We start from the raw sequence: 230,686 nt of genomic DNA, 5'->3' as shown, positions 1-230,686 counted from the left end.
TAATCGATGTTGATTTTGAAGTGCTTAATCTCTCTGACTCTACAATCGAGTTACTCTTCGCTTCGCTATCTCTTATTGATGTTGATTTTTCTGCACTTACGCGTTGTGACTCCGCAGCTGATTGACTTCTAACTGCACTTTCGGATTTTGCTTTAACCAATGAAGTAGAAGCATGACGGCTTTCTGTGATTGCTCTTGCGCCATTCGGATTATATTTTTTATATGGGTCAATATTACTAACAACCCCTGAAAAATAGTTTTGTCCTCTTTTGCCACCAACCTTATCAAAAGAGCCATAAGGTGTTAATTGATAAGTTACATCTCCAAAAGGATTTATGATTGGCACTTCAATAATTGTTGTTAAACCGTACCCCTCTTTGATATGATCCGCATCCATCACACCGGTTTGCCAATAATAACCACTTTTCGCGTTACCTTCTAAGTGGATGTTATGCTTCGTCACAAACTCGCTTTGATAACCTGCTCCAGTAATACCTTGAGTAACCTTAGTCGGCTTACCATAATCTTTTCCTAACTTTAGCATTCCAGTGTAAGATTCAGGTGTATTTTTAAGGACGGTTTTAGGAAAACCCAATTTTTTATGCGTCTCAGTAGTCGATGTTTTTGGATCATCATAAGATACAGTATATTTAAAGATTGCTTTGTGACCATTACTGTCAACTTGTAACTCATAATAAACCGGTACTTTATTACGTGGATCTTGACCATGACCACTGCTTCTCTCTCTTTCAGCATGACCTGCAAGCGCTGCTCTAAATGCTGTTTCTCCAACTTCTGTAGCGACTGTATGAATTGGAGAAATTGTTGAATTCAACACTGGTGCTTCTGTATTTGCTAATGACTGTGATGACGCTTGAGAAGATGACTGCTTCTCACTTACAGATACACTTGCAGGTTGCGTTGAATTTTGACTATTCTGATTAATTGATGTAGAAGTTTTGCCTTCACTTTTCGATGTGATTGCTTCTGAAGTTTCTGATGCTTTAGAAACTGATGTAGATTTTTCCACATTTGATTCTGATTGCTTCTCAGAATTCGAAACTTGTTTTTCATCCGATTGCTTTTGCTCGTGCTTTGATGCATGAGATACTGAAGTACTCGTTGAAGTAGAAGCAGATTCTGATAATGATACTGAGTCTGATTCCGATAAAGAAGTGCTTTCTGCATCTTGTTTGGATGCTTCGCTTTCGGAAGTCACTGCACTATCGCTTTCAACAGTACTCGTGCTCGTCTCTACATGAGAAACTGAGTTTTCAATTGCAATCGATGTTTGATCCCCAATCGTTTGACTCTTTGTTGCTAACTCTGAAGTCATCGGAGCATCTGATGCGGCAAATGCTTGTTGATCATGCAACATGTTAACAGTAAACATCCCCCCGGCGATTGCCGTTGTTTGCATTGCATGTTTTTTAATTTTTTCACCAAAACGCGTTGTAACTTCGCCATCTTCATTTTTTACAATATCTTTACTTAAAAAAGGTAAACCCATGGCTTTTAAGAGTTGAATCTCTTTAATACCGGCTTTTACCCATTCCTTTCCAGATTTGTATAGTTTCACTCTTGCTTTTTCTTGTCCTAAACTTTTTCTAAATTCCCTAAATTTTCTTGTCATTGCAAAACTCCCATTAAATAATTTCCATAAAACTTGAACTTGTCATCGCAGCCTATATAAGATAATAATACCTTTTATTTAACTGCGCAATAAAATATTAAATGAAATCTAGTTTGTAATATAATCTATTTCAGATTTTGAATACCTAATTATATAAAATTACTTTTTATTTGTTCTTATGGGAATTTGCATTTAAAAAACATAGAGATGTGACTCTATTGAATTCTTTATTTTTAAAGGGTTTGTTAAACGAGGTGCTTCTGAAAGTTAGAACATTGAGAGGTGCGTTATAAAAAGTTTATTAAATTAAATCTAATATTTATTTGAGTTGCTCTAGCAAATAAGTAGAAAAATATTAATAAATTATTTCTTCATTCAATTGAGTCACTATTTTCAAAGTATTTTTCATCAATTTTTCAGATAAATGACGTTTTATTATTTGTTTCTACCTTAACTACACGACAAACATGCGTATTAATACAATAATTTTTAGAAATTACTACAAATGAATAGAAAAAGCATTGATTCATGACTTTAATACTATTATTATTGAAGTAACGCTTCAAAATTAGATGGACAAACCTCCAATTACTTTATTTTTTTATACGTGAGTTATTCGTTTTCGTTATGTATAAAAATGTATTATAATAGACTGTGGAGTAATTTTAAGGTCTGTGACATCAATCATATTTACTCAGGGATATTCTGTTTATTCCTCACTATACAAACAATGAAAGGTGATTATGTATGCCAACACAATCAGATTCAAAAGACATCATCATTATCGGTGCCGGTGTACTTAGTACGACATTCGCCTCAATGATTAAAGATTTAGAGCCGCATTGGAATCTTAAATTATATGAGCGTTTAGATCGTCCAGGTGTGGAAAGTTCAAACGAACGCCACAATGCCGGTACAGGTCACGCAGCACTTTGTGAATTGAACTACACTGTTAAACAACCAGATGGTTCAATTGACATCGAAAAAGCAAAAGAGATTAACGAAGAATTTGAAATCTCTAAACAATTCTGGAGCTATCTTGTTAAAAGTAAAAACATTGATACACCAAGAGATTTCATCAATCCACTTCCTCACATTAGCTTTGTAAGAGGTAAAAATAACGTTCAATTCTTAAAAGATCGTTACAACAAAATGAAAGCATTTCCAATGTTCGACAATATCGAATACACTGAAGATATTGAAGTGATGAGAAAATGGATGCCATTAATGATGCAAGGTCGCAATTCTAGTGATATTATGGCTGCAAGTAAAATCGATGAAGGTACTGACGTTAACTTTGGTGAATTAACACGTAAAATGGCGAGAAGTATCGAAAAACACGAAAATGCAGATGTACATTACAATCACGAAGTAAAAGACTTTAACCGTCGTTTAGATGGCAAATGGGAAGTTACAATCATCAACCGCAACACTGGAGAAAAACAAGTTCAACTTGCTGATTACATCTTCATTGGTGCTGGTGGCGGTGCGATTCCTTTATTACAAAAAACAGGTATCCCTGAAAGTAAACACTTAGGTGGTTTCCCTATTACAGGTCAATTCTTAATGTGTACAAACCCAGACGTTATCGAAGAACACGGCGTCAAAGTTTATGGTAAAGAGCCACCTGGCACACCACCAATGACTGTACCTCACTTAGATACACGTTACATTAACGGTCAAAAAGCATTATTATTCGGACCTTTCGCAAGCATCGGCCCTAAATTCTTGAAAAATGGTTCAAACTTAGATTTATTCAAATCAGTTAAACCATACAACATCACGACTTTACTTGCGGCAGCTGCGAAAAACTTACCATTAATCAAATACTCAATCGATCAAATCTTAATGACTAAAGAAGGTTGTATGAACCACTTACGTACTTTCTACCCAGAAGCTAAAGACCAAGATTGGGAATTATACACAGCTGGTAAACGTGTTCAAGTTATTAAAGATACTAAAGAATACGGTAAAGGTTTCATCCAATTCGGTACTGAAGTGGTTAACTCAGAAGACCACACTGTTATCGCTTTACTTGGTGAATCACCAGGGGCTTCAACATCAGTTTCTGTTGCACTTGAAGTGTTAGAAAGAAACTTCGCTGAATACGAAGCTGAATGGAAACCTAAGTTACAAAAAATGATTCCTTCATACGGTAAATCATTAATTGAAGATGTTGATTTAATGAGAAAAACACGTAAACAAACTTCAAAAGACTTAGAATTAAACTACTACGAGTAAAGGAGTTGCCAATATGAAAAAATTAGTTATCGTTGCAACTGTACTCACTGCAGCATTCGTCGCTTTAAAACGCTATCAAGAGCATGTTAATAAAATGCCAAATATTGAATACTAATTCAACCTATATAGATTGATAGTGTTGAAAAAGACGTTCAAATGAATTTTCATTTTGAACGTCTTTTTTTAATCGCTTTTTATGCCGTTTCAAGTGCCTCTTCACGCACGAGATCATTCATAATTCCTAAATAGAAACGGGCTAATTCTGAACCCGTATGACGCAAGTCTAATGTGTCTTGTCCCGTGAAATCTGTATGATCCCAGCCTTTCATCGTTGGTGTCACTTGCCAAATTCCTTTTTTAGGTGCTACTTTATCATCAACATTTTCAAAAGGTTCATTCTCTGGATGTTGGCCTGATATCACAGAAACTAAGCCATCATTTTCTCTCCATGCTTTATCACGTGTTCGTCCTATTAAATCTCCTGTCACCTTATGTTCAATATTCATATGGACATCTGATATTTGAATACCTAACCGTGTTTTGTTTGTCGCAGATCCTGTATAGGTTTTATAGTAAATATCTGGATTAATATCTGTCCGTTGATTGATTTTTTTAGCACCTTCACGCGTCAAATCATAAAGTGCTGTATCTTCAGAAGTAAACAGTGGACTCTTACTTGCACGTTTCGCATATTCAGCAAATGTTTCACCTTGACGTTGTTCTAAGCCCCATTGTTTAAGACCATAATCTACAGCTGAATTTTTACGCCCTTCAAACAAACCATAGTCGTAAATGAGTCGTTTAATAATATCTTTATTACCTAAATCATCCGAAGCAACTGTCCCATCGTGCGGTGTAGCTATTGTCGTAATTGATGAAATTAAATGATCGTGATTTCCTTGAAAAAGAGGACTTATCGTTCCGCCATGTTGCTTTTGATACGCAATCTCTTCAGGATCTCCTTTTCGTAACAAAGACTCTAACATCCGAATCGTTTGTCCTCCCATACTATGACCGATGAGATGAATTTTTTGTCCCGGTTGCCAGCCGGGTAAAATGCCTGGATATGATTTACCATATCGCGCATGTCCATATTTGTTTGCATGAGCTTGTCCATAATCGACGACACCGCCTTTGATATAAGTATAGAGCTCTACAGCACGATCCCAGTTACTTCCAAAAGCACTAACACTGGCTTCATAAACGTTATAACCTGATGCGCGCAGTTGATTCATCATGTCGTATTTTTTACCACCCCAATAATGAGTTCCAGGAGGCGCATTATCGCCTACAAAACCTCCATACCCATGCACAAAAATGATGGGCTCTTTATTTTTATACTGTGCTTGTTGAGGCGCTTGTGCCGCTTTTTTCTTAGATGCTTCTTTTGTTGATGCCACTTGTGGTTCACGAGGTTGCGTTTCTTCTTTTGCGTTTAAATTTTGAGTCGTCGTTGACTTCTTATCATTATCGACCGTTTCTAGATGAGGCTTATGCGCAGTCGCTTTTCCATCATTAACTTTTAGTTTATGTGTATTCACGTTATTAAATTCAGGGTCGACTTGATTAGGAGTTGTTTTAGAATTACGACGATCAATCACAGAAAACCCCGGATCTAAACCGTCTTTTTGATTGTCTTGATGAGCGGCAACCTTTGGCGCATGCGTAACATCACTTGGATTAGACGTGCTATGTTGTGCCTTTAGTTCTGTATTACGCACAGAATGATTCATTTCCGGTGCGTTTAGATTCTTTTTTACTAGCGAATTAGAGTGTGCTTTTGATTCTGACGACTGCATCGTTGTTTGTGTATCATTAGTTGTTTCGTTACCTTGAGTTAAATGATTATGATGAGACGTGGCAATTTCTTTGAAAGCCGTTGATTTCTGAGGCATTTCAGAGGCTTTTGGGGATTCCACTTGTAAGGCATTTGTTTCATTGTTTTGGCGAAGATGGTCCCTCATCACATTCTTACTTTCTGTGTGCAACGTTTGAGATGTATTAAGTGAATGACCTTGATGTACTTCATCTGCATATGCATCATGTCCTACCCAAACAAATAAACTTGTAGCAAGCAGTATGGTAGAGATACTAACAATTCGTGTTCTTAAAGCATATGTACGATCTTGCTGATGATTAAACATAAAAACCCTCCTTAATAATCTAGTCTCTATTATCAATTTATCAATTTGTAACGTATATTATTTCATTTTTGCCTACTTTATACACTTCAGTGCTTAACTGTTATCAAAATCAAATTTTATTTACACTTCAACATCAAAAATTATCTTTTCTTTAATAAACTAAATAAAATACATAGCCAGCATTCTGCAAAATCAAAAGCAATAAATTTAATAATTAGTTAATAGTAATTTTTGGATTAACTGTTTATTATTAAAACGATGTCTATAAGAATAGAATTAAAATTGAATATATTATTTTGGAGGACCTCATGACTTTAATTATTTTACTTATCTTTTTTATCATTCGCTTAGTCAGTCTGGTGATTTCCATAAAACATGCGAAACGACTAGTCCAACAAGGCGCAAAAGAATACGGTCAAAAAAACTCAAAATGGCTTGCACTCACACATATCTTGATCTATGTTGCAGCTGGGATAGAAACTGTTATCAGTCATGAAACGTGGAGTTTCTTTAATATACTAGGGCTAATCATATTAATCATTGCATATGGTGTTTTATTCCATGTTATTAAAACTTTAGGCCCGATTTGGACTTTAAAACTCTACATTTTACCAGAACATCCGATTATCAAATCAGGTCTATATCGTATTACCAAACATCCGAATTATTTTTTAAATATCATTCCAGAATTAATAGGGGTCATCCTACTTACACATGCATCATATACTCCTTTATTGTTACTTCCATATGCCTACTTCTTATACGTTCGTATACAACAAGAAGAAAAGTTAATGTCTTTATAAGCAACAAAGCACTTCTAAGTAAAAATACATTACTTAAAAGTGCTTTTTATTTATACCTTATTTAATTGCTTTAATCAGCAAAATCTCATGCTTAATTGGTATTAGATGATCTCCTACTAAAGGAATCGTAGGCTTGATACGTCGTGCATCATTTACAACATTTTTCATTATTTTTTCAAGCTCATAGCCATACTTCTGAAAAAAGCCAAGTGCACGCAGGTTATCATTAGTAGTGATAACCTGAATCTCCTTAACAGATGATTCTTGTGCTTTGAGTTCTAATGCCTTCAATAACTTTGAACCTACTCCTTTTATCCCTTTAACATTATTAATTGAGATTATTTCAATCACTGAATTTCTAACCGTATAAGTGAGTGCACCATAAATCTCTTCTTCAACAACACATAATAGACCTGGGAGTTTTGATAGATGATACACACCTGAACTCACTACCATACAATCATCATGCCAATAGTGGTTAAAGAAAGACTTCAATTGTGATTCTTCTAGTTGATCCATTTCGATAATATACACCATAATCCCCCTATTTCAAACAAAATACTATCGCTTATAAGTCTTTATTATAGAATGTTGTATGTTAAAAAACACCCCTAAAGCAAAGGGATTACTCACTTTAGGGGTGCGTTATTCAAACATTATCAATCATTCAGTATCCTGATTATTGTTCTTTTTTATCTTTACGACGACGTCCTAGTAAGAATGCGCCACCTAATGCAGCAAATAAGCCACCAAGTAGTGTCGTTTGACCAGCATTTTCTTGTCCAGTTTCAGGTAATGTTTCTTTCTTATGTTTACTTTCAGCCTTTTGAGGTGTAGAAGGCATCGCTTTTTCTACTTTAGGCTGACCTGGTTGTTCTGGCATATTCGGTGCTGGTTTTTCTGGGTTACCCGGTTGTTCTGGCACTTCTGGTGCTGGTACTTCTGGGTTGCCTGGTTGTTCCGGTACTTCCGGCGCTGGGACTTCTGGGTTACCTGGTTGTTCCGGTACTTCTGGCGCTGGGACTTCTGGGTTACCTGGTTGTTCCGGTACTTCTGGTGTTGGTACTTCTGGGTTACCTGGTTGTTCCGGTACTTCTGGCGCTGGGACTTCTGGGTTACCTGGTTGTTCCGGTACTTCTGGTGTTGGTACTTCTGGGTTACCTGGTTGTTCCGGTACTTCTGGTGTTGGTACTTCTGGGTTACCTGGTTGTTCCGGTACTTCCGGCGCTGGGACTTCTGGGTTACCTGGTTGTTCCGGTACTTCTGGCGTTGGTACTTCTGGGTTACCTGGTTGTTCCGGCACTTCCGGTGTTGGGACTTCTGGTGTTGGTTTGTAGAAGCCGCTATCAATTGTAAGGTCATCTGCATTGTTTACTTCAACTTCAACTTTTGTTCCGTCTGAGTCTAATGCGTCGTCTCCTACATTCGCTGTTGTTGCTTCATAACCTTCTGGTGTTTCAAAGCTGATTTCGTATTTACCATTCGGTAAATCTGTAAAGATATAATTACCATCTTTATCTGTTCTTGTTTCTACTGTTGTTCCATCTGCTTTTGTTAATGTTACTTTTACGCCTTCAATTCCTGATTCATTTGCGTTTTGAATACCATCTTTGTTTGTGTCATTCCATACTTTGTCACCGACTTTGTATGTTGCGTCTGTTTTCGGTGGCTCTACCACTGGTTTGTAGAAACCGCTATCGATTGTAAGATCATCTGCATTGTTCACTTCGACTTCAACTTTTGTTCCGTCTGAGTCTAATGCGTCGTCTCCTACATTCGCTGTTGTTGCTTCGTAACCTTCTGGCGTTTCAAAGCTGATTTCGTATTTACCGTTTGGTAAATCTGTAAAGATATAATTACCATCTTTATCTGTTCTTGTTTCTACTGTTGTTCCATCTGCTTTTGTTAATGTTACTTTTACGCCTTCAATTCCTGGTTCATTTGCGTTTTGAATACCATCTTTGTTTGTGTCATTCCATACTTTGTCACCGACTTTGTATGTTGCGTCTGTTTTCGGTGGCTCTACCACTGGTTTGTAGAAACCGCTATCGATTGTAAGATCATCTGCATTGTTTACTTCAACTTCAACTTTTGTTCCGTCTGAGTCTAATGCGTCGTCTCCTACATTCGCTGTTGTTGCTTCATAACCTTCTGGTGTCTCAAAGCTGATTTCGTATTTACCATTCGGTAAATCTGTAAAGATATAATTACCATCTTTATCTGTTCTTGTTTCTACTGTTGTTCCATCTGCTTTTGTTAATGTTACTTTTACGCCTTCAATTCCTGGTTCATTTGCGTTTTGAATACCATCTTTGTTTGTGTCATTCCATACTTTGTCACCGACTTTGTATGTTGCGTCTGTTTTCGGTGGCTCTACCACTGGTTTGTAGAAGCCGCTATCGATTGTAAGATCATCTGCATTGTTCACTTCGACTTCAACTTTTGTTCCGTCTGAGTCTAATGCGTCGTCTCCTACATTCGCTGTTGTTGCTTCGTAACCTTCTGGCGTTTCAAAGCTGATTTCGTATTTACCGTTTGGTAAATCTGTAAAGATATAATTACCATCTTTATCTGTTCTTGTTTCTACTGTTGTTCCATCTGCTTTTGTTAATGTTACTTTTACGCCTTCAATTCCTGATTCATTTGCGTTTTGAATGCCATCTTTGTTTGTGTCATTCCATACTTTGTCTCCGACTTTATATGTTGCCTCTGTTTTCGGTGGCTCTACCACTGGTTTGTAGAAGCCGCTATCGATTGTAAGATCATCTGCATTGTTTACTTCAACTTCAACTTTTGTTCCGTCTGAGTCTAATGCGTCGTCTCCTACATTCGCTGTTGTTGCTTCGTAACCTTCTGGCGTTTCAAAGCTGATTTCGTATTTACCATTCGGTAAATCTGTAAAGATATAATTACCATCTTTATCTGTTCTTGTTTCTACTGTTGTTCCATCTGCTTTTGTTAATGTTACTTTTACGCCTTCAATTCCTGATTCATTTGCGTTTTGAATACCATCTTTGTTTGTGTCATTCCATACTTTGTCACCGACTTTGTATGTTGCGTCTGTTTTCGGTGGCTCTACCACTGGTTTGTAGAAGCCGCTATCAATTGTGAGATCATCGGCATTGTTCACTTCAACTGTAACAGTTTTTCCATCTGAATCTAATCTTCTGTCGTCTCCTGCTTTCGTTGTTGTTGCTTCATAACCTTCTGGTGTCTCAAAGCTGATTTCGTATTTACCATTCGGTAAATCTTTGAAGATGTAGTTACCGTCTTTGTCTGTTTTTGTTGTGATCAATGTGCCATCCGGTTGTTTCAACGTCACTGTTACACCGCTGATGCCTGGCTCGTTCAAGTTTTGGATGCCATCTTTATTTGTGTCATTCCATACTTTGTCCCCAACTTTGTATGTCGCTGGTTTTTGGACTGGTGGCTCTTCTTTTTTGTAGAAACCTTGGTCTACTGTTAAATTATCGCCATCTTTGATGATACCTTTCGCGTTTGTTGGTCCATCTGAATCAAGTTTGTCGTCTTGGACATCTTTTAATGTTGGCTCATAGCCTTCTGGTGTTTCAAAGTCTACTTGATATTCACCATTTGGAAGGTCTTTGAATTCATATTCACCTTTATCATTTGTTACAGTAGTGTCTAATTCTTCGCCTGTACTATCTTTAAGCGTTACTTTAACACCTTTTATACCTTTTTCATTTTCATCTTGAATTCCGTTTTTGTTTGTGTCTTCCCATACTTTATCTCCAAGACTATATGTTGGTTTGTAAAAGCCTGAATCAATTGTTAAATCATTTTTTCCATTAATTTTTACTATTACTTCTGTTCCATCTGAGTCTTTTTCATCATTTCCGCCTTGATCTTTTACTGTTGGCTCATATCCGGATGGTGTCTCAAATTTTACTGTATAGTCTCCGTTTGTTAATCCTTCAAACTTATAATTACCAGATTCATCTGTTTTTGTCTCAACTACTTTTCCATCTTTATCTGTCAATGTTACTTTGACATCTCCGATGCCTTTTTCACCATCATCTTGGATCCCGTTTTTATTTGTATCTTCCCATACTTTATCTCCAAGACTATATGTTGGTTTGTAGAAGCCAGAATCAATTGTTAAATCATTTTTTCCATTAATTTTTACTGTTACTTCTGTTCCATCTGAGTCTTTTTCATCATTTCCGCCTTGATCTTTTACTGTTGGCTCATATCCGGACGGTGTCTCAAATTTTACTGTATAGTCTCCGTTTGTTAATCCTTCAAACTTATAATTACCAGATTCATCTGTTTTTGTCTCAACTACTTTTCCATCTTTATCTGTCAATGTTACCTTGACATCTCTGATGCCTTTTTCACCATCATCTTGGATCCCGTTTTTATTTGTATCTTCCCATACTTTATCTCCAAGACTATATGTTGGCTTGTAAATCCCTAAATCCGCTGATAAATTATCCTCACCGTTTATAGTAATTTCTGACACTAACCCATTTGAATCTAGTTTGTCATTATCGCCTTCATATGTTGGTGAAACTAAGTATCCATTAGGTAGATTTGAAAATTCTACTCTATATTTACCGTTCGGTAGGTTTGGAATTAAATACGATCCATCTTCTTTTGTTATCGCTTCTCCAACTAATTTATTATCGACAGTATTATAAACTTCAACTTTTACTTTTCCTACACCGGTCTCACCTAACTCTTGTATTCCATTATGGTTATTATCTTCCCATACATAGTTGCCTACGCGATATACGGGTTCACCTGTACCTCCACTACTACTTCCTGTGAAACCAAGACCATTACCTGTTGATACAAAGATATTGCCATCAGAGGACAACTTTGCAAATTGAATTAGCTTTGGTGTCTCAGATTCTGTATATTTAAATTTAGTATCTATCACTACTACATATGGAGAATTAATATTACCTAATGCTATATCAACCGTCTCATTAGGACTAAATATCGTTTTTGTCTTGTACTGTTCAGTTACGTCTTTAAGGTCAGATGTATTCACATAGTATCCTTCATTTAATTTGTAACCTTTAGGGGCTTGATAGATTTTAATATTTGTAACTTCTTTATTAATTTGACCGATATTTGTTGGTTCATTAGGCGCATAAGCTCTTACAGTCAAATTAGCATTTTTTAAGTTTTTATCTAATGGATTGACATATACTGTTTGTTTATAGCTTCCCGGATTCTCTTTATTTCCTTTATTAGATATTGTGTCTGAAAATGCAGATCCAATAGAGTTATCACCTTTAACAGAATATCCTTTATACATAATATCCGACTCTATAGAAGTAGTTTGTTCTCCAATAGTCACACTAAATTCTACACCTTTTGTACTTTGTGGTATTGTCTTCGGATCTATATATAATGTATAATTCATATTCATTTTCACGTTGTTAAATCTATTAACATAATCTGTGAATGTATACTTAATTTGATGATTAGCAGTATCATGTTCAGCTAATGCAATAACTTCGCCATTATTTGGGTCATATATATTACCAATATTTTTAATATCTACTGGGTTTAAACCATATGCTTGAATAGTATCAGAATATTTAATTGTAAAATAATCTCCAGATTTTACTTTATCATCTACTAAAACATTTGACTTCCATGATATAGAATCTTTTCCAGGCTCGATTGTATTACTATTATCAGAATCGTTAACAGTTAGAGTTGTTTTCGAATTAATTAAGTTGTTCACATCATTACCAGTTAACCTAGCTTCATTAACGCCCGAAATTGAAGTACTTCTCATCATTGCACTTCTTGGTCTTAATGAAACAGGTGTTGCTTTTGGTGTATTTTTCTCTTGTTTGTTTGCAAGTGCAATTAACATTTCTGCTGTGAGTTGATCAGAATCAAGATTTTGATAATCAAGGTTCATCCCTTGTACAACTTGTTTCGCAGTTTCTGAACTCACGCCTGCATTTTTAGAGTAGTAATCTACTAATTCTGCTTCTTTTTCTTGATTGCTTGTTAATGAAGCTACTTGTTTTACAGTATCAGCTAAACCATTTGCTTGAGGTGCTGAAGCTGCTTTTTCGTTATTTACAGGGACTTGAGTTTCCGTACTGTTATTTACATCTTTAGGAGCTACATCACTTGCTGATTCTGTAGCTTTACGCTCAGATGTTGTTGCTTGTGTTTCTTTATTTTCGTCAACCGATGGTGCTTTTTCTGTGGATTTTTGTGTAGGAGTATCTGGCTTTTCTGATGCGGTTTTATCTTCACTTTGTTGTTTTTCGACAGTCTTCTCTTCTTGCTTCGGTTGATCAGCTTCTTCTGTCACGTTCTCTTCCTCTGGTAAATCTTCTACAACATTTTCCTCTTCAGTTACATCGCCCTTTTGCTCATTGACTTGAGGAATTTCTTCATCGTTTAATTCTTTTGATTGATTTACCGATTCTTCTTTATTTTCTTCAGCAGATAATGTTTGTTTGGCAACTTCTTCTGCTGCATTTGCATCTTTAGCATGAACACCGAAGATTAACGTTGATCCAATCAATAAAGATGCTGTTCCCACTGTATATTTTCTAATTGAATACTTATTTTGTTTGTTAGGCGATATTCCACCTAATTGATTCTTTTTCATAAATAAACTTTCCTCCAAAAATAAAATGTAAAATATAAGCTATAATATTTAATGTAAATAGTTAAAACTGCAAAAAAAATTAAGCATTATTAATTTTGATTTTTTAATTCATCAAGTATAGTGTATACGCTTTTATACAAGGCTATAAACAATCGAAATTAATTTTTTAAGACAATGCAAAACAAAATCAGATTATTAGGATATTACTTTTTTTCGGAATTTAATAAGAGATATACAGTATTAGTTAAAAGTTTTTAGTTGATAGTAGCTGAGATTCTACTTTGTTTATAATAATCATATAAATATTGAATTCTAATAATTATATTTAATCAGTTAATCGTTTTTGTTTTTCATAATCATTTTTATAGCATGATCAAAATAGTAATTTCTATTTTCTGTTATATCATTATTTAAATAGTAGCTATCTGTTTCATGGTCATATATTACTGGGTTATCAAGAATGTGCCACTCTTCACTTTCATGCATATAATTCCGAATATGTGCAATATCCCTTTGAATTGTTCTACAACTCACCCCCCACTCGTTGGCAACATAGACTTTGTTAACTTCTCTCCCTAATATCAAGTCAGTATAAATGGATAATAATCGATAAGGTTGATTCATACGCTCCTCCTCATGACATAACTACATTGTAATAAACAAGGTAGACATATTATGTCATTAATATTGTAATACTTATTAAATTTTAAATTAATGTTTGAGACGGCAAATATATTAATGTTATAATAGCTGTTTATAAAATTCATTTTATTTTTGTTTTCAGTTTTTTCTTAATTAAGATTTTAACCTCTTATAAAAATGTATTATTTCATTCCTTTAGAACAGATACATTTTTATTCTACTAATTATGTATTCATTTTCTATTTTCTCTTAATTTTAATCTTTCAAATTTCATGTATGCTTCAAAAGATTCTACAGTTTATATTTCAAATGAGTATGACTTAAGGCCATACTTTGAAGATGTTATACTTATGGTATGAATCATATTTGATGCAAAATTTTCGCGAGTAAGTCTTTGTGAAATTAAATAAAGGGGGATTTTAAATGTCAAAAGTAACGATTATTGCAGGCGGTCATAAGGTGGCATCTCGATTGACAGGTGTCATTGACTATACAGAGCAGTTTCTTAATCAAAGAGGAATAGAGACAGAGGTCATTCAAGTGCATCAATTAGATGCTAAAGCATTAATCACAGCTGATTTTACAAGTGAATCGGTTACTGCAACACATCAATCAATCGAAAACTCAGACGGTATCGTCATCGTCTCGCCAGTATTTAAAGCAGCTTATTCAGGGATTTTGAAAACGTATTTAGATTTATTACCACGTGGTGCTTTTACAGGTAAAACAGTTTTACCTCTAGCCGTTGGTGGCTCATTTGCACACACACTTGCGATGCAGTATAGTTTGGATCCTGTTATTAAAGAGTTAGGTGCGGATACAATTCATAAAGGTCGTTTTATTCTTGATCAGCATATTTCTTATGTTGAGGATGGTCATTACGTCTTTGATCAAGAAGCAGAGGCATCATTAAATAAAGTACTTAAAAAATTTGTAAACGATGAATCACACGTGAGTGATTAGATTTCATCGTCTCGCCCGAGCAAGGACGATTGAGATTACGATATTATATACAAAAATGAATGGGTTGAGATGTTTAAATGTCTCAACCCATTTGTGACTTTTTGTGCTAGTTTAATTATTCTTTATTCGCTCTTTTTGGGCGTCTCACAACAGCAAACAGTGCGCCTAAACTGATTAAAAGTGACCCCCACAATGTTGTATCGCTTTCTTCCTTACCTGTATTTGGTAATGTTGGTTGCGGATTACCTTTTTTATCCGCTGGTTCACTCGGCACAAGCGGTTGTGAAGGAATAACGATTTCTTTATTTCCTGGTGTTCTTGGTTGTTGTTTTTCATGTCCTGGCACTTCTGGTAACGCAGGGACAAGTTCTTTAGGTTTTGCTGAGTCTTCCGGTGCTTTTGGTAAAGATGGCACTAATTCTTTTGGCATTTTTGGTTGCTCTGGTGCCTGCTCTTTTGGATCTATTGGCTTTTCTGGTGCTTTCGGTGCCGGTTGTTCTGGTTTCTCTGGTTGTTTTGGCATTTCTGGTTGTTCAGGCATAGGTTTTTTAGGTTCTATTGGCTTTTCTGGTACTTTTGGTGCTGGTTTTTCTGGCTGTTCTGGTTGTTTTGGTTGTTCAGGTGCTTTAGGTTCTTCCGGTTTTTTAGGTTCCTCTGGCGCAGGTGGTGCTGGATGCGTTCTAAAGAAACCACTATCAATTGTTAAATTGTCACCATCTTTAATATCAACAACTGAGCTTATGTAATTAGAATCTAAATCTTGTGTAACATTCGGTGCACGGTCAATCGTTGGTTCATATTCTTTTGGTGTTTCAAAAAGAACTGAATATCTTCCATTCTTAATATGATCAAAAACGTAGTGGCCTTGTGCATCAGTAACTGTACGTCCGACTTCTTCCTCTTTGTCATTTAAAATGATAACAGTTACACCAGCAATACCTGGTTCGCCTACATCTTGTTTACCATTTTTATTGACATCTTCCCATACAAAATCACCTATTTTATATATTTTTTCAGCCTCGTTCGTATTTTTGATTAACCCAAAATCAATAGTCAAATCATCTTTATCGACGTTTTCCACGAATGCTCGTCTTCCATTAGAGTCGTTTTCCATAGTCGAAGAAGTAGCATGCGTTACTGTAGGTTTGTAGCCTTCAGGTGTGTGAAATTGTATAAAATACGCACCTTTTTTGACACCAGTAAAAATATATTCGCCGTTGCCATTTGTGTGAACAGTTTGTAATAATTGATGATTCTTGTCTCTCAACTCTACTTTCACATTTGCGACACCCGGCTCACCTGCGTCCTGCTTGCCGTTTTTATTGACGTCTTCCCAAACGCGATTACCAATACGGAAGTTCTCAGCTTTTTCTACTTCAGATTTTGAAGAATGTGCTTCTTTTTCATGTGTATTTGTAGATGGTTGATGTGCAACAGCTTGGCTGTTATTAGGTTGAGAAACTACATTGTTATCTACAACTGCATGTTCTTTTGTTGACTCGATTCCACGATTTTCAGCTTGATTTTGTGGTTGAACTTCATTTGAAGTCGCGTCAGCTTGTTTTTGATCAACTTGCTGTGCTTGTGGCTTTATTTCTGAAACGATTTGTGAAGGTGTAACCTTTTCTAATTGTTGAGATGCCTCTACTACTTGAGGCGCTTCTTCTACTTTTGATGTATCCGTATTTTCTACAGCGACATGCTGTACCGCTTCTTTCGTTTCGCTTTCAGCTGCTTGTGCATCATTTTGTACACCAAAAACTAAGATTGCACCTACAATGAGTGACGCTGTGCCTACTGTACTTTTGCGAATACCATAACGGTTATGTTTACTTTCTAGATGTTTACTTTTGATACGCATTTTGTTTTCCACTGGTATCACTGCCTCCTAATAATTAATGGTGAAATTCATTTCATTTAAATAAATATGATTGGTCAATTTAAGAATAATTTTATTTACGATAATTTAATTATACATTCTATTTTTGATATTTCATTAGAATAATAAAAAGTTAAGATTCTTATAATTTAGCACCATTGAAGAGGCTTGTTTTTGCTCGTTTTTATTGTCATATCAACGAAATTATTAACTTAAAGTTAATAATTAGAAAGTAGAATAAGGTGACAAAAGAGTGAAATTACAATGGACATTTTTATAATATAGATTTATTTTATTAGAGTAGTAACATTTTGTTTTAAAATGATATTACATATAAAATACATATATTTAATACCTATATTGTATTTTGAAATAGGTAAACGCCATCATTGAAAGGAGTTTAATAGATATGGAAAAGATTCAATCATTTAGTATTCGAAAGTTCAGCATTGGGGTAGGTTCTCTCATTTTAGCAAGCACGTTATTGACTTCAGGACATGCCTTAGCCGATGAAACATCACCTTCATCCCCACAATCAAATGATGTGAGTGAAGCAAGTATCCAACAGGCTATTGATCAAATCAATCAATTGTCTCATTTAACACCAGAAGATCGTCAATATTTTACGCAGTTATTAATCGCTTACCCGGGTAATAAGGAGAAAATCCTTGCTGAAGCACAGCAACGTAATAGCCAATTCGCTAATGCGGCACGTGACGCAAAACCGAAAGCAGATGCACAGCCACAAAATGATACAAATCAAGCAAAAATACAAAACGCGATTAATCAAATTAATCAGTTGAAGTATTTAGATGATGAAGATCGCGAACAGTACATTACGGTTATTAATCAATTCCCTGAACAAATCGATCAAATTATCGCACAAGCTCAAGGCGTGAATTTATCTTTAAAGAAAATACACTTCGGTGATCAAATTCGCAACTTGCTTCATTTAAGTAAACCACAACGTGATATGTTTCTATCACGATTAGAAGAAAATCCAGATCAAGCTGAGGCTATTTTATCTGAGGCACAAGCTCTCAACCAAAAGAATGCCCAAGAACAAGAAAAACCAAAACAGGACGCACCTCAAAAAGAGGAAAAGCCGAATGCACCGCAACCAGAAAAACCAAAGCAGGATGAACAACCTACGCCTCAAGAAAAGCCTCAGATGAAAGAGAGCCCTGAGGTTAAGCAACCTGAACAGAAACCAGGAAAACCTCAGCATCAAGATACTAAAAACAAACCTCAAATGACTCAAAAAGAGAAAGAAAGTCATGCTACACCGAAAAAGCCCGCAACACATATTGTGAAACCGGGAGATACGGTTCAAGAAATTGCTAAAAAAGCAGGTACGACTGTAGAAAAAATAAAACAAGAGAATCACATGCCAAATCCTAACTTGATTTTGCCAGGTGAACGTATCGCCCTACCTGCTGAAAAGCACTCAAGTGAAACTTCAACAATCAAAGCTTTACCTCAAACAGGTGAAAATGAATCACTTTTCGGTACAACTTTACTTGGAGGATTAAGCATTGCTCTTGGAGGTTATTTGGTTAGCCGCCAAAGAAAGTCACATTAATTTATTATCAATTAAAAGGTCATTATTAATACCCTATACCTATACTTACACAAGGATGTAATCAATACATTCGCTTGGCATGGATGACTCGAATTGAGGACAAGTAAGTGTTTCCCCTCAATTCAGTCATCTACTGTCAAACATCCACTTTAAAAACTCACATTAATCTAAACTACTATTATTTCTTCATCAAAAGAGCCTGAGATAAAATTGTCTCAATAATCGATGAAATCCGAGGTTTTCGTAAAAAACGAAAAATCTCGGATTTTTTCCTTTTATCATCAGTTTAGCCGCACTAGATGCGACTAATTTCCTTAGGCACCTCGTTAATTTAGTTTTTGTTGTGATGAATTAAATTATACGAAAGTGCCTTAATTTTTTAAGTATAATGGTGAATGATTACATATATAAGCGAAGTATTTATAGCGAGACTCCTGAGGGAACAGGACGAGCCGAAGACTACAGGCTGAGGCTGTCCCCTCGGAAAGCGAGCCTATATAATACGAAGCATGATAATAAAAGGAAGCTCGAAGACGATTTTTATCAAAATCATCTTCGAGCTATTTATTTTGATATTTATGTCCCAGGCTCCTCTATATTTATTTTCTTCCAGCACGTTGTCCAATTGTAAAAAGAATACCAATTGCTAATAATAGTAATCCCCAAAACGATTTCGGTGTCCGTTTCATACCGGTTTCAGGTAGAGCACGTTTGTGTGGGTGCTTATGATTGTCCTTATGCTGATGACTACCCTTTGTTTGATGACTATCCTTTTGAGGTTTATTCTTAGGTTTCTCTGATGTAGACTCTAACTCTTTTACGAATGTACGTGCATCTTTTTCTGAAGGGATTACGTACGAATTTTCTGATGATGGTTCTTGTGCAGACATATTCATAAGTCTAGATGAAACTCGTGCTGTATCTATTTCTTCAGGTGTCACACCTTTGTGAGATTCCGGATTTTTAGTTTTTGAGCTTTCTGATTGTTGTGGCATTTCTGGTTGTTGCTGTGTTGAATCCTCTGATTGTTGTGATACTTCTGGTTCTTGAGATGTCGGATTCTCTGATTGTTTTGGCACTTCTGGTTCTTCCGGTGACGGGCTCTCCGGTTGTTTTGGTGCTTCTGGCTCTTGTGTTGTTGGATTCTCTGACTGTGGTGTCGGGCTCTCCGGTATTTGTGGGTTTAGCACTGGTGGAACTTGCTGATTTGGTGTTTCAGTTTCGGTATCGGTATTGGATTCAGATAAAGTCGAATCTTTATAGATACCAAAATCAACACTTAAGTCATCTTTATTGTTAATATCAACAAGATCGATGCGCGTATTCGAGTCGTTATCCGTGGTGGTCCCGTTCGCAAAAGCTCTTGTTGGTGTATAACCTGTAGGTGTTTCAAAGAAGATGTAGTAGCGTCCGTTAATTAAGTCGGTAAACAGATAACGGCCATTCGCATCAGTTTGCGTTTCTTTTAACAGCTTATATCGATTGTCTGTTAAACGCACATTTACATTTCTAACGCCAGGTTCATCGGCATCTTGTTTGCCATTACGATTGAGGTCTTCCCATACTTGATTACCAATTCGGTACGGTTGACCTTGTACAGCGTCATCTCGACTTCCACTTTTATTTACAGCACTTTTTGCCCCCTGTCCAATCTCATTAACATCGTTTTTAGACTTTTGTGGTGCAGTGCGCCCTGAAGGGATTTGATTCGTATGTTTCAGTTCAACACCTTGAGGCTGAACTTGTGTCACTGTCGAATCAGCTTGGGGCGTTTCTGTTGGCCTATTGTTCGTCTCGCTGAGCATTTTTGGCGCTGGGATAGGTGCTTGGCTCGCTTGAGTTTGAGGCTGTGAGGTTTGTGCCATTTGATGATTACTTACTTGTTCACTCGACACATCACCTTGTTTTAGTGACGTTGCTTCAGGTGCGCGTGTCTGCGTATTTGGCAATTTTTGCCTCTGATTTTCAGGTATTGAATCCCTATTTTCTTTCGTTTGGTCGCCAGTAGACTCTATTTGTGTTTCATGCTCAACTGGCGCGTTGGGCATTTCTGCAGCTTCAGCATCATGTGTATGCATCCCTAAACATAGTATTGAACCCATGCATAATGTTGTTATTGCGAAAGTTTTTCTACCGATATGATTTTGATTGCGTTTATTTGGCCTGTCAAAAAATTTCTCATTCACCAAAATAAACACCTCCCAATTTCTCATTATTTTTATATTTGCATTCGTATAATAATAAAGTGTCACTTCAAACGTCATATTGTCATACAGAAAACAACTTTAAATCGAAAAGCATTTCAATCTTTTTATATCGATTCACCTCTTATCAATACTGCCATGACAACGATGAGCAAACTTCGACAAAATTATTTTTTACTCATTTAGAATATAATTATTTTCAAATTAAAAAACTAAACACTTTGAGTATGCGGATTATTTTATTATGGTCCTAAAACTTTTTCAATCTTTTATATTTCAGTTTAAAAGTGTATTTCAATTTGTTATATGATTAAAAATTGTGATTTTATATGAAAATCCTTGAACGTTCAAGGTTCTCTGTTCCTCTTTTTAACTGAGAAAACTTCTCTTTAAATATGCATTTGCCTAATGCTTTATAAGTACAACCTATACTTCAAAAGCATAAGATGATATGTATCAACCTTAAATAAACCGCTTCTTGAAATATCCATAGCTAGCTGTAAAAGCTGGAAGTAATAACGAATTTAGCGCTTGTTTTTTGAAGTACAATCCATTGCACTTACAATGAGATGAATTGTATACTCAAATTCACCCGTAGATTGTACTGTACATTTGTACAATGAAGCGCAATGCCTCCCCCATCCAGTTACACGCATTAAAAAAAGCCGTCACCTCTCATCTAAGATAGAAGTGACGACATCATTTATTGTTCTAAGGCTGGAATGGTAGCCTCAATATTAAAGTATTGTTTTAATAACGCTTGATAGTTGATAGGTGTGACATCAATTTGTTGTTTTTGTCCATTTTTGATGATATTGACATGATTTTCTGTCATTGTCATATGACCGTTATCTGTTTTTTTATTAATGAGTAAATGATGCTTAAAATTATACTCTGGATTAAACACTGTGTAGTCAAAATCTTTCATAAAATCAATTAAACTTCGTGGCTCTCGTTTAAAATTCAATAAGTCGCTCCAATTTTCTTTAGCTTGTTTTGTTGTCTGAACGAAATAACTTTGTGCGTCATCGTCGTAAATAATTCGATAAAAGTCGTCTTCATCTTCGACCACTTCACCAGTCAATGGAATAGGTTGACTCGGAAAATGACCAAATCCGGTATCCGCCAAATAGTGCTGATTATCAATCGTTACAACATTGGTTAAATGTGTGGCACGCTTTTTCCACTCTCTTTTCGGCGGTTTAACGTAACCAGCAACCATCATTGTTTCATAGCCACGTGCGGTTAAATAAGCATTTGTGACGACATTATTTTCATAGCATAAACCGCCACGATGATATTGCGTAAATTTATCGATATTCGTTTGGACATCCGTTGAAATAGTTCTTCCATTAAATATATCAATCGCTTCAAAAGGGATCGTTTGTAAAAATTTTCGAATATACGTCGTTAAATCCGTTAAAGTTTTGCCTGTCGTTTCTGAAGGTGTTAAACCAATGTGTGATTCCAATGCTTCAAAATTCATTGATAAAACCTCTCTTTATCTCTCATGGATTAGGGTACGAAACAACACGTATTCACCTATCTACAGTCCTCTAATATTTGAAACACAACCGCATGTTTGTTTAAGATAACTGATCCAAAAATGCTTGGGTTGTCATCGTTTGACCCATCACTGGGAAAGTATAGTTAACAGAAAAGTCATGCAGATGTTCAGCTGGTGCCGTCATCATATCTGTTAAAAAGTATTGATTATAACCGTACTGGTAAGCATCTCGTGCTGTTGTATCAACACCCATATGCGTAGAAATGCCCCCAATGACTACCGTATCAATGCCACGACGTCGTAATTGTAAGTCTAAATCCGTACCGAAAAAGCCGCTGAAATGTCTTTTCGTTACAACGTAATCCCCTTCACGATAATCCAATCGCTCTGGAAAATCAGAAAAATTAGGGTCTGATTCATCAGGAAGTTGTACCATCGCATTCGGTTGAAGTTTGTCTTTACCATCGTAAAAAGCCACATGAACAAATGCGATAAAGCCATTATGCGCACGGAATTGTTCAATCACTTGATTTGCATGGTTCACTACTGATTCAGTTGAATGCGGTGCACCGTCTAATGCGACAATTCCTTTTTGTAAATCAACTAAAATTAGCGCTGTTTTGTTAAAATCTATCATTTGAAGACCTCCATCTTATTTCAAATATATTTCAAGTAAATTTTGAAGATACGAATCTATCGTATAACCTCTTGTAAAGCGTTCATACATGTAAATGTCTGAAGAAAAAGCATTTAACAACATATCAATTTTCAATTCCATGTTATCGATATTGCCTGATTTTTCCATTTCACGTTGAATAATTTGATATAAATCCTCATAAAACGGTGCGGTGTTTGTCGCGTTGGCTTTAATGCCACTTTTTTCTATAAAATTAAGTAGCTTGAGATTACGCTCTTTTAAATTCAAAAAGATATTCAGTACACCGAATAATCTGTCATGCAATGAAGCCTTTTCATTTTGAGTTAAAAATGCCTCAATATCAGCGAACATATCATCAATTTGGTCATCAATAACCGCGCGACATAACATCGATTTACTTTCAAAATGACGATAGAGTGTTCCGACACCTACATTGGCTTCGTCGGCAATTGCTGCCATACTAATCGATCTGATTTCAGTATTCCCACTCATCATTTTTGAAGCCGTTTCTAATATTAACTTCTCATTTCTGCGTGCGTCTAAGCGTTTTGTCGTCTCTTTGCTTGTCATGCAAAACACACCTTTTATCTTATTCTTCTGTATCTTTTTCTAAACGTGATACAGTAACGTCTAATCCAAAGTACTTTTTCAAAAAGGCTTTATAGTTTTCAGAAGTGACGGGCTGTTTCTCTTTGTTACCTTCTTTTGAAATCGTTAAATTTTCATGAGACATTGTCGCTCTACCGTATGGCTTAGGCATTGTGACAATAAGTCGTTTGACGAAGACAGAATTAGGATTGGTTTGATTGTATTCAATGTTGTCAGAAAAATAGTCTAAGTCACGAGCTTGTGGCTCTGCTTCATATTTCGTTTGCCATTCATCATCAACCCATTTTTGAACATGAATGGTGTCATCAATATATACCGCACGATAAGTACCTCCAACATCTTCCACAATATCTGAACCGTCATGTGTGACATGAAGGGCATCTGCAGGTAAATCTCCAAAGCCTACATCAGCGACGTAACTTTCACCTTCTATCTCTACAATTAATGACATATGTGTCCCAAAACGACTCCGACCGCCATTCGGTGTATGAATTGTTGCACCTACAAAATGCGTATCAAAGCCTTTTTCTTCGAGATAAGCACCAAAGAAGGTATTGTTTTCATAACAATAGCCCCCGCGATTCCGCTTGATGAGCTTGTCGTACAAATCGTCCAATTCTGTTGAAATACGAACACCATTTTGGACATCCAAATTTTCAAATGGGACATGATACATAAATTGTCGTGTATAGTAATTGAGCGCTTCAACACGATTTTTGAACTGTTTTTGTTCATTGATTTCTAATTTCTTCTCTATATTTTGTATATCCATAATGGCCTCCTTACGTTTTTATGCCTCTAATATTAAATGGAATTTGCAAGTTTGACAAATGGAATGCATTCCGCTTAAAATAAGTGATAGTCAATTCCGTTTAGAAAGAGGTGACGTATATGTCGGATGAGGCAACTTCGAACAATTCGATGCAACATCATATTCCTGCAATCGTAATGATGATGATTGGGGCTTTTATCGCAGTACTCAATCAAACTTTAATGACGACTGTGATTCCTAAAATAATGGAGGAATTTCATCTTACGAGTGGCACTGCACAATGGTTAACGACCATCTTCATGCTTGTAAATGGCATCATGATTCCGATAACCGCTTATCTTACACAGCGGTTTTCATTAAGACGGTTATTCTTTACAGCTATGCTGTTATTCGTCGTGGGTTCCTTATTATGTATGCTTGCGCCTAACTTTACATTACTTTTAGTAGGTCGGGCGATTCAAGCAATGGGTGCAGGAATTTTGATGCCACTGACGCAAATGTTTTTATTCCTTGTCTTTCCATTAGAAAAACGTGGTATGGCCATGGGACTTTTCGGATTAGTCATTGGTTTTGCGCCAGCAATCGGGCCTACTGCTGCAGGTTGGTTTGTTACTGCATTTGATTGGCGCTATTTATTTTTAATCATACTCATCATTTCAGTGATTGATTTATTATTCGGTTATTTTAAAATGATGGATCTGACTGAATTATCCAAACCGAAACTCGATATTTTATCTGTGATATTATCAACGATTGGTTTTGGCGGTTTATTATTCGGCTTTAGTTCAGCCAGTCAATTTGGATGGGGCAACCCTATCATTTATTTAACACTTCTCGTAGCTGTCGTGGCACTGGTCACTTTTGTTATGAGACAGCTTAAATTAGAGACACCTATGCTTGAAATACGTGTGTTTCAATATCGGGCATTTACGATACCAATTAGTTTAGTCATTCTGATGTTTTTGATATTTATCGGGACATTGACAATACTTCCAATCTATATGCAGACGATGCGTGGTTTAACGCCGCTTCAATCCGGTCTCATTTTACTCCCGGGTGGTCTGGTGATGGGGCTCCTTTCACCTGTGACAGGTAAATTGTATGACATCATTGGCGGACGCATTCTCGCAGTGAGTGGGATGACGCTTATTTTTATCGGTACATTACTGCTCTCATTTTTAAATGCAGAATCATCTATCACTTATATCATCTTGTCATTTTTAGTGATGATGTTAGGTAACTCTGGCATTATGGTGCCAATGACAACCGAAGCACTTAATGCACTACCAAGAGAGCTCATCCCGCATGGGACTGCAATGAATAACACGTTACGTCAAATTTCTGCTGCGATTGGAACAGGATTACTGGTTACGTTATTATCGCAACTCGCTATGGGACATGGCGGCAGCACTGTTGCCAGTCATATCTTTGGCTTGCAATGGACGTATAAAGTAGTTGCAGTTCTAAGCTTAATTGGGGCGTTCATTGCCCTTCGTGTATCTAAAAAAGAATCATCAAATTAAAAATTTAGGAGGTTGTATGATGTTATTAAATCATGCGATTAACGCTTACGTTGCAAAAGATATTATTAAAAGTGGTTTGCCAAAAGTGAGAAATGATGAAGCAATGGCAACACAATTTAAAGAAGCATTTAATATTAACAAAAACTTGATGCAAATAGCTGGTGTATTTGAAATTGTAGGTTCTATCTTATTGTTAACTTCTACTTTTGGCAAAGCAGGTGTGAAATTTGTACGTCTTGGTGCTGTAATGATTAATCTTATTATGGGTGTTGCAATGTACCAACACATTAAAGCCGGTCACGGTTATAAAGCAACACAATCTGCGGGTAAATACTTCTTATTAAATACCTTAACGCTACTCGATACTTTCAAAAAATAAAATATGCGATTGTTATTCTACTTTATTGGGTAAATGTATGTTATGTGGGTATATTTACAATATGTTTCACCTTAGTTTGCATCTTTGAAAAGCAAAATGAGCCTATAACACTTCGACAATCGTTGTGTATGAGATAAGGCTCAACGATGCATTGCAAATTTGAAATGGAGATGATTGTGAGCATGACAAATATAAAAGCAATTGATACGCATGCACACTTATGGAGTGAAGAATATTTAGAACGTTTAGGTCGTCTTGGTAGCCAAGGTACTGAAGTGGCCAAAGGGATTAACCAATCAGATTCAGAGGAAGATTTGAAAAAACGTTTTAAAATGATGGACGATGCGGGCGTTGAAAAACAAATTATTTCAGCGACTCCACAATCGCCACAATGGGGAAATCAAGAAGAAGCAAAAGCTTCAGCAGAAATGATTAACGGATTGTACGAATCGCTCGTACAAAAATATCCTGATCGCTTTTTAGCTTATGGTGCTGTGTCACTTCCTTATATTAACCAAGCCATTGAAGAAGCAAAAACGTTATTAGCGAAAGATGCATTTATCGGTATTGCAATTCCAACATTAGTAAAAGACAAAGTGTCTGTTGCCGATTTGCAATTCGAACCTTTTTTCGCAGCAATGAATGAACTACATGCGACACTATACGTGCATCCTACCGGTTGTGGTGCACAATCTCCAATGGTCAATGACTATCAATTACACTGGGTCATTGGTGCACCATTGGAATCCACATTTGTCGCACTTCATTTAATGAAAAACAATATACCGCAAAAATATCCAAACATTAAGTTTCACATCTCACATTTAGGTGGAGCATTACCTTTCTTTATGCAACGTATTGAAGATAACTACGAAGACTGGAATGCTTTTAAAACAAGCCCTTGGGAAATCTTAAATCGTCAATTTTACTTTGATACAGCCAAATTCCATGGTCCATCATTAGTTAATACGATTGAGACATTTGGTGCTGAACACTTGATGATGGGAAGCGACTTCCCTTATTTCCAAGATGAAAAATATACACGTGCGGTAGACTATATTAAAAATAGTGATATCGATACAGATAAAATTGACGGTATTCTTCGTGGCAACGCAATCGAATTTTTCGAAATCAACCGTCAAGAATAAGCAATTTTAAAGGATAACACGAAAACGCACCATTTTTATCCATGTCATACAAAGAATGGTGCGTACTGTGTTATCCTTTTTTATGTTTGATTTCATAATCAAGATTCATGCTTCTTAAAAACAATTCGTGAGCCATAATGATATTGATAGAAATTTTAATTCAAATAAGAAATCATCTTCAAATATGAGCTAAAATTGTTTCGAATTTTCTACTCATCGCGACGTTCTCTATTAGAATGCTTTTTGTTGAGCTCTCGTTCAAGTGTTAAATATTTTTCAAAGCGCTGAATATACGCTTTAAAACTTTCAATATCTTGAGGTTGCGGTGACCACGTAGACGTATGCAAGTTATCCTTAAAAATCGTGTTTAAATAACCATCTAAGGTCGTGTGATTTTCTATTATGTAACGTGCTAAAACTGCGATTCCCCACGCACCACCCTCATTGGCTGTCTCCATAACAGTGATTGGTGTTTCTAAAGCGGCAGCTAAATAACGCTGAACAACATTTTTAGTTTTAAAAATACCCCCATGACCGGTCATACGATCAAGCGCAATATTTTCATGTTTTTTTAATCGATCCACCCCGATTTTCAACGTACTGAGCGCGCTGTAAATATGTGTTTTCATAAAATTAGCAAGCGTCAATTCACGTTCTTCTAAACGCATAAACAGTGGAAAGCCTTGTTTGATATCAGTAATAAATTCACCTGAAACATACCCGTACGATAACAACTGGCCTAAATCGTCATCCCCTTGTGTCGCCTGTTCAAACAGTCGCGTCCATAGGGTTTCTTTGTCATACGAGACACCCATTACTTGGAAAACTTCTTCAAAGAGATGCATCCATTGATTGATATCTGACGTACAATTATTCGCATGAATCATCGCGACCTCGTCTCCAGCTGGCGTCATTACAATATCCACATCTGGATCTACTTGTTTTAATGGTTGTTCGAGGACAATCATCGAAAATATACTCGTTCCTGCCGATACATTTCCAGTCTTTGGTGCGATGCTATTAGTCGCAATCATTCCTGTTCCTGCATCACCTTCAGGCGGACACATCACACATCCCGCTTCTAAAAAACCATCAGGATCCAATCGTTTGGCACCTGTAGCGGTTAATAGACCCGCACGTTCACCCGCTTGATAGACTTTCGGCAAAATCGATTCAATAGACTGAGAAAAACCTTGTTCCTTCATCAATGCATCAAATTGTGCCATTAAATCTTTTCGATATGTATTTTGTTGCGCATCTATCGGAAACATTCCAGAGGCATCGCCTATCCCTAATACTTTTTCGTCTGTTAATTGCCAATGGACATAACCGGATAACGTTGTCAGATAGGCCACATCTTTCACATGCGCTTCTCTATTGCAGACACACTGATAGTATTGCGCAATACTCCAACGTTCTGGAACATTGAACTGAAATTGATGTGTTAACTTTGCACCCGCTTCACGTGCATAATTATTTTGCCACGTACGAAAAGGAACTAATAATTTCCCCTCTTGATCAAAAGCTAAGTAACCGTGCATCATCCCACTAATGCCAAGAGCCGCAAGTTTTTTCAAACGGATGTGATACCGATCATATATTTCCTGGGACATACGTTGATAACTTTCTTGCAAGCCACGCCATACTTCATCGAGCGATAAAGACCAATAGCCCGCCTTCAACTGTTGCGTCCATTCATAACTTCCCTTTGCGATTGGACGTGTCGAAGCATCAATCGCTACTGCTTTGATACGTGTTGAACCGAGTTCGATTCCTACTGTGATGTCGCCTTTCTCTATCGCTTCACGAATGTCTGTACCCGCCATCAAATCACCTCATTTGTTCTTTGAATAACGCTTTCATTTTATGATGCAGCCGCTCACACCGTCAATCTTCACTGACTACAAGTCAAAAGTGACTCCGCAATAAAAAAGAACAAAAGCGACATCCGTGAAACTTCAGATGCCGACTTTTGTTCTCTATACTTATCTTATAAAATAGATGTCCATTGTAAAACTACAAAAGTGATAACCCCTAATAAAGCAATACAACATACCGACGTTGCCATTTGTCTCAAAATCATCTTGCCGCCTTCTCGAAGACCAAGTTGGCGCATGACCATAGTCATTGTTACAGAACAAGCCGTAAATGTTGAACTGAAAAAGACAAGTAATAGCACTTGCCATGCGGAAAGGCTTTGTATCACACTACCGCCACCCATGTTAAAGAGGAGCATGCCATCTTTACGAATCATGGAGAATAATATACCCACTGATAAGTCATGCGGAATATGTAATAACATTAAGATCGGTACAAATATTTTTGAGATCATTGTCAAAATAGGTGTGAGTGCTAATGTACTAGCGATTAAACAAATCCCAATAAATATCGGCATCGCTTGGAAAATAAACATTTTTACCGTTTCCCACATTTGTGATCCCACATTTTTTAAATCTGGCCATTGTATTTTTTGACCTACTGCTACACTATAAGGAATAAACGGTGTTTCATCTCGATACCAAATTTTGTTGTGGATGACACCGCCGATAAATACGAGCATTAAGTACGGCGCAAACAACCACGAGTGGTGTGAAACATTGAATATCGATAATGTTGCACCAATTTGATAACTACATGAAGAACCGAAACTAATCAGACTCATACATTTTGATCGCGTACATGCACGACATTGATGACCGGCTTGAACAATCGCTGCTGCATTACAACCGAAGCCTTCTAATACAGGAATAATATCTGTACCATCTAAACCCATTTTTTCCATCGTTGGTGAAATCGACCAAATCATATACTGTTTAACATGACTCTGTTCAATAAGTGCTGTAGAAAAACTCAACAAAATCACGACAGGCAATGCCCATACGAGCGAATATGTCCCTAAAGATAAAACACCATAGTCCCCAAACATCAACGCTTGCACAACGCTTTGTTGAAAGAAGTCATATTGAGAGATGCGCTCAATCCATGGCGCAATATACTGATTTTGAAGCCAATCTGAAAAATGATAGGCGATATAAACTGGAAATGCAAACATGAAAAAGATAGCGAGCCAGCCTATCAGACTTTGATACCATTGTGGACGTCGATTTTCACGGGCTTGCATAAATTCTTGCAAATGTGTGACCACATGCCTCGTCTCATCAGACGTATGCGTGACGCTTTCGTTCAAAGAAAGATTTAATTTATGCTTTACAATATACTGTCTCAATTGTTGTTGATCTAATCGACCAAGATGATTAAAACCTTTAACGACAAACGCATGTGTCGCCTCAGGAATGTCTGGCATTTGATTTTTCTTAAAATCATAAACAACGGTTAACATGAACAATTCACACCACAACAACTATAATCATCGAGATACATTTGGTTTGCTTTATAGTCATCAACTACATCCGGGTTCACATGTAAACCTTCTCGTTGCATCACAGTATGTGTTAATACTGCAAAACGTGATCTAAATTTATAAATATAGCATAAAATCGCATCTGCATGTCTGACTGTCGCACCTACTAAAAAGACATTAGGATAACGCGTGGATTCATCTAAATTTGTTAAACTTACCTCTCCATTTTTTACAGTGAAAAGTTGTTGAACTAATGGATTACGCGTCACATCAAAACCTGTTGCGACAATGGGTTCAGTCGTACTATTGACCGTTTTACCATTAGCAAATTGAATCACATATTGACCGTCTTTAAAGTGGATTGCTTCGACACGATAGTGGACGTTCATCGTAATCGAGCCACCTTGTTGCACAACTTTTCTAAGACGTTGTTGTGTATAAGGAGATAAACGAATGCTTGGATCCGCTTCCTCAGCATCAAATCCTGTACTATCTGTATATATGGAAACTTCTGCACCTTTTTCAGCTAAATGAATCGCTGCATCAAATGCACTTTCATTCCCACCAATAATGGTAAAAGCTTTACCAGGCAATGTAGTAAAATCAGAAACTTCACTATAGTGAATGCCATGTTCAAATGGTTGGTTTGGAAATGCGTAATCTCCCGTTGCGATAAATAAATAATCTGCAGTAAACGTACCTTGAGAGGTTTCGAGTTCATAGACACCATCGACCAGATTCACTGCATGCACATGTGTCTCTGTTTGAATATCAAGTTCATAATGTTTGGCGATTAATTCTAAATAGGATGCATACGTTTCACCTGATAAATGTTCTTCATTAAACGTAAAAGCCGGTGACGTATCTTTTGCAACGGCATTCATATCAGGCATCCCAAAACCATTTGAAGTAAACGAAGGTGTAATCGTGCGTGTAGATTTCGGCCAATTTTTAAAGGAATGACCAATCGAACCACTTTCTATTACACAGACATCTTCCATTTGAAATGTTTTCATTGTTATTGCCATCCCAATCCCTGCTGCACCTGCACCAATAATCATCACGCGACGATGTTGTTTGCGCATTACAATCCCTCTTTCCAAATCGAAATAATTACGATTTAATATTATAGCCTTTCTTCTAGGAGATTGCAATGCGAAAAACTTGTCCATCCTATGACATACTGAACCTCCTTAAAACCACACATTTTCAAGTTCATTTAGCATCCTTTACGACAATACCTAAATCAAAATAAGTACAACAAAAAACTAGGTGTTGAAATACATTTGAGCGCCGTTCACATCTCCGCACTAAAAGTATACAAAACCTAGTTTAAGTTCGTTATTCATCATAATGTTTTAAAAAATGTTCGAGTCGATCACACGCTTCTTTAATGGTCTCCATATCACACGCAAAAGAAAGTCTGACGTAGCCTTCCGCATAATCCGAAAATGATTTCCCGGGCACAATGGCCAGTTGTTCCGTTTCTAACAATTGATTGCAAAAACGGAAGGAATCTGAATCATAAGCAGAAACATCAGGGAAAATATAAAATGTTCCTTGTGGAAGCGTCACAGGCAATCCCATATCAACTAAGCGCGCATAAATATAATCACGTCGCTCACGGTAAGCTGCGTTCATTTTCTGTATATCTTGGTCCCCTTCTTTTAAAGCACGTATTGCACCGTATTGACTCGGCGTTGCGACACAAATAGAATTATACAAATGTACTGTAGTTACTTCTTCAATCAACTCAGGTGTCGATAACACATAACCGACACGTGCACCTGTCATCGCATGTGATTTAGACAAACCATTCACAACAAAAAGCTGCCCTCTAATCTCAGGAAACTCCATAAATGAATGATGTCGACCTTCAAATACATTCTCACTATAGATTTCATCTGTAATTACAAACACAGACGTATCCTTTAATACAGCTACAATGTCGCGAATCGTTTCATGTGAAAGCGTCATCCCTGTCGGATTTGTCGGATAGTTAAACATAACCGCCTTTGTTTTCGGTGTAATAGCTGCTTTGATCGCCTCTGCCGTCGGTACAAATCCTGTGTGAGAAGTGTCGATCCATTTGACTTCTGCCCCTTGCAATTTAACAATTGGTTCGTACCCTAAATAGGTCGGTCCAGGTAAAATCACTTCATCTCCAGGATTCAATATTGTTCTCAGTACATCGTCAATCCCTTCTGATGCACCGTTTGTAACGACGATTTCTGTCTCAGGATCATATTTAACACCAAATCGTGACGCGTTGTACTCAGAAATCGCCTTTCTCAGCTCGATTAATCCTTTGTTATGTGTATATTTAAGTTGACCCGCCTGTATCGCTTCCACCATTGCTTCTTGCACATAGGAAGCAACAGGAAAATCAGATTGTCCAAGTGTTAAATCTAAACAATTTGGATACTGATCTACTCTATTCGCAAATTGTCTCGTTCCCGGTACTTCAATATCTTGAATATGATCATTTAATAAATGCATTGCCACACGCCCCTTACGTTATCAATCTATCATGTTGCTTGACGTCCGTTTTTTCCTCTATCATATTGACCTTTTTTCGAATCAAAATATGATACAACTATCAATATTATAGCATTGATAATGATGGCATAAAATATCGTCGATTTGGATTGTGGACCCACAATGAAAATTGAAAGTAAAATGAATACTACACTCGCAATAATGGCAGAGATAGCAGCTTTTGGTGTTAACCACTTCATAAACAAGCCTAATACGACCGGCATAAACATGCCTCCCGTTAAAATGGCGTATGCGATATCAATCGCCACGAGAACTTCTTTGACCCATATCGATATGATAATAGCCACGACAGCTAAACAAAATGTCGTCAATCGTGTCACACCTAAAAATTGTTGATCTTCCATGTTTTTAAACAAATAAGGCTTGAGTAAGTCATTAGAAATAATCGTTGCTGATGCTAATAAAGTTCCTGATGCCGTTGACATAATTGCTGCGATTAGTGCCGCAAAAACGATACCTAGTAACCCCGATGGTAACGTTTCAAAAGCCATATGCGCAAAAACATTTTGCGTATTTTGAATATGCGGAAATAAAACATAGGCACACATTCCGATAATGACCATGACAATAGAGTATAACGCACTATAGATACCTACAAGGATGCCTGATGTTTTAGAGATACGTTTCGTCTTCCCAGTAAAAAAGCGTTGCCAAATATCTTGTCCCACCATGACACCGAGCGTATACGTTATAAAATAATTTACAATCTCTCCAAAGCCGATATTAAAAAAGCTTAAATGTGAAGCTGGCATTTGATGTAGTAAAGATGGCAAGCCTCCGACACTATATAAACTAATCGGCAACATAATTAAAAACATCCCGATGGTCATGACCAAAAATTGTATTACATCTGTGATGGAGAGCGTCCACATGCCTCCAAGTATCGTATAAATAAACACTACGCCACCACCCACAAGGATAGACGTCAGCATCGGCCAATGGAAAATTTGAGAAACGACAGAGCCCATCGCAATCACTTGTGTCACACAAATCATTAAAGTATACATCGCTGTAACAACCGCACCAATAATTCGTACACGATGTCCAAACAACTTGTACAACAGTTCACTGATGGTAATCACGCGCAAATCCATAATACGATCCAATAAAAACAGACCAAAAATGGTAATCCCTACACCTAAGGCAAAAACAAACCAAAATCCAGAGAAACCAATTTCATAACCGAGTTGTGACGATCCAATCGTCGATGAACCTCCTAAAAACACTGCGGTTAAACAACCAAATAACATAAACAATCCTAAGTTACGGTCAGCGACCATATACTTTTCAGAGGATTTCGCTTTTAATACCCCTAAAACACCAATCGTAATTAATACAGCAAAATATACAATAAACACTACAAAATCAATTGTCCCCATCTTTTTCAACTCTCTTTGTTTTTAATGACAACGTACGGCAGCCTAAACGAGCAAAATAGCAGAAAACTTTTGAAAATGAATATATAAATCTCTAAAATTGCCCGCTTTTCTAAGTGAAAGTATTATGCCAATTTGAAAATTCTGAATATTTATAGGTTCAATTTCACTTTTAAAACACTACCTAAATGTCATTAACGTTTTTATTTAGCGCTACCTTAAACACGGCAATCAGTCTTAAATGATACCCCATCATTTAATTCCTGTCTTTGCCCTGTTATCTATCCTTTCCCTTATTGGAATCATATTAAGCTTTTTGAACTGTGTTGATTGCTTATTTATATGATGCTACTTATTTCATACCGTACCTTTCATTACTCATTCTAATTTTTAGATGTTCTCAAATACATCGTAAATACAATAAGAGCCAAACCTCCTATTGTCAGGAAAGTTTGGCTCTCTCTTTTACTGCACTTCTCGTTCGTGCAATTCAAACTGATATTAACCGATATATGCTTTTAACATCCAAATATTGTGTTCTAATTCAGTCGCAATTTCAATAAACATATCAGCTGAACGATCGTCGCCAGCTTCTTCTGCATTACCTTGTGCGACTTTCAATTCTTTTACAACTGTTTCGAAGTCTGTTGCTAATTGCGCTACCATTTTTTCTGCGCTAATTCCGTACTCAGCTTCTTCAATACTAGATACTTCTAAAACTTCGCTCATTTTACCCACTGGGTTACCTTCTAATGCTAATGCACGTTCTGCAATTTCATCGACATAAACTGCAACTTTATTGTAAAGTTCTTCAAATTTTTCGTGTAATGCGAAGAAGTTATGTCCTTTAACATACCAGTGATAGTTGTGAATTTTAGTCCATAATACAGTGAAGTTTGATAATTGTAAGTTTAAGTCTTCAACTACTTGTTTTTTGTCTTGAGCCATTGAAAAACAGCACCTTTCTTGTTTTAGTTTAGTTTTTTATAAAATCTCTTACTTATTCAAATAACCTTTGTTATAAGGTTTAAACATCTTTCGTACAAAGTTCATGACTTTGTCATTCGTCATTCTGTTACATTTTCGCGTGTAAATAATCTGACATTGCTTTGACTTCATCGGCGTTACATTCTTTTAAAGTAAAGACACCGTAATCAAATGTAATTTTTAATTCATGTTCGTCCGATTTAATCTCTTTAATTTCATTAAACTGAATATTACGGTAATAAAATTGACCATCCATGTCCACGTTCAATATTAGTCTTTCATTTGTTGCCACATAAGCTGCGTCATAAATTTTTGTCATATCTTTAACAGTGTATGGCATTTTACCTAATACAGAAGTTTCAACACGCTCGGTAGGAAACAAATCATCAGGATTAATCTTATCTAATATCATGTCATAACCTCTCATTAAAAAATAGCTTACAAAAGTGAAGTGACATTAAGAAGCCCATCACTTAAACCTCTAAATCTACCAACGTGCCATCACCTTGAAATGAAGTGCCCGCTGTCTCATCTTAAAATCATTCAAAAATTTGCATAATCGTCAAAGAGACTCGGCTTGCAAAAACCTATATAAAAAGACCTTCGCAAACCGTTCTACTCTTGCTAAAGTCTAGCCCCACCGTCCTTAACTGGACAAACTTAAGCTTCTATTTCAGCAATGATACTCGCTAATTGATCTTCCATGCCAAGTGCTTTCGCTACACCTGTACCATAGTTGACGTCTGCTTGATAGCAATGTTTAATGTGACGACGTTTCACTTCGTCTGTTGTGCCTTCCATTTCACTTGCTGTTGTTTTAAACATACGCTCTTGTTGCTCTGGTGATTGGAGACGGAACAATTTACCTGGTTGTTCGAAGTAATTGTCATCATCTTCTCTAAAGTCGTGCTCATAAGCCGTACCATTCAATTCTAAAGGTGCACGTTTGTATTCAGGTTGGCTTTCATGCGCACCGTAGCTGTTTGGATAGTAATGTGTTTGACCACCTTGGTTACCATCTAAGAAACGCATTGCACCATCACGGCTGAATGGACAGATGTTTTCTACACCTACACCTTTAGGTTGGTTCACTGGAATTTGCCAGTGGTTCACACCTAAACGATAGCGTTGTGCATCGCCGTATGAGAATAAACGACCTTGTAACATTTTGTCAGGTGAAAAATCAATACCCGGTACAATGTTTGTTGGTGCAAAAGCAGCTTGTTCGACATCCATGAAATAGTTTTCAGGGTTGCGGTTTAATTCGAATTCACCGACCTCAATTAATGGATATTCGCCTTTGTACCACACTTTTGTAAGGTCAAATGGATTATCTTTATGATTTCTTGCTTGTTCTTCAGTCATCACTTGGATATACATTTTCCATTTCGGGAAGTTGCCTTCTTCAATCGCATTGAACAAATCACGTTGTGAAGATTCACGGTCTTTAGCGATAATTTGTGCCGCTTCTTCATCTAATAAGTTTTCAATACCTTGTTGTGTTCTAAAGTGGAATTTCACCCAAACACGTTCATTTTGCGCATTGATCATGGCATAAGTATGTGAACCGAACCCGTGCATATGTCTGAATCCTTTAGGAATACCACGGTCAGTCATTAAAATTGTTACTTGGTGTAATGCTTCAGGTAATGATGTCCAGAAATCCCAGTTATTTTGAGCACTTCTCATGTTTGTACGAGGATCACGTTTAACAGCATGGTTTAAACTTGCGAATAATTTAGGGTCACGGAAGAAGAAAACAGGTGTATTATTCCCCACTAAATCCCAGTTTCCTTCCTCAGTGTAGAATTTTAAAGCAAAACCGCGAATATCACGTTCAGCATCAGCTGCGCCACGTTCCCCGGCGACTGTTGAAAAACGTGCAAACATTTCTGTCTGTTTCCCCACTTCTGAGAAAATTTTGGCACGTGTATATTGTGTGATGTCGTTCGTAACTGTAAATGTACCAAACGCACCAGAACCCTTCGCATGCATACGTCGTTCTGGAATGACTTCGCGGTCAAAGTGTGCCATTTGTTCTAAAAAGTACCAGTCTTGCATCAATAAAGGTCCTCTTGGTCCAGCAGTCATAGAATTCTCACGATCACCCACAGGATGACCGAATAAGCCCGTCAATTTCGATTCGTTGTTATTGCTCATGTTATCCACACCTCTAGTTTAGAATTATTTTAATCTAGTATAGCATTACTTTAAATTAATTACAAAGTAATTATACCCCAAATTAAAAACTATTTGTGACAATGCATTGATTCAAACATGAATTTTCAGTCTATGCTAATTAATAAAATAGGCTAAATATTTTCAATTATCCCTCTTAATCTTTATAGAAAATTACATCATAAAATGGCTTTAACCTTATTAAAAGTGACTTCAATGTTATAAAGATACCTCACTTTTGCCGAGGGCTATTTGAATATGAGCCAAGTGATGGCGCTCGTGCCAAGATAACTTTGCGATTGTTTCCCCTACTGAAATTTCACCTGTACCTTCTAATAAGAAAGTACGTGTTAAATCACTTTCTGATAACTGTCGGCCAATCGCTATAATAAGTTTGTTAATCATTTCTAAAAGTTGTATAGAGATGTCTACAGGAAGTTGATAATCTGGTAACTGGACCCACACATCTTGCTGGAACTCTGCAATTTTCAGCTGATTATCTGTTAATGCCATTTTTAAACGATAATACATATTGATTTGTGAATCTGCGATATGATGGACAAGTTGTCTCACTGTATAGCTACCCTCACGATATGTTTGGTGATATTCTTTTTCGCTAAGGTTCCCAACAACTTCCTTTAAATTTTGTACATAACCTTCAATCTCATCTAACCATTGATGAATCGCCTTCAATGTGATTGATGTAGGTAGATTTAACTGACCAATTGGATATCTTACGTTCAAAACGACCCCTCCATCCATTTGTAGTTACTTTCATCATATCATTTCATCTTGAACTTATCATTTAAATACCAGCTCAACCCAAAACACTCAGTATCACGCGTAGTTTTAATTTTGAAACTGAGAAATATACGGAATACTTTTAATCAAACTTTGACCTTGACTATCTTTGACTTTAGGTGTATACTGTAACCATAAAGTTAAAGGCGCTTGCTTGATAAAGCTTCATGAAGTGCCTTTCTCAAATCATTATGAACAATACAAGGAGAGATGGACTATGGCATTTGAAATGAAACCTTTCAATAATTCTTTTTTCAATATGGAACCAAGTGACTTTTTTAAAGACTTTGGCCGTCATTTTTTCGACGACAATTTTGCACAAGCTGCCATTACGACTGACATTAAAGAATTAGATGATGCCTACATCGTTGAAGCTGAACTTCCTGGTATGGACAAAGAAAATATTCGCGTGCAATTTGAAAACAATATTTTAACAATTGCTGCACAAAATACAGTTGAAAATAACAACGAAGATGAGGAAGGACGCATCATCCATAAAGAACGAAGCTATCGCAATGTTCAACGTCAATTTAGTTTTGATCATGTGGATGCTACTCAAATTAAAGCAGCTTATCAAAATGGCATGCTTAATGTAAGACTTCCTAAAGATATGCGTAATGATCAAACTGATAAAAATATTCCTATAGACTAAAGCTATTTTAAATAAAGTGTTCTTCGGGTTGGGCTAGACCATCAATTTTTTGTCTTCCCATCCCAAATAGGCGACTGACTTTTTCTACTCTAAAGATAATCGTAGAAGAGGACCAGCCGCCTATTTTTATTTTTCCACCGAAAATACATTTAAGAATTCGGTTTTAATATTGTTTTGACCTAATAATAATAAGATCATACATTATCAGTTTTTTATCAGATCTTTTCTATCAAAAACGCTTGAAATATCCCCGTAAACCTTGAATCATTCATGTTTATGTGACATATTTTTATTTTAAAAACTTTTATTAAAACAACTCCATAACTTATTTAGATAAAACAATGCAAGTATTTTGCTCAATTATTAAATAATTATTAACGATTATTAAATATACTCAGTAATGTAATATTTACCATATAACTGTGTTATATTGTGTATATAAATTTAAAGGAGTTGCATAATATGAAGAAATTATTAGTTTCAACTTTAGCAGTTGGTATTTTATCTACAGGAGCAGTTGCTTTAAGCCAAAATGCACACGCAAGTGTCATCGCTCAAAACGGTATTATTTTACATGACGATTCAAGATTATTAGAACATGAACTCACATATATCGATGTCTTAGTAGATGAAAACGCAAATCCTCAAACAAAACAACGTGTAAAAGATTACTTTGACAAACAAGGTTTACACAGCGTTCAAGAAATCATCCTAAAAGCAAAATCTCAAGGATTAGACACATCTAAATACGATCACTTACTTAAATAATAATATATAACCTAACGCTTTAGGGGACAGGATTGTCGTACATTTAAATACGTCGTCCTGCCCCTTTTTTGCTGTTTAAAAATTATGCTTAATCTAGCCCCGCAATGCTACTATCCATTTTTAATAATTATCGAAAATAAGCATTTCTCCCCTTTATTGAAGCACAACTTAAATAAATCTCATTTTTTATTTCCGACAATTCATTATTTTTTATATAATTTTGAATTTATTATTTACAACCATTGTTTTCCGCAAAAAATAGGAATATAATAAAGGTGTAAATATTATAGAAGAAGGTGCTTAAGATGAAAGCAGCAGTTTGGTACGGACAAAAAGATGTACGTGTTGAGGAACGCGAACTTCGACCATTAGGTGCTAACGAAGTCCGAGTTCAAGTCAATTGGGCAGGTATTTGTGGTACAGATTTACACGAATACTTAGAGGGGCCTATCTTTATTTCGACTGATCAACCCGATCCATTCCTAGGACAAACTGCCCCTGTAACATTGGGACATGAATTTGCTGGCGTTATTTACGAATTGGGTTCAGACGTGAAAGATTTTGAAGTTGGCGAACGTGTTGTCGTTAACCCTACCGTTTCAAAACACGAAAAAGAAGAAAACGTTGATTTGTATGATGGATACAGTTTTGTTGGCTTAGGTTCTGACGGTGGTTTTGCAAGATATACCAATGTTCCTGCAGAAAACATTTACCGCTTGCCTGACAATGTCTCAGATGAAGAAGGTGCTCTTGTAGAACCAACAGCTGTCGCAGTACAAGCCGTTAAAGAAAGTGGCCTTCTCTTCGGAGATACGGTTGCCATTATTGGTGCGGGCCCTATCGGATTACTAAACGTTATTGCGGCTAAAGCAGCTGGGGCAAGCCAAATCTTTGTCTTCGATTTATCTGAAGAACGTTTAGCTAAAGCGAGAGAAGTTGGCGCAACGCATGCCGTTAATTCCGGTAAAGAAAATGTAGAAGATTACATTGCTGAACATACTGAAAATGGTGTAGATGTTACATTTGAAGTTGCAGGTGTGGCACAAACATTGAAAGATTCAATCAATATTACAAAACCACGTGGTACTGTCGTTATCGTTTCTATTTTTGGTAGACCGATTGAATGGCATCCAATGCAATTAACAAATACTGGTGTGAAACTAACATCAACAATTGCATATACACCAACGACTTTCCAACAAACTATTGATTTAATGGCTGAAGGCAACTTAAATGTAAAAGGTGTGGTCACTGACCATATCCAACTTGAAGATATCGTTGAAAGAGGATTTAAACAATTAGTCAGCGATAAATCTCAAGCTAAAATTTTAGTCAATATTGCGCAATCATAAGCAAAAAAAATATTAGATGAAAGAAAAAGCTAGAAGCGTGTCTATCACGTTTTTAGCTTTTTCTTTATTTGCAGACTTTTGTAAGCATTAAATACACTTTTCTCCGTTAAAAATAAACGCATTCTAACCTTCTTTGACTACTTAGTAAAAAAGATTTAAGCCTTTACGATTCAAATACCTCACATCAAAAAGAATGGCTACAATCTTTGTTGGAGCAGAAAATTTGTAAGCGGACACCCATCTCATTTATAATTAATCTCGTCTAAGACAAACAATGATACGTACGGAGGGAGAGCATGGCCAAACGTAGTGACGCGATTAAAAATGAACAACTGATTATGAAAACCGCACAAACACTCTTTAACAATAATGAAGTCGAAAAGGTCAGCATGAAAAAAATAGCAGAAACAGCTCAAATTGGTACCGGCACACTTTATCGTCATTTTTCCGATAAATCCGAGATTTGTCATGCCTTACTTGAACATCACATTGAAGCGATGTTCGAAAAAATTGAGCAACAAAAGCAACGTGTTTCAGACCAACAAGAAGTACTTCGTTTTATTTTTTTAACGTTAATTCAACTGATGGAAGATCACGTCGACTTACTCAAAGAAATAGAACGCAAAGATAAGCAAAATCGTGTCATGATGCAAACACCTTTTTATTTAAAGCTGAAAGATGAAGCAGTGGCCTGTATCACACAATTAAACATTGTATCGGATCCTGATTTTCATGCCGATTTATTATTGAATTCATTTTCTGCAGATGTCTTTGAATATCAGCATTATGTTAAAAAGATTCCTTCAGAACAATTTGTTGACCGCGTCTTGAAAATTTTTGTTCGTGGTGTTCAGTCTTAATTTATGCAACATTTTGAAGGATCATCAATATCATAGAGGTGCAATGGTGTAATGCGCCATAAGTTCAATTTAGGGATTCAAAACAACAACATGAAACAGCATTCAGCACGGAAGTCTCCCCTTTGATTTCCGTGTTCTTTTTATGGTATAGGGCGTCAAATCTTAAATAGAAAAAGGAGAAACAATGATGAAAGAAAAACGTATATCACGTATATTCATCTTAATTATGGCCGGACTATCTGCATTTGGTCCGCTTTCAATTGATATGTATTTACCTGCATTACCTGAAGTCAAATCGATGTTGAATACCACTACGGCCCATGTACAACTCACACTCACATTTTTTATGGTAGGCCTTGCAGTAGGAAATGTTGTACTGGGGACACTTTCGGATAATACAGGACGTAAAAAACCTTTAACAACTAGCTTAATCGTTTATATTTTATCTTCAGTAGCAATCGCACTTACACCTAACATTACACTGCTTATCATTTTCCGATTTATTCAAGGTGTCTCTGGAGGTGCGGGTATCGTTTTAGCAAGGGCAATTGCGACAGATTTATATAAAGGAAAAGCACTCACACAATTTTTAGCTATGCTCATGCTTGTCAATGGTGCTGCACCTGTTTTAGCGCCTATGTTTGGTGGCGCAATCTTGAGCTTTGGTGATTTTAGAATACTTTTTTGGATACTTGCTATTTTGGCATTACTGATGCTGCTAGGTGCCCACTTCAAAATTGATGAAACGCTACCGCCCGAGCTACGTCGTCAAGGTAACTTCAAAAGTGTCATAGCTGACTTTAAATTGCTGTTAACGCGCCGTTCATTTGTTGTTCCGATGTTAATTCAAGGGTTTACTTTTGCCATGTTTTTCGGTTATTTAGCTGCTTCTCCATTTATTATGCAAAATATTTATCATCTCACTGCCCAACAATATAGCTATATTTTTGCTTTGACAGGTATTGGGTTAATTGGGACAGCACAATTAACAGGCCGATTAGTCGAGCATATCAATCAGCACACACTGTTTCGCATTTATTCAATGATTCAATTAATTGGAACTGGTATTGCAATTGTTGCACTTCTTAATCATCTTAGCCTATGGATTTTGTTGCCAGCATTCTTACTTATAGTTGCCCCTGTGGCAGGTATTGGAACTTTAGGCTTTGCAATTGCGATGGAAGGTCAACAAAAAGGCATTGGGAGTGCATCAAGTTTGGTTGGACTCATGCAATATTTTATCGGCGCGATTGCCACACCGCTTGTTGGCTTACAAGGCGAACATAGCTTTATCCCTTATATCATTGTTATCACAATTACAATGAGCTTAATCGTCATCTTTCAGCTTTATCAGTTTTTTATTGTGGAAAGAAAATACACACCATCTCAATCATAAAAAAAGAAGCGCTAAGACGATTTTCTATTCACAATCATCTTAGCGCTATTTATTTTGGGATTCATTTTCGTCTCCATATTTATGCTAAATATGCTTTTCGCTAACGACAGTCATTTGTTGTCGATTGTGATCGCCACTTTCAACTTCATCGACAATTGCAAGTGCCATATCAGGATAGCTTAAATAACTTTCGCCATCTGAATTATATAACATGACATCTCCACCGATACGATATCGACCTGTACGTGGCCCTTCTGGATTATAAAATGCTGATGGGCTCACAAATGTCCAATTTAAATTCGAAGTTGCTTGTAAATCCTCTAAATTTTTAGCTTGTCCTATCGCGATTTCATATGCAAAATCTGGAACAGTGCCTGCTGAAAAGCCATTTTGCTTACGTGAGGTATCCACATATAAACTGCCTGCACCCCCTAATACGACTAAACGTGTTTCTGTTCCACTCAAAGCTTCAATGAGTACACATCCTGCATCAATATGCGGCTGTGTTTGTCCAATCGGCGTGCCAAACGCATTGACCACAACATCAAACACGGATAAATCCTTAGTCGTCAAATCAAAAATATCTTTCTCCAATACTTTTACTTCAGATTGCTCTAATTTAGATGCATCTCTAACGATTGCCGTGACATCTAATCCTCTTTTTAGCGCTTCATCTGTAATCAAACGACCTGACTTGCCTGTTGCACCGATAATTCCGACCTTCATTTTGAAGACCTCCTTATTTCTTATTACACTTTGAATCGTGTCCATTATAGGTACAGATTATAAAAAAATGCAAACATTGTTGGCTCTCAGCTAAAGGAAACTCTCTTTGGAATATTCAATATCCATTCCACATCCAAAGTAATTTATTCAATTTTCACCCTTAACAAAAACTTTACATTTAAGGAAAAATACCGTCATATCAGTTATGATAAGACACTTTTTTTGATGGATAGGCAAAAAATATTACGAATTCGAGATTTTATTGTTGATATATTTTTTATACTTGTTATAATGAGATTATGAATTCGATAAAGAAAGGGAAGTATTAAATATGACTCAATTACTTTACATTACAGCACATCCATTAAATGAACTTGTATCATCATCTATGGCAGCAGGGAAAGCATTCAAAGAAGCTTACGAACAAGCACACCCTGAAGATGAAGTAGTACACATCGACTTGTTTAAAGAAGATATTCCTCAAATTGATGCAGATGTTTTCTCTGGTTGGGGTAAATTACAAAATGGCGAACAATTAACTGAAGACGAAAGTCGTAAAGTAAATCGCTTAAATGAAATTGTAGAAACATTTATCAACGCAGATAAATATGTTTTTGTTTCTCCAATGTGGAATTTATCTATTCCTCCTGTACTTAAAGCATATTTAGATGCCATTTCTGTTGCTGGTAAAACATTTAAATACACTTCAGAAGGTCCAGTAGGCTTATTAACTGACAAAAAAGCGTTGCACATTCAAGCACGTGGCGGCTACTATTCTGAAGGTCCTGGTGCAGAATTAGAACTTGGTGACCGATATGTAAGAACAATGATGGGCTTCTATGGCGTGCCTTCTTATGAAACAGTAATCATCGAAGGTCACAACGCTGAACCAGAACGTAGCGAAGAAATCAAAAACGCTGCAATCCAAAAAGCACAAGAAGTTGCTAAAACATTCTAATTAATATGAAACGACCTGATTCACCTCACCCTTTTAGCTCGAAATCTTTCGGCTAAAAGGGATTTTTTTATGATTTAAAACATAAAATTTTTAATAATTGATTCAGAATCCCTTTTTGAAAGTAACATATTTCTTAACTTTTCATTAAACACAACTCAAATAAATGAATTTTTATATACACTTGTGTTATATTGCAAACAAGAGGATAGAATGTTATTAATTTAGTTATTTTAAAAACTCCCATAGTTATTCCATTCTTTTTATACTTAAACCTATACCACTTCAATATTTAATAGCATCACTATTCCCATATCATTGTAAGTTAATATAAAGGAGTTATGAAAAATGAAAATGAAATATTTACTCGGTTCAACAGCTTTATTATCGACGTTAGTCCTCGCGGGACAACCTGGTTCAGCAGAGGCATCAACTACAGAGGCTTCATCACAAAACAATCAAGCAGCACATGTGATCGACCCTGGTTTTGTTCAACCGACGAATGATGAATTGAAAGAAGGTTACTTAGCTGAAAATGATCATGGCTTTGTTCAACCAACAAACGATGAAATCTATCAAGCCCACACACCTGAAAATGATCATGGTTTCGTTCAACCGACGAATGACGAGTTGAAAAAAGGTTATTTAGCTGAAAATGATCACGGCTTTGTTCAACCAACAAACGATGAAATCTATCAAGCCTATACACCTGAAAACGATTATGGTTTCGTTCAACCGACAAACGATGAGTTGAAAAAGGGCTATTTAGCTGAAAATGATCACGGTTTTGTTCAACCGACGAATTATAGCACTAACAAGGACTACACACCTGAAAATGATCATGGTTTCGTTCAACCAACAAATGACGAGTTGAAAAAAGGTTATTTAGCTGAAAATGATCGTGGTTTTGTCCAACCAACTAAAGACGAAATGAAGCAAGACTATTCTCCAGCAAACGATCGTGGTTTCGTTCAACCAACTAAAGCAGACATGGCTATGGGCATGAACAAATCTCAAGGTCAAAAAGTATTACCAGCAACAGGTGAAACGGCTTCTGCTACACCTGCAATCATTGGTGGCGTTTTATTCGCTTTAGGTAGCGGTTTACTTCTTCTTAAACGTCGTACAACTAAATAAAAGTCAAGCATAATAAAATACGCTAAAAAGATGCGCGATAAGTATGAATCTTACTACTTAAGCGCATCTTTTATTTTCGTTCTCAATTGTTTAAAATATACTTAAAGTATTTTTATTTTTGCCTTATGGTATGATTCAAATCATTCAAGTATCATGGGACATCATTATCTAATGAAAGAGATTAAAATGAAAAAAAGAATACTCACTTTCCTATTTTTTATTTCTTATATGATTTTTGTTTATATCGTGCTCTTTGTTCTTTTGCCAGCACTCCATATTACTGCTCATTGGCAAATACAAGTTGCCACAGTATTATACTTTTTTATAGGCCTCTTTTTAGGTATTAGGATAAGACGTCGATTTTTAGAATAATATGGTGTATCAGTATCAATAGTGTTATAGATGGTATGCGTCACTTTGAGTCAGAAAAGTACCTTTAAAAAATCAAGAACAGCGGCTATCTATTGCGTTTCCTATTTTTCCTTTGAGCCATCCAATGTCGTAATTTGTTTCGGCTGCTGTTCTAAAAAAGTGACATAGTGTTCAAGATGAATACGGTCATCAACAAAAATAATACGTCCACCTTGACGCGTCCCTACTGCCTTGATTTGATGAATCCGATGATAGCCTGTTCGACGTGTCGCAAAATATCCCGTTGTATAGTTCAAATCATCGGATACGCAGAGTTCCCCTTTGACATAGGGCGAAGCAGTCGTACAACTTGCAATAGCCAGTGCATCTTTGACTCGAGCCGTGTAGGTTTGAGGTCCTTGGTCATCAAAGCAAAATTGTGTGACACGTATACCTCTGTCACCACTTCGATCTAGTCGTTCTCCCGTTTGTGCACTTAAAATCAACGCCCCCGAATATTGAATCGAATTAAAAATGTATGCCATCCCTTTATTTAACGCCTCTTGTGTAATACCATTTTCATTGCATAATTGCGCAATCTTATCATTTGGACGATCGATGATTGATAATGCCGGTAGACGCATTAATGGTTGAGTCACTTTTTCAATTTTTAAATTTAAAAAATCCGCTTCTCCATTTTCATGATGAAATCCCTTTTCAAAAAATGTTTGAATCACATCAACAATCTGCTCTTTTTCACAAATCGTTTCTGCACCGCTTGTATGTTGCTCATTTTGATTGGCTCTCATTTTTACACTGTACATGTTCGGCCTCCTTCACTGAATTTGTTCCATGACTTCAAAAAGTCGCTCAATGTCATGTTTATCATGTAACCAAGAAAGTGAAATGCGTAAAATGGGCTGTTGGACTGTTGGATATCGAAAGAGGCTTAATAATATGCCCTGTGCGTTCAATTGTTCTTGTGCCTTTGCAGCCTTTGTATTATCAGTAAATGGGATTTGTTTAATTGGAGACAAAGCCATCTCTGGATAGCGTTTTTGCGTATATTCAGCATGTAATTCATTAAAACTTTGACTTAACTGTTGTATCTTTTGACTTCGCTCTGTATCTTTCAACATCAAGCTAAGATTGTTTTGAATGCGATATAAATTAAAGAGTGGCAGTGCACTTGAATAAATGAGTGCCCGTGCAGTGTTAATCAATACTGTTTTAAACAATGCGGAACATAATATCGCGCCTCCATGTGCACCTACTGCTTTCGATAAACTGGTCGTTAAAATATCAATATCTTCATAATATGAATGCAACCTTAATCCAAATGCATGGGCGTCATCTACAAAAAGCCATGTATTCGGATAGTGCTTTTTTAGTTGAACAAGCTGTTGTAAATCCGCAAGTCCACCGTTCGTTGAAAACACACTGTCTGTCACAATGATTTTGGTCTTTGATTTTGGATATTGTGCCAACAAATTTTCCAAATGTTGCACATCTCGATGTCGATAGATTTCTTTATCCATACGACTTAAGCGAATACCATCAATCAAACTCGCATGGTTCTCTGCATCAGAAAACACAACAACAGATTCATCTTGAAAAGCTTGAAATACAGCTAAATTGGCATCATAACCACTATTCGTTATAAGCGCTGCTTCAAAACCAAAATATTGGCTCATTGTCGTTTCGATTACTTCATATATTTCAGCGTTGCCACTGACCCATCTTGAACTCGCCAAATTTTCAATGGCAGCTAAATGTTTTTCATCTGTAACATTGAGAGAGAAGGGCGCTTGACCTAAGCCTAAATAATCATTGGAAGTAAAATTGAGTAACTTTTGTCCGTTCATTGTCAGCCATTTTCCTTCTAACCGTTCAACGGGTTTGAGTGCTCTAAAATGACCTTGTGCCTTAATTTTGGCTAGCTTTTGTTCTAAGTTCATCGAGAGGCGCCTCCCTCCGATTCAACACGATACTGATTTAAAAGCACTTTTTTGAAAATGCGCACCATTTTTTTAATCTCTTTGTTCGACATACTTAAAACGGGCACAAATGTAATGACATTTTCTAAATTTCGAATCATCAGCCCTTCTTGTTTACACTGATCAATGATGGCTTCTACACTTTCTATTGCTAACGGCGTCTTTTGTTCTTTATTTGCGACGAGTTCTACACCATACATCAAACCTCTGCCTCGAATATCTCCTACATAAGGATGCGTCGATAACGTATGTAACTGTTGTGCAAGCGTTTGTGACGTTTTTTGAATTTGCGATATGAGATGACGCTTTTTAAATAATTTAATATTTTCTAATGCTACGGCACATACGACTTGGTTTCCTGTATACGTATGACCGTGAAAAAATGTCTTTTCAGCATGCGTATGACTTAAAAAGGCATCATATATTTCTTGTGACGTTAACGTTGCAGCAAGCGGAACATAGCCTCCTGTGATGGCTTTGCCTAAGCACATCAAATCAGGTTGCACATCTTCATGCTCACATGCAAACATCTTGCCAGTACGACCAAAACCAACTGCCACTTCGTCAACAATTAGTAACACATCATACTTTCTACATAATTGTTCCACAGCTTTCAAAAAGCCTTTAGGATGCACAAATAAGCCTGTTGCACCTTGAATTAATGGCTCAATAACAAACCCCACAATTTCATCACCGCGCGTTTGTAATAGCTTTTCGATTTGGTCGAGTATGCGCGCTGTCATCGCCGCTTCTGATTCAGCATCACTATGATAAAAAGAGGGACATGGTACTTGGATATTTTCAAAGATTAAGTCATTAAAAATGCGATGAAATGTATCAATTCCACCAACACTCACCGATCCAATCGTATCGCCATGATAAGCTTGATGTAAGGTCAGAAATTTATTTTTCTTCGCATACTTTTCAGGGTCTTTATTTTTCCAATATTGATATGCAATTTTAATAGCGATTTCAACAGCTGCACTCCCTGTATCTGAATAGAACACTTTTTTCAACCGTTCAGGTGTGATTTGGACTAACTTTTCCGCAAGCTTGATGGAAGGAATATTGGATGAACCTAAAAGGGTTGAGTGCGCAATGGACTTTAACTGCTTTTGAATTGCGCGATTTAACTGCTGATTTTGATGGCCATGTACATTAACCCATAGAGAAGCATAACCATCTAAATAACGACGTCCTTTTGTATCATATAAATAACTTCCCTTGCCGCTTTCGATAATAATGGGTTCTTTTTCAGCATACACCCCCATCTGCGTAAAAGGGTGCCATACATACTCTAAATCTTTTTGAACTAATGCCTTATGTTTCATCATTAACCGCTCCTTTAATTTTTGATAAGAAAGATTCTGAAAAGTCTAATGCTGTTCCATTTTCTGGGAACACTTCAAGTGATTGACCTGTTATTTTTTCTATCGTTTCTAAATTATCTTGTTCTAATGGACGATGTTGATAGCGATTGAGCATAAATAACGTCGGTGGTAAGGTCATCGACTGGATAAAATGATGATGAACGACAGCATCACTAATGGCACCTAATTGCGCAGGTAAAATCGTCAGAACTAAATCTGCTGTTTCACGAATCAAATCTGTCGTCATATAAAATTCAGTTTCTCCTTCGTATATCGGAACAGCAATACCACCTGCGCCTTCAATAATGACAATATCAAACTGTGCGTCTAACGTTTGGATACGATTAATAACGGATTGAAGATCAAAATGCTGTTGCGGCTCACGCTTAAAAGCTAAATGTGGAGAAACCGGATCTTTAAATGTATAAAGTGACGTTCTTTCATAACTCAAACCACAGTCCCTTTTGTAACTTTCTAAGTCGGGATAAGTGCCATCAGCTAGCATCTCAGTCTGAAAGGGCTTGAAGATTGTCGTACGCCACCCCTGTCGCTGTAAAAAATGAAATAAATGCTTTGTCACATATGTTTTTCCAATATCTGTGGCTGTTCCAGTCACAAAAAGTTTCAAATTCATTCACCTCTTTAAAAAATCTTTACAAACCATATCTTAATCATTCCACTTTTAATTGTAAACTTATTATATATTTTAGTTTACAATTAAGCGCTTTTCCTTTTATAAAGGTATAAAAAAAGACAGGACAGAAATCGATTTGATTTCATTGTCCCGCCTAGATAATGTGCAAATTGAACAAGTGTTTGCACAGCCACTTAAAGACAACTATTCTAATGTTTTACCTCATGACGTCTATACAGACGACTCAATTGGAATCACTGTGCCTTCGATCTATTGCACTCATGAGTTAAAAGAAAAATGTAACGAAAATGTAGGCACTCAATCCAACGAGTGCACAATAAAGGAGTGCAGGTCCTAACGTTTTACGAATGACGCCGCCTTCTTTACCTGCCATATTGACCACCGCACATACCGCCACAACGTTATGGACACAGATCATGTTCCCTGCTGCACCACCAATGACTTGTGCGGCTAAAACGGTATAGAGATCTGCACCAATCGTATGCGCAATATTGGCTTGAACTGGCGCAAAAGTCAGTGTCGAAACGGTTGCACTTCCTGTGATGAATGATCCCAGTGCGCCTAAAAACGGAGCAACAAAGAGCCACATATCACCAAACGTATGCGCCATACCATTCGCTATGTATTCCGGCATACTAATCAATTCTTTCGTATTTAAGCCTGAGTTACTAAAGACATGGACCATTGCCAAAGTTGCGACAAGTGTAATCCCTGTTGTGCGAATCGTTTTGGCAGAATCTTTACACGCCTTCCCTAAGTTTTTAAATGATTTACGTTGAATAATCACCGCAAAGATTGCTGCTATAAATAAAATAGTTCCTGGTGAATACAATAATTGCCAACTAGACGAGATTGTATCGTAACCTAAAATATGGTTCCATGATAAATCGAGCGTCTTCGTTGTAAAAGCTTTAATGGGTTCTACAATACGTGTTAAGAGTAATAAAGCGACCACAATTAAGTACGGTGACCATGCTGAAAACAAATTCATTTCATGTGGTTGAGATAAATCTGCTTCGATATGATCCTCCACTAATGCGTCTTTCCATTCATTTTTAGGTACGAACCAACCTTTTTTAGTCATAAGTACTGCGACAACTAAAGCAGTTAATGAACCTAAAATCGATACAAATTCTGGACCGATTAAAGTTGCATATCCCCATGCAGAAACAGCGTAAGCTACCCCTACAATTAACGTCCAAGGTACCATTTCTAAAATCGCCTTTAACTTATGAGATTGACCAAAAAAGATAACCATTGTCGCTACAATCATCAATGGAATAAAGACACCACTTAATAAATCGATCAGTGTAATGTGAATCGCAGTTTGTGAAAACAATGTATCATCCGCATTTTTAAGTGTACTTAAACCGACTAATATTGGCGTCCCTACTGCACCAAATGAAACGGAAATACTATCCGCAATCAATGCCGTTGTGACACTGACAATAGGTCTAAAGCCTAAAGCCACCATTAAAGGCGCCGTCACCATTGCAGGTGTCCCAAATCCTGATGCCCCTTCAATGAGTGAACCAAATAAAAAGGCAACGATAATCACTTGAATACGCATATCACTTGAGATGCTTTGAAAACTCGCATTAATACGTGCGACAGCGTTTGTTTCTCTTAATGTATTTAATAAAGTTAATGCACCGAATAAAATTAATATAATCGTTAATGTTTTATGTGTCCCTTGTAATAGAGAAGCACCAATGACACCTGCATCGATTCCCCATACAAAGAACCCTAATACAGTGACAACTATGGCACTAATCGTCATCCCCACAAGTGCAGACATACGTAATAATACCAAACATATAAATGGCGCAATAACAGCACTTAACGCCACAATCATTAATAAGGTATTCATTTTTGGATCCCCCTCATATCTCTTTCTCCTTAAATAGACATCTAATGACTAGATGACTATATCGATAGAATTGTAAGCGTTTTTATACTATATTGCAAACAAATTTTTAAGCTTAAATAAAAGTATTGTTCACTCATTTTACTTTTTTACTATTTTAAATAAACTTTTAATTCATTTTTTCACAAATACATCTTTTAAAAATCACTTGTCAGCAATCCGCATTGCACCCTCTTTTTTGTGATTGTTACACTCATTCCTAATATTTTTAACTGTGTCCAACCTTATTTCTCTACACTATATTTAGAATATCGCATTGGAACGACCGTTTTTATCTGACGTTTCATCTTACCTCTCAATGTTAACTTCCTTCTCTTTTCACTCATCCGTGTTCTGTGTATTACTTTTCTACACTAATATTTAGTGCACCGAAAAAAATTTAAAAATTAGACAAATTTTTAATCTTATTTGGGTTGATCTGGTTTTCAATTTGACAAATCATCATCGAAATCGAGCATCCTTATCGTAGCGCAGGTTCACTCTATAAATGGTATTTGATTTAATAGAGATTGATTAATTTTATTATTAAAATATACAATAAATTATATTTAAGCTGATACAATTAAAAGTTGAAAATTTTCTGAAAATATGCCAGAATGAAGGCAAATCTATGAAGAGGTGATTCCATAATGAAAGCCCTTGTATATCGTGGACCCGGCCAAAAAGAATGGATTGAAGTTGAAAAACCAACACTGCAGAAGCCAACGGATGTTATTGTTAAGATTTTAAAAACAACGATTTGTGGAACAGATTTACACATTTTAAAAGGTGATGTCCCAGCGGTGACTGATGGTCGGATTTTAGGCCATGAAGGTGTCGGTGTTGTGGAAGAAGTAGGTACCTCTGTGACACAATTTAAAAAAGGAGATAAAGTTATTATTTCAGCTGTGACTGCATGTGGTTCTTGTTACTATTGTAAAAAGCAACTTTATGCACACTGTGAAGATGGCGGTTGGATTTTAGGCCACTTGATTGACGGTACACAAGCGGAATATGTTCGTATTCCACATGCTGATAACAGTTTACATCGTGTACCAGATGGTGTAAGTGAGGAAGCTTTAGTTATGTTAAGTGACATTTTGCCAACAAGTTTTGAAATTGGCACTTTAAGCGCTAATGTCAACCCAGGTGACACGGTTGCTATCGTCGGTGCAGGTCCGATTGGTTTATCAGCCGTTCTTACAGCGCAATTTTATTCTCCAGCAGAAATCATTATGATTGATTTAGATGACAATCGTCTGCAAGCTGCCAAAGATTTAGGTGCAACACAATTAATCAACAGCACAAAAGAAAATGTGATGGAAAAAATCAAAGCGGTAACTGAAGGCCGTGGCGTCGATGTCGCAATGGAAGCAGTAGGTATTCCAGCCACTTTTGAGCTTTGCCAAGAGATTATTAGTCCAGGCGGTCGCATCGCTAACATTGGTGTACACGGTACAAAAGTCGACCTTCACCTAGAAGAGCTGTGGATCAAAAATATTTCTATTACTACAGGTCTTGTCAGTGCCTATTCAACACCTTTATTATTAAAAACTGTAGAGTCAGGTAAAGTCCAACCTGAAAAGCTCATCACACATCGCTTCAAACTTGATGAAATGTTAAAAGCTTATGATGTATTCAGCAATGCTGCCAAAGAAGGCACATTAAAGGTCATCCTTTCTAGTCATTAAGCTATTGCATCATAAATTGAACTTTTATTGAATCATTTATATAGTAAGCATTTTTTAGGGCTAGGATGCCAACGCGTCCTAGCCCTATTTATTATGCTATTTTAGAGTGACTTCAGTGTCCGGTCAGTCCCCCGGCACACTTCCCCCTATTCACGATAAAAGCGACTCACTTTCCATAAATAACCAAATACATTGTATCCAAAAAGGATAATCAAAACAATGATACCCGGTGCTTGATTATAATTTCCAACAATTGAAATCCACACTAAAATTAATATGCCTAGGAATAGTAAAGAAATATTAAAGTGATACACTTTAAACATCGATACAATGGTAATGTGACGTTCACCTTCATCCATTATCTGCATACTTTTTTCAACATAATTCGCTTCACCTAACTTCGGCATTCTAGCGTCAAAACGGTTTTGAAACACCCCGAGCATCACCGCTGGCACTGATACAAGCAAAAAGGGAATCATCCCTATAAGTAAACCCTCACTATCAGCACCTCCAATTACTAAAAGTAATAAACTGATAAAACTTAATACATATTGTCCATACACAATGACTGATGCAGTGAGAAACTTAATATTTGCTTTTCTTTCTATCTGGTCGGTCTGTTCCCCACCCATATGACTAGAAAATTGTTTTTTATAGCGGATCGCTTCATGTTGTACTTTGGCCAGAATAAGCGTCAATAGCAAAATAAGTGCTGAAAAAATGAGGGTCATCCACATGATAAATGAGGGCGTTGCGAATTGATTGGTATTCATCCATCTTTTAAAATCAATCCAGTCACTTGATATTCCCATTATCCCTCCTATAACCGCTCCTAAAAGGATTAATAATATATATCGCTTCACTTTCATCATTTTTCCTCCTCGATAATAAATACATCTTCGACACGTTCTTTAAATACACGGGAGATTTTAACTGCTGTCAAAATCGAGGGTGTAAATTCATTCCGCTCTATTAAAGAAACGGTTTGTCTTGAGATACCTGCCTGTTTTGCTAATTGTGTTTGGTTATAGCCATCTCTTGCTCTTAATTCTTTTAATCTATTTCTCATCGTCCCTCGCTCCTCTTTTAAATATACATTATCATTGTCAAAATGACAAATATAATAGTCACAAAACTTTTTTAATATCTTGCAGTATCTTTTAGAAATACAGTTATATAGCAATATTATTCTTTTAAATATTTTGTTATGAAACATTTTGTAAGCAATCTTATCAAGGCTTCAATAAAATATTCGAACATTCAGATGATTTTGATTATATTTTCATTTTAAATTTATTGTATTTTTAATTGACATTGCACAACTTTGCGATTACTATTTACGTGAATTAATTCACATGTTCTATAGCTATAGACACTTTATAACGTAATTTTTAATATAAACATGATATTTATTTATCATTTTAATCAAAATTCAGTTTCAATTTCATCACTAGGAGTGGTTTGCATGAAAATTGGTATTGTCAAAGAATTAAAAGCTGGCGAAGGTCGTGTCGGCTGTACACCTGAAAATGCTCAAATTCTTAAAGAACAAGGACATGAAGTCTATGTTGAGTATGATGCAGGCGCAGGTTCTGGTTTTACAAATGAAGCTTATGAAGCTGCAGGTGCAATACTTGCTTCACATGAAAAATGTTGGGAAGCTGATTTAATTATTAAAGTTAAAGAGCCTCATGAAAAAGAATTCCAATATTTCAAAAAAGGACAAGTCATTTGGGGTTTTCAACACCTTGCATCATCTAAAAAAACAGTTGAAATGATGCAAGACGCAGGTGTTACTGCGATTGGTGGAGAAACCATTGAACAAGATGGAAAAGCCATTTTATTAGAACCTATGAGCGCAATTGCAGGTCGTCGTTCGATGTTAATGGGGGCTTATTATTTAGAAGCACAACACCAAGGTGAAGGTATTTTAATTTCTGGAATTGATGCCATTTCAGGTATTCCTGCGGGTAAAGTCGTTATCTTTGGTGGAGGCTCTGCGGGATTAAATGCAGCGACAATTGCTTTAGGTCTACAAGCTGAAGTTGTCATTATTGAATTAAAAGATGAACGTATCGCTTGGCTTGAATCACACTTCAAAAACGATAACGTCACTGTCGTGAAATCTAATGAAGCCAACTTAGCTCGTGAAATCCAAACAGCTGATGTCTTTATTTCAACAATTTTAATCCCAGGCTCAAAACCACCTAAACTTGTCACTAGAGACATGGTACGTCGTATGAAAAAAGGCTCTGTTCTTGTTGATATTGCCATTGATCAAGGGGGTACCGTGGAAGGCATTCGTCCAACAACAATTGGTGATCCAATATATGTTGAAGATGGTGTCATTCACTATGCTGTACCTAACCAACCTGGCGCTGTCCCTCGTACCTCAACAATGGTGTTAGCAGCTGGTAACATTGATTTCTTATCTGAAATTAGCAATAAAGGCATTGAACAAGCAATTAAAGAAAATCCTGTTTTAGCATCCGGCGTCAACATTTATCAAGGCCACATTACAAATCAAGGCTTGGCCGAATCACATGATATGCCGTATGAAAAATTAGAAGATCTCATCTAGCGCGTCCATTATAAATTTGAAAAGAGGTTGATGATTATGGCAACAAATGCTGTCATGATACAAACTGAGAAATACTGTAATATTCAAGACGTTAAAGAAGCAAAAATGAAAATCCAAGATTACGTTCGTGAAACACCCCTCATCAAATCAATGTTTCTAAGTAACAATATTACAGGTGGCAACGTTTTTTTAAAACTTGAGAATATGCAATACACCGGCTCGTTCAAATTTAGAGGTGCCCTTAATAAAATCTTGCATTTAACAGATGAACAAAAAGCGAAAGGTATTATTACGGCTTCTGCCGGCAATCACGCACAAGGCCTTGCGCTCACTGGGCAACTCCTCGGTATTGAAGCGACTGTTGTGATGCCAGAAGAAGCACCGATTTCAAAACAAGAGGCCACCCGAGGCTACGGCGCTGAAGTCATTCTCAAAGGCGAAACTTTTAATGATTCACGACTTTATATGGAGCAGTTGGCACAAGAAACAGGTAAAACAATTGTGCATCCATATGACGATTGTGAAGTCATGGCAGGTCAAGGCACAATTGGCCTAGAAATATTAGATCAAATTTGGGACGTCGATACTGTCATTGTCCCTGTTGGCGGCGGTGGTTTGATTTCTGGACTCGCCACTGCTTTAAAATCATTCAATCCGTCCATTCATATCATTGGTGTACAATCTGAAAATGTACACGGTATGGCGGAATCGATTAAAGCAGGAGAGATTACTTCACAATTCACTGCACACACGATTGCAGATGGGACAGAAGTTGCAATCCCTGGTAACAAAACTTATGCTGTGGTTGAAAAACTAGTCGATGAGTTTGTGTTAGTTTCAGAAGATGAAATCGCAAACGCAATGCGCCATTTAATGCAACGAACAAAAATCATTACTGAAGGCGCAGGTGCATTACCAACGGCCGCTTTATTAAGTGGTAAAATCGATCCACGTTGGATTAAAGGTAAAAACATTGTTGCTTTAGTCTCTGGTGGTAACGTTGACCTCACTCGCGTTTCACATATTATCGATGACTTATTAAAACCTGCTGACACAAGTAAAGGTGTCGTAGGTTAGTCCATCCTAACAAGAGAATTGGAGGCAACAGCATGAGTACAGATACAGCTTTAAAGAAAAACATCGGCTTTTTCGCATCTCTTTCACTTGTGATGGGCTCAGTCATTGGCGCGGGTGTATTTTTCAAAGTATCAAGTGTGAGTGAAGTCACTGGCTCTACAAGTATGGCCCTGTTTGTATGGTTGCTAGGCGGTATTATGACGATATGCGCAGGCTTGACCGGCGCTGAACTCGCAGCAGCAATTCCTGAGACAGGTGGCCTCACGAAATATATTGAATACACATATGGAGACTTTTGGGGATTTTTGTCTGGATGGGCGCAAGCATTTATATACTTTCCAGCGAATATCGCCGCACTTGCGATTATATTTGCAACTCAAATTATTAATTTAATGCACTTAACGACATCATTGTTATTACCAATTGCTATCATCAGTGCAGTATCCATACTACTCATTAATTTTCTTGGCTCTAAGGCAGGCGGGACTTTACAATCTATCACACTCGTCATCAAGTTAATCCCAATTGCACTTATTGTCATCATTGGTTTCTTTCATAGTAGTGATGTCTCATTTTCACTCTTTCCTGTTGTAAATGGTACAGACTCTAACTGGTTTGAAGCGATTGGTGCCGGCCTACTTGCAACCATGTTTGCCTATGATGGTTGGATCCACGTCGGTAATATTGCCGGGGAAATGAAAAACCCTAAAAAAGATTTACCAGGTGCCATTGCACTCGGTATCGGTCTTGTTATGATTGTTTATTTACTCATTAACGCAACTTTTTTAATGACTCTCCCGCTTCACCAAATTGAAGGCAATTTGAATGCCGCAAGCGAAGCGTCTTCTATATTATTTGGTGCAGGTGGCGGAAAATTAGTCACAATCGGTATTTTGATTTCTGTCTATGGCACGATGAATGGCTATACGATGACAGGGATGCGTATTCCATATGCCATGGCAGAGCACGATCAACTTCCGTTTAAGCGTTTATTTTTAGACTTATTACCATCACGCACACCATGGCTAGGTGGTATCATACAAATCATCATTGCATCGATTATGATGCTCTTGGGTGCTTTTGACACAATCACAAATATGCTCATATTTGTCATATGGACATTTTATTGTATGGCTTTCTTAGCAGTATTTATTCTGAGAAAACGAGAGCCTCAATTACATCGTCCGTATAAAGTGCCATTGTACCCCGTTATACCAGCGATTGCGCTTTTAGCAGGTACTTTTGTCTTGCTTAATACCCTATTTACACAGCCCCTTCTTGCAATCGTAGGTATCGGGGTCACAATGTTAGGCATTCCGATTTATTACTATCAGAAAAAGACACAACATTCTTAAATGAACCTCTTAACTCATTAAATTAAACATAGCACCGTCTAAAATATTAAAAAATAAAAGCACACCCATACTAAGCAGAAAAAACTTACCCCCTTGCTTAGATGGGTGTGTTACTTTTGTCACACTTTTCAAATGGTTGTATCGGTAACTTTTACTTCCAATAACCAATATTTTGAAGATAATCAATCGCTTCTTGAGCTTCATTTAATAGTGCTGTTTTAATCGTGGATAAACCTTTATGTTCTAAACGACTGACCGGACCTGAGATACTTAGTGCTGCACGGATTTGATGATGTGCATCTAAAATTGGCGTTGCGATACACATTAAACCATATTCGTATTCTTCATTATCTACTGCTAAATGGACATCTGTACGTGCTGCCATATGAGCTTTAAATGATTCCAATTCTGTTATCGTATGAATCGTTCGTCGTTCAGCCCTAGAAAAATAAGCTTTAAGTTTTTCATCAGACAATGTATGCAAAAACAATTTACCAATCCCTGAACAATGCAGTGGCGTTGTCGGTGATAGATGGGTTTGTAATGTGTATTGATCCCCATATTCGGTGTGTAAAATTAGTACCTCATCCTCAAGTAATATCCCAAGATTTACAGATTCGCCAGTTGTTCGAACTAAATTTTGCATAAAAGGCTTCAATTGATTCACGAGTGCATCTGTACTTTTAATTTGATTTTGATAAGTTAAAATTTTGTAACCGAGATGGTAATTTTCATTCGCATCTTGTTCTACAATGGCCAAATCGGAAAGCGTTCGCAAGTTTCTATAGATGGTACTTTTAGGTAAGCTGAGCACCCTTGCCATTTCACTGATGCCCATCTTTTGTTTATCTGACAATAAATCTAAAATTTCGAATGCTTGGACCACCGTTTTAATCGGAGTATAATCTGCCAACTTAAGTCACTTCCTTTTTTTCACGCAATGACTAAAATAAAAGTTTAACAAATAATATCACAAAAGGCAGTGCAATGAACGTTCTTTCCAAGAAAATAATAACAATATGTGAAAACTTTTTGATCGCATTCGCTGAAGTCAGTAACGTCGCAATTTCAGATAAAAAGATTAATTGTAAAATACTCATCATTGCGATAACAACTTTACTTGATGTTTCTGTAATATGTGAACCTAAAATAACTGGCAAATAATTATCTGCAAAGCCTGACATAATTGCACTCGCTGTTGTTGCAGCTTCAGGAATACCCGCAACCTGTAAAATCCACTGAATCGGATAAGAAATCCATGCTAAGACTGGTGTATAAACCGAAATTGCTAATGCCAGTGTGCCCCAACATACGATAATCGGCATTAACCAAACAACATAAAACATCATATTGTCTTTTTTATTGATAAAGTTACTCGCTGTCACTTCAGAGGCACGTTTTGTAGCCATTTCAGTGGCTGTTTTAAACTTTTGATGATGTGTCGCTGTTGATTCTTCTGTTTTAACCGTACCGTCTACATACGTGTCGGGATACTGTGAAATCGGTGGAATACGAACACATATGAATGCAACAATCATTCCAATAATGGTAATTCCAAGAAAGATATATCCAAAGTAATCAACGACGTCTAACACACTGCAGACGAGGACAACCCAACCAATACTCGACGTAGAAAACTGGCTACCTAAAATCGCTGTTTCTTTAACCGTATAGTAACCTTTTTCAAAAAGCTCTTTCGAAGCTAAGATGGCCGCATTACCCGGTCCAACCCAAGCACTGATTGCACTTACTGCACAGATTTCAGAGATTTTAAAAATAGGCTTGATAAGAAAACCAATCAGCTCTCCAATAAACTCCATAGCGCCAAATTCTAGAATAAACGTTTGAAATAGAAGCATAATGGGCACAATTACTGATAGTTGAACAGCTAAATTCACCATCGTTGTCCCTGTGTCTTCAGAGATAAGGAATGCTGGTCCAATATGGAATAAACACATGAGTGTAATCAATGTTCCTAATATACGGTTGACTGTATAAAAAGGTGTTGTTGAAAACAAAGGTTTTAATGTGCGATTTTGTCGAATAAAATCGGGTTTCCAAATTTGATCAATGACAGCCATTAACGTACTGATGCAAAAGATAAGGGCGATGAGTAACGTGATTGGAAATTGAAATGCGGCTACAAAGGCCTTGATATAATGGAACAAAATCGTATCTACACCATTGGCAAATGAGAATGGAATTAAAACAATTATAATCCCGATTAACGTTGCAACAATAAATTTAATGAAATTTTTAATATCACGAGTCCCTGATAATGTTGCATTAGCTTTTTTGTTCATATTTAAAACTTCCTTATTATTAGTATCGTAAACCTGATCATTTTAACTGATCAATGTAGCTTCTCATTACGTCGCATGAAGCATATAACTGGGTATGCTCTTTTTCATTTAACAACTGCGGTAACCGTTGTTCTACACCTTGGTGACTGACAATACTGGGTAGGCTGATATAAACTTCTTTCCCTGTTTTGGTTTGATATAAGTGAGATACAGGTAAAATACGTCGTTCTGAATGACATAACGCATCAATTAGGCATTTAATCGCATCTGCAACACAAAAACAATTTGGCCCTTTCATTTGCCAAACATCAAAAGCCGTCTCTTTAACACGTTGTTCAATGACTTCGGTAAAATCATGTGGCAAGGTCATACCTTGTGTTTGAGCAAAATCTTGCACGGACAAGCCACCAATGCGTGTTTGACTCCACAATACGACTTGTGCATCCCCATGCTCCCCTACAATAGAAGCTGTAATACTTTGTGGACTGATATTGAAGTAGTCACTCAAAATATATTTTAATCTTGAAGTATCTAATAAAGTCCCTAAACCTATCACATTAGCAGCTGGAATAGTCGCCACTTGATAAGTCATGTACGCTAATATATCGACTGGATTGCTGACAGTTATAATTTTGGTTTTAGGGCTATAGTTCACAATTTGCGGTACGATGTCTTTCAAAATATCTGCGTTCTTTTGCATGGGGACAAGTCTGGATTCACCGACTTTTTCTGGTACCCCAATCGTAATAACCACAATGTCTGAATCTTTTGTATCTGCATAATCCCCTGCCGTCACTTTTCTTGAAGTCGACACCCCAACACCATGCATCATATCGAGGGCTTGCCCCGTAGCACGATTTTTATCCAAGTCGACTAAAACCACTTCGTCGATCCATTCTGTATGAGACAATAAATAGGCCGTTGTCGCCCCAACTGCACCTGCACCAACAATACTGACTTTATTCATTTCCTTCATCCTTTCAAAATGAAACGCGTTTCGTTTTATTCGAATTTATCATAATCCTAAATTTTGTCTTTTACAATAGTTTTGTGAAATTAATCACAAATATGTCACAACTCCTTCATCACAACCTCACACCCAATAAAAAACAGCCTAAATGATAAAAACGAAACGAGATTTAGACTTCAAATTCCAAAGAAAGCACCTCAAAAATCATTTAAACGATTTTTGAGGTGCTTACTTCTTTAATTAGACGACGTCTTCTCTACAACTGTTTCAATTGTTTCAAGACAAATGTGTGATATTCATTGAAAGTGCAGGTCATTATTATGCTATGCTTGCCACAATGAACAAGACGCTTGTGGGAAGCGCTAAAGTCAGTAATCCAATTTGGCTTCATCAAGTTTCTGTTACAATTAAGCCAAATTTAGTAGAGACTTCACCCCCTAAGCATGCGCGTTCATCGAGGCAAGACGATTAAAAATTCTATAGCCCAACCTCGTCTGGTGTCTGTTATTTTATAGCCTCACAAATGAAGCCACTTGTCATTATTCTACATCGTCATGCGTAACTGTAAATAATTTTTGTCCCTTTTTCACTTCTTGATCCGCTTCAAATTCAAGTGTCCCACCGTCTAAGTTCGTTACAATTAATGGTGTGACAATGCTTGGTGCATGTTGTTCAATATACGACAAGTCGACTTTCATAAGCGGCTGACCTTCTACAACCTCTTCATCCACTTGGACTAATGCTTCAAAACCTTCACCATTTAATTTTACAGTGTCGATACCGATATGAATCAACAGTTCCACACCATCTGTTGACTCTAAACCAATCGCATGTCGAGTTGGAAAAATCGTTTTCACTGTTCCATTGAAAGGCGCGCAAATTTCTGAATTCTGCGGAATCAATGCGACACCATCGCCCATTAATTTTTGTGAAAATACTTGGTCCGGTACATCGGATAATGGGACGATTTTACCATCTCCAGGGGCAACAACTGAGACATTTCTTGTGCCTTCAATTTGAACGACATCCGTATCGATATCATCTGTCACGGTTGTTTGAGTCGGACTTGTAATTTCACCTTTCATAATCAGTGCCATATCATGTTTAATTTGATCAGATTTTGGTCCAAAGATCGCTTGCATGTTATTGCCGACTTCCAACACCCCTGCTGCACCTAATCCTTTAAGTGCGTTGACATCGACTTTTGCTTTGTCATTTACTTCTACACGTAAACGCGTAATACATGCATCTAAATGTTTAATATTTTCTTTACCTCCCATTGCATCTAACACATCGAAAGGTAAACGCTCTACCGTTGTACTTCTTTGCTCTTCCACTTTGTCTTCGCGCCCTGGTGTTTTTAAATTCATTCGCTTAATAAGGAATGAGAACACAAAGTAATAAATAAATGCATAAGCAATGCCCACTGGAATCACACGTAAGGCATGTGTTCGATCCCAATTCAGTAAACCGTATAAAACATAATCGATAAAACCACCCGAAAATGTCATACCGATTTTAACATCTAATAAATGCATAATGAGGAATGAAGAACCGGCTAAAAATACATGCACTACGTATAAAATAGGTGCAACGAATAAAAATGAAAACTCAAGTGGTTCTGTAATCCCTGTTAAGAAAGCAGTCAAACCAGCTGATAACATTAAACCCGCAACGATTTTTTTACGTTCTGGACGGGCTTGACGATAGATTGCATAGGCAGCCGCTGGTAAACCAAACATCATGAACGGATATTTCCCTGTTGTAAATGCACCCGCTGTAAATGCAACACCGTCTTTCAATTGCTCCATCCAAATTCGTTGGTCCCCACGAATTGTTTCACCTGCGTGGTTCACATAATGACCAAATTCAAACCAGAATGGTGCATAGAAAATATGATGTAAACCAAATGGAATTAAGGAACGCTCAATAATTCCAAAAATAAATGTCGTTAATACAAGGTTTTTATTCAATAAGAAGTTCGATAAACCATTTAAACCTTCTTGGATTGGTGGCCAAATAAAGCTTAACAGTATACCCGTAATAATCGCTACCACAGATGTCACAATCGGTACAAAACGTTTGCCGGCAAAGAATCCTAAAAATTGAGGCAAGGTAATATTATAAAACTTGTTATAACACCATGCTGCTAATGCCCCGATAATAATCCCACCAAAAACGCCCGTTTGAAGTGTAGGAATCCCTAAAATCAGTGCATGTTGTGGTAACTTATTCGCTTGGCTTAAAGTCGACGCACCATCTGCAAATGAGTAGATTTGATCGATCGTAATATGCATCACTTTTCCCATTGTTGCATTCATAATGAGATAACCGACTAATGCCGCTAGCGCTGCTACACCGTCACCGCCAGCTAATCCTAAAGCAGTCCCCACCGCAAATAACAGTGGTAAGTTATCAAAAATGACTTGCCCCGCTGACTCCATGATTGACGATATCATGACAAAGACATCATACTTTAACCATGGTGCAAGTGCGACCAACTGTTCATTATGCATAGCATTCCCAAGTGCAAGAAGAATCCCCGCAGCTGGTAAAATCGCTACAGGCAACATCAACGCTTTACCAATACGTTGAAGTTGACCAAAAAAACGCTTGAATATCATTTAAAACACCCCTATATGTAAAAATTGGCAAACAAAAAGGCATGGGCAAACAAAGCCATATCATTATGGCCGTCAATTTGCTCATGCCTGTTTTCACAGTAACACGCTATTCATTTAACCGCTTTCATTATATACGAAGTGATTCCTCTTGACAACAACATTTTAAGTAAATTTTCATAGATTTTTAGAAAAGTCACATTTTCTTTTAAGGTTTATTAAATAGGGAATAAGAGATTTTTAACGAATAATTAATAGTATTTTTGCAAGGTGCCCGGTAAAATTTGAATATATCTATCTATGAAAAGAGGAAACATCTATGAAATTGAAGCAACTTATTCTTTCAAGCGCTGTCGCAGCGAGCGTTCTAAGTTATACAAGTACGACTTTTGCTGCTGAAAACTCATCTACGCCTGCAACAGAACACGCTGCACAAAAATCACAAGTTCAACAGTTATTTGAAAGATATAGTAAAGATACAATTAATGGTAAAACAAACATTAATAACAATTGGGTTCTTTCAAACCATACATTACAAGAAAATGAAATCCGCTTAGAATTAGAAGGCAAATTTACAGTAAATAATAAGATTTTTACTCCAAAACGTACAATTACTTTAGATAAAGGGCCTATTACACTTAAAGAATTAGATCATATCGTTCGATTTGCGAATGTTTCTTACGGCTTGTATCAAGGCAATCAATTACCAACAGGTACGATTGTCATTCATACAAAAGACGGTAACCGTTATACATTAGAAGTTGATAAAGCCTTACAATCTGATCGTGAAAATGTCAGCATCAGCACAGAAGATTTGAAAAATATCACATTCGATATTAAGGCATAAATATAGCGACACATTGTCATAAAAAAACAAAATCCGAGATTATTTCGTTTATATTTACGAAAAATCTCGGATTTTATTGGTTCTTCATTTTTTATGGTGGGATGACATAAGTCATCCTGCTTTTTTGTACAAAAATAGCGCAAATGCCTCTATAATTTTAAGTGACTAAACCAAAAATAAAGGAGACATATTGCGCCTATGTGTAATGATATATTAAAGTTACTAAAAATTAAAGATAATAATATTAAAATCACTAAAGTTGAAGAAGATGTAGTTATTAGAGGTAAGAAATCTAACGTCATCTTTGGTACCCTTTCATACAAGCCTATGACTTGTCCTCACTGTTATCATACGAATCCAAACCGAATACACAAACACGGAAAACGTTTATCGTGAATTACTTTTTTAAGATTCCAAGAGATAGCAGTGTATTTAAATCTGTTAAAACAACGTTTTAAATGTAGGGTTTGTGATCGGACTTTTACTTCTAAAACAAATGTTGTTGAGGATAACTGTTTTATCTCAAACCATGTTCAGAAAGCCATTATAGATAAAACAACACAAGTTCGCTCAGAAACTGATATCGCAAGTGATTGTAACGTTTTTGCATCTTCTGTAAAACGTGTGATTCATAAAGTAAGCAATGCCACTTTTCAATAGTGAAATTGCTTAAATAGATTGCGTACCGAGTCGAGACTCCCGAGGCATAGAGCCGAAACCGAAAATCCATTTTGGCTTCTTATGAGCTACAATAAAAGCCAAAATTAGTTGAGGTAAGGCGCCTGGGAAAGCGAGACTCGAAGAAGCAATCGGAAGTTTGCGACTTAATTATTATAGACACATAACCACCATATAAAGTGTACAGCCATTTTATTCTTGCTAACTACGACTTGAATTGATGCACACGACCTTGCTTAATGGTTTGATAAACAGTAATTTCATCGTCAACGATGACCAAATCAGCGTCTTTGCCTACAGCAATACTGCCTTTACGGTCATCTATTTTCAATGCTTTCGCTTGATTCAAACTCGTCACTGGCCATAAATGAGCTAATGTGTCACCTGTAAATTGCATTAAATTTTGTAAACCTTTGTTCATTTTTAAAATACTACCTGCAAGTGAGCCTGTCTCCAAATGTGCTTCGTTATCTTTAACGATAACTTTTTGACCACCTAATTCATAGTCGCCATCCGGCATTCCTTTGGCACGCATTGCATCGGTAATTAAATACATTTTTTCAGCGCCTTTATGTTGATATGCAATCGCAACAGACATTGGATGAGAATGCACACCATCTACAATCAATTCCGTACTTAGTTTTCCATTCGTCCAAGCCGCACCAAACATACCTGGATTTCTATGATGAAAACCGACACCCGCATTATAAAGGTGTGTGACGTGTTGAACACCGGTATCTGCTGCTTGATTTGCCGCGTCAAAATCCACTTCTGTATGTCCCATTGAAAAAATGATGTCATCTTTTAATGTGTCTATCACCTCAGTAGCACCCGCTACTTCTGGTGCAATTGTGACAATTTTAATCAATCCTTTTGCTGTCTCTTGGAATTGCTGTAACAATGCCACAGTTGGCCGTTGAATAAATGCCGGGTTTTGCGCACCAATTTTGTTTTCAGAAATAAATGGGCCTTCTAAATGAACCCCTGCGATTTCAGCTGCATTTTCACGATCTTGTTGTTCATAGTACGTGCGAATATTTTTTAAAGCTTTGTCGATGGCTTCTTGCGATTGTGTCATTGTCGTTGCCAAAAAGGATGTCGTTCCTTCAGATAACAACTGTTCAGCTAAATGTTTTAGACCGTCATAAGAAGCATCCATGGCATCTTCGCCATAACCTCCATGAATATGAATATCTATAAAGCCCGGTAAAATATGATGACCTTTCGCATCTAAAACTTCTAAATCCCCATCATAGGATCCTTTTTCAATTGCACGAATTTTACCTGCTTCTATTACGAGATACCCGTTAGAAATGATTTCGTCTTCTGTATAAATGACGCCATTAATAATTGCATATGCCATAGTATACCTTCTTTACTTAAATTTGATGCGCTTATTCATCATCGTCGTCATCATCTTGATTTAACAATGTGTTTACATTAACAATACCTTCTTGCGCTTTTTTAACGTAATCCGGTTGTTCTCCAATCATTTGACCATTGATATAACTGATAATCATTGGTAGATTCATCCCAACATACAAATCATAATCCGCACCATTCATAATCTTTTTTGCCACAGTATTAGATGGTGTACCGCCTAATAAATCCGCAAAAACGGTTACTTTATCGCCTGCTTCGATATGCGCCATAAAGTTTTTTTCAAAGTCTTCCGGCCCTTCTTGCGGAGATAAAGCAACGGTATAAAGATGTGCTTGAGGTCCAAGAATCATTTCTATACTGTCTTTAATGCCTTCACAAAAAGTCCCATGGCTAACTAGAATTAATTTTTCCATTTCCAAGTGCTCCTCTCGCCTTAAATGTTGGTAATCACACCGAGTGCAGATAAAACAATCGATACAATAATTACAATAAAGATGGCACGTGTAGAATTCATATTTTTACGTCCTAATAACCAGTAAACACCAAATACAATGATTAGAGGTAATAATCTTGGTAAAATCATGTCCGCACTATCTTGAATTTTAACAGTGAGATCACCGATTTTAGGTTGCCATGCAAATTTGACACGTATCATCGTTGCGACTAAAGCACCGACCATAAACACACCGAGGAGTGTGGCTGCATTCGTTAATGATTCCAAACGATGTTGCATTGTTGTAACGAGCGAAATCCCTTCTTTATAAGCAAATTTCAATTGTTTCCAACGAAATACGATAATCGCTAACATTGCCACAAACCAGAGTAATGCGCCAAATGGATTTCCATCTTGTGCCATGTTGGCAGCAATTGCACCAAATATTGTCGGCACCAGTGAACCAAATATCGCATCACCTACTGCAGCGAAAGGTCCCATTAAGCCAACTTTAAGCCCTTTGACAGATTCTTTAGCTGCGAATTGCTCTCTTTCTTCCATCGCAATATCGATACCCGTAATAATTGTATTAAAAAAGTTACTTGTATTAAAGAATTGTGCATGCGTTTTCATCATTTCTTGCAGTTCAGGAGAATCGTCTCCATAAATTTTACGCAACTGCGGTAAAATGGTAAATAAATAACCGCTTCCTTGCATACGCTCATAGTTCCAACCCCATTGAAAGAAGAAGAGACTACGCATGTTGATTTGTCTAAAGTCCTTATCCGTTAATCGATACGGTGTTTGTGGTGGACGTCCTGTGAGCGGTTTGCCTGATTTACTTTGCGTTGCCACTGCTGTTTCTGAATTGTGTTCTTGCGATTTATTATAATTCGTCATCGTCAATCTCTCCTTCCTCATCCGCATCTGTCTCACTATGCGCTTTTGGGCTACCTGATGCGACTTTAGGTTGTGATGTGCGTTTATATTCGATCGCTGCGAGTGCAAAACCAATGGCAGCAATTGTAAGCATCGGTAATGATGAGAATGTCATATCAAATTTCTTATCTAACGTTGCAACGGATGTGCCTAAACCGCTCAATCCATTAAAGACTGTCACAGCTAAGGCAGTGATAATAAACCCTAAAATGAAATATGGAAAATGTTTTTTCAATGGAAGATAACGTAATAAAATCGCAAAACCTACTGCAGGTAACACTGCCCCCGCAACAGTCAAACCGTCACCTAACCATTTAAGATCACCATTCAAGTAATTCACAATATTTTTAACTACACCGCCACCAAATACGAGCGCTAAACACACTGGAATCGCACGTGACAATGCCCATGGGATTGCGCCATATAAGAAGTTACGTTCCACACCTTTATAATCCATTTGTTCAATTTTTCGATCAATCCGATGTGCAAAAAACGTATTCGTAAAACGTGCTAAAATATCCGTTTGAATCATTAAACTTGCTACAGGCACAGCAAGTGTTGCGAGTGCTTGTTGTGGATTCATTCCGAGTGCAACAGAGAATGCAACCGCAAGCACCGTGCCTGAGTTTGCATCAATTCTTGAAGCACCACCGAATGTCCCAACACCTAAAATCGTTAACTGCATCCCGCCACCGATAATTAAACCCGTTGTGACATCGCCCATAATTAATCCTGAAATAATCCCCGCGAAAACAGGATGACCAAAAATATTAAATTGTAAATCATCTAATATTTGATAACCTGCATACAAAGTTAATAAAACGATTTGCCACCATAATATTTCCATGGGAAACACCTCCTATTTTTACGCTTTAACTAATGTAAAGAAATTCACTGCCTTATCATTTGGCACCATTTGAGAAACAATTTTTACCCCTTGTGCATCTAACTTTTTAAAGTTTTCGATATCTTCATCTGTCACATTAATTGAGTTTGTAATCGCACGTGTTTCATCTGTTTGTGACATATTTCCTACGTTTAATGTTTCAATAGCGACACCTTGATTGACCAATTCAACAAAACGATCAGGACGCTTTGCAATAATCATGACGCGCTGTGAATCATATTTACCGTTTTTGATATTATTTGCTGCTTTTTCAATAGGTAAAACACTTAATTTAATCCCTGCCGGTGTTGCAAGTTTCAAAGCTTGCTTATCAATATCGCTTTGTGCCACCTCATCATCAATTACCATAAAACGGCTAATATTTAATTTAGTTGCCCATAAATTTGCAACTTGTCCGTGAATTAATCTACCATCGATACGAGTTCCTATAATTGCCATAATAATCTCTCCTTATATATTAGAAAATTGAGGGTTTTGAATCAGGTCAATGGATTCTGAGTATTTTCCTTCAGAGTCAAAAACAATAATTTCATTTTTACCTTGCTTTAAAAATGCTTTTGAAATATACAACGATTGTGAAGGGCCAACCTCCCAATAACGACCTATATTAAATCCATTAACAAGCACAACACCTTTGCCGAAACCGCTTACATCAATATGCGTATTATCAGGTGTTTCTAGCTCAAATTCATAGCGATAAAATGCTGGTTGATGTGCTGACCATGGGCGTTGAAAGTGTTCATTTTTCAATTTATAAAAATCGATGTCAAATTGCTCCCAATTTTGCACAAAATGGAGGTCTTGCATGAGTCCTTGACCTATCCCTTTTCGTTGTGTGGGTGCCAATAATTTATAGCCATAGTTGACGCGTCCCATATTTTCAACGAGAATATCCACTTGTGGCTGACTTGATGTCAAATTGACTTCAAAGGCGTCTCCTATTTCTTCTTGATACGCTTGATACACACATTTTTGATCGATAAAACAATGAACGCGATCTCTTGCATCGACAATTCTTAACTTTTCCTGCTCAGTCGCTCGCGTGAGGATCGTACGATACATCATATAACCATAACCCGAACCGGCCTCTTCCATAGATTGCGGATAAAAGCTCGTCGTCTTTGTCGATATCTCTTCTAAAACTTCAAAAAGATTAACTTTATTTGTTAAAGGGATATCTTTCTTGGCCATAAATGTTTTGACTTTCGGTTCATGTTGTTTTACATCAGGCAAGACGTCTTTTAACATTTTTTGTAACGTAAAATATTTAGGTGTTGGGTTGCCCGCCTCATCTAATGGGGCATGATAATCATAGGATGTCACTTGTGGTAAATCTTTCGTTCCTCTCGCTGAACACCCATTCCAAAATTCAAAATTCGTTCCACCGTGAAACATGTATAAATTTACTGAGCCGAGTTTGATTGCCTCTTTTACTTCTTTTGCAAGATCATCACTATCTCGCTTAATGACCGCTTCACCCCAACGATTAAACCAGCCATCCCAAAATTCCATACACATTAATGGCCATGTCTTTCCATGTTCCTCGTGAAAAGTCTTTAGATTTTGGAAATTTTGCATAGTTCGTGATCCAAAGTTTCCAGTAGGTAAAATATTGTCATCTATCATACTTCCTGCGCGCAAACATTGGTCCCATGCGCCATCTGAAGTAAAGAACGGAACCGTCACACCTTCCTCACGCATCATATTAGCGATTGCTCGAAGATATTCATGATCTTCCCCATATGAACCGTATTCATTTTCGATTTGAAACATAATGATAGGGCCATTTTGATCAATTTGAAGGGGCGTCAATATTTTAAATAAAACTTGATAATAACGATGCACATGCGCTAAAAATTGTGGATCTCGAGAGCGAATACGCATCGTCCGGTCATTCAGTAACCATGCAGGTAAGCCTCCAAATTCCCATTCTGCACAAATATATGGTGAAGGACGCACAATCACATATAATCCTTCTTGTTGTGCAAGTTCGATAAAATATTTTAAATCTTTATTCCCTTCAAATTCAAAGTTTCCTTTTTGGGTTTCATGAAAATTCCACGGTACATAGGTTTCCACTGTATTGAAGCCGAGCGCTTTCAAATTATACAAAGAGTGTTGCCAGTCTTTTCTAGGTATTCTAAAATAATGAACGGCTCCTGATAATATTTTGAACGGCTTTTTATCTAACACAAATGTCTCATTGATTTCGAAACGACTCACATCATCACCTCATTTATAGTTGAATAGATGTTGCTGTTTTCTGATTCATTTCATTGAGTGCTTTTAAGTTTTCAAGTCCTTCATGTTCCAACCATGCCTTTGCTTCAGCTTCACCTTCTTCAACGAGTACACGTGTTGCTCCTTTCCAAGTAGCACGACCACAAAGTATACCATTAAAGCGAGCACCGTGGTCCGCTGCAAACTGTAATGAGTCCATAAACAGTTGTGCTGACACACCACCACTCAAATAAATATAAGGTAAGTCAGTCGCATCGTCTTGTGCTTTAAATGCTTCAGCCGCTTCACTTTGTGAGATTAAATTTTCTGAACCAAAGCCTTCTACAAAGTTCATATTAACTGGAATTTCAACTTTCAAAGTGTCCACTTGGAATCTAGGCTCACTAAACACACGCATTGCTTCATTGACTTTATGCGGACGTACTTTAGCATATTCAGCCCCTTTTTCATCACCAATCGTGTCATCGTAAGTTAAAATTTCGAGTAAAAATGGTATGTTTTCTGCTTGGCATTCTGCACTAATTCGCTCAATCACGGCTTGCTTTTTCGTATTGATGTCATCAGATTCATCTACATCGTAGTACAGTAAAAATTTAACCGCATCTGCTCCTGCATCTTTGAGGCGTTTCACACTTGCATTTTCAATTAAACGTGGTAAGCGGCCCGGTCTTGTCTTGTCATAACCGGTTTGCTCATAAGATAAGATTAAACCTGACGTCGCAGCATTCGCCTGTGCTGCTTCTAGGCCAAACTCGGGATCTACTAGAAAACTAGATCCATACGGTGTTAAAACTTCCGATACCAGTTTCTTAAAAAGTGATAAATTGTGATCACTCGCTTGATCCCCAAGTAACTTTCTTAATGCGCCCCGTTGATCCACTGCAATGGCTGCATATATCCCCTTGTCATCCACTAACCGACTTAAATCTTTTCTTCCCATTCATATCTCTCCACTTCTATTTCAGATTTAATTTGATTGACTTGTTCAATATCAATATGTCCAGTGGCTTGTTGTAATGCGTTTGACGTTCCACATGCTAAAGCTTGACGGATTAAATCTTGTGGCGCTAAATTTTCATAAACACCGTATGCAATACCAGCAACAGTTGAATCCCCAGAGCCGACAGGATTGATGACTTCTTTATGTGGCAACGTTGCGCGATAAATTGTATTTCCCCATTTGACCAGTGCCCCCGCTGCACCTAATGTGAGAAAAACATCCATCTCTGTAAAATAAGCATGTGTTTGTAGCATTTGTGCACATTCTGCAATCGTGAGCTGTTCTTTACCGATTAACATCTCAAATTCTGCCTGGTTCGGCTTAATACAATGTACCGGTAAATCGGCTTCCAACAATAATTTAAGTTCGCTTGCATGCGTATCCACAATATTATAACTATGTTGAAAGGCACTTAGGATGTGAGCGACATGTTCAAATTTTGAGCGGCCTTCAAATTGAGGTGAGCTCCCACTCACCGTCATCACTTTGACCTCTTGTGCACGCTCGTTCAAAATTTCATAATAACGTTGCTGATCATATTCAGTAATTAATGGTCCCGCTTCCAACACTTCTGTTTGACCATTACCATCATTGATTGCTAGACTTTGTCTCGTTTCCCCATGAATAGAAGTAAATGCTGAAACGACACCCATATCTTGCAATGTTTTAGCAATCCATTGTCCATTGGCGCCCCCTAAATAACCATATGCACAGTAATTTGCACCTAATTGATGTAAAACCTTAGTGACATTTATCCCCTTCCCACCAGGGTTTTTGATTTTCTGTTTGACACGATTGACGCCTCCAACTTCAATCGGATCAATCATATACGTGATATCAACAGAGGGATTAAAAGTATGTGTTGCAATCATAGGCTCAACCCTCAACCGGATAAATCGTGACACCTTTAACAACACGGTTGATAAAGCCATCAGGACTTGGGTTATCAGGATTTAAACCGAGTGCTACGGAGCGTTTAGCTGCAAGCAATTGCCCAAAAATCAAATATTGCAATGCTAATTCCATATCTGTGAGCTCTTCAGACTGAGGTAATTTGACTGCATTGTCATCATCATTTACTTGCGCATCTAAAATATAAGTTTGATAGCGATCTTTGACTTGTCCAACTTCTTGGATTAAATCTTTTTCGTATTGACGACGATAAGGCTGATTACTGCGCAACATAATAAAAAAGGCATCTGCACTTAATCCTGCTTTCGGACCATGTCTAAAGCCGAGTGTCGTTTCACGTGCAATCTCAGTTTGACCTGCCGTTAATTCATTGAGTTTTAAACTCACTTCTTTTGTAAGTTCGCCAATTAAACCTGTTCCAACATAGAACACTTTCGAAAAATCCAACTGACTCACTGTTTCGGCTTGAGATTCTAGCCAATCAAAATTAGATGCCGCAATGTCAAAGAATTTTGGACTCACTTTACCACCGAATAATAAATAGCTCGCGAATAACATGGATGAAAAGCTAGAAGTCATCGCTAAAGATTTATCATTCGTTTCATCAGGTAAAATCACTTTAAAGACATTGTTAGCGTTTTCATGATAAGCCCCTAAAAATCCATCTTTATTATTTGTAATAAACAAATGATAAACATGGCTCGAAAGTTGGTTGGCAATCTCAACTGTTGCTTTTGTTTCTGGACTGTTACCAGAACGCGCAAAAGACACTAACAGATATGCCGTTTGTTGATCAATATAAAGTTGTGGGTCCGTAACAAAGTGCGTTGTCGGAACTGACTCAAATTCAAAATTCGGTAAGACATCGGTATGACGTGCCATGCGGGCTACATCACCCACATAAGCGCTTGAACCTGCACCCGTAAAGAGTACTTTTAATTTTTTATCTTGATTTTCTTGCTCTATTTTGGCAATAAATTTTTCAAATCGTGCTTGTTGCGCTTGCACTAAATCATATGTTTTCTTTAAAGTTGCTGGTTGTTGCTTAATTTCACGATAAGTATGTGTATCATGTAACACAACAATCCCTCCTTGACTCATTCTTTTACATTAACTTGACCGTATATTTATATTTATGGCCGCTTGCGACACTTTGCGTAAATTCAATCACCGCATCGTCCATATAGCTAAAGCGTTCGATAAACATACAACTATCATCAACGACACCATTCAACAGTTTGGCATCTTCACGACTCAATTTACTCGCTGTTAAATTTTCATAAGCATTCGTAATTTGAATCCCATAATGTTGATTGAGTGTTTCATATAGCGAAACTTTATTGAAGTCAAACTGCTCTAATCCTTCACAATACCGCATCGGTAAATAGCTAATTTCATATATTAAAGGCACATCATTAGAAAGGCGTATGCGCTTTAATTCATAAACGTATTGATAAGGGGTTAACTGCATTTTCTCTTGTAAAAATGGCGTAGATGGGATGAGTTTAATGCTTAACATTTTCGTACTTGCCTTATCACCATTCTTCTCAATTTCATCTTTAAAGCTGTAAAGCTCATTCAAAAATTGATTATATTGACTTCCCAGTACAAATGATCCCTTACCATGTTCACGTTTAATAATCCGATCCTTTTCTAAACGTTCTAATGCTTCGCGCACTGTAATACGACTTACACCGAATTGCTCGCACAGATTGCGCTCTGAAGGTATCTTATCTCCCTCCTTAAATTCTCCTGATTTAATACGCTCGTGTATCCCTTGATAAATTTGATAATACAAGGGCATTTTCTCTGACATGACCTTCACCACCTACTGGTTATAACCACTTAAAGCATAAATGTAAATTTGCCATTTTGTCAAGAGCTATTCTGGTTATTAGTCATCTCCACGCAACAAATCTTTTTTGTTTTATATTGATATTTTGAACATTTAGATACTTTTCATTATCTTTTCACACTAAAAAAAATAAAATTTTAAATTTTTTTGAGATGTATTAGTGGTTATAACCACTTAATCATTTTCTACTTTTTTCACATTTCACAAAAGTCACTAAACTAAAGAAGCAGCGTACAATTTACACCTTTTTCACACAGCATAGTCCCCCTAAAAACTGGTATTAAAATTTTTCCTTTTGTTCTCTAAAAGCTTGAAACGGCAGTATTGTAAGGGTTTACAAAAAGTGAAATAAATTATATATTCAAGCCAATGACTTATTAGGAGGCGTGGTAAAAAATGATTCATAGACAACAAATTTTCAGTATTCGAAAGTATGCCATTGGGACTTCATCGATTTTACTCGGACTAACATTTTTCATTTCCGCATCCGCAACAGCGTCAGCTTCTGAATTGAAAAATGACCTAGCAAATCAAGATACTGACGTTAGCCCACAAGCAACTATTGACGGTCATATTTCAAAAGAGAGATTAAATGCTTCACAAACAGAAACAAAAACAGCTGACACTCAAGCTTTAGGCGCTCAGGCCATCAGCCCCACAGAACAGGCAAAGCCGCAAATAGATAAAACGGCGAACTCAACCCAAACAGATCACACAGAGTAAGTCTTCGCAAAATGAGCAAGTTCATACACAGGCGACATCGCTTTCAGCAAAAAATGCACAAAATACTTCTTCCTTACACGCACCTGTTCACCATTCTGATGTTGTCCAAGCGCAACCGACAACACCTAGCGAAGCCCCTCTATCGCACAGTCCTAAAGAAATGCGCCGTCCTCAAGCGACAGCTGCACCCCTTTCACGGCAAAACCAAACAGCGACTGCACGCAAAACAAACAGTAGTACACACCCACAAACTACGCATATCGTATCTTCTCTAGATACATTACAATCCCAACAAATGAAAGTTGAAGTTGATCAAAACTTCCCAGCCATTAAACAATATAAACTGAAGAATGGCAAAACGATTCCCGGACAAGTAGTAGATTCATCTCAAATTATTGTCAACGGAGAAATCATCAAGCCTACTGTGTCTTACAAGAAATTAAATGACCATACCGCTGAATACATCCTACACGCAAAAGATGATAATCATGCTATTAACAGCGATTTTAAATTTCAGTTATCCGTTATTGATCGTACAATTGACTTAAAAATGACAGATTATCATAGCAACAATCCAGACGTTATCGTACGTTCATTTGGCTTTATGAATCAATCACTTGTTTCCGTCAATAGCCAACAAAAACAGGCTCAACTGCAAACTACAAAAATGTCAACAAACACTATGGTGAGTGGTGACCGATTATACACAATTGATGACAAATTCGAACCCAACTTTAGTGACATGATGATGTATGGTTTCGTTTCAAACAATCAATATAGTGCTGGGTTATGGAGTAACGCACAAATTGGTGTCGGTGGTAACCAAGACTTTATTCGTGTGACAGCCACTGGCGTTCAAACAAAAGAGGGCGTATCTGTAGGCTTAGGTGCCACACCATGGATTTTACAACCTTCTCTTGCGCACCAAGATGCTAAAACACAAGGTTTACTACCACATATTAAAATCGCCATTGCTGAAGATGAAAACCATGATGGGAAAATCGATTGGCAAGATGGCGCCATCGCATACCGTGACATTATGAATAATCCATTCAAATATGAAGAAGTTCCTGATTTAGTCGGCTATCGTATTGCAATGAATTTTGGGTCACAAGCCCAAAATCCTTTCCTAAAAACATTGGACGGTGTCAAAAAGTTTTACCTTAACACTGACGGTTTGGGGCAATCTATTTTATTAAAAGGTTATAACAGCGAGGGCCATGACTCAGGCCATTTAGATTATAGCCATATCGGTGAACGAATGGGCGGCGCTGAAGATTTGAATACCCTTCTATCCATAGGCGCACAGTATGGGGCACGCTTTGGTGTGCATATCAACGCTTCAGAAACATATCCAGAATCTAAAGCATTCAATCCTGATTTATTAAAGAAAAATGAAGATGGCACTTATAGTTACGGTTGGAATTGGCTCGATCAAGGCTTTAATATTAATGCTGATTATGATTTAACCCACCAACGTCAAGCACGATTCCAAGCACTCAAAGATGTTGTTGGAGAACGCCTTGATTTTATTTATGTCGATGTATGGGGTAACCAACAATCTGGAGATAACTCTGCTTGGCCTTCTCATCAATTAGCTAAAGAAATTAATGACTTAGGCTGGCGCGTCGGTGTCGAATGGGGACATGGTATGGAATACGATTCAACCTTCCAACACTGGGCAACAGATATAGCATATGGAACTTACGAAAATAAGGGCATTAATTCTGAAGTCGCACGTTTTATACGTAACCACCAAAAAGATTCATGGGTAGCAAATCATGCTGAACATTCAGGAGCAGCAGATTTCCCATTATTAGGTGGCTATAACATGAAAGACTTTGAAGGTTGGCAAGGACGAAATGATTTTAAGACTTATATTAAAAATATCTTTGACGTCGACGTCCCCACTAAATTTTTACAGCATTATAAAGTCATGCGTATTGAAAATGGCCACCCTGTCAAAATGACAGCAAATGGAAGAACGATTGAATGGACGCCTGAAATGACAGTTGATTTACAGAACAATACAGGCGACAAAGTCACTGTCCAACGCAAGTCAAATGACTATGAAAATGATATTAACAACTATCGTTCACGCACCATTTTACTCAATGGTCACACTGTATTAGATGGCGACAACTATCTCATTCCTTGGAATTGGGATGCGAATGGACAACCACTCACAGGAAGTGAACAAAAGCTCTATCATTGGAATAAAAAAGGTGGTTCATCAAGTTGGGAACTTCCTGATTCGTGGCACACGAATCAAGTCATTTTATATGAATTGACTGAAACAGGACGAACAAACATGAAAATCATCCCTGTCACAAATAATCATATTAAACTGGATCATATCAAAGCAGAAACGCCTTATGTGATTTATCAAGTTCCACAGCCGAAACAACAAGAAGTCAATTGGAGTGAAGGCATGCATATTAAAGATGCTGGGTTCAATTCACAAAAACTTGATGCATGGCATATCAGTGGTGATGTCGAACAAGTGGGTATCAATCAATCTGTAGCGCACAATCATCTACTTAAGATTGACAGCCCGAAACAAAAGACTCAGTTAACACAGCAACTTACAGATTTAAAACCAGGCCAACGTTATGCACTTTACATCGGAGTCGACAACCGTAGTAAATCTCAAACACAAATTGCAGTTTCACACCAAGGCCAAGTTTTAGCGACAAACCAAACGCAACAATCGATTGCGCAAAACTACGTCAAAGCGGATGCACATAATACAAGTAAAGCGTCAGAAACTTATAAAGACGGCGGTAGCTACTTCCAAAATATGTATTTGTTTTTTGTCGCACCTCAAGATGGACAAGTTGATTTCATTATCAGTCGAGAAGCAGGTAAAGGGGCTACTTATCTGGATGATATTCGTATCGTTGAAAATCCTTCAATACTTATGCGTGACGGCGTTTTTCAACAAGATTTCGAAACTGTCCCTCAAGGGTTATTCCCATTTGTTGTTTCTGAAGTTGAAGGGGTAGAAGATAACCGCACACACTTATCCGAAAAAAATGCACCTTATACACAACGAGGATGGAACCATAAACGCGTTGACGATGTCATTCAAGGACATTGGTCACTTAAAGTGAATGGGCAAGCAGGCAAAAATAAAATGGTCATTCAGACAATTCCTCAAAATTTCTATTTCGAACCCGGTAAAACATATGAAGTCTCATTTGATTACGAATCTGGTTCTGATAATAGTTACGCTTTTGCAGTAGGTCACGATGATATTTCAAAGAATCGAAATTTCAAAGTTACACCATTAAAAAATACAATCGATCATCCCCATGCACAACGTGTGACATTCCAAGTGACTGGAAACGAAAATGGACAAACATGGATTGGCATATATTCGACAGACGTTCAACCTGATACAAGAGGTGTCAAAGATAATGGGCAAGTCAATTTTGAAGGAACAAAGGATTTTATTCTCGATAATTTGATTATCCGACCAATCGATGAAGTTATCGATAACAATCCTTCAACAGACAACCCTTCACATCCGAGTGGCGATGGTTCTACTGACAACACAAGGCTCCCTAATAAACCAACTGGTCAGCAAATAAAACAGGAACCTATTGGAGAAACAGCTCAATCAAGCTCACCATCCCACAAGGTAACAACGGATCAACATGAATCGACAACAGACAACGCACAATCATCAGCTTCAACAGACACTGAAATTTCATCAGCACAACAGAAACAAAACGGTGTCGCAACAATTTCAACGGATCCGTCTTATGTCCGTACATCAACAACCATCTCATTTGAAAATCATGGGCAAGTTGTAAAACATACAACGCAAGGTACAAATACAATCATTAAAGCATCAGCTGACCAAATGCGTGTTGAACAACTTAACGCACAACTTCCAGATACAGGTGCATCATCTAAAACATCAACACCACCATTACTCATGGTAATGATTGGCTTTTTCACTACTGTATTAGGACTTCACCATACACGTCGTAAAAAGCAAAAACAGCATTCTTAAACATTTTTAGACATGGGCTGAGGGCCTCCAGTTCCTTTCAAAAATTGCACTTACCTGTTTAGTTTTTTAATATTTATTGCCAAAAGTGCTATCTCAAGTTAGGTTTGTCCCAGCTCCATTAGAAATTCAATTTAGCCTCATTAGTCTGAATACATGCTTTGCACCTCTCTACTAAGTATTGTTATAGTACAGTTAACAAAGATATCTGCATTTGATGCATCAAACCCCTCACTACTGGCAAAGTGAGGGGTTTTTAGTGCGATTATGTCGCCTATTTATCGTTGTGCTTACGTAATCCATGTGCATAAAATGCATTCTTTTTTATATCTAATCATAAAGTTGTCATTATCATTAATCTCGAAAACATCGCTTTGAGCAATACATTTTCATTTTTATATACAATGTATTATTGTACTTACCAAACGGAATTAGTTCCGTTTTCTAATCTACTTTGTTGGGTATTTAGATAATCCATATGACATTGACGTTTTTTAGCGTCATCTGTTAAATATGGGCGCGTCATTTTGAAGGGAGTTAATGAAGATGTATGATTTTACGAAGTTAGAAACATTTATCGGTTTGAATAAGCCCGCTCATTTCGAACCGACGTTAGAGAATTTGAACCATTATATTCGTCAATATGTGTTACATGTGCCGTTTGAAAATATCAATGTTCAAAATCGTTTACCTCTTGCTGTGAATAATGCATCCATGATTCAAAAAATAACAGAACGTCATCAAGGGGGAATCTGTTATGAAAACAATCGACTCACATATGAATATTTGAGTCAGCACGGCTATGATATGCATTTCATTGCGGCTACTGTTAATCAAGGTGAAGAAAAAGGATGGGCTGCTGAAAATGTTCATATGACAACCATTGCAACACTCAATGGATCACGTTATTTAGTTGAAACCGGCTTTGGCGAATCCCCTTTAATGGCGGTTCCACTTAATGGCGATATTGTAGAAGATACAGCAAAACGACAGGTTTATAAAATCAAATATATCGATGATACAACATTTGATTTACTTAAAAAAGTGAAAGATCAATGGGTCATTCAATATCGTGCGGTTGATCATTATTTAAAATTTAGAGACTTTGAAAATGCCATGGTTTATAACCAAACAAGTTTAGATTCACATTTTGTAACGGACCCTTTACTTGTTAAAAATTGGGAAACAGGTCATGTAACGATGACAGGAAGAAATTTAACAGTGACTGACCAAGGTAAAAAAGAAAAACATCCCGTGACTCGAGAAAACTATCGTCAATTTTTAGCTGATTATTTTAACATTACGCATACACCGATTTTATTTTTTGAACCTGAGGAAACAGAATAGAGAGAAAGGAAGCCTTAAACATGGAATTGCCTTATATAGATAAATTGGATCGTGACTTACGTGACTTGGCCTCAACAATGTATGGCGCCACACTTTCAGACGAAACTTTGCAAGCTTATCGTGATCAAGTACTTCGCCATGCCAAGACCTCAGTTGACGCCAACTTGGATGTAACGATTGATAAGCAAACTTTATCGACTGAAGCAGGAGAGGTAGATGTGTTGCTATTCAACCCCCATCAAAGTCAACAACGACGGCCTGTTTATCTCTATATGCATGGCGGTGGCACAATTTCTGGTGGTGCCCATTTGGATAATCAAGACAATGCACGTCTTGCACACGACCTTGGTTGTCTCGTTGTGTCTATTGACTATCACCTTGCCCCTGAAACCGTATTTCCCGGGCAATTAAATGAATGTTATGGTGTGTTAAAGTGGCTCGTTCAACATGCGGATGCGCTATATATCGATGTGTCACGCATTGCCATTGGCGGTAGTAGCGCAGGCGGATTACTCTCTGCTAGCTTGGCACAACTCGCACAAGACCGTCATGAAATCCATATCGTATTCCAAAATTTGCATATTCCAATGCTGGACATTGCGACAACCTATCAACGTCCCGCTAACCCTTATGTAGGTCATTACGGTTGGACATATGAAATGAATGCATTTGCTTGGCAACAGTATCTCGGCGAAGCATTCGAAAAAACAACGCTTCCACCTTATGCAGTCCCTGCGCAAAGACAAGATGTGTCACAATTACCTGCGACACTGATTACGGTAGGCAGCTTAGATTTATTTGTCGATGAAGCAATTCAGTATGCACAGCGTTTAATACAAGCAGGTGTATCGACTGAACTGCATGTATATCCTGGCTTATTTCATCTTGGCGAACTCATTCCTGAAGCACGTGTGGCACGCCAAATCTATCATGATCGTGTCAATGCGTTGAAACGGGCATTTTATGACTAAAACGTGCTAAGCGTCTGAATCCGGATTGTAACTGCACTTTTCAAGTGATATGCCAATGATTCAGACGCTTATGTTTTATCTCTTATTTTATGTGATACTGAGCATACGATCTAAACTTTGTTTCGCATACTTTGCAGTTTCTTGGTCTACCTTAATAATTTGATCTCGGTCTCCATCCATAATCTTATCTAAACACCACGCAAGATGAGGTAAATCAATGCGATTCATTGTCAGACACGCACACATCAGTGGGTTTAACGATTCAATATGCAGATCGGTATACGTCTTTTTCAATCGCTCTACAAGATTCATCTCTGTTCCAATAAGCCAATGCGACCCCTTTGGTGCATTTTTAATCTTATCGATAATATAACGTGTCGAACCTGCATAATCAGCTGCTTGAACCACATCAAACGGACATTCTGGATGCACGAGCACGTTCACTTCTGGATTTTTTTCACGCCCTATTTCAATATGCGCTTTATGAAATTTCTCATGAACAGAACAATGTCCTTTCCACAATACAATACGCAATTGATCATGACGTCCATCATAATCTAATTGTTTTTTTATTGGATCCCAGACTGCCATGTGTTCTAAAGGTACACCTAAATCATAGGCCGTATTGCGACCTAAATGTTGATCAGGCAAAAACAAAATCGTTTTACCTTGTTGCAACGCCCATTTGACAACTGATTTTGCATTGCCACTTGTGACGCAAGAGCCTCCATGTTCACCAACAAATTTCTTAATGGCTGCTGTCGAATTAACATAAGTGAGTGGCAAAATATCTAGATGATAGTGTTGTGTGAGGACATCATAGCTATGAAGCGCTTGTTGAATATTCGCCATATCCGCCATGGAACACCCTGCAGATAAATCGGGCAAATAAATATCTTGATGGTCGTCTGTGAGTATGTCTGCCGTTTCTGCCATAAAATGCACACCGTTAAATACAAAATATTCCGCTTGCGTGTTTGCTTTACAAATACGTGCTAACTCTAATGAATCACCCGTAATATCAGCAAATTGAACCACTTCATCTTTTTGATAATGATGTGTCGGCATAAACAAACGGTCTCCCAACGTGTCTTTAATCGATTGAATATGATTTTTCAACTCTTCCTGCGTCATTTGCAAATAGTGTTCAGGAATAGATTTTGTCGCTGTTAACATCGGATTAAACATTTACATCACAACCTTTGCAGAAATATCAAGCGCTTTTGAAGCATAAAATAAAGCACCCATAGAAATAAAATCAACACCCGCTTTGGCATACGCGACAACATTCTCTTCGTTGATATTGCCCGAAGCCTCTGTTTGAATAAAGTCTGGAACGAGATGAATATGTTGCTGTATCCATTCGGGTTGTTGATTATCAAACATAATGACATCTACACCTGCTGCTATCGCTGTTTTCAACATCGTTTCATTTTCGATTTCAACTTCTAGCTTATCCATTGGTCCTAAAAAGCCTTTAGCTTTTTCAATCGCTTCTTTCATGGAGCCACTAAAATCAATATGATTATCTTTTAACATCAAACCATCATTCAACGAACGTCGATGATTCAATCCGCCTCCAACGGTTACCGCATACTTTTCAAAGATTGCTAGTCCAGGCGTTGTTTTACGTGTATCGACAATGCGTGCATCGGTATGGGCAATTTGTTGTGAGATGCGTTGTGTCATCGTCGCAATCCCAGACATGCACTGTATTAAATTTAATACGATACGTTCCATCGTTAAAAGTGTCGGGATCGTGCCTGTAATTTCTGCGATAACATCTCCAGCCTGCACTGATGCACCATCTTTAATCTTTTGATCCACTTCAGTCGTTGGATCGAGTAATGCAAAAGCTTCTGCAATGATGACTTCCCCACAAAATATGCCCGCTTCTTTCGCTTTAATCATGAGTGTGCCTTCTGAATAACGATCAAAAATGCGCGTCGCTAAATCTCCCTGTTGGTTATCTTCAATGTAATATTGATTGATTTTTTCTCTGACGGACAACCGATTCAACATGTTCTTGACCTCCCCTATTCATTTCTATCACTTTGTCTTGCCATGCTGTTTCACGTGTTGGATAATCTTTTCGATAATGTACACCTCTTGACTCTTCTCGCCTTAATGCGGAATGACATATCGTCTGTAACAACTTGAGAATACTGTAATTTTGCCATATTTCATGCGTTACTGTGCTTGTTTGGGGTGCATCATTTAATAACGTTTCAATCATTTGCAAATAGTGTGCCATCGCTTTTTGTTCACGCTCGACACCTAAAACTTCAAAGCTATATTGTTGTACTTTTTGCACATGCTGTCGCTCAATGATTGGAATATGACACACTTGTTCTTGTGGTTCCCAATCTACAGATACCAACTGTTGATTAATCACTTCCGCGCAGTTCGCTCCCATGACTAAGCCTTCTAACAATGAATTACTCGCTAAACGATTCGCACCATGGAAATTAGTACACGCGGCTTCCCCAATCGCAAATACATTCTCGATTTGCGTTTGACCATGAATATTTGCTTGAATCCCTCCTACCGTATAATGCGCACCGGGCGTAATAGGGATTCTTTTTTCTGCTAATGTTTGAGGCATGTCCCGTTGGATTGCTTTAAAAATGGTAGGAAAGCGTTGTTCAAAATGTGCCACTTCACTGATGTCGATGTAACATTGGTGACCTTGCTGTTGTTGTTGAAAGATAGCACGACTCGTCACATCTCGAGGTGCCAAACTTTTCATAGGATGAATATCATCCATGAATGCAACATTCTCATCATTGATTAACACGCCTCCCGCGCCACGTACAGCTTCCGAGACGAGACCATAAGCTTGATCAGGCGTCCCCAACAAGGTTGGGTGAAATTGTATCATCTCCATACTTTCTAGTGTCAATTGATGACGTAAAGCAATCACAGCACCGGTCGCCACACTCTCAGACACATTCGAATGCGTCGTAAAAACATTACTCACACCTCCAGATGCAAATACCACAGCATCAGCTTCAATCATGCGCTGAATTTGATTTTCATCGATAGCTAAAACACCACACACTTCATTATGACTATTTTTGACAAGGTCGATGACTTCCATCGCTTCGTAAATTGTGAGACGTGGATGACTCAAATGATGAACCATATGTTGTGCGATGAAATAACCCGTCTGATCACCACCTGCATGTAAAATTCTAGGCAGCTGGTGTGCACCTTCCATACCATAAAGCAAGTGTTGCATTTCATCTCTATCAAACGGTAAACCCTCATCTATCAACTGTTCGATGAGCGGATAACTTTGTTGGATCACCGTTTTAAGCATGTGAAGATCTCCCATTTGTGCACCCGCTTCGAACGTATCACGCGCATGCTGTTCACCTTGATCTTCTTCATATTTTGAAAAACAAATGCCTCCTTGTGCAAAGTAACTATTATTCTGACTCAGGTGATCTTTAGTCACACAAACCACTTCAATGTCTGATTTCAAAGCGCGTATGAATGATAAAGCCGCAATACCACTACCAACAATAATAACACGCAATTTGTTTACACCTATATTTACACTAATATATACATATATGTTAACATTTGTATACGCACTGATTTTGTCACAAAAAAACGATAAATGCAAGTGGAGGAAAAAATAATGATTTATTTAGACAATGCGTCGACAACTAAACCTGATTCTGAAGTGCTATCGCTCTATCAAGAAGCACAAGCCTCAATGTACTTTAATAGCGAAAGTCTACACATTGGCGGAGAAATGATAAAAGAAACACTCCATTCATGTCGGACTTATATTCAACGCTACTTTAATACGACGAAAGAGATCCTTTTTACGACAAGTGGTTCACACGCCAACTTAATCGCGATACAAAATTATTTAGCGTCTCACGAACAAGGGACTGTCGTAGTCTCCCCTTATGAACACCCTTCTATATGGGCTGCACTGGCACCATACGAACCTCAAATTACAGTCGTTCAAATGCCATTAAACGACCAGGCTGAGATTGATATCGTTGCGCTCGAACAGTTGCTCAATCAAGACACTTTATTAGTCATCGCACAGCACGTTAATTCTGAAACAGGCTACATCTTACCTATTGAAGCGATAGCGAAACTGGCACATCAGTACCATATTCCTTTCCATGTGGACGGTGTTCAAGCCGTACAAAAGATTGAACGCCCATCACTCGATCAGATCTGTACTTCCTATTCGTTTTCTGGGCATAAATTTCATGGGACAAAAGGGAGCGGTGTACTCGCCATATCTCACGCTTATGTCCGTCCTTTAAATCCACATTATTTTCATGAACAGGGAACACGTAATGGCACATTAGACTTGCCTAGTATCCTTGCGCTGACAAAGGCTTTGACCTTAACGTCGCATTTCGACCATTTACAACGTCTCCACCACTATGCAAAACAGCGCGCTGAAATGATTGGTTTCACAGTCTTAACGTTTAAACAGCAAGCACCCCATATTTTAGGTTTAATGACACCTCACTTTGAAGGTCAATGGTTAATGCAGTCACTGTCTAGTCGGAATATATGCATTTCCACTGGAACAGCCTGTGGTCATGGGGTATTATTGAGTCAAGGCCTGATTCATAAAATTCAAAATGATCAACTAGAACCTGATCAATATATTAGAATTTCATTTTCAAAAGAGACGACAATCGATGAAATTGATCAGTGCTTTAGTCAAATTGATCATATTTTCAAAGGGGTGCCCATCCATGAGTCCAGCTGAAAAAAGACGCAAAAAAATAGTCGAGCTTCTCAAACATTCGGATAGACCCATTAAAGGCGCATATCTTAGTGAAATGTTTGGCGTTTCTCGACAAATAATTGTTAAAGATATTTCTCACTTAAAAACACAAAATTATCCTATTCACTCTACTAGTAAAGGTTATTTCTTCAATGATAAACCTCAAGGTAGACCGTTTAAACGTGTCATCATGTGTGAGCATGACCACACGCAAATCGAAAAAGAGTTAACAACCATTGTTGAAAATGGTGCCATGATTGATAATGTCTCTGTCGAACACCCTATTTACGGTACGATTCAAGCTGAATTGATGATTGAATCCATTGAAAATATTCAATCCTTTGTTGAGGATATGGCAAAATATCAAGGCACAATGTTAGCAGAACTAACAGACTTGATTCATTTGCATACCATTTCAGCAGATTCCGAAAAAATACTTGATAATGCCGTTCGTGACCTACAACAACAAGGCTTTATCGTTGACGTTCAATCATAATAAAAGATGACGCATCAACGATTTGCGCTCAAAACAAAGCCATCATTAGTTGCCACAACTTCAAACACGCGTTGTGGCTCACTTATCTATAAAAAATATGCTCCTTTCAAAGTTCCCATGCTTTCAATGTTCACTTTGAAAAGAGCATATTTTCATTTTCAAGATCGAAGTATCAGCTGAAGACGCATCTTCAAACGCTGTATAGCTGTGTAATTGGTATCGCAAGCCTCAACTTACATAATGCCAATCAGTTTCATCCAAAGCGAGCCAATACCTAACCAAATAATAAAATAAACGATACTTAATATAAAGTTCATCGTCCACCAACGCTGTTGACTGACATAGCCTGACGCAAAAAGAATAGGTGCAGGTCCACTACTATAATGCGTTGTGGATGCAAGTAAGTTACCAAAAAAGCCGAGCATCAAAGCACTGAACAATGGTTGCGCACCCGCTGCTATTGCGACACCCAATAACGCTGCGTACATCGCACTGACATGTGCAGTCGCACTTGCAAATAGATAATGTGAATAAAAATAGAAGATGACTAAAATAACCAATACAATAGGCCAGCTGAGTCCACCTAGGCTGTGCGCAATCGCATGACTCAACCAAGGAATGAAGCCCAATTCATTCAATTGACCAGCCATAAGTACCAGTACTGAGAACCATATTAAAGTATTCCAAGCCCCTGTTTCATTAAGAATATCTTTCCAATTCAAAACACCGGTTAAAAGTAATAAAGATAATGCAATAAAAGCAGTGAGCGTTGTATCAATATGTACAAAACTTCCAATAATCCACAGAACAAGCGCAATTAAGAAAATTCCGATCATAAACTTTTCTTGTAATGCGATGTTCCCCATTTTTTCTAATTCTTTTTCTGCCCAACTTTTGGCATTTGGTGTTTCTTTAATCGTTGGAGGATAGATTTTATAAATAATAAACGGCACAACAATTAAAGAAATCAAACCCGGTACTAAAGCGGCTAAAAACCAATTCATCCATGTAATTTGTACTTTAGCTGTACTCTCTGCAAGATTTTGTGCTAATGGGTTACCCGCCATAGCTGTTAAAAACATTGCTGCTGTAATCAAATTACCTTGGAACTCTGTAAAAATAAGAAAAGCCCCCATTTTACGTTCCGTATGATCTTTTGGTGACGAACCAAATGATTCCGATAAGGATTTAATGATAGGGTACATAATTCCCCCTGCACGTGCAGTATTACTAGGTGTTGCAGGTGCCAAAATCAAATCCACACCGACTAACGAATAAGCTAAGCCGAGGGTTTTCTTACCAAATATTTTAACAAAATGTAATGCGATCCGTTGTCCTAGCCCTGTTTTCACAAAACCTCTTGAAATAAAAAACGCGATCGCAATCAACCAAATGCTATTGTTACCAAACCCTTGCACAGCCGTTTTCATATCAACAATGCCACAAGCGACCATCAGTGTAAAACCGATAATTGAAACAGCGCCAATCGGCATCGGCTGCGTAATACAAGCAATAATCGTTGCTACGAAAATCGCAAACATATACCATGCTTGAGGATCCACTGCGTCAGGCTTGAAAGGCGTCAATGCCCAAATTAACAAACCTACCACAATCGGAATAATAAATTTATGATACTTCACATTGCTTTCCATAACCATCTTCCTTTTATTTTTTTAAATGATTACTATAAACCAATAGTAACATAGCCCGTTCTCATAAATAAATCGAAACTCTTAAAATATTCACAGTTTTTTAACAAATTTAAAATTAAGAATAAAAATGCTTATATGCTAACGTTTTTCTATGCATATTATAATAATAATTCACTTATTTTCTATTAAAAATTTATTTTCTTCACATGAAAAACCTTTACCTTTTTATAAGAGTATACTATAATGATTGTGAAATTATTCACAATATAGTGGGAGGTATTCAATATGACTACAGTAGTAAAAGAACAGAAACAAGAAACAGAAGTTTTTGAAATGATTCATTTGCTCGCTCAAAACGGCCAAGCTGCCCTTGAAGGACTCTCAAAAAAATCACAAGCTGAAATTGATCACATCGTTCATGAAATGAGTATGGCTGCGGTGGATCAACATATGGCACTTGCTCGCCATGCTTGTGAAGAAACAGGACGTGGTGTATACGAAGACAAAGCCATTAAAAACCTCTATGCATCTGAGTATATTTGGAACTCCATTAAAGATGATCAAACTGTCGGTATCATTGATCAAGATGACCAAAGAGGTTTAACATATGTCGCTGAACCTGTCGGCATCATTTGTGGGGTAACACCAACAACAAACCCAACATCAACAACTATCTTCAAAGCAATCATAGCGATTAAAACAGGTAACCCAATCATCTTCGCTTTCCACCCAAGTGCACAACAATCTTCAAAAGCAGCAGCTCAAGTTGTTTTAGAAGCAGCCATCCGTGCCGGCGCACCAGAACATTGTATTCAATGGATTGAACATCCATCAGTTGAAGCGACAAAACAATTAATGAACCATGAAAGCATCGCATTAGTATTAGCAACAGGTGGTTCAGGAATGGTTAAATCTGCTTACTCAACAGGTAAACCTGCTTTAGGTGTTGGACCGGGTAACGTCCCTGCTTATGTTGAAAAATCTGCTAAAATTAAACGTGTTGTCAACGATATCATCGGTTCTAAAACTTTTGATAATGGGATGATTTGTGCATCAGAACAAGCTGCAATAGTAGATAAAGACATCTATCAAGAAGTTAAAAAAGAATTCGAAGCACATCAATGTTATTTTGTGAAAAATAATGAGCTCAAAAAATTAGAAGCAGCTGTGATGAAGGAAGACCGCTCTGCAGTACGCCCTGACATCGTAGGACGTCCAGCTGTAAAAATTGCTGAAATGGCCGGAATTAAAGTACCAGAAGGCACAAAAATGTTAATCGCTGAACTAAAAGGTGTCGGTGAAGACTATCCTTTATCAAAAGAAAAACTCTCACCTGTCCTTGCGATGGTCAAAGCAACTTCAACAGAGCACGCTTTTGATTTATGTGAAGCGATGCTACATTTAGGTGGCTTAGGTCATACAGCTGTAATTCATACTGAAGATGAACAACTCCAAGAAAAATTTGGTCTTAGAATGAAAGCTTGTCGTATTCTTGTAAATACACCATCATCTGCTGGAGGTATTGGTGATATGTATAATGAATTAATTCCTTCTTTAACTTTAGGCTGTGGTTCATATGGTAAAAACTCAGTTTCTCATAACGTTTCTGCAACAGACTTAATTAATATTAAAACGATATCAAAACGCCGCAACAATATGCAATGGGTGAAATTACCACCAAAAGTTTATTTTGAACAAAATGCACTTCTTTATTTAGCTGAAATGGATAAAGTAGAACGCGTGGTACTCATCTGTGACCCAGGTATGGTGGAATTCGGCTATGCCTCTTTAGTGGAAGGCGTCCTCAGACGTAGAAAAATCGAACCACAAATTAAAGTATTTAGTGAAGTTGAACCGAACCCTTCTACAGATACTGTGTATAGAGGTCTCGATATGATTACAACTTTCAAACCAGATACAATCATCGCGCTTGGTGGGGGTTCTGCAATGGATGCTGCGAAAGCAATGTGGATGTTCTTTGAGCACCCAGAAACATCTTTCTTTGGCGCTAAACAAAAATTCTTAGACATCCGTAAACGTACGTATAAAATTGGAAAACCTGAAAACACAAAATTCATTTGTATCCCTACAACTTCAGGTACAGGTTCAGAAGTGACACCATTTGCTGTTATCACAGATAGTGAAACACATGTGAAATACCCTCTCGCTGACTATGCGCTAACACCAGACATTGCAATTGTTGACCCGCAATTTGTGATGAGTGTGCCAAAAAGTGTAACTGCAGATACAGGGATGGACGTTTTAACACATGCCATTGAATCTTATGTATCTGTTATGGCATCTGATTATACAAGAGGCTTAAGTTTACAAGCGATTAAACTGACTTTTGAATATTTAAAATCATCTGTCGAAAAAGGGGATAAAATTTCAAGAGAAAAAATGCATAACGCTTCAACAATGGCAGGTATGGCATTTGCCAATGCATTTTTAGGTATCTCTCACTCAATTGCACATAAAATCGGTGGAGAATATCACATTCCACACGGACGTACAAATGCAATCTTATTGCCACATGTTATTCGCTATAATGCTAGAGATCCGCAAAAACACACACTTTTCCCTAAATACGAATTTTTCAGAGCGGATACAGACTATGCAGACATCGCTAAATTCTTAGGACTCAAAGGGAATACAACAGAAGAACTTGTGGAAGCACTTGCTACAGCTGTATATGAGTTAGGTCATTCAGTCGGAATAAAAATGAACTTAAAATCACAAGGTGTGACAGAAGAAGTACTCAATGCAACAATTGATCGTATGGCTGAATTATCTTATGAAGACCAATGTACAACTGCCAATCCAAAAGAACCTTTAATCAGCGAACTGAAAGGTATTATTCAAGCCGCTTATGATTGTGAAGCATAACGATTTTTCAGCATCACCTATTCAAATTTAAAATTCGGGGCGCCTGGGACATCGCTACACCTTTATCCGTAAACGACTCTTAACCCTCATAAAACCGATGAGGGACGCAGCCCAATTCAACTATACCAAAACTGCATTGTCTCGGACGCCCCATTATTGTCGATGTATCACTTTTAGTCATAAAATGCTGAAGAACGTTAAAAAAGATGGGACATCGATCCCATAATAAATAGCGCTAAGATGATTTTTAATAGAAAATTGTCTTAGCGCTTTCTTCTTATGATGAAACTTCGTATTATATGACTTCGCTTTCCGAGGGGACAACCTCAGCCTGTAATCTTCGGCTCATCCTGTTCCCTCAGGAGTCTCGTCATAAATACTTCGTTTGTATAAATTCCTAATAAATTAAAATAAAAAAGCCGAGACTTTTCCCTTTAGAAAAAAGTCTCGGCTTTTAAATATTACAATCGTTAATCTAATTCTGGTAATTTTGAAACTAACGCTTCACGGTTTGCTTCAAATTGTGGTGGTAACATTAATTTTTGACCTAATTGATCTTTAGGTTCATCACGGTCAAAACCTGGTCCAACAGTCGCAAATTCAAAAATGATATGACCGCGTTCTTTAGTGTATACCGCTTTAAAATAATTTCTATCTTTTACTTCAGTCACGTGGTAACCTTCGCCCACTAGATAGTTTTGCCAATCTTTTTGTACATTTTCATCATCCACAGACCACGCGATGTGATGTACTGTACCTACACCCCAACGGCCTTCTCTCATTGGTGTTTTCGGAATAATGATATGGTGTTTTAGTTCGCCCACTGTTTCAAAGTGGAACGCATCTTCAGTATGTTCAAGCTCTACTAAGCCTAAATCGTCTACTAATTCTTTTAATGTTTCAATAGGACGAAGTGATAGCAACACGGAACCATGAAAACCTAAAATACTATTCGTCTCACTTTCTTCATCGCTTTCCACTAATGCTAAATCAAGACCATGAATATCTTCAAATTCAATTGTTGGTCTTTGGAATAAAGATGTTTCTGTCACTTCTACATGATGGTCTTTAAGACGTTGAATCCAATAGTCTTTAGAATTTTTAGGGATTCTAAATGCAATACGACCTACTTGACCGCTTCCGACACGACCTTCTCTGGCATTCGCCCATGGGAAGAACGTAATCACTGTACCTGGGTCTACATTATCATTTGAAAAATATAAATGATATGTGCCTGGATCGTCAAAGTTCACTGTTTTTTTAATCAAACGTAAATTTAAAACTTCTTGATAAAATTGTTTATTTTCTTTTGGATGTCCTACAATTGCTGAGATATGATGGATATTTTTAATTGCTTCCATTTTGTTATCCTCCTTTTTCTGTTCACAGTATTTTGTCATTACTTCTCATTGTCATCTTGAATTGATTTGTAGTAACGAGACTTATCCGATTGTCCTTGAAAGCTCTTCGTATAAAAAGGCGGATCATCCGTTTTAGTCTCATCTGTTGTTAAAATGGCTCTATTTAAATGCATGACTTCCCCGTCTTTAACAAGAGAAAAATCTCCATATAAGAAAATCTCTCCATTGTCACCATAAGTGACTCTCGTTTCGTCGTGTGATTCTACCTCATTTGAAGCCAGCTCATAAGTTAACGCACCGCTTGGACAACGCTCAACCACTTCAGCGATATGTTCTGCAGTATCGTTATCCGGATTAATCCACGGTCTTTGATTGACATCGAACACATGACTTAATCCACGAACACACTCCGTCGCATGTACACATCGTTTAGGCTCAAAATAGACATTGATATCTGATCCGGTATACTTTTTCGCCAATGCAAACACTCCATTCATGGGTTTTAAAACAACATACCTGTATTAATTCATAAATGACAGTCATATCATTCAATACCTAGTATAATAATTATACTACATCGGATTATAACGAAAGTAAAGCAACATGTTCTCGCTGTTAAATTTGATAACACAACACCTATACCCAAATTGCATCTAAATACACTTTTCGTATAATATGAATCTTGTTCTCATTCCAAAATATAGTGTCCAATGATGGTTGATGTAATCTCATACTGATTATTACGCCTCAATCCAACGCACAAGAAAAGCAAAAGCAAACAAATCTTGCTGACTCATGTTCTCATAACGAATGCCCAGCCACTTTTGAAGAATATAAAAAACCCTAGATAAGGCGTTACCTTATCTAGGGCGATAGTGCGAGTGCACGCACTGTCTTTCATAACTCATAATCTTTAATTAATAAACAAATGATAGATGTCACACGTGAAACATTTTCTCTCTCTTCGGTTGTCTCATCCGTGCAATTTCAGTCATTTTTATATGCATTTAATTAAAGCATCATCGCTAATTTCAATTGATCTAACACACCACTTGAAGAACCTGGGAATGCAAAAATCATTTGATTTAAGTCTCTTGCAGTCAGTTTTTGGTTAACAATGAATGTAAGCAAGTTGATCAAATCAGGTGCGTCGTCACCATAAATAGCCGCACCAACGAGGCGTTTTTCGCTATCTAATACGATTGTCATTTCTGCTTCTGTTTCATTTTTGTATTCAAATACCATTCTTTTACCAAATGGAATGTCGATCACTTTGTATTCGTCGTTATTTTTCGCTTCTTCGATACCTACACCGATGTTAGATAATCTTGGAAGTGAATATAATACAGATGGAATTGCAGGGTATTGGATTGGCATTTCATTCATTTTTAAAATGTGTGCTGCGATGTAATTAGATTCGAATGTCGCAGTTGGTGTCAATTTTGGAATCATTTTTTCAATAACGTCACCACTTGCGTAAATGTTAGGTACATTTGTACGTAGATATTCGTCAACTTTTACACCGAATTTAGAGTATTCAATACCTACTTCTTCTAAACCAATACCTTCAACGTTTGGCATACGTCCAGTTGCATCTAAAACGTAGTCAGATTGGATTGTTAAACCTGATTGTGTCACAACATCGTAGTTTGTACCGTTTTCTTTAACAGCAACTACATTTTCGCTCATGTGGAAATGAACGCCTTCTTCTTTTAATTTGTCCATTAATTTTTCAACGTGTGCAGAGTAGAAGCCTCTTAATGGTTGATCATCCACATGAATCATGTGTGTTTCCACACCTGCTTTAACTGCGATTGAAGCGAACTCAATACTAATAATACCTAAACCAATGAAAGTAATGCTGTTTGGCATGCTTTCAAGTGATAAGAAGTCTCTACTATTTTTTGTGAATTCTTTACCTTCAATGTTTAATTCGTTGCTATGTTGACCTGTAGCAATAACGATATTTTCAGCTTCGTAGTTTTCACCATTAACAGAAACTGTGTGTGCATCAACGATTTTACCAGCACCTTCGATAATATCAATACCTTGTTGTTCAAGGATTGCTTTCATTGTACCTGCCATTGGGTCAATCACTGAATGTTTATAATTCATAAGATTTTCCCAGTTTACTTCTAAGTTTTCTGTATTAATAATGTTTGGATAGTGAGACGCTTGTTCTAATACTTCAAATGGATTTTCTAACAAGATTTTTGCGTTACAACCATAGTTTGTACATGTTCCCGCAATACGATCTTTTTCAATAATTGCGACAGATTTACCTGCGTGTTTTAATGCAATTGCACCGTGCCATGCTGCGTGACCACTACCTAAGTATACTACGTCATATTTTTTCATTCTTATTCATCCTTTGTAATATTTTTTAGAGTTTCCTCTAGTTTATCCATTGTTTCTTTTGCTTTTAAGTATTCATCTAAATCAAATTTTGAGGCTATACACTCGGAAATTGCTTCATGTATTGCTTCTTGCTCTCTGTGCCCTTTTTCAGTCAAACTCACCAACAAATGTCGCTTATCTGTTTCTGACTTTTCTCTCTTTATCCATCCAGTAGCTTCTAAACGCTTCAACAAGGGTGTTAACGTATTACTCCCTAAATCTAACCTTCTCCCTATAGATTGCAGATTTTGGGGATTATCTTCCCACAACGTTAATAAAACGAGGTATTGAGAAAACGTTAATTTAAACGGTTTGAGCTGATGCTCATAAAATTTTCCAAATAATCGATTTACGTTATAAGCAGAAAAACACAGTTGATTTGCTAGCTTCATCTCCTCACTAGACAATTGATCTCCCCCTATTCCAATCGTGCACGATTGATTAAAGCTTAAACCATCCCCAAAGATAAATCAAATAAAAGAACTTCGCTTATTATAATTTTTTTATTGTTTCTTGGCAGAGCCTTGTCATAGCGCCTTTTTACGAGATAAATAAAAATATTACATCTTATGTTTTAATAAATAAAAAAACAACTCTTGTGAGAAAAACATCATCACACAAGAATTGTTTTTGGGGATTAGCGCTTTAAAATAGCTTGTCATTAAGGTAACACTTCACACGCGTAATCTCTATCCTTTATAAATATTTTTTCATAATCACTTTATTCGATTCGGTAAAAGCTTCGTTATGGCTTGATACGTAACCTTCTTTTCTAGCTTCAGGGTCAATATATTGCTTTGCTAAATTTGCAGCATTCCCAGCGTCACTAAATGCACTTGCGATCAAATGGACTTTAGCATCGTGATGGACAATATCCCCACAAGCATAAATACCAGGAATACTTGTTGACGTATTCCCAAATCCTTTGATGCGATAGGAATCAAACATATCTAATTGTGCTGTCGATGCCTCTAACAATGTACTTTCTCGATCAAAGCCATGACTAATAATCACATCATCAACACTTTTTATCGTCGTGTCACCTGTCTCTAAATTTTCAAGTATCACTTCTTTGATTCGGTTCTGTACTTGATCCCCGATTAATTGTTTAATGTGTGTATTCGGCATTTTTTCAACATCTAATTTTTCTAAGATTTGATTCATCGCTTCATAACCACGGATTTCATCTTTTCTATAAACTAAAGTGACACTTTTCGCATAACCTGACAAATCACAGGCCCAATCTAATGCAGAATTACCTGAACCTGAAATCAACACATTTTTATTTTTAAAATGTTTCAAAGCTTGAACCGTATAATGCAAGTTTGTCAGTTCATATCTGGAAGCATCTTTAATTTCTAATTGCTTCGGTTTTATGATGCCGCCACCTATCGCAACAATAACCGCTTTTGAAGAATAAACGTGACCTTGTTCTGTAGTCACTTCAAAATGCTGCTCCTCTTTTTTAGTAATATCTATTACACGTTCTTCCAAACAGACTTCTGGATTAAAATGAAGTCCTTGTTGAACAACATCTTGAATAATTTGAAAGCAAGGCTTCGGTGCCAGACCACCAATATCCCAAATAATTTTTTCAGGATAAATGTTCATTTTGCCACCTAATTTATCTTGAACATCAATGAGCCTTACGGATAATCCTCTTAACCCCGCGTAAAAACTCGCATATAACCCCGCAGGACCCCCGCCAATAATAGTCACATCTTTCATCATAGACATCCTCCTGTTTAATACATGAACTTCTTATATAAACTAAGTATGCTACAATTGATAATAATTATCAATATCAATGATGACTCAGACTGTTCTCCGTTGATTGAAAAACCTGGACGTATCCTTTTATCAGTTGTTCATATTTTCGTAATACCCACTCACTTTAAACCCGCATATTTACTTTTTACTTGGAATATAAAAATGGGCATGTTGATAATGAAAGGTAATATCAGAAACATCAAAAGGTTGGCCTGTAGATGTGTAAAATGTCTGATGATAACGTAAACAAGGTGCGCCAGCTTTTAATTGTAATAAATCCGCTTCCCTCTCATCGAGTTGATCCACATTGAAATAGATATCCGAAAAGCCAAGGCGTATTTGTAAATCGTTTTGTAAATAATTGAAAATAGAACCTTCTGCAAGCTCTTGATTTAAATACTTTACAATGCGCTTATTAAAGTAAGAATATTCGATGCACAATATCAAGCCATTCATATAGCGCACGCGTTCCAAATAGTAAACCTGCTCCCCAGGTCCTAACTTAAGTGCTTGCATCACGGACTTAGGTACCTCTGTCACTAATTCTAATTTGATAACGTCACTTGTCATATGGTGTTCCGCTAAATGACTTGAAAATCCATTCGTTTTAAACACATTGATATAATCGCTACTTTTAGAATTTCTTACAAAAATACCGCTGCCTTGCGCTTGATAAATACGTCCATCTTGTTCGAGCAAGGTCAACGCTTTAACAACCGTACTTTTACTTACGTCGTACATGTCTTTAAATGCCGTCACACTCGGCAATTTATCACCTGGCTGATAATTCGAACTTTCAATTAATGTATTGATTTGTTGTGCAATTTGTTCATACTTCAACAATCTGAATCCCTCTTTTCAATAGACATCGATTTATTATAGCATGCTTCTAAAAATAAGAACGACCTTTACATATTGTACCGGTACAATTATAATAACTTTGAACAATATGCTTTAGTCTATTATATGAAAAGGTGGTATGAAAATGGGTCAATTACCTCAAAATTTCATGTGGGGCGGTGCACTCGCAGCCAATCAATTTGAAGGCGGCTATGATCAAGATGGCAAAGGACTCAGTGTCATGGATGTCATCACTGCAGGTGCTCATGGTAAGGAAAGAAGAATTACAACACATGTGGAACCTGATGCTTATTATCCTAATCATTTCGGTATCGACTTCTATCATCAATATCAAGAAGACATCGCGTTATTTAAAGAATTAGGCTTAAAATGCTTACGCACTTACATTGCGTGGACGCGGATATTTCCAAAAGGCGATGAAACGATTCCTAATGAAGCTGGTTTACAATTTTACGACAAAGTCATAGACACACTTATCGAGAACGGGATTGAACCCGTCATTACTTTATCTCATTTCGAAATGCCCCTCCACCTTGCGCACACCTATGGCGGATTTCGAAATCGAAAAGTCGTGGATTGCTTTGCCCGTTTTGCAGAAGTTGTCTTCGAACGCTATCAAGATAAAGTCACATATTGGATGACTTTTAATGAAATTAATAACCAAATGGATGTACAAAATCCTCTGTTTTTATGGACCAACTCAGGGGTTCAGCTCAACCCTGAAGACAATCCTGAAGAAGTGTTATATCAAACTGCACATCATCAACTCATTGCAAGTGCACGCGCGGTCAAAATTGGGAAGCAAATTAATCCAAACTTTCAAATAGGCGCAATGATATCGCATATCCCTATTTATCCTTATTCTTGTCATCCTAAAGATATGATGGAAGCACAAATCGCAAATCGTTTACGCTTTTTCTTTCCAGACGTTCAAGTTAGAGGCTATTATCCTCATTACGCTGTTAAAATGTTTGAAAAACAAGGTTATGACATCGGTTGGCAAGAAGGAGATGATGTTCTATTAAGAGAAGGGACTGTTGATTACATCGGTTTTAGTTACTACATGTCTACTGCAGTGAAACATCAAGCCGAAGATTCACCTGAAAATAACATTATGAATCACACTTTACCTAACGCTGTAAATAACCCTTATATTGAATCAAGTGATTGGGACTGGGCGATTGATCCGATAGGCTTGCGTTATACGCTCAATGTATTATACGAACGTTATCAGCTCCCCTTATTTATTGTAGAAAATGGATTCGGTGCTGTTGATCAAGTCGAAAATAATGAAATCCATGACAGCTATCGTATCGATTATTTAAAACAACACATTGAAGCTGCGATTCAAGCCGTTGGTGAAGATGGCGTCGACTTGCTCGGTTATACACCTTGGGGCATTATCGATATTGTGTCTTTTACAACTGGAGAAATGAAAAAGCGTTATGGTTTAATCTATGTTGATCAAGATGACGAAGGGCATGGCTCATTAGCACGTTTGAAAAAAGATTCTTTTTACTGGTATCATGAGGTGATTCAATCTAATGGGACAAACCTTTCCTCATATTGAGGGTACAAAGCCCTGTTGCGCACTGATAAATCACCATACTTTTAAACCTCTATGTATTTGCGCCTACAGTGCAGAAACTCATCATTTTAAAAGAATCGTATAGAAATGCCCTTAATTTTAGATTTAGAAAGGCGTGGAACGGAAAAGAGAAAAGATTTCCGCTTCACGCCTTTGTTAGTCTTTCTTCCTATATTTAAATTGATGTGCCTTCCTACTCTATCTTCTTGTCGTACCACAGATATTTTCAATCAAAACCAAAAATGATAAATATTTAAATTTAGTTTTTGACTGATTTGTGAACAAATCTATTTTAATGTTGTGATTTGATTCACAACTGAGTATAATTAAATTAAAAAGGAGATATAAATATTATACTAGAATCATTTTGTATCTCTAAATCTATTGGGAGGTCTTTATTATGATTAAATGGCTACAACAAAGTAAAATTGCGAGTGTAATTTTGTTATTACTTCGTTTATATTTAGGAATTAGCTGGTTCAAAGCGGGGCTCGGAAAATTGTTGAGTGGTGGTTTTAATGCAGGCGGCTTTCTACAAAATGCCGTACAACATCCAGTCATGTCTGAAGCAGGTGTTCAATACCCGATTTATACATGGTTTCTTAAAACAGTCGTCTTACCTATGACACCTTTAGTTAACGTACTCATCCCACTCTTAGAAGTCATTGTAGGCTTATTATTAATCTTAGGTTTATTCACTTCAGTGGGTGCATTTGTTGGTTTAATACTCAATTTCATGTTCTTATTCGCAGGCACTGTATCAGTTAACCCACTTTACATTTTGATTAGTATTTTTATTTTCATGGGTGGCTATAATAGCGGTAAAATTGGTTTAGACTACTTTATTAAATCAATTTTAAGCGTGAAGTTTTTCAGATTCTTTAACTATTATCCTGAAAGTCATCAGAACCATACAAAATCACTGCAATAATCTTATAAGCTCATATGCATCATGAACAAGCGTTAATGTGATGCATCTCTTCATATAAAAATAAAGCGCCTCAAAAAATCTTCTGTAAATGATCTTTTGAGGTGCTTCTTTTTGTTATTTCGTTTCACGCGTATGATGGTCTTTCATAAAAGTCTCTATCACAGTTTGAATGGCCTTATCCCAGTAAGCATAATCATGGCGACCTGTACCGTCTTTAAAGTCACAACTGATACCTTTTTGTTGTAAATAATGCACAAAATCAACGTTACTCTGATAAAGAAAATCTTCTGTACCACACATCATTAAAAACTCAGGGATTTGTTTTTGCTTTTTAACCGCTTCGTCTACCAAATAGTAAGGGTCAAAAGGTGTCCCCTCAACTTTTGTGACTTCACCCGCAATCGCTTTAGGCTTGAAATCAGGGAAAGTATAATGGGCAAGTGTTTTCACATCGACAGCAGCAGAGAGCGGCGCGGCTTTCGCAAATCTTTCACCTGCTGTCAAAGCGAATTTAATCGTACCATAGCCACCCATTGAATGACCTGCTACAAAATTATCTTCTCGTGCTTTAGACAAAGGTAAAATTTGGTGCACGTAATCCCAAACTTCTAGAATATAATCATAATAACTATGTCCGTAGACCATGTTAGTGTAAAAACTATGGTCTGCATTGGGCATAATCACTGCAAGTTGATGCGCATTGGCATAGCGTTCAATACTTGTAAAGCGCGTGTAAGCACTGTGATCACTTGATAAGCCATGCAATAGTAATAATGACGGTAATAGTTTAGGTTGTACATTGGGTTGAACGTAGCTTTTGTCATCAGGTAAAATGACCGTTAAAGATTGATGCATCCCAATCGTTTCAGAAAGATAGTTGATTTCTAATCGTGCCAAAATACTCACTCCTTTATGACTCATTACGTTTTTATCTTACGTCTTTCTTATTTTAAATGTCCACAGATTCGAAAGCTTTCAACTTTACAAATAAATATAAAGATAATACATTAAATTTGTAATAACCCTAATAGTAATAAAAATCAACGTATGTATTAAACAGAAAAGGTTGAGTGATTATGACAAAAATAGCGATTATCGGCCCAGGTGCAGTGGGTACAGCCATTGCATCCGCCCTCGACACACAAGATGTCACTTTATTCGGTAGACAAAATAAAACTGTCACTTACGTCGACGAAGCAGTATCTGAAACGAAGCAAGTCAACGTTCATGCCCTTAAAGAAGCCACTGATGTATATGATATTGTTTTTATCGCAGTGAAAACACATCAAATAGATAACATTTTAGATGATCTTAAAAACATCACGCATTCCGAATCACGCGTTATTCTTGCACAAAACGGCAGTGGTTTACTTCCAAAATTAGAAGCGTACCATGCTTATCAAGCCGTCGTTTATATTAGTGGTGCCAAACAAGACAACGTCGTTAAACACTTCAAAGATTATAAAATTCATTTGCGCCGTGACGCTTTTACAGAGCAATTCGCAGAAAAGATTCAAGATTCACAGTTATCTCTTATCTTAGAAGATGATATCGATAAAGCCATCTGGTTTAAACTCATCTTCAATCTTGGAATGAACACGTTAACCGCTTTAGGTCGTGATACGGCACGCTTATTAAAAGACTCACGTATGGAACAATTGTGTCGCAATCTTTTAAATGAAGGCTTACAAGTCGCAAATGCAGCTGGCGTTATATATGAAGATTCATTTATCGATGACGTGATGGCAGCTTATCAAATCTTTAATGATGACACAGCTACAAGTATGTATTACGACACAATGAGCGAACAACCCATTGAAGTAGAAACGATTCAAGGCTTTATCTATCGTGAAGGTCAAAAATATGGCCTCCATATCCCTTATATTGAAACAACATATACTTTATTAGCCCATCAAAACCAAACGAGATTACGATAACATCACTTTAATATGCATTAAAAAAAGGATTGAGCAGCAATACAACTGCTCAATCCCTCTTTTTATGATAAAACACTTATGCTTGGTTATGTTTCATTTCCAATTGATGAATTTGATGTGTCAACATTGTATTGACGGGTGTAGGAATTTGAAGCGCCTCTCCGTATTTTGCAATTTGACCATTTAAATAATCTATTTCTGTCAGACGACCATTTTTATAGTCTTGATGCATAGATGGATAATGTAAACCTTGTTTTTCTTTTGGATAAGCCCCTTCAATTTTTTGAATTAATGCTGTTTTATCTAATTCGACACCTCGTGCTTTAGCGACAGCCACAATTTCATCGATAATCGGTACAATCATGTTCCGTGAATGATCATAGCTTCCGAAATCATAAATGGTTTTATCTAAAATTGTACATAAAGGGTTCAAGACACTATTTAAAGTAGCTTTTGACCATATCGCTTCAAAAACATTGTCGTTGATGTGAGGGTGTAAGCCCGCCTCATCCAATGCTTTGAAAATGATTTCTGTTTGTTCATCTGAATCACCACTTGCTCGATAAAACTCAATAGCACCTTCACCTTCTAATAATAATTGACCCGGCCCACGTAATCCGGCTGTCCACATTGTCACTGCCAAATAGATTTGTGACATCGGTACAAATTTTGACAAACGCTCATCGTGACCTAAACCATTCATCATACTCAAGATAGCTGTTTGTTCATGAATGGCACCCGCTTCTTTCAAACGTGTCAACATTGCCTCAGATTGCATCGCTTTCGTTAAAATAATAATTAAATCATAAGTTTCTGACACATCTTTTGACAAGACGGCTGGAATTTCAACGGTATACGTTTCATTTTCAGTTTTGATTTCCATACCTCGGCTGTTAATGCGCTGCACATGTTCAGCCCAATCATCAATCAAAGTCACATCGTAACCTGCTTTTTTTAAAGAAGTCCCTATTCTACCACCCATGGCACCTGCGCCTGCAATTGCAATTTTATACATGACTGTTCACTCCTCTGTTGATTGTACTGTATTACTATGTAAGTCAATTATATTGACCTATTAAAGATAAATTTATTTTATCATAATTCTTACATTTGGCATAGTTTCTGTTGAATTACACACCTTTTAAGGCAATAAGTGAAAAGCGAAAGCATCACGCTTTTCCTAAAAATTTGTTTCTGTCTCCGTACAACACGGGTAAGTGTATTTTAGTGCATAGTTCATGTGATTTGTGGTATATAAAGTATATAACAAAAGAAAAGGTGATGATTGTATGGCAGAAATTAAACATGGAGATAATAAGTTTTATGTAGGTGAAGACGAAAATCATTTACAAGCTTTAATGACCTATGTCCCTGTTGGAAACAGTCGGATCATCATCGATCATACTGAAGTCGGTGACGAATTAAAAGGTCAAGGTGTAGGTAAACAATTAGTTCAAACAGCCGTTGATTACGCGCGTGAAAACAATATTAAAATTCATGCCACTTGCCCATTCGCTAAAAGTGTTTTAGAGAAAACAACTGAATACCATGACGTTTTTGAAAAATAAAACACAGTCACAGTTGGCATTGTTAAAGTGTCATCTAAAAATTTTTGGAACGCAATAAACCCGTCCCTGCATTATATAAAATGCATGAGACGGGCTTTTTTGAATCGAAAGTCTAATTTCGCTATTTTTGTTTGTATCTATCATTACAGCCTAAAAAGGCAAATAATCACTCTTTGTTTGAATCCAATTTGAAATTTGAGAATTAATCAAAACTACATTTGAACCATCAAGATTACCTTGCACAAGTATGCCTATCAATTGATCATTTTCTTCTAAAAATACTCCCGAACCTGATTGACCAGCACTAGATTGTAAAGTTGTTTGTATAGATTTTTCACCGTTAACAGATGTTATTTTCCCTCTAGTTTTATATTGCTTGTAACCACTTTTTTCAGCAGGATAACCTATTGAATACACACTTTTTCCATTTAAATCTGAAGGTTTTACACCTCTTACTGAAAGTTTTACGTCTTTCATATAATAACTATAAGCAGGAGTAAGGTTTGATCCTTTAATTAAAGCAATGTCTTCTGTGCTATAAGGATTAAATGTACTCACTGTTATATTCCCTGCTTCTGTAGCTAATCCTGATTCTCCTGGATAAACTTTTCCTATATTTCCTTCTTCAAATTCACCGTCTTTACAATGTTTAGCAGTTAACCCTACAGTTGGTGTCAACATAACCGCTGTACAGTGATGCCCATCTACGCCTTCATATTTGGCTGTATTTATACTTCCTTTTTCTTTAAATACATCTGTAATTAATTCTCTATTATCTTCTGAAGCGATTGCATTTGGAATAATAAAAAAGTAAGTTAAAAAGATAGCGCTGATAACTATAAGTAATTTATTTTTCATACTGATGTTCTCCTTAAATATATTATTTTGATAGTTACTTAAAATATTTACTTATTTGCTTTGAACCAGTTAACTAACCTTTGATTTAATAGTGACACTCTAGCCCATTTATTGGATCTTCATGTCTTTTATAAGTAGACCTCTTTAATTCAACATCTTTAAATTTTTAAAACATAGGTTTATTACTTATCTTTTGCATAACAATAAAATACAAATCAATTTTGAATAGTGCGTCTGCATGATCACTACGTTTTAATCTGCTAATAACATTTATGAACTTACAATTTAACTTCACTTACAACCGTGTATTTTCATCCTCCTTTTAAGTGAAATTTCAGTAAAACTATATGAAAACTAATCTTTATAATTAAATTATACAAATATTTAGGGATAAAACAAGTAGTAAAAATTTATAATTTATTGTTAAGGACTTTTGCTATGGTTTAAAGCAAAATATTGAAGATATGCGAACAATACTGCCAAAAAATAAACCCGTCCCTGCATTGTATAAAATGCATGAGACGGGCTTTTTTGTGACTCTGTGCTTAATTTGTTGATTATTATGGTTTAATAAGGTTGTTGTTGGATTTGGTTATTTTGCATTTTTAATGGGATTTCATAGTATTGGCAGTTTTCCCATGATAAATAATCTTTGAAAATGTGGAAACCTTGATTAAAGAATTGATTCAATAATTTTAATGTTTCTTGTGATGTTTCAGGCAATTCATAAATCAGCTCAGTGAGCGTTTTGTCAAAGTAAGCATCTTCAATTAAAGGTTGATCGAACTTGAAGTTAGCGTCTACAAATGGGTAAGGCAAGACGAAGAATGTCGGACCTTCAAAGCGATCGTCACCAAACCAAAAACCAAATTCTATAAAATGTTCATCAAAAGCGGCATATTCAATGACTTGAGATGGTTTGAATGTTTCATGTATCGCGTTATAGTTAATAATTGATGAAATATCAAATGTACCCCAGAAAAGACCAGGTTTAACTTTGCGTGCACGGAAAGGCGCCACAAAGAAGGATAACGTGCGTGTTGCGAATTTCATTAGATTTAATGCTTGTTTACTCTTCTCAGGGTCATAGTGACAGTGATGCGCATCTTGATTAAAAGGCGTTTGATCTTCGACTTCTTGTGGGGTTTGATTGATTTTTACATCAATTTCAAATTTTTGAAGCAACTGATGAATGCCTTCATAGTATTGTTGGATGCTCGTTCCATTTTCTAATGGGATGCTATCTCGTCCTTGATCTGTTTCAACTATAATGCGATGTTGTACTAAATCGACTTGAATATTATACGTATGTTCAGCGTAGAATAAAATACCTGTTGAAAACCCACTTGGAGTAATATCTAAAACTACATGTGCCCACTGCGGTTCTTGGAAGGCGCTCGCGAGCTTATGTTTACCTAATATTTGAGCCAATCGATGCAATGTTCCTTTTTCTTCTTTCCAATCTGCAAGTTTTAACACTTTATCGCCTCCATAAATTGTTATTCAGGCCGTGCCACTTACTTTCATTATATAAAATTTTCTACCTTTTTAATAACAATTGTCATCCAACTGGTTTGTATGTCCATTTAACAACATTAAAATGCGTGTCAAACCTTAATTTCATTGTTTGACACGCATCACTGTTATTGTAATTTTTGAAGATAACTGCGACCGAATTCTGGAAGCGGTACGCCAAAGTTATCTGCAATGGTTGCCCCAATTGAACTAAATGTTGTATCCGTATCGAGCGCTTGACCTTCTTTAAATTTCGGACTGTACATCAACACTGGAATGTATTCACGTGTGTGATCTGTGCCTTCTGCCGTTGGATCATTGCCGTGGTCAGCTGTAATGATGAGTAAATCATCTTCACGCATCGCAGCCATTAATTCCGGTAAACGATTGTCAAAGTCTTTCAAGGCTTGCGCGTAACCGGGTTTATCACGACGATGCCCATACAATGCATCAAAATCGACTAAGTTTAAGAAACTTAAACCTTTAAAGTCTTTTTGTACGATTTGCATCAGTTGGTCCATCCCGTCCATGTTACTTTTCGTACGTACGGCTTCTGTAACACCTTCGCCATCGAAAATATCATTAATTTTACCGATGGCAATGACATCGTAATCATGATCTTTAAGTGTGTTCATCACTGTTGGGCCAAAAGGTTTTAAGGCATAGTCATGACGATTACTTGTTCTTGTGAAGTGTCCCGGTTCACCAACATATGGACGTGCAATCACGCGACCGACTAAATATTTCGGGTCTTTTGTTAATTCACGTACTTTTTCACAAATGTCATAGAGTTCTTCAAGTGGAATAATCTCTTCATGTGCGGCAATTTGAAGCACAGGGTCTGCGGATGTGTATACAATCAGATCGCCTGTTTTCATTTGATGTTCGCCCCACTCATCAATCACTTGTGTACCTGAAGCCGGTCGATTCACAACGACTTTACGTCCCGTGATTCGTTCGATTTCATCAATTAATTCTTGTGGAAAACCGTTTGGATACACTTTGAACGGCTGCATGATATTCAAGCCCATCATTTCCCAATGACCTGTCATCGTATCTTTACCGACTGAAGCTTCGCTTAATTTCGTATAATACGCTTTGGGATGTGCAACTGCCCCTACGACAGGTAAGGCATCAATATTACCCAAACCTAATTGTTCGAGATACGGTAATTTTTGGTCAAATCCTTCTAACGTATGTTTCAGTGTGTGGGACCCTTCATCGTTAAAATCTTTCGCATCTGGGGCCTCTCCTATCCCAACAGAATCCATGACAATCAAATGTACACGTTGAAATGGTGCTGTCATATAAATCACTCCTACATTGATTAATTTAACATTGTTATCGTTTAATAGTCTGCGTCGGATTCTAATCCTTGCATGATTTGAACACCTGCACTTGCGCCCACACGTGTGGCACCCGCTTCAACCATTGCGTTAAAATCTTCTAAGCTACGCACACCGCCGGAGGCTTTCACTTCTAATGCATCCCCGACAGTCTCTTTCATTAATTTCACATCTTCAGGTGTGGCACCACCACCCGCAAAGCCAGTGGATGTTTTCACAAAATGTGCACCTGCTGCTTGTGCTAATTCAGAGGCTTTCACTTTTTCTTCATCTGTCAGTAAAACCGTTTCAATAATGACTTTAACCGTATGACCTTGAGCCGCTTTGACCACAGCTTCAATATCTTGCTGTACATCAGCGTAACGTCCATCTTTTAAAGCGCCAATGTTGATGACCATATCGATTTCATCTGCACCTTTACGTAAAGCATCTTCGGTTTCGAAAGCTTTCGTTTCTGTCGTTGATGCACCTAATGGAAAACCAATCACCGTACACACAAGCACGTCACTATCTGCAAGACGTTCGGCAGCGTATTGAACATGCGTCGGATTGACACAAACCGATTTAAAGTGATACGTTTTGGCCTCTTCAATGATTTGATCAATTTGTTGACGTGTAGATTCTGGTTTTAACAATGTATGATCGATATATTTTTCAAATTTCATAATTTGATCTCCTTCTCTTTTTCATTCTTTTTATTGTTCGTGGTGGGATGTCACTTTTGACTGTGTCCAGCGATTAAGGATGGTAAATAGAATAAGTCCAACCACACTGAGTAGCCCTAAAATAATTAAAATCATTCCGAAGTGCGTATTCATCGCATCTTTTCCCGGGAAATTTAAAGGTTGATAGTCAATTAATGCCGCAGCTAACGCGATCCCTACAGAGACAGCTACATTAATAATTAAATTGTAAAAACCTATCGCTACCCCTGTCACTTTAACATCAATTGTTTTGATCGCTTCATTTAAAAGTGGTGCGTACATTAATGCAAAGCTACCTGCAAAGAATATCATGGAACAAACAAAAATGATAATGTGATGACCCACCGCAAATGCAGGTAAAATCAAACTCAAAGCAATTAAACTAATCGCAGTCATAATTGCTTGTTTTGAGCTAAGAAATTTCGCAATTTGACCGCTCAATGCTCCGACAACCACTGCGACTACATAACCCGGTAAAAGTAACAATGACGTTGTATCTAATTTTACCTCGTAAATTTTTTCCATGATAAAAGGAAATGTAAAAATATAACCTAATTGAATTGCATACATAATGAAAACAATAAATAAGAATGACGTATAGCGTTTATTTTGAAAAAATGCTTTATCCACTAATGGATGGCGTGCATTTTTAATGTAAAATGCAAAGATAATAATAATTGCTAAAGCAGCAATCATGTATAGCCAATTGAAATGTGTAATAAACAGCATGACTGTTGTCGCAATAGCTGCAATTAATATTAAACCTATAAAATCTAAGTGCGCTTTATTTGTATTTTTTTCTTTAGGTAAATATTTAAAAAGAAATGGTAATGTAAACACAACGATTAGCGCAATTAAAAACATATTGGTCCAATGTAAATAAGTCGCGATAAAGCCACCTGATAGAGTCCCAATCACAAGAGATAGCGAATAACTACTTGTGCTTAGACCCAAGTACGTTTTTTGATCTTCTGTTGATAAATATTTTGCCACGTAGATGACATAAAGTGTTTCAGCTGCTGCTAGTCCGGCCGTTTGAATAATGCGTCCAATCAAAACCATTGGAAAATAATGTTGGAAAATATAACCAATGATTGAACCTGTAATGATAAGAAAAACACCGTAAATAAACAGCGTACGAATGCTGACCGCGTCAGATAACGATGCATAGACCACTGCACCAATACCAATAACAAGACCTGCTAACGTGGCTTGCCAACTTACAGTCGTTACAGAAATGTTTAAATCATTTGCAATCGCGACTGAAATCAATTTAAAAGAATTATCAATCACTAAACTAAACACAAATAGAAATAATAAAATGGGAACTGCTTTTTTAACTTTAGAATAGTCCATAGTCATTTCGCTCCTTGAGTCTGAGACCAATACACACTTTCACCTACAAAAAAGTCTCTCTATTTTAAAATGGCAATAACTGACTGAATGACACATCTGTGGAAGACATCTTAAAGCTAAGCGATTTTCTAACCTTATTTTCAGGCTTGCTTCCATGATTCAAACATATTGTACGTTACACTTAACAACACTTTTATTCACCAAGTCATGTCACGTGACCCACCACTTCGCGAATAACATTTAACACTATACTTAGCTTTAAAACGCCTTCAACAAACTTGTATACTAATTTGTCTATTTGTATACCCATTTATATAATAAACCTATTTTAAAACGCTTTCAATACTTAGCTTATGACAAAATTAAGAACATCACGATTAAGATTCATTTTTAGTCTCCAGGATAGAGATCAAGGTGTCATTTCCCGCTTTGGCTCTTTCCTATTGCCTATGATTCATGCCATTATCTTCATAGTTCAATCAAATTTATTGGTCCACTTCAACTTTAAAGTGTTGTATGATGATAGAAGAGAATGATTGAACTGGAGGTTTGTTTCATGGCGTCGCAATCACAGCCTAAATTTTTAACGATTTATAATACATTGTATGAAGAAATTCAAATCGGCAAATATCCGAGTGGGCAGGCGTTGCCTACAGAGATGACGCTATGTCAAAGATTCCAAGTGAGCCGAATGACATTGCGACAAGCGATCAAACTTTTAGTAGAAGATGGTATCGTGGAAAGTACACGTGGAAAAGGTCATTTTGTTCTCCGTCAAAAAGTGGCACACCAAACTTCAAGTATGGGTCTGTTAAAACATCCGCTTCAACAGGTTTCAATACAACCTGTATCACTGGCTTCTATGCATTATCGTGTCGACCTCGAAAGCGAATATACCAACCACTTATTCCCAAACCATCCTACAGCTGTTATTGCGATGGAACGTTATTATGAACATGCACAAAGTTCATATGAAGCTTCAGCTGCCTTTTGTTTTAGTTTTATTCCACTACATGTGATTGATACATTTAAAATCAATACGCAAAGTGAACAAGCAATGCGTGATTTTGTGGAAAATACGATTTATCAAAATTCAACACAATCCGATTTAAAAATCAGTATCACCTCTTCACCAAGTTTTCAATATCAAAATCATACCTTTGAAGGGGGCAAAAACTGTTGGTTAATCATTGAAACCATCTATGCTCAAAACCAAGCTCCAATTATGATTAACAAATGGTATATCCCACAAGAAAATGCAGAATTGATACTATCGCGGATTCAACAGTAGGGAGAAATATCCATTTAAATATAAAAAACGGACAAGAGTCTGGGACATAAATACCAAAATAAATAGCTCGAAGATGATTTTGATAAAAAACGTCTTCGAGCTTCCTTTTTATTATCATGCTTCGTATTATATAGGCTCGCTTTCCGAGGGGACAGCCTCAGCCTGTAGTCTTCGGCTCGTCCTGTTCCCTCAGGAGTCTCGCTATAAATACTTCGCTTATATATGTAATCATTCACCATTATCCTTTAAAAAAATAAGGCACTTTCGTATAATTTAATTCATCACAACAAAAACTAAACTAACGAGGTACCTAAGGAAATTAGTCGCATCTAGTGCGGCTAAACTGATGGTAAAAGGAAAAAATCCGAGATTTTTCGCTTTTTACGAAAACCTCGGATTTCATCGATTACTGAGACAATTTTGTCCCAGACTCTTGCCCACGCTTCTAGTTGCTATAAAGTCTGATTATCTGATTATTCATTGTGTAGCGCTATGATTGTTGTGCAGCTTCTTTGACTGCATTAAAAACAGTTTCATTTTTTTGTGGTTGTTCTTTTTTACCGAAATCGTTTGAGTTGATATCTGTTTGAATGCCTTTGAAATTTTCTACGCCCCAAGAAGAATCTTGCTGATTAATACCTTCTTTATCATAATTCCAAATCGACCAAGACATATGACTCTCATTCATTTTCTTCAAAATATATTTGAAGTCATTGCCATTTGGCGCAATATGCAGATCATTTGTTGCCGCGTTACCATTAAACTCACCCATATAACTTGGCACATTATAATTTGCTTTATTAATACTATTAATTTTATTGTCGAAGTTTTCTCGAATACCTTTATGTGATTGTGCACCGTCACCATATGGATAGTTATGATATTCATATACAATATTATTATTATTTTTACCAAAATATTGAGGGTCTTTCATATTTTGCGGATCCCATACTGCTTCTAAAAATGCGATATGGTTATCGCCGTTTCCTCTAATTGTTTTTAAAGTATCTTTATAAAATTGTTGCACTTGGCCATCACTGTGACCTGCAGGCCCTTTAGGTTCATTTAAAATATCATATCCAGCGATAGCATTGTTGTTTTTATAATGTTGTGAAATATAGTACCAAATTTCTTTTGTTTTACCTTGTGCATCTGGGTCATTCCAGAAATTTCCCACTGATTTATCACCTTGTGCTTCGCCAGAGTGTTCTTGTGCATTTTGTGAATTTGGCGCACCATGCATATCTAAAATGACGTATAAACCATGTTGTTGCGCTTTAGCTACAAATTGGTCAATTTCATCAAACGCATGGTCTCTCATTTTAACATCTTTCGGATTCATGCCTTTTTGATAATTAGTTAAGTTAATATAGTTAATTGGCAATCGTATTGTATTACAGCCCATATCTTTAACGTTTTGAAAATCTTGGTCGTCCCATCTGTTATGCGCATATCGATCTAAGATTTGGTGTGCCTTTTCAGACGAATTTACTTTACTTTGAATATCATCAAATACCGCTTTGTAGCCGCCATTGATATTTGCAGCACTCGGATAGCCGCCCATCCATTTTTCAGTTGTAAATACATTACCCGCATTGACACCTTTAAGTTGGAAGTTTTGTCCATCTTTTTGAATTTCTTTACCTTGCGTTTGTAAACGCCCCATTTCATCTGCATGTGCAGAATGTGCTGGCAGTGATAATGTTAATAGAGTTGTTGCCGCTAAAATTGAAGTCAACATCGTTTTTTTCATTGATAGTCACCTTTTCCTTTTTTATTAAGCATGATCAAAATCTATATCTTCATTACTATAATGTTGAATGGCATCTTGGTCTAAATGAAATTGTTCCCCATTCATTTTGAAGTCTAAAGGAAGTTTTAAATCAAAGTTTTGGTTTTTTATAAATTGTTGTTGTACTTTCAATCGATCAAAGACATCGTTATCCTTACTACCATTATTTTCATTTTCTTTTTGAGTCGCTTTAAAGCGGCCGTCTAAAAACGCATATAAATAATCTGCTTCTTTAGCACCTGTTTTAGGTGTTTTTCCGCCGCTCTTATCCATCGCACGTTCGCGTAATTCATCGAAACTCCAATCTGCAGGATCTTTTCCTTTGTAGCCACCTTTTTTAAATTCACCTGGACCATGTTTTACAATTGCATCAAAGTATACATATTGACCTAGTTGAGATAAGCCATCTTCTTTAGCAGCTTGAACGGCTTCATCCATATAATCTTTTTTTAATACATAATTTTGTGCTTTCACCAAATTTGCTCTATCATTTTTTGCTGCATCTTTCCATGCTTGCTCGAACCCATCTAATCCTTCATGAGATTCTGATTGTGCTTGAGCTAGCTTTTCAAGTGCTGGCAAATATTTTTTTAAGTTATTATTCGGATTGATTTGATTATAATGTTTAACAAGATGCACCATATCATCAGAACCAGTAGTAAAGCCAATGACACCCGCAGTATAGCCTCTATGATCACCAATATCATCAATGTAGCTATAATTATGTGAATAGTTCGTATCAGTATTTTCTGCTGCTCCGACTAATGCCATGATTCTTTTTCTTAAATCATGATTTGCATCCATATAATGGCTTGCATTGCTGTCACTTTCTTTTTGCGCTATTTGTTGCGCTGAAGCTTGACCGAGTTGTTGATCTGCATGTGCGACATGTGCGATTGATGAAAATGACGATAAGATTACTGCACTTGATAATGCGACTTTTAACGTTTTTTTCATTACAAAATTCCCCTTTAAACTAAGAAAATTTTAAAATCAATGTCTTAAATGCAAAGCGGCACGACACTTACTTCATATAGACCTTTTTTAGGTATGTACAAGCCTTCTTCCTATCTATAAATTATCAGACAACCTTTCGTTCCCTGACATTAAGAAACTTTAAAACTATCATAGAATAACGTCAACAATTGAAAGCGCTGTTTCCAAAAATTAAATATTATCTTAAAATTGACTTAAATATTTTTACTACTTTAAAAAGAAACTATTACAAATCTTATATATAATAGTTTAATTGTAAACTAAAAAAGATATTGTAGTTACAATTAAAATGCTCTATCTTACACAACAAAACCAACCATTTATTTAATGAAAAAGGGAGCGGGACAGAAATCTATTTGATTTCGTTGTCCCGCCCCGGCTCTGTTAAAAGTTAATTTACATATTCACTTTGGCTGTTCTCTGTCGATATAACATCATTAAAATGACCCCAGCATATCCAAGTATTGAAATGACTGAAGCATCTATACCGTATTGACCTCCAGTGATTAATGGGTTTTGGACTTGTATTACATATTGACCTAGCCCACTGTCGCTTTTAGCTGTCACTATCTGAAAGAGGCCACCCGTGAGATTCCATAGCGCGTGCAAGATCACGCTTGCCCAAATTGAATTGAATGTATACACAGTAATGCCAAACATGACACCCACCATCGTACCCCCAACTATTAATAATACAAAATCCAAGCCGACTAACTTGCCATTGAATAAATAAATAAAGCCAAATAAAGCAGATGTTATCCCTATTGCCCATACACGGTTTGTCTTAACTTCAATATATTGTAACAGCACGCCCCTGAACATCATTTCCTCAACAATAGGTGCCACTATTCCTCCAATAAAAACAGCTTCAATCAACATAGCACTGTAATCCGTTATTTTATCAATCTGTGTCCAGTAGAAAAAACCAGGCACAAATATAATCTAAGTGGCGATAACAATAAATGGCAGTAAAAGACCTAATATTATACAAAATCGTAATCCACTGAATCGCTTTACTCTAAAATATAGCCAATCTTTTTTAAACCTTTATGTATCAATCGTTTTATTAAAAGGATAAATATCACACCGTAAGTTACGCCGTGTAATAGATACTCGACGCCTTTTAAATCTAACAAATGCCACTATATAGCTAAATTTTGCGGAAAAACACTATCACAAATAATAATGACAATCAGTAGTACAAACCACCATTTTTGTGCAAGAAAAGTCCAGCCGTTGATTGGTTTTTCAACCGTATTAGACGTCCCGTTGTTTCCCTTGTTTTCCAATTCATTTCCATTCACTCATTCATCAAAACTGACATTGAAAAAAGAGGCAAGCTTATTTAACATTTGGATAATGGGTTCGATTGTCCCTTGTTCCCACTTGGAAACAGTCTGTCTCGTCGTATGCATTTCTGTTGCTAGCATTTCTTGTGTAAGTTCATGTTCAATCCTTAGTTTTTTAATTTGATCTGCAAATCGCATTGTATTCACCACCCTTTTTTATTTTATCAAACAGACCTACGCCTTTATGCTTATGATTTTATGCATGATGTCTCAAATTTTGAGCATAACGCGCTGTTTCACATCCATTTTCGTATACATGTATTGTTAAACGTGGTCAAACCGCTCACGCTCATAGTGTTTCCACTAAAAATAATCCCGCTCAAAAAAATATAAGTGTTCATTCTTGACTAATAACGATATATCGTTTATTATTTCGATATATCGAAAAAGGAAAGGTGGAAATTAAAATGTTTATGCCACATCAACAAGATGGTTTTGACAGAATGTTTAATGCACATCAAAGAAGAGATCGATTTTTTAAGAAAGGGAATTTACAATTTTTGATTTTGAGATTATTAATGGATTCGCCTAAACATGGCTATCAAATTATTAAAGATCTTGAAGCGCAATTTAAAGGTTTTTATTCCCCAAGTCCAGGAAGTGTCTACCCTATACTTCAAATGTTAGAAGACCGTGAATTTGTATCTACTTCAAAAGAAGGTAAGAAAAAAGTCTATACCATTACAGACGAAGGCATCGAATTTTTAAAGGAACAACCTCATTACGACGAATATGCTAAACGTATGGGGCAATTTAAAGAGATGGACACAGAAAAGTTAACAGAACTTCGCTCATCATTACAGTCACTATTTAGATCCTTTATGTTGGCAGGTCAACATGCAATGAAAGATGAGAAACAACTTGCCGATTTTGAACAATTTATTCAAGATACAGCAAAGCAACTTGAGTCATTTAAAGAGAAAAAAGACGACGAAAAATAGGAGGTTTAAAAATGTTAAAACAAGATCTTCAACATATTGCGATTGTCGGTGGTGGTCCAGGTGGATTAATGCTTGGGCGCCTCCTACAACAACAAGGCTACAATTTTACAATTTATGAACGTGGTCATCGAAATTTGCATAGTGATAGAGGAGGTTCTTTAGATATTCATGAAGATAGTGGCCAACTTCCTTTAAAAGAAGCACAGATTTTTGAAGCTTTTCGAACTTATGCACGTTATGATGGCGAAGATACACGCATCGTCAAAAAAGACGGCACAATCTTATATGATGAGGACGCTGAAGGTGAAGGGGGCAGACCTGAAATCGATCGTGGCCAATTATGTGATATTATTTTGGAACAAATTGACCCGTCTCATATTCAATATGGCTATCAACTTAAAAGTATGGCGCAGCAAGATGACGGCAGAACGATTATCCATTTTGAAAATGGTGAGACAGCGGTGACTGATTTAGTTATTGGTGCTGACGGTGCATTTTCTAAAGTACGCCCGTATTTAACTGATGCTGAACCTGAATATACTGGTATTTCTATGGTTGAAATGAACAGTGATGAACAGGAACATCCAGACTTACTTGCATTTAATAAAAACGGTAAAGTGATGGGGCTCGGTGGTGACCGTGCGATTTTAGGCCAACGTAATGGTGATGGTCGCATCATGGCATATATCAGTTTCAAAACGCATTATGACACACTAGATCAATACAGACATCTCCCATTAGAAGACTTAAAAACAAAATTGCTCGCTGATTTTGAGGATTGGGCCGACGAATTAAAAAATTATATTCGTTACAGTTATGATGACATTAAATTCCGTCGTATTTATAAATTACCGGTTGGACTCACTTGGGATACGCAATCTCACGTTACGTTAATCGGTGATGCCGCGCATTTGATGAGTCCATTTGCTGGTGAAGGCGTCAACATGGCACTCTATGATGCTTACCTTTTAGCTGAAGCATTTAAAACACACGACAATGTCATGGATATACTCCAACATTATGAACAACAAATGAATGAGATCACAAAAGGACATGCTCAAGAATCCCAAGAAAATTTAGAACGCTTCTTTTCAGAAAATGGCGCTGAAACTATGGCCGCATTTTTTGAAAACCCTTATGATGCCGCATCCCACACATCTTCTGCTTCCCAAAACTAAATATTAACGTATTTTAACGGTTGGTGAGCCATCACGAATCGTTTTTTCATTTTAGAAATTAAAAAGCGCATTCAGCACCAAAACGCTGTGCTGAATACGCTCTTAAATGAATGTGGGTACTCGGGTTGCCGCTTACCTTGTTTTTTCTTACCCGAGTAATCTTAACTAAGAAACATTCATCAGATCAATTTATGCTTCAAGACTACTGTATCACTTACAGATTTTGTTTAACCCAGTTATAAATTTCATCAGTAAGTGTTGTGCCTCTGTTTGATTCAGTATTTTTACCTTTTACATAACTTGTATGTACGCCAAAGAGTTTATGTGTCGTTTTATCAAAAAGCGGTGCGCCTGATTGTCCATGTGATGCATCTGCAGTATAGTATGCTTTATTGCCTTCTTGTCTATCAACGACGCCTATATCTTTCCACATTGTTGGTCCTGGGAAAACTTTAAACTTGTCTGATGGATAGCCTGCAACTTCAAAGTCTTTTCCAGTAAAGTCATTCGCAGTCTCTAATTCGAAAGGTTTCACAACTTTACCGATAGAAGCACCTGCACTGGGTTGGACATCAATAATTGCAATATCGTAGTCACTTTGTTGTTTTTCTATATATTGTTGTGGCACTCTCACATGCGTTGAGATAAATTTAGAATACGGTTGGTATTTTGCATTTAAACCAGGTTCTAGCGTTGTACTTTTAGCAAGTCCTCCTTTTTTCGGATCATATACACAGTGTGCTGCAGTAAGGACTTTATTCGGCCCGATGACAGAACCTGTACAAGCGGCACCGTCATTATCCCATGCCATTGTTAAGAATGTAATCGCTTGATATGGTTTGACTGTTGTATTCTCTACTCTGACACGTGTGTCCTTGTCAATCACATTATAATTCGTAAAATCTGCTGCGTATGATGCTTGTGTAAGTGTCATAAATAATAAAGATGCGACTGATAAAGTTTGAGCTATCGTTTTTTTCATTTGACATTCCTCTTTCTTTTAAATTGAATTATATTACAAAGTACAATTTGCATCGGCCAATGCGTTGGGGCAAACCATGATTTGATATGTTTGCCCCGCTTCGGTTATTTGTTGATTATGGTCAACAATATGAGGCCACTTTTGATTATAGAGACTGCCCTATATAGATTTTGCCTAGGAAAAGCCTTTAAATAAAAGGGCTTAGCTAACTGAGTTATTCTACGTTTGCGTAACCGAATCTAATCGAATCCCGCTTCTACTACAAGTTTTGTTGCACCCATTTTAAAATGTTTTTTGTAAATGTTGTGCCTCTGTTATATAAACCTGCACTTGTTTCTACAGCACCTGTATGTACACCAATGATGTTCTTTGTCTGTTTATTAAAGACAGGTGCCCCAGATTCTCCAGAAATGGTGTCTGCTGTGTAATAAGCTTTATTTCCATCTTGAAAATCAACTAATGATGAAGATGACCATTGCGTTTGAACACGTAATTGCTCAAACTTATCTGACGGATATCCTGTAATTTCTACTTCTTTATTCTTACTATTATCGGAGGCTTCCATTTGAATTGGCTTAACGACATTTCCGATTGAAACACCATTTCTAGGTTTGACATCAATAATAGCAATGTCGTATTGATCTTCTTGATGATCCTTATATTGTTGTGGCACTTTAATATCATTAGATTCAAATTGACCAAACGGTGCAATTTTGCCGTTTAAACCAGGCGTAATTTTTGACTGCTCTGTTAATCCACCATATTGAGGGTTATAAACACAGTGCGCAGCCGTAATCACTTTATTAGGCGCAATGACTGTACCGCTACAGTCTTCATAAACGTTATTAAATTTAGATTCAATAAAAGTAATCGATTGATAAGGATTCAATGTTGTATTATTTACTTTTACACGACTGTCCTCACCTATGATTTTGTAATCAGTGTGACTTGATGCATAAGAAGCTTGCGTGAATGCCATAAAAGACAAAGAAACAACTGTTGCCGTCCTTAAAAGAAATTTATTCATTGTACTCAACTTCCTTCTCAATTATTTTACTGCTATTTAAAGAATATAATATTTTTATCTTTTTATCAACAAAATCTTAAAATTTTTTTCAGTTTTAATTAATAGTATTAATAGCGTATGAATATTATAAATTTCTATATGGATAGTTATATATAAATAGTAAATTAAAATGATAAGTACACTTTATTTCAGAAAATTTAATAAACAAAATTGTAAAATAGACGTATTTTAAACGGGAAGACTCAACTTCATATAACTGGTTGAAAGACACACTTCAATCAAGCTTGTGCGGTCATTATAAAAAGAATAAAGCAGAAGGTTAGGAATCATCCTCGCCTCCTGCTTATTTTAAAAATGAAAATGACGCTAGGACATGTATATATTATCCTAGCGCTCACGAATATTTAAAATGGTATTATGCTTTTAATGCATCATCAATTTTTTGAAATACCTCAACTTTATTTAACGGATCACTCACTTCTTCACCATTAATTTTTAAAGTAGGTACCAATTTGACTTTATCGTTATTTGCTCTAATAATATCTTTTTCTGCACGTTTCCATGCCTCACTATTTTCAGTTTTATATTCCTTTTTAATTTTATCTTTTTGTTCTTTACTAATGGATAAACGATCGATTTGCTCATCGATTTTATCGTGCGTTAACCATTTCCCTTCGTGATTCGGTTGTTGCTCAATTAAATGATGATGAAATGTCATAAATTGTTGTGGCGCTACGATTTTTACAGCTTGTGCCGCTCTTGATCCCTCAATCGCATCGTCACCTAAAAATGCCACATCTATCAGTTGATATTGAATTCGATCTGTTCCATACTTTTTCTCTATTTCTTTCATTATTTTCTGATCGAACACTTTGCAATAAGGACATTTATAATCAAAGTACTCAACGATTTTGACTTGCTTTTCGTGATGCTCTCCTTTCTGACAAGCGGTGAATACGACAAGCACTAAAGCCATCATTAAAAAATAAAAAATTTTCTTCATTACTGACTCTCTCCTTTTACACTATCCTGTGTATTACTTTAATAAATATAACTGTTAATAATTATATTTTCAAATATATTCTTAAATTATTTGATTAACAACATTAACAATTAAGACTTGTGCTTATCATCCATCCCTTTTCTAATCAAATACTTTTAAAAGCATAAAAAGAGCTTACTCATGATGTAATCAATGAATAAGCTCTTGTATTCTTAAATATGATTTACTTTTGAAATCACTGCCACACTTTTATAGTAAGTGATGATCTTTAAGCAATGTTTCAACATAAGTGCCTTTAATTTTTCTTAAGAAACCACTCAAAGCAACTTTTTGAATTTTACTATTTTCTGTGATTTCTTGTAGGCTTTTACGATCATTTAATTCGTATGCTGCATCCATTAACACACGTAAATCAAATTCAGAAGCAATAACTTCTGGTACCCCTCTATCAATATCTAATAATTGGTATACAGCTTCCATTGCAGTTCTAACTGAATATTCTGTTGTAAACACAGTATCTCTTTCAGTTTCTGCAAAGTTACCGATAAAAGCAAGGTTACGTGATTGATGTGGCACAACTAATGGTCTGTCACCTACTGCTCTTGGCATAAAGTAAGATGTAATATAAGGCAGATACGCAGGTATGGTATTGGCTTCTTCAGTTGCCAAGTATTCAATTTCTTCAGTAGGAACACCCATGTGGTAGAGCCATTCTTGACAAATTTCACTACCACTACATTCTGTAATTGGTTTTTTAATATAATCGCCATCAACATCAGAGTATAAAGCATAAATCCAAGTACTTACTTGATCATCAGGTTGGCTTTTAAATTGTTGTTGACGGTTGACCGTAAAGCTCATTTGCCATGATGAGTCATTAACCGTAATAATCCCACCCGTTACTGTTTTATGAGAAAGCGGGTCACGTTTACAGAGTCTTTCAATGGCACCGATGATTTTTTTATTGTTTGTTGTCGCAGTCGCAGAAATGAACCAACTTCTTTTTGGTAAATCTTTATAGAATTTTTCTGGATTACCAAATTCTGGACTTTGTTTTGCCAAGTTATTCCATAATAACCAGCTACCACCAATATCATCTGTAATAGGTGCAGGTGTGTCATTATCACCATAAGTTGAGCTTTCTGTAATACTACCGTTCGTTACAAACACTAAGTCATTAGGCGTTAATGGAATGACATCATCTTTGCCATCTCGTTTAATAAGAATTTCTCGTGCTAATTTTTGAGAAGTCGTAACGTCTACTTTAATATCTTCTACTTTGATATTATATTCAAATTGAACATCATGTGATTTCAAATATTCAACCATTGGTAATACGAGTGATTCGTATTGATTGTATTTTGTAAATTTAAGCGCGCTAAAGTCTGCAAGTCCGCCAATGTGATGAACAAAGCGCATTAAATAGCGACGCATTTCCATAGCAGAATGCCAAGGTTCAAATGCGAACATTGTTTTCCAATAAACCCAGAAATTAGATTTTAAGAAATCTTCAGAAAAAACATCTGTAATTTTGATATCATTTAAATCTTCTTCATTCATTAAGCATAAATCGACAATTTCTTTAATTGCTTTTTGTGTGAGTGTAAAATCGCCGTCTGTATCAACACGGTGTCCTCTATTTTCAATCATGCGGCAGCGTGAATAGTTTGGATCTTCTTTATTCAACCAATAAAATTCATCTAAAACTGAAGCATTTTCAACTTCTAAGGAAGGAACTGAACGGAATAAATCCCACAAACACTCGAAGTGATTTTCCATCTCTCTACCACCGCGTACGACGTAGCCTTTATTAGGAAGTTCGTCACCATCAAGACTGCCGCCAGGCTTAGGTAACTCTTCTAAAATATGAACTTGTGAGCCTTTCATCTGTCCATCTCTAATGAGAAAACAAGCTGCTGCTAGAGCGGCTAAGCCAGATCCAACTAAATATGCAGATTTGTTTTCTACATTTTCAGGTTTTCTTGGGCGTGCAAATGCTTCATAATTACCTTTACTATAATACATAGTAAACACTTCCTTTTTTGGATTAAAAATCAGTATAATAAAAGACAAACAGGAAAATAAATGACTTCCTTCATTTTAAAATTTCCTTCAATATTATTATATCAACAGACCACATCCAATTAGGCGCCAATATTCACTATTTGTAACTTAAATGACAAAATCAAGAAATTGTTCGATATCTGAGGTGTTAAAAGATGAATAAACAGGATTTACGCGTAATTAAAACGCAAAACGCACTTATGAATGCATTTACGGAACTGTTAAAAGTAAAAGAATTTGAACACATTACAATACAAGACTTGTGTGACTACGCACTTATCCGTCGTTCAACATTTTATCGACATTACAAGGATAAGTATCATCTATTGAATCATGCGATTGAAAACGTCTTGAATCGTTTTAGACAAATTCATTTATCCGATATTCGTTTTGAAGACCCGAAGCCTTTCCTTGAGCGTTATATCCATGACTTATTAACCTTTATTAATGATAATAAAGCGATCGTCAACAGTGTAGTGACGCATCATTTGTATGATGAGACGTCACGTATTATTTATGAACAAATTTATCAAGCCATTAACAAGCAGACTCAATACGACATACGAACAGGTGGGCGTTTCGATGTGAGCCCAACGATTTACAATCATTTTCTCACCGGCGGCGTTTTAAGTGTCGTCTTCAATTGGTCTAGAGACGCGCATGCTGAACAGACACTCACGACTGTTAAAAATGATATCGTCAACTTGATATGTGGCATGAGAGCAACGCACATGAAACGTCTGAATTAAAAAATCCAAACAGCCTCTACATCGCTATGTGTGCCCCATTTCATTGAATAATCATGGGGCACGTGACTGCCGTGGCGCGATTCGTTTCTCGTCATATCGACGGATTAATGCGTTAAATTCGCATCTTGGTAAGTTTGATTAAAAAGCTTATAATGGACAAATTTTGAAAGCTCAGCTGACGCCGTAAGAACTAAAATCGTATCATTACCCCCAACTGTTCCAAGCACCTCATTTAACTCCATTTGATCAATATAGTAATTAATGCTCTGCGCAAAACCCGGTGCTGTTTTAATAATTAAGTACGTGTCTTTAATCACGACAGAGGCAATCTCATCTTTATAAAAGTTAATCAATTTCGCTTTGGCATCTTTTTGCGCATTTTCATTATACTTTTGATAACATCGCTCTTGATGCGCGGATGGCATTTTATAAATCTTCAATTCATTTAAATCTCTACTAATTGTCGCTACACTATACCTTATCCCAAAATGTTGTTCTATATAATCCACAATTTCTGCTTTTGAATGAATGTTATGCTCTTTTACAATCATAGATACTAAGTCTAATCTTTTTCTTTTTTTCATGCATTTAAACTCCTTTGCCTCATAATCCCGCTGACAAATAACTGTGTATCTCTACCATAACAAAACATCTCATTAGTAAATGTGAAGTTTCTGACATCTCACATGAACCCTCACTCGCTGTCAAACATTTAAGTGGCTTCATCTTCTTACAAAAAATCAATAAACATCTCTTTTCAAAAGATTGATGATTATACATACACATTTTTGAATAAAGAATAATATTATACATATCTCTTAATTTAATATTAACTTATTATTCATAAATACGCATGTTAAAAGGGTAAAGTATGCATAAGTTATCATTATTGTGTATTGAATAAATCATTTGTATGAGGTTTTAGACATTTATATTGAGAAAACATTCACAACTGGATAACTGAAAGCGTTTTATACTTTGGATGTAATCAAGCAAAGGAGGAATAACAATGGAAAAAGGACCAATCCAAGTGAATAGTGAAATTGGCAGATTAAAAACCGTTTTACTCAAACGACCAGGCAAAGAATTAGAAAATCTTGTACCTGATCATCTCAGCGGCTTATTATTTGACGATATTCCTTATTTGAAAGTCGCGCAAGAAGAGCACGATAAATTTGCGCAAGTTTTAAGAGATGAAGGGGTTGAAGTTGTTTACCTCGAAAAATTAGCCGCCGAAGCCATTGCGGATAAAGCCGTACGCGAACAGTTTATTGATGATATTTTGGCTGAATCTCAAAAAACAGTTCTCGGCCATGAAAAAGAAATTAAAACACTCTTTGAAACATTAAGCGACCAAGACCTTGTAGATAAAATTATGGCGGGTGTGCGTAAAGAAGAAATTCAACTCGAAACCAATCACCTTGTTGAATACATGGATGATAGATACCCATTCTATTTAGACCCTATGCCAAACCTTTATTTCACAAGAGACCCTCAAGCTTCTATTGGACGCGGTATGACAATCAATCGAATGTATTGGAGAGCACGTCGTAGAGAATCTATTTTTATGACCTATATTCTTAAACATCATCCACGTTTCAAAGATGCGGACGTTCCTGTTTGGTTGGATCGAAATTCACCATTCAATATCGAAGGTGGCGACGAATTAATCCTTTCAAAAGAAGTGTTAGCGATCGGTATTTCAGAACGGACTTCGGCACAAGCTATCGAACGTTTGGCACGCCAAATTTTATTCGATGATCAATCGACTTTTACAAAAGTATTGGCAATTGAAATACCAAACAGCCGTAGTTTCATGCATTTAGATACTGTCTTTACAATGATAGACTACGACAAATTTACAATGCATGCGGCGATTTTCAAAGAAGAAAATCATATGAATATCTTTACAATCGAAAAAGATGAAGCGACACATGATATTAAAATCTCTCATTCAAGCCAACTTAAAGCAACATTAGAAGACGCTTTACATGTCGATAACATTGAATTTATTCCTACGGGTAACGGTGACGTAATCGACGGCGCACGCGAACAGTGGAATGACGGTTCAAATACGTTGACAATTCGTCCTGGCGTAGTGGTCACTTATGATCGTAACTACGTTTCAAACCAATTGTTAAGAGATAAAGGGGTCAAAGTCATTGAAATCACAGGTAGTGAACTTGTACGTGGTCGTGGCGGCCCTAGATGTATGAGCCAACCTTTATTTAGAGAAGACATTTAAGCATTCATTATCAAATTAAGAAAGGATTTTTAAAATGACAGATATTCAAAAACCATTAGATTTAAAAGGTAGACATTTACTTAAAGAAGACGATTTTACTAAAAAAGAATTTTCAGACTTAATTGATTTTGCGATGACTTTAAAATCTTATAAACAACAAGGCATCCCACACCGCTATTTAGAAGGTAAAAATATTGCTTTATTATTTGAAAAAACATCAACACGGACACGTGCTGCATTTACTGTTGCTTCAATCGATTTAGGTGCACATCCAGAATTTTTAGGTAAAAACGACATTCAATTAGGTAAAAAAGAATCTGTCGAAGATACAGCAAAAGTATTGGGCCGTATGTTTGACGGTATTGAGTTCCGCGGCTTTTCTCAAGATACAGTGGAAGCATTAGCAGAATTTTCAGGTGTCCCTGTATGGAACGGACTCACTGATGCTTGGCACCCAACACAAATGTTAGCAGACTATATGACAATCAAAGAAAACTTTGGACATTTAGACGGTATAAAACTCACATACGTCGGCGATGGACGCAATAATGTCGCAAATTCACTACTTGTCGCAGGGCCAATGTTAGGTGTCGATGTTACCATCTGCTCTCCTAAATCTTTATTCCCTTCTCAAGATTATATTGATATTGCTGAACGTCGTGCAAAACAAGATGGCGGTTCAGTCACAATTACCGATAATATTGATGAAGGCGTAAAAGGTGCTGACGTTATTTATACTGACGTCTGGGTTTCAATGGGTGAAGAAAGTGAATTTGAATCTCGTATTAAATTACTAAAAGATTATCAAGTGAACAAAGCTTTATTTGACAAAACAGGTAAAGACAGCACAATTTTCTTACACTGTTTACCTGCTTTCCACGACACAAATACAGAATATGGTCAAAAAATTAAAGATGAATATGGTTTGTCTGAAATGGAAGTGACAGATGAAATCTTTAGAAGCAAACATGCGAAAGTGTTTGATCAAGCTGAAAACCGCATGCATACCATTAAAGCTGTAATGGCTGCAACGCTAGGTTAATTCAATAGATATGATATGATAAAAAGCCCAGTGATTCTTATCATAATAAAATACTATTATTATATTTTAAAATAAGTTTTGTACTGGGCTTTTTAATCTATCTAAAGGAGACATGACATATGGGTGGAACAGATGAAAACAAATTAAATAAAACCTCCTTAATTGGTTTAGTCATTGGCTCGATGATTGGTGGCGGTGCATTTAACATCATTTCAGATATGGGTAAAGAAGCTGGCGGATTGGCCATCATTATTGGATGGTTAATTACAGCAGTCGGCATGATTTCGCTTGCCTTTGTCTTTCAGAACTTAACTAATGAGCGCCACGACTTAGATGGTGGGATTTACAGTTATGCCCAGGCAGGATTTGGTGATTTTATTGGCTTTTCAAGTGCTTGGGGCTATTGGTTTGCTGCCTTTTTAGGCAATGTGGCTTATGCGACGTTGCTCATGTCCGCAGTGGGTAACTTTTTCCCAATGTTTAAAGGAGGCAATACCTTACCTTCTATTATTATTGCCTCAATCTTATTGTGGGGCGTGCATTATCTTATTTTAAAAGGTGTCGAAACCGCAGCATTGATTAATAGCATTGTGACCATCGCAAAATTAATTCCGATTTTACTTGTACTTGTTTGTATGATTGTCGCTTTTAACTTTGAGACTTTCAAAGCAGGTATTTTTGGCATGACAAGTGGCCCAGCACATATGTTCAGTTGGGGGGACACGCTTTCTCAAGTTAAAAGTACAATGCTCGTCACTGTATGGGTATTTACTGGGATTGAAGGCGCTGTCGTCTTCTCTGGACGTGCTAAACATAAAAAAGATGTCGGTTCTGCAACCGTTATTGGTTTAGTTTCTGTGTTGATTATTTATTTCTTAATGACCGTATTAGCACAAGGGGTTATTCAACAAAACCATATTTCTGAACTTTCCAACCCTTCTATGGCAGCAGTGTTAGAACACATTGTCGGTCATTGGGGATCTGTTCTAGTGAATATTGGCCTCATCATTTCAGTATTAGGGGCATGGCTAGGTTGGACACTTTTAGCGGGCGAATTACCTTTTATCGTTGCGAAAGATGGCCTATTTCCTAAATGGTTTGCTAAAGAAAATGAAAACAAAGCACCTGTCCATTCATTACTCATTACTAATATATTAGTTCAAATCTTTTTAATCAGTATGCTTTTCACACAAAGCGCTTATCAATTTGCCTTTTCACTTGCATCAAGTGCCATTCTCATTCCTTACATGTTGAGTGCTTTTTATCAAGTGAAATATACGATTCAAACGAAGCAACGTGCAACAACGAAACAATGGGTCATCGGTATCATCGCTTCTATTTATACCGTTTGGCTCGTATACGCAGCGGGATTAGATTACTTTTTATTAACGATGCTGTTATATATCCCTGGCCTTATCGTTTACACAATTGTACAAAGAAATAACCAAAAACCTTTAAAACGAATCGATTATTTGTTCTTTATCATTATTATCATTTTAGCCATTATCGGCATCTTGAGATTATTAAGCGGTGCCGTCAACGTATTTTAATGAGGAGTGATTTTCATGCATAAAAAAATCGTCATTGCTTTAGGTGGTAATGCCATCCAAACGACAGATGGATCTGCAGAAACACAAAAACAAGCTATACGTAAAACAATGCAAACACTAAAGCCGTTATTTAATACAGACTACGATATTGTCATTTCCCATGGCAATGGACCACAAATTGGCAGTCTTTTAATTCAACAAGCGACTGCTGACAGTCCACAAACACCTGCGATGCCACTAGATGTCTGTGGTGCCATGACACAAGGGATGATTGGTTTCTGGATAGAAACAGAAGTCAACCGAGTTTTAGCAGAGGTTAATAGTGATCGGAAAGCGGGTACAGTGATAACACGTGTGGAAATTGACGAAAATGATCCAAGAATGTCAAACCCGACAAAACCTATTGGGCCTTTTTACACAGAAGCTCAAGTTGAACAACAAAAAGCACAATACCCTAATTCCGTCTATAAAGAAGATGCCGGTAGAGGATACCGTAAAGTCGTTCCGTCTCCCCTACCTATATCCATTTTAGAGCATGAATTAATTAGTACTTTAGTTGAAAATAACAATATCATTGTCGCTTGTGGTGGTGGCGGTGTGCCTGTTGTTAAAAGAGGCGACACTTATGAAGGTGTAGAAGCTGTTATTGATAAAGACTTTGCAAGTGAACGTTTAGCGCAACTCATCGATGCCAATACCCTCATGATTTTAACAAGTGTTGAAAATGTTTATATTAACTTCAATGAACCTAATCAAGAAAAACTCACTGACATCGATGTCGAAAGTTTAAAACGCTACGCACAAGAAGGTAAATTTGCAGAAGGCTCTATGTTACCTAAAATTGAAGCGGCTATAGATTTTGTTGAAAACGGAGAAGGACGTCGTGCGGTCATCACGAACCTAGATAAAGCCTATGAAGCCTTCAAAGGAGAAGTCGGCACACAAATTTATAAGTAGCTATGAGGTGGTGAATTTATGGGGCAAAACCCGTATGATCACTCAACAATTGATAACTCACTCATTAAAAACAATGTGAATACCTATCTCGAGCAGTTTGCTGCCTTTATCAATATCCCAACGGTTGCATTACAGCCGTATAAAAATGAGTTTATCGTCAGACAATACAATAAAGGTCAGGTGATTTACTATTCATCTGATGAACTGACACATATCTATTATTTAATCGATGGTTATATATTAAGAGAACACTATAGCGTGAATGGAGACGTCAATCGTGTATTAAATAAAGGCGAACATTTATATCCTATTCACAACCTGTTTCAAGATAAAACGACAAATGAAATGTGTACTGCACTCACCGATAGTATCGTAATGGCTGTGCCGATTGAATTGATTGAATATATATGTCGAAATCACGATAAAGTGTTTATTCAAATGTATAAATACCTTTGCGAAAATGAAAAACAATTAACAGAATATAACATGGCACTCAGTGCAAAAAGCGCTAAAGCACGTGTAAAGAAAGTACTTATTTATTTATGCCATACAATTGGGGAAGACCATGAAGAGTTTTATGAAATTAAGCAATTTTTAACAATTCAAATGGTCAGCGATTTAGCTAGTGTTTCCCGAGAAACGACAGGACACATTGTAAACGAACTAAAAACACAAAACCTCCTTTTAAAAGATCAAAAGAATTGGATGATTAGCAAAGCCATACTTGGAATAGTTTGACGAAAGAGATACCAACTAACTGAATATATTAATGATGTCGACTTTGATAAACGTGCCTCTTGAAGCAGTACGTGGATTGCAATAACCTACGCAACCCGCTTCATAGGGGCTTGTTTATTGCAAAAAAGCCTAGACTTGTACAATCTTCCAAAATGGGATTGCATCTGTCTAGGCCTTCATCGTTAATTGGACTGCTTAACTGAATTCATTCTAATCGACAACTAACTCCCTATATTGTTGCGCGATTTCTTTCGCAATCGCTTCATTCACCTGTGCATATTCTTTTAAAAATGCCTCCGGTCCATGGTTTTTGATATATTGATTTTTTTCTAATGTTTCTTTATCGTTATCATCTTCATAAGCCAATAACAATGCTGCAGCGCGAACAAGCCCTTTATATGCTAATTGGTTGTCGTGCAAATAGGTTAATGGCTTTATAATTCGGTCCTCAGGTCCAATTTTACGAATCGTACCACGGCCTACGCGTGTGACTTCATCAGAAAGATAAGCATTTTTAAAGCGCCGAATAATCTTCTCAACGTAATTTTGTTGTTCTGACGCTTTAAGCGAAAACTTTTCAGTAATATACAAACTTGTTTCAGATAGTACCGTTCTAAGTTCCGCTTCAATCGTCGGATCATTGATGGCATCTAAAATAGTATAAAAATGCGCATGTTGCCCTGCATAAGCAATATAAGCGTGACCCGTATTCACAGTCATTAGTTTTCTTTCAATAAATGGAGATAAGTCATCTACATAATTGATATGATTTAACTTTTCACCATACCATGCTTGATTTTCAATCACCCATTCATAGAAAGGTTCTACCATAACGTCTAAAATATTATCATTCTTTTGTAAAGGGACTATTCGATCGACTGCTGAATTAGCAAAATGAATATGCTCACCTAAAGGCCCCGTATGTGCTAAAATCGCTTCCTTAAGTGTATCAGTAGCCATAATCGCGTTTTCACATGCAACAATGTTAACGTGATTCGTCTTCTCTTTTAAGTACGGCGCGATTGTTTTTGCGATTATTGGCAGAATATTAACCCCTACTGCTGTAGTAATGATATCCGCATCTAGCAACGCTTTTTTCAATTTTTCAGATGGCTCTGAAGAATTGACCGCATCTATATTTTGAACCTTTTCCGTCGTTTTATTTTCATCGGCAATGATGACATGATATTGTTGTTCTTTCTCTAAAGCGTCAATAATTTCTGTATTCACATCTGCAAACGTGACTTTCACATCGTTATCTGCAAGAATTTTACCAATAAAACCACGTCCAATATTTCCTGCACCAAAATGTACTGCTCTCATTATACATCTGCCTCCTCAAAAACCGCTTTAATTTCATCGGCTGATTTGGCATTCACAATACGTTCAACATTAGCTTCTTCACTAAACGTAATCGCAATTTTAGATAATAAATCCAAATGTTCACCATCTTTACCTGCAATCCCAACGACAACTTTAACTTCCTCGCCACCCCAATCGACACCGTCTGGAATTTGAAGTAAAGATAAACCTGAATGTAGGACACTTTCTTTTGCTTCATCTGTACCATGTGGAATGGCTAAAGTATTTCCCATAAATGTAGATACTACATTTTCACGTTCTTTCATTGCTTGAATATAATCTTGCGTCACTGATCCGCTGTTCACTAGCGCTTGTCCTGCCAATTCAATCGCTTCAGATTGACTCGATACCGCGACATTAATAAAAATATTCTCATTACTAAATAGTTCACTCATTTTATGAACACTCCTACATAAAATTTTTTATCTTTTCTGAAATTTTAGATTTTAAAATCGTCCTTAATTTTTCTGGTTCTTTCATAAATGTCTCAATATCCTCGAGATGTTTACCCACTTCTTCAATAAATTGACTGACTAACTGCGCCATCTCCTCGTTATCCGGTATGAACATGCTAATCATATACTTCACTTTGAAATCATCCGCTTGCATGTTTGACATCTTAATCGGTGTATCTAAAATGGTGACTAAAATGACCGGTTTCAAGATGATAGAATCCCTTAAATGCGGAATTGCGACAGGATATGGGGCTAATAACCATCCCGGATGATTAGCTATTTTTTCTTGTAAGTATTGACTAAATTGATTCACATCTGGAATCGCTTGTTCATTCAATAAATGGTTGGCAATGTACATCGACCAGTTATCGACTTGTCGATGCTCTATTTTCATCGAATCAATCAAATGCACGGCATCACGCATCGTATTGATTAAATTTTCGTTATCTTTCATCAATATTTTTGTATGCGTCTCATGATTCGAATGATGCGTTGCATTTAACTTTAGAAAGTGTGAAACATACGTGATATCAGATTCAGGCAATAATGGATTCACAGTAATAAAAGGCTGTTTGATATCCAAGTTGACTGTTGAAATAATACCGTCAAAACTTTCTAAATTGAGATGATTCAAATCACTTACCGACGCTTGAGTGATGCGTTCAATATCTCTGAATGTGTTTTTAAGACGTGCTGCTAGTAATCGACTTGTCCCTACACCACTGCTACACACCACCAATAGATTTAAAGGCGCTTTTTTGTGTCTCTTAATGGAGCCGCCAAAGTGCAAAACAATAAATGCAATTTCGCTATCTGGAAACACCAGTTCAGGCCATACGATCGTTTGCGCCTGCTTAATTTGTTTAAATAATAATGGATACTTGTATTGGATCATTTGGGTGAGCGGATTATACGTCTCAATGTTGGAACTTAAGCGATTAATCGCTGGATGAATATGCAGTTTAAGACCTTCAATCAAATTCGCTCTATCTTCAAAATGCTGACCAGAGATTTGTTCAACAGCATCTACAAATTGGATGATGGTTTTTAAATCACTCTGCTCTGACTTGTCAGCTCTAAAATCTTTCCTTTTAGCCCCTCGTAGATGAATCGTAATAAAGGTGATTTCTGCTTCATTAAATTTCACATCATAAATCTCCTCTAATCGACTCGCTATATCCCGGGCGATTTCTTGTTCTAAAGTCGTCTTCACGCTGTCATAAATCTCATCATTAATTGCGACGTACTCATCATTTTTCATACGATTAATCCCTAAAACGATGTGGATGGTTAATGACAAGTAACTGGATTCAGTCAACGAATACGGAAGTCGACCTAAATCATCCATAAGGATTCGTTCTACTTGAAAAATCTGTTCTAAATTAACTAATGATTGTTGAGATTGATGCAAAGATTGATATACAAAATGATTTTCAATTACAGAGTAAACACTCGTACTATTCAGTTTGTTGACCATTAACTGACTTAGAAATTCACGTTTCTTTGACTCTGGACCCAGTAATTGGATACCTTCACCACGTTTTCGTGATATCGATAATTGATATAAATGGATATCCTGTGATAATTCATCCAGGAGCTTGGATAACGTTTGAATCGATACACCAATTTCTTCTGCTAAACTGAATTGTTTAATCGGTTCTTTCGTCTGAATAAGTGCATATAAGATAATCACTTTTTGCTCTTCTAGAGATAAATCCATCGCTGTGTTCTCAGACACATCTTTAAAAAGACGTTTCATGTCATATTCATGGCCCACGATACGAATCCCTTGTTTAGACACACGTTCTAATACAATAGCAAATGTTTCTAAATAAGATTCAACGTGTTTTAATTCTCTATGAATCGTACGAGAGGATACTCCGAGTTGCTGTGCAATATCATAAATTCGAATGTAGGTTTCACGATATTTAATTAGAATTTCAATGATACGTTTTTCTCGAGAGCTCAAAAACATTGTCGTGTCCCCCTCTTGGTCGTTATTCATCTTTCTTCAAATTGTTCAGTAACTCCTCATATCTTGGTGAGTTTAAAAAGTTATCCACTGAAATATGAATGGCTGTCGGTACTTGCTTAATTGCTCGGTCAGTTAATGTTTTTTGAGTAATGATCAGTTGGGCATCTTTGGGCAACTGGTTAATAGCGGTATTTGTGACATGAATATCTGTAAGTCCCTGTTTTTTGAACTTATTTCTCAACATGCTTGCGCCCATTGCACTTGATCCCATTCCAGCATCACAAGCAAAAATAATATGATGGATATCATGATAGTCATGGGCCGATACTTGTTCTGTATTGTATTGATGAAGTAATCCCTCTTCAGCGTTGGCTTCATCTACCTTTTTGTCAGCTTCTTCAGTTTTTTTACTTTCAGCGCCAGTTAATTTCGAAGCAACTTGTGATTTTTTTCCTTTCGTTGCTTCCATTTGTGCTGTAGCTTCTTCAATATCTTGTTGCGTATCTTTCGTAAATTTTAAAATGAATGCAGATACAATAAATGAAACTGCCGCAGCTAGAAATACACCGAGCAACATGTGTAAAAACTCGCCTCTTGGAGCGTTGATACAATAGACGATAAATGACCCTGGAGAAGCTGGACTTTTAAAACCAAAGCCTGTTGCTTGATAAGTTGCCACACCTGTCACTCCGCCCAAAATAACGGATAAAAACAACATCGGTCTCATTAAAACGTAAGGGAAGTAAATCTCATGAATCCCTCCTAAAAAGTGAATGATACCTGCACCATAAGACGTTGCTTTCGCTGTGCCTTTTCCAAAAATCATATAGGCCACAAGCACGCCTAAAACGGGACCCGGATTAGACTCAATCGTATATAAAATGGATTGTCCTAAAGATGCAGCTTGGTCGGCGCCTAATGGTGTGAAAACACCGTGGTTGATTGCGTTATTTAAGAACACAATTTTCGCAGGCTCTACAATAATGCTCACGATTGGAAGTAAGTGCGCATGCACTAATCCTTCAACAGCAACGGATAAAATGTGCATCACAAATTTCATGATTGGTGCTAAAATTTCGAAACCTAAAATCGTCATAATAAAGCCCAAAATACCAGCAGAAAAGTTATTGAATAACATTTCAAAACCTTGAGGCGTGCGTGGTTGGATCCATTCATCTACCTTTTTCATGAGCCAACCGACTAACGGTCCCATAATCATGGCACCTAACAGCATGGGCGTTTGAGGCAATGCAACAATGACCCCCATAGTAGAAGTCGCTGCTATAATTCCTCCGCGTATCCCATGAATCAAACGACCTCCACTGAATGCAATTAATAATGGAATGAGATATTTAATCATAGGATCAGCAAGCTGTGCTAACTCTTTATTAGGGAGCCAACCATGATCGATGAAAATGGCTGCGATAAATCCCCAGGCAATAAAAGCACCAATGTTTGGCATGATCATACTACTGAGGAACGAACCGAAAGCTTGTACTTTGCGCCCCATTCCTTTCTTTTCTTCAGTCTTTGACATAAATACACCCCTTCTTTAATTCAATTTATATAAATTGTAAGGGCTTTTATAACGGGGGCTCAATATAAAGAAATAGTGAGTTTGTCACAACCTTTTTGACATCATTCACTTAGTTAAAATCACGTGTGAAAAATAAAGATGGAAGAAGTGATTAGAAAAGGGGACATAAATTTTTTAAAGGAGTGCATATTTTTTATAAAAAGAGGAAATTTGTTACTATTTTTCAAAAAGTATATGTTATGTGAGGTTATGGATAGCAGTCTAATTCGAATAAAAAGCATATAAATGCAGTATGATTCATAGTTTATACCTTAAAACTAACCATTTACGATCTTTTTTCAAATGTCTTGGTAAAGATTTAAAGCACCGCATAGACCCCTACCAAAGTCTATTCGGTGCTCTTTTTTGCACTTTTTTAAATTCAAAATTTATGCAATAAGCATTCATTTTATTCACAAAAAATTTACATAACATGAACTAATGGGAAAAATTTGAACATGTTCCTTCATTATATTGTACAATTTTTAGACTTTTAAAATACAGTGTTATGCAACAGTATATTTCTAATAAATATAGATTTTTTATAAAAATCGATTAACCCCAATCTGATGTTGCTAGGTTAATTTGTCATATATTTTTAAATTTGCACTATACATTTTTATAGTTATATTGTAGTCTTATAGTAAGCGTTACATTATACATTTTATTTTTATAAGGGGTTGTAATCAATGGAAAATAAAAACTTTTTTAGTATTCGTAAACTTTCTATCGGTGTCGGATCTTGCTTAATCGCGAGCTCTTTATTAGTAAGCTCTCCTACATTTGCAGAAGAAAACAATGCGAATGCTACAAATACTGCTGAGGCTCAACAAAATGCTTTCGCTGAAATTTTAGACTTACCTAATCTTAATGAAAACCAACGTAATGGTTTCATCCAAAGTCTTAAAGACGATCCAAGTGTAAGTAAAGACATTCTTGCTGAAGCTAAAAAATTAAACGACAGCCAAGCTGGTTCACAACCTGCACCTGATCACAGTGCAGACCAACAAAATGCATTCTATGAAATCTTACACTTACCTAACCTTACTGAAGAACAACGTAACGGTTTTATCCAAAGTCTTAAAGACGATCCAAGCGTAAGTGCAGACATCTTAATCCAAGCTAGAAACGTAAACGTTGCGCAAGCACCAACAAAACCTGCACCTAATGTTAATGAAGATCAACAAAATGCGTTCTACGAAATTTTAAACTTACCTAACTTAAACGAAGATCAACGTAACGGTTTTATCCAAAGTCTTAAAGATGATCCAAGTGTAAGCAAAGATATTCTTGCTGAAGCTAAAAAATTAAACGACAGCCAAGCTGCTCCTGATTACACAGAAGCACAACAAAATGCGTTCTATGAAATCTTACACTTACCTAACCTTAGCGAAGATCAACGTAATGGTTTCATCCAAAGCCTTAAAGATGATCCAAGTGTAAGCAAAGATATTCTTGCTGAAGCTAAAAAATTAAACGACAGCCAAGCTGCTCCTGATTACACAGAAGCACAACAAAATGCGTTCTATGAAATCTTACACTTACCTAACCTTAGCGAAGATCAACGTAATGGTTTCATCCAAAGCCTTAAAGATGATCCAAGTGTAAGCAAAGACATTCTTGCTGAAGCTAAAAAATTAAACGACAGCCAAGCTGCTCCTGATTATAGCGAAGCTCAACAAAACGCATTCTATGAAATCTTACACTTACCTAACCTTACTGAAGAACAACGTAATGGTTTCATCCAAAGCCTTAAAGATGACCCAAGCGTAAGTAAAGAAATCCTTGCTGAAGCTAAAAAATTAAACGACAGCCAAGCACCTAAAAAAGATGATGGTACAACAAACCCATCTGATAACAACAACAATGATAACCAAGCTGGACAAAACGACAACAAAGACGATCAAGGTAATAAAGCCGAAGATAAAGGCGACAAAGACAACAAAGGCGACCAAGATAACAAAGCTGAAGACAAAGGCGACAAAGACAACAAAGGCGACCAAGGTAACAAAGCTGAAGACAAAGGCGACAAAGACAACAAAGGTGACCAAGGTAACAAAGCTGAAGACAAAGGCGACAAAGACGACAAAGACAACAAAGCCGACAAAGGTAACAAAGCTGACCAAGCTGGTAAAAAAGACAACAAAGACATGGGCGTAGCTAAAGAACAATCTGGTAACAACGGTATGAACAATTCTGGTAACAAAGCAATGCCAAAAGCTTCAACTCACGTTGTTAAACCTGGTGAAACTTTAAACGAAATCGCTAAAGCAAACAACACAACTGCTGACCAAATTGCTAAAGACAATCACTTAGCAGACAAAAATGTCATCATGCCTGGTCAAGAACTTGTGATCAACAAACCAGCAATGATGAACGAAAACAAAGATGCAAAAGCAAACAGCGAAATGAAAGCTTTACCTGAAACTGGTGGCGAAAGCGATGCTGCATTATTCGGTACAACACTTGCAGGTGGATTAAGCTTAGCATTCGGTTCATTATTATTAGGCCGTAGCAGAAAATCAAACTAAGTTTCAACATTTTCCAATATTACACATAAAGAGAGAGACAACCTAGAAAATAATAAACGGGATTAAAAAACTGTGTAGTCGTGTTTAAAAACGCGACTGCACAGTTTATTTTTGTGGTATGGAAGTGTGTATCCTTATAAACTTAAATCAATTATTATGACGAAAAATAGACCTGTAAAGTCATAACTATTGTGATAAAATTTATTAAAAGGTTCAGAGACTTAATGTCAATAAAGTAATGGAAATCAAGCAATGTTGTTTACTAACCTGTTTTGAGTAGATAGGAGTTTTTAAATTTATGAAATTAGAACAATGGATAATTTCTTTAATAACTGGGGTATTAATTTTTTAATCGGTCTTTTTATAGGACATATGACCTTCTTACCGGCTTTATTTAATGGATTCATTGGATTTTTAGGAGTCACAATTGTTTCAGCTCGTAGTTCAAAAAAACGGAAAAAGTAAGGAGCGGTTTGAGGTTTTGAAACGATTATAAACAAGTTGCTTTTTCAATTCTCTGTCAAACCAAGAAAAGGGTACGAATAATCAAGATAGCATTAGCTTAGAAAATATTTAGGATTCTGTATTAGAAAAGCGTCGGGATAAATATATAGTACCAACTTTAAATAATATTTTAAAACAAGAAGAGGCGACTTGGGGTAATGTAGGAGGACAAGTTGCTCAAGCCCTTATGAATACTGGCATTAAAGATTCTTCTGCACGTAGTATTGGATTTGGGGTATCTCAAGTGGGTCAAACTTTAATATAAGAGAGTGTGATTTTAATGAATAACGAAGAGTTAGAATCTAGACTTTTGTTGATTAAGCAGTCTATAGATGTACTTCAAGAGGAACTAGCTCCTAATTTGAAAACTAAAGATTTAGTTTTATTACGTTATGGTTATAATGTTGATGAGATTAAAAAGTTGAATAATTATCTATTTATGTTAACAACAGAAAATAAAAAAGTGACAAAGCGTGAATTTGAGTCGAAGTTATGCGAGATTAGAAATCTTCCTAATATTCCAAAGGGACAGGTTAACGATGTTTTGGAAGGTTATAGAAACAGTAACTTACATGTTGATGTTGTTAAGTATATTTTAAATAACGAATAAAAATTTATTGAAAAAAACCTCTAATTTTAGAGGCTTTTTAACGGTTTTCTTTTTGTCTTTATCATAAGTGTAACTATTTCGATTTTGAATTGTTACTCTTAAAGTACCGATATGTCCAAGCTAGAGCATCAAAAAATAAGACGAGCCAAAGATTACAGGCTGAAATTGTCATCTCGAAAAATGAAGTCATAATCTACGAAGTTCTATCATAAAAAAGAAGTGCTAAGATGATTTTCAATTAAACATCATCTTAGCTCTATTTATTTTGAGATTTATATTCCAGACTCATTGCGTATCGTACCAAAATCACGGCGACTTCTGTACCCATTTCTTTAATACTCATGTTCAATTACATCGATATTAACTTCTTTTGATTTTAAAGACTTGTAAATAAGTCCCCATTCTCCAAATGTATTCAATCGGTCCGTATCTAAATGCGCGTAGCCAAATCATTGAAAAGGCCATTTGTACAGCTAAAATCGCGACACAGACTAACCCTGTTTGTGCAAAGGTTAATGTAACAAATTTGCCGACAATAATAATTAAAAATGTATTCAATAAATAATTCGTTAAAGCCATTTGACCGTAATATTTGAGTGGTCGCAATATTTTTTTCGCACCTTCAAATTTTAATAAGTAGACAAACACTAGCACATAGAATAGTGAAATAAACGGTGCAGTATAGACGATGAGATTTGAAAAAGTCTCATACTTCTTAACAAAAGTCTCATTTGACATTGTAGATTCCACTAGATCATAAGCTGGTGCGACATAATAGAGTTGTAAAATAACCATAGAAATGATAAAACCTATTGTTGATAACAATAATGAAATACGCAGTGCTTTCGCATGATGGTAGATCGTCTTATGAAGGTCATATTGCCCAATTGTATAACCGAGTATAAATAGTCCCGGTATAAAAGTGATTTTGTTACCGCTTAGGACGCCTAACGCCAATAAAATCAGTCCAAGGACGAGATTGATACGCTTATTTACAAATGTAAAAAGTAAAAGAGGTAAACCCACAATCGCGTAGAAAAACAATGCTTCTCCGGGTTGGAAGATTTGATGTATCAAACCCAATAGCAATAGGATTAGGATTCTTCTTAAATAAAGAAAGTACGGATTGACGTCTTTTTGTTTCGCATTGTGAAAAAAGATATAAAAGCCGATACCAAATAATAATGAAAAGATAGAAAAGAATTTCGCTTCAACCAAAATATTTAAATATTTCATATACACAATGTCGACATTTCCTGTATGTTCTGTCACATGTATAATCGAAACAATGTTCGCAAAAATAATACCAAGTAAAGCAAATCCTCTTAAATAATCTAAAACTTCAATTCTCTTTTTTGTAGGTTCCATAAAATGCTCCTTTTTCATATGTCCTGTTTAATAATATAGGTTTAAGTTCAAGCCATCATGAGACTTAGGAAGTATTTTACAAGTGAATGAAAAATGAATCCTACTATTGTATAAATCGTCCCACAATATACATATTCTGTTATTAAATAGACAAATATTTTTATTCAAAATGAATTGAGAACATTTTCACGTAGTACTATACTAAATATAGATAAATAAACAGGAGGTCTTTCAGTTGAATAAAAGACACATAGGTATGTTCATCTATACAGGTATTATCGGTGGTTTACTGTCTGGTATTGTAAAATTAGGTTGGGAAGTCATGTTTCCACCACGAACACCTGAAAGAAACGCGACGAATCCGCCTCAACAATTATTGCAACAATTAGGATTCAGTCACGATTTCACACATCAAACGTATACATTCTCCGGCATGTCATTACCTTGGGTGAGCTTTATCGTTCACTTTAGTTTTTCCATTGTCATTGCCATTATCTATTGTTTCTTAGTTAAAAAGTATGCGTATATGGCAATGTGACAAGGGGCTGTCTTTGGTATTGTGATTTGGGTGTTATTCCACTTGATCATTATGCCGATTATGCATACCGTTCCTGCGCCTTGGGATCAACCTTTCCAAGAGCATCTCTCTGAATTATTCGGTCATATCGTTTGGATGATGACAATCGATCTTGTGCGACAACTATTCGTCCATCGCTATCAATTAGATTAAAATTAAAAACCGCTCAATTGTGATAAGTTCACATCACATGAGCGGTTTTTTTGATATTAGTTATTTTTAACAATATTTAATTTTTATTCTTTGAATCTTTACGAAATTGATAAAAGGTATAGACAATAAAAGCAAAATTGAGGGCAATAATTAAAGAAAACGAAATAATGAGATACTCTATTTGTGAGCCATTTTGTGTCGTTACTAAAGCAATCATATTAGGTAGACAAACTAAGAGTAAAATGAACGCGTAAATTTTTTGTTTTAATATGAAACAAATAATCGTAACTAGTATAAGCAAGATAATACCTACAATATTACTTTCTTGTTGATTCAATGTAACAATCTCATACAATGGAAAATGATGTGCTAAAAATGTGCTCAATACGATTAAACCAAATATCAGAATGCCTCCCATCGCTCCAAAAATGTATGTTTTTTTACTGTCACCAAATGTCAATATCAACTTCCGAATCATATATAGGCCAAGTATGACAGTGATTAAAAAAGTAAAAATCGCATTTAAAATGGTACTTACTGTTAAAGTATAAGACTGTGCGAATAAATCAGGTACTGTAAACAGTGCGAACAGAAATAAGACATAAAAGGTAACATATTTAGTCAAAAGATTGATAAAAGGCAAATGCTTTGAAAACTGGTCAGCATAGGCTTTAATTGGCGTATCAATAATTGCATGGACATCTTCACCTTGTTTTTCTGCAGTTTCTAAATGATCTCTTAATTCTGCTTCAATTTCTTCAATATCTTCTTCCTTTTTACCTCTAAACAAAAGTTCAACTCTAAGTTTAACTAAAAAATCTTCTGACTGTTTACTTAACATTTCTTACACCCTCCCAAAAAGATGATTCATACCTGTATTCAAATCACGCCATTTTACTTTGAATTGTTCAAGCTCTTTTTCTCCACTTTCCGAAATCGTATAATACTTTCGCTTCGGTCCACCATTATCTGATTTTCTTGTTGTTGTATGCACATATCCTTTCTGACTTAATCGTAATAATACAGGGTATATACTCCCATCACTAATTTCTGGAAACTGGTTATCTTTTAATTTTTCTAGAATTTCATACCCATAAGTTTCTCCTTGCGCGATTAAACCTAATATCGCGCCATCCAAAAGCCCTTTCATCATTTGATTAGATACAGACATGTCCATCACCTATTCTAACTATCTTATAATATAAGATAGTTGATTTTTAGAAACCCGTCAACACTCTTATAATAAAAAGTGAGTTAATGGCACTTGTCGCGATTCAATCTATAAATATAATTGTCTAATCATATAATGCTATCTATTCAAACAGCTAGCAAAATATTATTTCTATCCTTTTAAACAATCAAGTATTATTCATCATTAACAAAACCAGAAATTAGCGTTACTTCACTTCTAACTGACAGTGTTCAATGACTTCCTCCCCCATTGCTATTAATAAAGACTATTTATACAGTTGAACTTTATAAAGTTTTACTATATAATTTAACTATACAGTTCGACGATATAGTTAAAAGGAGTGACAACATGAAACGCTATCCGCTAGTGCCTCTATCTGAAACGATGCATTATATTCTTTTAGCCGTCAGAACACCCATTCATGGCTATAAAATCATGCAAATTGTCAAAGAAAAAAGTGAGGAAGAAGTCAATATCGCAGCAGGGACATTGTATGGCGCACTTGAAAACTTAAAAAAGCACCAATACATTGAATTAATCAGCCCGCCCAAAGAGCGAAAAAAAGTTTATCAAATTACTGAATTAGGCGAACATATTTTAGCAATAGAAAACAAAAGATTATTAAGAATGGCCGAAATCTACAAAAAAAGGAAGTGAGAAGAATGAGGAAGTTTAAAATCTTTATGAATCCTATTAAAGAAGAAGCATGGATTAATGCACAACTAGAGAAAGGCTATCAATTAATAGCGCATAGCTCATGGGGCATCTGCACTTTTAGAAAGACAGAGAAAAAATATGTGACTAGAATTGATTATCGTTCACTCAACAAAAAGCAGTATGACGAATACATTGCGCTACACGAAGACTGTGGTTGGCAACATGTTTATGGCCATAAATATGGCACTGACAATCAATACTGGCAAAAAGAAAAAGAAGGTCAAGATGTTTTATTTTCTGACACCACATCACAAATCCAATATTTCAAACGACTACAGACCTTTTACTTGTCTATAATGCTTCCTTTTTTCTTTATCATATTTTTCTACTTAAAAAGTGGCATATTCCATTTATTTTTAACACCTGGTTTGTTTGAAATGCCTTTTGACCTGATGTGGAAAGCAATACTATTTGAGTTGCCATTTGCGCTACTTAGACTCCTTCCTCTTTTAGTCTTGATCTATATTGGGTACCTCATCATTAAAAACAGCATCAAAATCAAAGCAATGGAAAAGAACACATAATAAAAAGGGTGTCATCAATGGCACCCTTTTTTATTCCTGTTCATTATTTCCAAAATAAAGCTTTTACATTAAACCCTACTTTAAGATGCTGTTCATTCTCAGTTTAATTAAAACAAATTAACATAATAGGCCCTTATCAGAATTAAACGAACATCTTCTGTAAAAATCCTTTTTTTCTCACTTTCAATCTTTTAACTTTAGCTGATTGTTTTTCGATAAAACTATCTAGTTTAATAAAAAAGCTACCTATTTTTTTCTGTTCACTTAATGAAGGAAGATTTACGGCAATAATGCCTATATCTTTAGAATTATAGGATGGTAAAGCACCTACTTGAGCATATTTTGGTAAATTTAAAGTTTGAAAAAATATATTTCCAAAGTTTGTATCCCAATGAGTCGAAAATGAATAACTCATTGTATTGTTATCCATTAAAAATGGTTCTATCACCATTCTTTTTCTGTTCAACATTATAGCTGCGCCTACTTTAGCAAATATTACAGCTGGCACATCATTTATAACTTTCCACTTCTTTTCATTTATTTGTTGATCAGTAACATAATTATTGGCCATATTCATAAGAGTTTTATTAGTGGGAAGGTTCATATCAGAAACTTTAAAAAATGGTATTCCTAAATTTCCGCCTTGATATTTTTCTGGAAATCCAACTCCAGAATTGAATGTTCCTAATTCTTCAAGTTTTTGCTCATTCCACTCTGGATAATTATTTCCATTCTCATCTTTAAATCTTAATTCTTGTGAGAAAATCTTTTGCACATAGCCCTTTTTCTGTTCTTCTAACAAAGCTAATTTTTTCTCCTCTAACTCGATTTGATGATCGAGTTTGCTAAAAAATTCACCGATCTTTTGTTGTTCAAGCAACATTGGTGTAAACAAATTTATAGAAAAGAAGTCGTTTACTGGAATATTTAGTAAACCATGATTTCTGGCTCCTTCTACAGCTATTTGAGAAACTTCTTTATACCATTTATCTGATTCGAAGTAATGTTTCATAAATTCTGAACTTTGATTATCATTAAATTTAAAGCAAATATATAGCGTTGATAATGCACCTTGATCATATCTCTCTAATCTTTTAATTGCACCCAATGGATAACCATTCGAATAACTTTTATTATATGCAAACTCACCATTTTTAATCAGCGTATAATTATCCAAGTTTTTAGCAGATACTGACTTACTAAAGTATGTAACCTGATCTACTAAACCTAATGCCCCTGAAATAGTTAAGGGCATTTTAGAGACAGAATTGGTATTTTTACGTTTAACTCTATTGCTTATTTCACCAAGAACTTTTTTCTCCCATTCACCATCAAACTCAGGAAATCTTAGTTCAGGCACATTTTTTGTTTCATTAGTCATGCATCTCAACTCCCAATTCTTTGAGGTAACCTGCAATTTCTTTTTCTAATGATGCAATTTCTTCATCCACTGCTTTGATTTCTTGCTGAACTGCCTCTAAGTCAACAGGCTCTTCCTCTTCAAAAGTATCCACGTATCTTGGAATATTTAGGTTATAGTCATTCTCTTTAATTTCATCTAAAGTAACAACGTGACTGTATTTCTCGATGTCTTCACGCTTTAAGTACGTTTCGACAATTTTATTCACATCTTCATCTGAAAGATGGTTTTGATTTTTCCCTTTTTCGAATGATTGTGATGCATCAATAAATAAGACATTTTCATCTTTTTCACGACATTTTTTAAAAACTAATATCGCTGTAGGGATACTCGTACCGAAAAAGAGGTTTGCTGGTAACCCAATGATAGCGTCTAAATAGTTTTTTTCTTCAATGAGATACTTTCTAATTACACCTTCTGCAGCGCCACGGAAAAGCACACCGTGTGGTAAGATAACAGCCATTGTACCATTGTCATCTAAGTGATAAATCATATGTTGAATGAAGGCAAAGTCCGCTTTTGACTTTGGTGCTAATTTACCATAGTTACTAAAACGCTCATCATCTAAAAATGATGGGTCTGCGCTCCATTTTGCGCTGTATGGTGGGTTAGCAACCACCGCTTCAAATTTTTCTTCCAATACTGCTGGATGTTCTAATGTGTCACCATTTTCAATAGAGAAATGATTGTAGTTCACGTCATGTAGCAACATGTTCATTCGAGCGAGGTTGAATGTTGTGCTGTTGTATTCTTGACCATAATAATGTCTTACATTCGCTTCTCGTCCCACTCTCAATAATAAAGAACCTGAGCCACATGTAGGGTCATAAACATTTTTTAAGTCTTGTTTATTTGCAGTTACGATTTTAGCTAATATTTTAGAAACTTGTTGAGGCGTATAGAACTCTCCTGCTTTTTTACCTGCTGTTGCTGCAAATTGGCCAATTAAGTATTCATATGCGTCACCTAACATATCAATTTCGATATCACTATGCACAAATGGTAAAGTAGATAAATTCATCATGACTTTAGAAATTAATTTTGTACGTGCAGCATTTGTATTCCCTAGACGCGAAGAATTTAAATCCATGTCATCAAAAAGATGATCAAAATCGTCTTCACTCTCTTGGCCTCTTGTAGAAGTTTCAATTTTACTGATGGCTTTATGCAAGTCCTCTATTTCAAATGTTTGATTCTCAATTTTTTTTATTAAAGTGCTAAATAAGTCTTGTGGTTCAATCACATAACCGATACGTTCTAATAATTCTGCTTCTAATGCTGCTTTATAATCTTCATTTTGCCATGCTTGTTCATAAGTCATGTTTTCTCCCTCAAGTAAAACATCAACTTGAACTTCTGTTTTTTCAGACAAAAAGCGATAAAAGATTAACCCTAAAATATAGTTTCTAAACTCACTTGCATCCATATTCCCACGCAAATCGTTCGCAATACTCCATAATTTTTTCTGTAATTCCGCTTGTTGTTGACGTTGTTTCTCCGTAATTGACATATTAATGTTCCTCCCTAAATAAAATCGCTCTTAAATAAGTATCCATCAGATGTTCTCTTTTAGCTTTTAAGTATTTTAATCTCACTCTGCTATGTGCTAAGTTTCCTATTAATTCTTGCTGGTGCATACAAGGCAACGGTATTTCTAATGCTTGTAACTGCTTATGCGTAATTTTTTTAATCATGCTTCCACCTTGTTGATAAAGCTTGATTTGTTTTAATGCTTTCGGTGAGTAGTTTAACCAATACACAAGATAGCGTGGATAAACTCTATCTCTATCTACTTCAATATGTGTATAGTTATACGGTAAGATTGCCCCTGAATACTTAGAACTTACAATGACACATTCTCCAGTAATCATATTGAAAACGATCTGTCCTGCTTCAATACATTTCGCATTGTGCCCTTCTTCCAAAGTTATCATTTTGGGCTGAGTTGGATGCCGGGTATATTTACCTAAATCCTCGTCCATCATGTTTTGGTCATAAATCATTATCGGCGTGCCAAGTGCATCTGCAACGGGGGTTAAGCGATTGATAATCGTCCCACTGTGATATCGGATTAACGGTTTGATTGCACTCATCTCCTTGAAGTTTTATTCTACTACATGAAGTATACACCTAAAAATAACTGCAGTAAAGTAAAACTGCAGTTATTTTTAAAATTTATTCTATGCTGCTATATTTTTGTGCTGTTTCCATAACAAAGCTTTTGATTTTATTCGCTGTTTTCGTTCTTGCTAAAAATCCACCTTGGTTCTTCAATCCTTCATCAATAGTATTTTTATTAATACTGCCACTATATTCATACTCTTCGATAATATGACCTAACAATTGATACGGATATGCTTTATCTTCCGCAAATGCTTCAATTTCTTTATGCTTTTCAGCTTCTTCATATTGATAGTAAGCTTCATTCACATCTGTACCTTCTTTTAATGTTGGCACAACTTTATCTAAAAATTGACGGATTAAATCTGCTTTTAGACGTAATTGTTCATCATCTGCACGATCCAATAATTGGTGAATTTGTTTCCGATTACGTTCTTGTTCAACTTTATCCTTAAGTTCAATCTGACCAATTAAGTTCATAATATATTGTACATTGATTAAATCATTTCTAAGAATTTCTACTTTAAAATCAATATCCTCAAGGATAGAAACACCCTCAGACTCTTCTTTATTACTTTTCACTACTTTTTCATATAAGTTTAAATACTTACTCTTATAATCTTCAAAGGTTTGCTCGCTAATTCCCAACTGTTCTGGTGTAAATTCAAACTCTTCAAACGTTTTTAATTTTAACAATAAGCTTGCTAAAGCTCTAAATATCAATACAAATTCTTTTTGGTCATCTTCTCGCTCTAACTGATCTATATCAGCGGGTGTGATAACCAGCGCAAATAATTGCTTCAATATTTCCTTAAAGTCAGCTAGATATTCTTCATATGAGCCACTGAGTACAGTATCTGTATTATCAGTTTGTGAAAAGATTTCTATCGCTTGATCTGTTTCCACTTTCAAGTCACGATAACAAACAATATTACCATAAGGCTTTGTTTCTTTTTCAACACGATTCGTTCTTGAATAAGCTTGAATCAAATTGTGATATTTTAGATTTTTATCAACATAAAGCGTATTCAATTTTTTACTATCAAATCCTGTTAAAAACATGTCAACAACGATAAGAATGTCTATTTTTTCTCCAGGTATCACTTTCTTCATCTTTTTAGAGACATCAGAGAAAAAGCCATCAAAATAATCCGTGTTAAAGTTTGTCCCAAACATTGCATTATAGTCTACCATGACGCGATCTAACATTTCTCTTGAATGTACAAAATCTTCTTGTTCATTTGAATCTTCATTAGGTTGAAATGTAAAAATGGTTGTGACATTTAAATTATGTTTACCTGCTTCTTTTGCTTTTTTAAAAGCTTCATAATAGGCAATAGCCATCGGAATACTTTGTACTGTGAGCATAGAGGTATAATGACCATTTCTTGTTTTTTTAGCATAGTTTTCAATGATATGATTAGTAATTTTACTGATTCTTTCTTCCGCCATCCAAACTTCTTTTTCATTGATTTTACTAACATATTCTTCTTCTAAGTCTTTTTTAGGGTCAAATGTACGTGCATAATCTACAGAGAAACCAAGAACATTACCATCTCTTATCGCATCTTTAATTAAATAATGATGCAAACATTTATCAAAGATGTCGGCAGTGGCACGGCCATCTTGACTCTTGTTCTCCTCAAAACGCGGTGTACCAGTAAAACCAAAGTATTGCGCATTTTTAAAATGTTGTTTAACTGAGCGGTGCATTTCACCGAATTGACTTCGGTGACATTCATCTATAATAAATACGACTTTGTCGTGCTCGTACTGATTCATAACCGGGTCATTCGATTTAATCGCATGTGCCATCTTTTGGATGGTTGTCACAATTAATGGTAATGTTGCATCCCCTAGTTGCTTTAACAATTTACGCGTGCTGTCTGTTAAGTCAACAGAATCTTCTTGGAATTTATTAAATTCAGCCAACGTTTGACTGTCTAAATCTTTTCGGTCTACTAAAAAGATGACTTTCTTAATACCTTCTTGTTGCGACAAGATTTGACTCGCTTTAAAAGAGGTTAAAGTTTTTCCGCTTCCTGTCGTATGCCAAATAAAACCATTGTTATTAGTTTCAAGTGCACGCTCTATCAATTTTTCAACTGCATACACTTGATATGGACGTAAAGCCATAAGAATCTTATCAGTCTCATTAACAATCATATAGCGACTGATTATTTTAGCGAGATGACACGGCTCTAAAAAGTCCTCAATAAAACGCTTCAAATGATTGATTCTTTCATTTTTTTCATTACTCCAGTAGAACATATGACTCTTCAATATCGTTAAATCACTATTCGCATAGTAGCGTGTTTCCATCTTGTTGCTAATCACAAACAGTTGGATATATCTAAATAAGCCAGTAAAGTTTTGTTTGCGGTAACGTTCTACCTGATTAAATGCTTCTGAAATAGCGACACCACTGCGCTTAAGTTCAATTTGAACTAATGGTAAACCATTTATCAAAATTGTCACATCATATCGACTTTTATAAGTATCTTTCACACTCACTTGATTTGTAACTTGAAATTTATTTTGACACCATTTATTTTGATCAAGGAAGCTTAAATAAACAACCGTTTCATCGTCTCGTTTGAGTACATACTTATCCCTTAAAATAACTGCACTATCAAACACAGATTTACCATTAATATCTGTAATTAAACGATCAAACTCAGTATCTGTTAATGGTTGATGATTGAGTGCTTCTATATGACGCTCATTAATAATTGCTCTAAAATTTTGTAACATTTCATCGTGTGTATGAATATTTAATTGTTCATACCCCATCTGAGTTAACTGTTTTAATACATCGTTCTCTAACGCAAATTCACTTTGATATGCCATCCAGACTCAAACCCTCTCTATTTAAACCCTGACTTAAATTTTTTATACAACAAACACACACCAATAACAAATAAAATAAATATCAGAACTTCTCCTAAGAGAAGTGCAAAAATATAAAGTAATACTACAATAATTATGAAACTAATTAACACAGCGCATGCAAGAATGAACCACGGCCCCGCTGCATATGAAATTTGATCACTATCTTCACCATAGTAATGGCGATCGAAAAATCTCTTGATCGGTTCTCTCACTATCAATAAGCATAGTATTAATGCGTACATTACTACCCCAAAAGCAATGAAATAGTAAGGAATGAACACAATAATATACAAAAGACTTTTAATTAACTCAAATAATGCTTCCATCTTACATCTCCAAAACGATTTATTTTCTAACCTCGTATGGTGCTTGTATAATAAATTGACGCTTTATTTTAAATTATAGCGCAAAACACATTATTTGTGTCATTTCCTTTCATTTTACCTTTTTAAGAGCAATCCGATTCCTTGTTGACAAAAAAGAGAATAAAGCCAGGCATCATCGCAATATGAAGTTAATGATTTGTAAAACAACATGCGATTTCTTTATTTTTTAGTTTTGTCGTGTATGATTCTAACTGTAACGGCGAATATACCTATAAATATAACAAGGATGAACAAGACGGTATTAATCATCGTTTGATATTGTTCATTATGCACAAAGATGGAGGTCATAATAATCGTTAAAGAGATCAAAATAAGAACTGTTGTGATAATATTGTATATTTTTTTCATTTTTTACCACACCTTTATTAATTTTATTTAACGATAAGTTTATAGCATTTTAAATCAAGAAAAAAGTTGTAGTTTTAATAAAGACCATCGCATAAAAAAAATAGACATTAAAAAGGCTTGCTACCTAAAAAATCAGGCAACAAACCTTTAAATTAATGGCTTACAAAAGTTTTTTCTAATACGATAAGATAGCTATATTTTATTTTTTACATATGATTATAATGATACTTCACCAAATCAAAGAATTGATGCATATCATATCCCCATATTGCATAATATGCTATTGGGTCAACGTGTGTTGTACCGCCCCAATATTTTCGAACTGCATTGTGACTAATGACGGAGCCCACGCCTTCTTGATCGTCAGCGAGTGTTGGTGTTAAATGATTTTGTTTTAACATATACGCTGCGAGCCACGCTTGGTTATTGACCGATCTTGCAAAATCATCAAAAGTATACATTCTGACAACTTCGATTTGGTAAAAATACGGGTTAGCTTGTTTGCCTGCACCCCAAACGTAATATTCTGATGGTGCAGTGAGATGAATTTCTTTATTGTCTACAAAGGCATGTACAAACGCTCTTTCATATGTAGCGTACATTCGATCGACCCATTGTTGAAGTGTCCGGTTATCTTCACCCACTTCGTGAATCACAACACCGATATAAGTTCCATATTTGTAATTGAGATGTGGTAAAGTATTCATTCTTGGATCTTTTACAATTTTTGAGTGAGGCAGATGATGTTCTATTATATATTCATTAACATTGGGGTAATAAAAAGGAGGCAAGGTGCGATTCTGTTGATCTTGATGAGCACTTTCAGTTGCGGGTGTTTTGTTTTCAGTTGCATCTTGATGCGGACTGTCATTCTCATCGTGATTCATTAACATCATTTTAGGTGCAGTTTGAGCAACGGTAGAAGAAGGTAACGGTCTGGAAAACAAACTTCTGGCATAAGTCGTAGGGGCAAAAACCATTGGCATGAGCAACAATGTGAGAGACGTCGATAACGCAGAGAGCATTTTCAGCATAAATTCCACTCCTTCATATTATTTTTTAATAATTAATAAATCATATAACATATTTATATTAATTATATTACGTTAAAACAATATAAAGTCAAGTGTTTTATGATTATAAAAGTGTAATTTTTATGTATGCCGAACTATGCGTAATTGTTTAATTCAAAGATGCTAAAATGCGATTTAAAGCGATTTCTAATTGTTCGACACTCTTTTTCACTTTTTTGATTTCGCCATGTACTTTAGCATCTGTGAAGATATTATCCCACCAAACATCATACAGTTGATCTTTTTCACTATTTGAAATCGCTAATACTAAATCCTCATCCATATTTTTAAGCATGGGCACTGTATTTTGCAATTGCGTTTGTAATTGCGATAGATGCGTATTCATTTTTTTAATCTTTCTTCTTTTGAAATAGCTATGGATTGAACTATTTCCTAACATATCAAACCCACTCCAAATACGGACGTCCTTGATTAACTTTTTTACTTTTTGTACCTCTACCAATGCGTCTTCCACTGCATTCTTTACTTCCACCACTTCATGTTGTTTCATATGAAACACCCTTTCTCATCTGCTATCTTTCTACAATTCACTATTAATCAAATCATATAATAATCCACTTTATTTTGACAATAAGCAGTCACACTTCACACTGTCATTAAAAGTGCAAAATGTGACCGCTTCAACATTTGAAATGATTGAAGTTGTGTCAATGGTCATAGCGCGTTGAGCTACATAAAGATGGTTATTTCAGTAATGTCGCAACATCGACTTCAATCATTGGCGTTTGTGTACAGGGCGCTGCTTGGCAAAGTTGGATCATCAAAGTATCTTTAATCTGTGTTTGAAATGCGACAGGTTGTCCGTGAAAATAAAGGGGTTCTAATACATTATTTGTTGCAACACCTTCTGATAGGCCTTTCCCTGTCAACTTGGCATAAGCTTCTTTTTGCGTCCAAATCATATAAAATTGTGTTTCATTATCAATCCATTGTGCTTCTTCATTTGTAAATTGCATTTTCAATCGTTGCCATTCAATTGTACTGAGGTTTTCAATATCTAAGCCAATCTCACTTTGGTCAAATGCACAAGCGACATACTTACCACTATACGACAAACTGATAAATACCGGCTGCGGTGTGTCAATGTAAGGTTTACCATAGGCACCAAATTTAAACTGCCAATCTAAAGGGTCGAGCTGATACATCGTTTTTAACCCGTAATGCACGAGTAGTTCACCAATACAGTGCTGATTTTCATTACTTTTATAGTGGTGTTTCGTATGATTTCTTTTAAACAGATATTGTTTATGCGCAAGTTGTTTCGTTATGGCTGTGGTCATCTTTTCTAAATTAACAATTAATATCATTACATTTCACCTACTTGAATGTGTCGTTAAGTCTTTGTTGCCAACGGGCTAACCATGTTTCTGATAGTTCTGACCAGCTTAAATCCAGTGCGTTCATGACAGACTGTGTAAAATCTTGCGTGATAATGGCAGGTTTCAGCTTATCATCGTGATGCATTAATCCCACCCATGCATAATAACCGGCATCATGTACATATTGATCAAATGTTGCGTCATCCACCACCTTAATTGTGCGATTTGTTAGCTTTTCAAGCATCGATTGCATTGTATATTCATGGTTATTCGTAATATGAAAGATGTTGTACGTGCTTTGTTGGATTTCCGCGAATTGTACAACCATTTGTGCCGCTTCATCAACAAACGAAAATGAAATTGGTGTTTGTGCCGCAGATACCCCTATCTTATCGAGTTGAAGTAAGTCATGCATAACAATAGAAAAGCGATTTGTCCGCATATTTTTCATGGTGATGTTGCCGTGTCTACTGCTTGTTAAGTTTCCTACACGCATCATTTTCGCCTTTAATCCTTCTCGCATGGCTTGTAATACTTCAAGCTCGGCATAAAATTTACTTCGTGCGTAAGGTGACGTAATCTGTTGGTTTTTAAAAATGGCTGTTTCTGAGAATTGCGTGTCTTCTTGTTCTTCAGAAAAGGTGCCTGCCACACTCAATGTAGAAATGTAAATCAGCTGAGCTTGAGCTTGTTTGGCCAAGGAGATAAGCTGTGCTGTACTTTTGACATTGGCTTCATAAAAGTCTTCATCTTCGCCAAAATGGTCTGTTCGCGCCGCCGCATGAATAATCGTGTCGATAGACGTAGCTAACTGTGTGAAATCTTGGTTTGTGTCACCATATATGATGTCAACGTTGTGCATCATTTTTTCACACGTCGATGGCTCAAAATAATGATTCAAATTGTCGATTAAACGGTCACGGGCTTGTGATGCGCTTTCTGCCCGAACAAGACAATGCACACGTTGGTGGCGCTCAGTTAGTTCATAAAGTAAATAAGCACCTAAAAATCCGGTGGCACCTGTCAGTAATACTGTTCCTAAAGATTGTTGTGACACTTTTGACAAAGGCGTTTGATTAGTCGCAATCATCGTTTGCAAGGCGTCAATATTTCCCGGGACATTTAACTGTGTCGATTCGCTTTGGTTTATTAACGCACGGATGGTTTTGTATTCATAAATAGCTTGCATCGACGTTTCAATTCCTTTGTGTTTCAGCAACATCACGACTTTCATCGTCGCAAGTGAGTTACCACCGAGTTCAAAGAAATCATCGTCAATGCCAATCGGGCTCACATTTAATACTTGTTCGAATACATCGACATATTGTTGTTCTTGTTTATTTCGTGGTGGGGTCAACGTACGGACTTGTTGTGAATCCGCAGCAGGTAAAGCTTTCGTATCTAATTTTCCATTAGGCGTTAAAGGCAATTGATCCAATTTAATGAACACCTGTGGCACCATATACTGTGGCAACTGATCTGTGAGTGCACGTCGTATCACATCAGATTGCTCTGTTTCAGCTACATAATAGCCCACTAAAAATGGATGTGCACGTGTACGATCCACTGTGACTGCACTATCCAAAACACCTGCGATTTGGTTCATTTGATTTGTAATTTCTTCTAATTCAATACGATAGCCATTCAGTTTTTGTTGTTGATCGATGCGACCTAAAAATTCAATCTCACCATTATTTAAATAACGCGCTAAGTCGCCCGTGCGATATAATTGTCCATCACCCCAAGGATGCGGAATAAAAGCTTGTGCATTAACTTCAGGACGGTTTAAATAACCTTTTGCTAAACTGTCACCCGCAATACAAAGCTCTCCAGGTACACCCACACCACATAGTCGTCCTTCAGACATAATATACACTTGTACATTCGGGATTGGTCGTCCAATCGGAACGCGTTGTAATGTGGACTTGCCGTCATCCATCCATGCCGTTGTAATCACTGTGGATTCGGTTGGTCCATAGGCATTGACATACATTTCACAATGCGGTCGAACCCTATCAACAAGTTCTGGCGTGCTCACAGAACCTCCTGTCACTAAGCAACGTAAATGATAGTCGGTCATCATCATGCATAGTTGTGCGGGGATCGAAGCAACAGTGACGTGTTGTGTACGGAGACAGTGTTCTAAAGCGAAAATGTCCTTTCTTTCTCGTTCAGAAGCAATCACTAAAGGACATGCATTGAATAACGCACAATAAATCTCCATCACAGACGCATCAAACACAATATTGGCGTATTGTAATAACACATCTTGAGACGTCAGTTGTATATATTGAGACCAACCTGTGACTAAGTTCATTACATTACGATGTGTGATTTGTACGCCTTTTGGTTGACCTGTCGTTCCAGATGTATAAATCATATACAATACATCGTTCGCTTCCACGTGTTCACTTGATTGAATCACTTGTGCATCATCTTCTCGTATAACACAACTTCTCACATCCGAATTGGTCACAGTTGTAGAGTGTGCTGGCGCATTCGTCAAAATATGTTTCACTTCCGCATCTTTCAAAATAAAGTCAATCCGTGATGCCGGATAATCTGGATCAATCGGCACATAAGGACAACCCAGCCATGCCGCAGCAATCATACTTTCAATCATTTCTGGGCCCCTTGTCATGAGAAGCGCCACACGATCTCCTTTACGACAACCTTGTTCGTACAAATGACGCGCAATAGCTAATGCACGTCGATATAACCTATGTATCGAATGATGTTGGTTGTCAAAAATCAACGCTGTAGCCTCTGGTGTTTGTAGCGCCAACTGTTCAATTCGACTGCCGACAGTCTCCTGTTCAGGATACGCCATCGGTTTTGGTGTCACATGTGTTTCAAGCCACTGACGCATGTCGGGTCGCGCAATAGGCAATTGACCAATGCGTAATAAGTCTTGCTCCAATATTGTCTGGATCATCACTTCAAATTGATCACACATATGATGGATTGTTTCTTTTTGAAACAGGTCTGTCCGATATTCAATATTCCAAACAAATTGATGATGCACTTCTTCAATAATGAAAGACAAATCAAACTTCGCTGTGGTACTTTTCGGTGGTTGATGTGTGAGTCGACTATGGCCAAAATGCGCATGATGCACTTCATTGTTTTGACGCACAACGATGACATCAAAAAATGGGTGTCGTGATGCATCACGTTGCGCGATTAATTCATCCACTAAGACAGAAAATGGATAGTCTTGGTGCGCATAAGCCGCTAAACTCATCGTTTTCATTTCTTCTAAAAATGTCAGCCACGGTTTATTGCGTGTCGGTTGACCTTTGAACACGACACTGTTCGCGAACATCCCTAACATGCGTTCCGTATCTGGATGTGTCCGCGCACTCATCACACTTCCTAACACAATCTCCTCTTGACGACTGTATTGACTTAATAAAACCATAATGACACTCATAAAAAACATAAAGTCAGTCACATCATGTTGTTGAACATACTGTCTAATTTTATGGCTTAGCACTTCATCTAACTGCCATTGATACATATCCCCCTCTGTTGATTTGACATGAGGTCTTGGATAATCCAGTGGGAGCTCTAACGTTGGGGGCGTTTCTGCTAATAATTGATGCCAATACGCATGATGGTCTGTCATGTCACGTTGTTTGATCCATTCACTGTAATCTTTATACTGATGCGTCATCGTAGGCAATGATTTATCTTGATATAGTTGACTCAGCTCATCTAAAATGAGAGTCTGACTCATGCCGTCGTTAACACTATGGTGCGTATCCATAAATAAAAAGTCATCTTCTGGTGTTTGAATATAACGTATACGTAAAAGCCGGTCATGTTCTAAATCAAATGGCTGTACCATACGTTCTACCAATACTTGAGGGTCTTGCTCATCTAATGTGACGACTTCAAAGTCAGGTGTATAACAGTCTTGAATATATTGATAGACTTGTTGATTTTCCATTCCGAATTGCGTTCTTAAAATTTCATGCCGTTCAATCAATTGGCTCACCGCATGGCGTAATTTCGCAATATCTAGCGGGGCACTTAATTGCCATATAAATGGAACGTTATAAACTGTATCATCCGGGTTCAGCTGCCATAAGAAATACATACCACTTTGCGCCGCACTCGCAGGATACGCCTGCTGATTCGATGTAATGATAGGTATCATTTCTGAATGTGTTTCGGACACGTCTTCTAAACGTGCTGATAATAAGGCCACTGTAGGATATTTCATCAAATCGCCTACTGTCATGGACTTATGTAATTCACGTTCGATACGGTTCACGACTAAGGTTGCCTTTAACGAATGTCCTCCTAATTCAAAAAAGTGATCATGAATGCTCACACGTTCAATATGCAACACTTCTTCAAAGATATGGCACAAAACTTGTTCTATTTCATTGCGTGGCGCTGCATAATCACTTTGAAGTCGCAGTTCGGGATCAGGTAAGGCCTGCGTATTCAATTTTCCGTTGACAGTCATCGGTATTTGATCAATGCGTTGGAAAGACAACGGCACCATATAACTCGGCATTTGCGCAGAGAGCGTGGTTGTCATCGTATGATTCGAAATTTCTTGTTCTCCTTCATAAAATGCATAGAGCTGTTTATCCCCTTCTATCTCTCGTATCACGACAACCGCTTTATTAACGCCATGGATACGCTCAATGGCACGTTCAATTTCTGTTAACTCGATACGAAATCCTCTTATTTTAACTTGTTTATCTAGACGCCCTAAATAATCGATTTCACCATCAGGTTGTAAGCGAACCAAATCGCCAGTTCGATACACTTTTCCAGTGCCAAACGGATAATCGATAAAGCGTGATGCTGTTAATTCGGGACGATTAAGATACTCTTTCGCTAAACCTGCGCCACCGATACATAACTCGCCCGGGACACCGACACCACAGCGCTGTGTTCCTTGTAAAATATACAGATCCGTTTCACGTATAGGCTTTCCAATCGGTATGCGTGCAGGAATGGTTTCAGGCATTGCATAGGTCGTTGTAAAGGTTGTACTTTCGGTAGGGCCATAACCATTAATGATTTGAGGATGCTTTGGTCGCTGATGTAGGAGCTCAACCCACTTCCGCGTCAGCGCTTCACCCCCAACTAATAAATAGGAGAGCGGTTCAAGTGCTTCAACGTGTGTACTCACAGTCGCATTAAAGAGCGATGCTGTTAGCCACATTGTATTAATCTCATATTTTCGAATCGCTTGTCCGAGCGCTTTCGGATTTAATAATTGGTCTTTAGACAAGACGACCAGTTCGCCCCCATTTAATAAAGCACCATAGATTTCAAATGTCACCGCATCAAACGCAATGGTTCCAGATAACAGAATTTTTGTCGTTTCATCTAACGTGACATAATCGACTGCTTTAACAAGGCGATCGACACTCTGATGCATAATACGTGTGCCTTTCGGTTGACCTGTCGTTCCAGACGTATAAATCACATACACATCATCATCACTATGATTAACGACAGGTACTGCAGCTTCACTACCAACCTGCAAATCTTTCAATGACACAGTTGGCACCGTCGTATCCAATTCGACTTGATGTAACACTAATAAAGCCGGTTGCACATCTTCTAATATATATTGAATCCGCGCTTCAGGATAATCCGGATCAATCGGTACATACGCAGCGCCAGACTTCACAATACCCAAAACTGCTACAATCATCTCCATACTGCGTTCTGCCATCACCGCGATATAGTCATTAGGTTTCACCCCACGTGCACGTATTTGACGTGCAACTTGGTTCGTCAGCCGATCAAGTTGCGCATACGTTAAGCTGTCGTTTTCAAATCTAACTGCTATTTTGTCGTGATGACGTTGGACTTGTTCGGCAAACAACTCAGGTACCGTCGCAAAAGTCGCAGATTCTGTTCGCAACAGTTGTTGTAATAGCGACTCGTCTTGGTCTGTCGTCATTAACGAAAAGGTGTTCATTGGCACTTCTGGACGCGTCACACCTTGAAGACATAAATGACGAATCAAATTTGCATACGTTTCAATTGTTAAATCATCATATTGATTGCGGTTATATAACATCTTTACGACATAACCATTCTCGACTTCTTGAACATATACATCGAGCGCTGCTTCGGTCTCAATCGGTTTTAAGCGTTCAGCTTCACAAACTTCGCCTGCTATTTCAAATGTATAATGAATAGGTTCTGAATGAATTAACGTTTCAAACGGAAAGCCGGTACGTGCCTCGATTAAATCTGTTAAATGTAACACCTCTTCATCAACAATCGTGTTCATTCGACTGGAAAGCTGTGTCTTGAACTGTTGATAAGAAAGTGTGCGGTCAACATGAAAACAACCCGGTAAAATCCGTATACGTGGCCCAATCGCCTTCCCTTCATCGAATGATGGCGTTCGTGTTGTCGTTAAACCGACATGGACATCTTCGCTACGCCCAATAAAATGATTCGCAAGTATAATACCGCTATAAATATCATCAAGACTCAATTCATCATGTTGAATCTTAACCATTTGCCATTGTGTATGGTGTTGATCCGTTAAACTTTGAACAGGCATATAGGCATGATAGGTATCTCTTACACCTTGATGACTTTGCCATTGCTGCAGTTGCATCTGAAACGAAGGCAGTCGACGTAATTGATGCATTTGTTGAATCAATTCAGTAAAACTTTGGGTCAAAGTAATCAATTGAAAAGGTTTTTCATAATAGTGACTTAGTTGACTTAAAAAAATAGGCATTGACGCCGCATCAAAAATAAGCGGGCTCACATTGAATTGGAGGAGTGTACAATCGGTAAAACAAATGATTTTGAAAGTGAAAAGCGGAGCAGTTGTAGGAAGTGTTAGATCAAATGGATTTTGTTCCAAATCACTTTCAAAGTCTAAATCTGATGATACACAATCTTCATGAACCACTTCAATAAATGGCGCAAATTGACGAATCTGATATTTCAACTCACCTTCTACATACTTAAAAGAGGCCCTCAGTAATGATTGGGTTTGTACTAACTGTGTCAACGCATATAGCAATCGTTGCACTTCCATACTTTTAGGTAAATGCACCACATATGTATGTGGTGGTATAGAGGGGTCTCGATTGAATAAATCTGGCCCATAATGTTGTGTGATCGATGCATTTTCATAAAGCACCATAAAATCCCTTCTTCCTCAGTGATATGAAGCCATAAAATGGATTACATTGGTATCATAAAAACTTTATGTCACATTTACAATTCAAAATAAATAATTTTATATAACTTTAAAGTAAATGAAAAATAAAATTAAAATTATACACATAACGATAACATTCAACTCAGCTATTAGAGGTTTAAATCAAGGACGATCCATCCTTTTCAGAATAGCTTATCAACAAAAACTAGACTTAATATTTTTGATAAACAGCGTAGAGGTCTATTTCAGAAACAATATTTCACTATAAATTAAAAATAAAGAAATTTCATTGCATAAGGTGAACCTAAGTATTATAATCGACTTATAATTATGTAAGGGCTTTCAATAAAGATTGCGCATTTCTCAAAATATATTGTGTTGGAGGAAAAGATTATGTTCGGGTTCTCAGTATTTTTAAACAAACCGCTATCTTCTGAAACAAAACAATACATCGAAAAGATGGCTCATTCTGGGTTCACAGGTGTTTTCACATCCCTGCATATACCAGAAGATAATAACACTCAGTATCGCAAACTCTTAATTGAATTAGGTAATATTACCAAATCATTAAATTTAGATTTGATGGTTGATATATCTAGCTCATCTTTACAAAAAGCTGGTTTTTCTATGAGTAATATTAATGAAATACGCTCTATTGGTGTAACAGGTTTACGTGCTGATGATCATATTAGTAATAAATGTATAGCTCAGCTATCAAATAAAATAACGATTGCTTTAAATGCTTCAACCATAACTGAAAATGACATTCAAGAACTGAAATTAGCTAATGCTAACTTTGATCAATTAGAAGCCTGGCACAATTATTATCCTCGACCTGAAACAGGACTAGATGAAGAGTGGTATCGTAAAAAAGCAAAATGGTTAAAAAGTTTTGGCCTTAAGTCACAAGCATTCGTTTCAGGTGATAATAACTTACGCGGCCCTCTATATCAAGGTTTACCAACGCTAGAAAAACATCGTGACTATCATCCGCTTGCCGCCTCCCTCGACTTATTATCTGATACAAATAAAATTTTTATAGGTGATCCTGGTCTTTCTGACACTGTAATAAAGCAATTTGCTAACTATATAATGGAAAAAAATATTTTATTGCATGTAGATCCATTTAATAATCAAATCGATTTTACTCTAGGAGAACATATAAATCGCCTTGATGAATCAAGAGATGTGATTCGTAGCGCATATTCTCGCAAGAAAAAAATTCCGAATATTAAACCTTTACTTAATATCAAACGTGACACTGGTTCAGTAACCATTGATAATTCACAGTATTTACGGTATATGGGAGAGATTCAAATTACTAAACGTTCTTTACCAGCAGATGAAAAAATTAATGTAGTGGGTCAAATCAGTCAAAATGATTGGTGTTTAATCCCACATATCAAAGGTGGTCAGAAATTCACATTGCTAAAAAACGATATTGAAAGTGAGGATTAAAATGATTAACTTAGATAACTTAACAACGGAACTAAGAAATGAAAATAGCTACAATCTAGATGAAATGACTATCCGTCAAGCACTGAAAAAGATGAATCAGGAAGATCAAAAAGTTGCACTAGCCATTACTGAACAATTAACTCAAATTGAAAATTTGACAGATGCCGCAATTAAAACTTTAAAAAATAATGGTCGCTTAATATACATGGGTGCCGGTACTAGCGGTAGATTGGGCGTATTAGATGCCGTAGAATGCGTACCAACTTTTGGAGTGAATTCTGATATGGTTATAGGATTAATTGCTGGTGGAAATAAAGCCATGGTTTCTGCTATAGAAGGCATAGAAGATGATATTGACCAAGGTAAAAGAGATTTAATGCACCTTAATCTGACAGCAAAAGATATGGTTATAGGCATTACAGCGAGTGGTCGGACCCCCTACGTCATTGGTGGAATAAATTATGCCCAATCTATAGGTGCACATACTGGCTCTTTATCATGCAATAAAAATTCAGAAATAAGTGAATTTGCAGATTTGCCAATTGAAATTGACTGCGGACCAGAAATTTTAACAGGTTCAACACGTTTGAAGTCAGGAACCGCGCAAAAAATGGTTCTTAACATGATTTCTACTGTCAGTATGATTGGAATAGGAAAAGTGTATAAAAATTTAATGGTTGATGTTAAGCCAACGAATAAAAAATTAATAGAACGTTCTAAAAGAATTATTATGCAAGCAACGGAAGTGGATTACGACACAGCAACACATTACTTTGAAGAAGCCAATCAAAATGTAAAATTAGCTATTGTTATGATTTTAACAAACTGTAATAAAGAGGAAGCGACGCAAAAATTAGCCAAAGCAAACGGGTTTATCAAAAATACGATTTAAATAAGGGGGAATTACATGGGAAGAAAAGAATTGACATTGAATGAACTTGCCAAAAGAATATATGAGGGTGCCGGGGGTTTAGAAAATGTTCAAACTGTTAATCATTGTATGACTCGTATTCGAATGAATATACGTGACAGCAATCAGGTGGATCAAAAAAGGCTGAAAAGTATACCAGGCGTGTTGGGTGTTATATTTGACGAACAATTACAAGTTATTATAGGGCCTGGAAAGGTCACTAAAGTAGCTAACGAAATGGTTAGTTTAGCTGGTGTAGAGCTGGGAGAAAATATCAAAAAAAGTTCTGGAAAAGAAAAAGTTAATGCTAAAGCAGCAAAAATAAAAGCAGCGCAAAAAGCTAAGCAAAAAAATTCTCCATTAAAAGCTATTTTAAAAGATATATCAAACATCTTTGTACCGATGATTCCTGCGTTTGTCGGTTCAGGTTTAATAGCTGGGATTGCCGCAGTAATGAATAATTTGATTACTGCTGGAACAATAAATGCCGCAACTTGGCAACAGTTTGTAGATATTATGAATATTCTTAAAAATGGTATGTTTGCATATTTAGTCATTTATACAGGGATAAATGCAGCAAAAGTTTTTGGAGCTAACCAAACTCTCGGTGGTGTTATTGGAGCAGTAGTAACACTTACAGGTATGAATGCCGACAAAGCCATTAAAAACCTTATTACAGGCGATGCATTAACAGCTGGCCAAGGCGGAATTATAGGTGTTATATTTGCTGTCTGGTTGTTATCAATAATTGAAAAGAAATTGCATAAAACTATACCCGATTCTGTTGATATTATCTTTACACCTACTCTTTCCTTATTAATAATAGGTTTACTTGAAATTTTCTTGATTATGCCATTAGCTGGATTACTTTCAAACATTTTAGTGGGAGGGATCAACTGGGTACTATCAGTAGGAGGACCATTTTCAGGATTTGTATTAGGTTCTCTATTTCTACCGATGGTTATGTTTGGCTTACATCAAATTTTAACACCTATTCATATTCAAATGATTAATGAAACAGGTATGACATTATTACTTCCTATTCTGGCAATGGCTGGTGCAGGCCAAGTGGGAGCTGCACTTGCTTTATGGGTTAAACTACGTGAAGATGAAGAATTAACTGAAATGATAAAAGGCGCATTACCCGTTGGCATATTAGGAATCGGGGAGCCATTGATATATGGTGTAACATTACCATTAGGCCGCCCATTTATTACAGCTTGTATTGGAGGGGGCATCGGAGGCGCAGTTATAGGTGCCATTGGTGGTATTGGCTCAATTGCAATAGGGCCTTCTGGTATTGCGCTTATTCCATTGATTTCTAATAATCATTGGATAGGCTATATATTAGGTCTACTTTCCGCTTATATCGGAGGTTTTGTAGTAACTTACTTTTTAGGCATACCAAAAGATAAACTACAGGAACAATCATTAATGCATAGTAAAATAAGTACTGATTCAATTAATCAAGTTAATAATAATAAAATTAATAATCACAAAACTAAAATTTTCAATGCTGTAACAACAGGTTCTATTCATCCCATAGAAGAATCAACAGATCCAGCTTTTAGGAAGAAAATGATGGGCGACGGCTATTTCATTATACCAACAAATGAAGAAATTTTTTCGCCAGTAAGTGGTACAATATCAACTATTTTCCCCACTAAACATGCAATTGGTATCACTACTGACAATGGATTAGAAGTGTTGCTACATATGGGAATTAATACTGTTGAATTAAATGGTTTACCTTTTGAAATATTAGTAACTGAAGGTCAAAAGGTTACGACAGATTCTAAAATAGCGAAAATCGATTTAAACGCCATTAAAGAAGCGAAAAAAGATACATCAATCTTGGTTGTTATTACTAATATGACAAAAGTAGACTCTTATAAACTAGAAAAACATGGAGCAGTTACTTCGAAAGATACTGTTTTTAGTGTTACAACTAAATAAAACAAATAAGGGGCTGAACAATAGCCCCTTATTTGTTTTCAATTTAAATTCATTTTTTCTTACTTATACGTTTTTACAGTTTATTAAGTTCGCGCCAAATCTCTTTTAAAAATACTTTTTCCTATACGCTTCTACTATAGAACGGGTTGTATATATTTTCTCAGCATTCTCCTGATTTCGGCTTATATAAACATAAAATAATAGATCCACAGTAATAAACTGTGCCAAAATAGAATCTGTTGCAGCACTTCGATAAATTGATTCCATTGGCCGCGAAGTTTTTAAACTAACATCAGCGAGTTTAGACAATGGATTCTGTCCAAATTGTGTCAATGTAATAATAGGAATTTCTAAATCCTTAGCGGTTTCAGCAAGTGAAATTAACTCAGAAGTCATACCAGAGTTTGAAACTAGCCAAATAACACATTCTTTCTGATGTAAAATGAGCTGCGGTAATATAGTATTATAGTCTGGTTCACTGACTACATTTTTTCCTAATCTTCCCCATTTTTGAACAATGTCCATTGCAGTTAAGCTAGAAGCCCCAATACCCAAAACGTAGCAGTACTCTTTTTCTTCAATGAACTTACAAGCATCTATAAATTCTTCTTCATTAAATAAAGCTGTGGTTTCATCAATTGTATAGTGTGCATTATTAGCGAGTTTATTCTTCAAACTATGAAAAGAGTCGTCTCTGTCGACATCACTATAAGAATTCATACTAGGCGCTTTTTTTGTTTCGGCAGAAAGTTCAATTTTAAGTTCCGTAAGACTGTTATAACCCATTTTTTTAGAAAAACGTACAACTGTAGGACTACTTGCGCCAGATGCTTTAGCAATATCATTTGCTGTCATACTAGCTATTTTTTCACTATTATTATAAATAAACTGAAAAATTTTTCTTTCAGCAGCAGACATTTCTGCCTGCATGCTTTTCATGTGAGAAAGAACGCCCATAAACTCCTCCTTTAATCATGACTATTATTTTAAATACAATAGATTCTTATAAACATCTAGAAATAAATAACGATTACTTTTCCGCTTCATTTCAACTCTATATTCTCCAGTTGTTTTTTTAGAATCATTACACAAATTATATATTTATTTCTTTATCTATCGCTTGATAATATCTAAATTGACTAATACGTTTCTTATCACCAACAACAATAAATTCTTTTTTAGCTCTTGTTACAGCAACATTAATTAGATTAGGCTTCTGACATGACCATTGAATAGCAGTATTTTGCGTATCATCCGTACCAGTGACAAAATAAACTTTATCTGCTTCTTTCCCTTGGAATGTATGAACTGTACCTATAGATTCATGTAACCACTTTTTAACATTTATGTTTTGGTTAACTAATGGTTTCAACTCTTTTTTGGCAAAAGTAATAATTTCACTTTTGACTCTAGAAAACGGTGTAATAATAAACACATTGGGCTCCTGTTTGCCACTTTTCATAGCTTTAACCCAGTCTTTTTTTAGTTCTTCTACTACGACTATACCTTGTTCTTTCACAAATTGTTTTGGATTAGCTTTTCCTTTAACATCTATCCATGAAACCCTGCCAACCTTTCCTTCTAACTCGTTACTTTTAATATATTCTGGTAACACCATCTTTTGTTCGTATGCAATTTTATTACTAATAGTAAACATTGGGTTTAGACATCTTCTATGCACCCACAGAGGTACACCAATCCACTGCTTTTCACCCTCTTCACCTTTCCAATAACCGTAGATATTTGCTCCATCACTTAATGTTTGAACTGAAGATTCAATACTCACCAATCGCTCAGGTACATTAAATGCTTTCCTTACAGAGTCAATCAAATTACGATCTATAGTTACCACTGGTTCAATTTGGACGGGATCTCCAACTGCCACCAAGTGTTGCGCACGTTGTATCGCTCTTACTGCAGCTTGAGGAATAGCTTGCCCTGCTTCATCAATATATAAGTAGTCTATAAAATCTTTAGGCATCGTTTGATACATTGATCTAAAACTTGCAAAAGTAGTGCTAATGACCGGAAAAACAAGGTGAATTACGTTCCATGCATTTTCTACTTTCTCAGGTGCTGCATCTAAATATTCATAACGTCGCTGAAAATCATATAACCCTGATTGAATAGATTTAGCATTCCCTATTAAAATCAATTTGTGAAGTACAATCGCCTTTAAAAATAATAATCCTCTTTCAAATTGTAATTCATCTGAAGTCCACAATACTTTCTCTTGACGCATATTATATGCTTCATTTCCGCTTCTCCAAAATTCAATATCCGGCACCACGACATCTGGATGTTCTTTTATAAAGTTTAAATAGCCCTGCTGATTTTTGCGAAGCTGCATTAAATTTTGTTCTATCCGATTGATGCGCCTTTCTCTTTCATTTATTTCATTCACTGCCATAGTTATCTCAGTATCTATTCTTATTTTATCGTCATTAAATTGAATCTTTTTTCTCAGTAAATCTGCATGTCTTTGCTCATAATCTATGTCTTTAGCACCACTAGAATTGCTTCCTAAAAATTGCTTTAACTTATCTTTGAATGAATTTTTATTTTTTGTCAATTGAATATATTCTTTTAAATCATTAATTTGTGTATCTACATTTGTTATTTGGTTTTCTAAATTCTTTTTTCGTTGTTTTAAGGAATCTATATTATTATTTTTGTTTTCATCATTCAGTTCTACTAATTCTTGTTGGTATTTTATAAACTGTTCTTCACTTTTTCTAAAATCAGCAAAGTGTTTTATACCTTGGTTAATTTCTTTTTTTAACACTTTAACTTTACTTAAAGTTTTTTGAAACGATTGTTTAGCATCCTTCCACTCTTTGTTAATATCTACAGAATTATACGCATCAATTAAAATTTTATTTAATGTTTTTGATTCACAGCTAGTAAGGACTTGTGTCATTACACTATCAATATTTGCTTTCCTACCAAAAACGCCTGAGAATAACCCCCATGCTTTTTCACCGATTAACTTTTCAGCAATTTCACTAAATATATTAAGTTCTTTCGCAACATTTTGATAAGCTTCTTCATACTCTGGAAAGTTTGAGGAGATATCCCTTCTTATCACTTCAGATATTTTAGGCAAATCTTTGGATATATTTTCAACTACACCATTATTACTTGACGCAACTACCATTTTATAGTGTGTATGGACATCGTTTAGAAAAGCAGTTGGGAATTGATCTGTTTCGTGAATCTTCTGGAATTTAAAAGCTTGGCTCGGTTTATTAAGTTCAGCAAAAGTCTTGGCCCTTTCAACTATGTTATGCGCAAATATATCTTTCAATAACGTTGTCTTACCCGTACCTGGAGGACCGTTTACAGAACTTATTTTCATTTGATCATGTGTTATTTGATTTACAGCAACTTGTTGCATCAATGATAAACGGTGTTCTACTAGAGAAGGCCAACGCCCATCAGGATAAAAATCTGGTTTTAGATAACGCTCTATATATTCTTTATTCTCATCAATGACTTTCTTATCTTTATCATTAACGCCATGAATGTATCGGGTCAATGTTTTATTAGGGTCCTTTTTTGCAAATTCCATATCACTAATATAAAAGCTATTTAGTTCATTGCTCTGTTCATTTGGAGTGACATATTTTATACCTATCGCTTGCTTAAAAAAACCTTGATAATTGGTTTCAAACAAAGCAAAATATTTGGAATATAATTGATCAAGTTTGTGTAGTTTTTCTTTAGTTAACTTATTATTTCCTATAATTTCTTCGCACTTGTGCTTAAATTTTTCAAAATGATCTTGGTAGGTCTCTTCAATTAGGATATTTTTGTCATTTTTAAGATACTTTAATGCACTCATTAACATTGGAACATGGAGCGTATCCATTAACACGTATCCTTCATTATCAATCATGAAGGTATATCCATAGCAGTTTCTATTATCTGGATTATAAATCTCTTCATCATTAAAAATACTTCGAATATATTGTTCTATTTCCCCAAACTTAAAGCAATGTCTATAAAGTTGAAATTGTATTTCACCTTTACTGCTACTTAATTGGTTAAGCTGAAAACGTTCGTCTTCCCATATAGGATAAAAAGATTCAAAATCATGTACTGCCTTTTGCTGTTCATTTAACAAAAAAAGATCTTTATTTAAATATGATTTTATATCCTCTAACTCGCCAGGATGTAGCATCTCTATTAGTATCCAAGCAGACAATGTATTATTAACTAATCTATCCATTAGCGCATCCCCCAAGAATCTATATATTTATAGTCATTTTAACAATAATTATCAGAATTTTACATGGAATTTTATTGTCTAATTAAGCAGCTCACTACAAATAAATTTCATATCTCCCTTAGACTTTTAATTACCTATTTCTTTATAGCCGCCTATAAATGTATTAACATTCAAAGCAAGAACAAACTAAATCAACCCGAGGTGTTTCCATACCTTGGGTTTTCTTTTATACAAATATTCATCCTCACATTATCCTTCCCCAATATAAATAATGACAAATGTCATGCTGCAGTGATGACAATCCTCACTAACAAGAAATCCCATACTTTTTTACAATTAAGTTAACTTATTCAAAGGATGTGCAGGGTTATGATTCAAATCGAACATATCACGAAACAATATCAGCAACAAAAAGCAGTCAATGATGTTTCTTTTACGATAACAGAAGGCATTTGTACTGCATTAATTGGTCCGAATGGTTCAGGTAAATCCACACTGATTGATTTATTGATTGGTGATCGACACGCCGATAGTGGCATGATTAAAGATCCTTCACACTTATTACATCCTGAACGGTTAGGCGTGCTTTTCCAACGTACAACCTTCCCTGAACGTATGAAAGTCATAGAGCTTTATCAATTGTTTTCAAAATTATATCCTCAGTCGCTTTCTTTAGCACAATTCCAAAATATCACGCGCTTTAACGATGTAGAGTTACAAAAATTTGCGACTGAACTGTCAGGTGGGCAACAACGTATTCTAGATTTCGCTTTAACTATGATAAGCAAACCCCAATGCCTTATTCTTGATGAGCCTACAAGTGCAATGGATGTCCAAATGAGACAACATTTTTGGAAAATCGTTTCGCAATTAAAAGCAGAGGGACTGACGCTCTTTTACACGTCTCACTATATCGAAGAGGTAGAAAGAATGGCTGATCAAGTGATTGTACTCAACAAAGGTCAAATTGTATTCAATGATTCCCCGGGAAATATTAAACAGCAACAACATTTATCGATAATTGATATTCCTGCACCACATATAGCACTTGAACAGCAATTTCCACATGAAACAATAACGCATGTGCAACAACGTCTACACATTAAGACGAATCATGTCCAACAAGTTCTTGAAAAATTACTTGCTTTAAATGTGAACCTTGATGATATCGAAATTCGCAAAAATTCATTGCTTGAGATTATTTTTAATGAGGACAAACAAGGAGAGGATCAATGATGCGTTTTGCATATTTATTATCAGAATTACGTCTACTATTCCGTTTTAAAACAAGATTGATACTATCGATTTTTATACCTTTAGCATTTTACTTATTATTTACATCAATCATCCAAGCACCTGAAGCTGAGATGGCTGAAATTAATAAAAATGCTATGTATAGCATGACGACCTTCAGTTTAACGAGTTTCTGCTTATTCTCATTTCCACTTGAACTCATCGATGAACGCAAAAAAGGTTGGTATAAAAACCTGATGACTACGCCACTCAAACCCTTTGACTATTTCAGCGTAAAAATTGTTAAAACGATGTTTCAGTTCATTTTAGCCATTTTTATTATATTTGGGACTGCTGCCTTTTATAAAGGCGTTCATTTATCCTTCAGTCAATGGATTTTATCAGGCCTCGTTCTATGGATTGGCGCAAGTTTGTTTCTATCACTTGGCGTGCTATTAGCACAAATCAACGATACCCAGAAAGCGAGTGGTATCGGTAATATTCTATATTTAGGTTTAGCCGTCTTAGGTGGCCTCTGGTTTCCGATTGACACCTTTCCATCATTTATGAAACCGATTGCCCATCTGACACCTACGTATCATTTAAAAAAATTGGCAACCGATTTAGGACAAAATGATTCTTTTGCAATTAGCGCTTTCATGATATTACTTCTATATAGTATGATTTTCTTAAGTATCGCTTTATATATTCAAAAAAGAAGAGATGTGTCTCAATGAAGAAACTAGATCTAGACGCGGGTCATTTATCCAGCTTAATCTATTTGTTATTTCCATTTCTTGCCTTATTCTTAAATCGTAATCAAGGTAACACCCTGCTCCTGATTGTTGTTTTTATCATCTTTGGTATTGTTTATACGACGTTGATTATCGGTCATCGCGCTTTAAAACCTTGGACGTCTTATTTTTTACTTGTCCTACATTATTTAGGGATTATTTATTTTGTTTATGCAATTAATCCCACGTCGTCCTTATTTTTATTTTATAGTGTTTTTGCGCTTCCTTTAACTTTTCGCGTTAAGCTATGGTCTAAAGAATATTTCACCTTTTTAGCAACCATGCTCCTCTGTCTTATCGTGACATTTCTTTATTATTCGGAGCCATTTTATATTGTGATGTTAATCATTTATTATTTCGTCATGAATTTGATTATGTTCTCGAATTTTAAACGTGTGACAGAGGAGGCGTATCAATCAAAGATTAACGCACAAAATGAGCACATTAACGTATTAATCGCTGATCAAGAACGCCATCGTATTGGTCAAGATTTGCATGATACATTAGGTCATGTCTTTGCGAGTCTAAGCTTAAAATCGGAGCTTGCGATCAAACTCGTCGACCGAGACCTTGAACAAGCCAAAGCTGAAATGATAGGAGTCAATCAAATTTCAAAAGAGGCCTTAACTCAAATTAGAGAAATTATTCATAACTTAAAGACACGCTCGTTCGTTGAAGAAGTGACCGCATTAGAAACACTCTTAAAAAATGCGAATTTGGCATTTCATTTTGACAATGCAAGCTTATCTCAATCATTGTCTCCGACGAAACAAGCCTTATTAACGATGATTCTCCGAGAAGCCATCAACAATGTCATTAAGCATGCTGAAGCGACAAAAGTCAGTGCCTCATTATCTCGTCGTGATAAAGAGATTGTGCTAACGATTCATGATAATGGAAAAGGTCTCACTGATACTAGCGTGCACTTAGAAAGTATCGAAGCCCGTGTTGCTTTATTAAGAGGAACTTTAGAAGTAGAAAATCATGCTGGTTTGCATATGACAATTTCAATACCTCATGGGGGAGGATTTCTATCATGATTCATGTGATCATCGCTGAAGATCAAACAATGTTAAGACAAGCCATGGTTCAACTCATCGAAATGCATGAACACATTCATGTCATTGCAGATGTTGGAGATGGTAAAAGCGCACTCAAAGCAGCGCAAGAAACAGAGGCTGATGTTCTTATTTTAGATGTTGAGATGCCAGAATTAACAGGCTTAGAAGTCTTACAACAAGTTCGGGAAAAAAACATCCCTATTAAAGTCATTATCGTGACGACATTTAAACGGCCGGGTTATTTCGAAAAAGCCGTCGCTTATGACGTTGATGCTTATGTATTAAAAGAACGGTCAATCGATGAACTCATCCATACGATTGATAACGTTATGTCAGGTCAAAAAGAATATAGTGAAGCATTGATGACAACCATCTTTTCGGAACGCAATCCACTGACAGAAAAAGAACAATCTGTGCTCAAAGAAATTGGTAAAGGGCTTTCAAGCCGTGAAATTGCCGAAACTTTATATTTATCTGATGGTACCATTCGGAATTACACATCGACAATTATTGATAAATTGGAAGCTGATAACCGCTTCGATGCTTGGAAAAAAGCACATGATAAAGGATGGGTATAATGATGACTTTAACATCGATTTTAAGACATGCATTTCGTCTCTTTACAAAGTCAACATGACATCCATCCCTTCATCTCGTTTCAACACTTCAATTTTGATATTTTTTCATTAAATGTTGTGGAATATGACAATAATCATGTGGAAATTTATCTAAATGATCTTGATGAATCTCAGCACTGGCAATATAGTTGGATAGCGGTTTGACCTCTACCGCAATACGTGCTTGGTCTGGTCGGCGTGCAATAAATTGACGTGCACACTCTAAATGCTTGGCCTCTTCACTGTATACACCCGTCCGATATTTGGGACCCCTATCTTCACCTTGATGATTGACACTATATGGATCAATCACCTCAAACAAATAGGCCATCAGTTCCGGAACATCGACATGATCCGGATCAAATGTCGTCTTAACGCACTCCGCATAACCATCGTACGGACCATCAAGTGTTTGCGTCGTCCCATTTGCACGCCCAGCTTCCGTTGCTACAACGCCAGGTAATGTCTTAATAAAAGCTTGGACGCCCCATAAACAGCCTCCTGCTAAGTATATCGTTTCCATTGTACCCCTCCCAATCCTCACTATATATTCTATAACACGCACCACTCATCTCGTGATTGCCTAGATTTTAATAATTTCTAAAATTTTGATATTAAAGTAAATCTCTTTTTGAATACTGTCATATTTAATAATCTATTAATAGACTCCCTTTTAAATTTCACATATAATGCTTGTGATATAATAAATTTATTTGAAAGGAGTCGATACTTTTGAAAGATCATCCTGAAAATCAAGAGGTTCACGAACAAAAAGATGCAAGTCAACAAAGTGAACAACCACTTGATGCACCTCAATCGCATACCAAGGAACAACACCATCAAGATACAGAAACCATTGAACAAAAAACGATTGATAATATTAGCTTAACACAAGAATTCAAAAATTTATTTAATAACACAACGCGTTCTATCGGTAAACTTGCGGGAAATGATGAAGTTTTAAAAATCAACCTCGCTGATATGTTCTCAGAAGTATTCAAACCCCACATAAAGCAAGAAATGGACGAAGTCTTTATTGCGGGTACTGAATATACAACGCCACAACTCGATGAAGTATCAAAAGAATGGGCGAAACCTTTCCTATTCTCTAGAATATTTCTTGGCCTTGCCACTGTTTTTGCATTGTTATGGATAATGGTCGCTTTTTTTGGAAATCCTAACGGCATAGGTGGTTTAATTTTTATCGGTGCACTTACTGTCCCTCTTCCTGTATTAATTTTCTTTTTTGAATCTAACGCATTTAAAAATATCAGTATCGCCATTGTCTTTAAAATCTTTTTCATTGGTGGCGTATTGTCACTTATCAGCACTTTAACGTTATACGAATTTGTGCCAGTTTCTGATGATATCACTATTTTTAGTGCCATCCTTATCGGGATTGTCGAAGAGATGGGGAAAGCAATCGTGACGATATATTTCATTCAACGCATGAATACATACAAAATCTTAAACGGGTTATTAATTGGTGCTGCTGTTGGAACAGGATTTGAAGTATTTGAATCAGCAGGTTACATTTTTAGATTCATTCCTGAAGGATTTGACGTCATGACGCAAGTGATCTGGTTACGTGCTTAGACAGGCATTGGTTCTCACAACGTTTGGACCGCTATTGTTGGCGCTGCCGTTGTCATTACTAAAGGGAGTCAAAAATTCAATTGGGCACATCTCGCAGATAAACGCTTCCTCTTTTTCTTTGGTTCAGCTGTAACCTTACATGCAGTATGGGACATGCCCATTGCAGAAGACGGTATCATTAAATCAATCTTACTCATAACATTAGGTTGGTTACTGACTTTTATCTTAATGAAAGCCGGTCTAAGCCAAGTGACCCAACTTCAAATGGAAGCCATGAAAATGAACGAAGCCCATCAGACACAAGCACAGGAATAATTTGGGTAACATTATAAAGCAGTCTAATGAGAAACCTCATCAGACTGCTTTATTCATGTACATTTATTCACCAAACAGCAGATTTTTGATTGTGTACCAGAAAGCCGATATCACAAATACTACATATCAAGATGATGGTACTATCACAAGTTCTGCATTAACAGTGCTAATAAGCAAGTTCTTGGCACAATAAATGACTTGTTAATATGTTCATCTCTAGCATGTGGACCGCCACCTACACCGCCAAGGCCATCTATGGTCGGTGTCCCTTGTGCAGCAATAAAACTTCCGTCACTACCACCACCAACTGCAACTTGACTCAATTCAAACCCTAATAAACTCGCATATTCATTCGTCTTTTGAAATAAAGCCTCCGTTTTTTCTGTTTTAATCATTACAGGACGGACTTCGCCACCCTCAATTTTTATATCTATTTTTGGATTGTATGGTCGAATTTGCTTGATACGTTCATCAACTTTTTCACCCATTTGTTGATTAACGACACGTACGTCAACTTCGATGGTTGCACTTTCCGGGCGAACATTAATACCGCTTCCGCCTATAATCTTCCCTACATTCACTGTTGTTCCTTCCTCGTATTGTGTCATCTTCTCTAAATCAATAATTTGATAAGCAGCTTCTTGGATAGCACTTTCTCCACTTTCATGATCATTCCCTGCATGTGAACTTTTGCCTTTAAAATGTATCTGATATCGATAGATTCCTTTTCGAAATGTTTTCAATGCGCCTGACTCTCCTGTCGCCGCTTCTGCGACAAGGCCATAGGCACTTTTGCGTGCTTCTTCTTCAATATAACTTCTCGATGTAGGAGAAGCTATACCCTCATGGTCTCCGTTAAAAAATACCACTATCTTTTTATTCACACTTGTCGAAGTTTCTTTCAACGCTCTGAGTGCCCATAATATTTGAAGCACGCCGGTCTTCATATCAATCACACCGGGGCCATATAAGACGTCACCTTTTTCAACCAAGGGTAATTCTCCTTTTCCCCATACCGTGTCAAAGTGGCCACTCATTAAAATTTGTTCTTCACCTTTTCCATATGAAAAGCGAATATGATTCCCCGTTTTCTTTTGCTTAATTATTTCCGGAGTTATATTTAAATAAGAAACTATCTTTTGACATAACCAAGCACCTGCTTCATCTACTGCAGTTTTATCCAGTGTTGGTGACTCTAACTTCACAAATGTTTTTATATCATTGATGATGTCTGGTTCATGGTTAGTTAAATATGTTTCAATCACATCCATCATTTTTCCTCCTATTCAATTAAATTGTCGGATTCGTCATTGAGTGCTTCTAATCTTTGAATGCGATTTCGAACTTCTTCACTATATTGATCTCTGTAATGATTAAAAACTAAATTTAAAATACTAATGACTGGCGCAATTTCGTTATAACCACTTATATCTCTATTAGTTTTCGCAAGTATTGTGATATCTGAAGATCGAAAATAAGGTGACAAACTATTATTTGTAACACTGATAGTTGTCAGTCCTTGCTTTTTTGCATATTCAAAAAATTTAAAAGTTTCGCGATGATACCTTGGAAAAGATATCGTCACAAGCACATCTTTCTCAGACATGTCTAACTGATAACGACTCAAGTTTTCCGATTGCACCCTCATGACATTCGGTTTAAAAATACCAAAGACATAACTAAACCATTCGGCAGTAGCTTTAGATGTATTTCGTCCAACAATATATACATTTCGGGCATCATGGAGATACCTTACAATTTGATCTAAAACTTCTACACTTATTTTTTGGGCGCTTTCTCTAATTAATTCAATATCTTTTTCAATGCTTTCAAATGAATTGACGCCCACATCATCATTTTCTTTTGAATGAAATATACTATCACGTATAGCAGACTGCATTTCTGAATAGCCACTATAACCAATTGTGTATGCAAATCGAATAATCGTTGCTTCACTAACTCCTATTTTTTCTTGCATTTGGATTAATGTTAAATACGAACTCTCATTCAAATGATCCAATATGAAATTAGCAACTTTCTGTTTACCTATTGAAAGTGTGTTATATTTTTCCTCAATTCTTGTCGTAATTGACTGTGTCATGTATCGTCACCTTTATTTCTCTTTATTTAATTTCGCATATCTTATCATACGCTCACCTGTGAATGTATATCTTGGATAATTAACCGCTGTGACTAAACCATCATATTGGGCAACAATTGGCTTTTGATTGAGCTCTCCTAAAACCTCACCTTTTAAATAATGATGACCTGATTGACATTTAGGATTGAAAAAGCCATGCTCATCTGCACATATGGTCTCTATTTTGTCATGAAAGACACAATTTTCTATATCGTTGTTAATATTTTCTATTTCAATGGCATCTACTAAAGATAAAAAACGAAGTAAACGGTTGATTGCAAATTCCGATGTCTCAAGATCAATCATTCCATCAGGTTGACCACCTTTTAACTCTAATAGCGCTGCTTGCTGACCGTATTTACAAGCTTCTAAAAAAAGTTGGCCAGATGCCCCTCCAGAACGTACGACATGTCGAATACCTAATTGGTGTGCTAATTCATATTGCGCATCGTAATTTTGATATAAACTCATTACGTAATTCGAACCGTGCTGTCCACAGCAATGTAAATCTATAATATAGTCTGCACTTCTAGTTTCCCGCCAAATAGAATGTGCAAGTTGCATCGTTTGCGTCCCTTTTTCATCACCTGGAAAAACACGATTTAAGTCTAAATTGTCGTACGGAGAATTTCTTGTTCTGTTGAAATATGCTGGTTTATTCACAATAGGAATCACTTTAATAGAGCCCTTTACTTGATATTTTGGCAGTAGTTCTATTAATCGATAGGCAACATAAATCGCCGTCTGTTCAACGCCATGTATGCCAGCCGTTATGAATACTTGAGGCCCTACATTATCATTGCCAAATGTATATATATCATAAGTAGATAAACTAGGGTCTTGAAACGTAACTTCCTTCACTCCAACATCACCTCTACAAATTCAATATTAAAATGGTCCATAATTTGTCATTACAGCAATCACTACAAATATAATAGCAATAATTGACCAATATATGACTAGTGGAAACGCGAATTTAAACCACTTACCAAATGGCACACCACCAACAGCGAGTACTGCCATGAGTGTTCCAGAGACGGGTGTAATCATATTGGTAATACCATCTCCCATTTTAAATGCAATAACTGCCGTTTGCCTTGTCACATCAATGACATCTGAAAGAGGTGTCATCAGTGGCATAACGACGGCTGCTTGACCGCTACCAGAAGGTAAAATTAAATTAAAAATCAAATTGAATAAAAACATTGCAACAGCACCTAATATAGGCGAGAGATGACTAAGTGGAACAAAGACTGCATGTACAATCGTATCAATGAATTTACCGTCTTCCATAATGACAGTTACGCCACGCGCAAACCCAATCACTAAAGCACCAAATAAAATGTTTTTGGCTCCCTCCATAAACGTACTTACAAATTCATTCGGCTTTATTCTTCCGATTATTGCAGTCAAAATACCGTCAATAAGGAAAAGTGCTGATAATTGTTGTATGCCCCATCCTCGTTGTAATGAACCATATACAAAAAGACCGATAGTGAGAAAGAAACATAATACAATTAATTGATGCTTTAAATTAAAAGGAATCTCTTTCTCAGCATCATTTGCCATAATTTCACTTGAGAATTTTTCTTCTCCCATAAAACTATCATCTGGATTCTTTGAAATTTTGTTTACATATCTACAAAGATAGATCAATGTTACAATCATTATTGTGATAAAAATATAGACCCTCATCATCACACCAGAAAAAATAGGAAGCTTTGCGATTGTCTGTGCTACCCCTAGAGCAATCGGATCAAATATTGGCGCTACTGCCCCCACATAGTAACCTAAATAAACAATGGCAACGCCTGCAATAGCGTCAAGCTTTAACTTTTGTGCAAGTATAATACCTAGCGGAATAAAAGCGATAACTGCATTAGCGCTTACCCCAAAACCGTGTATGATTCCAAATAATATGCTGATTGTTATAATGAGCACATACTTATTACCACCCGTTTTATCAACCAGTTTTGAAACTGCAGCATTGAAAGTCCCCTGTTTTTCAATAACTGCAACAGCACCGCCCATTATCAAAACTAAAAATATCAAATCTGCTGTGACAACCATCCCTTTAGGAATGGTCATGAATAAATCTAAAATATTAAGTCTCACTTGATTGATATACTCAAAACTATTAGCAACGACCTCTTTCTTTGCCCCTTTTCTAGCAAACTCACCTGATGGAATTAAAAAGCTTAGCAACCACACAATAAGTAATAGACCAAATAAAATGACAAATGTATTTGGCATCTTTAATTTCTGCTTAATAACCTTCTCCCCCTTTTTATGAAATCGCTTCCCTTTTATTTGAAATAAAAACTACATCAAATAAATTAATGTAGTGTATACTACAAAAATATCAAAGTAAACCAAATATGTAAATAGTAAATCTATAAATTTTGTTCTACTGTTTATTATTATCGAACAGCAACATCTCTTAATTATGCCTATTCCGTGTCACTTCTCTTAATCTCTTTACATTAGAAATGATGCGCGTTACTATATTATTAAACGAAACGTTTCGTTTAATAATTGTGTCTTAAGGAGGCGCACGTTCATGTTTGGGATTTCTTTGACCAGTATTCTACTACGCTTTTTAATTGGTGGCTTTGCTGTAGCATTAGCCTCTATTATTGCTGGAAAAGCAGGTGGAAAAATGGGCGGCGTCATTGCGACAATGCCGGCTGTTTTCTTAGCTGCGATCTTTGCACTAGCGATTGACCATCAGGGTGATACATTAGTGCAAATGTCGATTCATCTAAGTTCTGGCGCAATTTTAGGTATTTTGTCTTGCATTGTGACAGTCGGCCTCACTGCCCTTTATATTCATAAGCATGGTTTTCAAAAAGGGGCTGCTTTTTCAGTTGTGTGTTGGTTCGTCCTCTCTTGTGCATTATTCGGTATACAACATCTCATATAAGGAGCGCGAAAAATAGTGAAATCGGCTTTAATCAAATTTATCGTAGGCGGCTTTACAGTCGTATTAAGTTACATCGTTTCTCAAGTTTTACCTTGGAAAGAGTTTGGCGGTATTTTCGCTACTTTCCCTGCTGTTTTCCTCGTATCTATGTATTTGGATGGAATGGAATTTGGTGATATTGTTGCAGCGCATGTCAGTCGGGGGGCAATTTTTGGTATGATAGGTGTGCTCGTTGATATTGTTGTAACTTGGGAAATGTTAAAAGTAACACATCTTTGGCTGGTGAGTATCGCAGTAGGATTTGTTGCGTGGTTTATAAGTGCAGTGATAATATTAGAAATTGTAGAATGGGTAGGACATAGAAGCAAAGGAGGTCATTATGGCCGGAAGACCCAAAGATCCCACGGTTAATCAAAAAATTTATGCAGAAATTGAACGGTTACTCGTCGACTATAATTTAAATCAAATTACAATCGATCAAATTGCAGAAAATACAGGCGTCTCCAAGGCAACGATTTATCGTCGTTGGCCTGACAAATCATTTATTATTATGGATTTATTTTTAGAACGTGCGGAAACATTTCATCCAGCGTATTTAAATTTATATGATGATTTGTATCGCTTTCTCGTGACAATGATGAACATATATAAGACACCTATTGGCACGGCTGTAATTGAAATTTTAGTCAGTCATCACGATACAGATGCGAAAGCGCGCTTTATGGAAGAATATTTCTTGAAAAAGCGTGCCATCTTAAAATCAATTATTGAACCACATATTCATAGTGAAGATGAGGATATGTTAATCGATCTTATTTTCTCACCCATTTACTTTAACATTCTAATTAAACCAGATGTACTTAACGAATCGTACATCGAAACGATCCTTACGAAAGTATTACAAGTCTATGATTTAATATAATAACAAATCTCTATGAATTTCCCTTGCTTAATAAATAGCAAGGGATTTTTTTGAGTCAAATCAATTACTAATTACTCTCAGATAAACATTACTAACTATAGAATAATTTTATAGTTACTTAAAAAATTTGAATTTCACTCTATATTATTTAAATGATAACTTTATATTAAGAAAGCGCTTTCTTAAGGAGTGGAGCTATGAACCATAAATATAGAATTGATAATTTATTAAAAAGTATTGAACAGGAATTATTTGAACTAAACGACTATATTCACGATCACCCTGAGTTAGGAAATCAAGAATTTGAAGCTGTTAATAAAATCACATCATTGCTTGAAAAATATGGTTTTTCTATACAAAAAAATATATCTGATTTATCAACTGCTTTCATCGCTTCATTTAAAAATCATAATGCAACAAATAAAGCTTTAACTATCGGCTTAATTTGTGAATATGATGCATTAGCTGGTTTAGGGCATGGTTGTGGTCACAATTTACAGTCCCCTTCAATTGTAGGAGCAGCTGTTGCTATAGCAAAAACATGCAAAGATTTAAATTTTATACTAAAGGTCATTGGAACCCCAGCGGAAGAAACGACTAGTGGAAAAATTCCAATGCAAAAAGAAGGGATATTTAAAGAGCTAGACTTGGCTCTAATGATGCATGGTGGCGATAGAACCACTGTAGATGTTAAATCTTTAGCTATAAATAAAATAAATTTTGAATTCAAAGGAACACCTTCACATGCAGCAGTTTCACCTGAACTTGGGAGAAGTGCTTTAGATGGGGTGATGATGTTATTTAACGGCATCGAATACTTGCGCGAGCATGTTACTAGCGATGTTCGGATGCACGGTATTATTACAAATGGAGGTCAAGCTGTCAATATTGTTCCTGATGAAGCATCCGCACAGTTTTCAATTAGAGCAGAGAAACGTAAAAATTTAAACGAAGTACTAAAGAGAGTATATAAAGTTGCTGAAGGTGCAGCTTTAGCAACAGAAACACAAGTTCAAATAAAAATATTAAAACAACTGGAAAGTAAAGTTAATGTTCAGTCATTAAATGATGTACTTTTGAAAAATGCCCAGGAAGTCGGCGCTGTACAAATAACAGCTCCTAGAGAAAAAACTGGATCGACAGATTTCAGTTTAGTGACCCATGATGTCCCCGGGGCTTGTTTAAGAACAGCTTTTGTTCCTTTCAATACACCAAACCATACTGATGCCTGGGTAAAAGCTGGGAAAACTCTAGAAGCTTATAATGCGATTCGCATAGCTAGTAAAGCTTTAAGTTATACAATTGTAGACTTTTTAACAGATAACAATTTACGATTAAAAATTAAAAATGAGTTTGCTAAAGCAAAAAAAGAGGTTTAACAAGATTGGGGTGTTTGCCAATGAAACAAAAGGATGGAAAAACCTTTCCAGATGCCATTATAATCATATTTATAATGTCTATAGTTGCTGCTATACTTACTTATATTCTGCCATCAGGAAAATACAAACGAAAAACAATAGAGGGAATCCATGAAATAATTCCTAATTCATTTCACTCAACCACTAAAAATCCAACAAGTATTATTGATTTTATCACTGCGATTCCTCAAGGGTTAATTGAAAGTGCAAATATTATATTTTTAGTATTAATCATCGGAGGTGCTATAGCCATCATAGATTCTACTGGTGCCACATATAGTGGGATAAATGCATTAGTAGATAAAACTAAAGGTAGAAAATATTTATTAATTATAAGTATCGCTTCTCTATTTGGTATCATGCATCAAGTAGGCGTATCTGGAAATACAGTTATAGCATTTATTCCTATTGGTATAATGCTTGCTAGAGCTATGAATTTAGATGCCGTTGTAGGTGTTTCAATGGTATATCTTGGAAATTTTGCAGGCGGCGCTGTAGGAACGTTTGACCCAGCAATTATGGGTGTAGCACAAAAAATAGCTGGAGTTCCTTTATTTTCAGGTGCTTGGTTTAGAATCATCATTTTCTTCGCACTCATTACCGTTACAATCATATATATTTGCAGATACACTAAAAAAATTAGCATGGATCCTTCAAAAAGCATATTAAAAGACAATCCATTTCCTGTAGAGGTTGTTGACACCAATTATGAATTTGAAAAATTTAATAAAAAGCATATGCTTACCATTTTTATTTTTATAGCTGGTATAGCGGTCTTTTTGTTCGGTGTATTTAAATATGAATGGTCAGTAAATGAGTTGGCTGGCATATTCATATTAAACTCAATAATAATAGCAGTAATTAATAAAATTAAACCGAATGATTTTGTTAATACATTCATGACAGGTGTCAGAAAATTAACATATGGCGCAATTATTATTGGAATTGCTAGATCAATCATAGTTATTTTTAAAGAAGCAAATATCTTAGATACCATAACTCATATCGCAACAGCACACATGCAAGAACTACCTACAATGGTTGGAGCTCTAGCGATGTTTGCGTTCAATTGGTTATTTAATATTCTTGTGAGTTCAGGTAGCGGGCAAGCTTCTATCGTTATGCCCATAATGGCACCAATAGGTGATATTATAGGTTTAACAAGACAAACAACTGTATTAGCTTTTAAACTTGGAGACGGTATAACGAATATAATTACCCCTTTTTCCGGTGTTCTAATGTCTGTACTTGCGATTGGTGGTATTCCTTGGACTAGGTGGCTAAAATTTGCATTTCCATTAGTTTTATGGTGGACACTTGTAGGTGCAATATTTCTAATCATTGCTGTATTGATAAACTATGGCCCTTAGCAAAAGTAGTTTTCACAATATTCTATAAAATTATGAACATGGTTATTTTCTTTTGCAGATTCTCTATAAAATAACCATGTTTTTCTATATAATTCTCTACCTTTTCTATCCACTAAATTATATTGATAAAATTCTTCATTTTTATCAATACAAGTATATGGAATAATAGAATATCCCATCTGCTCTTGGACCAGTTTTTTACAAAGTTCAACTTTATCTGATTTTATCACTATATTTCCTTCAACATTGTATCTACTTTGCCACCAATCATTAATTAACTTAGTAATTGAATACTCCAACTCAACATATGCTTTGTAGTTCTTTTGTGGCTTATAATTAATTCTAGGTATTTCTGGTAAACTATCCAAATTAATTGGTCTACTACTTATTAAAGTAATCGGGTCCTTTTTTAAAAATATTTTCTTTCCACACCATTGATAATCACCAGTAATAATAGCGACATCTAACTCATTGTTTTCCAATTTTTGCATAACTTCTGAGCTCCAACCACTATCTATATTCATTTTTAAATTAGGCTCTATTGATAGGAATCCTTTAAGAATAAAAGGTAAATGATACTTAATAAAGTTATGATTTGCACCTAGTTTAAAACTATTAGGTATCGACGATTTAATCTCACTTATACTATTTTTCAAATTTTGTATATCATGTAAAATTTTATTTGAAAACTGAATAAGATACTCACCTTCAGGAGTAAATTCAATATTTTTACCAAATTTCTTTGTTAGTGAGATGCCAAATTCTTGTTCGATTTTCTTCACTCTATAGGTTAAAGCAGGTTGAGAAATAAATAATTTTTCTGCTACTCTAGTTAAATTTTTTTCTTGATGAAGTAAAGAAAGAATTTTATATTCTTGTTCTTTCATCAAGATCCCCCCTTTAAAAACGCTGCCTATTTTATTTTCTCACCCTACTTATTTTTTACATTTCTCCCCATAAAAATTGGATGATTTGATCGGCAACATCGCTATTTTCATGTAATTCACTGTGCTCTGCTTCTTTTCCTTTGAATTCTAATTCTTTGTATGATTTCGGACTATCGCCTAATAGATATTTTAAAGATTTTGCAGAACTTACGGACACACTGCCGTCAGAGTGCGTGCTGTCTTCCAAGTCACCATAAATGTTCAATACGCCAATATCTTTACCTTTATAAATCGATTTCAATTTAAGTAACTTTTGATAAGGTGGATTCATCCGACTTGGTTTACCCTCTTTATCTACACTAATTTCATTAACTTTCTCATTGACGTTAATAACGCCATTAAATGTTCCCGCTATATTGACTTGTTTATTTAATTGCGGCAATGAATGATCTTCACCATATAACAACATATAATGCGCAAACGACATATTCGCCATTGAGTGACCTACAAAGTTGAATTTATTAATATGGTATTCATCTTGCAGTTTTTCGAGCACATTTTTAAACCATTTTGCATTTTCTTCAGGATCTTCGTTTTTATTATCAGCAAATTCAACTTGCACAATTGGATTTACTGCATTTTTTGACCATTTTCCTTTTAGCGTGACATCGCCTTTGGATGAGACCTGTGCTCTAATCACATCATCTGTGACACCTTGATCTTTTGCCTCTTTAACCATAAATTTTTCAGAATTAATGCTACCGCCATAGCCATGTAAAAATAATGTGGGTGTCTGACTTTTCACAAGTTTCGTATTATAGTGATTTTTAGAATTAGCCTGATGGCGATTAAACGAAACCGTAACAAACAATCCAACGATTAAGACAACGATTAAAACAGTGGTACCCCAAATCCATTTCTTTTTCATGTCATGACCTCTATTCTCTCTTTTTTAATAGTATAAAGGAACCGGCTCAAAAAAACCTCAGATTGGCTCTACACCTTTTTATTCCCCTTTTAATATCCTCTTACTGGACGCTTTTCGCTTAAAAATAACATATTTGTTAAAATGACTATATTATTACCGTAACGTATTAAAATGTTAACGCTAAGCAAAGAGATTTTATTGATATGGAGTGAAAAGGTATGAATGAAAGCATTGAAAAATTAAAAACGATCATGAATCAGTCTCATAAAATCGTTTTTTTCACTGGCGCTGGTGTTTCTGTAGCAAGTGGTATTCCTGATTTCCGTTCTATCGGAGGTTTATATGATGAAATTTCTAAAAAAGGGTATTCTCCTGAATATTTGTTGAGTGCGGATTATTTACACAGTGATCCAATTGGATTTATGGATTTCTGTCATCAATATTTATTATTTGCGGATAAAGCGCCTAATCCTGTCCATCAATGGATTGCACAATTAGAAAAAGATCAATGTTCACTCGGTGTGATCACTCAAAATATCGATGGATTGCATACAGACGCTGGTAGTCACAATGTAGACGAACTGCACGGGACGTTAAATCGTTTTTATGCAGTAGAAGGCAATGAAACTTATACGAAAGAAGAGGTTATCGCCAAAAATTTATACCAAAGTGAGCGTAATGGCAGTCCAATTCGTCCTGACATCGTGCTTTATGGCGAGGCATTAAATCAGTCCACTTTATTGAATGCAGTTTTTAAAATCAAAGCAGCGGATACACTCGTCGTGTTAGGGTCATCACTTGTTGTCCAACCTGCAGCAGGTTTGATTTCCGAATTTGAAGGAGAAAACCTTGTGATTATTAACAGAGATCCTACCCCTTATGACAGTCACGCTAATTTAGTCATTCACGATGATATGGTAGGTGTCGTTGAAGCGCTACAACAGTTGGACTAATAAGCACATATATATGACTGCGCTGTGATGATTAAAATGATGATGACGGGTAAGCCTAAATAAAACATTAAACCGATGAAGGCACTCGATTTCCGCCTCCACCGGTTTATTTTTTATGAATAAACGAGAACTTGTGTAATTAACATCGCACCACCAAATACGAAAACAAATACGACGACAGGCCACACAAAACGTAACCAATGTGAATATTTCATATCGAGCATCTGTAATGTCGCCATGACCAGTCCGGTTGGTGCTAAAAATAGCATCGCGTATTGACCAAACTGATATGCTGTCACCATGACAAATCGTGGTATACCGACTGTATCAGCAAGTGGTGCAAAAATAGGCATTGAAAGGACAGCAAGACCTGATGATGATGGCACAATAAAACCTAAGAAAAAGAAGATGATTAACATAATGATAATAAATAACGGACCGTTCACATGTTGAACAAGTGTAGATGAAAAATGGAGTATCGTATCTGAAATAAGTCCTTCATTCATCACTAAGTTAATTCCACGTGCGAGTCCGATAATGAGTGAAACACCTACTAAGCTTGATGCCCCTTTCACAAAAGCATCAACGGTTCCTTTTTCGCCTAATCCGTGCTTACCTGTACCTGCAATAAACATAATAATAATCGTCACTGCAAGAAACATGGAAGCCATAACAGGGAACCACCAACCTTGTGTCATGACACCCCAAACCATTAATGGAAATGGAATCACAAATAAGATTAAGATGATTTTTTTACGCCAAGTAAAATGATCGGCGTGTTCATCTTTCCCCATAACAGACCATTGTTCATTAAACGCTTCTCGATCTTCGTATGCATAAGAAGCTTTGGGATCTTTTTTGATTTTTTTAGCATACCAATATAAATAACCGACTACAAAGATAGCCCCGATGATACAGCCAGCAACGCGCCAATAGAGCCCTTCAGTAAAGGTAATCCCTGCAGCATTAGAAGCAATGACGACTGAGAATGGATTAATCGTAGAAAAGGTCGTCCCTATCGAACTGGCTAAAAAGATAGCCCCAACACAGACGATAGAGTCATAACCCATCGCAATAAATATTGGCACCAGTATTGGATAGAAAGCAACAGCCTCTTCTTCAATACCGCAAAGTGTCCCACCAAGGACCATTAAAATAGAAACCATGAAAATCAGTAAAAACTCATGTCCCTTAGTTTTTTTCGTTAAAGCGAGCAATCCGGATTCAAAAGAACCGCTGGCACTGACAACGCCTATTAAGCCTCCGAGCACAAAGATAAAGACCATTATATCTACAGCCTCAATTGTCCCGTTGACCATTGCATTCGTGATTTCACTCGGTCCTGCTGGTTTTTGTTTAAGACGTTCATAAGTATTTGGGATTGAAACAGGCTTGTTAATCGCGCCAGATTTGAACTGTTCGATTTTAATTTTTACGCCCATTTTATCTAATTGTTGTTGCGTGGCTGGCACTTTCTTAACTTCTTGATGAGGGTTTACAATTTTAAGTTCTTGTGAAGAAGGTTCATACGATAATTTTGAATAAGCCCCCGCTGGAATCATCCACGTCGCAAGTACAGCCACAACGGTTAAGATAAATAAAATCACAAATGCACCCGGCATTTTGAGTTTAAATTTCTTTTTATGTGGCGTTGCGTCATAATCATGTGATTGATTTTTGTCTTTCATGTTCACAGGTGGATTCGTATCCTCCATGATGGTCATCTCCTTTTGACAAGATGCCGCAATGCGGCGATAAAAATAGAATTCAAACACTATCAAATGATGAAGATTCTATGTTGTAGGAAGATGATAAAATAAGACAATTCGTAATGAATCGACGCTTTTGCTTATCTCAATATGAAAAAATAGATTCAGCAAAACGCATATACAGGCCATTTCTTTATATTTACATTATGGCGCCGTTCAGAAATGGGAAGTAGACGATGCGTTGATTCGAGTCATCTTTGAACGATAGACGTGCAGGTGTATTCACCCATTCTACGCCTTCATTTACATATAGCGCTTGAATCATTTGACTGCATACATTTAAAGTCCTATCTACTTATACCCTAACATGTCAATTTTCAATAAATTAGATTATCCTCACGTTAGGCTTTTAAACAATTCCTCTGTTTTGACACTTAAAAAAGCCTGAACACGTTGTGACAATGACGGTATTGTACAAACGGTTCAGACTTGTGCGGTTGTGCATTCCATCGCGCATCTTGTGGTCACAAATTTATTTTTTTATGACTGTGCCCACTTGCCCGTTTAATGCGTCATCTAATCGCTCTAATGACGTGACAATTACTTCACCTTTAGGGTTATTTTTAATAAAAGCTAAGGAAGCTTCTACTTTTGGAAGCATACTTCCTTGCGCAAAGTGGCCTTCGTTAATATGATGTTCCATTTCAGAAGCAGTTACATTTTTCAATGCCTCTTGGTCCGCTTTACCATAATTCAAATAGATATAATCAACAGTTGTTAAAATAATCAGCTGATCAGATTGTAACTTGGCTCCTAATAAGGCACTTGATTTATCTTTATCAATGACAGCATCCACTCCATGCAGTGTGCCATCTTGATTTTTTACGACAGGGATGCCCCCGCCACCGCTTGATATAACGAGATTGCCTTGATCAATTAAAGCGGCAATACTTTCAAGCTCTACAATTTCAATCGGTTCAGGTGACGGCACAACACGACGATAGCCTCGTCCAGAGTCTTCTACAAAAGTATAATGTCATTCTTGAGCAATCGTGTCTGCGAGTGCTTTATCATAAAACATGCCAATCGGTTTTGTTGGATGGTTAAATGCTTCGTCATCTTTATTGACTAATGTTTGTGTAACGAGCGTAACGACAGGTTTTTGAATACCCAGTTGATGTAATTCATTTTGAAGACTTTGTTGAAGTTGATAGCCAATATAAGCTTGGCTCATGGCACCACATTCCGGAAATGGGAAAGGGGGACCTTGTTCATGTTCGGCTGCATAATTTAATCCGAGATTTATACTGCCTACTTGTGGCCCGTTACCATGGCTAATTACAACTTCATGACCCTTTTCAATCAATGCAACCAATGATTTTGCAGTACTTTTGACCAATTCCAATTGCGCTTCTGGGGAGTCGCCTAAAGCATTGCCCCCAAGTGCGACGACGATTTTAGCCATACCGTGAGACCTCCCTTATCCAATATTTCCTAAAGTTGCGACCATCACTGCTTTAATCGTATGCATACGGTTTTCAGCTTGTTGGAACACAACTGAATGTTTACTTTCAAACACTTCATCTGTAACTTCCATTTCTTTCAAACCATATTTTTCATAGATTTCTTTACCGATTTTTGTGTCCGTATTATGGAATGATGGCAAGCAATGTTCAAAAATGACATGTTTATTACGTGTTTTTTCAATGAGTTGTTGGTTGACTTGATAAGGTTGTAATAATTCAATACGTTCTTTCCAAACTTCGTCAGGCTCACCCATAGACACCCAAACGTCTGTATAAATTACGTCTGAACCTTTTACGCCTTCATCGATATCATCTGTCACTACAATTTCGCCACCATTTTCTTTAGCAAGTGCTTTACAACGATTTAATAATACATCTGTTGGATTTAATGCTTTCGGACATACTAAATGGAAGCGCATGCCCATAATCGCTGCACCTGCCATTAAGGCATTCGCCACATTGTTACGTCCGTCTCCTACATAAGTAAAATGCATGTCATGATAAGGCTTTTTCAAAACTTCTTTCGCGGTTAAAAAGTCGGCTAACACTTGCGTTGGGTGATCTTCATCTGTAAGACCATTCCACACAGGGACACCTGATTTATCTGCTAACGTTTCAACCGTACGTTGCGAGAAGCCTCGGTATTCAATACCATCGTACATGCCACCTAATACGCGTGCTGTATCCGCAACTGTTTCTTTTTTGCCCATTTGACTGCCTGTAGGGCCAAGGTATGTGACACGTGCCCCTTGGTCATAGGCTGCTGTTTCAAAAGCACAGCGTGTGCGTGTTGAGTCTTTTTCAAAAATTAATGCAATATTTTTTCCCTTCAATGTTTGTTGCTCAATACCTGCGTATTTCGCTCTTTTTAAATCTTCAGAAAGGTTCAATAAAAACTCAACTTCTTCCTTTGAAAAATCAAGTAAAGTGAGAAAGCTTCTATTTCTTAAATTTTGCATTACTCCTACAACTCCTTTGTGATTGATTTCACACTAATTGTAACCGTTTTCTTTCTGGTTCGTCAATACATTTTACACAATTATTTTACTTATTATAGTAATTTGATTTTTGAATTTTAATATCTTAAAGCTATGGAGATTGACGCAATGCCTAAACAGCCAACAATTGGACATTTCAAGCGAACCTAAAAAAGTCCCTCCAATAACATTCAAAACGAATGACTTGGAAGGACTTCTAAAAGTTTTAATTAAAATGTGACATTAGATTCCAAAATAATATTTGAAAACGGGGTAATCTCACCTGTGCGGATATTGCCTTTATTCAACGGATGACTCAAATACGCTTTCATTTCTGAGTGCGGGATAAACGCAATATCTACATCTTGATCGATCAATGCTTTAATCTGTTTCAATTGTGCAGCATTATGCGTTTTAATTTCTTCCGCCAAATAGATTTTTTGAATCTTCAATTCGTCTAACACAGCTGCCAATACATCGATGAAAGCGGGCAATCCTTTTGTTACGGCTAAATCGATTCTTCTCTCATCATTTGGAATCGGCATCCCTGCATCATTGACTGTTAATAAGTCAAAATGCCCCATCGTTGCGATGGCTTGAGAAACATGGCTATTGAGCATAGTTGATTTTTTCATTATCCTCACCTCTGGCTATTATTTAATAAACACTGTTACCGTTGCGGCTACTAAGATTAATACTAAACCAATAATAGTGACCAACATTTCTTTTGAAGTTTTGCGTTGATTTAAGAAATAAATACCTGTTAATGTCGCTAAAACTACAGATGTTTGAGACAATACGAAACCTGTTGCTAAACCATTCATGTCCGGTTGTGCAGAGATTAAATATGTCAACGCGGCAAAAGCGAAGAAGAAACCTGAAATGATTTGTAGCCAAGTGACCTTTTTGTTGAAAGGATTATCTTTTTTCATTGTCATTAAGCCATAAATGACGGCAGCAAGCACCATTCCCATTGCTTGTGGTAAAAATGCGGCTTTACCTCCGATATCTGTCGCTTGCGGTGCTGCTGAATAAAGCCAGTATCCAATTTCACCAATTAATAAGATAACGACAGCTTTTTTCAAGTCATTATTTCTTGCTTCTTTAGAATCTTCACTCCAAACAGTCATGCGGGCACCGATTAAAATAACGACTAAAGCGGCAAACCCAATCAGTTTGTTTGTTAAACCGGGCCAGTTCCCTAATGCAAATACACCCCAAAGTGATGCACCTAACAATTGGAAAGCTGTAGTGACAGGCATTGCTCGAGAAGAACCAACATATTCAAAAGCTTTGAATGTCATAATTTGACCAAAACACCAACCTGCACCTGAAAGTAATGCAAAAAATAGATCCATTCCTGTTGGAAAACTACGTCCTGAAAATATGTAAAAAGCACTCGCAAAAATCAATGTCCCAACCGTCGTTCCGATGATTTGATTGACCGGTTTGCCTCCAAATTTTGATGCAATCGTAGGAAAAAGACCCCAACCAATCAGCGGTCCTAAACCAATTAAAAGTGCGACCATGTTCATTTATTACACTCCTCTATCTCTATTAAACAATTTATTTTTTCTTTAACAAGTCTATGTATTAAAATATAACACTTATATATAAATACATAAACTTTCTTTTGTAGAAATTGAAAACTATTATTTTAAAATTTAAAAAAATGAAACAAACTTGTCACACATCTGCATGGATTTCATTTTTTTGTAGAGCACGTCTTCTATTTACGTACCCATCCCCTCATTTTTTATTGCCCAGCACGCCACATCAATCCATTTAAAAAAGCTTAGTAACATTTGAATCTGCTACCAAGCTTTGCTTTCATCAATTTGTTATTTTTTCTTTTTAGAAACGACTTGTGTATTTTTACCTTTTTTACTGTTACCTGATGTTTTATCTAATTTCGCTTTAATTCTTTTAACTTCTTGTTCGGCATAGGCCCCATAATATCGGTTTGCCAAAAACATTTGAACAATCATAAACAAGGCTGACACAGACCAATATAAACCTAGTGCTGAGGCAGAAGTCAATGAGATATAAACGATAAAAATAGGCGAGATGATCATCATCATATAACCCATTTGTCGTTGTTCTTTTGGCATAGTCTCTAAGCTAACAAGTGATTGTAAAAAGTAAAGGACACCGGCAATAACTGTAATCAGAATATCGGGGTGCGTTAAATTAAACCATAAGAAATTCGGGTGCTCCGTAATACCACCGTGTGATGGCCATTTTAAAGAAACATATAAGCCAAATAAAATCGGCATTTGAATTAAAATTGGCAAACAACCTAACATGCTTTTAAACGGATTAAATTCATATTTTTTATAAACTTCCATCATTTCTTGGTTAGCGGCCATTTTTTCTTCTTGTGTACGTGCTCGTTTAACCTTTTCTTGTACGGCATTCATTTCTGGTTTAGCAATTTCCATTACTCTACGCATCATCTGACCATTTTTAGTCTGGCTTAACATAAATGGCAACATTACAAAACGTATAACAAGGACGATAATTATAATCGCAAGTCCATAGTTATGGTTAAGATGATTACCTAACCAATGTAATAAATGATCCATCGGTTGCGCAAAAGTGTTATAGAAAAAGCCCGTTCTGTTTTCACTTTTTGAGTAGTCACAACCTGCTAATAAGACTGTAGTTAAACCTAATAACAGTATGTATTTGATTTTCATCATTCAATCTGCCTTTCCTAATTTGTTGACATATGACCTGTTGTATCTACTTAGCGTAAAAGATACCGCACGATTCATTTGACAGTTTTGTTTTATTGTGTCTATCTTTTGATAGTATCATAATCCATTCGCTTGTCAAATATACGATGAGTGAACTAAAAAAGGCAGATTTTATTATTTTCTATATGTAAAGTGCCCTACAGCTTACTCGATTTTTGACCTGTAGCTCGCTGTAGTCAACTTTACCTATATAGATTAAGACTCTATCAAATAAACTTTTTCGTTATAGCAACGCATATGAGTGACTTTATCATGTAAAAACTGTTGCCACGCTTTGAGTTGTGACGCACTATATTTTTCTTTGAGCAACTTCAAAGGGACTTGTAGATTCAAGCATCGGCCCGCAATGTTAAAACGTGTAACACCTGCAGGGACTGTTTTACCTTTACGGACAATCGCTTCAATTTCACTAAACTGTAACGGCTGATATTTCATCAAGATTTCCTGAGGTGTAATACATGTACATGCATCCTGTAAAACACGCTCTACTTGGCATGTCGAACTATAACTCTCTACGACCTTTTCCCAAATATTCATTTTATTCGTGCTCAAATCTTCAGGATATAAGTATTGCTCAATATCTTCATAACACATGGTAATAAATGGTGTCGTATAACGAATTTCAGTAGTCCAAGGTAAATCAGACTCCGCACTTAGAATGGACGTGAGTTGATCACATGGCACTTTGTGACACCATGCTTCTATAGAATATTGAGCTTGATGAATCACTTGAACGGGAATCACTTTACAGCCTAATGCTTTCAAACTTGTAAAGCGATGAACGCCATCAATCACCATATAACGTCCTTGATTCATTGGAACGACTAAAATGGGATGACGGATAAACTGATCCGCTTCAATACTCTCTTTTGTTTTCTCTAAACGCGAAGGTTCATACGTCTCATGAATGTCAATTTGATCGACATCTATTAATTTGAGTGATTCATGTAAGTCTTTCAATATGATCCCCCCTTTAATGTTGAGATAAATATATAAATTCAGGATGTGGATGACTCAGAAAATCATGATGTGAGATGGACCAACCATATGCGCCGGCATATTGGAAAACGACGACATCTCCTGTTGCGATTTCTGTGATGTCCACTTGTTTCGCAAAAACATCTTTAGGTGTGCACAGTTGACCGACTAATGTCGCAGCATCATTCAATAGATTCATCTTTTCAAAAGCGTAACGTTCCAATGGAGAGGCATAGACCTCAAATGGATGGTTATGTTGCCATGAAACGGGAAGTCGAAACTGCTGTGTGCCACCTTTTAAAATGACAAACCATTCTTGATGGACCTTCTTAATATCTAAAACTTCTGTCGCATAATAACCGATATGTGCGACCAGATAGCGGCCACATTCAAAATTCAATGTGACATCTTGCATCTCATAAGCTTCTATAACCGCTTTAAACCCTGCGACAAAATGAGACCAATCGAATTGGGCGTTTAAATCCTGATAGTTGACACCAATGCCACCACCTAAGTTGATGTGTTGGAGTTCAAACTGATGTTTCTCTGCCCAAGATTTCGCTTTTTGAAAATAGAGTGCCATCACGCGCAAGTGTAATTCAGCATCTAAATTATTCGAGATGGAATGAAAATGAAAGCCCTCTAAATGAATATATGGTAAAGCGAGTGCCTTTTGGATAACCGTATCCATCTCCTCTTCTGAAATACCAAACTGTGTCGGGCGCCCAGCCATGTGTAATGTCGCTTCTGGGAAAGGTCCTGACAAGTTCGCTCTTAATAGAATAGATTGTTGACGATTTTCTTCTTCTAATATGGCATTAAGTCGTTGGAGTTCATAGAGACTCTCAACATGAATCCGACGCACACCAGATTGGATGGCATAACGTAATTCAGCATCTGTTTTTCCAGGGCCACCAAAAATGATATGGTTGGATGCTACGTGAGCTTGTGCCTTTTCAATCTCGCCTTGAGAAGCCACTTCAAAACCAGCGACATATTGAGACATCGCGCTTAAAATCGGTGCTTCACTATTCGCTTTCATTGCATAATACATCTCACAATTTTCAGGTAAAGACTGCACGCAAGCTTGGACATGTGCTGCTAAAGCGTCCACATCATAAATATAATGACAAACCGGAGCATCCGCCTGTATTGTCGCAATCGTCTCGTTAATTTTCTCCATCTATGTTCACCTCTTTGATTTCTCCAACAGTCTGTTTAAAATGACGATAAATTTTACCGCGGTCGTCACCTAAAACAAACATTTTCACGCCTTTTTGTTGCCATTCTTTAATATGGGCTTGCGTTCTCGGCAATGCACAAAACAGCTTATCGTGGGCTTGTGTCGCTTCAAATACACGCGTAATATAATCCCGTACTGTTGGATGCGTTGTTTGCCAAGGCAATCCTAAAGATTGAGATAAATCGGCAGCCCCTTCGATAATCATATCGATACCGTCGACTTGTACGATCTCTTCAATCGCTTCTACACCTTCGATATCTTCAATCATAACTATGACCATAATATGGGCATTCGCTTGCTTCATTGCCTCATCAAGTGGAATCTCGCCGAATTGTGCCATGCGCCCGCCATTCAAACTTCTCATACCTTGCGGGTAATAACGACTCAACTTCACCACTTGTTCAGCGGTTTGCTTATCTTTAACATGAGGCACAATGATACCTCTTGCGCCCATATCTAATACTTTAATAATGTCACGCTCAATCGCTTGTGTGACACGCACAATTGGAATGATATGCGCTGCTTCTGCTGTCCGTATCAAATGCGCTAATGTCTCATCATTAATCGCGACATGTTCCGTATCAATAATGACAAAGTCAAAGCCACTCGCCGCCATGATCTCAATCATTAACGGGTCAGGAATGGAATTAAACAAGCCATACAATGCTTCAGTTTGGGCTAATCTTGTCTTCACTGATAAACGTTGCACTTTATACGCCTCCTAACGGATTATTCACGTGGTGGACACGCATTTCCGAATCATCTCTCAAACGCCGTGTCGTCAATTTTTCAACTTGAATTGTTGGTTCAAACAAATCAAAATGCGCATAATTTTGAAGATTTGGAAAACGATTTTGATACGTTTTGATGACTTGTGCAATCTTCTCCCATTGTTTGCGTTCTTCTAGCTGATATTGGGCATTGATAAACCGGGCGATTTCAGCGATATTGATAAAGAAAAAGGCATCATGCAAAAAGTCTCTGACTAATGCTTCATCTTCTGTTTCAATAAATGAATTACTATTAATCTTTTTATGCGACTCTGGCATCTCTTTTAACTTTGGATCTTGTGCAATATCACTCAGTAACGCACGTTTAAAGCGGACGCCATCATGAAAATCTTTTAATGCAATGCGCGTTGGCCATCCATCTTCATGAATGAGCATCATATTTTGCGCATGTGATTCAAAAGCGATGCCGTGATAATAAAGCATATGAATCATTGGCTCAATCGCAACTTTGAAAAATTGCTCTAACCATGCTTCTAAGCCATATTGCGCAATCCATGCTTGAATGAGCGGTTGCTGTTGCGCATCTAAAACGTAAAGTGCATTAAATGGTATCGCAGACTCCTTTGATCCAAGGTAGTTGTGAATATTTTCTCTCCATATCACCCCAAGCGCGCCGTATACGTGAGCTTGCTTTGTCTCTGTGGCCTGTTTATTCAGATAGGCTTGACCCAATACTTCGCCTAAAAAGACTGTTTTTAAAGTTTCTGTTAAATAGACATCATGCGCTTGAATTTTTTTAATCCAATCTGTAATCTGTGCTGCATTTTCAATCGTATGCGGTGCCAAAACACGTTTTGTCGACGTATTCGTCAAACTCATCGGTACTTTTAAGTAGTAACGCTCCGGTTGTTGTGGCGTTAACGTGCGAATAGATTGTTGTGGCGTGTACTTTTCTTCTGACATTCCTAAGTACAACAATTCGCCTTGCCATTTCGCCTCCGCAAATTCAACTTCTATTACACGTTCAAACTGCCACGGATGCACGGGTAGGATGGCAACATCGTCAACGTCTTTGCCATGTGATTGAATTGTTTCCACAAATTTCGCATAAGTGTCGGACCCCAGTTGTGTTTGTAACAGCTGACTCACTTCTATCGACTGTGAAACAGTTTCTTCTATATTATGTTTATCTACAGCCACCCAATGCAGTTGGAATGTAGGTCGAAAATCTGGGCCATAGGTCTCGTTATCTTCTAAGCTAAAACCTAAACGTGATTTATAGCTCGGATGATACATATGTCCGTCCATCGCATAAGCTTCATAATCATCATAAGTGACAAGCTTTTCAACGGGATGTGCCATGCGATAGCGCCAAGCTTGGATGTCTTTAAGCTCGGTTTGTAGCAATTCAATGATAAAGTGTTCTAATTTTGCTTCATCTTTTTCGAATGTAAAATCAACTGTTCTTAACAGCGTTACATAATCTAGTGTTTCCGTTTGACCGTCTGCATCACGCAACCATACAGGAGAAACAACCGTTAAGCGTCCAAAGCTCAATGAAGCTTGAATATCAACTTGATAGCTGACATCCGTTCCTTTAAGTGTGTAACGATTGTAGTCTTTAAACGATACAACGTCATACTGTACGACATCTTCATAAATTAATGACGTTATCAGTTGATTCATAATGCGTGTTCTTACTTTTTGTACGATACTATCCAACGAGGTGATCCTCCTTTTCTATAAAAATCGGATTCGGTATTTCGATGTAAATTGGATTTTCGCCACAATCTTTCAATTTACTTGTTAAGTTCGCTTTCGCTTCAAAAAATGGTGTGTCACATAAATCTTGAATAGACGCTTGCATCACTTCATTGCCACTCGCTTGCCACTGGATGAACTGTTCGCGTACTACAGACCAAAGTTGTGATTCATTATGGTATGCTTTTCCAATCGTTGAAATGAGATGTCCAAGCTGATTGACAATAATATAATATTTAAAGCGATGCCACGCTTCTTGATGCGACAAGACTACTGGACTCTCTTCGCGAACGATATTAGGAATAATATTCGCTTGTTGTGCAAGTTCACGTGATACACAAATACCTTCTAAGTCTCTGACATAACACGTATGTGGACGACCCTGTTTTAATGCAATCAGTGTATTTTGAACATGCGCTTCTAAACTAATCCCTGTCTCTGAAAACAGTTTCAACATGGGTCGTAACGTCATATTTAAGTAATCAGCAAGCCATGCTTCACTCGTAAGTCCACTCTGTTCAATACGCTGACTTAATAGCGATGTCGCATTATCTGGTAACGTTTCGACTAAACTCGCAAGTACGTGAATATCTTGTTCAGTTTGATAACTTTCAATACCTTCTCTTACAATCATGGCGCTATTTTCTAAAAGATGACTGTCGGCTTGCGAATCTGCTTTAAAAGCGCGATAACCTTCTTCAAACATCAGCTTAAAGGCTGCAGTTTCGTAAGAGCGTTTAACTGTTGCGATGATTTCTGCGGCATCTAATGTCCGTTCAATTTGTTCGAAGTCATTGGTTCTTACAAAATTAGTAATTTTCACTTGAATCGGTAGCTTCAAATAAAAGTTCAAATGTTTCGCAAAAACTGTGCGCACAGAGGAAGTCGGGTAAACTTCATCACCACATGGTCCATAAACACGGACTAACCCTTTTGCACACCATACTTTGAACAGTCCATTTTGTTTCAAAATATCAATTTGGAAAGGGTGCACAGCAAGTAATTTGAAGTCTTTGCCAATGTCTGATTTAGGGATTTTAGACAACTGATGTAATTTCGTATCCACCCCTGACTGATGTCCTGTCACATAACGTTCAAGGAGCAATGATTGATGGACTGCAATATAAAACAATTGGAATGACACATGACACTCTGGCGCATAGGATTGAATGTCTCCTTGTGAAAATCCTGTTGCGCTCTTAGGCGTAGGATGAAAAGGATGACCTAAATAGAGCGACTGTTCTGATTGAATGTAACGCGTTTCATGATGTTGAGACTCACGAAAGGCTAAATAGCAAGCTGTGCGTTCAATACTATTATCAATATCAGTCTGCACTGCTTCCAAACGCTGTTTGATTTCACTTTGGTCTTCATCCGTCTCATCCACCATTTTTTCTAAAATAAGCTGGATTCCTTCGACTGGCGTCAGTTGCGATACTGTGTCACCATCGTGTAACGTGATGTGATTTTCATACATATGATGGCCCATCGGTGACCAGTAACTGAATTGGCCCATCAATTTACCTGCCTCATTCAGTTGAATTGTCCATTGATGAGAAGGGTCAGACTCCCGATACTGTCCATTTTCTCGAAAATAGACATTCAATATTCTTTCTAATGCAGCATGCGTTGCGATGTTCTTTGTATTATGCTTTTGCACGTTTTTCCTTTGCCTCCCATAGTTTCATTAAAGTCAAATCGACTTTCTGATTTTTAATATGTGATGAACATAAAACTAAACTGCTCATGATAAAGACACAGCCCATGACAATAAAGGTCATACTTGGTTGCGTATAACTTGTAATCGCGGCGCCACCTAAACTACCTAACACCTGCCCTAACACGAGCAAACTATTCGTCGAACCTACAAAAGTCCCTTTCAAACGTTGATCACTCGCATTAACGACGACAAACATCACACTTTGAATGAGTGCGCTATATGTGAGTCCCTGCAAAATACGCGTAATTCCGAGTATCCATACGTTTGGTGAAATGCCTTGTAAGACAACACTCAAACCACATAAAACACTCGCAGTGATATAAACACTTTTGACATAGGAACGATCATTAAAATAACCCCATAACGGTGCACTCATCATTGAAGCCGTCCAAAAAGCAGATTGCAAGAAACCGACAACGGCGCGATGATCGACAGCTGTTTGATTCACTTCTGATGTTAAAGGTGCTAATGCCGTCAACATGCCGTACATGGCAAAGTTTGCCAAAATGCCTACAACGATGAAACGACTCGTTACTTTGGATGACAATAAACATTGAATAGAACGGCGTACACTCGTCTGAACCTTTTGCGATGAAGTAATAGCGATGTGTGCTGTTTCTTTGAGTAAGAAGACACCTAATACACAAATAACAAAAGTGAATATGGCAATACCTATTAATAACACTTGGAATCCGAGTAGCGTCGCAAGCACACCCCCGATGAGGGGCCCTATCAGTGATCCCGCACTGACAGAGCTTTGCAGTTTGCCTAACACGGCACCCCGCTTCTCCGGTGGTGCTTCACTACTTGCGAAGGCGCTAGATGCATCAACGACACCACCAAAAATACCTTGTAACAATCTCACAATGACAAATTGTAAGGGCGTTTGACAGAACCCCATTAATAATAAGCAAATGCCTAAACCGAAAAGCGCACGTAAAACCATCCATTTTCGACTGATTTTGTCACCGAGCTTGCCCCATAAAGGGGAGGAAATCATTGTTGTAATGGCCGGTGCAGCAATGGCAATACCGCTCCAAAACTGAATCTCTACGACACTCAAATCTTGCAGTGACGCCATATAAATAGGTAATAAAGGCACTAATACCGTTAACCCTGCTATGGAAATAAACTGGCTTACCCACAGCATTCTAAAATTGGTGTTCCAAATTTTTTCACTATTCATGTTTCATCATAGGATTGGGCACACGACCTAAACTGGAAGGCATACTCCCTCCACCCGATTCTTTTTGCAATAACAATGGCAATATAATGCGTTTAAATGGCCATGTCTGTTGCTCAAGTAAAATAGCTTCGACTTTCTCTTTATCTTCAGGCAACCATTCAATTGTTGAAACCCAATATGTTAATTGATTGCGTAAAATAGTCATTAAGTCATGTTCTGCAATATCAAAGACTTGGACTAATGCATCAATAATGGCGTACAAATTAACACTTACCGCTAACGTTTGGAAATAAGCAAAGAAATCTTCTAACGTTTCATTGATGAGTGTATTCGGTGTATCTTTACGTACGGTATACTGAGGAACCTCAATGTGCTGCTGTTTTAACCATTCCGGATAGATTCGTACCGTATCGTGATCACGTAAAACGAAACTTGAAACTTTGCCATCTTTAAATGCAATGAGTACATTTTGTCCATGAAGTTCAGGTAAGGCACCCGACTTCATAAATGAACATGTCATCTCTAAAAATGACGATGTAATCGCTTCAAATAGATCCATGATTTGTGCCTGTGTGAGTGACCCATGCGGCTGCCTTAAAATCATGCGGTACAGTGAATCATCGTGTGCAGCAAGCGCTGCCATTGAAATCAACTGTTGCCCGACATCATTTTTAATCGCTTCAGGATATTGTCTGAATTGCATCGTCAAATGTCCTAACTGATCTTTGAAAATATCACCGTCTGACGATAAATAAGACCACCATGCCGTCTCATCACATGGCCATACATGACCTTTAAGTCGGTCATCTTGTTGAATCAACGTGTGTAATAATTGTTCAGCCACTTCGCCATTTTTCATATAACGTGTCGGTGTTAATCGAAGTGCACCTAAAGATTGAATGGATAGTGGCACTTTCAAATGTTCAAACGGTTGTTCCAGATTAATGAGCGTTCTCATAGAAGAAGAGGATAAATAACGTCCAAACGTATGCTTTAAGCGCACCACTTGTTGTGCTTCTATTTCAGCTTCGAATTCAACAGGAAGCACATGTTCATACTGCCATGGATGAACTGGAAAGATTATATACGCTGTCTCTAATAGACCGCTCTCTTGAAGTTCTGCTTTGCATGGGTCTAGCGTTGCACCAAAATAATCCTGATAACGTTGGGCATCTGCTTTTTGACCATTTAATACGAAGTCCTTATGAACTGCTACCGTATTCAGTGCAATCGGTTGATGAAATTCTGACTGATACTTTTCATAGTCACTTACGCGAAATCCACGTTTTTCTTTCGCCACAGGATGAAATGGGCGATCTTTAAAACTCGCTAATTGCTCGGCTCTAATAAACGGATGGTCAGACAAGTTCATGCCCTTCAGTTGTCCTGTTAATTGCTGTACGGCATCTTGTAATCCTTGTCTAAAACGTCGCCATTCCCACGCTTTTGCTTCTGATGGATTCATTTCGACGATTTGATCCCATAATTCAACAGCATGCAATGTTTTTTCTTGGCCATGCTGACAGAGAAGGACAGCACCCGGCGCATAACGAAACAGATTTAACCCACTCATATAAACAGGAATGCTTAAGTATCTTTCTGTTGTGCCATAATGTATAAACAATTGGTTGCCATGCGTCACAACCTCACTCTTAGACGCTAATCCACCGATATCTTCGAATAAAAGCGCATCTACCAAATCCTTTAAAATCGTTTGTTGCGCTAGCGCTTCATTATTTCGTATTTTTTGCACATTCATGAGTGAACACCCCTTAATATAAACTCAATGATGTTCCAACATTTTGTGCTTTCGCTTCTCGATAAATGAAATACGCACTTGCAATATCTTCAATCGCCATACCCATTGGATTTAATAAAATGATTTCTTCATCATTCTCTCTTCCTACAACTTCACCTGTCACAAGCTGTCCTAATTCAGCATGAAGTTTCTCTTTGCTAAATTTACCTTCTAACACGAGTTGATTGATTGTTTTCTTCTCGCGATTACATTGTGACCAGTCATCGACAACGACTTTATCAGCTTTAACAAATACGTCTTTTTGAACATCCATGATCGAAATATTACTAATAAATGCACCTTTTTGAAGCCATTCATATTCAATGTAAGGTTGATCCGTCACTGTACATGGAATAATCACTTCACCTTGCACGACTGCTTCTTTTGCTGTTTCAGCTTTAATAAATGTAATATCCGGACGCAATGCTTCCCATTTTTCAATAAATTGAATCGCTGCTTTATCAAAATGATCATATATGTATACATTGCGAATACTGTCAAATTGTTCAAGCATTGTTTGAAGCTGCTTATCTCCAATTAAGCCACATCCAATAATTGTTAAATCTTTGAAACCAGGTTTAGCTAAATATTTTGCAGCAATAGCGGAAACAGCAGCCGTACGCATACTACTAATCAAACTTGCTTCCATCACTGCGATAGGATAGTTCGTTTCAGGGTCATTAAGAATAATAACCGCACTTGCACGTTCTTTTTGACGTTTTGACGGATTGTCATGCTTACTACCAATCCATTTAATTCCAGAAATTGAAAGGTCGCCGCCAATATGACTTGGCATCGCGATAATACGGTCAGCGATATGACCGTTCTCTGTATTTTGTCTTAAGTAAGGCTTTAAAGGCTGGACAAAATCTTCATGAGCATGCGCAGTGAGTGCTTCTGTCAATGCATCAACATAGATTTGTGAGTGATCGCCTCCTAAGTTTTGGATATCTGTACGATTTAAATATAATAATTCGTTATTCATGCGTGATGTGCTCCTTTTTATGTTTTAATTGTTCTAACCATTGTTCTGAATAAACTAAATCTGAATAACGATCGCCTCTATCTGGAAAAATCGTCACAATTGTTTTGCGCGGTTCTATACGTTGCGTCAGCTGTGCAATCGCAGAAACGACTGAACCTGTCGAGCCTCCTGCAAAAATACCTTCTTCATTGACTAACTGCTGGCATCCGAGCGCTGAATCATAATCATCCACATGAATGACATCATCAATCTCTGCGTGATTAAGAATTTCAGGCACACGACTAGCACCGATACCCGGTAGCTCTCGATGACATGGGGTGTCACCAAAAATAACAGAACCTTTCGCATCGACAGCGATAATTTGCGCATTCGGATGATGCGCTTTAATTTTTCGACTCATCCCCATAATGCTTCCCGTCGTACTGACAGGCGCCACAAAGTAATCTATGGGTCTATCCATAGCGGCAACGATTTCACTGCCTGCCCCATGATAGTGTGCTTTCCAATTCAATTCATTCGCATATTGATTGATCCAGTAGGCATTGTCATCTTGTTGCAACAGCGCCTTCACTCTCTTAATACGCGTGATTAAATAACCGCCGTGTTCATCTGGTTCATCAACCATATCTATATTTGCACCATAACTCTGGATAATTTTTAAATTAATGGGTGAAATTTTAGGATCAACGACACACGTTAACTTTAAGCCTTTAATCTTGGCAATCATGGCTAAAGCAATGCCGAGATTTCCAGAAGTGCTTTCGATTAAGTGTGTGGACGAATCAATGCGTCCTGTTTCTAATCCATGTTCAATAATGTATTTGGCCGGTCTATCTTTCATACTTCCACCAGGATTCATATACTCCAATTTGGCAAACACATCATGTTCTGGAAACATTTTTTGAAGTTGTACCATCGGTGTATTGCCGATACAAGACAGCAATGTATCTTGGTGCGGTTCAGCTTTATTAAACAAAAACATTCCTCCTAAAATTATATTGTGTAATTCAATTGATAATGATTATCATTATCGATAGGCTGTATTATATTTTCTCAAAATATTCATGTCAAACATTTATATATTTTCTTTTTTTTAAAAAATTGTATTGACTTAAAGGTAACTTTCATCCATAATACAATTGATAATGATTCTCATTGTCATAATATAGGAGGAGGATTCCGACAACTCATGAAGAATACATTTAAGATCTTGATGATGGCGCTTGCTTTCATTCTTGTATTAGCCGCATGTGGCAATGATTCTCAAAAAGAGACAGAGAAAAAAGAGAACGATGCGGTTACAATTAAACACGCTTTAGGTACAACTGAAATAAAAGGTGAGCCTAAGAGAGTCGTTACGTTATACCAAGGTGCAACTGATGTTGCCGTTGCTTTAGGTGTTAAACCCGTTGGTGCTGTAGAATCATGGGCACAACAACCTAAATATGATTATTTGAAAGATGATTTAAAAAATACAAAGATTGTAGGTCAAGAGCCTGCACCGAATTTAGAAGAAATTGCAAAGTTAAAACCTGATTTGATTGTTGCTTCAAAAGTGCGTAATGAAAAAGTTTACGACCAACTTTCAAAAATGGCCCCTACAATTTCTCAAGACACTGTTTATAAATTTAAAGACACGACAGAAATGATGGGTAAAGCTTTAGGTAAAGAAAAAGAAGCAGATGCATTATTGAAAAAATATGATGATAAAGTAGCGAAGTTTAAGAAAGATGCAGAAGCGAAATATGGTGACAAATGGCCACTTTCTGCTTCAGTTGTGAACTTCCGTGCTGACCATACGCGTATTTATGCAAGTGGTTATGCAGGTGACATTTTACACGACTTAGGTTTCAAACGCCCAGAAGCACAACAAAAAGAAGTGGATAAAGGAAAAGACATTATTCAATTAACATCTAAAGAGAGTATTCCTTTGATGGATGCAGATCAAATTTTCGTTTTCAAATCTGATCCTACTGCAAAAGATGCTAAACTCGTTAAACAAACAGAAGACGAGTGGACTTCAAGCAATGAATGGAAAAACCTAGACGCTGTTAAAAAAGGACACGTTGCTAAAAACGTCGATGAAATCACTTGGAATTTAGCAGGTGGTTATCAATCATCATTAAAATTAATCGATGACTTATACGAAAAATTAGACATTAAAAAATAATGTCATGAAATAAGGAGTTACACTATGTCACTTAAACCTCCGCAACATCTTTTGATTGCAGGTTTATGTCTTATCGTTGTAACCGTGCTGAGTTTAATGCTTGGGAATACGCTTGTATCACTATCACAGTTGATACAGGCGTTCTTCCACTTTGACAGAAACAACGATATACATACACTGATTACAGGCGCTCGTGCCTCTCGCACACTCATTGCACTACTGACAGGCGCAGCTTTATCCGTCTCAGGACTTTTAATGCAAGTCCTCACACGAAATCCGGTTGCATCTCCAGGACTTTTTGGTGTCAATGCAGGTGCCGTTTTTTTTATCGTATTTAGTATTACTTTTATTCAAGTGAGCTCATTTGAAGCATTAATTGTCATTGCATTTATTGGCGCAATGCTCGTCACGTTTCTAGTCGTTGCTCTAGGAATGTTTCGACAAACACAATTTTCACCACAACGTGTGATTTTAGCAGGTGCCTCTATCGCAATGCTTTTTACCGCCTTTACACAAGGCATATTAATTATGAGTGAAACCAATTTACAAGGCTTTCTATTTTGGCTTGCAGGTTCCGTTTCACTGCGTAATATTTGGGAGATTAAATGGATCATCCCCTTCCTTATCGTTCTCATATGTATTGCTTATTGTATGTCTTCACGCATTAATATCTTGATGACAAGTGATGAGATTGCGACTGGATTAGGTCAAAATATAAAAGCGACAAAGTGGCTATTGATACTTTTAATCAGTTCCCTTGCTGGCCTATCTGTCGCCTTAGCGGGTTCTATCGCATTTATCGGATTGATTGTCCCAAATATTAGTAAAGCGCTATTACCACCAAACTATAAATATTTGATCCCTCACTCGGCTATTGTCGGGGCTTGTTTAATGATCATTTCTGATATTGTTGCGAGAATGATTATTCGCCCATTAGAACTGCCGGTCGGTGTTGTCACAGCCGTCATTGGCGCAAGTGTATTGATTTATCTTATGCGGAAAGGAATCTATCGCCTATGAATCCAACATTAAAACTGAAAGAAACCTTTCGTCTGATTGGCATTACCGTTGCGCTGATCGTTCTTGTACTTTTAAGTATGATGATTGGACCGACATATATTCCGTTATCAGAGGTCATCGCATATTTGATTCATCCATCAGAAAGTGCTAACCAATTTACACTAGAAGTGCTTCGGTTACCTCGTATTACATTAGCGATTTTAGCCGGAACTGCATTTGGTATCAGTGGTTTATTACTACAAAATGTCTTGAAAAACCCCATCGCCTCTCCTGACATTATAGGTGTCACAGGGGGCGCCAGCTTAAGCGCTGTGTTTTTTATTACCTTTTTCAGTAGTTTAAGCATTCACTGGTTACCCGTATTTGCGGTCAGTGGCGGTGCCATTGCGATGTTCATATTATTGTCTTTTCAGATTAAGCGTACGATTCGCCCTTCCACATTGATTATTATTGGGATTGCGCTTCAAACACTCTTTATTGCGCTCGTACAAGGTTTAATGCTCACAGCCAAACAATTGTCAGCATCTAAAGCCTATACGTGGTTAGTTGGGAGTCTCTACGGTGGGACTTTCCAAGACGCTACGATATTATTGATTGTTCTATTATGTATGGTGCCATTGCTAGCGCTCATTATTCCAAGAATGAAAGTTGCAGCATTAGACGACGCTATTGGCATTGGCTTAGGCCTTAACTTAACCCAAACACGCCTTATCCAAATTATCATCTCTACCGTCCTTGTTTCTGTTGCAATCAGTTTTGTTGGTAACATTGGCTTTGTGGGTTTGATTGCGCCACACATTGCTAAAACACTCATTAAACAAAGTACGTTTAAACAAGTACTGATGTCTGCACTGATTGGTGCTATCTCAATATTGGTCGCAGATTTTGTCGGTCGAACACTCTTTTTACCGAAAGAAATACCAGCAGGTGTCTTCATCGCAAGCTTCGGCGCACCGTTTTTCATTTATCTATTACTAACCGTGAAAAAATTTTAATCGCCCTAACTGACCACCTCGTGTTCATTACTTCATTGAATGGGAGTGAGACGAGAAATCGAATTGATTTCTTCGTTTCATTCCTTTTTTATGTTCAATCTTTTCTACTCGCTTAAAATCGTTCGCATACAATCTTTTATGTGAGCCGTTTTTATTCGGATAAAATGTTTCAAATTTCACTAAAAATGGAAAAGAGGGTTAGTGTACGTATTTTTAATATGTGAGGAGAGTTGAAATGGAAAACAAAAAGACAGATCAACTAAAACATGTAGAAAAGCACAATGAAGGAAAAGCCATGACGACCAATAATGGTGTCAAAATAAGCGAGGATGAAAACACGTTAACCGTGGGGGAACGTGGTCCAAGCTTACTTGAAGACTTCCATTTTAGAGAAAAAATAATGCATTTTGATCATGAGCGTATTCCAGAAAGAATTGTCCACGCCCGTGGTTTTGGTGCTCACGGTGAATTCAAAGTCTATAAAGACTTATCTGAGTACACTTCTGCAGACTTTTTAACTCATCCTGAAAAAACAACACCGGTGTTTGTCAGATTTTCAACTGTTCAAGGTTCGAAAGGTTCACCTGACACTGTCAGAGACGTTCGTGGTTTCGCAACAAAATTTTATACGGACGAAGGTATTTTCGACCTCGTAGGGAACGACATCCCTGTCTTCTTCATTCAAGATGCAATTAAATTCCCAGACTTAATCCATGCGGTAAAACCTGAACCCCACAACGAAGTTCCTCAAGGTGGTTCCGCACATGATACATTTTGGGACTTCTTCGCTCAAAATCCTGAATCAACACATACAGCAGTTTGGGCAATGAGTGACCGTGGTATCCCTAAAAACTTTAGACAAATTGAAGGATTCGGTGTGCACACTTTCCGTTTAGTCAATCGTGAAGGCCAATCTTATTTTGTAAAATTCCACTGGAAACCTACACACGGTTTAGAGTCATTAGTATGGGACGAAGCTCAAATTTTATCAGGGAAAGATATCGACTTTCACCGTAAAGATTTATATGAATCCATCGAAAAGGGCGACTACCCTGAATGGGAATTAGGTCTTCAAATTATTAAACCGGAACAAGAATTTGACTTTGATTTTGATATTCTTGATCCAACTAAAATATGGCCAGAAGATCAAGTTCCTGTTGAAATCGTCGGAAAAATGACCCTCAACCGAAACGTATCGAATGTATTTGATGAAACAGAACAAGCTGCTTTCCATCCAGGACATATTGTACCGGGTATAGATTTTTCAAACGACCCTCTTTTACAAGGCCGTTTATTCTCATATACCGATACACAAATTTCAAGACTAGGGGGTCCTAACTTCAACCAAATTCCTATCAACCGCCCTGTCAATGAAGTCACAAACAATCAAAGAGATGCAATGCATCAAATGAATGTTCATGTTGGCCAAACGGCTTATCACAAAAATGCTTTGAATAATAACGACCCCCATACGACACCTAGAGAAGAAGGTGGCTATGAACATTATCAAGAAAAAGTTGAAGGTCGTAAAATTCAAAAACGGAGTGAAAGTTTCAAAGACTACTACAGCCAAGCTAAACTTTACTTAAATAGTTTGACGCAACCTGAATATGACCATACAGTAGATGGTTTTTCATTTGAAATTGGTAAATGTAAATCAGTGATGGTAAAACAAAATGCGGTTAATCAATTGAATAAAGTTGACCGTACATTAGCAGAACGTGTCGCTGCGAATGTTGGTGTCGAAGTTCCTGAAGAAAATGAAGAAGTACAATCAGACGTGAAAGATAGTAAACTCACAATGGAAAAATTCGATATTCCATTACCTGGCCATTCCGTTGCTGTTCTAATTAATGGTGATATTAGCGAAGAAACGTTGAAAGCCTTTGCGAAAACATTCACTGAAAATAAACTCAATTATGCTTTTGTAGGAAAACAACCTAAAAACATTAGCGAAGACTTCGGTATCACTGAAACCTTTGATACTGCGCATCCAACACTTTTTGATAGTGTCTTTGTGTTGTCAGATGACTCAGATTTATTACCTGAAGTTGAAGAATTTGTTGAACTCACATACAAACATCATAAACCGGTCATTGTCGACCGCTCAGCATCAGAAAAACTAGGTCATTCAAAAGTAAATATTCATGCTTCAGGTGTCTTTATCTCTAATGAACCAGAAGTCATTGTTGAAGCTTTCGCTAGAGCAAGATACTGGGACAGATAAACTAAAATAAAGCACTTTTAAACTGTGTATGTCGGCGCATCACGCACCGACTGCACAGTTTTGTTGTTCTATAACAATAAAGAAGGCTGGGCTGTCCCCTCGCAAAGCGAAGTCATACAAGACGAAGTTTAATCATAAACGAAATAACACTCAGACGATTTTCTATTAAAATCATCTGAGCGCTATTTATTTCGGAATTGATGTCCCAGCCGTTTCATCAATCGAACATATTGAATTATTTCTGAAGACAGCGTTGATAAAACGCACTTAATGCTTTATTTTGCGTACGCTTAAACTGTTCATTCGGTGCCAAGTTTGGATCTTTATCATTATGATCTTTTGGGGCAAAACCTGAAGAAAGCGTCACGTCCTTCCCATTTTTAAAGGTATATTCATAAACTTGACCTTCTTCAGTGAAAATATATTTAGTGATGGGTTGATTTAAATCTGCCACCTTGCCATAACCTTCAATATTCGACAAGTCAGACGCGGACGAATCAAATCCAGTCGTTTTATCTTTAGAAGTATAAACCACCGCACCGGTTACCGCATGAAAATCAAAATGCTGACGTCCCGGCTTTCCATTATCATTAATTTGAATTGCACCTTGATCTGTCATCGCATACCAGTCACCAGTTGAAATACTACTTGTACTGAAATAACGATTTGAGACTGCCCTTCCGTCTTCTTTTGCCATTTTAGATAACTTTTGAATGACTTCCGCTTTGATTTTCTTTTTCTTTTCATCTGAAAATTTGGACGCTTGTGGTTGATTTTGTTGAACTGCTGTTGTGGCTTTATCCTTTGCGCCACTTTTTGATTCCACTGGGCTATGACTACAACCCATGAGCAAGACCATACAACACAACGGAATCCACATCACTTTCATACGTGCTTTCATACAGACTTCGGCTCCTTTTCCAAGGCAATCTACTGTGTCTCAACGTAGCAACAAGCTACATTTAAACACTGATAGATTTCTACTTAGTCTTTACTAATCCCAAATTCATCTACCAATTGAATATGACGTTGTTCGCCTTTACTTATATCACCGCTTAATTGATAAATTTTCACTTTGAGTTGGTTTCCTTTCACTTCATAAACAGAGAAGTTTTGGTTAGAAGAATCTCTATTGTTTTCATGCTTATTATTAAAAGCATCTGTTTTTTGTGGTTGTTTTCCTATTTTAAATAAACTATTGTAATGATCTAATTTCTTCTGATCTAACCATGAAAGCTCAGGTCTAACTTTTTTAATATGTGCCAATGAGCGATCATAAATACTATCATATTCTTTTGTTCCGCCCGTATTTGGCAACACATAGACCGCACCTTTAGGATGATCATAATAAGTCACATGGTCTTGACCTACAAATTGTTTTGCGTCTTCTTTTTTCGCATTCACAAAACTATTTTTAGTAGACGTATGTTCCAAAGGGTACGTCCGTGACAACACGTGGTCGTGACCTTGTAACACAAGATCCACATCTAAGTCATCAATTGTTTTTGTTAATTCGTCTCTCACTTTCTTCACATCTTTATCTGAAAGTGCATGATATGATTTAGAATACATTGGCTTGTGTAAATTCAAAATAATCCATTTCGCGCCATTTTGTCGGGCTTTTTTAATATCCTTTTTAATCCATTTCATTTGTGCTTTACCCATTGCTTTTTCATCTGGATTATCTTTTGACTTTTTATTGTCATTTGTATTCGCAACTACCATATGTGCCCCATTATAATCAAATGAGTAGTATGAGCCCCCATTCACAGCATGATTCTCTTCAGGAACATTCACATGGTCATTAAAAGCACCTAACAATTTATCGTCATCTTCATTCAATGCATACTCATCGTGATTCCCTGCTGCCGCAACGACAGGTCGCGACATAAATGATGGACGAGATTTTTCATATAAATCTTTCCATTCATCTTCCACTTGAGCTGTTTCTACAAAATCACCTGTATGTAAAACAAAATTAGGATTTCCAGCTGTTTTTATCGCATTTTTCAATGTATCCGCACCAAATGCCGCTTCATTTCTAACGTGTTCATTCCAAAATGCATTTTGGGTATCCGTGTATTGAACGAAACGGAATGCATCACCTTTGTTACCAGCTGTTTTAAATGTACCCACTGGGCTCTTACTTCCTTTTTCGCTACCTACTTTATAATAATATTGTGTGTTCGGTTTTAAATTTTTCGCTTTAGCTTTATACGTATATTCAGGCGTGTTGATCAAATCGGTTTCCCCATGTTGATCCCCACTCGTCCACGCTGGACCCCCTACATTTTTGTCTGTATAATAACCGTTCACTTTAGGTTTTCCATTTTTCTTAACTGGCTTACCTTCATCATCTTTTTCAATATCTTTAAAAATGATATTCCCCGCTTTATCTCTTTCAAGATATTTCGAATTCACCTTTTTAGACTTCGCTTTAAAAGACTTCGCATGTTTAAAATCTTTCGATTGAGAAACCCATACTTTAGCATCTTTGAACTGATTCGTCGTATACCAACTAAATCCCATTTCAGATTTTGTTTTTCCATTAATATTGGTAATAATCCGATTCGGATGATTATTCGTCGGGACGTCAGCGACTTTAGGTTTCTGATGTTGTAATTGAATCTTCTTCCCTTGAGGTTGCGCTTCCCCGCTATTTGCGCTTGCCTCAACAGAACTCGGTACCACCGTTGTTACAATCATACTTGCACTCATCACAGCACTCAATACGAGCGACTTTCTTTTAAATCCTCTCATAAAGAACCTCCCATTGTCTTTTGGTTATATACAATGCCATCTTAGCAATCGCATTTTAATTTAAAGTAAAGTTTATTAAGACAATATGAGAATTGCATTACTGTTTGTATTGAGTCCATGTCGGCTGATTTAAAATCATTGCTTGGTTATTTCCATTTTTTATAATTTTAACGGTGATCTGTCATGTTCAATAATGTAGCTGCGTTTTGATACAGCATTTTTTCTTTCTGTTCGTCAGATAATAGTGAGGTTGTCGTTATTTCATCTGCAAGCGACGTCACTACTTTTTCTATGGTATACGGTGTATCTGAGCCATAGACAATTTTATTTTCATCTGTCATTTCTAGTAATGTCATTAATTGATAAGGTAATACTTTCCCCGCTAAATCAAAATATAAATGTTGCATGACTTGTGCAAAATCATCTGGTTGCTCGTCATAATGAAAGATAGCATTACCCATTTGTATGCGTTGCACAATGATTGGCAATAATGCACCACTATGCGGCACAATCCATTTAATATTCGGATAACGACTAAAGGTCCGATTTTGATTCATAAACACAACCGCTCTCGTAGTATCAAAGAAAAACTCCATTAAAGGTGTGAGCACTTTCGCTTTAATAGCATCATTCATCGGTTGTGGTTCATTCGGATGGATGGCAACAACCGCATGACGTTCGTTTAACTTTTCAAATATCCGATCTAAACGTCGATCACCCAGATAAATGCCACGTGCATTTGTCGGTAAGAGAAAATCTTTCGCATGTTGCTCATCTAGCGCGCGATCAATCATTTGAATACTTTCTTCTAAAGGTAAAGGAAGCGAAGCAAAAAAGCCTATTTTATCAGGATATTGAGATACGAGTTGGGCCCCATATGCATTCATTTCTTCTGTTAAATCCAACATCTCATGATCTGGCGCCACACTTTGATGTGGCCCTGAAATAGATAAAATACCATAATCAATAGTCATCTTCTTCATCAATGCCAAATAGTTTTCGATGGAAAAATAAGGTGTCGCAACACCAGCACCTTTGCCATCAAAATAATCATCTAAAAACTTTATAAAACCCGGTGAAAAATAATGCGCATGTAAATCAATTTTTTTCATTATACACACTTCTTTCTTTTTATGATGTGTCCGATTCACAATTCACTTGTGAAAGTGATTATATCTTTATCTACGTCAAACACAGGGCAAAATAGCGTTTAAATTCATATTGATGTTGTGACAAAAGTTGAAAATACGGTTAACAATCGTGCGGTCAGTCTTCCCTCATCATCCTAAAGGGACGTGTATAAAATATCGTTATAACTAATCTAAGAACAAATTTTCAATGATAAAATGGCAATTATTGACTGGATAAAGATACATTTATATTATATACTTTCTACTCATCATATTTGTAAAATTTCCCTTTTTAATTTTATAATTAAATGAATAACGTAGTATTTCATTGGAGGATTTGAATGAATTATAAAATTTTTATTATAGAAGATGACCCCGTCCTATCAAAATTAGTTCAGACACATTTAGTAAAATATAATTATGAAGCTATCCTTTGTGAAGATTTTAAAACGATAGACCTAGCCGTTAAAGCCCATCAACCTGATTTGATATTAATGGATGTCAACATTCCTTTTTACGATGGCTTTTACTGGGCACAAGAAATAAGAAAATATACGACTGTACCGATTTTATTTTTATCTGCTCGATCTGACGACACTGATCAAGTTAGAGCCATTATGAGTGGTGGCGATGACTATGTAACCAAGCCATTCTCATATGACTTGCTATTAGCCAAAATCAATTCTCAAATTAGAAGAGTCTATGGTGACTATGCGAGTAATCAATCGAATATCACTTGTGGTGATTGTACTTTTAATCCTGACCGTTTTAGCTTACATTGTAACGACAATCAAGTGAATTTATCTAAAAATGAATCGATTCTTATCAAAGTGTTATTTGAAAATTTTCCTAATATCGTCAGTCGTGAAAAAATCTTATCACAAATATGGGATAATGAAATCTTTGTGGAAGAAAACACGTTAAATGTTACCGTTAATAGAGTGAGAAAAAAATTGCAGGAAGTTGGCTCAGACGTTAAAGTTGTGACTGTCCGTGGCATGGGGTATAAGGCAGAATATGAAAAGAAATAGCCCTGCTTTAAAGCGTTTCGTCCAGGATTATTTGCCTCTCTTAGTCATCACACTTTTAGTTCAAACGGCTTTCTTTAGCTTTTTATTTTTTATAAAAGGGATGAGTCTCAAAGAAACTTTTTACTTTAGTTTTTTAACTCTTTTTGTACTCGTGCTCTATATTCTCTTACGCTTTTATAGCAGAGGCAGAGTGTATAAAAAATTGTTTTTAGAAACTGACAACATCAATGAATATTTAATATACAATCCAAGAGGTTCATTTGAAAGAACATACAATCAGCAGATTCAGCATCTCATTAAACTTCAACGTGAACAATCTAACAAATATGAAGCGGATAAAAAGTTACAAAAGGTCTTGATGTATCGATTTGTCCATCAAATGAAAACGCCGATTTCTGTCATGAAATTAATTTCTGAAAATCATCATAACGATGAAACATTTAAAATTATTAATCAAAATCTTAATACAGTGCAGTATCATCTCGATCAAATGCTTGATATTTATCGGCTAGATGATTTCAAAAATGATTTTGTCGCTGAAAAAGTTTATTTGAATGCGGTTTGCAAAGATTGTATCAATAGCTTAAAAGATTATTTTATCGTCTCTCAAATTTACCCTAAACTTGATATACCTGAGGAAACTTACGTGTACTCTGATGCTAAGTGGCTTAAGTTGATTATCACTCAAATACTGACAAACGCCATCAAATACAGTGATGCGGACCAACCTATCCGTCTTGTAACTGAGAAAAATAATGATACTGTGACACTTTCGATTACAGACTATGGTATGGGGATACAAGACAATGAATTAGCTAAAATTTTCAACCTTTTTTATGTCGGCGAGAATGGAAGAAATAATGCAGATTCTAGTGGTATTGGTCTGTATATTGTTAAGAGAATTATTGAATATTTAGACCACGACGTGACGATTGAATCTAAGTTAAATCAAGGCACAACCGTTTTTATTAAATTTTAAACTGTTTACCGTACAACCGCATAACAGACGTATTTTCACTTAAAACGCCAATAACATTACCAAATTGTAAGATAAGGTAATGTTATTGGATTTTTTTTATAATCATCGCTTGTTAAGATTGATTTATCAATAATAAGTGAAAAATGACAATTCTGTTTAATGATCAGCTTAACCTAAAAATAGAGATAAAAAATCAACTTGATAAGGAGACACCGATATGGTATTAAAAGTTTCAAACTTAGAAAAAACATATAGGGGTACCGTCCCCTTTACCGCAATAGATCAAATCAGTATGAATGTTGAAAAAGGTGAATTTATCGCAATTATGGGACCAAGTGGCAGCGGGAAAAGTACCTTTCTCAATACAATTTCTACCATTGATCGTCCAACGAATGGTACGGTCGAAATCAATGGCATTAACCCACATAAAATGAGCGATAACGATTTAGCTAACTTTAGAAGACGCGAGCTCGGCTTTGTTTTCCAACAATTTAAATTAATCCATACGCTAACGATCGGAGAAAACATTATTTTACCGCTCACGTTAGACGGTTGTGACGCGAAAACAATGCATCTAAAGTTACAAGAAATCGCAAGTCTTTTAGATATTAATCATATTTTAGATAAAAGGACCTATGAAGTGTCTGGTGGACAAGCACAAAGAGCTGCGATTGCAAGGGCAGTCATTAATTCTCCCGCGATTCTACTGGCTGATGAGCCTACAGGTAACTTAGATTCAAAATCAGCAAAAGATGTGATGAAGCTCTTTCAAAAATTGAATGACACTGTGAATGTCACTATTATCATGGTCACGCATGACCCGCTCATCGCTTCTTACTCTGACAGAGCATGCATCATTAAAGACGGAAGAATATACCAAGAGATGATTAATAAAAATAATGCGCTTGCTTATAAAAAGCAGATTTTAGATACGATGACATTTTTAGGCGGTGACGAAGTTGACTTTACTTAATTTCGCATTTAAAAATATTAGTCGTGATTTTAAAACTTATATCTACCATTTTATGAGTTGTGTCCTTTCGGTCTTTGTATTTTTTACATTTTCGAATTTGACCTTTCACCCTTCTCTAAAAATTGTCGACAAAGATAGTACGATTGGATTAATTTTACATCTCGGGCTCATAACGACGATGCTCTTTTCATTCGTATTTATACTTTTCTCAATTGGCAATTTCTTAAAACAGCGGAGTAAGCAGTTTGCTGTATTAAATATTATCGGCGCAAATAGAAAGCAATTTTTCAAACTTATATTCTATGAAAATGGGATTATTTCCGGTTTTTCATTACTTTTTGGGATGACACTCGGTTTAATCTTCTCAAAACTATTTCTGATGATTGCTGAAAAAATCATCGGGGGCTTAAACTTAGATTTTTATTTTCCATTAACTGCCATTTTATACACACTTTGTTTAATGGGCGGCTTGTTTTTATTAATTTCTATCTTTGCCCCTCTCATTTTAAGAAAGCAAAAGATTATTAGCTTATTGAAAAAAGAAGAGACAGCTGAAAGGAATCACATTCTTTTTGTAGCATTTTTATTCTCGGTCTTTTTGCCTTTAACGATTTATTACAACTATAAACTTGATATTTTAGAGTATCCTTTCTTATTAATAACTTTTATCATTTTCACATATTTACTATTCAATCTCATGTTTATGGTGTATGCATTTCTGATGAAAGTAACACAACGACAATATCAAGGTGAGGGGTTAGTGAAAATGAGTAATTTTAAATATCGCATTAACACAAATTTAAAAACGATGACCATGACAATGTTGCTGTTTACGATCACGTTATCTTCCTTAATTTATATTATTGGCGCACCTAAAACTATTGACAGCACCACTAAAAAAATCATGCCCTATTCGTATATGTACACCGCTTGGGATAAAAAAATTGATGATTTGAGCCAGTCCCAACTGATCACAGACAAGTTAAAAGATAAAGAAGGCTTTCAAAAAGTACGTGTCGATTTTCTTAATTTCGATGAAAAACATCGAGATGTGATTTTATCTAATTCAACTTATAACAAAATTGCCACGCTATTGAATCGAAAGCATCTGTCATTAAAAGATAATGAATATTTTATCGTGGGTGTTGATGGAAAGAACGTGCCAACGCTCGGTGAGATGCAAGGTAAAGATTACAAACATTTAGGGATTTCTAAAAAAATAGGATCGGATAAACGTCTCATTGCATTATCTGGCTATTTCTCAAGTGTAACAATTGTAGCTGATGAAAAATACCAAAGTTTAAAGCATAAATTTGTAAATGATAGATTCTTTGCTTTCAATATCAAAAACTGGAAAACAGAGTCTGATGCTACGCTCAAAAACGATTTTAAAATTAATGGGGATAGAGAAACTTTAACCTCTGCATTTTCATACTATCAATTTGAAAAAATACAAAGACATATTATTGCTTATGTCGGGGGTATTTTATGTTTTTCCTTTTTAATAGGTATCGCAAGTATCACTTACTCAAGACTCTACAACTTAGCAGAAGAAGAAATAAAAAAATATAAGGCTATGGTGAAGATAGGTATGACCAAAAAATCTATAAAAAAAGTTCTCGCAAGTACGATAAGATGGGTTTTTGTACTTCCATTCTTAGTCGCTTTATTTGTGACATGGATTATCGTCTTGTACATTGATCAATATACAATCACTTCGTATTATGGCATTGGATTAACATGTAGCATTCTGTATTTAGCAATTGAAGGTATTTTATATTTAATCATTAAGAAAAAATACCAACGCAAAATTTTAAAAGATGTTTTCGAAAATAACTAAATTTTATGTTTCAACTTACTGATGATGAAAGATTATCAACGCACGAATATTCCCTCTCCATTAAAAAAGTTTTGGAGAGGGGATTTTTTATGTCGTCTTGTCACGCCTCATTTGTATCGCATCCATCGTGTTATGATGCTGATTCATCATCCATTTTGGGAAAATTTTTGATGATACTAGACGCTTTAATATACTGCACATCATAAGTCATTGCCATACAATAAAGAAAAAGAATGAGCGTTCTTTCTTCAACTTGACCCAATAAATAATGTGATTTTAACGATTCATATAAATATCTTTCTGAAGGTCTACACACTTTTTTGAAGTAGCCCCACATATGACTCAATGCATTGATAACTGACCCTTTCGTCGGCTCAATTGCCAAAGCTTGATCAATCAACGCTTTTACTTCATCATAATTGCAGTCGCCTTTTAACGTTGTTCTAATAAGGTTGTAACTATTTTGATGATGCCACATAACCTCATACTTATACGTTTTCCACAGTACTTCAATTTCATGTCGACGTGAAATGACAATCCCCTCCTCATTTGCCTTATCTCTTTTATCCCATTGTATCGGTTTCGTACTGATTGATACACGCTAACGCTTGTTTCAGTTGCTGCGATGACCGCTGTGGTTCAATTTTTAAATAAAAAAAGCGTGAGGCAGAAATTCAATTTCTCTCATTTCCGTCTCACTGCTCTGTATACAAAGTGTGTAAATATGACTTAATATTTTATATAAAACCGTTAAATATTCGCATTATTTATACTGTGTCTTAACTTCTGCAATCGCATCATCCATACTCATGTTTGATTTAATTGCGACACTTGCGATAAAACTACCTTCTACAATAGGTGCTTCAATTTTTTCAATGCGATGTGGACCTTCATACATTTCTAAAACTGTATCAAGGTTCATACCTGCTGAACCAATATCATAGAAACATAACGCATCATCTTTTAAATTGTTAATTGCTGAAAAAATACGATTAAAATCTGTTCCTATTTCTTGATTTTCTAAGCCACCTACTGCCACGATGTTGACGCTGTTGTCTGTCATTTGGCCATTTAATTCTTTTACACCTTCTGCAATTTTGTAACTATGACTGACAATAACGATAGATGTCATAATGATTCGCCCCCTATAATTGCGTTTAAGATATAAACGCTGCTTTGAGCGCCGGGATCAATGTAGCCTTTTGATGCTTCATTGAAATAAGAAGCGCGTCCTTTGGTTGCTATCATGTCTTTTGTTTCATTTGCATAAGATTGTAACTTTTCAAAATCGACGTTTTCGTTATTTTCTAATGCTTGTCTTGTGCGTTCAATGACATCATACATTGTTTTTTCATTTAATTTAACTTTACCACGTTGTTGGATGCCCTCAGCGAATGCAGTAATGACTTGTTTTAAATTTTCATTGTCAATTTCATCTTGCACTTCATTCGCCATTTTAATAAAACCAAATCCGTATAAAGGTCCAGACGCACCACCGATGTTAGACATTAATGTCATTCCTGTAGATTTAAATAATGATTTCATGTCTTTATCATCGATTTTATCTTTTAAATGTTCAAAACCTCTTAGCATATTCACGCCGTGATCACCATCACCGATCGCTCTATCTAAATCAGTCAATTCTTCTTCTTTTTCTTTAAACTGATCTGCTAAATTGAGTAATCTTGTTTTCATTTCTTGCACATTCATTTAAGTCACCTCAAAAATTTAAAACATTGATTATTCGTTTAAAAGTATCGACTTGCTGTAGGTGCAGCCAAAGCTTCACCTAAATCTTTACTATATGGAACAACAGTAATTGAGAAGCCTTGCATATCTAAAGAAGTCATGTAATCGCCTACGAACCATTGTTTAACGTCAAAGTTGTGGTCTTTCAATTGTGCATCTAAATATTTAGCCACAATATTTAATTCTGATAACGGTGTACCACCCATACCATTGAGCATTACAATGATATCTTTCTCTTTGACTTCTTTTAATAATGCATCTAATAATCGTTCAATAATAACATCTATCGGTTGAACCGCTTCTCGATGTAATCCTTTTTCACCATGAATACCAATACCGATTTCCATTTCTTGATCGTCGATATCAAAGCTGTATTTACCAGTTGTTGGTACCATAGGTGAAGTTAAAGCCATACCAATACTTTTAATTTTCGGAATGACTGTTTCAACTTTTGCTTTAATGTCTGCTAATGAAAAACCATTTTCAGCTAAATAACCTGCATATTTATGAACCCAAACTGTACCAGCGACACCACGGCGTTTTTCTGGATCAGAGACCGCAACATCATCACGAATAATGACACTTTCAACTTGAATGTCTTCCATTTGTGCCATTTCTTGAGCCATTTCAAAGTTCATTACGTCGCCAGCATAGTTTTTGATGATGAGTAAAACACCATCTCCTGTGTCTACGGCTTTAATGGCATCAAGAATTTTATCTGGTGTTGGAGAAGTAAAGATTTCACCGCAAACTGCAGCGTCTAGCATGCCTCGTGCAACAAAGCCTGCATGTGCAGGTTCGTGACCGCTACCACCGCCAGATACGAGGGCAACACCTGATTGCTTTTTATCTTTTCTCACAACAACCGTATCTGAAATTAATTCCACATCCGGATTCGTTGTGATGAGTCCATCTAGCATATCAGCTAGGATTTGGTTTTTGTCTTTGATTAATTTTTTCATACTCAAATTACTCCTTTGAATAGAAATGACTTTTAGACAGTTCATCGACTGTTAAAATAGCATCTGCAATTTCATCTGCTGTAATTTTATCGCTAAGGTTAGCAAATGTATCATCTGGCGATAATGCACGTTCACCTACACTTACTAAATCTTCATAGCTTTTATCGTCGATGTGAAGTTCTTCTAAAGTTGTTGGCATGTTAATGCTACTTAAGAATCTTTGGTATTTTAAGAATTTTTCTGTTGGTGCATTTTCTAATACTAATTGGACTAAAATACCATATGCGACTTTTTCACCATGTGTTAAGTGATGAATGTTTCCTTGAAGTGCTGTAAAACCGTTATGAATTGCATGTGCCGCTGCAAGACCACCATTTTCAAAACCTAAACCTGAAAGTAAAGTGTTCGCTTCAATTACGGCATCAACTTGAGGTGATACAACATGTTTTTCAATAGCAGCATAAGCACTGTGACCATATTCAAAAATAGTTTCTTCACATTTTTGAGCGATTGCCAAGCTTGCTAATGAAGGACGGCCATGGAACATATTTTTACCTTGACGACGCAATGTAGATTCAACTTCTAACAATGTCGCTAAACCATCACTCATACCTGAAGCAAATAGTCTTACGGGTGCTTGTGCAACAATTTCAGAATCTACCATAACTGTGTCAGGGTTTTTTGGATAAAACTGGTAACCACTGAACACACCATCTTCTCTGTAGATAACTGAAACCGCAGCAGTAGGTGCATCCATTGAAGCTGTAGAAGCAAAGTCAATGACACTTGCTTTTAATGCATAACCTACAGCTTTACCTGTATCTAGTGCTTTACCGCCACCTAAACCAATGACAACATCGACTCCAGAATTTTTGTAAGATTCGGCAATACGATTAATTTCATCTTCTGAAGATTCACCTTTAAATACTTCATAATCATATTTCACATTTTTGTTGTTAGAAAAACTTTTCTCAATTTGATCTTTGGCAATATCCCAAACAATATGATCTGAAATAATGAGTGCGTGTGTACCTAAACGTTCTGTTTCTTCAGCAATTGAATTAATAACGCCCTTTCCTTGTACATATCTTCCTGGTGATTGAAAAATTAATTTTGACATACGAATCCCTCCAAAATAGTTATAATTAATAATCTGATTTGAAACCAAATTATCATTAAACAACAGATAGAATGATTACGAATGGGGTCCTACCCTTTTTTCCGCCCTATTATATATACCCGGTTTAACCTTATAATACATTAAGTTTTTTATTTAAATTGTTAACATTTTGTTAACTATTTTCAAAATATTAGTACTTATTATTTAAACACTTCTTAACATAAACAGTTCAAAACAAAAACTCAACTTCTGTGAAAAAAACGATAAACACTGCGTTTGAAGGTATATTTATACAGGCAAAAAAATAATTCTCATCATTAATTTGCTTTCAAAATAGCATAAATAATTATATGAAAGCGTTTTATATTGAGTCACAAGTATATTATCTCACTTTAATAATAAATATCACTGCCATTTATTGACAAATTTCAAAACTTTTTAAAAAATATAACATGATTAAGATAATTATATATTTTATGGCATGACAAAAGGGCTTGTTTCCGCTAAATTGACGGAAACAAACCCTTTTATTAATAAGCGGTAAACAAAAATAGATTCTGACCCACTCCATATGAAACTATTTAACTGCCTTATTCGAAAAGTATTTATTGATCAAGTTTTTCTAAAAGGTCATTGAAATATTTTAAATCCGTTAACTGACAATTACATTTTTCGTTATCTTGACAAATATAATTGCCTTTTTTCATATTAACGTCCATCACTAGAACTATGTGTCTTTTCATAAATAGAGACACGTTGGACCCAGCATTACTAATCGAACAAAAACCTTGTTTTTTAATTGTGTTAAATTTATGTTAATAAAAAGTAAAGTTAATTAAAAGTTTCTATTGTTATAAAAACTAAATCTAATTTTTGATAAGATGTTTATACATAGGATATTGTAAGGGAAGTGCAAGAATGGACGGACAATTTTTACAAATTGAGAAGAGATTTCGAACAGAAATTGAAGGATTACGTTTTATTGCTGCGTTATTAGTGGCAATTTATCATATCTGGTTAGGTAGAGTGTCAGGCGGTGTCGATGTATTTTTCATTATTTCAGGTTACTTAATCACTGCGTCGATCATTTCTAAAATCAACAAACAAGGTTATCTTTCTTTTTCCAAGTATTTCGGTGGATTACTGAAGAGATTGCTTCCTAACGTACTTGTTATCTTAACTGTTGTTGCTATCGCTACCTTTTGGATTATTCCAAGTTCAATCTACGGTAAAACGATAAAAGAATTAATCGCATCATTGTTTTATTATCAAAATCTACAGCTTGCCTTTTCACATACGGACTACTTAAATTCCGAACAAGCGAAAACGCCTTTAGAACATTTTTGGGCAATGTCTATTCAAGGTCAATTTTATGTTATATGGTTTATATTATTTTCATTTATCGTTTTATTATGGAAGAAGCTTAAAACGATACATATTCACACAACGATCAACATCATACTTATTGTCCTTTTTTTAAGTTCACTCACGTTTTCTATATTTCAAACGAGTACAAATCAACAGTTTGCTTATTTTAATCCAGTCGCACGTGTTTGGCAATTTGCATTAGGGGGTTTAGTTTACCTTAACCTTTTCAAAATAAAAATTCCTGTCATGCTTTCGAATATACTGGGATGGATAGGATTAGTGGGATTAATACTCACCGGTATTATTTTTGATGTATCAACAATGTTTCCTGGTTATGTTGCATTGTGGCCGATGACATGTGCAATACTCATCTTATTATCTGGCAATGATCCATCACATTTTGGGGTTGAAGCTTTATTAAGTCGCCCAATCCTCATGAAGCTAGGTGGCATTTCTTTCGGAATTTATTTATGGCATTGGGTGCTATTATCGTTTTATAAATATACCGTTGATACACATATTTCTACCCTTATCGGTATTGGTATCATTTTATTAAGTATAGCGCTGAGTGCTATCACAACAAATTTAGTTGAAAAGCCTATACGACATAGTTTCGGTAAGCCCGTGTTTATGAGGTTAGGTGCTTTTTTTACTGTTGTATTATGCTTGATTGGAACCCTTGGATTTAACTACAAATTGAATAATCCTACGTATGTAAAAGACCTTCCGCCAAATCATGCTTTTCCAGGTGCAACAGCCAAAGCAGATTACCAAAATAAAAAGAAAATCTTGCCTCATATTAAATATATTACTAATGATAAATCTGATGCTTATGATGATGGAGGCATGATTTACCAAGGTGCAAAAGTCAAACCATTAACATATGGGCAAAAAGACGCTTATGAGTATCATATATTGCTAGTCGGCGGTTCCCATTCGAGTCATTGGCTGGGAGCACTTCAACAAATTGCTGAAAAAGAAAAAATCAAAATCACGCACCTTTGCAAAGCGAATGCTCGTTTTACAATGGGTGAACAAGATGCATTGTCCCAAAAATGGATGGAAAACACAAAAGATTATATTAAAAAACATAAGGATGACTATGATTTAGTATTTACTACAGCTGATGTCGGAAATGACGAAGAAACCGACGTCCCACAAGGCTTCATTGATGCATTTCGTTATTTAGAATCACTTGATTTACCTATCTTTGCAGTACGTGATACACCAAGATTAGATGTCAATGCAATCGAAGCTTATGAAAAAAATAAAAATGTGACCATTGATGTTTCCAAACAACTTCCGGATAAAAACTTTCAACCAATGGAAGATACAGGTGCAAAAATCTATGATTATAACAATTTTATTGTGCCTAACCACACTTTCAAGCCTGTAAGAGGAAATGTATTTGTTTTCTTTGACTCCAGTCATATGACGAATACATTTTCTAGAACGCTCGGTCCAGTTATTAAAGATGACCTTATGCGTGAACTTAAAAGTGCTTAGAATTTTTTTAGAACAGAAACTTTACCTTCACTGTAAAAAATTATGGGAACGGTACATCATCATATTCATGCATGCTTAAACGCGCTTGCCTAGAGGCCCCGTTTTAACTTACCAACGCTTGATTGTACGATTACACAGTTGAAGTGTTGGTGTATTTTTGGCTTCGGCTAATCTCACTGCCTTCTCGTTTAGATTGACAATCATTATACCGAATTAATAAAGATGACTTTAGCAAATTTTCGAAAGGTCAAATTGAGACAATTAATGGCGTCGCACTGGATAATCAAACGTCTCGATTTTTCACTCAATCTGACTTTCTCCCGTACTCTTCAGCATATTTCACTTGTGTCTCGGCTTTAATTGAACGTAATTTGTAATAAGATTAAAGGAAATTAGAAAGCAAAACATAAGATATAGATAAAAAGCAGGACAGTGATCGTATAGATGGCTGTCCCCTTTTTTATGTTGTTAAATATCAAAATTAAGTTCCGTTACTTGGCCCTATTTTTTTAAATTGCTGCATGACATAATCCCTGCTTTTTTTATGATCTACAATCGCTTCGGGATAGTCTTTACCAATTTCAATGTTATGATTTTCTTTTATTTGCGCTTTGTATTGTGTTGGATTATGAATCCATTTGTGATGCACATCGTCTAATACGCCTAATTCGGTTTTGATAAAATAACCATTCGGGTCAAAACGTTCACTTTGACGTATAGGATTAAACATTCTGAAATAAGGTACGGCATCTGTACCCGTTGACGCTGACCATTGCCAACCGTGTACATTCGAGGCATTATCATAGTCTAAGAGATACTGTCTAAAATATGCTTCACCCCAAGTCCAATCAATAAATAAATGCTTCGTTAAAAACTGAGAAACAACCATTCTCAAACGATTGTGCATCAGTCCTGTACGGTTGAGCTTCTTCATTGCGGCGTCCACAATCGGATAGCCCGTCTGTCCACTTTTCCACGCATCAAAGCGAGATTGATCGTTCGACCACTGCATTCCTCGATATTTTTCAGAAAAAGATTGAGTTGCCGTTTGTGGATATTTTGTCATTAATACATAATAAAATTCACGAAACATCACTTCTCTTATAAACGCTTCGTAATTGATTTCATCACTATCGTAACCTGCTAACAAATCATTAATAACCTCACGAATATCGAGTAAGCCATACGCTAAAAATTGACTTAAACCACTTACAAAATCTTGTGAAATATCATCTGTACGCCTTTTATAATCAGATATATCTGTATTTAAAAATGCCGCCCAATCTTGACGGGCGCTTTTTTCCATATTTTCACTATCATTGATCTGCAAATGCACCTGATTTGTGCCTTTTTCTGCAATTTTGGCGACCTGCTTGTGTGCATCCGCTTTATAACGGCTATGTACTAAATTTTTACGATTCGCTTTATAAAAACTAGTCAACACTTTATACGGTTGTTGTTGCTGATTCAATGTTTGTGAGGGTTGAAAATAGTGATTAACGCGTTGCCCGATAACTTTAACTTGATGCTTTTCAAAAGTACGTTTCATATGAGGATAGTCATAAACCGATTGATGATAACTCATGATATCTTGAGGCATTAATACGTGAGATAACGCTAAATTATCGACGAGCACACCTAATTGGTCATAATTAAGAATATGGGGGTATATCTCATGTTGATTTAAAGCATGTACAAAACCTTTAACCACTTTTTCATAATCATCACGCTTCACACTTGCTGCATCAGATAAATTTTCTATCGGTAAAATAAAATAAAGCTGATCTATCTCATGTTGATGCTGAATCACATATTCAAATAATGGATTATGTTGCATTCTAAAAACTCTATTAAGTATCACACCTAGTCGCATACAAAGCCCCCTTTATTTCTTTATTGCAAATTCCTTCACTGACGCATCCAATAAATTGATAACCTTCTTATGAAATCATTTCCCGGGAAAAATCCAACTTAGACATTGTTTTAAAGTTAAATCTAATGAAATTAGGCTTTAACACTCCAGACACCAAATGCGACATCTCTAATAAAGGCGGCGTTCGTTACGTTTAATTCTTGTTCCATTTGCTCTTTCAATAGGGCTAAATCTAATGATTCATCGATGACTTGATGCTGAATCATTCTTTGATACATCATTTCAGTAAGCCAATACAAATCACTGCCCGAGGTCGTGGATTGTACTACAACTTCTGACATCACATGGGGTGCTTCAAAACCCGCTTCTACAAACTTTCCATAAAGTTGTTGCCCGATATGAATATTACTTCTTGTTCTATCGTCTGTAAAACACGTTTTAAAGCTAATTGATGTAAAGGGAGGGCGTCTCCACCATAGCCTGAATTTAATGCGTCACTTTCTTGAAAAGCTATCACACCCCCTGTTGTCAGATGTTGAGCCAGTGCTTTTATCGCTTTCACCGCATCGGGTAAATACATCAACACACGACGTCCTACAATCGCATCGTAAGTGCCAAGTTCTTCTAAATGATAAATATCCCTATTTAAAAATGACACATTATCAAATTGGTTTTGAGAACGGGCTATATCCAACAATTGCTGATTCACATCTATACCTGTAACACTCCCCGTATCGCCAACCCTCTCTAGAATGAATACCGTTACTTCGAGCCTGAGACAAAATTGTCTTAATAATCGATGAAATCCGAGATTTTCGTAAAAAACGAAAAATCTCGGATTTTTTCCTTTTATCATCAGTTTAGCCGCACTAGATGCGACTCATTTCCTTAGGCACCTCGTTAATTTAGTTTTTGTTGTGATGAATTAAATTATACGAAAGTGCCTTAATTTTTTAAGTATAATGGTGAATGATTACATATATAAGCGAAGTATTTATAGCGAGACTCCTGAGGGAACAGGACGAGCCGAAGACTACAGGCTGAGGCTGTCCCCTCGGAAAGCGAGCCTATATAATACGAAGCATGACAATAAAAAGGAAGCTCGAAGACGATTTTTATCAAAATCATCTTCGAGCTATTTATTTTGGTATTTATGTCCCAGGCTCTACTTCACCTGGTCCACATCCAGCATCTAAGACGTGCATACCTTCAGAAATACCTGCTTGTTCTAATAAACGTAATGTAAAGTCATTGCGCATCCACTTCACCCTTTAATCTATTTTTATACATAGTTCGTTGCTATCGATTGATTAAGTATCATTCAATTTCATTGTAAATCATTATACGCAATCGTACAGCGTTTAAAACATCCACAAAAAAAAGAGAGTGTAACAACGAAATGAAATCCATTTCTATTGTTTCACTCCCTAATGATTGGACACATGCTTTGTGCCACAATTTAATTAGTGCAAGTTTTCCAATATTTTGATATGACAATTCGACTTATTAGTCGTTTGCGTTTTTAAAGAACTCTCGATATGTTGGGTTTGGATATTTATAGAAACCTTCACCTGTTGAAGTTCCTAATTTACCAGCATCCACATATTTTTTCAACATTGCAGCGGCACTTTCCATCTGTGGGTTGTCTACTGAAGCCATTTTAGCAATATTGTAAGCTGTTGTAAGTCCGACGATGTCTAACATCGCAAATGGACCTGCTGGTGCGCCTGTTGCTGCCATCCAAGAGCGATCGATATCTTCAATTTCTCCGATACCATTTGCGTATAAAAGTTCAGCCGCATGAAGTAATGGTACTAATAAAGAGTTTACGATGTAACCCGGTTGCTCTTTTTTAACGTGAATCGGTAACATTCCAATTTTTCCAGAAAAATCAAGTAATTCTTCTTCATATTTTCTATCCGTTTCAGAATGCCCCATCACTTCAGCTGTATTGTTTTTCCATACTTCATTAGCAAAATGCAGTGCTAAGAATTTTTCTGGACGGCCTGTATACTCTCTAAAGTCACTTGGTAACATTGTAGAAGAGTTTGTCGCAAAAATTGTTTTTTCAGGTGCAACTTCTGCTACTTTTTGATAAAAATCAATTTTGATTTCTTTAACTTCAGGAACTGATTCAATCATTAGATCGGCATCAGCAACTGCTTT

184 protein-coding genes and 8 pseudogenes (1 of these 192 running past the window's edge) are annotated in these 230,686 nt (G+C 36.5%); 71 read left to right on the top strand and 121 right to left on the bottom strand.

What is annotated here, in order from left to right; all coding sequences use genetic code 11:
- Positions 1-1,510 precede the first annotated feature (1,510 nt).
- Positions 1,511-1,633 (bottom strand): annotated as a pseudogene (locus MUA40_RS12105) (KxYKxGKxW signal peptide domain-containing protein); the annotation flags it as partial.
- A gap of 747 nt (positions 1,634-2,380) precedes the next feature.
- Here MUA40_RS12105 and lqo point away from each other — a divergent pair.
- Positions 2,381-3,874, top strand: a complete 1,494-nt coding sequence (gene lqo / locus MUA40_RS01190; protein WP_016425970.1) for an L-lactate dehydrogenase (quinone) — start codon at positions 2,381-2,383, stop codon at positions 3,872-3,874.
- A gap of 13 nt (positions 3,875-3,887) precedes the next feature.
- Positions 3,888-3,989 carry an SE2200 family small protein gene (locus MUA40_RS01185; protein WP_016425969.1) on the top strand — a complete coding sequence of 34 codons (102 nt, stop codon included), beginning with the start codon at positions 3,888-3,890 and terminating at the stop codon, positions 3,987-3,989.
- A gap of 79 nt (positions 3,990-4,068) precedes the next feature.
- Here the strand turns inward: MUA40_RS01185 and lip are convergent, their stop codons facing one another.
- Positions 4,069-6,018 carry a YSIRK-targeted triacylglycerol lipase gene (gene lip, locus MUA40_RS01180; RefSeq protein WP_194513476.1) on the bottom strand — a complete coding sequence of 650 codons (1,950 nt, stop codon included), beginning with the start codon at positions 6,016-6,018 and terminating at the stop codon, positions 4,069-4,071.
- Between the two features lie 308 nt (positions 6,019-6,326).
- Here lip and MUA40_RS01175 point away from each other — a divergent pair, with 308 nt between their 5' ends.
- Positions 6,327-6,821, top strand: coding sequence for an isoprenylcysteine carboxyl methyltransferase family protein (locus MUA40_RS01175; RefSeq protein WP_016425967.1), 495 nt, complete (start codon positions 6,327-6,329; stop codon positions 6,819-6,821).
- A 57-nt stretch (positions 6,822-6,878) separates the two neighbouring features.
- Here the strand turns inward: MUA40_RS01175 and MUA40_RS01170 are convergent, their stop codons facing one another.
- The 5 genes and pseudogenes from MUA40_RS01170 to MUA40_RS01155 all read right to left on the bottom strand — a co-directional run bounded on the left by MUA40_RS01170 (position 6,879) and on the right by MUA40_RS01155 (position 14,058).
- Positions 6,879-7,358 (bottom strand): GNAT family N-acetyltransferase, encoded by a 480-nt coding sequence (locus MUA40_RS01170; RefSeq protein ID WP_081635195.1) that lies wholly within the window; start codon positions 7,356-7,358, stop codon positions 6,879-6,881.
- A 142-nt stretch (positions 7,359-7,500) separates the two neighbouring features.
- Positions 7,501-10,896, bottom strand: a pseudogene (locus tag MUA40_RS12100) (SdrD B-like domain-containing protein); the annotation flags it as partial.
- A 39-nt stretch (positions 10,897-10,935) separates the two neighbouring features.
- Positions 10,936-12,450: pseudogene (locus MUA40_RS12095) on the bottom strand (SdrD B-like domain-containing protein); the annotation flags it as partial.
- 894 nt (positions 12,451-13,344) lie between these two features.
- Positions 13,345-13,434 (bottom strand): annotated as a pseudogene (locus tag MUA40_RS12090) (YSIRK-type signal peptide-containing protein); the annotation flags it as partial.
- Positions 13,435-13,767: 333 nt separating this feature from the next.
- Positions 13,768-14,058, bottom strand: a complete 291-nt coding sequence (locus MUA40_RS01155; RefSeq protein WP_016425963.1) for a hypothetical protein — start codon at positions 14,056-14,058, stop codon at positions 13,768-13,770.
- Between the two features lie 441 nt (positions 14,059-14,499).
- On the opposite strand from MUA40_RS01155, the gene ssuE reads away from it, so the two are divergent.
- Positions 14,500-15,039, top strand: a complete 540-nt coding sequence (ssuE, locus tag MUA40_RS01150) for an NADPH-dependent FMN reductase (protein ID WP_016425962.1) — start codon at positions 14,500-14,502, stop codon at positions 15,037-15,039.
- 115 nt (positions 15,040-15,154) lie between these two features.
- On the opposite strand, the gene MUA40_RS01145 is transcribed toward ssuE, so the two are convergent.
- On the bottom strand, positions 15,155-16,912 hold the full coding sequence (locus tag MUA40_RS01145) for an SdrD B-like domain-containing protein (RefSeq protein ID WP_126496590.1): 1,758 nt from the start codon (positions 16,910-16,912) through the stop codon (positions 15,155-15,157).
- Positions 16,913-17,327: 415 nt separating this feature from the next.
- On the opposite strand from MUA40_RS01145, the gene MUA40_RS01140 reads away from it, so the two are divergent.
- Entirely contained in the window at positions 17,328-18,500 is a 1,173-nt protein-coding gene (locus tag MUA40_RS01140; RefSeq protein ID WP_016425960.1) for a LysM peptidoglycan-binding domain-containing protein, read from the top strand.
- A gap of 599 nt (positions 18,501-19,099) precedes the next feature.
- On the opposite strand, the gene MUA40_RS01135 is transcribed toward MUA40_RS01140, so the two are convergent.
- The 5 genes from MUA40_RS01135 to MUA40_RS01115 form a co-directional block, all read right to left on the bottom strand.
- Positions 19,100-20,686 (bottom strand): SdrD B-like domain-containing protein, encoded by a 1,587-nt coding sequence (locus MUA40_RS01135; protein ID WP_167732875.1) that lies wholly within the window; start codon positions 20,684-20,686, stop codon positions 19,100-19,102.
- A 721-nt stretch (positions 20,687-21,407) separates the two neighbouring features.
- Positions 21,408-22,190, bottom strand: a complete 783-nt coding sequence (locus MUA40_RS01130; RefSeq protein ID WP_126496096.1) for an arylamine N-acetyltransferase family protein — start codon at positions 22,188-22,190, stop codon at positions 21,408-21,410.
- A gap of 100 nt (positions 22,191-22,290) precedes the next feature.
- Positions 22,291-22,848: an isochorismatase family protein gene (locus tag MUA40_RS01125; RefSeq protein WP_016425957.1), complete on the bottom strand. Its 558-nt coding sequence runs from the start codon at positions 22,846-22,848 to the stop codon at positions 22,291-22,293.
- Between the two features lie 15 nt (positions 22,849-22,863).
- The gene (locus tag MUA40_RS01120) at positions 22,864-23,439 is read right to left on the bottom strand and encodes a TetR/AcrR family transcriptional regulator (RefSeq protein WP_016425956.1); all 576 of its coding nucleotides are present in this window, start codon (positions 23,437-23,439) and stop codon (positions 22,864-22,866) included.
- A gap of 19 nt (positions 23,440-23,458) precedes the next feature.
- Positions 23,459-24,250, bottom strand: a complete 792-nt coding sequence (locus MUA40_RS01115; protein WP_167732876.1) for an arylamine N-acetyltransferase family protein — start codon at positions 24,248-24,250, stop codon at positions 23,459-23,461.
- Positions 24,251-24,369: 119 nt separating this feature from the next.
- Between MUA40_RS01115 and MUA40_RS01110 the strand changes: the two genes are divergently transcribed.
- The 3 genes from MUA40_RS01110 to MUA40_RS01100 all read left to right on the top strand — a co-directional run bounded on the left by MUA40_RS01110 (position 24,370) and on the right by MUA40_RS01100 (position 27,300).
- The gene (locus tag MUA40_RS01110) at positions 24,370-25,773 is read left to right on the top strand and encodes a DHA2 family efflux MFS transporter permease subunit (RefSeq protein ID WP_016425954.1); all 1,404 of its coding nucleotides are present in this window, start codon (positions 24,370-24,372) and stop codon (positions 25,771-25,773) included.
- Between the two features lie 16 nt (positions 25,774-25,789).
- Positions 25,790-26,152 (top strand): DoxX family protein, encoded by a 363-nt coding sequence (locus MUA40_RS01105; RefSeq protein ID WP_016425953.1) that lies wholly within the window; start codon positions 25,790-25,792, stop codon positions 26,150-26,152.
- Positions 26,153-26,334: 182 nt separating this feature from the next.
- The gene (locus tag MUA40_RS01100; RefSeq protein WP_262569744.1) at positions 26,335-27,300 is read left to right on the top strand and encodes an amidohydrolase family protein; all 966 of its coding nucleotides are present in this window, start codon (positions 26,335-26,337) and stop codon (positions 27,298-27,300) included.
- Between the two features lie 209 nt (positions 27,301-27,509).
- On the opposite strand, the gene MUA40_RS01095 is transcribed toward MUA40_RS01100, so the two are convergent.
- The 9 genes from MUA40_RS01095 to MUA40_RS01055 form a co-directional block, all read right to left on the bottom strand.
- Complete coding sequence (locus tag MUA40_RS01095) at positions 27,510-29,126, bottom strand: xylulokinase (protein ID WP_016425951.1); 1,617 nt, start codon at positions 29,124-29,126, stop codon at positions 27,510-27,512.
- Between the two features lie 164 nt (positions 29,127-29,290).
- On the bottom strand, positions 29,291-30,640 hold the full coding sequence (locus MUA40_RS01090; RefSeq protein ID WP_126496094.1) for a nucleoside recognition domain-containing protein: 1,350 nt from the start codon (positions 30,638-30,640) through the stop codon (positions 29,291-29,293).
- A complete protein-coding gene (locus MUA40_RS01085) occupies positions 30,634-31,746 on the bottom strand; it encodes an NAD(P)/FAD-dependent oxidoreductase (protein WP_126496093.1) in 1,113 nt (370 codons plus the stop codon). Before MUA40_RS01085 ends, MUA40_RS01090 begins: the two co-directional genes overlap by 7 nt.
- Before the next feature lie 256 nt (positions 31,747-32,002).
- A complete protein-coding gene (locus MUA40_RS01080; protein ID WP_016425948.1) occupies positions 32,003-33,160 on the bottom strand; it encodes an aminotransferase class I/II-fold pyridoxal phosphate-dependent enzyme in 1,158 nt (385 codons plus the stop codon).
- Between the two features lie 29 nt (positions 33,161-33,189).
- On the bottom strand, positions 33,190-34,599 hold the full coding sequence (locus MUA40_RS01075) for a sodium:solute symporter family protein (RefSeq protein WP_155976551.1): 1,410 nt from the start codon (positions 34,597-34,599) through the stop codon (positions 33,190-33,192).
- Positions 34,600-35,097: 498 nt separating this feature from the next.
- A complete protein-coding gene (locus MUA40_RS01070; protein WP_016425946.1) occupies positions 35,098-35,544 on the bottom strand; it encodes a Dps family protein in 447 nt (148 codons plus the stop codon).
- Positions 35,545-35,671: 127 nt separating this feature from the next.
- Positions 35,672-35,995 (bottom strand): hypothetical protein, encoded by a 324-nt coding sequence (locus tag MUA40_RS01065; RefSeq protein ID WP_016425945.1) that lies wholly within the window; start codon positions 35,993-35,995, stop codon positions 35,672-35,674.
- A 248-nt stretch (positions 35,996-36,243) separates the two neighbouring features.
- Positions 36,244-37,743 carry a catalase gene (locus MUA40_RS01060; RefSeq protein WP_016425944.1) on the bottom strand — a complete coding sequence of 500 codons (1,500 nt, stop codon included), beginning with the start codon at positions 37,741-37,743 and terminating at the stop codon, positions 36,244-36,246.
- A gap of 237 nt (positions 37,744-37,980) precedes the next feature.
- Positions 37,981-38,505: a YfiT family bacillithiol transferase gene (locus tag MUA40_RS01055; RefSeq protein ID WP_167732878.1), complete on the bottom strand. Its 525-nt coding sequence runs from the start codon at positions 38,503-38,505 to the stop codon at positions 37,981-37,983.
- Between the two features lie 274 nt (positions 38,506-38,779).
- On the opposite strand from MUA40_RS01055, the gene MUA40_RS01050 reads away from it, so the two are divergent.
- The 5 genes from MUA40_RS01050 to MUA40_RS01030 all read left to right on the top strand — a co-directional run bounded on the left by MUA40_RS01050 (position 38,780) and on the right by MUA40_RS01030 (position 43,590).
- Positions 38,780-39,214: an Hsp20/alpha crystallin family protein gene (locus tag MUA40_RS01050; RefSeq protein WP_016425942.1), complete on the top strand. Its 435-nt coding sequence runs from the start codon at positions 38,780-38,782 to the stop codon at positions 39,212-39,214.
- A gap of 462 nt (positions 39,215-39,676) precedes the next feature.
- Positions 39,677-39,982 (top strand): SPIN family peroxidase inhibitor, encoded by a 306-nt coding sequence (spn, locus tag MUA40_RS01045; protein WP_016425941.1) that lies wholly within the window; start codon positions 39,677-39,679, stop codon positions 39,980-39,982.
- 305 nt (positions 39,983-40,287) lie between these two features.
- Positions 40,288-41,334, top strand: coding sequence for a 2,3-butanediol dehydrogenase (locus tag MUA40_RS01040; RefSeq protein WP_016425940.1), 1,047 nt, complete (start codon positions 40,288-40,290; stop codon positions 41,332-41,334).
- A gap of 296 nt (positions 41,335-41,630) precedes the next feature.
- Positions 41,631-42,194: a TetR/AcrR family transcriptional regulator gene (locus MUA40_RS01035; RefSeq protein ID WP_016425939.1), complete on the top strand. Its 564-nt coding sequence runs from the start codon at positions 41,631-41,633 to the stop codon at positions 42,192-42,194.
- A gap of 184 nt (positions 42,195-42,378) precedes the next feature.
- On the top strand, positions 42,379-43,590 hold the full coding sequence (locus MUA40_RS01030; protein WP_016425938.1) for a putative multidrug effflux MFS transporter TcaB: 1,212 nt from the start codon (positions 42,379-42,381) through the stop codon (positions 43,588-43,590).
- A gap of 84 nt (positions 43,591-43,674) precedes the next feature.
- On the opposite strand, the gene MUA40_RS01025 is transcribed toward MUA40_RS01030, so the two are convergent.
- Positions 43,675-44,316: an NAD(P)-dependent oxidoreductase gene (locus MUA40_RS01025; protein ID WP_167732880.1), complete on the bottom strand. Its 642-nt coding sequence runs from the start codon at positions 44,314-44,316 to the stop codon at positions 43,675-43,677.
- A gap of 331 nt (positions 44,317-44,647) precedes the next feature.
- On the opposite strand from MUA40_RS01025, the gene MUA40_RS01020 reads away from it, so the two are divergent.
- Both MUA40_RS01020 and MUA40_RS01015 read left to right on the top strand, forming a co-directional pair.
- Positions 44,648-45,274 carry an FMN-dependent NADH-azoreductase gene (locus tag MUA40_RS01020; RefSeq protein ID WP_262569737.1) on the top strand — a complete coding sequence of 209 codons (627 nt, stop codon included), beginning with the start codon at positions 44,648-44,650 and terminating at the stop codon, positions 45,272-45,274.
- Positions 45,275-45,619: 345 nt separating this feature from the next.
- The gene (locus MUA40_RS01015; protein ID WP_262569735.1) at positions 45,620-46,408 is read left to right on the top strand and encodes an LPXTG cell wall anchor domain-containing protein; all 789 of its coding nucleotides are present in this window, start codon (positions 45,620-45,622) and stop codon (positions 46,406-46,408) included.
- A gap of 473 nt (positions 46,409-46,881) precedes the next feature.
- Here MUA40_RS01015 and MUA40_RS01010 read toward each other — a convergent pair whose 3' ends face one another.
- The 5 genes from MUA40_RS01010 to MUA40_RS00990 all read right to left on the bottom strand — a co-directional run bounded on the left by MUA40_RS01010 (position 46,882) and on the right by MUA40_RS00990 (position 52,651).
- Positions 46,882-47,583, bottom strand: coding sequence for a 6-carboxyhexanoate--CoA ligase (locus tag MUA40_RS01010; protein WP_016425933.1), 702 nt, complete (start codon positions 47,581-47,583; stop codon positions 46,882-46,884).
- 12 nt (positions 47,584-47,595) lie between these two features.
- The gene (locus MUA40_RS01005) at positions 47,596-48,717 is read right to left on the bottom strand and encodes an aminotransferase class I/II-fold pyridoxal phosphate-dependent enzyme (RefSeq protein WP_016425932.1); all 1,122 of its coding nucleotides are present in this window, start codon (positions 48,715-48,717) and stop codon (positions 47,596-47,598) included.
- The gene (gene bioA, locus MUA40_RS01000) at positions 48,714-50,087 is read right to left on the bottom strand and encodes an adenosylmethionine--8-amino-7-oxononanoate transaminase (RefSeq protein ID WP_126496483.1); all 1,374 of its coding nucleotides are present in this window, start codon (positions 50,085-50,087) and stop codon (positions 48,714-48,716) included. Before bioA ends, MUA40_RS01005 begins: the two co-directional genes overlap by 4 nt.
- Entirely contained in the window at positions 50,077-50,754 is a 678-nt protein-coding gene (gene bioD, locus MUA40_RS00995) for a dethiobiotin synthase (RefSeq protein ID WP_016425930.1), read from the bottom strand. Before bioD ends, bioA begins: the two co-directional genes overlap by 11 nt.
- A 292-nt stretch (positions 50,755-51,046) precedes the next feature.
- Positions 51,047-52,651 carry an L-lactate permease gene (locus tag MUA40_RS00990; RefSeq protein WP_155976553.1) on the bottom strand — a complete coding sequence of 535 codons (1,605 nt, stop codon included), beginning with the start codon at positions 52,649-52,651 and terminating at the stop codon, positions 51,047-51,049.
- 686 nt (positions 52,652-53,337) lie between these two features.
- Here MUA40_RS00990 and MUA40_RS00985 point away from each other — a divergent pair.
- Positions 53,338-54,378, top strand: a complete 1,041-nt coding sequence (locus MUA40_RS00985) for a zinc-dependent alcohol dehydrogenase family protein (protein ID WP_016425928.1) — start codon at positions 53,338-53,340, stop codon at positions 54,376-54,378.
- A 146-nt stretch (positions 54,379-54,524) separates the two neighbouring features.
- On the opposite strand, the gene MUA40_RS00980 is transcribed toward MUA40_RS00985, so the two are convergent.
- Both MUA40_RS00980 and MUA40_RS00975 read right to left on the bottom strand, forming a co-directional pair.
- A complete protein-coding gene (locus MUA40_RS00980) occupies positions 54,525-55,250 on the bottom strand; it encodes a DUF3169 family protein (protein ID WP_081635192.1) in 726 nt (241 codons plus the stop codon).
- Complete coding sequence (locus MUA40_RS00975; RefSeq protein WP_016425926.1) at positions 55,247-55,447, bottom strand: helix-turn-helix transcriptional regulator; 201 nt, start codon at positions 55,445-55,447, stop codon at positions 55,247-55,249. Before MUA40_RS00975 ends, MUA40_RS00980 begins: the two co-directional genes overlap by 4 nt.
- Before the next feature lie 396 nt (positions 55,448-55,843).
- Between MUA40_RS00975 and MUA40_RS00970 the strand changes: the two genes are divergently transcribed.
- From MUA40_RS00970 to MUA40_RS00960, 3 genes are read left to right on the top strand one after another with little or no spacing between them, the layout of a single operon-like run.
- Positions 55,844-56,959, top strand: coding sequence for an alanine dehydrogenase (locus MUA40_RS00970; RefSeq protein ID WP_016425925.1), 1,116 nt, complete (start codon positions 55,844-55,846; stop codon positions 56,957-56,959).
- A gap of 36 nt (positions 56,960-56,995) precedes the next feature.
- On the top strand, positions 56,996-58,036 hold the full coding sequence (gene tdcB, locus MUA40_RS00965; RefSeq protein ID WP_016425924.1) for a bifunctional threonine ammonia-lyase/L-serine ammonia-lyase TdcB: 1,041 nt from the start codon (positions 56,996-56,998) through the stop codon (positions 58,034-58,036).
- A gap of 32 nt (positions 58,037-58,068) precedes the next feature.
- Positions 58,069-59,391: an APC family permease gene (locus MUA40_RS00960; protein ID WP_016425923.1), complete on the top strand. Its 1,323-nt coding sequence runs from the start codon at positions 58,069-58,071 to the stop codon at positions 59,389-59,391.
- 151 nt (positions 59,392-59,542) lie between these two features.
- Here the strand turns inward: MUA40_RS00960 and MUA40_RS00955 are convergent, their stop codons facing one another.
- From MUA40_RS00955 to ptsG, 4 genes are all read right to left on the bottom strand, one after another.
- Positions 59,543-60,304 (bottom strand): IclR family transcriptional regulator, encoded by a 762-nt coding sequence (locus MUA40_RS00955; protein WP_262569732.1) that lies wholly within the window; start codon positions 60,302-60,304, stop codon positions 59,543-59,545.
- Positions 60,305-60,335: 31 nt separating this feature from the next.
- Positions 60,336-61,694, bottom strand: coding sequence for a YjiH family protein (locus MUA40_RS00950; protein ID WP_016425921.1), 1,359 nt, complete (start codon positions 61,692-61,694; stop codon positions 60,336-60,338).
- A gap of 37 nt (positions 61,695-61,731) precedes the next feature.
- Positions 61,732-62,661, bottom strand: a complete 930-nt coding sequence (locus MUA40_RS00945) for a lactate/malate family dehydrogenase (protein ID WP_126496477.1) — start codon at positions 62,659-62,661, stop codon at positions 61,732-61,734.
- Positions 62,662-63,203: 542 nt separating this feature from the next.
- Positions 63,204-65,285 (bottom strand): glucose-specific PTS transporter subunit IIBC, encoded by a 2,082-nt coding sequence (ptsG, locus tag MUA40_RS00940; RefSeq protein WP_126496484.1) that lies wholly within the window; start codon positions 65,283-65,285, stop codon positions 63,204-63,206.
- Positions 65,286-65,604: 319 nt separating this feature from the next.
- Here ptsG and MUA40_RS00935 point away from each other — a divergent pair, with 319 nt between their 5' ends.
- The 3 genes from MUA40_RS00935 (at position 65,605) to MUA40_RS00925 (ending at position 66,792) form a co-directional block, all read left to right on the top strand.
- Positions 65,605-66,132, top strand: a complete 528-nt coding sequence (locus tag MUA40_RS00935) for an exotoxin beta-grasp domain-containing protein (RefSeq protein WP_262569731.1) — start codon at positions 65,605-65,607, stop codon at positions 66,130-66,132.
- Between the two features lie 198 nt (positions 66,133-66,330).
- Positions 66,331-66,528, top strand: coding sequence for a hypothetical protein (locus tag MUA40_RS00930; protein WP_155976556.1), 198 nt, complete (start codon positions 66,331-66,333; stop codon positions 66,526-66,528).
- A gap of 30 nt (positions 66,529-66,558) precedes the next feature.
- A complete protein-coding gene (locus MUA40_RS00925; RefSeq protein ID WP_126496617.1) occupies positions 66,559-66,792 on the top strand; it encodes a transposase in 234 nt (77 codons plus the stop codon).
- 223 nt (positions 66,793-67,015) lie between these two features.
- On the opposite strand, the gene nagA is transcribed toward MUA40_RS00925, so the two are convergent.
- The 10 genes from nagA to MUA40_RS00875 are packed head-to-tail and all read right to left on the bottom strand — an operon-like array spanning position 67,016 to position 76,441.
- A complete protein-coding gene (gene nagA / locus MUA40_RS00920; protein ID WP_016425916.1) occupies positions 67,016-68,173 on the bottom strand; it encodes an N-acetylglucosamine-6-phosphate deacetylase in 1,158 nt (385 codons plus the stop codon).
- Between the two features lie 31 nt (positions 68,174-68,204).
- On the bottom strand, positions 68,205-68,606 hold the full coding sequence (locus MUA40_RS00915; protein ID WP_016425915.1) for a PTS sugar transporter subunit IIA: 402 nt from the start codon (positions 68,604-68,606) through the stop codon (positions 68,205-68,207).
- 20 nt (positions 68,607-68,626) lie between these two features.
- Positions 68,627-69,526, bottom strand: coding sequence for a PTS system mannose/fructose/sorbose family transporter subunit IID (locus tag MUA40_RS00910; protein WP_262569729.1), 900 nt, complete (start codon positions 69,524-69,526; stop codon positions 68,627-68,629).
- Positions 69,513-70,412: a PTS mannose/fructose/sorbose/N-acetylgalactosamine transporter subunit IIC gene (locus MUA40_RS00905; protein WP_016425913.1), complete on the bottom strand. Its 900-nt coding sequence runs from the start codon at positions 70,410-70,412 to the stop codon at positions 69,513-69,515. The genes MUA40_RS00910 and MUA40_RS00905 overlap by 14 nt, the downstream gene beginning before the upstream one ends.
- 18 nt (positions 70,413-70,430) lie before the next feature.
- On the bottom strand, positions 70,431-70,910 hold the full coding sequence (locus MUA40_RS00900) for a PTS sugar transporter subunit IIB (protein ID WP_016425912.1): 480 nt from the start codon (positions 70,908-70,910) through the stop codon (positions 70,431-70,433).
- 12 nt (positions 70,911-70,922) lie between these two features.
- Positions 70,923-72,695, bottom strand: a complete 1,773-nt coding sequence (locus MUA40_RS00895) for a glycoside hydrolase family 35 protein (RefSeq protein ID WP_167732908.1) — start codon at positions 72,693-72,695, stop codon at positions 70,923-70,925.
- A gap of 13 nt (positions 72,696-72,708) precedes the next feature.
- Positions 72,709-73,653 carry a tagatose 1,6-diphosphate aldolase gene (locus tag MUA40_RS00890; protein WP_262569728.1) on the bottom strand — a complete coding sequence of 315 codons (945 nt, stop codon included), beginning with the start codon at positions 73,651-73,653 and terminating at the stop codon, positions 72,709-72,711.
- The gene (locus MUA40_RS00885) at positions 73,635-74,585 is read right to left on the bottom strand and encodes a 1-phosphofructokinase family hexose kinase (protein ID WP_016425909.1); all 951 of its coding nucleotides are present in this window, start codon (positions 74,583-74,585) and stop codon (positions 73,635-73,637) included. Before MUA40_RS00885 ends, MUA40_RS00890 begins: the two co-directional genes overlap by 19 nt.
- Before the next feature lie 4 nt (positions 74,586-74,589).
- The gene (locus MUA40_RS00880; protein ID WP_262569727.1) at positions 74,590-75,705 is read right to left on the bottom strand and encodes an SIS domain-containing protein; all 1,116 of its coding nucleotides are present in this window, start codon (positions 75,703-75,705) and stop codon (positions 74,590-74,592) included.
- Between the two features lie 25 nt (positions 75,706-75,730).
- Entirely contained in the window at positions 75,731-76,441 is a 711-nt protein-coding gene (locus MUA40_RS00875) for a GntR family transcriptional regulator (RefSeq protein WP_016425907.1), read from the bottom strand.
- Between the two features lie 435 nt (positions 76,442-76,876).
- Between MUA40_RS00875 and MUA40_RS12055 the strand changes: the two genes are divergently transcribed.
- The 4 genes from MUA40_RS12055 (at position 76,877) to MUA40_RS00860 (ending at position 83,539) form a co-directional block, all read left to right on the top strand.
- Complete coding sequence (locus MUA40_RS12055) at positions 76,877-77,203, top strand: YSIRK-type signal peptide-containing protein (protein ID WP_228446243.1); 327 nt, start codon at positions 76,877-76,879, stop codon at positions 77,201-77,203.
- Between the two features lie 160 nt (positions 77,204-77,363).
- On the top strand, positions 77,364-81,224 hold the full coding sequence (locus MUA40_RS00870; RefSeq protein ID WP_228446244.1) for an endo-alpha-N-acetylgalactosaminidase family protein: 3,861 nt from the start codon (positions 77,364-77,366) through the stop codon (positions 81,222-81,224).
- Between the two features lie 543 nt (positions 81,225-81,767).
- Positions 81,768-82,568 carry an arylamine N-acetyltransferase family protein gene (locus MUA40_RS00865; protein ID WP_016425905.1) on the top strand — a complete coding sequence of 267 codons (801 nt, stop codon included), beginning with the start codon at positions 81,768-81,770 and terminating at the stop codon, positions 82,566-82,568.
- Positions 82,569-82,588: 20 nt separating this feature from the next.
- Positions 82,589-83,539 (top strand): alpha/beta hydrolase, encoded by a 951-nt coding sequence (locus MUA40_RS00860; RefSeq protein ID WP_016425904.1) that lies wholly within the window; start codon positions 82,589-82,591, stop codon positions 83,537-83,539.
- Between the two features lie 87 nt (positions 83,540-83,626).
- Here the strand turns inward: MUA40_RS00860 and nadA are convergent, their stop codons facing one another.
- Genes nadA through MUA40_RS00845 form a run of 3 tightly spaced genes read right to left on the bottom strand, consistent with a single transcriptional unit; the run spans position 83,627 to position 87,080 of the window.
- Positions 83,627-84,727, bottom strand: coding sequence for a quinolinate synthase NadA (gene nadA, locus MUA40_RS00855; RefSeq protein WP_016425903.1), 1,101 nt, complete (start codon positions 84,725-84,727; stop codon positions 83,627-83,629).
- Positions 84,728-85,561, bottom strand: coding sequence for a carboxylating nicotinate-nucleotide diphosphorylase (nadC, locus tag MUA40_RS00850; protein ID WP_262569724.1), 834 nt, complete (start codon positions 85,559-85,561; stop codon positions 84,728-84,730). It lies immediately after the preceding gene.
- Positions 85,512-87,080, bottom strand: a complete 1,569-nt coding sequence (locus MUA40_RS00845) for an L-aspartate oxidase (protein WP_016425901.1) — start codon at positions 87,078-87,080, stop codon at positions 85,512-85,514. The genes nadC and MUA40_RS00845 overlap by 50 nt, the downstream gene beginning before the upstream one ends.
- A 105-nt stretch (positions 87,081-87,185) precedes the next feature.
- Between MUA40_RS00845 and MUA40_RS00840 the strand changes: the two genes are divergently transcribed.
- Both MUA40_RS00840 and MUA40_RS00835 read left to right on the top strand, forming a co-directional pair.
- Complete coding sequence (locus MUA40_RS00840; RefSeq protein WP_016425900.1) at positions 87,186-88,292, top strand: cysteine desulfurase family protein; 1,107 nt, start codon at positions 87,186-87,188, stop codon at positions 88,290-88,292.
- A complete protein-coding gene (locus MUA40_RS00835) occupies positions 88,279-88,806 on the top strand; it encodes a transcription repressor NadR (RefSeq protein WP_167732913.1) in 528 nt (175 codons plus the stop codon). Before MUA40_RS00840 ends, MUA40_RS00835 begins: the two co-directional genes overlap by 14 nt.
- Before the next feature lie 233 nt (positions 88,807-89,039).
- Here the strand turns inward: MUA40_RS00835 and MUA40_RS00830 are convergent, their stop codons facing one another.
- Positions 89,040-90,458 carry an anion permease gene (locus MUA40_RS00830; RefSeq protein ID WP_262569721.1) on the bottom strand — a complete coding sequence of 473 codons (1,419 nt, stop codon included), beginning with the start codon at positions 90,456-90,458 and terminating at the stop codon, positions 89,040-89,042.
- Between the two features lie 285 nt (positions 90,459-90,743).
- Between MUA40_RS00830 and adhE the strand changes: the two genes are divergently transcribed.
- Positions 90,744-93,344 carry a bifunctional acetaldehyde-CoA/alcohol dehydrogenase gene (gene adhE, locus MUA40_RS00825; RefSeq protein ID WP_016425897.1) on the top strand — a complete coding sequence of 867 codons (2,601 nt, stop codon included), beginning with the start codon at positions 90,744-90,746 and terminating at the stop codon, positions 93,342-93,344.
- Between the two features lie 470 nt (positions 93,345-93,814).
- Here the strand turns inward: adhE and MUA40_RS00820 are convergent, their stop codons facing one another.
- The 6 genes from MUA40_RS00820 to MUA40_RS00795 all read right to left on the bottom strand — a co-directional run bounded on the left by MUA40_RS00820 (position 93,815) and on the right by MUA40_RS00795 (position 99,715).
- Positions 93,815-94,705, bottom strand: a complete 891-nt coding sequence (locus MUA40_RS00820; RefSeq protein ID WP_016425896.1) for a VOC family protein — start codon at positions 94,703-94,705, stop codon at positions 93,815-93,817.
- A gap of 38 nt (positions 94,706-94,743) precedes the next feature.
- Positions 94,744-95,193 carry a (4Fe-4S)-binding protein gene (locus MUA40_RS00815; RefSeq protein ID WP_228480301.1) on the bottom strand — a complete coding sequence of 150 codons (450 nt, stop codon included), beginning with the start codon at positions 95,191-95,193 and terminating at the stop codon, positions 94,744-94,746.
- 523 nt (positions 95,194-95,716) lie between these two features.
- Positions 95,717-97,063 carry a dihydrolipoyl dehydrogenase family protein gene (locus MUA40_RS00810; RefSeq protein WP_016425894.1) on the bottom strand — a complete coding sequence of 449 codons (1,347 nt, stop codon included), beginning with the start codon at positions 97,061-97,063 and terminating at the stop codon, positions 95,717-95,719.
- Between the two features lie 2 nt (positions 97,064-97,065).
- Positions 97,066-97,509 carry a MarR family winged helix-turn-helix transcriptional regulator gene (locus MUA40_RS00805; RefSeq protein WP_016425893.1) on the bottom strand — a complete coding sequence of 148 codons (444 nt, stop codon included), beginning with the start codon at positions 97,507-97,509 and terminating at the stop codon, positions 97,066-97,068.
- A 289-nt stretch (positions 97,510-97,798) separates the two neighbouring features.
- A complete protein-coding gene (locus MUA40_RS00800; protein WP_037559540.1) occupies positions 97,799-98,830 on the bottom strand; it encodes an NAD(P)/FAD-dependent oxidoreductase in 1,032 nt (343 codons plus the stop codon).
- 180 nt (positions 98,831-99,010) lie between these two features.
- A complete protein-coding gene (locus MUA40_RS00795) occupies positions 99,011-99,715 on the bottom strand; it encodes a GntR family transcriptional regulator (RefSeq protein ID WP_016425891.1) in 705 nt (234 codons plus the stop codon).
- Positions 99,716-99,857: 142 nt separating this feature from the next.
- Here MUA40_RS00795 and MUA40_RS00790 point away from each other — a divergent pair, with 142 nt between their 5' ends.
- Positions 99,858-101,303, top strand: a complete 1,446-nt coding sequence (locus MUA40_RS00790) for a 6-phospho-beta-glucosidase (protein ID WP_262569716.1) — start codon at positions 99,858-99,860, stop codon at positions 101,301-101,303.
- A gap of 418 nt (positions 101,304-101,721) precedes the next feature.
- Positions 101,722-102,252 (top strand): DoxX family membrane protein, encoded by a 531-nt coding sequence (locus MUA40_RS00785; protein ID WP_016425888.1) that lies wholly within the window; start codon positions 101,722-101,724, stop codon positions 102,250-102,252.
- Positions 102,253-102,366: 114 nt separating this feature from the next.
- Here MUA40_RS00785 and MUA40_RS00780 read toward each other — a convergent pair whose 3' ends face one another.
- Positions 102,367-103,149, bottom strand: coding sequence for an alpha/beta hydrolase (locus tag MUA40_RS00780; protein WP_016425887.1), 783 nt, complete (start codon positions 103,147-103,149; stop codon positions 102,367-102,369).
- 179 nt (positions 103,150-103,328) lie between these two features.
- Here MUA40_RS00780 and MUA40_RS00775 point away from each other — a divergent pair, with 179 nt between their 5' ends.
- Positions 103,329-104,189, top strand: a complete 861-nt coding sequence (locus MUA40_RS00775; RefSeq protein WP_016425886.1) for an oxidoreductase — start codon at positions 103,329-103,331, stop codon at positions 104,187-104,189.
- Positions 104,190-104,265: 76 nt separating this feature from the next.
- Here the strand turns inward: MUA40_RS00775 and MUA40_RS00770 are convergent, their stop codons facing one another.
- The gene (locus MUA40_RS00770) at positions 104,266-105,204 is read right to left on the bottom strand and encodes a ketopantoate reductase family protein (protein WP_155976561.1); all 939 of its coding nucleotides are present in this window, start codon (positions 105,202-105,204) and stop codon (positions 104,266-104,268) included.
- Between the two features lie 274 nt (positions 105,205-105,478).
- On the opposite strand from MUA40_RS00770, the gene MUA40_RS00765 reads away from it, so the two are divergent.
- Positions 105,479-105,757: a GNAT family N-acetyltransferase gene (locus MUA40_RS00765; RefSeq protein ID WP_016425884.1), complete on the top strand. Its 279-nt coding sequence runs from the start codon at positions 105,479-105,481 to the stop codon at positions 105,755-105,757.
- Between the two features lie 150 nt (positions 105,758-105,907).
- Here MUA40_RS00765 and MUA40_RS00760 read toward each other — a convergent pair whose 3' ends face one another.
- From MUA40_RS00760 to MUA40_RS00740, 5 genes are all read right to left on the bottom strand, one after another.
- Positions 105,908-106,615 carry a trypsin-like serine peptidase gene (locus MUA40_RS00760; protein WP_167732917.1) on the bottom strand — a complete coding sequence of 236 codons (708 nt, stop codon included), beginning with the start codon at positions 106,613-106,615 and terminating at the stop codon, positions 105,908-105,910.
- 567 nt (positions 106,616-107,182) lie between these two features.
- Positions 107,183-108,094 carry a DUF5996 family protein gene (locus MUA40_RS00755; RefSeq protein ID WP_167732918.1) on the bottom strand — a complete coding sequence of 304 codons (912 nt, stop codon included), beginning with the start codon at positions 108,092-108,094 and terminating at the stop codon, positions 107,183-107,185.
- 164 nt (positions 108,095-108,258) lie between these two features.
- Positions 108,259-109,437 carry a phosphopentomutase gene (deoB, locus tag MUA40_RS00750; protein ID WP_016425881.1) on the bottom strand — a complete coding sequence of 393 codons (1,179 nt, stop codon included), beginning with the start codon at positions 109,435-109,437 and terminating at the stop codon, positions 108,259-108,261.
- A gap of 41 nt (positions 109,438-109,478) precedes the next feature.
- On the bottom strand, positions 109,479-110,141 hold the full coding sequence (gene deoC / locus MUA40_RS00745; protein ID WP_016425880.1) for a deoxyribose-phosphate aldolase: 663 nt from the start codon (positions 110,139-110,141) through the stop codon (positions 109,479-109,481).
- A 30-nt stretch (positions 110,142-110,171) separates the two neighbouring features.
- A complete protein-coding gene (locus MUA40_RS00740) occupies positions 110,172-111,542 on the bottom strand; it encodes an MFS transporter (RefSeq protein ID WP_037559412.1) in 1,371 nt (456 codons plus the stop codon).
- A gap of 550 nt (positions 111,543-112,092) precedes the next feature.
- Here MUA40_RS00740 and MUA40_RS00735 point away from each other — a divergent pair.
- Entirely contained in the window at positions 112,093-112,827 is a 735-nt protein-coding gene (locus MUA40_RS00735) for a GntR family transcriptional regulator (protein ID WP_016425877.1), read from the top strand.
- Between the two features lie 490 nt (positions 112,828-113,317).
- Here MUA40_RS00735 and MUA40_RS00730 read toward each other — a convergent pair whose 3' ends face one another.
- The 4 genes from MUA40_RS00730 to MUA40_RS00715 form a co-directional block, all read right to left on the bottom strand.
- On the bottom strand, positions 113,318-114,580 hold the full coding sequence (locus MUA40_RS00730) for a glycoside hydrolase family 5 protein (protein ID WP_167732629.1): 1,263 nt from the start codon (positions 114,578-114,580) through the stop codon (positions 113,318-113,320).
- 24 nt (positions 114,581-114,604) lie between these two features.
- Positions 114,605-115,576 (bottom strand): chitosanase, encoded by a 972-nt coding sequence (locus tag MUA40_RS00725; RefSeq protein WP_016425875.1) that lies wholly within the window; start codon positions 115,574-115,576, stop codon positions 114,605-114,607.
- Positions 115,577-116,011: 435 nt separating this feature from the next.
- Positions 116,012-116,494: a CPBP family intramembrane glutamic endopeptidase gene (locus MUA40_RS00720; protein WP_194368547.1), complete on the bottom strand. Its 483-nt coding sequence runs from the start codon at positions 116,492-116,494 to the stop codon at positions 116,012-116,014.
- Positions 116,495-116,919: 425 nt separating this feature from the next.
- A complete protein-coding gene (locus tag MUA40_RS00715) occupies positions 116,920-117,102 on the bottom strand; it encodes a helix-turn-helix transcriptional regulator (RefSeq protein WP_016425873.1) in 183 nt (60 codons plus the stop codon).
- Between the two features lie 269 nt (positions 117,103-117,371).
- Between MUA40_RS00715 and MUA40_RS00710 the strand changes: the two genes are divergently transcribed.
- Both MUA40_RS00710 and MUA40_RS00705 read left to right on the top strand, forming a co-directional pair.
- The gene (locus MUA40_RS00710; RefSeq protein ID WP_126496445.1) at positions 117,372-117,905 is read left to right on the top strand and encodes a PadR family transcriptional regulator; all 534 of its coding nucleotides are present in this window, start codon (positions 117,372-117,374) and stop codon (positions 117,903-117,905) included.
- An 11-nt stretch (positions 117,906-117,916) separates the two neighbouring features.
- Positions 117,917-119,083 carry an FAD-dependent oxidoreductase gene (locus MUA40_RS00705; protein WP_167732632.1) on the top strand — a complete coding sequence of 389 codons (1,167 nt, stop codon included), beginning with the start codon at positions 117,917-117,919 and terminating at the stop codon, positions 119,081-119,083.
- Positions 119,084-119,297: 214 nt separating this feature from the next.
- On the opposite strand, the gene MUA40_RS00700 is transcribed toward MUA40_RS00705, so the two are convergent.
- From MUA40_RS00700 to MUA40_RS00685, 4 genes are all read right to left on the bottom strand, one after another.
- Positions 119,298-120,065 (bottom strand): trypsin-like serine peptidase, encoded by a 768-nt coding sequence (locus MUA40_RS00700; RefSeq protein ID WP_167732633.1) that lies wholly within the window; start codon positions 120,063-120,065, stop codon positions 119,298-119,300.
- 259 nt (positions 120,066-120,324) lie between these two features.
- The gene (locus MUA40_RS00695) at positions 120,325-121,092 is read right to left on the bottom strand and encodes a trypsin-like serine peptidase (RefSeq protein ID WP_016425869.1); all 768 of its coding nucleotides are present in this window, start codon (positions 121,090-121,092) and stop codon (positions 120,325-120,327) included.
- Positions 121,093-121,507: 415 nt separating this feature from the next.
- Positions 121,508-122,095, bottom strand: a complete 588-nt coding sequence (locus MUA40_RS00690) for a DsbA family protein (RefSeq protein WP_016425868.1) — start codon at positions 122,093-122,095, stop codon at positions 121,508-121,510.
- 249 nt (positions 122,096-122,344) lie between these two features.
- A complete protein-coding gene (locus MUA40_RS00685) occupies positions 122,345-124,120 on the bottom strand; it encodes an oleate hydratase (protein WP_016425867.1) in 1,776 nt (591 codons plus the stop codon).
- Positions 124,121-124,314: 194 nt separating this feature from the next.
- Here MUA40_RS00685 and MUA40_RS00680 point away from each other — a divergent pair, with 194 nt between their 5' ends.
- The gene (locus tag MUA40_RS00680) at positions 124,315-124,908 is read left to right on the top strand and encodes a TetR/AcrR family transcriptional regulator (RefSeq protein WP_262569699.1); all 594 of its coding nucleotides are present in this window, start codon (positions 124,315-124,317) and stop codon (positions 124,906-124,908) included.
- 104 nt (positions 124,909-125,012) lie between these two features.
- Here the strand turns inward: MUA40_RS00680 and MUA40_RS00675 are convergent, their stop codons facing one another.
- Positions 125,013-125,492, bottom strand: a complete 480-nt coding sequence (locus MUA40_RS00675; RefSeq protein ID WP_262569698.1) for an arginine repressor — start codon at positions 125,490-125,492, stop codon at positions 125,013-125,015.
- 425 nt (positions 125,493-125,917) lie between these two features.
- On the opposite strand from MUA40_RS00675, the gene arcA reads away from it, so the two are divergent.
- The 5 genes from arcA (at position 125,918) to MUA40_RS00650 (ending at position 131,440) form a co-directional block, all read left to right on the top strand.
- On the top strand, positions 125,918-127,153 hold the full coding sequence (gene arcA, locus MUA40_RS00670; protein ID WP_016425864.1) for an arginine deiminase: 1,236 nt from the start codon (positions 125,918-125,920) through the stop codon (positions 127,151-127,153).
- Between the two features lie 34 nt (positions 127,154-127,187).
- A complete protein-coding gene (gene argF / locus MUA40_RS00665) occupies positions 127,188-128,195 on the top strand; it encodes an ornithine carbamoyltransferase (protein ID WP_167732634.1) in 1,008 nt (335 codons plus the stop codon).
- Between the two features lie 119 nt (positions 128,196-128,314).
- The gene (gene arcD / locus MUA40_RS00660; RefSeq protein ID WP_016425862.1) at positions 128,315-129,745 is read left to right on the top strand and encodes an arginine-ornithine antiporter; all 1,431 of its coding nucleotides are present in this window, start codon (positions 128,315-128,317) and stop codon (positions 129,743-129,745) included.
- Positions 129,746-129,760: 15 nt separating this feature from the next.
- Positions 129,761-130,702 (top strand): carbamate kinase, encoded by a 942-nt coding sequence (gene arcC / locus MUA40_RS00655; RefSeq protein ID WP_016425861.1) that lies wholly within the window; start codon positions 129,761-129,763, stop codon positions 130,700-130,702.
- An 18-nt stretch (positions 130,703-130,720) separates the two neighbouring features.
- Positions 130,721-131,440, top strand: a complete 720-nt coding sequence (locus MUA40_RS00650) for a Crp/Fnr family transcriptional regulator (protein ID WP_126496523.1) — start codon at positions 130,721-130,723, stop codon at positions 131,438-131,440.
- A gap of 210 nt (positions 131,441-131,650) precedes the next feature.
- Here MUA40_RS00650 and MUA40_RS00645 read toward each other — a convergent pair whose 3' ends face one another.
- From MUA40_RS00645 to MUA40_RS00630, 4 genes are read right to left on the bottom strand one after another with little or no spacing between them, the layout of a single operon-like run.
- A complete protein-coding gene (locus MUA40_RS00645; RefSeq protein ID WP_016425859.1) occupies positions 131,651-132,763 on the bottom strand; it encodes a mannitol-1-phosphate 5-dehydrogenase in 1,113 nt (370 codons plus the stop codon).
- Positions 132,763-133,197, bottom strand: a complete 435-nt coding sequence (locus MUA40_RS00640) for a PTS mannitol transporter subunit IIA (RefSeq protein ID WP_016425858.1) — start codon at positions 133,195-133,197, stop codon at positions 132,763-132,765. Before MUA40_RS00640 ends, MUA40_RS00645 begins: the two co-directional genes overlap by 1 nt.
- Positions 133,198-133,210: 13 nt before the next feature.
- Positions 133,211-135,232, bottom strand: coding sequence for a BglG family transcription antiterminator (locus MUA40_RS00635; protein WP_016425857.1), 2,022 nt, complete (start codon positions 135,230-135,232; stop codon positions 133,211-133,213).
- A 22-nt stretch (positions 135,233-135,254) separates the two neighbouring features.
- A complete protein-coding gene (locus MUA40_RS00630) occupies positions 135,255-136,769 on the bottom strand; it encodes a PTS mannitol transporter subunit IIBC (protein ID WP_126496524.1) in 1,515 nt (504 codons plus the stop codon).
- 728 nt (positions 136,770-137,497) lie between these two features.
- On the opposite strand from MUA40_RS00630, the gene MUA40_RS00625 reads away from it, so the two are divergent.
- On the top strand, positions 137,498-139,339 hold the full coding sequence (locus MUA40_RS00625) for a B domain-containing protein (RefSeq protein ID WP_262569694.1): 1,842 nt from the start codon (positions 137,498-137,500) through the stop codon (positions 139,337-139,339).
- 784 nt (positions 139,340-140,123) lie between these two features.
- A complete protein-coding gene (locus tag MUA40_RS00620) occupies positions 140,124-140,453 on the top strand; it encodes a hypothetical protein (RefSeq protein ID WP_016425852.1) in 330 nt (109 codons plus the stop codon).
- 360 nt (positions 140,454-140,813) lie between these two features.
- Here the strand turns inward: MUA40_RS00620 and MUA40_RS00615 are convergent, their stop codons facing one another.
- Positions 140,814-141,821 carry a DUF418 domain-containing protein gene (locus tag MUA40_RS00615; RefSeq protein WP_016425851.1) on the bottom strand — a complete coding sequence of 336 codons (1,008 nt, stop codon included), beginning with the start codon at positions 141,819-141,821 and terminating at the stop codon, positions 140,814-140,816.
- 250 nt (positions 141,822-142,071) lie between these two features.
- On the opposite strand from MUA40_RS00615, the pseudogene MUA40_RS00610 reads away from it, so the two are divergent.
- A pseudogene (locus MUA40_RS00610) lies at positions 142,072-142,551 on the top strand (YagU family protein).
- Between the two features lie 76 nt (positions 142,552-142,627).
- Here the strand turns inward: MUA40_RS00610 and MUA40_RS00605 are convergent.
- Together MUA40_RS00605 and MUA40_RS00600 are read right to left on the bottom strand one after the other, a co-directional pair.
- Positions 142,628-143,392, bottom strand: a complete 765-nt coding sequence (locus MUA40_RS00605; RefSeq protein ID WP_126496389.1) for a hypothetical protein — start codon at positions 143,390-143,392, stop codon at positions 142,628-142,630.
- 3 nt (positions 143,393-143,395) lie between these two features.
- Positions 143,396-143,722 carry a PadR family transcriptional regulator gene (locus tag MUA40_RS00600; RefSeq protein WP_016425848.1) on the bottom strand — a complete coding sequence of 109 codons (327 nt, stop codon included), beginning with the start codon at positions 143,720-143,722 and terminating at the stop codon, positions 143,396-143,398.
- Between the two features lie 369 nt (positions 143,723-144,091).
- Between MUA40_RS00600 and MUA40_RS00595 the strand changes: the two genes are divergently transcribed.
- Together MUA40_RS00595 and MUA40_RS00590 are read left to right on the top strand one after the other, a co-directional pair.
- The gene (locus tag MUA40_RS00595) at positions 144,092-144,400 is read left to right on the top strand and encodes a PadR family transcriptional regulator (protein ID WP_262569692.1); all 309 of its coding nucleotides are present in this window, start codon (positions 144,092-144,094) and stop codon (positions 144,398-144,400) included.
- Between the two features lie 26 nt (positions 144,401-144,426).
- Positions 144,427-144,984, top strand: a complete 558-nt coding sequence (locus MUA40_RS00590; RefSeq protein WP_167732638.1) for a DUF2812 domain-containing protein — start codon at positions 144,427-144,429, stop codon at positions 144,982-144,984.
- A gap of 142 nt (positions 144,985-145,126) precedes the next feature.
- Here MUA40_RS00590 and MUA40_RS00585 read toward each other — a convergent pair whose 3' ends face one another.
- From MUA40_RS00585 to ausA, 8 genes are all read right to left on the bottom strand, one after another.
- Complete coding sequence (locus tag MUA40_RS00585) at positions 145,127-146,365, bottom strand: restriction endonuclease subunit S (RefSeq protein ID WP_016425845.1); 1,239 nt, start codon at positions 146,363-146,365, stop codon at positions 145,127-145,129.
- On the bottom strand, positions 146,358-147,914 hold the full coding sequence (locus tag MUA40_RS00580; RefSeq protein ID WP_016425844.1) for a type I restriction-modification system subunit M: 1,557 nt from the start codon (positions 147,912-147,914) through the stop codon (positions 146,358-146,360). Before MUA40_RS00580 ends, MUA40_RS00585 begins: the two co-directional genes overlap by 8 nt.
- Before the next feature lies 1 nt (position 147,915).
- A complete protein-coding gene (locus MUA40_RS00575; RefSeq protein WP_016425843.1) occupies positions 147,916-148,497 on the bottom strand; it encodes a restriction endonuclease subunit S in 582 nt (193 codons plus the stop codon).
- A gap of 82 nt (positions 148,498-148,579) precedes the next feature.
- Positions 148,580-151,375 carry a type I restriction endonuclease subunit R gene (locus MUA40_RS00570; protein WP_262569691.1) on the bottom strand — a complete coding sequence of 932 codons (2,796 nt, stop codon included), beginning with the start codon at positions 151,373-151,375 and terminating at the stop codon, positions 148,580-148,582.
- Positions 151,376-152,357: 982 nt separating this feature from the next.
- The gene (locus MUA40_RS00565; RefSeq protein WP_016425840.1) at positions 152,358-153,185 is read right to left on the bottom strand and encodes a peptidoglycan recognition protein family protein; all 828 of its coding nucleotides are present in this window, start codon (positions 153,183-153,185) and stop codon (positions 152,358-152,360) included.
- Between the two features lie 148 nt (positions 153,186-153,333).
- Positions 153,334-153,735, bottom strand: a complete 402-nt coding sequence (locus tag MUA40_RS00560) for a hypothetical protein (RefSeq protein ID WP_016425839.1) — start codon at positions 153,733-153,735, stop codon at positions 153,334-153,336.
- Positions 153,736-153,928: 193 nt separating this feature from the next.
- A complete protein-coding gene (ausB, locus tag MUA40_RS00555) occupies positions 153,929-154,552 on the bottom strand; it encodes an aureusimine biosynthesis 4'-phosphopantetheinyl transferase AusB (RefSeq protein WP_016425838.1) in 624 nt (207 codons plus the stop codon).
- Between the two features lie 10 nt (positions 154,553-154,562).
- The gene (gene ausA, locus MUA40_RS00550) at positions 154,563-161,714 is read right to left on the bottom strand and encodes an aureusimine non-ribosomal peptide synthetase AusA (RefSeq protein ID WP_167735808.1); all 7,152 of its coding nucleotides are present in this window, start codon (positions 161,712-161,714) and stop codon (positions 154,563-154,565) included.
- A gap of 411 nt (positions 161,715-162,125) precedes the next feature.
- On the opposite strand from ausA, the gene MUA40_RS00545 reads away from it, so the two are divergent.
- The 4 genes and pseudogenes from MUA40_RS00545 (at position 162,126) to MUA40_RS12065 (ending at position 166,056) form a co-directional block, all read left to right on the top strand.
- On the top strand, positions 162,126-163,190 hold the full coding sequence (locus tag MUA40_RS00545) for a DUF871 domain-containing protein (RefSeq protein WP_016425836.1): 1,065 nt from the start codon (positions 162,126-162,128) through the stop codon (positions 163,188-163,190).
- A 1-nt stretch (position 163,191) separates the two neighbouring features.
- On the top strand, positions 163,192-164,082 hold the full coding sequence (gene murQ / locus MUA40_RS00540; protein WP_016425835.1) for an N-acetylmuramic acid 6-phosphate etherase: 891 nt from the start codon (positions 163,192-163,194) through the stop codon (positions 164,080-164,082).
- Between the two features lie 15 nt (positions 164,083-164,097).
- A pseudogene (locus MUA40_RS00535) lies at positions 164,098-165,534 on the top strand (PTS transporter subunit EIIC); the annotation flags it as partial.
- Entirely contained in the window at positions 165,535-166,056 is a 522-nt protein-coding gene (locus MUA40_RS12065; protein WP_281183068.1) for a PTS sugar transporter subunit IIA, read from the top strand. It abuts the pseudogene before it with no gap.
- Between the two features lie 105 nt (positions 166,057-166,161).
- Here the strand turns inward: MUA40_RS12065 and MUA40_RS00530 are convergent, their stop codons facing one another.
- On the bottom strand, positions 166,162-167,013 hold the full coding sequence (locus MUA40_RS00530; RefSeq protein ID WP_016425833.1) for a MurR/RpiR family transcriptional regulator: 852 nt from the start codon (positions 167,011-167,013) through the stop codon (positions 166,162-166,164).
- Positions 167,014-167,149: 136 nt separating this feature from the next.
- The gene (locus MUA40_RS00525; RefSeq protein WP_262569689.1) at positions 167,150-170,287 is read right to left on the bottom strand and encodes an ATP-binding protein; all 3,138 of its coding nucleotides are present in this window, start codon (positions 170,285-170,287) and stop codon (positions 167,150-167,152) included.
- 369 nt (positions 170,288-170,656) lie between these two features.
- Between MUA40_RS00525 and MUA40_RS00520 the strand changes: the two genes are divergently transcribed.
- From MUA40_RS00520 to MUA40_RS00505, 4 genes are read left to right on the top strand one after another with little or no spacing between them, the layout of a single operon-like run.
- Positions 170,657-171,523 carry an ABC transporter ATP-binding protein gene (locus tag MUA40_RS00520; RefSeq protein ID WP_194368573.1) on the top strand — a complete coding sequence of 289 codons (867 nt, stop codon included), beginning with the start codon at positions 170,657-170,659 and terminating at the stop codon, positions 171,521-171,523.
- Positions 171,520-172,257, top strand: coding sequence for an ABC transporter permease (locus MUA40_RS00515; protein ID WP_016425830.1), 738 nt, complete (start codon positions 171,520-171,522; stop codon positions 172,255-172,257). The genes MUA40_RS00520 and MUA40_RS00515 overlap by 4 nt, the downstream gene beginning before the upstream one ends.
- Complete coding sequence (locus MUA40_RS00510; RefSeq protein WP_167732643.1) at positions 172,254-173,354, top strand: sensor histidine kinase; 1,101 nt, start codon at positions 172,254-172,256, stop codon at positions 173,352-173,354. The genes MUA40_RS00515 and MUA40_RS00510 overlap by 4 nt, the downstream gene beginning before the upstream one ends.
- Entirely contained in the window at positions 173,351-173,953 is a 603-nt protein-coding gene (locus tag MUA40_RS00505; protein WP_167732644.1) for a response regulator transcription factor, read from the top strand. The genes MUA40_RS00510 and MUA40_RS00505 overlap by 4 nt, the downstream gene beginning before the upstream one ends.
- Positions 173,954-174,041: 88 nt before the next feature.
- On the opposite strand, the gene MUA40_RS00500 is transcribed toward MUA40_RS00505, so the two are convergent.
- A complete protein-coding gene (locus MUA40_RS00500) occupies positions 174,042-174,515 on the bottom strand; it encodes a peptide-methionine (S)-S-oxide reductase (RefSeq protein WP_016425827.1) in 474 nt (157 codons plus the stop codon).
- A gap of 209 nt (positions 174,516-174,724) precedes the next feature.
- Between MUA40_RS00500 and MUA40_RS00495 the strand changes: the two are divergent.
- Positions 174,725-175,903 (top strand): annotated as a pseudogene (locus MUA40_RS00495) (PrsW family intramembrane metalloprotease).
- A 143-nt stretch (positions 175,904-176,046) separates the two neighbouring features.
- On the opposite strand, the gene MUA40_RS00485 reads toward MUA40_RS00495, so the two are convergent.
- The 4 genes from MUA40_RS00485 to MUA40_RS00470 are packed head-to-tail and all read right to left on the bottom strand — an operon-like array spanning position 176,047 to position 180,296.
- Positions 176,047-177,177, bottom strand: coding sequence for a M20 family metallopeptidase (locus MUA40_RS00485; protein ID WP_081635187.1), 1,131 nt, complete (start codon positions 177,175-177,177; stop codon positions 176,047-176,049).
- Between the two features lie 8 nt (positions 177,178-177,185).
- Complete coding sequence (locus tag MUA40_RS00480; protein WP_262569683.1) at positions 177,186-178,004, bottom strand: MurR/RpiR family transcriptional regulator; 819 nt, start codon at positions 178,002-178,004, stop codon at positions 177,186-177,188.
- Positions 178,005-178,016: 12 nt separating this feature from the next.
- Positions 178,017-178,904, bottom strand: a complete 888-nt coding sequence (locus MUA40_RS00475) for a M14 family metallopeptidase (protein WP_262569681.1) — start codon at positions 178,902-178,904, stop codon at positions 178,017-178,019.
- A gap of 27 nt (positions 178,905-178,931) precedes the next feature.
- Positions 178,932-180,296: a YfcC family protein gene (locus tag MUA40_RS00470; RefSeq protein ID WP_262569678.1), complete on the bottom strand. Its 1,365-nt coding sequence runs from the start codon at positions 180,294-180,296 to the stop codon at positions 178,932-178,934.
- A 307-nt stretch (positions 180,297-180,603) separates the two neighbouring features.
- Between MUA40_RS00470 and MUA40_RS00465 the strand changes: the two genes are divergently transcribed.
- The 5 genes from MUA40_RS00465 (at position 180,604) to MUA40_RS00445 (ending at position 184,676) form a co-directional block, all read left to right on the top strand.
- The gene (locus MUA40_RS00465) at positions 180,604-180,966 is read left to right on the top strand and encodes a DUF3147 family protein (protein ID WP_016425821.1); all 363 of its coding nucleotides are present in this window, start codon (positions 180,604-180,606) and stop codon (positions 180,964-180,966) included.
- A 15-nt stretch (positions 180,967-180,981) separates the two neighbouring features.
- Positions 180,982-181,377: a DUF3147 family protein gene (locus MUA40_RS00460; protein WP_262569676.1), complete on the top strand. Its 396-nt coding sequence runs from the start codon at positions 180,982-180,984 to the stop codon at positions 181,375-181,377.
- Positions 181,346-181,888, top strand: a complete 543-nt coding sequence (locus MUA40_RS00455; RefSeq protein ID WP_016425819.1) for a TetR/AcrR family transcriptional regulator — start codon at positions 181,346-181,348, stop codon at positions 181,886-181,888. The genes MUA40_RS00460 and MUA40_RS00455 overlap by 32 nt, the downstream gene beginning before the upstream one ends.
- A gap of 197 nt (positions 181,889-182,085) precedes the next feature.
- Complete coding sequence (locus tag MUA40_RS00450; RefSeq protein ID WP_167732646.1) at positions 182,086-183,267, top strand: M20 family metallopeptidase; 1,182 nt, start codon at positions 182,086-182,088, stop codon at positions 183,265-183,267.
- A gap of 20 nt (positions 183,268-183,287) precedes the next feature.
- On the top strand, positions 183,288-184,676 hold the full coding sequence (locus tag MUA40_RS00445; RefSeq protein ID WP_167732647.1) for a YfcC family protein: 1,389 nt from the start codon (positions 183,288-183,290) through the stop codon (positions 184,674-184,676).
- Here the strand turns inward: MUA40_RS00445 and MUA40_RS00440 are convergent.
- Together MUA40_RS00440 and MUA40_RS00435 are read right to left on the bottom strand one after the other, a co-directional pair.
- The gene (locus tag MUA40_RS00440; protein ID WP_262569673.1) at positions 184,673-185,563 is read right to left on the bottom strand and encodes a LysR family transcriptional regulator; all 891 of its coding nucleotides are present in this window, start codon (positions 185,561-185,563) and stop codon (positions 184,673-184,675) included. The genes MUA40_RS00445 and MUA40_RS00440 overlap by 4 nt on opposite strands.
- A 55-nt stretch (positions 185,564-185,618) precedes the next feature.
- Complete coding sequence (locus tag MUA40_RS00435) at positions 185,619-186,491, bottom strand: alpha/beta hydrolase (RefSeq protein WP_016425815.1); 873 nt, start codon at positions 186,489-186,491, stop codon at positions 185,619-185,621.
- Positions 186,492-186,709: 218 nt separating this feature from the next.
- Between MUA40_RS00435 and MUA40_RS00430 the strand changes: the two genes are divergently transcribed.
- Positions 186,710-187,444, top strand: coding sequence for an NAD-dependent protein deacylase (locus MUA40_RS00430; RefSeq protein ID WP_016425814.1), 735 nt, complete (start codon positions 186,710-186,712; stop codon positions 187,442-187,444).
- Positions 187,445-187,557: 113 nt separating this feature from the next.
- On the opposite strand, the gene MUA40_RS00425 is transcribed toward MUA40_RS00430, so the two are convergent.
- The 15 genes and pseudogenes from MUA40_RS00425 to sbnA all read right to left on the bottom strand — a co-directional run bounded on the left by MUA40_RS00425 (position 187,558) and on the right by sbnA (position 205,799).
- The gene (locus MUA40_RS00425; protein ID WP_207554539.1) at positions 187,558-189,132 is read right to left on the bottom strand and encodes a YfcC family protein; all 1,575 of its coding nucleotides are present in this window, start codon (positions 189,130-189,132) and stop codon (positions 187,558-187,560) included.
- A 553-nt stretch (positions 189,133-189,685) separates the two neighbouring features.
- Positions 189,686-190,618: pseudogene (gene arcC, locus MUA40_RS00420) on the bottom strand (carbamate kinase).
- A gap of 15 nt (positions 190,619-190,633) precedes the next feature.
- Complete coding sequence (argF, locus tag MUA40_RS00415) at positions 190,634-191,638, bottom strand: ornithine carbamoyltransferase (RefSeq protein WP_016425811.1); 1,005 nt, start codon at positions 191,636-191,638, stop codon at positions 190,634-190,636.
- 248 nt (positions 191,639-191,886) lie between these two features.
- The gene (rbsD, locus tag MUA40_RS00410; protein ID WP_016425810.1) at positions 191,887-192,291 is read right to left on the bottom strand and encodes a D-ribose pyranase; all 405 of its coding nucleotides are present in this window, start codon (positions 192,289-192,291) and stop codon (positions 191,887-191,889) included.
- Between the two features lie 18 nt (positions 192,292-192,309).
- Entirely contained in the window at positions 192,310-193,191 is an 882-nt protein-coding gene (gene rbsU / locus MUA40_RS00405) for a ribose/proton symporter RbsU (RefSeq protein ID WP_016425809.1), read from the bottom strand.
- Positions 193,192-193,497: 306 nt separating this feature from the next.
- Positions 193,498-194,355, bottom strand: a complete 858-nt coding sequence (yidC, locus tag MUA40_RS00400) for a membrane protein insertase YidC (protein ID WP_126495973.1) — start codon at positions 194,353-194,355, stop codon at positions 193,498-193,500.
- Between the two features lie 255 nt (positions 194,356-194,610).
- A complete protein-coding gene (gene sbnI, locus MUA40_RS00395; protein ID WP_016425807.1) occupies positions 194,611-195,375 on the bottom strand; it encodes a bifunctional transcriptional regulator/O-phospho-L-serine synthase SbnI in 765 nt (254 codons plus the stop codon).
- A gap of 13 nt (positions 195,376-195,388) precedes the next feature.
- Entirely contained in the window at positions 195,389-196,576 is a 1,188-nt protein-coding gene (locus MUA40_RS00390; RefSeq protein WP_167732649.1) for a type III PLP-dependent enzyme, read from the bottom strand.
- Complete coding sequence (locus tag MUA40_RS00385; RefSeq protein ID WP_016425805.1) at positions 196,563-197,345, bottom strand: HpcH/HpaI aldolase family protein; 783 nt, start codon at positions 197,343-197,345, stop codon at positions 196,563-196,565. The genes MUA40_RS00390 and MUA40_RS00385 overlap by 14 nt, the downstream gene beginning before the upstream one ends.
- Before the next feature lies 1 nt (position 197,346).
- Complete coding sequence (sbnF, locus tag MUA40_RS00380) at positions 197,347-199,089, bottom strand: staphyloferrin B biosynthesis protein SbnF (RefSeq protein ID WP_276552768.1); 1,743 nt, start codon at positions 199,087-199,089, stop codon at positions 197,347-197,349.
- On the bottom strand, positions 199,082-200,788 hold the full coding sequence (locus MUA40_RS00375; RefSeq protein ID WP_167732650.1) for an IucA/IucC family protein: 1,707 nt from the start codon (positions 200,786-200,788) through the stop codon (positions 199,082-199,084). The genes sbnF and MUA40_RS00375 overlap by 8 nt, the downstream gene beginning before the upstream one ends.
- On the bottom strand, positions 200,775-202,034 hold the full coding sequence (locus MUA40_RS00370) for an MFS transporter (protein WP_037559400.1): 1,260 nt from the start codon (positions 202,032-202,034) through the stop codon (positions 200,775-200,777). Before MUA40_RS00370 ends, MUA40_RS00375 begins: the two co-directional genes overlap by 14 nt.
- Positions 202,027-203,778 (bottom strand): staphyloferrin B biosynthesis protein SbnC, encoded by a 1,752-nt coding sequence (sbnC, locus tag MUA40_RS00365; protein WP_037559528.1) that lies wholly within the window; start codon positions 203,776-203,778, stop codon positions 202,027-202,029. The genes MUA40_RS00370 and sbnC overlap by 8 nt, the downstream gene beginning before the upstream one ends.
- 28 nt (positions 203,779-203,806) lie before the next feature.
- A complete protein-coding gene (gene sbnB, locus MUA40_RS00360; protein WP_016425800.1) occupies positions 203,807-204,817 on the bottom strand; it encodes an N-[(2S)-2-amino-2-carboxyethyl]-L-glutamate dehydrogenase SbnB in 1,011 nt (336 codons plus the stop codon).
- A complete protein-coding gene (sbnA, locus tag MUA40_RS00355; RefSeq protein WP_262569668.1) occupies positions 204,810-205,799 on the bottom strand; it encodes a 2,3-diaminopropionate biosynthesis protein SbnA in 990 nt (329 codons plus the stop codon). Before sbnA ends, sbnB begins: the two co-directional genes overlap by 8 nt.
- 207 nt (positions 205,800-206,006) lie before the next feature.
- Here sbnA and MUA40_RS00350 point away from each other — a divergent pair, with 207 nt between their 5' ends.
- The 4 genes from MUA40_RS00350 (at position 206,007) to MUA40_RS00335 (ending at position 211,229) form a co-directional block, all read left to right on the top strand.
- Positions 206,007-206,987 carry an ABC transporter substrate-binding protein gene (locus tag MUA40_RS00350; RefSeq protein ID WP_262569666.1) on the top strand — a complete coding sequence of 327 codons (981 nt, stop codon included), beginning with the start codon at positions 206,007-206,009 and terminating at the stop codon, positions 206,985-206,987.
- Positions 206,988-207,011: 24 nt separating this feature from the next.
- Positions 207,012-208,007 carry a FecCD family ABC transporter permease gene (locus MUA40_RS00345; RefSeq protein ID WP_016425797.1) on the top strand — a complete coding sequence of 332 codons (996 nt, stop codon included), beginning with the start codon at positions 207,012-207,014 and terminating at the stop codon, positions 208,005-208,007.
- The gene (locus MUA40_RS00340) at positions 208,004-209,002 is read left to right on the top strand and encodes a FecCD family ABC transporter permease (RefSeq protein WP_016425796.1); all 999 of its coding nucleotides are present in this window, start codon (positions 208,004-208,006) and stop codon (positions 209,000-209,002) included. Before MUA40_RS00345 ends, MUA40_RS00340 begins: the two co-directional genes overlap by 4 nt.
- A gap of 235 nt (positions 209,003-209,237) precedes the next feature.
- Entirely contained in the window at positions 209,238-211,229 is a 1,992-nt protein-coding gene (locus MUA40_RS00335) for a catalase (protein WP_262569664.1), read from the top strand.
- A gap of 235 nt (positions 211,230-211,464) precedes the next feature.
- Here MUA40_RS00335 and MUA40_RS00330 read toward each other — a convergent pair whose 3' ends face one another.
- The 3 genes from MUA40_RS00330 to MUA40_RS00320 form a co-directional block, all read right to left on the bottom strand.
- Positions 211,465-212,130 (bottom strand): hypothetical protein, encoded by a 666-nt coding sequence (locus tag MUA40_RS00330; RefSeq protein ID WP_016425794.1) that lies wholly within the window; start codon positions 212,128-212,130, stop codon positions 211,465-211,467.
- 83 nt (positions 212,131-212,213) lie between these two features.
- The gene (locus MUA40_RS00325; RefSeq protein WP_167732652.1) at positions 212,214-213,989 is read right to left on the bottom strand and encodes a purple acid phosphatase family protein; all 1,776 of its coding nucleotides are present in this window, start codon (positions 213,987-213,989) and stop codon (positions 212,214-212,216) included.
- A 167-nt stretch (positions 213,990-214,156) separates the two neighbouring features.
- The gene (locus MUA40_RS00320) at positions 214,157-215,101 is read right to left on the bottom strand and encodes an amidohydrolase family protein (protein ID WP_016425792.1); all 945 of its coding nucleotides are present in this window, start codon (positions 215,099-215,101) and stop codon (positions 214,157-214,159) included.
- Between the two features lie 359 nt (positions 215,102-215,460).
- Between MUA40_RS00320 and MUA40_RS00315 the strand changes: the two genes are divergently transcribed.
- The 4 genes from MUA40_RS00315 to MUA40_RS00300 all read left to right on the top strand — a co-directional run bounded on the left by MUA40_RS00315 (position 215,461) and on the right by MUA40_RS00300 (position 219,942).
- A complete protein-coding gene (locus tag MUA40_RS00315) occupies positions 215,461-216,150 on the top strand; it encodes a response regulator transcription factor (protein ID WP_016425791.1) in 690 nt (229 codons plus the stop codon).
- A gap of 190 nt (positions 216,151-216,340) precedes the next feature.
- A complete protein-coding gene (locus MUA40_RS00310; protein ID WP_196800882.1) occupies positions 216,341-217,129 on the top strand; it encodes a sensor histidine kinase in 789 nt (262 codons plus the stop codon).
- A gap of 217 nt (positions 217,130-217,346) precedes the next feature.
- The gene (locus MUA40_RS00305; RefSeq protein ID WP_016425789.1) at positions 217,347-218,102 is read left to right on the top strand and encodes an ABC transporter ATP-binding protein; all 756 of its coding nucleotides are present in this window, start codon (positions 217,347-217,349) and stop codon (positions 218,100-218,102) included.
- Positions 218,089-219,942 carry an FtsX-like permease family protein gene (locus MUA40_RS00300; protein ID WP_016425788.1) on the top strand — a complete coding sequence of 618 codons (1,854 nt, stop codon included), beginning with the start codon at positions 218,089-218,091 and terminating at the stop codon, positions 219,940-219,942. The genes MUA40_RS00305 and MUA40_RS00300 overlap by 14 nt, the downstream gene beginning before the upstream one ends.
- A gap of 130 nt (positions 219,943-220,072) precedes the next feature.
- Here the strand turns inward: MUA40_RS00300 and MUA40_RS00295 are convergent, their stop codons facing one another.
- The 5 genes from MUA40_RS00295 to MUA40_RS00275 form a co-directional block, all read right to left on the bottom strand.
- On the bottom strand, positions 220,073-220,420 hold the full coding sequence (locus MUA40_RS00295) for a DUF1722 domain-containing protein (protein ID WP_016425787.1): 348 nt from the start codon (positions 220,418-220,420) through the stop codon (positions 220,073-220,075).
- Between the two features lie 285 nt (positions 220,421-220,705).
- Positions 220,706-221,074, bottom strand: a complete 369-nt coding sequence (dhaM, locus tag MUA40_RS00290) for a dihydroxyacetone kinase phosphoryl donor subunit DhaM (RefSeq protein ID WP_016425786.1) — start codon at positions 221,072-221,074, stop codon at positions 220,706-220,708.
- On the bottom strand, positions 221,071-221,652 hold the full coding sequence (gene dhaL / locus MUA40_RS00285; protein WP_016425785.1) for a dihydroxyacetone kinase subunit DhaL: 582 nt from the start codon (positions 221,650-221,652) through the stop codon (positions 221,071-221,073). Before dhaL ends, dhaM begins: the two co-directional genes overlap by 4 nt.
- A 38-nt stretch (positions 221,653-221,690) precedes the next feature.
- Positions 221,691-222,653, bottom strand: coding sequence for a dihydroxyacetone kinase subunit DhaK (gene dhaK, locus MUA40_RS00280; RefSeq protein WP_016425784.1), 963 nt, complete (start codon positions 222,651-222,653; stop codon positions 221,691-221,693).
- 7 nt (positions 222,654-222,660) lie between these two features.
- On the bottom strand, positions 222,661-223,773 hold the full coding sequence (locus MUA40_RS00275) for a glycerol dehydrogenase (protein ID WP_126496243.1): 1,113 nt from the start codon (positions 223,771-223,773) through the stop codon (positions 222,661-222,663).
- Positions 223,774-224,691: 918 nt separating this feature from the next.
- On the opposite strand from MUA40_RS00275, the gene MUA40_RS00270 reads away from it, so the two are divergent.
- Positions 224,692-226,647, top strand: a complete 1,956-nt coding sequence (locus tag MUA40_RS00270; RefSeq protein WP_016425782.1) for an acyltransferase family protein — start codon at positions 224,692-224,694, stop codon at positions 226,645-226,647.
- A gap of 481 nt (positions 226,648-227,128) precedes the next feature.
- Here the strand turns inward: MUA40_RS00270 and MUA40_RS00265 are convergent, their stop codons facing one another.
- The 4 genes from MUA40_RS00265 to MUA40_RS00250 all read right to left on the bottom strand — a co-directional run.
- On the bottom strand, positions 227,129-228,520 hold the full coding sequence (locus MUA40_RS00265; protein ID WP_016425781.1) for a cryptochrome/photolyase family protein: 1,392 nt from the start codon (positions 228,518-228,520) through the stop codon (positions 227,129-227,131).
- A 131-nt stretch (positions 228,521-228,651) separates the two neighbouring features.
- Positions 228,652-228,861: a hypothetical protein gene (locus MUA40_RS00260; protein ID WP_016425780.1), complete on the bottom strand. Its 210-nt coding sequence runs from the start codon at positions 228,859-228,861 to the stop codon at positions 228,652-228,654.
- A 26-nt stretch (positions 228,862-228,887) separates the two neighbouring features.
- On the bottom strand, positions 228,888-229,376 hold the full coding sequence (locus MUA40_RS00255; protein ID WP_016425779.1) for a class I SAM-dependent methyltransferase: 489 nt from the start codon (positions 229,374-229,376) through the stop codon (positions 228,888-228,890).
- Between the two features lie 650 nt (positions 229,377-230,026).
- A protein-coding gene (locus MUA40_RS00250) for a 3-hydroxyacyl-CoA dehydrogenase (protein WP_037559526.1) crosses the window boundary here: on the bottom strand, positions 230,027-230,686 show its 3' portion. Its footprint extends 231 nt past the window's final position; 660 of the gene's 891 nt are visible here — the last part of the coding sequence; its start codon lies off the right edge, out of view — the gene reads right to left on this strand; it ends in the stop codon at positions 230,027-230,029.

The sequence above is a fragment of the Staphylococcus schleiferi genome, assembly GCF_025558325.1.
Lineage (GTDB): Bacteria > Bacillota > Bacilli > Staphylococcales > Staphylococcaceae > Staphylococcus > Staphylococcus schleiferi.
The sequence above is the reverse complement of the archived record's forward strand: the minus strand, read 5'-3'. Positions and strand labels throughout refer to the sequence as shown.

Bases quoted from the DNA above. Each gene is read 5' to 3' on its own strand.
- lqo (WP_016425970.1), top strand. From the start codon at position 2,381: ATGCCAACACAATCAGATTCAAAAGACATCATCATTATCGGTGCCGGT.
- MUA40_RS01185 (WP_016425969.1), top strand. From the start codon at position 3,888: ATGAAAAAATTAGTTATCGTTGCAACTGTACTCACTGCAGCATTCGTC.
- lip (WP_194513476.1), bottom strand. From the start codon at position 6,018: ATGTTTAATCATCAGCAAGATCGTACATATGCTTTAAGAACACGAATT.
- MUA40_RS01175 (WP_016425967.1), top strand. From the start codon at position 6,327: ATGACTTTAATTATTTTACTTATCTTTTTTATCATTCGCTTAGTCAGT.
- MUA40_RS01170 (WP_081635195.1), bottom strand. From the start codon at position 7,358: ATGGTGTATATTATCGAAATGGATCAACTAGAAGAATCACAATTGAAG.
- MUA40_RS01155 (WP_016425963.1), bottom strand. From the start codon at position 14,058: ATGAATCAACCTTATCGATTATTATCCATTTATACTGACTTGATATTA.
- ssuE (WP_016425962.1), top strand. From the start codon at position 14,500: ATGTCAAAAGTAACGATTATTGCAGGCGGTCATAAGGTGGCATCTCGA.
- MUA40_RS01140 (WP_016425960.1), top strand. From the start codon at position 17,328: ATGGAAAAGATTCAATCATTTAGTATTCGAAAGTTCAGCATTGGGGTA.
- MUA40_RS01130 (WP_126496096.1), bottom strand. From the start codon at position 22,190: ATGAATTTTGAAGCATTGGAATCACACATTGGTTTAACACCTTCAGAA.
- MUA40_RS01125 (WP_016425957.1), bottom strand. From the start codon at position 22,848: ATGATAGATTTTAACAAAACAGCGCTAATTTTAGTTGATTTACAAAAA.
- MUA40_RS01120 (WP_016425956.1), bottom strand. From the start codon at position 23,439: ATGACAAGCAAAGAGACGACAAAACGCTTAGACGCACGCAGAAATGAG.
- MUA40_RS01115 (WP_167732876.1), bottom strand. From the start codon at position 24,250: ATGGATATACAAAATATAGAGAAGAAATTAGAAATCAATGAACAAAAA.
- MUA40_RS01110 (WP_016425954.1), top strand. From the start codon at position 24,370: ATGTCGGATGAGGCAACTTCGAACAATTCGATGCAACATCATATTCCT.
- MUA40_RS01105 (WP_016425953.1), top strand. From the start codon at position 25,790: ATGATGTTATTAAATCATGCGATTAACGCTTACGTTGCAAAAGATATT.
- MUA40_RS01100 (WP_262569744.1), top strand. From the start codon at position 26,335: ATGACAAATATAAAAGCAATTGATACGCATGCACACTTATGGAGTGAA.
- MUA40_RS01095 (WP_016425951.1), bottom strand. From the start codon at position 29,126: ATGGCGGGTACAGACATTCGTGAAGCGATAGAGAAAGGCGACATCACA.
- MUA40_RS01090 (WP_126496094.1), bottom strand. From the start codon at position 30,640: ATGTTAACCGTTGTTTATGATTTTAAGAAAAATCAAATGCCAGACATT.
- MUA40_RS01085 (WP_126496093.1), bottom strand. From the start codon at position 31,746: ATGCGCAAACAACATCGTCGCGTGATGATTATTGGTGCAGGTGCAGCA.
- MUA40_RS01080 (WP_016425948.1), bottom strand. From the start codon at position 33,160: ATGCATTTATTAAATGATCATATTCAAGATATTGAAGTACCGGGAACG.
- MUA40_RS01075 (WP_155976551.1), bottom strand. From the start codon at position 34,599: ATGGGGACAATTGATTTTGTAGTGTTTATTGTATATTTTGCTGTATTA.
- MUA40_RS01070 (WP_016425946.1), bottom strand. From the start codon at position 35,544: ATGGCTCAAGACAAAAAACAAGTAGTTGAAGACTTAAACTTACAATTA.
- MUA40_RS01065 (WP_016425945.1), bottom strand. From the start codon at position 35,995: ATGATATTAGATAAGATTAATCCTGATGATTTGTTTCCTACCGAGCGT.
- MUA40_RS01060 (WP_016425944.1), bottom strand. From the start codon at position 37,743: ATGAGCAATAACAACGAATCGAAATTGACGGGCTTATTCGGTCATCCT.
- MUA40_RS01050 (WP_016425942.1), top strand. From the start codon at position 38,780: ATGGCATTTGAAATGAAACCTTTCAATAATTCTTTTTTCAATATGGAA.
- spn (WP_016425941.1), top strand. From the start codon at position 39,677: ATGAAGAAATTATTAGTTTCAACTTTAGCAGTTGGTATTTTATCTACA.
- MUA40_RS01040 (WP_016425940.1), top strand. From the start codon at position 40,288: ATGAAAGCAGCAGTTTGGTACGGACAAAAAGATGTACGTGTTGAGGAA.
- MUA40_RS01035 (WP_016425939.1), top strand. From the start codon at position 41,631: ATGGCCAAACGTAGTGACGCGATTAAAAATGAACAACTGATTATGAAA.
- MUA40_RS01030 (WP_016425938.1), top strand. From the start codon at position 42,379: ATGATGAAAGAAAAACGTATATCACGTATATTCATCTTAATTATGGCC.
- MUA40_RS01025 (WP_167732880.1), bottom strand. From the start codon at position 44,316: ATGAAGGTCGGAATTATCGGTGCAACAGGCAAGTCAGGTCGTTTGATT.
- MUA40_RS01020 (WP_262569737.1), top strand. From the start codon at position 44,648: ATGACTCAATTACTTTACATTACAGCACATCCATTAAATGAACTTGTA.
- MUA40_RS01015 (WP_262569735.1), top strand. From the start codon at position 45,620: ATGAAAATGAAATATTTACTCGGTTCAACAGCTTTATTATCGACGTTA.
- MUA40_RS01010 (WP_016425933.1), bottom strand. From the start codon at position 47,583: ATGTACAGTGTAAAAATGAGAGCCAATCAAAATGAGCAACATACAAGC.
- MUA40_RS01005 (WP_016425932.1), bottom strand. From the start codon at position 48,717: ATGAACTTAGAACAAAAGCTAGCCAAAATTAAGGCACAAGGTCATTTT.
- bioA (WP_126496483.1), bottom strand. From the start codon at position 50,087: ATGAAACATAAGGCATTAGTTCAAAAAGATTTAGAGTATGTATGGCAC.
- MUA40_RS00990 (WP_155976553.1), bottom strand. From the start codon at position 52,651: ATGAATACCTTATTAATGATTGTGGCGTTAAGTGCTGTTATTGCGCCA.
- MUA40_RS00985 (WP_016425928.1), top strand. From the start codon at position 53,338: ATGAAAGCCCTTGTATATCGTGGACCCGGCCAAAAAGAATGGATTGAA.
- MUA40_RS00980 (WP_081635192.1), bottom strand. From the start codon at position 55,250: ATGATGAAAGTGAAGCGATATATATTATTAATCCTTTTAGGAGCGGTT.
- MUA40_RS00975 (WP_016425926.1), bottom strand. From the start codon at position 55,447: ATGAGAAATAGATTAAAAGAATTAAGAGCAAGAGATGGCTATAACCAA.
- MUA40_RS00970 (WP_016425925.1), top strand. From the start codon at position 55,844: ATGAAAATTGGTATTGTCAAAGAATTAAAAGCTGGCGAAGGTCGTGTC.
- tdcB (WP_016425924.1), top strand. From the start codon at position 56,996: ATGGCAACAAATGCTGTCATGATACAAACTGAGAAATACTGTAATATT.
- MUA40_RS00960 (WP_016425923.1), top strand. From the start codon at position 58,069: ATGAGTACAGATACAGCTTTAAAGAAAAACATCGGCTTTTTCGCATCT.
- MUA40_RS00950 (WP_016425921.1), bottom strand. From the start codon at position 61,694: ATGAACAAAAAAGCTAATGCAACATTATCAGGGACTCGTGATATTAAA.
- MUA40_RS00945 (WP_126496477.1), bottom strand. From the start codon at position 62,661: ATGAATAAAGTCAGTATTGTTGGTGCAGGTGCAGTTGGGGCGACAACG.
- MUA40_RS00935 (WP_262569731.1), top strand. From the start codon at position 65,605: ATGAAATTGAAGCAACTTATTCTTTCAAGCGCTGTCGCAGCGAGCGTT.
- MUA40_RS00930 (WP_155976556.1), top strand. From the start codon at position 66,331: ATGTGTAATGATATATTAAAGTTACTAAAAATTAAAGATAATAATATT.
- nagA (WP_016425916.1), bottom strand. From the start codon at position 68,173: ATGGCATATGCAATTATTAATGGCGTCATTTATACAGAAGACGAAATC.
- MUA40_RS00915 (WP_016425915.1), bottom strand. From the start codon at position 68,606: ATGGAAAAATTAATTCTAGTTAGCCATGGGACTTTTTGTGAAGGCATT.
- MUA40_RS00910 (WP_262569729.1), bottom strand. From the start codon at position 69,526: ATGACGAATTATAATAAATCGCAAGAACACAATTCAGAAACAGCAGTG.
- MUA40_RS00905 (WP_016425913.1), bottom strand. From the start codon at position 70,412: ATGGAAATATTATGGTGGCAAATCGTTTTATTAACTTTGTATGCAGGT.
- MUA40_RS00900 (WP_016425912.1), bottom strand. From the start codon at position 70,910: ATGGCAATTATAGGAACTCGTATCGATGGTAGATTAATTCACGGACAA.
- MUA40_RS00890 (WP_262569728.1), bottom strand. From the start codon at position 73,653: ATGGGAAGAAAAGATTTAAGTCGGTTAGTGGATGACAAGGGGATATAT.
- MUA40_RS00885 (WP_016425909.1), bottom strand. From the start codon at position 74,585: ATGATTGCAACACATACTTTTAATCCCTCTGTTGATATCACGTATATG.
- MUA40_RS00875 (WP_016425907.1), bottom strand. From the start codon at position 76,441: ATGTCAGAGAAAATGCCCTTGTATTATCAAATTTATCAAGGGATACAC.
- MUA40_RS12055 (WP_228446243.1), top strand. From the start codon at position 76,877: ATGATTCATAGACAACAAATTTTCAGTATTCGAAAGTATGCCATTGGG.
- MUA40_RS00870 (WP_228446244.1), top strand. From the start codon at position 77,364: ATGCGCCGTCCTCAAGCGACAGCTGCACCCCTTTCACGGCAAAACCAA.
- MUA40_RS00865 (WP_016425905.1), top strand. From the start codon at position 81,768: ATGTATGATTTTACGAAGTTAGAAACATTTATCGGTTTGAATAAGCCC.
- MUA40_RS00860 (WP_016425904.1), top strand. From the start codon at position 82,589: ATGGAATTGCCTTATATAGATAAATTGGATCGTGACTTACGTGACTTG.
- nadA (WP_016425903.1), bottom strand. From the start codon at position 84,727: ATGTTTAATCCGATGTTAACAGCGACAAAATCTATTCCTGAACACTAT.
- nadC (WP_262569724.1), bottom strand. From the start codon at position 85,561: ATGTTGAATCGGTTGTCCGTCAGAGAAAAAATCAATCAATATTACATT.
- MUA40_RS00840 (WP_016425900.1), top strand. From the start codon at position 87,186: ATGATTTATTTAGACAATGCGTCGACAACTAAACCTGATTCTGAAGTG.
- MUA40_RS00835 (WP_167732913.1), top strand. From the start codon at position 88,279: ATGAGTCCAGCTGAAAAAAGACGCAAAAAAATAGTCGAGCTTCTCAAA.
- MUA40_RS00830 (WP_262569721.1), bottom strand. From the start codon at position 90,458: ATGGAAAGCAATGTGAAGTATCATAAATTTATTATTCCGATTGTGGTA.
- adhE (WP_016425897.1), top strand. From the start codon at position 90,744: ATGACTACAGTAGTAAAAGAACAGAAACAAGAAACAGAAGTTTTTGAA.
- MUA40_RS00820 (WP_016425896.1), bottom strand. From the start codon at position 94,705: ATGGAAGCAATTAAAAATATCCATCATATCTCAGCAATTGTAGGACAT.
- MUA40_RS00810 (WP_016425894.1), bottom strand. From the start codon at position 97,063: ATGAAAAAATATGACGTAGTATACTTAGGTAGTGGTCACGCAGCATGG.
- MUA40_RS00800 (WP_037559540.1), bottom strand. From the start codon at position 98,830: ATGAAAGATGTGACTATTATTGGCGGGGGTCCTGCGGGGTTATATGCG.
- MUA40_RS00790 (WP_262569716.1), top strand. From the start codon at position 99,858: ATGGGTCAATTACCTCAAAATTTCATGTGGGGCGGTGCACTCGCAGCC.
- MUA40_RS00785 (WP_016425888.1), top strand. From the start codon at position 101,722: ATGATTAAATGGCTACAACAAAGTAAAATTGCGAGTGTAATTTTGTTA.
- MUA40_RS00775 (WP_016425886.1), top strand. From the start codon at position 103,329: ATGACAAAAATAGCGATTATCGGCCCAGGTGCAGTGGGTACAGCCATT.
- MUA40_RS00770 (WP_155976561.1), bottom strand. From the start codon at position 105,204: ATGTATAAAATTGCAATTGCAGGCGCAGGTGCCATGGGTGGTAGAATA.
- MUA40_RS00765 (WP_016425884.1), top strand. From the start codon at position 105,479: ATGGCAGAAATTAAACATGGAGATAATAAGTTTTATGTAGGTGAAGAC.
- MUA40_RS00760 (WP_167732917.1), bottom strand. From the start codon at position 106,615: ATGAAAAATAAATTACTTATAGTTATCAGCGCTATCTTTTTAACTTAC.
- deoB (WP_016425881.1), bottom strand. From the start codon at position 109,437: ATGACAGCACCATTTCAACGTGTACATTTGATTGTCATGGATTCTGTT.
- deoC (WP_016425880.1), bottom strand. From the start codon at position 110,141: ATGAAATTTGAAAAATATATCGATCATACATTGTTAAAACCAGAATCT.
- MUA40_RS00740 (WP_037559412.1), bottom strand. From the start codon at position 111,542: ATGACTATGGACTATTCTAAAGTTAAAAAAGCAGTTCCCATTTTATTA.
- MUA40_RS00735 (WP_016425877.1), top strand. From the start codon at position 112,093: ATGGCGTCGCAATCACAGCCTAAATTTTTAACGATTTATAATACATTG.
- MUA40_RS00730 (WP_167732629.1), bottom strand. From the start codon at position 114,580: ATGAAAAAAACGATGTTGACTTCAATTTTAGCGGCAACAACTCTATTA.
- MUA40_RS00725 (WP_016425875.1), bottom strand. From the start codon at position 115,576: ATGAAAAAAACGTTAAAAGTCGCATTATCAAGTGCAGTAATCTTATCG.
- MUA40_RS00720 (WP_194368547.1), bottom strand. From the start codon at position 116,494: ATGTTGATTGAAGCTGTTTTTATTGGAGGAATAGTGGCACCTATTGTT.
- MUA40_RS00715 (WP_016425873.1), bottom strand. From the start codon at position 117,102: ATGCGATTTGCAGATCAAATTAAAAAACTAAGGATTGAACATGAACTT.
- MUA40_RS00710 (WP_126496445.1), top strand. From the start codon at position 117,372: ATGTTTATGCCACATCAACAAGATGGTTTTGACAGAATGTTTAATGCA.
- MUA40_RS00705 (WP_167732632.1), top strand. From the start codon at position 117,917: ATGTTAAAACAAGATCTTCAACATATTGCGATTGTCGGTGGTGGTCCA.
- MUA40_RS00700 (WP_167732633.1), bottom strand. From the start codon at position 120,065: ATGAAAAAAACGATAGCTCAAACTTTATCAGTCGCATCTTTATTATTT.
- MUA40_RS00695 (WP_016425869.1), bottom strand. From the start codon at position 121,092: ATGAATAAATTTCTTTTAAGGACGGCAACAGTTGTTTCTTTGTCTTTT.
- MUA40_RS00690 (WP_016425868.1), bottom strand. From the start codon at position 122,095: ATGAAGAAAATTTTTTATTTTTTAATGATGGCTTTAGTGCTTGTCGTA.
- MUA40_RS00685 (WP_016425867.1), bottom strand. From the start codon at position 124,120: ATGTATTATAGTAAAGGTAATTATGAAGCATTTGCACGCCCAAGAAAA.
- MUA40_RS00680 (WP_262569699.1), top strand. From the start codon at position 124,315: ATGAATAAACAGGATTTACGCGTAATTAAAACGCAAAACGCACTTATG.
- MUA40_RS00675 (WP_262569698.1), bottom strand. From the start codon at position 125,492: ATGAAAAAAAGAAAAAGATTAGACTTAGTATCTATGATTGTAAAAGAG.
- arcA (WP_016425864.1), top strand. From the start codon at position 125,918: ATGGAAAAAGGACCAATCCAAGTGAATAGTGAAATTGGCAGATTAAAA.
- argF (WP_167732634.1), top strand. From the start codon at position 127,188: ATGACAGATATTCAAAAACCATTAGATTTAAAAGGTAGACATTTACTT.
- arcD (WP_016425862.1), top strand. From the start codon at position 128,315: ATGGGTGGAACAGATGAAAACAAATTAAATAAAACCTCCTTAATTGGT.
- arcC (WP_016425861.1), top strand. From the start codon at position 129,761: ATGCATAAAAAAATCGTCATTGCTTTAGGTGGTAATGCCATCCAAACG.
- MUA40_RS00650 (WP_126496523.1), top strand. From the start codon at position 130,721: ATGGGGCAAAACCCGTATGATCACTCAACAATTGATAACTCACTCATT.
- MUA40_RS00645 (WP_016425859.1), bottom strand. From the start codon at position 132,763: ATGAGAGCAGTACATTTTGGTGCAGGAAATATTGGACGTGGTTTTATT.
- MUA40_RS00640 (WP_016425858.1), bottom strand. From the start codon at position 133,197: ATGAGTGAACTATTTAGTAATGAGAATATTTTTATTAATGTCGCGGTA.
- MUA40_RS00635 (WP_016425857.1), bottom strand. From the start codon at position 135,232: ATGTTTTTGAGCTCTCGAGAAAAACGTATCATTGAAATTCTAATTAAA.
- MUA40_RS00630 (WP_126496524.1), bottom strand. From the start codon at position 136,769: ATGTCAAAGACTGAAGAAAAGAAAGGAATGGGGCGCAAAGTACAAGCT.
- MUA40_RS00625 (WP_262569694.1), top strand. From the start codon at position 137,498: ATGGAAAATAAAAACTTTTTTAGTATTCGTAAACTTTCTATCGGTGTC.
- MUA40_RS00620 (WP_016425852.1), top strand. From the start codon at position 140,124: ATGAATAACGAAGAGTTAGAATCTAGACTTTTGTTGATTAAGCAGTCT.
- MUA40_RS00615 (WP_016425851.1), bottom strand. From the start codon at position 141,821: ATGGAACCTACAAAAAAGAGAATTGAAGTTTTAGATTATTTAAGAGGA.
- MUA40_RS00605 (WP_126496389.1), bottom strand. From the start codon at position 143,392: ATGTTAAGTAAACAGTCAGAAGATTTTTTAGTTAAACTTAGAGTTGAA.
- MUA40_RS00600 (WP_016425848.1), bottom strand. From the start codon at position 143,722: ATGTCTGTATCTAATCAAATGATGAAAGGGCTTTTGGATGGCGCGATA.
- MUA40_RS00595 (WP_262569692.1), top strand. From the start codon at position 144,092: ATGAAACGCTATCCGCTAGTGCCTCTATCTGAAACGATGCATTATATT.
- MUA40_RS00590 (WP_167732638.1), top strand. From the start codon at position 144,427: ATGAATCCTATTAAAGAAGAAGCATGGATTAATGCACAACTAGAGAAA.
- MUA40_RS00585 (WP_016425845.1), bottom strand. From the start codon at position 146,365: ATGACTAATGAAACAAAAAATGTGCCTGAACTAAGATTTCCTGAGTTT.
- MUA40_RS00580 (WP_016425844.1), bottom strand. From the start codon at position 147,914: ATGTCAATTACGGAGAAACAACGTCAACAACAAGCGGAATTACAGAAA.
- MUA40_RS00575 (WP_016425843.1), bottom strand. From the start codon at position 148,497: ATGAGTGCAATCAAACCGTTAATCCGATATCACAGTGGGACGATTATC.
- MUA40_RS00570 (WP_262569691.1), bottom strand. From the start codon at position 151,375: ATGGCATATCAAAGTGAATTTGCGTTAGAGAACGATGTATTAAAACAG.
- MUA40_RS00565 (WP_016425840.1), bottom strand. From the start codon at position 153,185: ATGCTGAAAATGCTCTCTGCGTTATCGACGTCTCTCACATTGTTGCTC.
- MUA40_RS00560 (WP_016425839.1), bottom strand. From the start codon at position 153,735: ATGAAACAACATGAAGTGGTGGAAGTAAAGAATGCAGTGGAAGACGCA.
- ausB (WP_016425838.1), bottom strand. From the start codon at position 154,552: ATGATATTAATTGTTAATTTAGAAAAGATGACCACAGCCATAACGAAA.
- ausA (WP_167735808.1), bottom strand. From the start codon at position 161,714: ATGGTGCTTTATGAAAATGCATCGATCACACAACATTATGGGCCAGAT.
- MUA40_RS00545 (WP_016425836.1), top strand. From the start codon at position 162,126: ATGTTCGGGTTCTCAGTATTTTTAAACAAACCGCTATCTTCTGAAACA.
- murQ (WP_016425835.1), top strand. From the start codon at position 163,192: ATGATTAACTTAGATAACTTAACAACGGAACTAAGAAATGAAAATAGC.
- MUA40_RS12065 (WP_281183068.1), top strand. From the start codon at position 165,535: ATGCATAGTAAAATAAGTACTGATTCAATTAATCAAGTTAATAATAAT.
- MUA40_RS00530 (WP_016425833.1), bottom strand. From the start codon at position 167,013: ATGGGCGTTCTTTCTCACATGAAAAGCATGCAGGCAGAAATGTCTGCT.
- MUA40_RS00525 (WP_262569689.1), bottom strand. From the start codon at position 170,287: ATGGATAGATTAGTTAATAATACATTGTCTGCTTGGATACTAATAGAG.
- MUA40_RS00520 (WP_194368573.1), top strand. From the start codon at position 170,657: ATGATTCAAATCGAACATATCACGAAACAATATCAGCAACAAAAAGCA.
- MUA40_RS00515 (WP_016425830.1), top strand. From the start codon at position 171,520: ATGATGCGTTTTGCATATTTATTATCAGAATTACGTCTACTATTCCGT.
- MUA40_RS00510 (WP_167732643.1), top strand. From the start codon at position 172,254: ATGAAGAAACTAGATCTAGACGCGGGTCATTTATCCAGCTTAATCTAT.
- MUA40_RS00505 (WP_167732644.1), top strand. From the start codon at position 173,351: ATGATTCATGTGATCATCGCTGAAGATCAAACAATGTTAAGACAAGCC.
- MUA40_RS00500 (WP_016425827.1), bottom strand. From the start codon at position 174,515: ATGGAAACGATATACTTAGCAGGAGGCTGTTTATGGGGCGTCCAAGCT.
- MUA40_RS00485 (WP_081635187.1), bottom strand. From the start codon at position 177,177: ATGATGGATGTGATTGAAACATATTTAACTAACCATGAACCAGACATC.
- MUA40_RS00480 (WP_262569683.1), bottom strand. From the start codon at position 178,004: ATGACACAGTCAATTACGACAAGAATTGAGGAAAAATATAACACACTT.
- MUA40_RS00470 (WP_262569678.1), bottom strand. From the start codon at position 180,296: ATGCCAAATACATTTGTCATTTTATTTGGTCTATTACTTATTGTGTGG.
- MUA40_RS00465 (WP_016425821.1), top strand. From the start codon at position 180,604: ATGTTTGGGATTTCTTTGACCAGTATTCTACTACGCTTTTTAATTGGT.
- MUA40_RS00455 (WP_016425819.1), top strand. From the start codon at position 181,346: ATGGCCGGAAGACCCAAAGATCCCACGGTTAATCAAAAAATTTATGCA.
- MUA40_RS00450 (WP_167732646.1), top strand. From the start codon at position 182,086: ATGAACCATAAATATAGAATTGATAATTTATTAAAAAGTATTGAACAG.
- MUA40_RS00445 (WP_167732647.1), top strand. From the start codon at position 183,288: ATGAAACAAAAGGATGGAAAAACCTTTCCAGATGCCATTATAATCATA.
- MUA40_RS00440 (WP_262569673.1), bottom strand. From the start codon at position 185,563: ATGAAAGAACAAGAATATAAAATTCTTTCTTTACTTCATCAAGAAAAA.
- MUA40_RS00435 (WP_016425815.1), bottom strand. From the start codon at position 186,491: ATGAAAAAGAAATGGATTTGGGGTACCACTGTTTTAATCGTTGTCTTA.
- MUA40_RS00430 (WP_016425814.1), top strand. From the start codon at position 186,710: ATGAATGAAAGCATTGAAAAATTAAAAACGATCATGAATCAGTCTCAT.
- MUA40_RS00425 (WP_207554539.1), bottom strand. From the start codon at position 189,132: ATGAAAGACAAAAATCAATCACATGATTATGACGCAACGCCACATAAA.
- argF (WP_016425811.1), bottom strand. From the start codon at position 191,638: ATGCAAAATTTAAGAAATAGAAGCTTTCTCACTTTACTTGATTTTTCA.
- rbsD (WP_016425810.1), bottom strand. From the start codon at position 192,291: ATGAAAAAATCAACTATGCTCAATAGCCATGTTTCTCAAGCCATCGCA.
- rbsU (WP_016425809.1), bottom strand. From the start codon at position 193,191: ATGAACATGGTCGCACTTTTAATTGGTTTAGGACCGCTGATTGGTTGG.
- yidC (WP_126495973.1), bottom strand. From the start codon at position 194,355: ATGAAAATCAAATACATACTGTTATTAGGTTTAACTACAGTCTTATTA.
- MUA40_RS00390 (WP_167732649.1), bottom strand. From the start codon at position 196,576: ATGGAGAAAATTAACGAGACGATTGCGACAATACAGGCGGATGCTCCG.
- MUA40_RS00370 (WP_037559400.1), bottom strand. From the start codon at position 202,034: ATGAATAGTGAAAAAATTTGGAACACCAATTTTAGAATGCTGTGGGTA.
- sbnB (WP_016425800.1), bottom strand. From the start codon at position 204,817: ATGAATAACGAATTATTATATTTAAATCGTACAGATATCCAAAACTTA.
- sbnA (WP_262569668.1), bottom strand. From the start codon at position 205,799: ATGTTTTTGTTTAATAAAGCTGAACCGCACCAAGATACATTGCTGTCT.
- MUA40_RS00350 (WP_262569666.1), top strand. From the start codon at position 206,007: ATGAAGAATACATTTAAGATCTTGATGATGGCGCTTGCTTTCATTCTT.
- MUA40_RS00345 (WP_016425797.1), top strand. From the start codon at position 207,012: ATGTCACTTAAACCTCCGCAACATCTTTTGATTGCAGGTTTATGTCTT.
- MUA40_RS00340 (WP_016425796.1), top strand. From the start codon at position 208,004: ATGAATCCAACATTAAAACTGAAAGAAACCTTTCGTCTGATTGGCATT.
- MUA40_RS00335 (WP_262569664.1), top strand. From the start codon at position 209,238: ATGGAAAACAAAAAGACAGATCAACTAAAACATGTAGAAAAGCACAAT.
- MUA40_RS00330 (WP_016425794.1), bottom strand. From the start codon at position 212,130: ATGAAAGCACGTATGAAAGTGATGTGGATTCCGTTGTGTTGTATGGTC.
- MUA40_RS00325 (WP_167732652.1), bottom strand. From the start codon at position 213,989: ATGAGAGGATTTAAAAGAAAGTCGCTCGTATTGAGTGCTGTGATGAGT.
- MUA40_RS00320 (WP_016425792.1), bottom strand. From the start codon at position 215,101: ATGAAAAAAATTGATTTACATGCGCATTATTTTTCACCGGGTTTTATA.
- MUA40_RS00315 (WP_016425791.1), top strand. From the start codon at position 215,461: ATGAATTATAAAATTTTTATTATAGAAGATGACCCCGTCCTATCAAAA.
- MUA40_RS00305 (WP_016425789.1), top strand. From the start codon at position 217,347: ATGGTATTAAAAGTTTCAAACTTAGAAAAAACATATAGGGGTACCGTC.
- MUA40_RS00295 (WP_016425787.1), bottom strand. From the start codon at position 220,420: ATGTGGCATCATCAAAATAGTTACAACCTTATTAGAACAACGTTAAAA.
- dhaM (WP_016425786.1), bottom strand. From the start codon at position 221,074: ATGACATCTATCGTTATTGTCAGTCATAGTTACAAAATTGCAGAAGGT.
- dhaL (WP_016425785.1), bottom strand. From the start codon at position 221,652: ATGAATGTGCAAGAAATGAAAACAAGATTACTCAATTTAGCAGATCAG.
- dhaK (WP_016425784.1), bottom strand. From the start codon at position 222,653: ATGAAAAAATTAATCAAAGACAAAAACCAAATCCTAGCTGATATGCTA.
- MUA40_RS00275 (WP_126496243.1), bottom strand. From the start codon at position 223,773: ATGTCAAAATTAATTTTTCAATCACCAGGAAGATATGTACAAGGAAAG.
- MUA40_RS00270 (WP_016425782.1), top strand. From the start codon at position 224,692: ATGGACGGACAATTTTTACAAATTGAGAAGAGATTTCGAACAGAAATT.
- MUA40_RS00265 (WP_016425781.1), bottom strand. From the start codon at position 228,520: ATGCGACTAGGTGTGATACTTAATAGAGTTTTTAGAATGCAACATAAT.
- MUA40_RS00260 (WP_016425780.1), bottom strand. From the start codon at position 228,861: ATGTCAGAAGTTGTAGTACAATCCACGACCTCGGGCAGTGATTTGTAT.
- MUA40_RS00255 (WP_016425779.1), bottom strand. From the start codon at position 229,376: ATGATAAAAGGAAAAAATCCGAGATTTTTCGTTTTTTACGAAAATCTC.